This is a genomic window from Pseudomonas sp. GM74, assembly GCF_000282455.1.
Classification (GTDB): Bacteria; Pseudomonadota; Gammaproteobacteria; order Pseudomonadales; family Pseudomonadaceae; genus Aquipseudomonas.
In genome coordinates, this window is sequence record NZ_AKJG01000054.1 from 1 (window position 1) to 171,065 (window position 171,065).

Consider the following 171,065-nt stretch of genomic DNA (forward strand, 5'->3'; position numbering starts at 1 on the left):
TAAGAGCGGAACCATAAGCCGCAGTTACCTGAATAACGGATATGCCCACGATCAAAAAGGCGCACAAACAAAAACGGCCTCCTGCTATATAAAAAGCAGAGGCCGTTCCCGGTACAACTCAACACGCTACAGCAAGACAGATCTTACTTGCGGTCTTCCAGCTTGGTGATGTCACGCGACTCGTAGCCGGTGTACAACTGGCGCGGACGGCCGATCTTGTACGGGCTGGAGAGCATTTCCTTCCAGTGGGAGATCCAGCCGACGGTCCGCGCCAGGGCGAAGATCACGGTGAACATACTGGTTGGAATGCCGATCGCCTTGAGGATGATCCCCGAGTAGAAGTCGACGTTCGGGTACAGCGAGCGCTCGATGAAGTACGGGTCGGTCAGGGCGATCTCTTCCAGGCGCATGGCCAGTTCGAGTTGCGGATCGTTCTGGATGCCCAGTTCCTTCAACACTTCGTCGCAGGTCTGCTTCATTACCGTGGCGCGCGGGTCGCGGTTTTTGTAAACGCGGTGACCGAAGCCCATCAGTTTGAACGGATCGTTCTTGTCCTTGGCCTTGGCGATGAACTTGTCGATGTTCGAAACATCGCCGATTTCATCGAGCATGGTCAGTACGGCTTCGTTGGCACCGCCATGGGCAGGGCCCCACAGTGCAGCGATGCCGGCGGCGATACAGGCGAACGGGTTGGCACCCGAAGAACCGGCCAGGCGTACGGTGGAGGTCGAAGCGTTCTGCTCGTGGTCGGCATGGAGGATGAAGATCCGGTCCATGGCCTTGGCGAGTACCGGGCTGATCGGTTTGATCTCGCACGGGGTGTTGAACATCATGTGCAGGAAGTTTTCCGCGTACGACAGGTCGTTGCGCGGGTACATCATGGGTTGGCCCATGGAGTACTTGTAAACCATCGCGGCCAGGGTCGGCATCTTGGCAACCAGGCGGATCGCGGAGATTTCGCGATGCTGCGGGTTATTGATGTCCAGGGAGTCGTGGTAGAACGCCGAGAGAGCGCCGACTACGCCGCACATGACGGCCATCGGGTGGGCGTCGCGACGGAAGCCGTTGAAGAAGGTCTTCAGCTGCTCGTGAACCATGGTGTGGTTCTTCACGGTGCCGACGAACTGGGCCTTCTGTTCTGCGGTCGGCAGTTCGCCGTTGAGCAGCAGATAGCAGGTTTCCAGATAGTCCGACTTTTCAGCCAGCTGTTCGATCGGGTAGCCGCGGTGCAGCAGAATGCCGTTGTCGCCGTCGATATAGGTGATCTTCGACTCGCACGAGGCGGTCGACATGAAGCCTGGGTCAAAGGTGAAACGGCCCGTGGCCGTCAGGCCCCGAACATCGATAACATCGGGACCAACGGTGCCGGTTAAAATGGGCAGCTCGACGGGGGCTGCGCCCTCGATGATCAACTGCGCTTTTTTGTCAGCCATGTGGCCTCCTATTTATGCTTGAAATCATCAGACAGACCCCCCACGCAGGGCCCGCACCACTATAGTGAGATAAATTCGAATGTCAATTTGCCTAAAGTCTTGCTCCAGAAGGCTTTAACCGGACTTTTTTCTCGAAATTGGCTGCCATTTACGCCTTTTATGCCAGTTGCGCAATCAGCTGTTTGGGTTAGGTGTTTGCGTTGTCATTAGTAGCCTAACTGTCTATACTCGGCCACCGACCGCCAAGGGCTTTTGGGCTTGCTTTCATTGGGGGTCGCATCCCTGGGTGGTGGTTACCTGACCAGTGCACTCCCCAACAACTTTGCCCTGATTGTTAGGGGCTCTTCAGTGTGAAAAAAAAGCCGTGAAAAGCCAACGACCTGTAAACCTAGACCTAAGGACCATCAAACTCCCAGTCACTGCTTACACGTCCATCCTTCACCGAATTTCCGGTGTCATCCTCTTCGTGTGCCTTGCCATCATGCTTTACGCATTGGACAAGTCGCTGAGTTCCGAGGAAGGCTTCGGTCAGGTGAAAGCGTGTCTGACCAGTCCGCTAGCCAAGCTAGTGACATGGGGCATCCTGTCCGCTCTGCTTTATCACCTGGTAGCCGGTGTGCGCCATTTGATCATGGACATGGGCATCGGTGAGACGCTGGAAGGCGGCAAGCTGGGCTCGAAAATCGTTATCGCCGTTTCCGTGGTGGTAATCGTTCTGGCAGGAGTTTGGATATGGTAACTAACGTCACGAACCTGTCGCGTTCGGGCCTCTATGACTGGATGGCGCAACGTGTGTCTGCGGTCGTTCTCGCGGCTTACTTCATCTTCCTGATCGGATACATCGTGGCCAATCCTGGCCTCGAGTACGCCCAGTGGCATGAACTGTTCGCCCACAACGGAATGCGTATTTTCAGCCTCCTGGCCCTCGTTGCCCTCGGCGCTCACGCCTGGGTCGGCATGTGGACCATCGCGACCGACTACCTGACGCCAATGGCGTTCGGCAAGTCCGCGACCGCTATACGTTTCCTTTTCCAGGCGGTATGCGGCGTTGCGATGTTCGCTTACTTCGTCTGGGGCGTGCAGATTCTCTGGGGTATCTGAGTCATGGCTAACATTCCAACGATTTCTTTCGACGCCATCATTATTGGTGGTGGCGGTGCCGGCATGCGCGCAGCGCTGCAACTGGCACAGGGCGGTCACAAGACTGCCGTGATCACCAAGGTTTTCCCGACCCGTTCGCACACCGTATCCGCCCAGGGCGGCATCACCTGCGCGATCGCGTCCGCTGACCCGAACGATGACTGGCGCTGGCACATGTACGATACCGTCAAGGGTTCCGACTACATCGGTGACCAGGACGCTATCGAATACATGTGTCAGGAAGGCCCGGCTGCCGTTTACGAGCTGGACCACATGGGTATGCCATTCTCGCGTACCGAGCAAGGTCGTATCTACCAGCGTCCATTCGGTGGTCAGTCCAAGGACTATGGTAAAGGCGGCCAGGCTGCGCGTACTTGCGCTGCGTCCGACCGTACCGGTCACGCTCTGCTGCACACCCTTTATCAGGGCAACCTGAAAGCCGGTACCGTGTTCCTGAACGAGTACTACGCTGTCGATCTGGTGAAGAACGGCGAAGGCGAGTTCGTCGGCGTGATCGCCATCTGCATCGAAACCGGCGAAACCACCTACATCCGTGCCAAGGCCACTGTACTGGCTACCGGCGGTGCGGGTCGTATCTACGCATCGACCACCAACGCCCTGATCAACACCGGTGACGGCGTCGGCATGGCGCTGCGTGCCGGCGTGCCGGTGCAAGACATCGAAATGTGGCAGTTCCACCCGACCGGTATCGCCGGCGCCGGTGTGCTGGTTACAGAAGGTTGCCGTGGTGAAGGTGGATACCTGATCAACAAGCATGGCGAGCGTTTCATGGAGCGTTATGCTCCGAACGCCAAAGACCTTGCCGGTCGTGACGTTGTTGCCCGCTCGATGGTTAAGGAAATCATCGCCGGCAACGGTTGCGGTCCGAATGGCGACCACGTGATGCTCAAGCTCGACCACCTGGGCGAGGAAGTGCTGCACAGCCGCCTGCCAGGCATCTGCGAACTGTCGAAGACGTTTGCGCACGTTGACCCGGTTGTTGCTCCGGTTCCGGTTGTTCCGACTTGCCACTACATGATGGGCGGCGTTGCCACCAACATTCACGGTCAGGCGATCACCCAGGACGCTGATGGCGTCGATGCCATCATCCCGGGCCTGTTCGCAGTAGGCGAAGTGGCTTGCGTATCGGTTCACGGTGCCAACCGTCTGGGCGGCAACTCGCTGCTCGACCTGGTGGTATTCGGCCGCGCTGCCGGCTTGCACCTGGAAAAGGCACTGACCGACGGCATCGAATACGACGACGCTACCGAAGCCGATATCGAAGCTGCCCTGTCGCGCCTGAACGCTCTGAACAATCGTACCGAAGGCGAAGACGTGGCTACCCTGCGTCGCGAGCTGCAAAACTGCATGCAGAACTACTTCGGTGTATTCCGTACCGGCGAATACATGCAGAAGGGTATTGCCCAGCTGGCTGACCTGCGCAAGCGCATCGCCAACGTGAAGATCAACGATAAGTCGCAGGCGTTCAACACTGCGCGTATCGAAGCTCTGGAACTGCAGAATCTGCTGGAAGTGGCCGAAGCCACCGCCATCGCTGCAGAAGTACGTAAAGAGTCCCGTGGTGCTCACGCCCGTGAAGACTTCGAAGATCGTGACGACGAAAACTGGCTGTGCCACACCCTGTACTTCCCGGGTGACAAGCGCGTGACCAAGCGTGCCGTGAACTTCTCGCCGAAGACTGTTCCGACTTTTGAACCTAAGATTCGGACTTATTAAGGGTGGCCGCCATGTTGCAAGTCAGCGTTTATCGTTACAACCCTGATCAGGACGCCGCGCCGTTCATGCAGGAATTCCAGGTCGATACCGGTGGTAAAGACCTGATGGTGCTGGACGTGCTGGCCCTGATCAAAGAGCAGGACGAGGGTTTCTCCTATCGTCGCTCTTGCCGTGAAGGTGTTTGCGGTTCCGACGGCATGAACATCAACGGCAAAAACGGCCTGGCGTGCATCACGCCGCTGTCTGCTGTCGTAAAAGGTAACAAGTTGATCGTTCGTCCTCTGCCAGGTTTGCCGGTTATCCGTGACCTGGTCGTCGATATGAGCATCTTCTACAAGCAATACGAAAAGGTTAAGCCATACCTGCAGAACGACACGCCGGCTCCGGCCATCGAGCGTCTGCAGTCCCCTGAAGAGCGTGAAAAGCTGGACGGTCTGTACGAGTGCATCCTGTGCGCCTGCTGCTCGACCTCTTGCCCGTCCTTCTGGTGGAACCCGGACAAGTTCCTGGGTCCGGCTGCCCTGCTGCAAGCGTACCGCTTCCTGGCAGACAGCCGTGACACCAAGACGTCCGAGCGTCTGGCTTCGCTGGATGACCCGTTCAGCGTATTCCGCTGCCGCGGGATCATGAACTGCGTCAGCGTATGTCCGAAAGGCCTGAACCCGACTAAGGCCATCGGTCACATCCGTAACATGCTGCTTTCCAGCGGCGTGTGATTCAGCTGCTGTACCCGCTGTACCCGTAGATGCTACGGCGCAGGCTTCAACCGGCGCCGTAGTTTTAACCTGAGCAGCAGCTTAAAAGGCTGCGGCTCTTATTTTGAAGAAATGAGACAAGCAGGGGCATCCGGGCTGGTACCCGGACTATCAGTGTGATCCTAGTGGCTTGTTTTGGTCGCTGCATTCGGACTTCTGCAAGTTTGCTCGGTGTCGACACCGATGGTGTTCCCCTAACCGAGGGTGACCAAGCATGCAAGAAAGCGTGATGCAGCGCATGTGGAACAGTGCCTACCTATCCGGTAGTAACGCTGCCTATGTGGAAGAGCTTTACGAGCTCTACCTGCACGACCCTAACGCTGTGCCAGAAGAGTGGCGCACCTACTTCCAGAAGTTGCCTGCTGACGGCAACTCTGCCACCGATGTTTCGCACTCCACAATTCGCGATCATTTCGTCTTGCTGGCAAAGAACCAGCGCCGCGCCCAACCGGTTTCCGCCGGCAGCGTGAGCAGTGAGCACGAGAAGAAGCAAGTTGAAGTGCTGCGATTGATCCAGGCCTACCGTATGCGTGGCCACCAGGCAGCCCAGCTTGACCCGCTGGGGCTGTGGCAGCGTCCTGCACCTGCAGACCTGTCGATCAATCATTACGGCTTGACCAATGCCGATCTTGATACGACCTTCCGTGCCGGCGACCTGTTCATCGGCAAAGAGGAAGCGAGCCTACGCGAAATTCACGAAGCGTTGCAGCAGACATATTGCCGCACCATCGGCGCTGAGTTCACGCACATCACCGATTCCGAGCAGCGCCAGTGGTTCCAGCAGCGACTGGAAAGCGTGCGCGGTCGTCCGACGTACTCCGCCGACATCAAGAGCCACTTGCTTGAGCGCGTGACCGCCGGCGAAGGCCTGGAAAAATACCTGGGCACCAAATACCCGGGTACCAAGCGTTTCGGTCTGGAAGGCGGCGAAAGCCTGATTCCGATGCTCGACGAGCTGATCCAGCGTTCCGGTTCCTATGGCACCAAGGAAATCGTCATCGGCATGGCCCACCGTGGCCGTCTGAACGTGCTGGTCAACACCTTCGGCAAGAACCCGCGCGAGCTGTTCGACGAGTTTGAAGGCAAGAAGAAGGTCGAGCTGGGTTCCGGTGACGTGAAATACCACCAGGGCTTCTCGTCCAACGTGATGACTTCCGGCGGTGAAGTTCACCTGGCCATGGCGTTCAACCCGTCCCACCTGGAAATCGTTTCCCCGGTGGTCGAGGGTTCGGTTCGCGCCCGTCAGGACCGTCGTAACGATCAGACCGGTGAGAAGGTTCTGCCGATCTCCATCCACGGTGACGCTGCGTTCGCAGGTCAGGGCGTGGTCATGGAAACCTTCCAGATGTCGCAGACCCGCGGTTTCAAGACCGGCGGTACCGTGCACATCGTGATCAACAACCAGGTCGGTTTCACCATCAGCAACCCGCTGGACTCGCGCTCCACCGAGTACGCGACCGACGTTGCGAAAATGATCCAGGCGCCGATCCTCCATGTGAATGGTGATGATCCGGAAGCCGTATTGTTCGTGACCCAGCTGGCCATCGACTACCGCATGCAGTTCAAGCGTGACGTGGTGATCGACCTGGTCTGCTACCGTCGTCGCGGCCACAACGAGGCCGACGAGCCAAGCGGCACCCAGCCACTGATGTATCAGCAGATCACCAAGCAGCGCACCACCCGTGAACTGTATGCCGATCGTCTGACCCAGGGCGGTGTGCTGGACGCAGAGCGTGTTCAGGCGAAAGTCGACGAATACCGCAACGCGCTGGACAACGGTCTGCACGTGGTGAAAAGCCTGGTCAAAGAGCCGAACAAAGAGTTGTTCGTGGACTGGCGTCCGTATCTGGGCCACGCCTGGACCGCGCGTCACGACACTCGCTTCGACCTCAAGACCTTGCAGGAACTGTCCGCCAAGCTGCTGGAAATTCCGGAAGGCTTCGTGGTTCAGCGCCAGGTTGCCAAGATCTACGAAGACCGCCAGAAGATGCAAGCCGGCGGCCTGCCGATCAACTGGGGTTACGCCGAAACCATGGCGTACGCGACCCTGGCGTTCGAAGGTCATCCGATTCGCATGACTGGCCAGGACATCGGCCGCGGTACGTTCTCGCACCGCCATGCTGTCCTGCACAACCAGAAGGACGCGGGCACCTACATCCCGCTGCAGAACCTGTACGACGGTCAGCCGCGTTTCGACCTGTACGACTCGTTCCTGTCCGAAGAAGCGGTACTGGCGTTCGAGTACGGTTACTCGACCACCACGCCGAACGCCCTGGTTATCTGGGAAGCCCAGTTCGGCGACTTCGCCAACGGCGCCCAGGTAGTTATCGACCAGTTCATCACCAGTGGCGAGCACAAGTGGGGCCGCCTGTGCGGTCTGACCATGCTGCTGCCGCACGGTTATGAAGGTCAGGGCCCGGAGCACTCCTCGGCTCGTCTGGAGCGTTACCTGCAATTGTGCGCCGAGCACAACATCCAGGTGTGCATGCCGACGACGCCGGCTCAGATCTACCACTTGCTGCGCCGTCAGGTGATTCGTCCGCTGCGCAAGCCACTGGTAGTCCTGACTCCGAAGTCGTTGCTGCGCCACAAGCTGGCCATCTCGACGCTGGAAGATCTGGCCGAAGGTTCGTTCCAGACCGTTATCCCGGAAATCGATGCCCAAGACCCGAAAAAGGTCGAGCGCGTTGTTCTGTGTAGCGGCAAGGTCTACTACGACCTGCTGGAAAAACGCCGTGCCGAAGGTCGTGACGACATCGCTGTCGTGCGTATCGAGCAGCTGTACCCATTCCCTGAGGACGACTTGAAAGAAGTCCTGGCGCCTTACACCAACGTCAAGCATGCCGTCTGGTGTCAGGAAGAGCCGATGAACCAGGGTGCGTGGTACTGCAGCCAACACCACATGCGTCGCAGCATCAGCAACCTCAACAAGTCTCTCGTACTCGAGTACGCGGGCCGTGAGGCTTCTGCTGCACCAGCATGCGGTTACGCATCGATGCACGCCGAACAGCAGGAAAAACTGCTGCAAGACGCCTTTACTGTTTAACGCCTTCGCGCACCTGAAACCGAATTTAAGGAACCACAGACAATGGCTATCGAGATCAAAGCCCCCACTTTCCCGGAATCGGTTGCCGATGGCACCGTTGCCACCTGGCACAAGCAACCGGGCGACGCGGTCAAGCGCGACGAGCTGATCGTCGACATCGAAACCGACAAAGTCGTGCTGGAAGTGCTGGCTACCGCTGACGGCGTGCTGGGCGCTATCGTCAAGAACGAAGGCGAAACCGTTCTGTCCGACGAAGTCCTGGGCTCCATCGTTGAAGGCGGCGCTGCTGCCGCTGCTCCAGCCGCTGCTGCTCCGGCCGCTGCTGCCGCTGCTCCAGCTGCCGGCGCTGACGAAGACGCTATCGCAGCTCCAGCTGCTCGCAAGCTGGCCGAAGAAAACGGCATCAACCTGGCTTCCGTCAAAGGCACCGGCAAAGATGGTCGTGTAACCAAGGAAGACGTGGTTGCCGCTGTCGAAGCCAAGAAAGCTGCTCCTGCTGCCGCACCTGCCAAGGCTGCTGCTCCGGCTGCCGCTGCTCCTGTGTTTGCCGCTGGCGATCGCATCGAGAAGCGCGTACCGATGACCCGCGTACGCGCCACCGTGGCCAAGCGTCTGGTTGAAGCTCAATCGAACATGGCGATGCTGACCACTTTCAACGAAGTCGACATGACCGAAGTCATGGCACTGCGTTCGAAGTACAAGGACCTGTTCGAGAAGTCCCACAACGGCGTGCGCCTGGGCTTCATGTCGTTCTTCGTGAAAGCGGCCACCGAAGCGCTGAAACGCTTCCCGGCTGTCAACGCGTCGATCGACGGCGGCGACATCGTTTACCACGGCTACGCTGACGTCGGCGTTGCAGTTTCCAGCGATCGCGGCCTGGTTGTGCCGGTCCTGCGTAACGCCGAACTGATGAGCCTGGCTGAAATCGAAGGCGGCATCGCCACCTTCGGCAAGAAAGCCCGCGACGGCAAACTGTCGATGGACGAAATGACCGGTGGTACTTTCACCATCACCAACGGTGGTACTTTCGGTTCGATGATGTCGACCCCGATCGTCAACCCGCCACAAGCAGCCATCCTGGGCATGCACAACATCATCCAGCGTCCGATGGCCATCAACGGTCAGGTCGTTATCCGTCCGATGATGTACCTGGCACTGTCCTACGATCACCGTCTGATCGATGGCAAAGAAGCTGTGACCTTCCTGGTGACCATCAAGAACCTGCTGGAAGATCCGGCTCGTCTGTTGCTGGATATCTAAAAAGCAGCTGCAAGCTGCAAGCTGCAAGCCTCAAGCTCAAAACGAGCGAGCGGCTTCAGGCTTGCAGCTTGCGGCTTGTAGCTTGTTGCTAAAAGGGAACCTTTTATGACTCAGAAATTTGACGTAGTAGTGATCGGCGCAGGCCCTGGCGGTTACGTGGCTGCCATCAAGGCCGCCCAGCTTGGTCTTTCGACGGCCTGCATCGAGAAGTACACCGACAAGGAAGGCAAACTGGCTCTGGGCGGTACTTGCCTGAACGTCGGCTGCATTCCATCCAAGGCCCTGCTGGACAGCTCGTGGAAATTCCACGAAGCCCAGGACGGTTTCGCGATCCACGGTATCAATCACGCTGGCGTGACCATGGACGTGCCAGCGATGGTCGGCCGTAAAGCCAACATCGTCAAAGGCCTGACCTCCGGCGTTGCGACGCTGTTCAAAGCCAACGGTGTGACCTCGATCCAGGGTCACGGCAAGCTGCTGGCCGGCAAGAAAGTCGAAGTCACCAAGCCGGATGGCTCGGTTGAAATCATCGAAGCCGAAAACGTCATCCTGGCTCCAGGTTCGCGTCCGATCGACATTCCGCCGGCTCCGGTTGACCAGAATGTGATCGTCGATTCGACTGGCGCCCTGGAATTCCAATCCGTGCCCAAGCGTCTGGGCGTGATCGGCGCTGGCGTGATCGGTCTGGAACTGGGCTCGGTCTGGTCGCGTCTGGGTGCGCAAGTGACTGTCCTGGAAGCCCTGGACACCTTCCTGATGGCAGCGGACACCGCTGTTTCCAAGGAAGCGCTGAAAACCCTGACCAAACAGGGTCTGGACATCAAGCTGGGCGCTCGCGTAACCGGTTCCAAAGTGAACGGCGACGAAGTCGTGGTGAACTACACCGATGCCAAGGGCGAACAGAACATCACTTTCGACAAGCTGATCGTAGCCGTTGGTCGCCGTCCGGTGACCACTGATCTGTTGGCTGCCGACTGCGGCGTGACCCTGGACGAGCGCGGTTTCGTGCACGTTGACGATCACTGCGCCACCACCGTACCGGGCGTCTACGCCATCGGCGACGTGGTTCGCGGCATGATGCTGGCGCACAAAGCCTCGGAAGAGGGCATCATGGTTGTCGAGCGCATCAAGGGCCACAAGGCCCAGATGAACTATGATCTGATCCCGTCGGTTATTTATACTCACCCGGAAATCGCATGGGTTGGTAAAACCGAGCAGGCCTTGAAAGCTGAAGGCGTTGAAGTTAACGTCGGTACCTTCCCGTTCGCAGCCTCTGGCCGTGCCATGGCTGCCAATGACACCGGTGGTTTCGTCAAGGTCATCGCAGATGCCAAGACAGACCGCGTATTGGGCGTCCACGTGATTGGCCCAAGCGCCGCGGAACTGGTTCAGCAGGGCGCGATCGGTATGGAATTCGGCACCAGCGCTGAAGACCTGGGCATGATGGTTTTCTCCCATCCGACCCTGTCTGAAGCCTTGCACGAAGCTGCTTTGGCTGTGAATGGCGGCGCCATCCACATCGCCAACCGCAAGAAGCGTTAAGACATAATAAGAAACCACGGCGGTTTGGCCCGTCGTGAGCCTTGCATGCAAGACTCACCGCGGAATATCCGCTGGACGCAGTCTTGCATAGCTGCACCGGGTATCCGGAAAGGCTATGCAAGCAGCAGTCACAGGTGGTGCGGCACTTGAATGAGTGCAGCACCGAATGCGCAGTACCTAACGAAGACGGTAATAAGCATGAATCTTCACGAGTATCAGGGTAAGCAGCTGTTCGCTGAATACGGCCTGCCAGTTTCCACCGGTTACGCGGTAGACACCCCGGAAGCAGCAGCAGAAGCTTGCGACAAAATCGGCGGCAGCGAGTGGGTTGTCAAAGCCCAGGTCCACGCCGGTGGTCGCGGTAAAGCGGGCGGCGTAAAGCTGGTTCGCAGCAAAGAAGACGCCAAAGCCTTCGCACAGCAGTGGCTGGGCAAGCGTCTGGTGACTTACCAGACTGACGCCAACGGTCAGCCAGTCACCAAGATCCTGGTTGAATCGTGCACTGATATCGCTAAAGAGCTGTACCTGGGCGCTGTCGTTGACCGTTCGAGCCGTCGTATCGTGTTCATGGCTTCCACCGAAGGTGGCGTGGACATCGAGAAAATCGCTCACGACACTCCAGAAAAAATTCTGAAGGCCACTATCGATCCACTGGTTGGCGCTCAGCCATTCCAGGGTCGCGAGCTGGCATTCCAGCTGGGTCTGGAAGGCAAGCAAGTTGCCCAGTTCGCCAAGATCTTCGTAGGTCTGGCCAAACTGTTCAAGGATCACGACCTGGCCCTGCTGGAAGTGAACCCGCTGGTGATCAAGGCTGACGGCGATCTGCATTGCCTCGATGCCAAGATCAACATCGACGCCAACGCCATGTACCGTCAGCCTAAGCTGAAGACTTTCCACGATCCGTCGCAGGACGATCCGCGCGAAGCGCACGCTGCCAAGTTCGAACTGAACTACGTAGCGCTGGAAGGCAACATCGGTTGCATGGTCAACGGTGCTGGCCTGGCCATGGGTACCATGGACATCGTCAACCTGCATGGCGGCAAACCAGCCAACTTCCTCGACGTGGGCGGCGGTGCTACCAAGGAACGCGTTACCGAAGCGTTCAAGATCATCCTGTCCGACACTAACGTCGCTGCAGTACTGGTCAACATCTTCGGCGGCATTGTTCGTTGCGACATGATTGCCGAAGGCATCATCGGCGCCGTGAAAGAAGTCGGCGTGAAAATCCCGGTTGTTGTTCGCCTTGAAGGCAACAACGCTGAGCTGGGCGCTAAAGTACTGGCAGAAAGCGGTTTGAACATCATCGCTGCTACCAGCCTGACCGACGCTGCTCAACAAGTTGTCAAAGCTGCGGAGGGCAAATAATGAGCGTCCTGATCAATAAAGACACCAAAGTTATCTGCCAGGGTATTACCGGTTCGCAAGGTAGTTTCCACACCCAGCAAGCCATCGAGTACGGCACCAAGATGGTCGGTGGTGTAACTCCAGGCAAAGGCGGCACCGAGCACCTGGGCCTGCCAGTGTTCAACACCGTGAAAGACGCTGTAGCTGCCACTGGCGCCACCGCCAGCGTGATCTACGTTCCGGCTCCTTTCTGCAAGGACTCGATCCTGGAAGCTGCCTTCGGCGGCATCAAGCTGATCGTGTGCATCACCGAAGGCATTCCTACCCTGGACATGCTGGACGCTAAAGTTAAGTGCGACGAGCTGGGCGTAGTCCTGATCGGCCCTAACTGCCCAGGCGTGATCACCCCAGGCGAATGCAAGATCGGCATCATGCCAGGTCACATTCACTTGCCAGGCAAGGTCGGTATCGTTTCCCGTTCCGGCACCCTGACCTACGAAGCTGTGAAGCAGACCACTGACGCCGGTTTCGGTCAGTCGACTTGCGTCGGCATCGGTGGTGACCCGATCCCGGGTTCGAACTTCATCGACATCCTGAAGCTGTTCCAGGAAGACCCGAAGACCGAAGCGATCGTGATGATCGGTGAGATCGGCGGTTCGGCTGAAGAAGAAGCGGCTGCCTACATCAAGGCACACGTGACCAAGCCGGTTGTTTCCTACATCGCTGGTGTGACTGCTCCTCCGGGCAAGCGCATGGGCCATGCTGGCGCAATCATCTCTGGCGGCAAAGGCACTGCGGACGAGAAATTCGCTGCTCTGCAAGACGCAGGCGTTAAAACCGTGCGTTCGCTGGCAGACATCGGCAAGGCCCTGGCCGAGCTGACCGGTTGGGCTGTCAAGTAAGCTTCGTGCTTGACTGACGCTTCACCAAACAAAGGCCACCTTCGGGTGGCCTTTGTCGTTTCCGGCATTTGTGTTGGCTCTGCCGGCCCCTTCGTCGGAACGCCGCCCGGGGCAAGCCCGCTCCCACAGGTTTTGCGGGGTAGTCCAAATCGTATGAACGCAACAAATCCTTGTGGGAGCGGGCTTGCCCCGGGCGGCGTTCCGACGAAGGCGGACTTACAGACACCAACCATTTATATGCATAAACGCGACACGAAAATGTCGTAGATCGGATAGTTCGCCCTCTAACAGTGCGTTTATCGGCCAAATTCGTTAGTCTACGCACCATTTTTGCGTCTGCGGCCCACAAGGCGGCAACGCGCTAAAAGGGTCGGTCTTATACGGACTGACAGCATTTCCCTCACCCATAGGGAAATCCCTCTCTAAATTCCGATTCAGTAGTGTGGTATTTCCTTAATGAAAGTGTTGAAAGGCCAGGACATCCTGGCACTTGGTTTTATGACGTTTGCCCTGTTCGTCGGGGCCGGCAACATCATCTTCCCGCCTATCGTCGGTTTGCAGTCCGGGCCCAATGTCTGGATGGCGGCGCTGGGTTTTCTGGTCACGGCGGTGGGTCTGCCGGTGATCACCGTTGTGGCGCTGGCCAAGGTTGGCGGCGCCATGGACGCGCTGAGCAGCCCGATCGGTAAAGTGGCCGGTGGCCTGCTGGCAGCGGCTTGCTACCTCGCTGTCGGCCCGCTGTTCGCGACGCCACGTACCGCGACGGTATCCTTCGAAGTGGGCCTGGCGCCCCTGACCGGCGAAAGCCCGTTGGCGCTGTTCCTGTACAGCTCGGTGTACTTTCTGCTGGTGTTCTTCATCTCGCTCTATCCGGGCCGTTTGCTGGATACCGTAGGGCGCTTCCTCGCGCCGCTGAAGATCATCGCCCTGGCCGTGCTGGGCATTGCAGCGTTTGCCTTGCCGGCCGGTGACATTGGCCAGGCAACCCCTGAATACGTGGCAGCGCCGTTTTCCCAAGGCTTCATCAATGGTTACCTGACCATGGATACCCTGGGCGCCCTGGTGTTCGGCATCGTCATCGTCAATGCCATCCGTTCCCGCGGCGTCGAGTCGCCGGCACTGATCACCCGCTACGCGATCATCGCCGGCCTGATTGCCGGCGTGGGCCTGGCGCTGGTGTATGTCAGCCTGTTCCGTCTCGGTTCGGGCAGCCATGAAGTAGCCGCTGGCGCAACCAATGGCGCGGCGGTATTGCACGCTTACGTGCAGCACACCTTCGGTTCGCTGGGCAGCGGTTTCCTTGCCGTGTTGATCTCCCTGGCGTGCCTGGTGACAGCGGTCGGCTTGACCTGCGCCTGCGCCGAGTACTTCAGCCGTGTGATGCCGTTGTCCTACAAGACACTGGTGATCATCCTGGCGGCGTTCTCGCTGCTGGTGTCCAACCTGGGCCTGACCAAGCTGATTGCGTTCTCGATCCCGGTGCTCACCGCGATTTACCCGCCGTGCATCGTTCTGGTGGCGTTGAGCTTCTGCAAGGACTTTTGGCATGAGCAGGGTCGTATCCTCGGCCCGGTGATGCTGGTGTCGTTCATCTTCGGTCTGATTGACGCCCTCAAGGGTGCAGGCCTGGCGGACTGGATGCCGACGCAAATGGCCCACCTGCCGCTGAGCGAGCAGGGCCTGGCCTGGCTGGTGCCATCGGTGATAACACTGGTGGTCGCGGTGGTTTGCGATCGCCTGCTGGGCAAGCGGGCCGAAGCCTTGGCTTAAGTCGCTTCACGACCTGCCACAAGCGGGTCTTGAGCAAAAACAGAAATGCCCCGTATCAATCGATATGGGGCATTTTTTATGGGGCAGATGCAGTGTCTTTTTTCTTGGGCTAACGTCGAAGCACTGCAAATCCTGATGTGGGAGCGGGCTTGCTCGCGAAGGCTGTGGGTCAGTCAACATCAATGTTGGATGATAAGCCGCCTTCGCGAGCAAGCCCGCTCCCACAGGGATTCGGTACTCCTCTTGCACACTACAAGGACCTGCATGTCGTTCATCCAAGCCAACCTGATCCACATTCTTGCCGCCGTCTGGTTCGTTATCTGCTGGGGCGGGTACACCCGCTATGCCACATGGAAAGGCCGTGACACCGCTTGCCTGGCCAGTGTGCTGCACTTGTATCGTGAGGACTGGATGCGCCGCATGCTGCTGCGCGACAACCGCATCGCCGATGCCAGCGTGATCGGCAATCTGGAGCGCAATGCGTCGTTCTTCGCCTCCAGTACGCTGATTATCCTGGCCGGTATTCTCACGGTGCTGGGGGCTTCGGAGCGGGCGGTATCCTTGCTGGCGGATATCCCGATGGTGCAACAGGCGTCCCAGGGCATGTCGGAAATCAAGTTGTTGTGCCTGGCGCTGGTGTTTGTCTATGCGTTCTTCACGTTCAGCTGGTGCATGCGCCAATACAACTTTGCAGCGGTACTGGTGGGCTCGGCGCCGATGGTCGGCGAGCGTCATGTGTCGGAGCAGGAGCGCAAGGCGTTCGCTCTACGTGCCGCCCGCGTCATTTCCATGGCCGCCAACCAGTTCAACTTCGGGCTGCGTTCCTACTACTTCGGCATGACCATGCTGGCCTGGTTCGTCAGTCCCTGGTTGTTCATGTTGATGAGTGCCGGCGTGGTGTTCGTGTTGTATCGTCGCGAGTTTCATTCCGACGTTCTTGACGTGATGGTCTATACCCCTACAGAGGCGCCATTGGCCGAGGTGAGTAAAGAGGCAGCTTGATCGGGCGCCCGCGCGCTGGCTATCCAGTGTCTTAATGGAAGATCTGGCTCGGCAGCGCAGTCTGGTTTGGCTGGTGGGATTAATCTGTTCGCTGTTGTTGATGATTAGTCCGACTTTTCGAACGAAATTGCTCTAGCCACTTTTTTCAAGGCAAAAGAAAACCCGCACTTGGCGGGTTTTCTTTTGCCACTCTAAAAACCGTATTAGTTCTTAGGTGCTTCCGGTGCGGCCGGAGTGGCTGGAGCAGCCTCTTTTGCCGCTTCTGCGTTCGATTCAGCCTGATCTTTGGCGGCTTCGGCGTTTTCTTTCGCCGCGTCGTTCACTTTATCCTGAGCTTCGTTCATTTTTTGCTGGGCTTGCTCAGCATTTTGGTTAGCATCTTGAGCTTTGTCCTCGGATTTTTTATCGCAGGCAGCGAGACCGAGGGAAGCGGTCAACATCAAGGCAATAGCTAAAGTCTTACGCATGGGGTGTTTCTCCTGATGAAAAGCATCTACTGGCATTAAGAGCCCACACATCAGGGTTAAGTTCCTTAATTCTTTCAGATATATAAGTTTGTTCTAGTGCGGAACTTTTACCCGGACCACCACCGCACTGTACGGACATAAACAAGAGCTTTTATCAAATGGCTGAAAACCCCGTTTTTGAGCGTGCGAAGCGCTTTCTGTCGGCGCTGCGACATTGCCAGGTACTTGGACTAAGCGTTCACAGTGCCAACAATGAAGGGCTGACGATTGTGTTGCCGTACAGCCTGCAGATCGTCGGCAATCCCCAAACCGGTGTGATTCATGGCGGAGCGCTGACCTCGCTGATGGACACGGCCTGCGGCATGGCGACCCTCTGCGTGCTCCCGGAGTTCGAAGTCTGCCCGACCCTCGACCTGCGCATCGACTACATGCACGCCGCCGAGCCGCATAAGGATGTCTACGGCTTTGCCCAGTGCTATCGGGTCACCACTGACGTGATTTTTGCCCGTGGCTTCGCCTATCAGGATGACCCCGGGCAACCCATTGCCCATGTGATGGGTACTTTCATGCGCATGGGCAAGAACATCAAAGGCACCAAGGGCTTTGGTGGCGCGGTTGCCGGAGGTGCGCAATGAGCGAGTCGCTGAAGGATCAATTGCAAAAGGCTCATGAGCAGGGCGATTACGCCGCGCTGCTGGATTTGATTCCCTATGCCCGGCTGATCGGCGTCGAATGTTCACGGGTGGGAGATGAGTTGCTGTTCAAGCTGCCAGCGAACAAGGACAACATCGGGAACCCGTTGTTGCCGGCGATTCATGGCGGTGTGATCGCCGGCTTCATGGAGTTGGCCGCAGCGTTGCACCTGTTGGTGTTCACCGGGTCGCCCGGGGTGCCGAAGATCATCGACTTCTCCCTGGATTACCTGCGTGCCGGTCAGTTTCGCGATACCTGGGCCCGATGCCAGGTCTGGCGCCAGGGGCGCCGGGTCGCCAATGTGGCGATTACCGCATGGCAAAGCACCGAAGCCGAACCCATTGCCACGGCCCGTGCACATTTCAAACTCGAAGAGCCCTTGAAATCCTGAACTCAGCCCCCAACTCAGATGACAACCCGCCGTCGACCCTCAAGGTCGCGGCTTATGCCATCTGATTGGAGTTTGATGACCATGAGTGTGGAAACTCAAAAGGAAACCCTGGGCTTCCAGACCGAGGTGAAGCAGCTGCTGCATCTCATGATCCATTCGCTGTATTCCAACAAGGAAATTTTCCTTCGCGAATTGATCTCGAACGCCTCTGACGCTGTCGACAAATTACGTTTCGAAGCCCTGGCCAAGCCAGAGCTGCTGGAAGGTGGCGCCGAACTGAAAATCCGCGTGAGCTTCGACAAGGACGCTAAAACCGTCACCCTCGAAGACAACGGTATCGGCATGAGCCGCGAAGACGCGATCACCCACCTGGGTACCATCGCCAAGTCCGGCACCGCCGATTTCATGAAGCACCTGACCGGCGACCAGAAGAAAGACTCGCACCTGATCGGCCAGTTCGGTGTCGGTTTCTACTCCGCATTCATCGTCGCTGACAAAGTCGATGTGTTCAGTCGTCGTGCCGGCAGCGCTGCCAGCGAAGGCGTGCACTGGTCGTCCAAGGGCGAAGGTGACTTCGAAGTTGCGACCATCGACAAGGCCGAACGCGGCACTCGCATCGTCCTGCATCTGAAATCCGGTGAAGACGAGTTCGCCGATGGCTGGCGCCTGCGCAACATCATCAAGAAGTACTCCGACCACATCGCCTTGCCGATCGAGCTGCCGATAGAAGTGGCCGCTGCCGAAGGTGAAGAGAAGCCGGCCGTTGAGTGGGAAACCGTCAACCGCGCCAGCGCGCTGTGGACCCGTCCCCGTACCGAGATCAAGGACGAGGAATACCAGGAGTTCTACAAGCACATCGCTCACGATTTCGAGAACCCGCTGAGCTGGAGCCACAACAAGGTCGAAGGCAAGCTCGAATACAGCTCGCTGCTGTACGTGCCGACCCGTGCGCCGTTCGACCTGTACCAGCGTGAAGCGCCGAAAGGCCTGAAGCTGTACGTGCAGCGCGTGTTCGTCATGGATCAGGCCGAGTCCTTCCTGCCGCTGTACCTGCGCTTCATCAAAGGCGTGGTTGATTCCAACGACCTGTCGCTGAACGTGTCGCGGGAAATCCTGCAGAAAGACCCGATCATCGACTCGATGAAGTCGGCGCTGACCAAGCGCGTCCTGGACATGCTGGAAAAACTGGCGAAGAACGAGCCTGAGCAATACAAGGGTTTCTGGAAAAACTTCGGTCAGGTCATGAAAGAAGGCCCGGCGGAAGATTTCGCCAACAAGGAAAAAATCGCCGGCCTGCTGCGTTTCGCATCGACCCACGGCGACGATGGCGAGCAGGTTGTTGGCCTGGCCGAGTACCTGGCGCGCGCCAAGGAAGGTCAGGACAAGATCTACTACCTGACCGGCGAAACCTACGCCCAGGTCAAGAACAGCCCGCACCTGGAAGTCTTCCGCAAGAAAGGCATCGAAGTGCTGCTGCTGACCGACCGCATCGACGAGTGGCTGATGAGCTACCTCAGCGATTTCGACGGCAAGAGCTTCGTCGACGTGGCGCGCGGTGACCTGGACCTGGGCAACCTGGACTCGGAAGAGGACAAGAAGGCCGCGCAAGAAGTCGCCAAAGCCAAAGAAGGTCTGGTCGAGCGTCTGAAGACCGCCCTGGGCGATTCCGTTGCGCAAGTGCGGGTGTCTCATCGCCTGACCGACTCCCCGGCGATCCTGGCCATCGGCGAGCAGGACCTGGGCTTGCAGATGCGCCAGATCCTGGAAGCCAGCGGCCAGAAGGTTCCGGATTCGAAGCCGATTTTCGAATTCAACCCGGCTCACCCGCTGATCGAGAAGCTCGACAACGAGCAGAGCGACGAGCGCTTCGGCGACCTGTCGCATATCCTCTTCGATCAGGCGGCCCTGGCGGCCGGTGACAGCTTGAAAGACCCGGCGGCCTATGTGCGCCGTCTGAACAAGCTGCTGGTCGAGCTATCGGCTTAACCGTGTTGCAGAAAAACCCGCTTCGGCGGGTTTTTTCATTCTGGTGTTCAACAATCAGGAGTCAGAAATGAGCCAAATCACTGTACGTTCCGTTGCCTATCAGATTGATGGACGAGATTACGAAAGCCGTCTGGCCTTCGATGCCGACCATAAAGGCCCGCGCCCGGGTCTGTTGATGGCACCGAACTGGATGGGCGTTAGCGCCGGTGCAGAGGAGATCGCCCGGTCGGTGGCCTCCAAGGGGTATGTGGTGCTGATCGCAGACCTTTACGGTCAATCGGTGCGTCCGACGAACAATGACGAGGCCGGCGCGGCCATGATGCCGTTGAAAAATGACCGCCCATTGCTGCGCAAACGCATGCAGGCGGCGTTCGAGCGGTTGCAAAGCCAGGGTGAAGTGGCTGTCGACACTTCGAAACTGGCCACATTCGGTTTTTGCTTCGGCGGTTGCTGCGCCTTGGAGTTTGCCCGTACCGGCGCGCCGGTGAAGGCCGCGGTGTCGTTCCACGGTACGCTGGACACACCGAATCCGGCTGATGCAAAAAACATCAAGGGTAAGGTCCTGGTGCTGCATGGCGCTTCCGATCCATTGGTGCCGAAGGAGCAGTTGCCGGCATTCGAAGATGAAATGAATGCGGCGGGTGTGGATTGGCAGTTGCTGAGCTACGGCGGTGCGTTCCACTCGTTCACCGACCCGCACGCCAATGTGCCGGGCATGATGATGTATGACGCGAAGGTCGCTGCCCGCGCTTTCACGTCGATGCATAACTTGCTGGATGAAGTGTTCAAGGGCTGACCATGATTTGGTTGGTGTGAGTGCCGACCCCTTCGCGGGCAAGCCCGCTCCCACATTTGGTCGCGTTCCAATGTGGGAGCGGGCTTGCTCGCGAAGACGGCTCCACGGGCAACTAAAATCTCAGGGCAATTCGATCCTCTCAACTTCCCCCGGCACCGTCGGCCAGTCGCCGGCCGCCCAACGCCGGCGTGCTTCATCAATCGCCGCCGGATCGCTTGCGACAAAATTCCAGTTGATCCGCCGTGGCCCGTCCAGCGGAGCACCGCCGAACAACACGGCGTGACTGTCGCTTTCAGCAAACAGTGTCATCTCTTCCCCGGCAGGCAGTACCACCAGCGAGTACGGCTCTATCGGCTCGCCATCCAGCTGGACCTCGCCGCTCAACACATACAGTGCACGTTCTTCATGCTCGGTGGGGATGAGCAATGTCGTTGCCGTTTGCAGGTGCAGTTCCGCGTACAACGTAGGAGAAAGCACCGGCACGGGGGATTCCAGGCAAAAGCCTGACCCGGCAATCATGCGAATCTTCACCCCCAGGTTTTCGCTGACCGGCAATGTGGACGCCGGATGGTGACTGTAATGCCCCGGGCCTTGTTCTTTGTCCTTGGGCGAAGCCAGCCAGATCTGCAAGCCGTGCATCGTGAAGCCGGTGTTTTTCAGGGGCTCAGGCGTGCGTTCGACGTGGGCGATGGCACTGCCGGCCGTCATCCAGCTGACGTCGCCAGTCCCGACCACTTGATCGGAACCGAGGCTGTCCTTGTGCTGGATCTGCCCCTGGAACAAGTAGGTGAGGGTGGACAGGCCGATGTGCGGATGCTGGCGGATGTTCATGCCTTTGCCCGGTGGATAACGGGTTTCCAGCATATGGTCGAAAAACACGAATGGCCCGACGCTGCGGCACTTGGCCGATGGCAGTGGGCGGAGAATCGGCTGGCCTTCGACATCTTCGGCGCGGGGGCGGATCACGAGCGGAGTGTTCATGGTGCGTTCCAGGCTGAGCGGGTAATGCGTTCGAGCATAACCCGCTTGCGCAACGCTTGCCGCTATTGACTGAACGCGCCTTCGGACAAATGCGTTTCGATGCTGACTTCAGACGTGGTCATCAGCTTGTGGATCGGGCAGCGATCGGCCACGCGGTGCAATTCATCGCGCTGGGCGTCGGTGAGTACGCCCTTGAGGGTCAGTTTGACGTGCAGCGCGTACTGGCCCTTCTGTTCCAGGCTGTTGTCGCGCTTGACCTCGACGCCGACACCGGTCAGCGGGATGTCCTTCTTCCTGGCATACAGCTTCAAGGTCAAGGCTTTGCAGGCACCCAGCGCGGCATCGAAATAATCGTGCGGCTCCGGCGCCGAGCCCTCTCCGCCAGCCGTGACGGGCACGTCGGCGAAAAGTTCATGGTCATCGATCTGGACGCTGTGGCGAAAGCCTTCGGCAGAAACGGTGTTGACAGTAACGGTCATGGGAAACCTCGCGGGCGACAGGAAATCTCATTCGATCAAAAAAGACCTTGAAGGTATAGAGCCATCGCGCTTGTCGGCGTTCCAATTTTCGAACTCACAAAAAAGCCCCGCAATGGCGGGGCTTCATGGTATCGATCCGGATCAGTTGCCTTTGACTGGTTTGCCGTTGACCGTGCCGTCCAGGAGCATGATGTTGTATTCCTTGCCGTCGGTTTCGACTTGTTGCAGGCGGACCAGCAGGTAATCCCAATCCTTGGCGAACCACATCACGGTGATGCGTTTGTTTTGTGTCGGGTCGCGTACACGTTCAACCTTGATCGCATCGATCTTGCCGGCCTTGGTGTCGACCTTTTCAGCGCCCAGCACGCGGAAGTCATAGGTATCGACTTCACCGCCGTCGACCACCTGATAACTCATGCTTTTTTTGCCGGCGGCGACGTCGTGCTGCAGGGCCAATTGGTAGCTGGATTTGTCGAGCATGCCACGGTTCAACGGAACCTTGACCGCGTCGCCGCGATCGGTACCGGTGACCATCTTGGTATTCCAGTCGAAATCCAGATCCGCTTTCTTGGCCTTGCCCAAGCCGCCACGTTCAAAGTGGTAGGACTCTGGAAGAAGCGTGTCCTTGTCCATGGTCAGGGTGCTTTCCTCGGACAGGCTGGCGATCATCATCGATGCCTTGAAACTCAGTTTCCATTTGCCATCGCTGGTTTTTTCGAGGTTGCGCTCGGCAGTGCCGCTCATGGGCAACTGCTTCCAGTCGGCGGTGTAGCTGGCGGAGAAAGGTTGAAGGTCTGCCGCCTGGGCGAAGGGCAAGGCGAGCAGAGCGCAAGCGAAGAGCAGGGCGCGACGCATAAAATCTCCTAGTTTCGAATCAAGTGGCCGCTGGCCGCGAGTAACTGTCCATCCAGTAAAGCACCTTGCTCGCCGAGGGCCAGACGACCTTCGGCAAACCAGCGTACGGCCATCGGGTAGATCAGGTGTTCCTGAACATGGACCCGCTGCGCCAGACTCTGTGGCGAATCCTGTAACTCTACCGGTATTACAGCCTGTACGACCAGTGGTCCGCCATCGAGTTCCTCGGTGACGAAGTGTACGGAGCAGCCGTGCTCGGTGTCGCCGGCCTCCAGCGCGCGCTCATGAGTGTGTAACCCTTTGTATTTGGGTAGCAGCGAGGGGTGGATATTGAGCAGGCGACCCTGGTAGTGGCGTACGAAACCGGCGCTGAGAATGCGCATGAATCCGGCCAGTACCACGAGTTTGGGATTGAAGGCGTCGATCAGTTCGATCAGCGCGGCGTCGAAGGCCTCGCGACCTTCGAAAGCCTTGTGATCCAGGGCGCGGGTGTCGATACCCGCGTCCCTGGCGCGCTGCAGGCCGTAGGCGTCGGCGCGGTTGGAGATCACCGCAGCGATGCGGACCGGGCTGTTGCCGGTCCGCGTGCTGTCGATCAGGGCCTGCAAGTTACTGCCGGTGCCGGACAACAGCACCACCACATCACAGGTCTGGGACATCCGCTCTTGCATCAGTGTGCCTTGAGGTTCTTCAGTTCAACCTGAGCCGCGCCTTCGGCAGCGGTGGAGATCTGGCCGATGACCCAAGGCTGCTCGCCCGCTTCGCGCAGAACGTTGAGAGCCGCTTCAACGTGCTCTTGAGCGACGCAGATGACCATGCCCACGCCGCAGTTCAGCACGCGGTGCATTTCGTTCTCGTCAACGTTGCCTTTCTCTTGCAGCCAGTCGAACACGGCCGGGCGATTCCAGCTTGCCACGTCAACCACGGCTTGTGCGCCTTTTGGCAGGACGCGCGGGATGTTGTCCAGCAGACCGCCACCGGTGATGTGGGCCATGGCTTTGACCGCGCCGGTTTCCTTGATCAGCTTGAGCAGCGGCTTCACGTAGATGCGGGTCGGGGCCATCAACAGGTCGGTCAGCGGCTTGCCGTCGAGCTGGGTATTCTCGATGTCGGCGCCGGACACTTCGATGATCTTGCGGATCAGCGAGTAACCGTTGGAGTGCGGACCGGAAGACGGCAGGGCGAGCAGGGCATCGCCGGCAGCGACCTTGGAGCCGTCGATGATTTCTGATTTTTCCACGACGCCGACGCAGAAACCGGCCAGGTCGTAGTCTTCGCCTTCGTACATGCCCGGCATTTCAGCGGTTTCACCGCCAACCAGCGAGCAGCCCGACAGTTCGCAGCCAGCGCCGATGCCGGTCACAACCTGGGCGGCGGTGTCGACGTTCAGTTTGCCGGTGGCGTAGTAGTCGAGGAAGAACAGCGGCTCGGCGCCGCACACCACCAGGTCGTTGACGCACATGGCAACCAGGTCGATGCCGATGCTGTCGTGCTTGTTCAGGTTCAGGGCCAGGCGCAGCTTGGTGCCGACGCCGTCGGTACCGGAAACCAGCACAGGCTGCTTGTAGCCGGCCGGGATTTCGCAGAGGGCGCCGAAACCGCCCAGGCCGCCCATGACTTCCGGGCGCGCAGTGCGCTTGGCGACGCTCTTGATGCGTTCGACCAATGCTTCACCGGCGTCGATGTCTACACCGGCGTCCTTGTAGCTCAGGGAGGGTTGCTTGCTCATGATCCAGGCCTTTAGGGGGGGGATTTCTGGGTAACGACCGAGTCCATCGGGACCGCCGAAACAGGCGAAGGCGAGGGCCATGCGCGAATTTCAGGGTTCCCGGCTGTTGCCGGTCTGCGAAGGCGCGCGATTTTATCAGGCTTGAGCCGCAGCGGCCATCCTCAGGCCGACAGCAGGGCCATATCCGTTAAAAAAAACCGTTGATGCGCGGTGTCGGTGGCATCCTGCATGGCTGTATAAGGTGTCGCCATTAACCGTCTATCGTTATGACAGTGCGAAAACTTACCCGGAACGTGTGAATGTTTTACGTCGGGCAACGGTCACAGTCTTGCTCGATCGTCTTCATGCGGTCTGTTCCAGCCGCTCTTGTCGTCAGGAATCTTCCATGCGTTTTTGTAAATTCTTGCTTGTGAGTTGTTTGTCAGTGGTCAGCCTGGTCAGTCAAGCCGAAACCGTCAAAGGCCTTTACCAGGTGCGCGAGCCGGTCAATGGCCAGTCGCCGGAGGAGCGCGACCAGGCGACACAGCGTGCGTTGGACACACTGGTGTTGCGTCTGACCGGCGACCCCAAGGCCGCTCAAAGTCCGGGGCTGGCGGCGATTCGCAAAGACCCGCAACAGATCATCAGCCAATACGGCTTTGAGGCCGGGCCGCCGGAAGTCTTGAAAGTCGACTTCGATCCGGGTACTACCGAGCAGGCCTTGCGCCGCGCCGGCCTGGCCATGTGGGGGGGCAATCGACCGTCGATCCTCGGCTGGTGGTTGAATGATTCCACCGAGGGTTCAAGCCTGGTGGGCGACGGCCAGGCCAGCGCGGCACCGCTGCGTCGGGCTGCCCAGCACCGTGGTTTGCCATTGCGCTTGCCGTTGGCGGACTTGAATGAGCAGATCGTTGCGACCGCGCCGAATCTGGAGGGCGCAGATCCCGCGCCTTTGCAAGCGGCATCGGAACGCTACAACGCCGACGCCCTGCTCGCGGTACACGCCAAGGAGGAGGGCGGGCAGTGGCAAGCCAAGTGGCAATTGTGGCTGGGGGACAAAAAAGAGGCGGGCAGCGTGCAAGGCGCCGATCAGGCCGCCGTGGCCGATGCGGTGATGCTGGCGGTCAACGAGCGCCTGGCGCCGCGGTTTGTCGCAAAACCCGGTGCTTCGAGCGAGCAATTGCTGGAAGTGCAAGGCATGAATCTTGAGCACTACGCGTCGCTCGGGCGTTTGCTGGAGCCGTTTGGCGGGCGAGTGCAAAGTGTCGAGGGCGACCGGATTCTCTATCGGGTCAATGGCAGCGCCGAACAACTGCGTGCGCAACTGTCGCTGGCGAGGTTGCAGGAAGCGCCGGCGGGTCAGGCCCCGGCCCCGGTAGCGCCCGTTCAGCCGGCCACCGGCAGCCCGATACCCGCCGCCGCGCCGGCCCCGATCCCGCAACTGCGTTTTCGCTGGTAGTTTTTCTTTCTTTATATAGAAGCAATGGAGTGGTTCATGGCCGATACGCGGCGTTGGTTCTGGCTCGGTGGGGTGGTCCTGCTGTGTGTGTTTGTCTGGTTGTTGCATCCGATCCTGACGCCGTTCCTGGTGGCGCTGCTGTTGGCCTACCTGTTCGACCCGCTGGTGGATCGGCTGGAGAAGGCAGGCTTGTCCCGAACCTGGGGTGTCGTGGCGGTGTTCGCCCTGTTTACATTGATCTTCACCGCGCTGTTGTTGGTGTTGGTGCCGTTGCTCGCCAGGCAGTTGTTTCGTTTGTATGAGCTGGCCCCGCAGATGCTCGACTGGCTGCAGCACACGGCGCTGCCTTGGGCTCAATCGAAATTCGGCCTGTCGGAAGGTTTCTGGAAGTTCGACAAGCTCAAGGCCGCCATCAGCGAGCATATGAGTCAGACCACTGATGTTGTCGGCGTGGTGTTGAGCCATGCCACGGCCTCGGGGCTGGCGCTGATCGGCTGGCTGGCGAACCTGGTGTTGATTCCGGTGGTGAGCTTCTATCTGTTACGGGACTGGGACCTGATGATGGCCAAGCTCCGCAGCCTGCTGCCCCGTGATCGTGAAGCGCGCGCGGTATCCTTGGCGGGTGAATGCCATGAAGTGCTCGGCGCGTTCATGCGCGGACAGTTGCTGGTGATGGTGGCCTTGGGTGTGATCTACGCAGCAGGCCTGATGCTGATCGGGTTGGAGCTGGGCCTGTTGATTGGCCTGATTGCCGGTCTGGCGGCGATCGTGCCGTACATGGGGTTTATCATCGGCATTGGCGCGGCGCTGCTTGCGGGGCTGTTCCAGTTCGGCGGTGATCTTTACCCGATGCTCGGCATTGTCGCGGTATTCATGATCGGTCAAGCGCTGGAGGGCATGGTGTTGACCCCCTTGCTGGTCGGTGACCGGATTGGCCTGCACCCGGTGGCCGTGATTTTCTCGATCCTGGCCGGTGGTGAGCTGTTTGGCTTTACCGGTGTGCTGCTGGCATTGCCGGTCGCCGCGGTGATCATGGTGCTGGTGCGCCACGTGCATGATTTGTATAAGGATTCTGAAATCTACGGGGGCGCCGACGAGCCGCAGGTGTAGGGGCTGTCGATAGGCGATGGCAGGCTGCCCGGGTTCGTGCCGGATCAGCCTGCTGGCGTTGCCCGACTGTCACATGCACCGCCAAAGAATCTGTCATAAAACCGGTGCATTAACGCAAACCTTTGATTTTGCTTGTGGTCTGTCGCATTGTGCGGTCCGCTTCACGGGTATAAACTTCGCAAACTTTACACAGAGGCCACTAACGGTTCCTTTGGAACTGTTCAGTCAGCATGAAACCGATTCAGCTGCCCCTAGGTGTGCGTCTGCGTGACGACGCCACCTTTATCAACTACTACCCAGGCGCCAATGCCGCTGCACTCGGCTATGTCGAGCGGCTGTGCGAAGCCGACGCCGGCTGGACCGAAAGCCTGATCTACCTTTGGGGCAAGGACGGGGTAGGGCGTACGCACCTGTTGCAGGCCGCCTGCCTGCGCTTCGAGCAATTGGGCGAGCCGGCGGTGTATCTGCCTCTGGCCGAGCTGCTCGATCGCGGTATCGAAATCCTCGACAACCTGGAACAGTACGAACTGGTCTGCCTGGATGATTTGCAAGTGGTCGCCGGGCGAGCGGACTGGGAAGAGGCGCTGTTCCATCTGTTCAATCGCTTGCGCGACAGCGGTCGACGCTTGTTGATTGCCGCATCGACATCCCCGCGTGAGTTGCCGGTGAAGCTGGCGGATCTCAAGTCCCGCCTGACCCTGGCCTTGATCTTCCAGATGCGCCCGCTGTCCGATGAGGACAAGCTGCGCGCCCTGCAATTGCGCGCATCCCGTCGCGGCCTGCATCTGACCGATGAAGTCGGGCATTTCATTCTGACTCGCGGTACCCGCAGCATGAGTGCGCTTTTCGAACTGCTCGAGCGTCTCGATCAGGCCTCCCTCCAGGCTCAGCGCAAGCTGACAATCCCGTTTTTGAAAGAAACCCTCGGCTGGTAAACCCGCTGCAGCCGGGGCTTTTAGCCGGTTCGGCATCTTTCAGGCGCCAGAAATCCCGCTTTCCTGCAAGGTTGCAGGCCGCGTGCATGTTTAAAATGGGCTTAAGCGCTTAGATGTAAACGAGAAACGGATAAGTCACAAAAAGATCGATTGAATTTGCAAATGAAGTTGATAGCGGGCATAGTCTCGGCTTCTTTACAACTTTCAGCCACGGTCGTGCCCATGCTAAATCGCTTCGCACCCCTCGTGCCTCTCGCACTCGTTACCCTGTTGTTCGGTTGCGCCGCCCACACTCCAGTGGCCCAACAAGCTCCGCAACAGCAGGTTCAAAACTCCGTTACTGCCCAGTCTTCGGCTCTTTTTCAAGAAGAACTGGCTACCGAAAAAGAACTCGCAGACTTCGCTGGCGGCAAGTCCTACCAGCTTCCGGTCCTGGCCGACAGCATCCTCGAACGTGGCATGTCCCTGATCGGTACCCGTTACCGTTTCGGCGGTACTTCTGAAGCCGGCTTCGATTGCAGTGGTTTCATCGGTTACCTGTTCCGCGAAGAAGCGGGCATGAACCTGCCACGTTCCACCCGCGAAATGATCAACGTGGACGCTCCGCTGGTCTCGCGCAGCAAGCTTGAGCCGGGCGACCTGCTGTTCTTTGCCACCAACGGTCGTCGTGGTCGCGTCAGTCACGCCGGGATCTACCTGGGTGACAATCAGTTCATCCACTCCAGCAGCCGCCGCAGCGGTGGTGTGCGCATCGATAGCCTGGGTGACAGCTACTGGAGCAAGACCTTCATCGAAGCCAAGCGCGCCCTGGCAATGGCACCTAACGCGTCGCCAATCGTCACTGCACGTAAATAAGCGGACATTTTGTAAGGCGAACTTAAAGTCTTACTTGAAGTTTGTCGTGTAGCCGCTAGAATCTTGATCTACAAATGATGGCAAACCGCCTGCGTCCTGCGCAGGCGGTTTTCTTTTCTGCGCTCCCCGCAGAAAAAGCCGCAGCCAGATCAGGATGTTCTGCTTATGACGACGTCGGCCCGCCTCGCAATCATGTTCTTCGCAGCACTGCTCAGTGCCTGCGCCAGCCGCACACCGCCTCCTGCGCCGGTGGTCCGCGCTCCCATCGTATTTGGTTCCTCACAAGCGTTTTCGCCCGAAGCGGAAGACGTGCTGTTTCGCGCGCTCGGGCTGGTGGGCACGCCTTATCGCTGGGGTGGCAATACGCCGGATTCCGGGTTTGATTGCAGCGGCCTGATCGCCTACGTGTACCGCGATGTCGCCGGTATTGCCCTGCCGCGCACCACTCGCGAGATGATCTCCATGCAAGCGGCGAATGTGGGCAAGGAAGGCCTGCAGACCGGCGACCTGCTTTTCTTCGCCACCAATGGCGGTTCCCAGGTCAGTCACGCCGGCATCTACGTGGGAGAAGGGCGTTTCGTCCACGCGCCGGCCACCGGCGGCACTGTGAAGCTCGACAGCCTGTCCAAGGCGTATTGGCAAAAAGCTTACCTGAGCGCCAAGCGTGTTCTGCAGCCTGAACATCTGGCGCGCAACCCGTAACGTTCGGAGCTGCTGGTCATGACTGCTCGCACGCTTAATCTCGACGACAACCTGTACCAATACCTTCTCGATGTTTCCCTGCGTGAAACACCCTTGCTCAAGCGCTTGCGCGATGAGACCCAGGCGCTGCCGATGGCGCGCTGGCAGGTGGCGCCTGAGCAGGGGCAGTTTCTTGCCCTGCTGGTGAAGCTGACGGGGGCCAGGCGCTTGCTCGAAGTCGGCACCTTTACCGGTTATAGCGCGCTGTGCATGGCGGCGGCGTTGCCCGCTGACGGTTCGCTGATTTGCTGTGACATCCCCGGTGACTACAACGCCATCGCACGGGGCTACTGGCAGGAAGCGGGGCTTGCCGGGCGGATCGACCTGCGACTGGCCCCGGCGCTGGAAACCCTCGCCGGGCTTGAGCGACAAGGGCAGGGCGGGCAGTACGACCTGGTGTTCATCGATGCCGACAAGGCCAACTACCCGGCTTATCTGGAGCACGCCCTGCGTTTGCTGCGGGTTGGTGGGCTGGCGGTGTTCGATAACACCCTGTGGAGCGGGCGCGTGCTCGAGGCCAGCCCCGAGAGCGCGGACACCCGGGCGATCCAGGCGCTCAATCGGGCATTGAAGGACGATGTGCGGGTGGATCTGTCGTTGTTGCCGTTGGGTGACGGGCTCACTCTCTGTCGCAAACGCTAAGCCCTTGTGGGAGCGGGCAATATGTTGGCAGTTGGAATTTATTTTGCCGGCGATACCCGCCACACCTTGTTCCCCACATCATCGGCCACCAGCAGGTCGCCCTGCCGGTCGATCACTACGCCTACCGGGCGACCCATCGCTTGTTCCTTGTCGTTGAGGAAGCCGGTGAGCACGTCAACCGGTTTTCCCACCGGTTTGCCTGCGCTGAACGGCACGAAAATCACTTTGTAGCCACTGTGGGGGTTGCGGTTCCATGAGCCGTGCTGCCCGATGAATGCCCCTTGGGTGAACGGCGGCGGCAACTTGCTGTTTTCGGCGAAGGTCAGGCCCAGTGATGCCGTGTGCGGGCCGACGGCGTAGTCCGGGGCGATGGCCTTGGCCACCAGGTCGGGGTTTTGCGGCTCGACGCGAATATCGACATGCTGACCGTAGTAACTGTACGGCCAGCCATAAAAAGCGCCGTCTTTCACCGAAGTGATGTAGTCCGGTACCAGGTCACTGCCGATTTCATCCCGTTCGTTGACTGCGGTCCACAGCGCGCCACTGTGCGGTTCCCAGGCCATGCCGTTGGGGTTGCGCAGGCCGGAGGCGAAGATCCGGTGTTGGCCGGTGGCACGATCCACTTCCCAGATCGCCGCGCGGCCTTCTTCCTTGTCCATGCCGTGTTCGGCGACGTTGCTGTTGGAACCCACGGTGACGTACAGCTTGCTGCCATCCTTGCCGGCGATGACGTTTTTCGTCCAGTGATGGTTCAGCGGGCCAGCCGGCAGGTCGACCACCTTGATTGGCGGTGACTTGATCTGCGTATCGCCACTTTCATAGTGAAAGCGCAGCAGGCGATCGGTGTCGGCCACATACAGGTCATTGCCGACCAGGGTCATGCCGAAGGGCGAGTTGAGGTTTTGCACAAACACCGTGCGGGTTTCCGCGACGCCGTCGTGGTCCTTGTCGCGCAGCAAGGTGATGCGGTTGGCGCTGGGCACCCCGGCCCCGGCGCGGCCCATGACTTTCTTCATGACCCAGCCGCGAATGCCTTTACCGTCTTCGGGTTTGGGTGGTGCGTTGGTTTCCGCCACCAGCACATCGCCGTTGGGCAGCACATAAAGCCAGCGGGGGTGATCCAGGTCCTCGGCAAAAGCGGTCACTTGAGTGCCCGTGGCGGCGACGGGTTTCGCACCCTGAGGCCAGCCGATGGCCGGAGCGATGTTCACGGTCGGAACCAGTGTCTTGTTGGGTTCTGGTAGTCGGGGTGACGGGCCGGTACCGTCGGAGACTTGCAGGCGGGAGGTCTCGCCACAAGCGGCGAGCCCTCCGCTGAGCGCGATAACGAGAACGAGCGGGGGCGTGCGCATGCTGGTCTTTCCTATGAATGCCTTGTTCTAATCATAGAGAAGGGTTGTCGTGCGATGGTTCAACCCTCAGCCGCGGGCTTCCTTGAACAGCACCGCAACGCCGGGGTGATAGTTGCCGGCTTCGTTGCGCAACTTGCGGTAGGCATAAGGGAAATACCAGGCGACAGCGCAGGTGTGTTCTTTTTGCAGGTCGTCGACCATGTCCTGGAGTTCTTCCGGGGTGGCGCCCTGCTGGGCTTTTTGCGGGGCGACGAACAGGCAGCCGAGTTTCAGGTCGCTGGCGTGACTCAGGCGCTTCGCATCGCTGGCGATGTCGAGCAGGGCCTGGGTCAGGTTGAGGCTGTTGACCCGTGGCCAGCGCTGGCTGGTCTGGATGTAGGCGCGGGTTTCGGACGAAGCCAGGAGCAGGTCGGCGCGGCTGTTGCGTTCGCCTTCTTCGGTCTGCTTGCGGGTGGGCGTCTGTTGCAGCGTGACCATCTCGGCCATCCAGGCGGCGGCGGACAGCAGTCCGAGATTGGCCTTTTCGTCGTGCCAGTACGGTGTGTCGCCATCGCCGCGGACGGCGTTGTAACGGTCGATGCATTCGAACCAGTGTTCGAGCACCGGGCGCAGGAATTCCAGCTTTGGATTGCTGATGATCATGCCTTGCATGGGCTCACCCTTGTTGTTGTGTTGTGGGGTTGTGGGGTTGTGGCTCTTTGATATCACTGCTGGGAGCGTGGCACAAGATTGACGTCAGTTTATTGATTGATGGCAGTTATTCGGTCGTTGGCCTCCCGGCTTTAATTGACGCTCCACCCCCAACCCTCTAACCTTCGCGGCTTGTTTCAGGTGCTCTGTGGCTTGGGTCGACAGAGTGAAACAGGGAAGCCGGTGAGTGAGTCCTTCTGTTGGTCGAAGGCCCGCAATTCCGGCGCTGCCCCCGCAACGGTAAATGAGTGAAAACTGTGTGTGATGCCACTGTGTCGATTCGATGCGGGAAGGCGCACGGTCTGGCCCCGCGCCACTCATGAGCCCGGAGACCGGCCTGATTCATCCAGCGGCATCACGGTGGGCGATGCCAGGCTTTTTGCCTTCTATTGTTGTGCCTGCCCGCCGTTATTCCTGCCTCAACGGAGAGCTCCCCCATGACTGATACCCCTGATCGTGACGAACGCCACCTGGCGCGCATGCAGCGCAAAAAAGCCGTGATCGACGAACGCATCGCCAATTCCCCGAACGAGTGTGGCCTGCTGCTGGTGCTGACCGGCAACGGCAAGGGCAAGAGCAGCTCGGCCTTCGGCATGCTTGCCCGCGCCATGGGGCACGGCATGCAATGCGGTGTGGTGCAGTTCATCAAGGGCCGCAACAGCACGGGCGAAGAGTTGTTCTTCCGGCGCTTTCCCGAGCAGGTGCGTTTTCATGTGATGGGCGAAGGCTTTACCTGGGAAACCCAGGACCGCCAGCGCGACATCGCCGCCGCCGAAGCCGCCTGGGCGGTGTCCCGGGAACTGCTGCGCGATCCTTCCATCGGCCTGGTGGTGCTGGATGAGCTGAATATCGCCCTCAAGCACGGCTACCTCGATCTCGATCAAGTGCTCAGCGACTTGCAGGCCCGGCCACCGATGCAACACGTGGTGGTCACCGGTCGTGCCGCCAAGCCGGAAATGATCGAGATGGCTGACACCGTCACCGAAATGGGCGTGATCAAACACGCCTTCCAGGCCGGGATCAAAGCGCAGAAAGGCGTCGAACTGTGAACCAGCCTCGTCATTGCCCGGCGGTACTGATTGCCGCGCCAGCTTCCGGCCAGGGCAAGACCACCGTCACCGCGGCACTGGCCCGATTGCATCGCAATCAGGGGCGCAAGGTCCGTGTGTTCAAGTGCGGCCCCGACTTTCTCGATCCGATGATCCTCGAACGCGCCAGCGGTGCGCCGGTGTATCAACTGGACATGTGGATGGTCGGCGAGCAGGAAAGTCGCCGGTTGTTGTGGGAAGCCGCCGCTGAAGCCGACCTGATCCTGATCGAAGGCGTCATGGGGCTGTTCGACGGCACGCCATCGAGTGCCGACCTGGCGCGGCATTTCGGTGTGCCGGTGCTGGGGGTGATCGATGGCACGGCCATGGCCCAGACCTTTGGCGCATTGGCCCTGGGGCTGGCGCGTTATCAGCCGGACTTGCCGTTCGCTGGCGTGCTGGCCAATCGTGTCGGCACGTTGCGCCACGCGCAACTGCTCGAGGGCAGCCTGACTGAAGGTTTGCGCTGGTACGGCGCGCTGTCCCGGGAAACCGGGATCGAGTTGCCGAGCCGGCACCTGGGGCTGGTGCAGGCCAGTGAGTTGAACGATCTCGACTTGCGCCTGGATGCGGCAGCCGATGCCCTGGCCAGCAGTTGCGAGGTCGCGCTGCCGCCGGCGGTTGAGTTCGCCGCCCCTGATGTCATCGCGGCCGAACCGCTGCTGGCCGGCGTGCGCATTGCCGTCGCCCGCGATGAAGCCTTTGCGTTCACCTACGGCGCGAGCCTGGATCTGCTGCGGGCGATGGGCGCCGAGCTGTTGTTCTTCTCGCCGATCCGCGACCGAGGGTTGCCGGAAGCGGACAGCCTGTATCTGCCGGGCGGTTACCCGGAACTGCACCATGTTGCGCTGGCGCAAAACACCGCGATGCTCGACGCGATCCGCGCCCACCACCGGGCGGGCAAACCATTGCTCGCCGAGTGTGGCGGCATGCTGTATCTGCTCGACTCCCTGACCGACGTCGAGGGCACTCGCGCCGAACTGGTTGGCTTGCTGGCCGGTGATGCGGTCATGCAAAAGCGACTGGCAGCGCTGGCGTTGCAAGCGGTGGAATTGCCGGAAGGCTCGCTGCGCGGGCACACCTATCACCATTCGCTGACCACCACTGAGCTGGCGCCGATTGCCCGTGGCTTGAGCCCTAACGGCGGGCGCGGAGCGGAGGCGGTCTACCGTGAGGGGCGGATGACTGCCTCTTATGTGCACTTTTATTTTCCGTCCAATCCGCAAGCAGTTGCCGCACTGTTTGCGCCCGGCCTTGAAACCGCCATCGCTGGCAAGCCAGCTCCCACAGTGGGCGGTGTAATGCCTGTAGAAATGCAATCCCTGGTGGGAGCGGGCTTGCCCGCGAAGAGGCCATGACCGACAACGCATTCTCCGAAGCCGAACGCGCAGCGGTCTATCGCGCCATCGGCGAGCGCCGCGACATGCGCCACTTCAGCGGCGGCACCGTCGAGCCCGAATTGCTGCGGCGCCTGCTCGAGGCCGCACACCAGGCCCCCAGTGTCGGCCTGATGCAGCCCTGGCGCTTTATCCGAATCAGCGATCGCGCCTTGCGCGGGCAAATCCAGGCCCTGGTGGAAGAAGAGCGCATCCGCACCGCCGAAGCCCTGGGCGAGCGCAGCGATGAGTTCATGAAGCTCAAGGTCGAAGGTATCAACGATTGCGCCGAGGTGCTGGTCGCCGCACTGATGGACGACCGCGAGCAGCATATCTTTGGTCGCCGCACCTTGCCGGAAATGGACATGGCTTCGTTGTCCTGCGCGATCCAGAACCTGTGGTTGGCGTCCCGAGCCGAAGGGCTGGGGATGGGTTGGGTGTCGCTGTTCGAACCCCAGGCACTGGCGGACCTGTTGAGGTTGCCGCCCGGTGCCAAGCCGCTGGCGGTGCTGTGCCTGGGACCGGTGAAGGCGTTCTATCCGGCGCCGATGCTGGTGCTCGAAGGCTGGGCACAGGCGCGTGCGCTGCATGAATTGCTGTATGAAAACTATTGGGGAGTGAGTCAATGAGTGTGGCGTTGTTGAGTGTCGCCGCGGTTGCGCTGGATGCGCTGCTGGGTGAACCCAAACGCTGGCATCCGCTGGTGGCGTTCGGCCGTTTTGCCGAGCGCATCGAGCAACGTTTCAACGGCGGCGGTCGCGGCTGGCGCAGTCATGGCGTCACCGCGTGGGTGATCGCCGTGTTGCCGCTGACGCTGTTGGCCACGGCATTCTCCTGGGCGCCTTATGTCGGCTGGATCGTCGAGATTCTCGCCCTCTATTGCGCCCTCGGCATGCGCAGCCTCGGTGAGCACGTCACGCCTGTGGCCAGGGCCCTGCGCGGCGGCGATCTTGTTGAAGCACGCAAGCGGGTGAGTTATCTGGTCAGCCGTAAAACCAGTGATCTGGATGAAACCGAAGTCGCCCGGGCCGCTACCGAGTCGGTGCTGGAGAACGGTAGCGACGCGGTGTTCGCGGCGTTGTTCTGGTTTGCCGTGGCCGGCGCGCCGGGCGTGGTGCTCTACCGCCTGAGCAATACGCTGGATGCGATGTGGGGTTATCGCAATGAACGCTTCGAACGGTTCGGTTGGGCGGCGGCGAAGGTCGACGACGTGCTCAATTACATTCCTGCGCGCCTGGTGGCACTGACTTACGCGTTGCTGGGCAAAACCCGGCTGGCGTTGAAATGCTGGCGCACCCAGGGCCCGACCTGGGACAGCCCGAACGCCGGCCCGGTGATGGCGGCAGGGGCGGGCGCCCTGGGCGTCGAATTGGGCGGGGCGGCGATTTATCACGGCGAACTGCATCAGCGTCCGCAGCTGGGTGAAGGCGTGCCGGCGAATGCCGACTCCATTGACCGGGGCTGGCAATTGGTCCAGCGCGGGGTATGGTTATGGCTGCTGATTCTCTGCCTGGGGGCCGAATTTTATGCTTGAGCATGGTGGGCGGCTGCGCAAGGCGGCACTTGAGTACGGCATAGATGAAGCCGACTGGCTGGACCTGTCCACGGGCCTTGCGCCCTGGCCGTTCCCGGTGCCGGATATTCCGCTGCGGGCCTGGGCCCGTTTGCCGGAGGCGGACGATGGTCTGGAACAGGCCGCCTGTGATTACTACGGCACCTTGCAGGCATTGCCGGTGGCCGGCTCGCAAATGGCGATACAGCTACTGCCGCGATTGCGTCGGGCGGGCAAGGTCGGCGTGCTGTCGCCCTGTTACGCCGAGCACGCCGAAGCGTGGCGTCGCAACGGCTACATCGTGCGTGAAGTGCTGGAGCAGGAAGTCGACTTCTTTATCGACAGTTTCGACGTGCTGGTGGTGGTCAATCCGAACAACCCCACGGGCCTGAGCCTCACCCCCAGTCGGCTGCTCGACTGGCACACGCGGCTCGCCCAGCGCGGTGGCTGGCTGGTGGTGGACGAAGCGTTCATGGATAACACGCCGCAACTGAGCCTGGCGCCGTTTGCCCATCAAGTCGGGCTGATCGTCTTGCGCTCCTTCGGCAAGTTTTTCGGCCTGGCCGGTGTGCGCCTGGGGTTTGTGCTGGCCGAGCGCAAGCTGCTCAAGTTGCTGGCTGAACAAGTGGGGCCCTGGGCCGTGAGCGGGGCAACCCGGGTCGTTGGCCAGGCCTGCCTGCGCGATACGCAAGGGCAAATTCGGCAACGGGTGCGCACCGAAGAGGCCAGCGAGCGCCTTGCGTCGTTGCTGCAGCAACACGGCTTCGAACCCCAGGGCGGTTGTGCGCTGTTCCAGTGGCTGGTCACCGAGCATGCCGAAGAGCTGCATGTATTCATGGCCCGGCGCGGCATTCTCCTGCGGTTGTTCACGCACAACGGCAGTTTGCGATTCGGCTTGCCCGGTGACGAAATCGCCTGGGTACGACTGGCACAGGCGTTCGAAGATTTCGCCAAGGAAAACCAATGACCACGCTGATGGTGCAGGGCACCACATCGGATGCCGGTAAAAGCACGCTGGTGACCGCGCTGTGCCGTTGGGCTACGCGCCAAGGCGTCCGGGTGGTGCCGTTCAAGCCGCAGAACATGGCCCTCAACAGTGCGGTGACCGCCGACGGTGGCGAGATCGGCCGCGCCCAGGCGGTACAGGCCCAGGCCGCGAACCTTGAGCCGCACACCGACATGAACCCGGTGTTGCTCAAGCCCAACAGTGACACCGGTGCCCAGGTGATCATCCATGGCCGCGCCGTCACGACCATGAACGCCGTCGCCTATCACGACTACAAAACCATCGCCATGCAAGCGGTGCTGGCCTCCCACGAGCGCTTGAGTGCGGCATATCCGCTGGTGATGGTCGAGGGCGCGGGCTCGCCGGCGGAAATCAATCTGCGGGCCGGGGACATCGCCAACATGGGCTTCGCCGAAGCAGTGGACTGCCCGGTGCTGCTGATCGCCGATATCAATCGCGGCGGGGTCTTTGCCCATCTGGTCGGGACGCTTGAACTGCTGTCGCCGAGCGAACAGGCGCGGGTCAAAGGCTTCATCATCAATCGTTTCCGCGGCGACATCGCGTTGCTGCAACCCGGCCTCGACTGGCTCGAAGAGCGCACGGGCAAACCGGTGATCGGCGTGCTGCCCTACGTGATGGACCTGCACCTGGAGGCGGAGGACGGCATCGATCAACGCCAGGCCGATAAAGCCGAACAGGTGCTCAAGGTGGTGGTGCCGGTGCTGCCGCGCATCAGCAATCACACCGATTTCGATCCGCTTCGCCTGCATCCGCAAGTGGACCTGCAATTCATCGGCCCCGGCCAGGCGATTCCGTCCGCCGATCTGATCATTCTTCCTGGCTCGAAAAGTGTTCGAAGTGATCTTGCGTACCTGCGGGCCAACGGCTGGGACACCGCCATCGCCCGGCATCTGCGCTACGGCGGGAAACTGCTGGGGATTTGTGGCGGCCTGCAGATGCTCGGTGAACAGGTGCATGACCCGCTGGGTCTTGAAGGGGCGCCGGGTTCCAGCGTCGGTTTGGGGCTGTTGGCCTTCCAGACTCAACTCGAACAAGAGAAGCAGTTGCGCAATGTGCGTGGTCGCCTGGCGCTGGAAGATGCGCAGGTGGCGGGCTATGAAATTCATGCCGGCGTGACCACCGGGCCGGCCCTGGAACATGCCGCCGTGCAACTGGATGACGGCCGCTGTGATGGTGCGCAAAGTGCTGACGGGCAGATTTTCGGCACTTACCTGCACGGGCTGTTCGAATCGCCCGCGGCGTGCAGTGCGCTGCTTCGCTGGGCGGGTTTGCAGGAGGTGCAGGACGTGGATTATCACGGCTTGCGCGAGCGTGATATCGAGCGGCTGGCGGATCTGGTGGAGAAGCATCTGGATACCGGGCTGTTGCGGCGGCTCTGTGGATTCTGAGGTGTAAGCTCTGGCCTCTTCGCGAGCAAGTCGGATCGCCGCACCGCCGCTCCCACAGAGATTTGGGTTGATCATGAAATGTGAGTACACCTCCTAACCCTGTGGGAGCGGGCTTGCCCGCGATGAGGCCAGTCGCTTCACCGAATATTTCAAGGAAACAACCATGCTCCAACTGATCCTCGGCGGCGCCCGCTCCGGCAAGAGTCGCCTGGCTGAAAAACTCGCCATCGACAGCGCCCTGGCCGTGACCTACATCGCCACCAGCCAGCCACTGGATGGCGAAATGAGCGAGCGGGTGGCTCATCACCGCGCTCGTCGTCCTGCCGAATGGGCATTGATCGAAGAACCTGTCGAGCTGGCCCGGGTACTGCGTGAGTCCGCCCGCGCCGACCGCTGCCTGCTGGTGGATTGCCTGACCCTGTGGCTGACCAATCTGCTGATGCTCGACGATGCCGAGCGGCTGCAAGCCGAGCGAGATGCTCTGCTCGAATGCCTGGCATCGCTGCCGGGTGAAATCATTTTTGTCAGCAACGAGACCGGAATGGGTGTCGTGCCGCTGGGCGAATTGACTCGCCGCTATGTCGATGAAGCCGGTTGGCTGCATCAAGCTCTGGCTGAGCGTTGTCAGCGTGTCGTCCTGACCGTCGCCGGCCTGCCCCTGACTCTGAAAGGAACTGCGTTATGACTCAATCCTGGTGGCTGAACCCGTGCAAGCCGGTCGATACCCAAGCGGTCGAACAGGCCCGGGCGCGGCAGCAGCAACTGACCAAGCCGGCCGGCTCCCTCGGCCAACTGGAGGCGCTGGCGGTGCAACTGGCGGGTTTGCAGGGGCGGGTCAAGCCGAGTCTGGAGCAGGTCTGGATCGCGATTTTTGCCGGCGACCATGGTGTCGTCGCCGAGGGCGTGTCGGCGTTTCCCCAGGAAGTGACCGGGCAGATGCTGCTCAACTTCGTCAGCGGTGGTGCGGCGATCAGCGTATTGGCGCGGCAACTGGGCGCTTCCCTCGAGGTGGTTGACCTTGGCACGGTCACGCCGTCGCTGGACCTGCCGGGCGTGCGGCACCTGAATGTCGGCCTGGGCACGGCAAACTTTGTACAGGGGCCGGCCATGACTCAGGCCCAAGGGCAACTCGCCTTGCAGGCCGGCCGTGACAGCGTGCAGCGGGCCATTGCCACCGGTGCGCAGTTGTTTATCGGTGGCGAAATGGGCATCGGTAATACCACCGCCGCCAGCGCCCTGGCGTGCGCGCTGCTCGATTGTCCGGTGGTGCATTTGACCGGGCCTGGCACCGGGCTCAATGCCGAAGGTGTCAGCCACAAAGCTCAAGTGATCGAGCGCGCCCTGGCATTGCATGGCGCGCAGCGTGACGATGCCTTGCAGACACTGTTCAATCTCGGCGGTTTCGAGATTGCCGCGCTGGTCGGTGGCTATATCGCGTGTGCCCAGGAAGGTGTCGCGGTGCTGGTGGACGGCTTCATTTGCAGCGTCGCGGCACTGGTTGCGGTGCGCTTGAATCCAGAATGTCGTCAGTGGCTGTTGTTCGGTCATCGTGGCGCCGAGCCGGGACATCGTCATGTGCTGGAAACCCTGAAGGCGCAACCCTTGCTCGATCTCGGCCTGCGCCTTGGCGAAGGCAGTGGCGCGGCATTGGCTGTGCCGCTGCTGCGCCTGGCGTGCGATCTGCACGGTCAGATGGCGACCTTCGCCGAAGCCGCCGTGGCAGATCGTCCGGCATGACTTTGCGCCTGGATCTGTTGCGTCACGGTGAAACCGAACTCGGTGGCGGTTTGCGCGGCAGCATCGATGATGCGTTGACCGACACGGGCTGGGCGCAGATGCGCGCCGCCGTGGTCGGGCAAGGGCCGTGGGATCGGCTGGTCAGTTCGCCGTTGCAGCGTTGTGCGCGGTTTGCCGAGGAGCTGGGTGCGCAATCGGGTGTGCCGGTGCAACTGGATAAAGACCTGCAAGAGTTGCATTTCGGCGCCTGGGAAGGGCAGAGCGCGGCGGCGTTGATGGAAACCGACGCGCAGGCCCTGGGCTTGTTCTGGGCCGATCCCTATTCGTTCACGCCGCCTCGGGGTGAGCCGGTTGCAGACTTTTCGGCACGGGTGCTGGCAGCGCTGGAGCGTTTGCACGCGACCTGTGCCGGTGAGCGCATTCTGTTGATCAGCCATGGTGGTGTGATGCGCCTGTTGCTGGCGCAAGCCCGGGGGCTGCCGCGAGAGCAACTGCTCAACGTTGAGGTCGGGCATGGTGCGCTGTTTTCGCTGACGGTGGAGCCTGCGGGCTTGTTGAAGGAAGTGCTCTGACCATGCTGCCATTCTGGATCGCCCTGCAATTTCTCAGCAGCCTGCCGATTCGCCTGCCCGGTATGCCTGAGCCCCGGGAACTGGGGCGGTCGCTGCTGTTTTATCCGCTGGTGGGGCTGCTCTTTGGCGCCATTCTGTGGGCAGTGAACTGGCTGTTGCTGGGCACGCCGACCTTGCTGCACGCGGCACTGTTGCTGAGCCTTTGGGTGCTGCTCAGCGGCGGCTTGCATCTCGATGGCCTGGCGGACAGCGCTGATGCCTGGCTGGGTGGTTTTGGCGACCGCGAGCGTACGCTGACCATCATGAAAGACCCGCGCAGCGGGCCGATCGCCGTGGTGACGCTGGTGCTGGTGTTGTTGCTCAAATTCACCGCGCTGTTGACGCTGATCGAGCAGCCGCATTCGCTGGCATTGATCATCGTACCGTTGATCGGTCGCAGCGCTTTGCTCGGCTTGTTCCTGACTACGCCTTATGTGCGCGCCGGTGGCCTGGGCCAGGCATTGGCCGATCATCTTCCGCGTTCGGCGGGCAAGCAGGTGTTGGCGGTCAGTGCATTGGCCTGTGTGCTGATTGCAGGCTTGAGTGGTGTGCTGGCGGTGGTGTTGGCCGCTCTTGGATTTGCCTGGTTGCGACAGGTCATGCTGCGGCGACTCGGTGGAACGACGGGCGATACGGCAGGGGCAATGCTGGAGTTGCTGGAGGTAGGGGGGGTGGTCGGATTGGCGTTAGTCTGAGGGCAGTGACGGTGACGAGTGGCATGATGAAGGCAGTTGCTCCCACAGTGTCCGAGTAAAGCCGCATATCTGTTGGCTTGCGCGCGAAGAACGATGACACGGTCCACCTGACGGAACACAAGCGCTGTAAGGCACTTGCCATGGCCCTGACGTTAACGTAAAGATTGCGGCAGGGCGCCGACGTATGAAGGCGCAGGGTGGATGACCCGGAGCGCTTGATGACGCCAACAAAAACAAACTCCCCCAAACTGCATCGCGAAGCCCGGCTGGCCCGGGAAAAACTGCACCTGGAAGGCGAAGTGCCGGATGGCGTCCTGCGTGCGGAAATCGATGCCTCGTGGCGGCGCAGCCTGAGCCATGGCGTGCATTTCAATGCCAAGCATGAGCTGGCGCTGGAATCGAGCGCCAGCCTGGACCTGTTGCTGGCCAGCAATCGCCTGTTGATTGACGCCGCGCTGCCGGCCATCGATTACCTGGCCGAGCGTCAGGGCAAGGAAGGGCTGATCATCCTCGCCAACTCCGACGCCACCATCCTCGCCGTCGAAGGCCGCGCCGACCGTCTCAAGGGCAGTGGCCTGCAGGACATCACCCTTGGCGCCTGCTGGAGCGAAGCGGTTCGCGGCACCAACGCCCTGGGCACGGCACTGGTGGAAGCCCGGCCGACCTTGATCGATTGCGGCGAACATTATCTGGATCGCCTCAGTGATTTTTCCTGCACTTCGGTGCCGATCCATTGCCCCCAAGGCGACATTCTTGGCGTCCTCGACCTGACCCGCGAAGGTCCCCTCGGCCGCGCCCACGACAGCACCGCGTTGCTGGCCATGGCCGTCAGCCAGATCGAAAGCCGGGTGTTCAACGCCAGCTATCCGGACGAAATCGTCCTGGCCTTCCACAGCCGCAGGCAATACCTGGAATCCCCGTGGCAAGGCTTGCTGGCGGTGAGCCTGGGCGGGCAGATCCTCGCGGTCAGCGCCCAGGCCTGCCAGTTGCTCCATGCCGAGCGCTCGGCCCTGGTCGGTCGGCGCTGCGAGGAGTTTCTCGGCGTCGACGGCCTGCAGTTGTTGGCGCGTCTGCACCAGGGCGGGGCCGGCAGCCTGCAAACCGCCAAGGGTGAATTCTTCTACAAGACCCTGCGCGCGCCGCAACGCTCGATCAACGTCAGCAACCCGCCGCGCACTGTTGCGAAACCGGCCAAGGCGCAACCGGATCTGGAAGCGCTGGCCGGCAGCAATACGCGCTACGCCCGTGCCTTGCGCATGGCCCGTCAAGGCCTGGCCAATGAGTTGCCGGTCTTGCTGCTGGGCGAAACCGGCACCGGTAAGGAGGTCATCGCCCGCGCCCTGCACATGGCCGGAAGCCGCTGCGACAAACCCTTCGTGGCGGTGAACTGCGCGGCCATTCCCGAAGGCCTGATCGAGTCCGAATTGTTCGGCTACCGCGAAGGCGCGTTCACCGGTTCACGCCGGGGCGGCATGGTCGGGCGCTTGCAACAGGCCCATGGCGGCACCTTGTTTCTCGATGAAATCGGCGACATGCCATTGGCCTTGCAGGCCCGGCTGTTGCGGGTGTTGCAGGATCGCAAGGTCGCGCCCCTGGGCGCTGGCGAAGAGCAGGACATAGACGTCGCGCTGATCTGCGCCACCCACCGCGACCTCAAGCGTCTGGTGGAAGAAAAACACTTTCGCGAAGACCTGTTCTACCGGGTCAACGGTATCAGCGTGATGCTCCCGGCCCTGCGCGAACGCGAAGATTTCGGCGCGTTGGTCACTCGTATGCTGACGACACTGGGCGCACCCGCCGTGGTCCTGCACGATGATCTCGATCGTTTGCTCAGCGGCTATCACTGGCCGGGCAACATCCGCCAACTGGAGATGGTCCTGCGCACCGCGCTGGCCATGCGCGAACCGGGCGAAACCGTGTTGACCCTCGACCACTTGCCCGACAGCATGCTCGACGAGTTGACCGCCAGCGAACGGCCCCAGGCCGGCAGCATCCGGGAAAACGAACTGGAATTGATTCGCCAGTCCCTGGACACCCATCAGGGCAACGTCTCGGCCGCCGCCGACGCCCTGGGCATCAGCCGCGCGACGCTTTATCGCAAGCTCAAACAGTTGCGTTCGTGATGCAGCGCTTGATCGTTCGGCTGATCGACAGCCAGAACCCCGAGGCGCTGCAAGCGTCACTGCGCTGGCTCTACAGCTTCGTGCGACCCCATCGCCTGGCGATTGCCGGGCTGCTGGGTTTGTCGGTCTGCGCCTCGGCGCTGGTGCTGGTGCAGCCGTGGCTGACCAAACTGCTGATCGACGATGGCCTGTTGGCGCGCAACTTCCCGATGCTGGTCATGATCGCCGGGCTGATGATCGTCGCCGGATTGCTGGGCACGGCGCTTTCGGGCATCAACCGCTACCTGCACACGCGACTGTCCGGGCGCATGCTGTTTGCCCTGCGCGATGACCTGTACCGCCATTTGCAAACCCTGTCACCGGGCTTTTACGGCCAGCGGCGCATCGGCGACCTGATGTCGCGCCTCGACGGCGATGTCGCGGAAATCCAGCGCTTTGCCGTGGACTCGCTGTTCTCGGCCGTGTCCAGCGTGATCGGCCTGGTGGTGGCCGTGGCGATGCTGCTGGCCTTGTCCTGGAAGCTCTCGCTGCTGGCCCTGCTACTGATTCCCCTCGATGTCCTCTGGCTGCGCTGGATGCGGCGCAAGGTCGAGCGCGATGTGCGGCAGTTGCGCGAGCGTTCGGCGGACATGTCGTCGTTCATGGTCGAGACGTTGCCGGTGATGAAGTTCATCCAGTCCGCCGGCCAGCAACAGCGCGAAGCACGGCGCCTCGAGACGCTGGGGCAGGGCTACATGAGCCAGTTGCTGCGCCTGCAGGTCACCGAATTTTTCACCCAGGCCGTGCCCGGCACGCTGACCTCATTGTCCCGGGCCTGCGCATTCTTGATCGGCGGGTACTGGGTGGTGCAGGGCACCTGGCAGCTCGGCGCCCTGATTGCGTTTTCCACCTACCTGGGGATGGCCGTGGGGCCGGTGCAGAGCTTGCTCGGGCTTTACGTTGCGATTCAGCGGATGACCGTCAGCCTCGGTCGGGTCATGGAGTTGCGCGGCGAACAACCGACCGTGCTGACGCCCGATACCCCACGGGCGATGCCCAAAGGCGGCGATCTGTGGTTCGACAACGTGCACTTCGCCCATCCTGGCCGCCAGTCGACCCTGCGCGGCATCGAGGCGCGGATTCCCTACGGTATGAAGGTGGCCCTCAGCGGCGGCTCGGGCGTGGGTAAATCCACCCTGATCGACCTGCTGCAACGTCATCACGATCCGCAATCGGGCCGGGTACTGCTGGGCGACGTCGATCTGCGCGAACTGGACCTGTTCCAGTTGCGTCGGGGCATCGCCATCGTCAGCCAGGACATCGTGCTGTTTCGCGGCAGCCTCGCCGACAACCTGGCCTACGCGGTGCCGGACGCCAGCCGCGAGGCGATTGCCGACGTGGCGCGACTGGCGCAACTCGACAGTCTGATCGAGTCCTTGCCCGAAGGTCTCGACAGCCCCTTGGGCGAGCGGGGCCAGCAGTTGTCCGGTGGGCAGAAGCAACGCATCGCGATTGCCCGGGCGCTGTTGCAGGACCCTTTGATTCTGGTGCTCGATGAAGCCACTTCCGCGGTGGATGAAGCCACCGAGCGCGAAGTCATCGACGCCATCGACCGCTTGTTTGCCGGGCGTACGCGCATCCTGATCAGCCATCGCCCCTCAACCCTGGCCGATGCCGATCTGCGCTTCGAATTGCTCGACGGCGTGCTGACCTCGAAAGCGGTGCAGCATGAAACCTGAGTTGCGCATTGGTGTGGTGGACAGCGGCCACTCGGCGGCACAACGGGTGCAAGTGATCGCCGGCCGGCGCTTTTCATTGCTTGAAGACGGCCTGGCCGAGGGCGACTTGCGCGAGGACCCGCTGGGGCATGGCAGTGCGGTGATCGAGGCGATCGGCCGGCGTGCACCTTCGGCGCTGTTTTGCGTGGCCCAGGTGTTCGACCAGCGGGGTGTCACCAGCGCCTTGCAGATCGCCACGGCGATTGACTGGCTGCTGACGCAGGACGTGCGACTGATCAATCTGAGCCTTGGCCTGCGCCAGGATCGCAGCCTGCTGCGCGCGGCCTGCGCGGCGGCGGTGGCGCGGGGCGTGCTGTTGTGTGCGTCGAGCCCGGCCCAGGGGGAAGGGGTGTTTCCGGCGAACTATCGGCAGGTGTTGCGGGTCACCGGCGATGCGCGGTGTGCCGAGCAGGAATGGTCGTGGCTCAACAGCGCCCAGGCGGATTTCGCCGCCTGTGTCCATGGCACCTACCCGGGGCAATCCGGGGCGAGCCTCGGTTGTGCCGCCTTGAGCGGGCACATCGCCGGATTCCTCGCCGAACAGCCTGACGCCAGCAATGAGCAAGTCATCGAGTGGTTGCGTGAGCATGCCCGTTACCGTGGCCCTGAACGGCGCTTCGGGCCATGACCGACATCGTCATTCTGGGCGCGGGACCGGCCGGCGCCGCCGTCGCACTGGGGCTACGGCGGCTGGGCCATGGCGTCACGCTGATCAGCGAATGGCGCCGGTTTGCCGCGCTCGAAGGCGTGTCCGTGCGGGTTCTGGAAGCCTTGCGCGGCGCGGGCCTGCATCAGGCGTTGGCGCAAGCGGCGCTGCCGTCCCAACGCCAGGTTTCGTGGAATGGCCAGCGCCACGCGCAGAACATCGAATACTTGCTCGACCGTCCGGTGTTTGACCGAGGCCTGCGTGAGGATTTGCGCCTGGCAGGGGTCGAGCTGATCGAAGGCCGGGTGCTGACGGTTCAGTCATCGGCCAATGGCCACCGAATCGAAATCGACGGAGGCGAACCGCTGCTCGCGCCGTTTCTCGTGGAAGCACGAGGACGTCAGGCCCCCGCTATCGGCAAGGGCTTGCGTGGGCCCGAGACCGTCAGCTTGCTCAATCGCTGGCAGGGTTCGCCGGGCAGCACCGCCAGCGCCGTGGAAAGCCTCGAGGACGGCTGGGCATGGATGGCGCGGCGCGCCGACGGCCAGTGTTACTGGCAATGGACGGTGGACGTGGCCAGCGCCGGGTTGCCGGGCAAGGCCATGTTGCTCGAATACTGTCGGCAGCGGCGCCATGCTTCTTGTCTTGCCGAGGCATTCTTTGCTGGTGAGGAGGAAGCGGATCTACAGCTGCACGCCCGCAGCAGCACGGCGATTCTCAGTCCGCAGGTGTGTGGCGAAAACTGGATTCGGGTCGGCGATGCGGCAATGGCTGTCGACCCGCTGTCGGGCAACGGCATCTTTCAGTCGTTGTCTTCGGCATTGCAGGCGCCGGCGGTGATCAACACGCTGCTGTGCAAACCCGAACGGGCGGCTCTGGCCCAGCGTTTTCACCAGCAACGGGTGGAGCAGTTGTTTTTGCGATTTGCGCGGATCGGCCGGGATTTTTATGCCGATGAGCAACGCTGGCTGGATCAGCCGTTCTGGCAGGCCCGGCGGAACTGGCCGGACGCCGAGGTGGCCCATGCCGAGGCCGATTTCAATGCCCTTAGAATCGAACTCGCACCGGTGCTGCGTGACGGATTTGTCGATGAGGCCGAGGTGGTGATCACGGTGGATCAGCCGCTGGGGATCTGGCATGTGCATGGGGTTGAGGTGGCGCCGCTGGTGCGGCGATTGCGCACTGAGCTGGCCGAGCAGGTGTTGGCCGGGTTGACGGTGGAGCAGGGAAGGATGGTTCGCGGCTGGTTGTTGGCTCAGGGATACAAACCCTGATATTTGAGCTGTCTGGACCGGCCTCTTCGCGGGCAAGCCCGCTCCCACAGTGGATTTGTGTACGACGCAAAACTCTGTGGGAGCGGGCTTGCCCGCGAAGGTGGCCTGAAGGACGCTACAAATCACAACTTGATCAACACCGACTTCAACTCAGTGTAATGCTCGATCGCCGCATACCCCATTTCACGCCCGACCCCGGACATCTTGTAGCCGCCGAAGGGCAATGCCGGGTCCAGGGCGCTGTGGCAGTTGACCCACACCGAGCCTGACTTGATCCGTGGAATCATCCGGTGCACCGCCGCCAGGTCATTGGACCAGATGCTCGCGCCCAATCCATACGGACTGTCATTGGCCATGCGCAAAGCATCGGCCTCGTCATCGAACGGAATCGCCACCAGCACCGGCCCGAAGATTTCTTCCTGCACCAATGAGTGCTTCTGATCGACGTCGACAATCACCGTCGGCTTGACGAAGAAGCCCGGCCCGAACTGCTCACCGCCGCAGGCGATGGTCGCGCCGCCCTCCCGGCCCTTTTCGATGTACCCGTAGACGCGCTCCTGCTGGCGCGCCGAGATCAGCGGCCCCATGTCGACGCTCGGGTCCAGGCCGTTGCCGAGTTTCATGGCGTTGGCGATGTCGCTGATGTCCGCCACCACATTGTCGAAGTGCTTGCGCTGCACATACAGGCGCGAGCCTGCGCAGCAGACCTGGCCCTGGTTGAAGAAGATCGCGCTGGCGGCTCCGGCCGCGGCGGTTTTCAGGTCGGCGTCGGCCATGACGATGGTCGGTGATTTGCCGCCCAGCTCCAGGGTGACCCGGGTCATGGAGTCCATGGCGATCTTGCCGATCTGCTTGCCCACGGCGGTGGAGCCGGTGAAGGTCAGCTTGTCCACCAGCGGGTTGTGGGTCAGGGCCGAACCTGCGGTGATGCCGGTGCCGGTGACCACGTTGAACACGCCTTCGGGATAACCGGCCTCCAGCACCAGTTCGGCGAGTTTCAATGCGGTCAGCGGGGTTTCGTCGGCGGGCTTGAGTACCACGCTACAACCGGTGGCCAGAGCCGGGCCGAGTTTCCAGCAGGCCAGCAACAGCGGGAAGTTCCAGGCAACGATGGCGCCTACCACGCCCACCGCTTCGCGGCGAATAAAACTGTGGAACTGGTCGTTGGGCATCAGCGGTGCCGATACGTCAACCGTGGAGCCTTCGATCTTGGTCGCCCAACCGGCCATGTAGCGCAGGAAATCGATGGACAGTTGCACGTCCATCACTTGAGCCACCGCCGCGCTTTTACCGTTGTTCAGGCATTCCAGCTGAGCCAGCAGTTCGGCGTCGCGCTGCATCAGGTCGGCGAGTTTCCACAGCAGGTTCTGCCGCTCCCGGGGACGGGTGCGGGTCCAGGCTGAATCGTCGAACGCCTGGCGGGCGGCGAGCACCGCACGGTCGACATCTTCTGGCGTTGCCCGTGGCACCACGCACAACACCTCACCGGTGGCCGGGTTGTGCAGGGGCATGGTCTGGCCGTCGGCGGCCTCGACCCAGTCACCGCCGATGAGCATGCGCGGGGCGCGCTGGATGAATGCCGAAGTGGCGGGAAGCAGGTTTGGGAGCGACATGATGAAACCTCGTCTTGTTCGTGTGGCGAGGTCTTTCGCAACGGTTGTGCCAGTTTTCCTTGTTTGATTGGAACCCTGATCGGATGGGGCTCTTGGGTTATTTGCCCATGACAGGGGAGCAAGTGAGCGTCGCAAATTGCGACAGCGAGGATCAAAAGATCGCAGCCTGCGGCAGCTCCTGCACTGGAATCGGTGTGCACCTGTAGGAGCTGCCGAAGGCTGCGATCTTCTGATCTTGATCCTATGCTTGTCTCAGAGTGCAACAGATGTCGCGATATTAGACGCACGCCGACAGGTTTATCAGTCGCCAATCACTCATTATTTCCACTAAATGATTGATAAAAAACACTATTCATAAGCTGGCACGCTCCGTGTATTGCTCATCGCAGACGTTTCTCTTGCCTCCGTCAGCGGATCAAAGCCGGCGGCAGAAACCATAAAAACGATAAGCCACAACAATAAGAACGCACCGTGCGAGGTTCGACGTTGATGAAGAGAAAACTCCGATCAGGCATGAGCGCCAGCCTGCTGGCCGTAGCCGCTTGTATAGCGCTGCATTCGCCTCATAGCCTGGCAGCCCGCGACGCCCAGACCATCCTCAAGGAAACCTGTCAGGGCTGTCACACCCCCGAAGCCGATAACGCCCTGAGCCGCATCAGCCACCAGCGCAAAACGCCGGAAGGCTGGCTGATGAGCATCGCCCGGATGCAGACCATGCACGGTTTGCAGATCAGCGATGACGACCGTCGCACGCTGGTCAAGTACCTGGCCGACACCCAGGGCCTGGCACCGAGCGAAACCGACGGCGTGCGCTATGCGCTGGAGCGGCGACTCAATACCGTCGAGCACTTCGACGACCAGACCAGCCAGATGTGCGGCCGCTGCCACTCCGGTGCGCGGGTAGCCTTGCAACGGCGTCCGGCCCAGGAGTGGGAACGCCTGGTGAACTTCCACCTCGGCCAATGGCCGTCCCTGGAATACCAGGCGCTGTCCCGGGACCGCGACTGGTTCGATATGGCCCGCAAAGAAATGGTGCCGCTGCTGGCCAAGCGTTATCCGCTGGACAACCCGGCCTGGAAAAAATGGCAGAGCGCGGCGCCCAAAGCCGATGCCCTGGTGGGCGACTGGAGCTTCAGCGGCCACTTGCCGGGCAAGGGGGAGTTGGCCGGTGTCATGACCGTGAGTGCCGATGGCAGCGACACCTTCAAGGTCAGCGTCAAAGGCCGGTACGCCGACGGCAGCCCGTTCAATGGCGACGGCAGTGCGATTCTCTACACCGGCTACGAATGGCGCGGCAACGTGACCATCGACGGCGTGACCATGCGCCAGGTGTTCGCCGCCCAGGGCAATGCGATGCAGGGCCGGATGTTCGAGGCCGAGCACGATGAACGTGGTTTGGACTTCGTCGCAGCCAGGCAGGGCTCCAACCGTTTGCTGGCGGTGCAGCCCGGTTATCTGAAGGCCGGCAGCGAAACCGAGGTGACGTTGATCGGCAGCGGTCTGACCGGCAAACCGAACTTCGGTAAAGGTGTGGAAGTGGTTGAAGTCGTCGAGCAGAGCCCCGAGCGAATCAAGGTCAAGCTCAAGGCTGCCGCCAACGCGCAACCGGGGCTGCGTGCAGTCACCGTCGGTACCCTGAAAGGCCCGAGCCTGTCGGTGTACAGCAAGATCGATGCAGTCAAAGTGGTGCCGGAATTCTCGGTGGCGCGGATCGGCGAGGGCGGTGGTTCGACGCCGAAAGTCCAGGGCCGTTTCGACGCGGAAGCCTGGGGCAAGGGTGCTGACGGCAAGCCGTATCGAATCGGTGTGTTCCCGGCGCAGTGGAAAGTCGAGGCTTTCGACGACCGCGCCAAGGAAGACGAAGACGTCAAGTTCGCCGGCACCATGCAGGCCGACACCGGCGTATTCACCCCGGGCGATGCCGGGCCGAACCCGGCACGCAAGATGTCCACCAACAATGCCGGCAACCTCAAGGTGATTGCCGCCGTCGACGACGCAGGGAAATCCCTGACCGGCGAGGGCCACATGATCGTGACCGTGCAACGCTGGAACAACCCACCCATTCCATGAGTTGGCTGACAGCACAGGCTTCAGACACTTTTCGGAATGATCGCAAGCCCCGCCAAGCGGGGTCTGCACAGGAGGTTTGCCATGGGCGCTATCTTGAATCTGGTCGAACGCAACCTGCACGAAGTGCAGGTCGATGCCGACCGCATGCTGTTTCACATCCCCAGCAGTTCGCTGTTCGCCAGCGATGAACTGACGGGCACCATCATCGATACCTTGCGCGGGCCCGGTTGTTCCTCGGACGACCTGATCCAGCGCCTGGCCGCGCGTTTCAACGGCGAGGAAATCACCGAGACCCTGCGCGAACTGATGGCCCTGGAACTGGTCAGCGATGGTTCGCCGCTGACCCCGGACATCGCTACCAAGCGGGTCGAGCGCACGGCGATCAATACCGTGGTGCTCAACGTCAACACCGGCTGCAACCTGAGTTGCACCTACTGCTACAAGGAAGACCTCGACAAGCCGTCGGCGGGCAAAAAGATGGACGTCGAAACGGCGATCGCCTCGGTGGAAATGCTGCTGCGCGAATCCCCGGACGAAGAGCGTTTCACCGTGGTGTTCTTCGGCGGCGAACCGCTGAGCAACCGCAAGCTGATCGAGTACATGGTCGACTACTGTGAGAAGCGTTTTGCCGAGGCAGGCAAGTTCGTCGAATTCGTCATGACCACCAACGCCACGCTGCTCACCGAAGAAACCGTGGACTACCTCAATGCCCACCGTTTCGGGCTGTCGGTCAGCATCGACGGGCCGAAGACCGTGCACGACCGCAACCGCATCACCGTGGGCGGGCAGGGCACCTATGACGTGGTGCGGCGCAAGGCCGAGATGCTGCTGTCGCGCTACAACAGCCGTCCGGTGGGCGCGCGGGTGACCCTCACCACCGGCGTGACCGACGTTGAAACCATCTGGGATCACCTGTTCAACGAATTGGGTTTTGCCGAAGTCGGCTTCGCCCCGGTGACCTCCGGCGACATCAGCAGCTTCAACCTCACCAGCGATGAACTGGTGCAGGTGTTCGCCAACATGAAGGCCCTCGGTCGTCGTTACCTGGAAGCGGCGCTGGAGCACCGCAACATCGGCTTCTCCAACCTGCATCAGCTCATCACCGACATCCACGAAGGCCACAAGAAAGCCCTGCCATGCGGCGCGGGCCTGAAGATGCTGGCGGTGGATCACAAGGGCGAACTGAACCTGTGCCACCGCTTTACCGGCTCGAGCCTGCCGACCTTCGGCAACGTCCACAGCGGTGTGAAACAGGTGGAATTGAACGACTTCCTGTCCCAGCGCCTGGACCGCACCAACACCGGCTGCGAGGACTGCCAGATCCGCAACCTGTGTTCCGGCGGCTGCTACCACGAGAGCTACGCCCGCTACGGCGACCCGACCCACCCGACCTATCACTACTGCGAACTGATGCGTGACTGGGTCGACTTCGGCATCGAGGTCTACACCCGGATCATGGCCAACAACCCTGCGTTCATCAGCAGTTACATCACTCCGCGCAAGGCTCACTGATATGAAACATCTCAAGGCAATCAATAACAAAGCGTTGAAGCTGGATCAGGCCGCGGATGAAAACCGCATTGAAGAAGTGGTGGCCATGAGCTCCGTGGCGGGCTGTGCCTCGACCACCGACCCGGGCTGGGAAATCGATGCGTTTGGCGGTGTGTCGTCGCTGTGCCAGCCGATGGAGGCCGACCTCTACGGTTGCTCCGACCCCTGCTGGTGGCCGGCCCAGGTGCCCGACATGATGAGCACCTACCCGGACTGGAACAAGGATGCCCAGGCGTCCAACGACAACTGGCGCAACCTCGGCACTGTCTTCCCCAAAGACAAGTGATCACAGAAGAAGGATTCCAGCATGCGTAACATCAAAGCCTGCGGCCTGGCCGCGTTCGCCGTCCTGAGCAGCTGTTCTGTCAGTGTTCTGGCCGATGAAAACACCGCGCTGCAAGTCGGTCACGAATACATGGTGACCACCAACTACCCGAACAACCTGCACGTGATCGACCTGGCCAGCGACACGCTGTTCAAGACCTGCAAGATGCCCGACGCCTTTGGCCCCGGCACCGTGCAATTGTCGCCGGACCGCAAGACCGCCTACGTGCTGAATAACCACTACGCGGATGTCTACGGCGTCGAGCTGGACAACTGCAAGCAGGTGTTCCACGCCAGCATCACCCAGAAACCGGGGGAGAAAGCGCGCTCGATGTTCGCCTTCACCCTCAGCCACGACGGCAAGGAGCTGTACACCGTCGCCAACCCGACGCTGATGATGAACGATCGCTACGAAGTGCAGCAGCCCCGGCTCGACGTGTACAAGACCGACGCCGTCATGGACGCCAAGCCTGTGCGCAGTTTTCCGGCGCCGCGCCAGTTGACCATCATGCAGAGCGGTGACGACGGCACGCTGTACGTGGCCGGGGCGGACGTCTACAAGGTCAATGTGCAAACCGGCAAGTTCGACGTGCTGATCCCCAGTCGTCATTGGAAACGCCCGAACTACAGCGCGCCGGACGTGCTCTACGTGTGGAACCAGCAGACGTATCGACATGACTTCTCGCTGCTCTACACCGCGGCGAAATTCAAGGACAAGAAACAGGCCCCGGCCACCGCCGAATACCTGTACGGCCTGTTCAGTGTCGACCTGAAGACCGGCAAGACCGAAACCACCGACTTCGGCCCCCTGACCGAAATCTACTTCAGCGGCATGCGCTCGCCCAAGGACCCGAACCTGATGTTTGGCGTGCTCAACCGCCTGGCCAAGTACGACATCAAACAGAAGAAAATGCTCCAGTCCGCCACGCTCGATCACTCGTACTATTGCATTTCATTCAACAAGGACGGCAGCAAGATCTACCTGGCGGGGACGTTCAACGACGTGGCGATCTTCGATGCCGACAGCCTCAAACAGACGGGCAGCATCAAGTTGCCGGGCGGGGATATGGCGATTACCACGGCGCAGATTTTCGTCCGGTAAATTGTGGCGCTTGAACTGACGCCTTCGCGGGCAAGCCCGCTCCCACAGTGGATTTGTGGTGTGGTCACTCTTGTGTGAACACCGCTGACCCCTGTGGGAGCGGGCTTGCCCGCGAAGAGGCCCTCAAAAACACTGAAAATCTTAAACCCCCGGCACCGGACAACTCATATCTCCCTCCTGGCACTTCAGGTAGTTCTTGAACGTCTGAACCCGTGCCTTGGTCAGCTCCGTGGTGCAGTTGCTGTAGATCAGCGGATACACACTCCCGCCTTCCACCCCGGACGCCGAGAACCTGCACTCGGCATCGCGGAACGCCACCCACGCCCGCTGCGCACCCACCAATTGCTTCTTGCTGTCCGGGTTGCTCTTGAGTCGCGAAGTGATCTGCTGGTAAAGCGCATTCAATTCCTTGTCGGCGGCCGCATTCTGCTGCGTCGCGCACTGGTTCATCGTCGCCTGGTCGCTGGCGTTGTCACAATCCACGGCGAACGCCATGGAGGTGAACAGCAGGGGCGTCAGCGCCAATAGAAAGCGTGGATTCATGCTGGAGTGCTCGTTGTGACCGAATGAGAGGTGCAGTGTAGCGCCGGGGGGCACAGGCAACGGCCGCGCAGTTTTTTCATGTCGCTATCCTTTTCGATGCTGTTTCGAGGGTGAACGTTAGCAGCTTCGACCCTCTGATTTTGCGATAGCCCCAGAACTTATCCGCGCAAATACAACCGAATATCTCAGGCATGTTTGATTGCGCATCCCGATTGGTACTACTTTAGGGTTGGTCTTGTGGTCTAACTGACCTACTGTTCAAGTACAGGAGGTGACTTATGAACCCAGCATCTGATCGCATTGAAAGGAAAATCCTGCTCAAGGCCAAGCGTTCGCAGGTCTGGCGCGTGCTGGCCAATGCCGAAATGTTCGGACAGTGGTTTGGCGTGGCGCTGGAGGGCAAGCGTTTTGTGGCAGGCGAGTGGACCCAGGGGCAGATTACCTATCCCGGTTATGAGCATTTGCGCTGGAATGTACTGGTAGAGCGGGTCGAGCCAGAGCGGCTGTTTTCGTTTCGCTGGCACCCTTATGCCGTGAACCCTGAAGTCGACTACTCCCAGGAACCCACGACACTGGTGAAATTCGAGCTCGAAGACATGGACAACGGCACGTTGCTCAAGGTCTCCGAGTCCGGTTTCGACCACGTTCCCCAGGCCCGTCGCGAAAAGGCCTTTCGCATGGACAGCCGTGGCTGGGAAGAGCAAATGAACAATATCGAGCAGTTTTTGATCGAAGGTGCCAAGTTCCACGAGCAACAGAGTGGCTGAAGCCGGCTCGAAGCCTGAGGCGTCTAAGGGTTTTCGGAAGGAGGCTTATGGCGAATGTCTTACACGCGCTGGTAGCAATATCGCCTGTTACAAATTGGATCCGATGCGTAATCTGGCCTCACCCACTGAAGCACAGGATGTGCTCAGGATCATGGATGATCGACCATATGCAAGGAACGCTACGACAAGGAGTCGTCATGGTCTTGGAAAAACCCGCTTCGGCGGGTTTTTTTGCGCGCATGAAAAGTCGTGGCGGCAGGAACCGGGTTCCCGCCGCCATTTTTTTCACTGTCGGTCGAGTTTCGCCGCCGCGCGCTCGGTGATCTGCGCCCGCAGCTTCAACGAGCCGGCAGCCCGCTGGCGAGCTTCCTCCAGCACACTGGTCGGGGCCGTCTCCGGGCTGCCTGCGGTAAACGGCGGGGCCGGGGCGTATTCCAGTTGCAACTGCACCAACTCGGCGGTGGCCTGGTCGAACAGTTCGGCGGCCAGGGTCAGGGCGAAGTCGATACCGGCGGTGATGCCACCACCGGTCAACAGATTGCCATCACGAACCACCCGGTCTTGCACCGGGATAGCGCCCAGGGGCTTGAGCAGTTCGTGATACGCCCAGTGGGTGGTGGCGCGTTTACCCTTGAGCAATCCCGCCGCGCCCAGCACCAGCGAGCCGGTGCACACCGAAGTGATGTAGCGGGCGTTGGCGGCCTGGGCCTTGAGAAAGTCCAGGGTCTGGTCATCTTCCATCAAGGGTCCGACGCCACTGCCACCGGGCACACAGATCACGTCCAGTGCCGGGCAATCGTCGAAGGTGGTGGTCGGTTTCAACAGCAGGCCGGTGCTGGCGGTGACCGGCATCAGGTCTTTCCAGATCAGATGCACTTTCACGTCCGGCAGCGAGGCCAGTACGTCGTAAGGGCCGGTCAGGTCCAGTTGCTGAACCTGTGGAAACAACAGAAAACCGATCTGCAACGTCATGGTGTTTTTTCTCGTGAAGTGGGTGGACGGTTTGACTTTAGGCTCGTAGGCTTTGGCGCATACGCCAATATCCCCACGAATTACGCCAAATGTCGAAAACCATCCATGTGCTCGCTTTCGCCAACGTGCAATTGCTCGACGTCACGGGGCCGTTGCAGGTCTTCGCTTCGGCCAACGACATTGCCCGCCAGCAAGGCCTGCCGCCACCCTATGCGCCGACGGTGATTGCCAGCGGCGGCGGGGCGGTGATGTCGTCGGCGGGCTTGGCGCTGTTGGCCGAACCGTTACCGGAGGAGGGCACCGACACCCTGATCATCGCCGGTGGCTGGGGTGTCTACGCAGCGGCGCAAGATGCGCCGTTGGTCGCCTGGGTACGCGAACATGCCCATGGTTGCCGGCGGGTTTCCTCGGTGTGTACCGGTGCGTTTCTGCTGGCGGCCAGCGGCTGGCTCGACGGCCGGCGCGTGGTCACCCACTGGACCCGTTGCGAGCAATTGGCGCAACAGCACCCGCGCTTGCAGGTCGAACCCAACCCGATCTTCATCAACGACGGCCCGGTCTGGACCTCGGCCGGGGTGACCGCCGGCATCGACCTGGCGTTGGCCATGGTCGAACAAGACCTGGGGCGCAGCATGGCCCTCGAAGTTGCCCGGCAACTGGTGGTGTTTCTCAAGCGTCCGGGCGGTCAATCGCAATTCAGCGTGACCCTGTCCCTGCAACATGAAGGCAACCGTTTCGACGAACTTCACGCCTGGATCAGCGAAAATCTGACCAAGGACCTTGGCATCCCGACCCTGGCCTTACAGGCCGGCATGAGCGAACGCAGCTTCGTGCGCCACTACCGTGCCGACACCGGCCAGACCCCGGCCCGGGCCATCGAACTGATCCGCGTCGAAACCGCACGGCGTTTGCTCAGCGATACCGGTGTGCCGATCAAACGGGTGGCGGTGCAATGCGGCTTCGGCAGCGAAGAAACCCTGCGCCGCAGCTTCCTGCGGGCCATGGGGGTGACACCGCAGGCTTATCGGGAGCGGTTTTCGGTCAGTGCTGGCGCAGATTCCGCCATGACTTGAGCCCATTACTATCAGGCTTCCGTTTCTGCTACCTGATTGAAATACTTCGCCCGATCCGGTGTAAACGTCACCACCATGGCTGTCCGTGCACACGTCAGCGCTCGTTCTTGCGTCAGGTCCACGTCCAGGTCTTCCCCGCGCAAGCCTTGCCACTGGGCGAGGTATTTGAGGGAGCCATATTTTTCGAGCTTCTTCAGGCTGCGGCTGACGCCACCTTTCCAGCCCAGTACCGGCAACTCGCCGGCGAGGCACTGTCGGGCGAGGTCGGGGAAACGAGCCGCGCGCTGGCGGCCGACTTCCCAGCATTTGATCAGGCCCTTGTCGTCGGCCTCCCAGAGTTCTTCGCGGTTCAAACCGGTTCGGAGCGGGGAATCGATGCTGCGTTGGATGCGTTGGGTCATTCTGGTTCCTTGAATTCGGGTGGTTCTGGACAGCTCCGCTGTACCCGTAGAGCAAGGATGTTAGGTGGGGATGTAACGGCTGGCAACAGGGCATTTGCGGGGGGGCAAGCTGTTTTGTTTAAGAAACGTAGGACTCGGATTGCACAAGACCTGTGGCGTTAAGGCTGCCAAACAACCTTCTCCCCACTCAACCTCCGATCCAGAAAGCACGCCGCACTGATCAGCGCCAGATGCGTCAATGCCTGCGGCGTGTTGCCCATATGCCGCCCATGGCTGTCGAATTCTTCGGCATACAACCCCAGCGGGTTGGCGTACCTGAGCAGTTGTTCGAACTCCAGGTGGGCCTTGTCGAGCTGGCCGGCGCGGGCCAGGCATTCGACGTACCAGAAGGAGCACGCGGCGAAGGCGCCTTCGCTGCCGGGCAGGCCGTCGATCCGGCTGTCGTCGTTGCGGTAGCGGTAGATCATGCCGTCGCGCACCAGGCTTTTTTCGATGGCTTGCAGGGTCGCCAGCCAGCGCGGGTCGCGGGCGCTGACGAAACGCACCAGCGGCATCAGCAGCATCGAACCGTCCAGGCCGGTGCCGCCGATGTGCTGGACGAAATGCCCGCGCTCCTCATTCCAGAAGTTCTCCCAGATGTCGGCATGGATCGCCTGGCGGGTCTGGTCCCAGCGGGCGAACGGGGCGGGCAGCGAGCGTTTTGAAGCGAGGCGGATGGCGCGGTCCAGGGCGACCCAGCACATCAGCCGTGAATGCAGGAAATGATATTGCTCGCCGCGCATTTCCCAGATGCCGACATCCTTTTGTTCCCAGGTTCGGCAAACCTGATCGATGACTTCCACCGTGTGTTTCCAGCCCTCATGGGAGATGGCTTCGCCGTACTTGTTGACCAGGTAAATCGCGTCCATCAGCTCGCCAAAGATGTCGAGCTGGACCTGTTCGTAAGCCTGATTGCCGATGCGCACCGGTTGTGCGCCACCATGACCGGACAGGTGCGTCAGCTCGATCTCCGGCAGCTCCTGGCGACCGTCGATGGCATACAGGATGTTGAGTTTCATCGGCTTGCCCCGGCAGTCGCTGACCCGCCCGCGCAACCAGCGCATGTAGGCGTTGGCCTCTTCGACGAAGCCCAGGCGCATGAACGCATAGACGGTGAACGAGGCGTCGCGGATCCAGCTGAAGCGATAATCCCAGTTGCGTGCGCCCCCCGGGCTTTCCGGCAGGCCGAAGGTGGCGGCGGCGAGAATGGCGCCGTGTTTGCGCGAGGTCAGCAGCTTCATCGCCAGGGCCGAGCGGTTGACCATTTCGCGCCAGCGGCCACGGTAGTTGGACTGGCCGATCCAGTCGCGCCAGAACTTCAGGGTGCGTGTCAGGCACAGATCAGCGGCACCTTCCTTGAAGCGTGGGTCGCCAGGCGCACCGAGCAGGAACTGGGCGGTCTGGTCTTGCTCAAGGGGGAACTGCGCGATCGCCCCATTGGCATCAATGTGCATGGCTTGATCGGCGCGCAGTCGCAGGGACGGCTGGTCGGCAGCCTCGAAAATCACGTCATCCTTATCCATGCACGCGCGGGTGCTGGCGCGGGCGTAGTCATGGCGCACGGCGCAGCGCATGTGGAAGGTAGCGCGGCCGCTGACCACACGGATCCGCCGCATCAGCAGCGGCCGGTCGTCTTCGGTGTCGCCGACGGGCAGCAGGTCGGTGACCTCGACCACCGCCTGGTCACTGAGCCAGCGGGTTTGCAGCACGTTGGTGTCGGGGAGGTAAATCTGTTCGCGGCGGGCGTCGGGCAAGTCCGGTGACAACTGGAAGATCCCCGCCTCTGGGGTGTCCAGCAGCGAGCAGAAGATCGACGGACTGTCGAACTCCGGCCAGCAGAAAAAATCCACGCTGCCCTTGTCGTTGACCAGCGCCGCGCTGCGCATGTCGCCGATGATGCCGTGGGCGTCGATGGGGCTTTGGCGTTCGGGGTGATCAGCCATTGTCGCGGAACTCCGGGAGTTTGGGGCCTATTCAGCTGACTGGTCTGGGTGGTCGAGAGTTCATTTGGCGGGGTGGTTGTGGTGGTTTTACTGGCCTCTTCGCGAGCAAGCCCGCTCCCACATTTGAGCGGTGTACGCCGGCCAATGTGGGAGCGGGCTTGCCCGCGAAAGGGCCTTCACATTCAACCAACAATTCCACGCTTCCCCCGCAATCGGCCGTTATGGCAACGTGCAGTCCCCTGATGAGACCTGACCCATGGCAAACCCCTATCGCGAGTTGTTCAAAGCCCCTGGCAGCGGCGCATTCGTGCTGGCCGGCATGCTCGCGCGCATGCCGATCTCCATGACCGGCATCGGCCTGATCACCATGCTCTCGCAGTTGCAGGGGGGCTACGCAATGGCCGGCGCGGTGGCGGCGACGTTCGCCCTGGCCACGGCCTTTTGCGCGCCGCAGGTCTCGCGGCTGGTGGATCGGTATGGCCAGGGGCGGATTCTGCCGGTGGCGGCGCTGCTCGGCGGTGGGGCGCTGTTGCTGTTGTTGCTGTGCACGCGGTTGCAGGCGCCGCACTGGACGCTGTTTGTCTTCGCCGCGCTGGCCGGCTGCATGCCGAGCATGTCGGCGATGGTGCGGGCCCGCTGGACCGAGGTGTATCGCGGTCGCCCCGAGCTGCAGACGGCCTACGCCCTGGAATCGGTACTGGATGAAGTCTGCTTCATCGTCGGGCCGCCGCTTTCCGTTGGCCTGTGTGTGGTCGCGTTTCCCGAGGCCGGGCCATTGGCGGCCTTGCTGGCGCTGGCCATCGGCGTCACCGCGTTCGTGTTGCAGCGCAGCACGGAGCCTGCGGTACATCCCCACGAAGACCACCATCAAGGCTCGATCATTCGCTCGCGTGACATTCAATTGCTGATGCTGTTGATGGTCGCCATGGGCACCATCGTCGGCGTGGTGGACGTGGTCAGCGTGGCCTTCGCCCAGCAGCAGGGGCAACCGGCGGCGGCGAGCATCGTGCTGTCGGTGTACGCCATCGGCTCGTGCCTGGCCGGGCTGGCCTTCGGCGCACTGCGTTCGAAAGTACCGCTGGCGCGCCTGTTCCTGTACGGCGGTGTGGCGACGGCGGTGACCACCTTGCCGTTGTTGCTGGCGGCGAACATTCTCGGCTTGTCGCTGGCGGTGTTTGTCGCGGGGCTGTTTTTTGCACCGACGCTGATCGTCGCCATGGCCCTGGTGGAGCAGATCGTGCCGCCGGCCAAACTCACCGAAGGCCTGACCTGGCTGGTCACCGGGCTGAGCATCGGCGTAGCGATTGGCGCCGCTGGCTCCGGCTGGCTGGTGGACGCCTTCGGCGCGCGCAGCGGGTTCTGGCTCGCGATTGCGGCGGGGGCGGTGGTGCTCGGCTCGGCAATTCCAGGCTATCGCCATCTGAAATGAAGATCGACCTGTGGGAGCAAGCCCGCTCCCACATTTGGATCTGCGACTAATTCCGGCTACACCTCGTCCGTTCTCCAGGCAGACATCTTTCGAGGAAAGCCCGGTGACTCAGCTGACTTTGCTGTGCCTGCCCTATTCGGGCGCGAGTGCCATGGTCTATAGCCGTTGGCGGCGCAAGCTGCCGCAGTGGCTCACGCTGCAACCGGTGGAACTGCCGGGGCGCGGCGCGCGGTACGGCGAGCCCTTGCACACCGACATGCGGCGCCTGGCGCTGCAATTGGCCCAGGAACAAAAAGCCACGCTGAAGGCGCCGTACGCGTTGTTCGGGCACAGCATGGGCGCGTTGCTGGCCTGCGAGATGGCCCATGCGTTTCGCTCCCTGGGTTGCCCGGAACCGGTAGCGCTGTTTGCCTCGGGCACCGCCGCGCCGACCCTGCGCGCCGACTACGACCGGGGCTTTGCCCAGCCCAAGACCGACGCCGAACTGATCGAGCAACTTCGCACCCTCAACGGTACCAGCGAAGAGGTCCTGGCCAACGAAGAATTGATGAGCCTGACCCTGCCGGTGCTGCGCGCGGACTTCCTGCTGTGCGGGCGTTTCGAACCGGTGCAGCGCCCGTTGCTCAAGTGCCCGGTGCACGTGCTCGGCGGCAAGACCGACCGCGCCACCGCCGAACAGTTGATCGGCTGGAGCCAGGAAACCCGTGGCAGTTTTTCGGTGGACATGCTGGCGGGCGGGCACTTCTTCATCCATGAGCAGGAGGCCAAGGTGCTGCGGGTGATCAAGGATCAGCTTGAGGGGCATCATCGACGGCATTCCATGGCTGCCGTGGGTTAACACCCGTCTCAAACTTCACTGGATCCCTGTGGGAGCGGGCTTGCCCGCGAAGGCGGAGTGTCAAGCGATAAGTATGTTGCTGACACTCCCTCTTCGCGGGCAAGCCCGCTCCCACAGGGGTATTTATCAACCTGTTTATTTATCAACCTGTTTTTCCGCGTTTTACCTTTCGCCTGATCCGCTAATTTTTCCCGCCTGCATTCGTTTTATAGGCACGACGCGCCTTTGCGCCTGCTGCCTACTGATGCGGATGCCGATAGATGAATGCTGAAGACTCCTTGAAACTTGCTCGCCGGTTTATCGGGTTGCCCCTGGAAAAGCGCCAGATGTTCCTTGCAGCCTTGCACAAGGAGGGCGTGGATTTCGCCCGTTTCCCGATTCCGGCCGGCATCGAGGCCGAGGATCGCCAGGCGCTGTCGTACGCCCAGCAGCGCATGTGGTTCCTCTGGCAACTGGACCCTCACAGCGGCGCGTACAATCTGCCGGGCGCGGTGCGGCTGACCGGGCGCTTGAATCTGTCGGCGCTGGAGCAGGCGTTCGCCAGCCTGGTGGCGCGGCATGAAACCCTGCGCACGGTGTTCGCCCGTCAGGCCGACGACAGCTTGCTGCAAGTGCCGGCCACCGCGCCTCTGCTGATCGAACACATGGACTTCAGCGCATTGCCTGCCAATGAGCGTGAACGTGCCGTGGCTGAGGCCGCCGAACAGCAATCGGTGCTGCCGTTCGATCTGTCGACCGGTCCGCTGCTGCGGGTGACCTTGCTCAAGCTCGCCGAGCAGGAACATGTCCTGCTGCTGACCCTGCACCACATCGTCTCTGACGGCTGGTCGATGAACGTGCTGATCGACGAATTCATCCGCTGCTACGACGCTTTCGATGCGGGCGTGCAACCGCAGCTGGCGTCATTACCGATCCAGTACAGCGACTACGCCCTGTGGCAGCGCCGCTGGCTGGAGGCGGGCGAGCAGGCGCGGCAACTGGCGTACTGGCAGGCGCAATTGGGTGACGAACACCCCGTGCTGGAGTTGCCCCTGGACCATTCGCGCCCGGCGATGCCGAGTTATCGCGGTACCCGCTACGAATTCGCGGTCGAGGCACAACTGGCCGAGCGACTGCGCAACACCGCGCAGAAGCACAACATCACCCTGTTCATGCTGTTGCTCGGCGCCTTCAACACGCTGCTGCATCGCTACACCGGGCAAACCGACATCCGCGTCGGCGTGCCCATCGCCAACCGCAACCGCGCGGAAATCGAAGGCCTGATCGGCTTCTTCGTCAACACCCAGGTGCTGCGCACGCAACTGGACGGCCAGACCCGGGTCGACGACCTGCTGCGCGCCGTCAAGGAAACCGCCCTCGGCGCCCAGGCCCATCAGGACCTGCCGTTCGAGCGTTTGGTCGAAGCGTTGAAGCTGGAGCGCAGCCTCAGTCACACACCGTTGTTCCAGGTGATGTACAACCACCAGCCGCACGTGGCCGACATGGCCTCGGTCAGCACCGCCTCCGGCCTGGTGCTGGGCAGCATCGACTGGCAAAGCCGCACCACCCAGTTCGACCTGACCCTCGACACATGGGAGAAAGGCGGCAAGCTGCACGCCGCGCTGACCTACGCCAGCGACCTGTTCGAGGCTGATACCATTGCGCGCATGGCCGGGCACTGGACGCGCCTGTTGCAGGCGATAGTCGACGACTCGACGCAAAAAGTCGGCGAGTTGCCGATGCTGACGGCGGATGAGCGGCAAGTTCTGGTGCGGGACTGGAACCGCACCGCCGAGGCCTATCCGGTCGAGCAATGCATGCACCAGTTGATCCAGGCCCAGGCCCGACGCACCCCCGACGCGCCGGCGCTGGTGTTTGGCGATCGCCAGCTCAGCTACGGGCAACTCGATGCCCGCAGCAATCAACTGGCGCACTGCTTGCGTGAGCAGGGTGTCGGCCCGGATGTGCTGGTGGGGATCTGCGTCGAGCGTTCGCTGGAAATGGTCATCGGCCTGCTGGCGATTCACAAGGCCGGTGGTGCCTACGTTCCGCTGGACCCGGAGTACCCGGCAGAACGCCTGGCCTACATGATCGAAGACAGCGCGATTGACCTGCTGCTTAGCCAAAGCACCTTGATCGGCGCACTGCCCACCGAGGGCGTCAAGGTCATCGCCCTGGATCAGGAACAGGACTGGCTCGACGGTTACAGCGAAACCTGTCCGCAGGTCGACGTGCATCCGTTGAACCTGGCCTACGTGATCTACACCTCCGGCTCCACCGGCAAGCCCAAAGGTGCCGGCAACAGTCACGCAGCGCTGGTCAATCGCTTGTGCTGGATGCAGCAGGCTTATGGGCTCGATGGCAGCGACTCGGTATTGCAGAAAACCCCATTCAGTTTCGATGTGTCGGTGTGGGAGTTCTTCTGGCCGCTGATGACTGGCGCGCGCCTGGTGGTGGCGCCGCCGGGGGCGCATCGTGAACCGGCGCAGTTGATCCGCCTGATCGATGACTACGGCATCAGTACGCTGCACTTTGTGCCGTCGATGCTCCAGGCGTTCATCCATGAACCGGGGGTCGAGACGTGCACGGGCCTCAAACGCATTGCTTGCAGTGGCGAAGCCTTGCCGCTGGATGCGCAATTGCAGGTGTTCAAAAAGCTGCCGGGTGCCGGGTTGTACAACCTGTACGGCCCGACCGAGGCGGCCATCGACGTGACCCACTGGACCTGCGTCGATGAAGGCGCCGACAGCGTGCCCATCGGCCGGCCCATCGCCAACCTGCGCACCCATGTGCTGGATGCGCAATTGCTCCCGGTTCCGGCTGGCGTGGCGGGGGAGCTGTACCTAGGCGGCGCCGGGCTGGCACGCAGTTATCACCGGCGTCCGGCGCTCACCGCCGAGCGCTTCGTGCCGTGTCCGTTCCACGACGGCGCGCGCTTGTACCGCACCGGTGACCGTGTACGGCAGCGTGCCGATGGCGTGATCGAATACCTCGGGCGCCTCGACCATCAAGTCAAATTGCGTGGCCTGCGCATCGAACTGGGGGAGATCGAAACCCGCCTGATGCAGCACGACCTGGTGCGCGAGGCCGTGGTGCTGGTTCAGGGCGGCAAGCATCTGGTGGCCTATCTGGTGCTGGAAAACGCCGACGCCGATGCGCAATGGCCGCAAACCCTCAAGGCCTGGCTGCTCGGCAGCCTGCCGGAATACATGGTGCCCACGTACCTGATGCCGCTGGATGCCTTGCCGGTGACCGCCAACGGCAAGCTCGACCGCAAGGCCTTGCCGCCACCGGACGCCGCGCCGCAACAGGCGTTCGTTCCACCGCAAGATGCCCTGCAGACCACGCTGGCGCAGATCTGGCAGGACGTATTGGGCACGCAACCTGTGGGCCTTGAAGACAACTTCTTCGAGCTCGGCGGCGACTCGATCATTTCCATCCAGGTGGTCAGTCGCGCCCGTCAGGCGGGCATTCGCCTCAGCCCGCGCGACCTGTTCCAGTACCAGACCGTGCGCAGCCTGGCGTTGGTCGCGGCGTTCGACAGCCGCAGCAGCATCGATCAAGGCCCGGTCAGCGGCGAGGTGATCCTGACCCCGGCCCAGCATTACTTTTTCGAACAGGCCATCGCCCAGCGCCGGCACTGGAACCAGTCGCTGCTGCTGACACCCCGGGAAGCGTTGAATCCTGAGGCGTTGGAGCGAGCGTTGGTTACCGTCATCAACCACCACGACGCCTTGCGCCTAAGCTTTATCGACGGCTCCGAAGGCTGGCAGCAGTGCCACGCAGCGCCAGTCGAGTCAGCTGGATTGTGGCGGCGTCGGGCGTCTTCGGCCGAAGCCCTGACCCCGCTGTGCGATGAAGCGCAACGCAGCCTCGATCTGGCAAACGGGCCGCTGCTGCGTGCCTTGCTGGTCAACCTCGACGACGGCAGCCAGCGCCTGCTGCTGGTGGTCCATCACCTGGCCGTGGACGGGGTGTCGTGGCGGGTGTTGCTCGAAGACTTGCAACAGGCTTACCGGCAAGTGGCGCTGCCCGAGAAAACCAGCGCCTACCAAACCTGGGCCGCGCACCTGCAACAGCATGCCGTCACCATCCTTGCGCAAATGCCGTACTGGCAGGCGCAACTGGCGGATGCCCGGGACCTGCCGTGTGACCATCCGCAGGGCAGCTTGCAGCAGCGCCACGGGCACAAGATCGAATCGACACTGGACGCCGAACTGACCCGCCTGTTGCTGCAACAGGCCCCGGCGGCCTATCGCACCCAGGTCAATGATCTGTTGCTCACGGCGCTGGCGCGGGTCATCTGCCGCTGGAGCGGGCAGGGCTCGACGCTGATCCAGCTTGAAGGCCACGGCCGCGAGGACCTGGGTGACGACCTCGACCTGAGCCGCACCGTCGGCTGGTTCACCAGCCTGTTTCCCGTGCGCCTGCAACCCGAGGTCGGGGCGGCGAATTCGATCAAGTCGATCAAGGAACAACTGCGCGCCATTCCCGGCAAAGGCCTGGGTTATGGGGTGCTGCGCTATCTCGGCGAGCCGGCGCAGCGCCAGCTTCTGCAGGACTTGCCGGCGCCTCGCATCACCTTCAACTACCTGGGGCAGTTCGACCGTCAGTTCGATGAGGCTGCGCTGTTCGTCCCGGCCGGGCAAAGCGCTGGTCAGGCCCAGGGCGATGATGCGCCGCTGGCCAACTGGCTGACCGTGGAAGGCCAGGTGTATGGCAGACAGCTCTCGCTGCAATGGGGTTTCAGCCGCGACATGTTCGCCGAATCCACGGTGCAACAACTGGCCGATGCCTACACCGAAGAGCTCAAGGCACTGATCGAACATTGCTGCTCGACATCACCAGGCCAGGCCACGCCGTCGGACTTCCCGCTGGCGCGCATCACCCAGGCACAACTCGATGCCTTGCCTGTTGCGGCGCCGGCCATCGAGGACGTTTACCCGCTGACGCCGATGCAACAGGGCATACTGTTCCACACCCTGTACGAACCCCAGGGCGAGGCTTACATCAATCAGTTGCGCCTGGACATCCAGGGGCTGGAGCTGGCGGCATTCGGCCGGGCCTGGCAGGCGGCAATCAACCGGCATGACATCCTGCGCAGCAGCTTCCACTGGCTGGGGCTTGAGTGCGCGCACCAGGTGATTCATCGCCAGATCGACCTGCAACTGCAAGTGATCGAAGCGGCCGATGTCGACCTCGATGCACTGGCCGCCGAAGAGCGCAGTCGCGGCTTCGAACTCGGCACCGCGCCGTTGTTCCGCCTGGTGCTGGTGCGCCAAGGAGCGCAAGACTGGCACCTGATCTACACCAGCCATCACATCCTCATGGATGGCTGGAGCAACGCGCAGTTGCTCGGCGAAGTGATCCAGCAGTATGCCGGGCAGACGCTGGCCAGGCCGTTGGGGCAATACCGCGATTATCTGGGCTGGATTCAACAGCAGCCGCTGCTGGCCGCCGAACAGTTCTGGAAGCAAGCGCTGGCGCCACTGGAAACGCCGACACTGCTGGCGCAAGCCTTGCCGACGTCCGCCGACGGGCACGGCATGGGCGAACATCAAGTGAACCTTGAGAGCACCGCGCTACAGCGTCTGAGCGATTTCGCCCGCCAGCAGAAAATCACCCTCAACACCTTGCTGCAAGGCGCCTGGGGCCTGCTGTTGCAGCGCTACACCGGCCAGTCCTGTGTGGCGTTCGGCGCAACGATTGCCGGACGCTCCGCGCCGTTGCCGGGGATCGAGCAGCAGTTGGGGCTGTTCATCAACACCTTGCCGATCATCGCCGCGCCGCAGGCAGGGCAGTCGGTGGCCCAATGGCTCAGCGACCTGCAAGCCCTGAACCTGAGCCTGCGCGAGTTCGAGCACGTGCCGTTGTATGACATTCAGGGCTGGGCCGGGCAACAGGGGGCGCTGTTCGACAGCCTGCTGGTGTTCGAGAACTTCCCTGTGACCGAAGCACTCAAGCAAGGGGCGCCGGCGGGCCTGACCTTCGGCGCGCTGCACAATCACGAGATCACCAGTTACCCGTTGACCCTGGGCATCGAAGTCGGCGCCAGCCTGCGTCTGGATTTCAGTTTCGACCGCACCCGGTTCAGCGCCGCGCAGATCAGCCAATTGGGTGCCAGCCTGTTGCAGGTGCTGGCGCAATTTGTTGCCCAGCCAAAACAGGCGCTCGCTGCCGTCAGCCTGCTGGACGCTCAGGCCCAAGCCCAGGTAATACGCGGCTCGCGTCCACCGGCACCACAACTGGACAGCCCGTTGCTGGCCCATCAGCGTTTCGAGCAACAGGCGGCACGCACGCCCGATGCGCTGGCGGTGATGGTCGGCGACGAGCGCCTGACCTACGCCCAGCTCAATGCGCAAGCCAACCAGCTCGCCCATCGCCTGCGCACCCAGGGTGTGGCACCGGGGCAGCGGGTGGGCCTGTCGGTGCGGCGCAATGCGCAACTGATCGTCAGCCTGATGGCCATTCTCAAGTCCGGCGCCGGTTACGTGCCGCTCGACCCGGATTACCCGGCCGAGCGCCTGGCCTACATGATCGAAGACAGCGGCATGGACCTGCTGCTGGCGCAACCGGGCCTGTTGGCCGATGTCGCGCTGCCGCAAGGGTTACCGCGCCTGGCGCTGGAGCCGGGCGCAGACGCCGGGTATTGCACCGCCAACCTGGTCAACCTCGCCAGCGCCGAAAACCTCGCCTACCTGATCTACACCTCCGGCTCCACCGGACGCCCGAAAGGCGTGTGCCTGGCCCATGCCGCGCTGCGCGAGTTTTGTGTGATCGCGGCGGACTATTCACAACTCACCCCGCAGGACCGCGTGCTGCAATTCGCCACGTTCAGCTTCGACGGCTTTGTCGAGCAGTGCTACCCGCCGCTGTGCGTGGGTGCTGCGCTGGTGATGCGCGGCGATGAGTTGTGGGACACCGACACGCTTTATCGGCAGATCATCTCGCGCGGCGTGACCCTGGCCGACCTGCCGGCCGCCTACTGGTTCTTGCTGGCCCAAGAGTGGGCTGCGCAACCGCAGCGTGAGAAAGGGCGCTTGCGTCAGGTCCACGTCGGTGGCGAGGCCATGTCGCTGGAAGGCCTGAAGTTGTGGCATGCCGCCGGTCTGGGCGATGTGCGCCTGCTCAATACCTACGGGCCGACCGAAGCCACGGTGGTGTCCAGCACCCATGAGTGCACGCTGGCCGATACCCGCAATCACCTTGGCGTGCCTATCGGCAAAGCGCTGCCTGGGCGTGCGTTGTATGTGCTGGACAGCGAAGGCCACCTGCTGCCGACCGGTTGCGTCGGCGAGTTGTGCATCGGTGGTGATACGGGACTCGCCCAGCGCTATCACCAGCGTCCGGGTTTGAGCGCCGAGCGTTTCATTGCCGATCCGTTTTCCGCCACGCCGGGGGCCCGGCTGTACCGCAGCGGCGACCTGGCGCGCTATCGCGAGGACGGCGCGCTGGAATACCTGGGGCGTATCGATCATCAGGTGAAAATTCGCGGATTCCGCGTCGAACTCGGTGAGCTGGAGGCGCACCTGCAAGGCCTGCCCATGATCAGCGAAGCCGCGGTGCTGGTGCACGAAGGCGTCGGCGGCAAGCAGTTGATCGGCTATGTGGTGCCGGCCAGTGATGAGCTGCTGGCGGCGGATGCGCGTCAACTCACCGACACCGTGCGCCGCGCCTTGGGCGAGCGCCTGCCGGAGTACATGCTGCCGGCGCAATTGGTGTTGCTGGCGGCGTTGCCGCTCAATCGCAACGGCAAGTTAGACCGCGTCGCATTGCCGGCCCCGGAGGTCTGGGAGGCCGAACTCGGCAGTGCCCCGCAAGGTGCGCTGGAAATCGAACTGGCGCAAATCTGGCGGCAGGTGTTGCAGGTCAGTCGCGTCGACCGGGAAAACAGCTTCTTCGAATTGGGCGGGCACTCGTTGCTGGCGACGCAAATCGTCTCGCAGATCCGCCAGCGCCTGGGCCTTTCGGTGAGCCTGCGCAGCCTGTTTGAACATCCGCGCCTCGAAGATTTCGCCGCTCAGGTGCAGGCGCTGCAACACCGCTGTGAACGCCCGGCGCTGGTAGCGGACACCTCCGGCGAACGCCAGCCGTTGTCCTTTGCCCAACAGCGCTTGTGGTTCCTGTGGAGCCTGGAGCCGGACAGTTCGATGTACAACATGCCGGGTGCCCTGCGCTTACGGGGCGAGTTGAACCTCGACGCCCTGCGCCAGACCTTCGAAACCCTGGTGCAGCGTCACGCTGTGTTGCGCACCACCTTTTACGAGGAAGACGGCCAGGCCTGGCAGCGGGTCCACGGGCAATTGCCGTTGAGCTTCGAGGCCGGCGACCTGCGGCATCGGCCGGCGCCGGACGTCGAAGCGCAGCAACTGGCCCGCGAGGAAGTCGCCCGACCTTTCGACCTGCGCCACGGCCCGTTGCTGCGGGTGCGGGTGCTGAGGATCGCGGACGACGAGCATGTGCTGTTGCTGACGGTCCATCACATCGTCGCCGATGACTGGTCGTTCCGCGTGCTGATCAATGAATTCGTCACGCTCTATCCAACCCTCAGCCGTGGCCAGACCCCGCAACTGTCGGCGCACGGCGTGCAATACGCCGACTTCGCCAAATGGCAGCGCCAGTGGCTGGAGCAGGGCGGCGAGTTGCAACGCCAGCTCGACTACTGGCAGCAGCGCCTCGCTGAGCCGCAAGCCGTGCTGGAGTTGCCCGCCGATGGCGACCGGCGCACGGCGCAAGAGGGTGCCAGTGCCCATTTCACCTTCAGCGGCGAACTCAGCCAGCAGTTGCGCGACTTTGCCCAACAGCGCGATCTGTCGCTGTTCATGCTGCTGCTGACAGGTTTCACCCTGGTCCTGCGCCAGCGTACCGAGGTCGGTCGGGTGCGCATCGGCACCGATATCGCCAACCGAAATCAAGCCGGGCTTGAAGAAATGGTCGGCTTCTTCGTTAACCAATTAGTACTGCAAGTGGAGGTCGATGCCGAGCAGTCGGCGGCGCAGTTGCTGGAGGCCTGTCGCCGTGCGGTGCTGGAAGCTTCGGACCATCAGGACCTGCCGTTCGAGCGCCTGGTGGAAGCCTTGCGCCTGCCGCGTCGGGCCGGCCGTTCGCCGCTGTTCGACATCAAGCTGATCTACCAGGAGGGCGTTGGTCGCCTGCCGTCGATGGAGGGCCTGCAGGTCGAGGACTTCCCGTCCGGACGTCAGGCCGCCGAGATCGGCATGGTCGCCGCGTTCTACAACGATGCCGAGCACATTCACTTGAGTTTCGAAACGCCGATGGGCCAGTACCTGCCGAGCACGCTGGAGTCCTTGTTCGAGCAGATCCGGGTGGTACTCGAAGCGCTGATACGCGCTGACGGGTTGCAGGTCGGCGAGTTGCTGGACCTGGCGGCCGAGGTGCAGCGCCGTGCCGATGCGCGCTTGAACGAACAACGCAAGGCCTTGCTCGGCGGCGCCATGGCAATCAAGCGTCGTTCGGCGAACCGTGGTGCGCCGGCAGCGCAATCCGCGGCGGACTGATTCAGTCGGCGGTGCCCTTGAGCGCCGCCGTCAACATTTTCTGGAGGGGTTTATGACCGTTTCAACGACCAGGTCCATGCCCAGGATGGGCCGTGGTGCCCGTAAAAGCCTGTCCACCGATCCGACGCGGCTGGTGAGTTTTGCGCCGATGTTCGAAGGCCTGAGCATGCCGCTGGTGTGCCGTCCGGCCGTGTCCGGCGTGAGCCTGGTGGAATGGGCGAGCCAGAATCGCGCGCTGATCGAAAGCAAGCTGCTGGAACACGCGGTGATCCTGTTCCGTGGCTTCCAGGTGGCCGACATCGGCGAGTTCAACCGCTGCGTCGATGCAATTTCCGGCGGCGCCCTGGAGTACCTGTTCCGCGCCTCGCCACGCACCCAGATCAGCGGCCAGTTCAAGATCTACAGCTCCACCGACTACCCGGCGCCGGAAAAAATCTTCCCGCACAACGAACACTCGTATTCGCCGGTGTTCCCGCGTCACCTGTATTTCTACTGCGACACGCCGTCGACCACAGGCGGTGAAACGCCGTTCGGCGATACCCGCCGGATCCTCGCGCGGATCGACCCGGCGGTGCGCGAAGCATTTGCCCGTAAACGCATCATGTACGTGCGCAACTACGGCGACGGTATGGGCCTGCCATGGCAGACCGTGTTCCAGAGCGAGGATCGCGGCGAAGTCGAGGCCTACTGCGCCAAGATCGGTATCCAGGCCGAGTGGAAACCGGGCAACCGCCTGCGCACCCGGCAGAACGGCCCGGCCATCGTGCGCCACCCGCTGACCGGCGAGCGCATCTGGTTCAACCACGGCACCTTCTTCAACGCGCTGACCCTGCCGGACAGCATCCGCGACAACCTGCTGCGTGAATTCGGCCCGCAGGATTTGCCGCAGAACACCTTCTTCGGCGACGGCTCGCCGATTCCCGACGATGTGATTCGCCACCTGCAAGGCATCTACCGCGAGGTGATGGTCGAGTTCGCCTGGGAGAAGGGCGACGTGGTGCTGCTCGACAACATCCTCAGCGTGCATGCGCGCAACGAATTCACCGGCTACAGAAAAATCCTCACGGCCATGGCCATCGCGCAGAAAAGCGCCGACCTGGATCAGGAATAAGGACACCCGACATGAACACCACCGCCCTCGAACCTTCGGTAGACGTATTCCAGACTTCGGCCCAGCAGGCCTTTTATTTGCGTGCCCAGGAGCTGGGCGCACGGCCGCTGTTCGCCACCCTGACGTTGCCGGTCGCCCGGCCAGTGGATGCCCAGGCGTTGCGCAGGGCACTGGAAACCCTCGGCCAGCGCCATGAAACCCTGCGCACGCTGTACCGCCGCCTGCCGGGCATGAAGTGGCCGGTGCAAAGCCTGTGCGATGGCTTGCCGCTCACACTGCTGGGCAGCCAGCCTTCGGTGGCCGAGGCCTTGAGCCGCAGCCGCGAAGTCTTGGCAGAAGATTCGAATCAGGCGCTGGTGGTGGCGCAGGTTGAAGACGGAGCAGGGCAGCCTTTCATCACCCTGCTGGCCCCGGCATGCAGCTTCGACGAGGCCTCGCTGCGGGTGCTGTCGGCTGAACTCGCCAGTCTGTTGCGCGGCGAACCCCTGCTCGAAGACGAGGACGCGCTGCAATACCTGGACTACAGCGCATGGCAGGAAGAACTGCGCGAGGAAGACATCGGCCACCAGGGCGCCGCGTTCTGGCGCAACCTGCAACAGCAGTTCGCCGTGGCCCATCGCTTGGCGTTCGAAAAAACCGTCGATGTCACGCTGGTTCGTCGTCAGGCAACGTTGATTGACGCCCAGTGGCTGGCTGGCGTGCAACGGGTCGCTGCCGGAGCTGGCGTTGAGGCAGAGCAATTGGCGCTCTTGCTGTGGACCGCATTCGTTGCGCGCATCGGCCATCAGGAAAAGCTGCTGATGGGCTGGCAGGTGGAGGGTCGCAACGAGCAAACCATCGCCACCCTCGGACGCTTCGCCCGGCGTTTGCCGGTGGCCTTCGAGCACCGCAGCCAGCAGACCCTGGCGCAAGCGCTGGTGGCGTTTGCCGCCAGCGTCGAACAGTCGCTGTCGTGGCTCGATTGTCTCAATGAATTCGAACTGAGCGCCGAAGGCACCGCGCCGCTGCGTTACGGCTTCGTCTATCAGGCCGCCATTGAAGGCGCTATCGAGGTGGACGACGCTAACCCCGAAGTCCTGCGCCTGCGGGTGCAGGGCGATCAGTTGCAGTTGTCGTGTCTTGACGGTGCGCTGCCCGAATCAATGCTGGCCGAATGGCTGGAGCAGTTTGTCGAGTTCAGCCACCAATTGCTGGGGGCGCCCGAATTGACCCTGGCCCAGGCTGATCTGCTGAGTGCTGCGCAACGGACTCGCCTTATCGAAGGCTTCAACCCGAACGCCACCGAACAGGCATTGCCGTGTCGCTTCCTGCAAGAACTGTTCAGCGAACAGGCGCGCCTGCATCCGCAGCGCATTGCGGTGAACGTCAACGGTGAGCGCCTGAGGTACGACGAACTCGATGCGCGTTCCAACCAAGTGGCCAATACCCTGCGCGCCCAAGGTGTCAAACCGGATCAGATCGTTGCGGTCTACGGCCAACGCTCGCTGGAAATGGTCATCGCCCTGTTGGGCACGCTCAAGGCCGGCGCTGCGTACTTGCCGCTGGACCCGAACTACCCGATCGAGCGGCTGGCGTTCATGCTCGCCGATACCGGCGCGCGCCATGTGCTGGCCTGCCAAGAGCTGCCGGATGCATTACGCAGTGAGCGGACCATTTCCCTGATGCCGGGGGCCGAAGTCTGGTCCGCCGCGCCAATCCGGCCTGAGCCACAGGGCGACAGCGCCAACCTGGCCTACGTCATCTACACCTCCGGTTCCACCGGCAAGCCCAAGGGCGTGATGATCAGCCATGCCAACGCCGTGGCCTCGACCCTGGCGCGCAACGCGTTCTATCGCCAGTCGCTGCGGGCATTCCTGATGCTCTCGTCGTTCTCCTTCGATAGCTCGGTGGCCGGGGTTTTCTGGGCGCTGGGGCAGGGCGCGACCCTGTGCCTGCCGGACGAAGACAGCTACAAGGATCCGGCCCGACTGGCCGAGTTGATCCAGCGCGAAGAGGTTTCCCACTATCTGACCTTGCCGTCCTACCATGCACAGATTCTTGAACACCTCGATCGCCAGGCGCTGGCCTGTGTGATCGTCGCTGGCGAAGCCTGCGGCAACGCACTGGTGCAGCGACATCGCGAGGCGTTGCCGGGGGTGGCGCTGGTCAACGAATACGGCCCGACCGAAGGCACCGTCTGGTGTTCGGCCTGGGAACTGCCGCTTGACCAGGACGATGACAGCGTGCCGATCGGCCAGCCGATTGCCGGCATGCGCCTCCACGTGCTCGGCCCGGACCTGCAACCGGTGGCCGTGGGCGTCGAAGGCGAGTTGTATGTCGGCGGTGCCGGCATTGCCCGAGGTTATCTGCAACGGGCCACGCTGACCGCCGAGCGTTTCGTCCCCGACCTGTTCGCGAAGGCGGCGGGCCAGCGCCTGTACCGCACCGGCGACCTGGCGCGCTATCGCGCCGATGGCGTGCTGGAGTATCTGGGCCGGGTCGATCACCAGGTGAAAATCCGCGGCTTTCGCATTGAGTTGGGGGAAATCGAGTCGGCCATGCGCAACGCGCCGGGCATCGAAGACGCCGCCGTCATCGCCCGGGAAACCCCGACCGGCCCGCAACTGCTGGGCTTCGTGGTGTCCCCGGCCGACACCGCCGACATCCGCCTCAACGAATTGCGCAGCCATCTGGCCGAAGCGCTGCCCGAGCACCTGCAACCCGCGCGCTTGCAGGTGCTGGAGCGTTTCCCGCTGATGCCCAACGGCAAACTCAATCGCCAGGCCTTGCTTGATCTCGACGTGCGCCGCAGCGTTTTTGTCGCGCCGCGCAACGAACTGGAAAAAACCCTGGCGGCGATCTGGGCCGAAGCGCTGCACGTCGAACGCGTCGGCGTGCATGACAACTTCTTCGAACTCGGCGGGCACTCGCTGCTGGCCACGCGCATTCGTGCGCGGATTCAGGAAGAACTGAACCTGGCGATCCCGCTCAAGCTGTTTTTCGACGGTGACACCCTGGAACGACTGGCGGCGCAGATCGAGCAGTTCCGTCAGCACAGTAAACATAAAGAAAACGATGTAGACGCCCTTGAAGCGTTGTTCGACGAAGTGGATGAGGAACACGCGCGATGAGTGCCGCACCGGACAGAATGATGACCCTGGCCCAGCGTTTCTGCGGCTTGAGCGCGGACGCCCGGCGTGCGTTGCAACAAAAGATGCACGCCCAGGGGCTGACCCTGGAACTGCTGCCGATCCCGCCACGGGATCGCGCCGTCGACACGTTGCCGGCGTCCTACGCGCAGCAGCGCTTGTGGTTCCTCTGGCAGATGCAGCCCCAGGCCACGGCCTACAACCTGACCGGTGCCTTCCGCCTGAGTGGTGAGCTGAGCCGTGAGGCGCTGGCGCAAACCCTGAACGCGCTGGTGCAGCGTCACGAAGTGCTGCGTACCACCTTCGTCTTCGATGAGCAGCAAGTACTGCAAAAGATTCACCCACGGATGGATGCGCCGCTGGTGGAAGTCAGCGCTGGCGACGAGGTCGAACTGCAACGGCAGATCGCCCTGAACGCCGAGCAGCCATTCGACCTGCAGCACGGCCCGTTGATGCGCTGCCGCTTGATCCGCCTCGATGCGCAGCAACATGTGCTGGTACTGACCTTCCACCACATCGTCACCGACGGCGGCTCGCTGCCGATCCTGTTGCAGGAGTTCACCCGACTCTATGCACAACTGAGTGCCGGGCAGCCTGCGCAGCTGCCGGAGCCGGGCATTCAATACGCCGACTTCGCCCGCTGGCAGCGCCTGTGGCTGGAGGCCGGCGAGGCCGAGCGCCAGCTCGATTACTGGCGTGGGCAGTTGGGCAATGAACACCCGCCACTGAACCTGCCGACCGACCGTCGTCGTCCGGCGATCCCGAGTCAGCAGGGGGCCAGCGTCGAGCTGGATATCCCTGCTGCGTTGACCGCTCGACTACGGGATCTTGCCCGCCGCGAAGGCTGCACCCTGTTTATGGTACTGATGGCGGCTTTGCAGACGTTGCTGCATCGCTACAGCGGCGAGCAGGACATTCGCGTCGGCGTGCCGATTGCCAACCGTACCCGCCAGGACGTGGAAAACCTGCTGGGCTTTTTCGTCAACACCCAGGTGCTGCGCAGCCAGCCACGGGCCGACCAGCCGTTTGGGCTATTGCTGGCCGAGATCAAGGCCGCGGCACTCGGCGCCCAGGCCCATCAGGACCTGCCGTTCGAGCAACTGGTCGATGGCCTGGGCGTGGAACGCAGCCTGAGCCACACGCCGCTGTTCCAGGTGATGTTCAACCACCAGCGCGACAGTGGCGGCCCACAACGTTGGGACCTGCCGGGGCTGAGTGTCGAACCGCTGATCTGGGATGAGAAAACCACCAAGTTCGACCTGATGCTCGACACCGTCGAGGGCGACGAGGGCATCCATGCGTCGTTTGTCTACGCCACCGAACTGTTCGACGCCTCGACCATCGAGCGCCTCGGCCGGCACTGGCTGAACCTGTTGCAGGCGATTTGCACTGACAGCACGGTTGCCCTGGCGGACCTGTGCATGCTCGACGCCGCCGAGCAGCAAGCCACCTTGCTCGACTGGAATCACAGTGCGGTGTTGAACAGGGATCAGGCGAACCTGTTGTGCGCCCATCAACTGATCGAAGCCCAGGCCGCCGCGCACCCGAACAACATCGCCGTGACCTGCGATGGCGTCACCCTCACTTACGCCGAACTGAACCGCCGCGCCAATCGCATCGCCCATCGCCTGCGCGAGCGCGGCGTCGGCCCGGACGTGTTGGTGGGCATCGCCCTGGAGCGGTCGCTGGAGATGATCGTCAGCCTGCTGGCGATCCTCAAGGCCGGTGGCGCCTACGTGCCGCTGGACCCGGAGTACCCGCAGGATCGCCTGGCCTACATGCTCGCCGACAGCGGCACGTGCCTGTTGCTGACCGATTCCGCGCTGTTGCCGCGCCTGCCATTGAACGAAGGCATTGAAGTGATCTGCCTCGATCACGCCAGCGACTGGCTGTCCGAGGCCAGTGCCGACAACCTGCCGAACCTGACCGCTCCAGAAAACCTGGCCTACGTCATCTACACCTCCGGTTCCACCGGCAAACCCAAGGGTACGCTGCTGCCCCACAGCAACCTGACGCGGCTGTTCAGCGCCACCGGGCACTGGTTCGGTTTCAACGCGGACGATGTCTGGAGCCTGTTCCATTCCTATGCCTTCGACTTTTCCGTGTGGGAAATCTTTGGCGCGCTGTTCTACGGCGGCAAGCTGGTGGTGGTGCCCCACGCGGTCAGCCGCTCCCCGGAGGACTTCACCCGCTTGCTCAGTGACGAGCGTGTCACCGTGCTCAACCAGACGCCCTCGGCCTTCCGCCAGTTGATGCCGTTCGCCTGCGCCGATGCGCAAAACATGGCCCTGCGTTATGTGGTGTTCGGTGGCGAGGCACTGGATGTAGCCAGCCTGCGTCCGTGGTATGACGCCTTCGACGACCGGCAGCCGTTGCTGATCAACATGTACGGCATCACCGAAACCACCGTGCACGTGACCTGCCGACCGCTGTCCCGCGCCGATCTCGATGGCGCCAACAGCTCGCCGCTGGGGGAGCCGATAGCCGATCTGCGCTGGTACGTGCTCGACCCGCGCCTGAACCCGGTGGCCAAGGGTTGCGTCGGTGAACTGTACGTCGGCGGTGCCGGCTTGGCTCGTGGCTACCACCAGCGTGCCGACCTGACCGCCACGCGGTTTGTCCCGGATCTGTTCGCCGCCGAGTCGGGCGCACGCCTGTACCGCACCGGCGATCTGGCGCGGTACTGCGCCGACGGCAGCATTGAGTACGCCGGGCGCATCGACCATCAAGTGAAGATCCGTGGCTTTCGCATCGAGCTGGGGGAAATCCAGGATCGCCTGCAAAGCCATCCGGCCATCGAGCAGGCGCTGGTGCTGGCGCCCGAGGTCAATGGCAGCCCGCAACTGGTGGCGTGGTTCACCGCTACCGGCGACGACAGCGATTTGCGACAGTCTCTGCGCGAACATTTGCAGGCCGGTTTGCCGGATTACATGGTGCCGGCACACTTGATCAAACTCGATCAGTGGCCGCTGACCAGCAACGGCAAGCTTGATCGCAACGCGCTACCCAAGCCCGACGTCGCGCTGGCGCAACAGGCTTACTCGGCACCGTTGGACGAGATGCAGGCTGCATTGGCGACGATCTGGCAAGACGTGCTCAAGCTCGAGCGCGTGGGCATCGACGATAACTTCTTCGAACTGGGCGGCGACTCGATCATCTCGATCCAGGTGGTCAGCCGGGCGCGTCAGGCCGGGATTCGCATCACCCCGCGGGACCTGTTCCAGCACCAGACCGTGCAGAGCCTGGCGAAGGTCGCGGTACGCAGCGCCGGGTTGCTCATCGACCAGGGGCCGGTGCGCGGCGAGGTGTTGCTGACGCCGATCCAGCACTGGTTCTTCGAGCAGGACATCGAGGCCCGTCATCACTGGAACCAGTCGCTGCTGCTGGAACTGCGCGAGCCGCTCGACAGCGCCAGCCTGCACCAGGCCTTGTCCGCGTTGGTGGAGCATCACGATGCATTGCGCCTGCGTTTGCGTAATGTCGATGGCGTATGGCAACAGGCCCAGGCCGAGCAGTGGAACAGCGCCGAGGTGCTGTGGCAGCGCCAGGCCGCCAATGCCGATGAACTGCTGGAACTGTGCAACGCCGCGCAGGCCAGCCTGAATCTGCAGGACGGCCCGCTGTTGCGCGCCTTGCTGGTGGACATGGGCACGGCGGGTCAACGCTTGCTGCTGGTGGTGCATCACCTGGCGGTGGACGGCGTGTCCTGGCGATTGCTGCTGGAAGATTTGCAAACCGCCTATCAACAAGCGCAGCACGCTCAACCCCTGCGTCTGCCGTCGAAAACCAGCGCCTATCAGGCCTGGGCCGCTCGCCTGCAATCCCATGCGCAAAGTGCTGAATTGGCTAGCCAGGCCGGTTACTGGCAAGACCAGTACCGCGACGTGCGGGTGGAACTGCTCGCCGACAATCCCCAAGGCAGCCTGGCCAGCCAGCATGCCGTGAGCGTGGAAACCGTGCTCGACAGCACCTTGACCCGGCAATTGCTGCAAGATGCCCCGGCAGCTTACCGTACCCAGGTCAACGACCTGTTGTTGACGGCGCTGGCGCGGGTGTTGGGCAACTGGACCGGTCAAACTTCGACCTTGGTGAAACTGGAAGGCCATGGCCGCGAAGACTTGTTCGACGACATCGACCTGACCCGCACCCTGGGCTGGTTCACCTCGATTTTCCCGGTGAAGCTCACCCCGGCCACTGATCTGGCCGGCAGCATCAAAGCAGTCAAGGAACAGCTGCGCGCCGTGCCCGACAAAGGCATCGGTTTCGGCATCCTGCGCTATCTGGCCGACGCCGGCCTTGAGGATCTGCCATCACCCCAGGTCACCTTCAACTACATGGGCCAGTTCGATGCCAGCTTCGACGAGCAGGCGCCGTGGCGTCCTGCCCGGGAAAACGGTGGCGCCGAACAGGGCGCATCGGCCGAACTGGACCGGGGCCTGAGCATCAACGGCCAGGTCTACGCCGGGCAACTGCGCCTGAGCTGGACCTTCAGCGGTGAAGTGTTCAACCCACAGACCGTACAGCGTCTGGCCGATGCCTACGCCTTGGAACTGCAACAGCTGATCGAACATTGCCTCAGCGGTGCCGGCGGGTTGACCCCGAGCGACGTGCCGCTGGTACGCGTCGATCAGGCGCAACTGGATGCCTTGCCACTGACGGCCAGCCAGATCGAAGACATCCTGCCGCTGTCGCCGATGCAGCAAGGCATGTTGTTCCACAGCCTGTTCGCCCCGGATGCCGGGGCCTACGTGCCGCAGATGCGCGTGGATGTGCAGGGGCTCGACGTCGAGGTGTTCCGCGATGCCTGGCAACAGACGCTGCAACGCCATGAAGTGTTGCGTGCGGCGTTCTTCAGCGAAAGCAATGGCTCGCTGCCGCTGCAAGTGATACTGGCCGAGGCCAGGCTGCCGATGAGCCTGCTCGACTGGCGCGATCAAACGGGCCTGCCCCACGCCCTGGATCAATTGGCGGATGAAGATCGCCTGCGCGGTTTCGACCTGACGGCGGCACCGCTGCTGCGCCTGACCCTGGTGCAGACTGCCCATGACAGCCATCACCTGATCTTCACCAACCACCACATCCTGCTGGACGGCTGGAGCACCTCGCAGTTGTTCGGCGAAGTGCTGCAACGCTACTGCGGCGTCATGCCGGCGCCGGGTGTTGGCCGTTATCGCGACTACATGAGCTGGTTGGGTACTCGTGACCGTGTCGCGTGCGAGGCGTTCTGGCTGGGGCAATTGCAGTCATTCACTGAGCCGACGCGACTGGCCGGCGCCTTTCCGGGACCGGTTGCAGGGCAGGGGTACGGTCATCGCACCCTGCACCTGAGCCTGGACCGCGCGGCCACCGAGCGCCTGAGCGGGTTTGCCCGCCAGGCCCGCGTCACGCCCAACACCCTGCTGCAAGCGGCGTGGCTGTTGCTGTTGCAGCGCTACACCGGGCAGCAAACGGTGGCGTTCGGTGCCACTGTGTCGGGGCGTCCGAGTGAGTTGCAGGGGATCGAGCAGCAGATCGGTCTGTTCATCAACACCTTGCCGGTGATCGCCACACCGCACCCCGAGCGCACCGTCAGCCAATGGATCGATGAAGTCCAGGCACTCAACCTCAGGTTGCGCGAAGTCGAATACACGCCGCTGGCGGACGTGCAGCGCTGGGCCGGTCACTCTGGCGAAGCGCTGTTCGACACGCTGCTGGTGTTTGAAAACTATCCGGTGGCGCAAGCGCTGGAGGAGGGTAACGCCAGCGCGCTGAAGTTCTCCGGCATCAGCAACCACGACCAGACGAGCTTCCCCTTGGCCATCGCCGCCGAACTGGGTGAATGCCTGGACCTGCGTTTCAACTACGACGTGGCGCTGTTCAGTGCCGAGGCCATTGAGGGTTTGAGCACTCGGCTGGTGGCGTTGCTCGATGCCATGGTCTGCGCGCCGCAACAGCCATTGGGGCGCTTGAACCTGCTCGATGCCGCACAAACGGCGCAGCAAGTCGAAGGCTTCAACCGCACCGCGCAGGCCTGGCCGGATGTGCGCCCGGTCTACCAGTGCTTCGAAGCCCAGGTGCTGCAAACCCCGGAGGCCCCGGCCCTGGTATTTGCCGGCCAGACCCTCAGCTATCGCGAGCTCAACCAACAGGCCAACCGACTGGCGCACTACCTGCGTAGCCAGGGCGTCGGTGCCGAAGTGTTGGTGGGCATTGCCGCCGAGCGTTCGCTGGAACTGGTGATCGGCCTGCTGGCGATCATGAAGGCCGGCGGCGCCTACGTGCCGCTGGACCCGGATTACCCGCGCGAACGCCTGGAACACATGTTCGACGACAGCGGCGTGCACCTGCTGCTGACCCAGCGGCATCTGCTTGAGCAGTTGCCGATTCCGGCCGCTACCACGGCGATTTGTCTCGACGACATGGCCGGTTTGCTGGACGGCCTGAGCGACGAAAACCTGCCCTGCGTGGTCGAGCTGCAATCGCTGGCCTACATGATCTACACCTCCGGCTCCACGGGCAAACCCAAGGGCGCGGCCAACCGTCACGATGCCTTGTACAACCGCCTGGCGTGGATGCAGGGCGCGTACCCACTGGACGGGCGCGACACCGTGTTGCAGAAAACCCCGTTCAGCTTCGACGTGTCGGTCTGGGAGTTCTTCTGGCCGCTGATGGTGGGTGCACGCCTTGCCGTGGCCGAACCGGGTGCCCATCGTGATCCGGCGCAACTGGTCAGCCTGATCGAGCAGTACCGGGTCAGCACGCTGCATTTCGTGCCGTCGATGTTGCAGGCGTTCGTCCAGGGCGAAGGCTTCGAGCGTTGCGCCAGCCTGCGGCAGATCCTGTGCAGCGGCGAAGCCCTGTCGGCGGACTTGCAGCACAGCCTGTTCCGCGTGCTGCCGGACGTTGGCCTGTACAACCTCTACGGCCCGACCGAAGCGGCCATCGACGTGACCCACTGGACCTGTATCGACGACGGCGGCTTCAGCGTGCCGATCGGTTATCCGATTGCCAACCTGGTGACCTACATCCTCGACGACAGCCTGCAACCGCAGGTGCAGGGTTGCGTGGGTGAGCTGTACCTGGGCGGCATCGGCCTGGCCCGTGGTTACCACAGCCGTCCGGACCTGACTGCCGAGCGCTTCGTCGCCAGCCCGTTCGGTCAGCGGGGCGAGCGCCTGTACCGCACCGGCGACCTGGCGCGCTACCGCGAGGACGGCGTGATCGAATACGTCGGCCGCATCGACCATCAAGTGAAGATCCGCGGCTTGCGCATCGAACTGGGGGAAATCGAAGCCTGCCTGCTGGAGCATCCACAGGTGCGCGAAGCCGTGGTGATCGCCATGGACGTTGGCAAATCCAAGCAGTTGGTGGCTTACGTCGTAGGTGATGCCGCTGTTGATCGTCTCAAGCAACACCTGCGCAACGCGCTGCCAGAGCACATGCAGCCGAGCCACGTGTTGCTGCTCGATCTGTTGCCGGTGACACCCAATGGCAAGCTCGACCGCCGCGCATTGCCGCAACCGGATCAGCAAGTGCGCGAATACGTTGCGCCGTGCAATGCCGTGGAAGCGACGTTGCAAGCGGTGTGGCAGGCGTTGTTCGAAGTGCCGCAAGTGGGCATGCACGACAACTTCTTCGAACTGGGCGGCGATTCCATCATCTCGATCCAGGCCGTCAGCCGGGCGCGCAAGGCCGGCTTGAGCATTTCGCCCAAGGATGTGTTCAGCCATCCGACCCTCGCCGAGCTGGCGACGGTCGCCCAACCGGTCGAGGCGGATCAAGCCGTACCGACTGTGGTTGCCGCTGCAAAGATCGAACTGAGTGAAGCGCAATATCAGGCGCTGGAACTGACAGCGGACGAAGTCGAGGACGTTTATCCGCTGTCGCCGATGCAGCAAGGCATGCTCTTCCACTCGGTGCAGGACGGCGATTCGGGGTTGTACGTCAACCAGATCGAAGTGGGCGTGCGCGGCGTGGATGGCGCGCGTTTCCGCGAAGCCTGGGCCGATGCCGCCCAACGTCACGGAATTCTGCGCACTGCATTCCTCTGGGAAGGCGACAAGGAGCCGCTGCAAGTGGTGCGGCGCGATGTACCTTCGTTGTTGACCGAGCTGGACTGGCGCGGGCTGGATGATCAGCCTGAACGCGTCCGCCAACTGGCCCTGGAGGAGCGCGAACGCGGATTCTCGCTCAATCGCGCCCCCTTGTTGCGCCTGTTGCTGGTGCGTCTGGAGGACGACCGCTATCGCCTGATCTGGACCTACCACCACATCCTCATGGACGGCTGGAGCGTGTCGCGCCTGATCGGTGAAGTGCTGCGCCATTACAGCGGTGAAGAGCACGAGCCGGTGGCCGCCTATCGCGACTACATCGACTGGCTCTGCCAGCAAGTCGCCGAGGCCAGCGAGGCGTTCTGGAAAGGCAAGCTCAGTAACCTCGAAGGCGCCACCCACCTGGCCCGCGCACTGCCGGTCAAAGCGCCGCAAGCGGGTTATCACGCGATCTACACGCACCTGAGCGCCGGGCAGACTGCGGGTTTGCAGGCCTTTGCCCAGCAACAGCAAGTGACCCTCAACACACTGGTGCAAGCCGCGTGGCTGCTGCTGTTGCAGCGCTACACCGGCCAGCGCACGGTGACCTTCGGCGCCACCGTGTCCGGGCGTCCGGAAACCCTCAACGGCTCGGAGAACATGCTCGGGCTGTTCATCAACACCTTGCCGGTGGTCAACAGCGTGCCGACTGACGTCAGCGTCGGTGACTGGCTGCGCGAAATCCAGGCCTGCAACCTCGACATCCGCGACTTCCAGCAAACCCCGCTCAGCGATATCCAGCGCTGGGCCGGGCAGGGCGGGCAGTCGTTGTTCGACAGCATCATCGTGTTCGAAAACCAGCCGGTGGACCGCACCCTGCGCGAGTGGAACGGTGATTCCCTGCGCTTTGAAGATGTCTCCGATTTCGGCCTGACCAGCTTCGCCATGGACCTGATGGTCAGCCTCGACGAAGGGCTGCGTATCGAGTACATGCACCAGCGCGACCAGTTCGACCTGGCCACCGTCGAAACCCTGCGCAGCCACATGGAAAGCCTGATGCAGCGCCTGTGCGACGACGCCGGGCGCGCCGTCGGCGAGCTCGGCCTGCTGACCCCGGACGAAGGCCGGGCGCTGGACGGCGAACTGCCGGTGGTGGCGGACGGTGACGAGACACCGGTGCACGAGCTGATCCGTCAGCGTGCGCGACTGCAACCGGATCACACTGCATTGGTCTTGAGTTATGCCGACCGCGATGCCGAGCACCTGAGCTACGCGGAGCTGGACCAGCGCTCCGATGCGTTGGCGGTGCATCTGCTGGAACAGGGCGTGCAGGCCGAAGACGTGATCGGCGTGTTCATGGAGCGTTCGCTGGAGCTGGTGGTGTCGCTGCTGGCAGTGATGAAGTGTGGCGCCGCCTACGTGCCGCTGGACCCGCAATACCCGCAGGAACGCCTGCGCTACATGATGGCCGACAGCGACATGCGCCTGCTGCTGACCCAGGAACGGCTGCGCGACACAGCGCAGTTGAATCCGGGCACGGCGATGGTCGCGGTGGACCGATTGAACCTCGACGTCGAGGCGCCGGCGCCGCAACGCGTGGTGCACGCCGAGCAACTGGCCTATCTGATCTACACCTCGGGTTCGACCGGCAAACCGAAGAGCGTCGCCGTCGCCCACGGACCACTGAGCATGCACGTACAGGCCATCGCCGAACTATACGAAATGGACCCGGGCAATCGCGAACTGCACTTCATGTCGTTTGCCTTCGATGGCGCCCATGAACGCTGGATCACCGCGCTGATCAGCGGCTCGACCCTGGTGATCCGCGACAACACCTTGTGGACCGCCGAGCAGACCCTGGCGGTGCTGCACCGCCAGCGCATCAGCGTCGCCTGCTTCCCCCCGGCGTACCTGCTGCAACTGGCCGAGCACGCCGAACTGCAGGGCGGTGATCCACCGCCGGTGCGCATCTATTGCTTCGGTGGCGATGCGGTGCCGGACGCCACATTTGAACGGGTCAAGCACACACTCAGGCCGCAATTCCTGGTCAACGGCTACGGCCCTACGGAAACCGTGGTCACGCCTCTGCTGTGGAAAATCGCCGCTGATGGCCAGTGCCAGGCGATGTACGCGCCGATTGGCCAACGCGTCGGCGCCCGCAGCCTGCACGTGCTGGACATGGACCTCAACCCGCTGCCGGTGGGCATGGTCGGCGAGCTGTACATCGGCGGACGGGGCGTCGCGCGGGGCTACCATCGCCATCCGTGGCAGAGCGCCGAGCGCTTCGTCGCCGACCCGTTCAGCAGCGAAGGCGGGCGCCTGTACCGCACCGGCGACCTGGTGCGCCGTCGCGAGGATGGCGTGTTCGATTACGTCGGGCGCATCGACCATCAGGTCAAGGTGCGCGGCTTCCGCATCGAACTGGGCGAAATCGAAGCCCGCTTGCGCGAGCAGGCCGGGGTCAACGATGCGCTGGTGGTGGTGCGGGACAACGGGCAAGGGCCGCAACTGGTGGGCTATGCGGTGGCGGCGCAAGACGATGGCCTCGGCCCGCGTTGCCAGGCGGCATTACGCGAAAGCCTGCCCGACTACATGGTGCCGACGCAGGTCGTGGTGCTGCCGCGCTTCCCGCTGACCCCCAACGGCAAGCTCGACCGCAAGGCCCTGCCGGATCCGGCCTTCACCGGTCGCGACTACGTGGCGCCGCGCACGCCGCTGGAATGGGCGCTGGCGGACATCTGGCAGCAGGTGCTGGGCATCGAGAAAATCGGCATTACCGACAACTTCTTCGAGTTGGGCGGTGATTCGCTGCGCACCCTCAAGGTGATCTCGAAAGTCCGCGCCCTGAATGAGCCTGGCTTCCAGCTCAAGCTGCGGGACATGATGGCCAAGCCGACGATTGCCGGGTTGTCCGGAGTCGATGAACAGCCGCTGCGGCAGAGTCCGCAACCGCTGTTGCTGCTCAACCAGGTGGTGAATGATCAGCCGCCGCTGTTCTGCCTGCACGCCGGTTTCGGCACAGTGTTCGATTACGAGCCATTGGCCCGGCGCCTGGAGGGCGAGCGCACGGTGTACGGCGTGCAATGCCGGATGCTGCTCGACCGGCAGTGGCACGACACCTCGCTTTTGCAGATGGCCGCCGACTACGTCGAGGCGATCCGCGCCCGGCAACCCCGGGGCCCGTACTACGTGCTGGGCTGGTCGCTGGGCGGGGCGTTGGCGTTGCTGGTGAGTGAGCTGTTCGAACAGCAGGGCCAGCATGTGGCATTCATCGGTCTGGTGGACAGCTTTGTACCGACCCAGGCCAATGCCGTTGCCGGCCCGGATGAGTGGCGCGCGGATCTGGCCGGGTTCCTCGGTGCCACCTTGGGCATGGATGGCGAGGTGATCGCCCGGGCACTGATTGCCGAGAGAGCAGGGGACCACGACGCCGTGGCGCGGATCATTCGCGCGGTGATCGACAGCGAATGCGATCAGGCCGGCGGTTACGCGCTGCTCGGCGCCGACGAATTGGCCCACACGTTCATGGTCAGCACGCGCTTGAAGACGCTGTCGCGGCAGGTCGAAAGCCTGCCGATTACGCAGACCGAGCTGCATTGCTGGTGGGCCGATGGCAACCCGACGACCGAACGCGCGACCCTGGAGCGTCAGCAACCACGGCTGCGCAAGGTGCAAACGGTAGCGGCCGGCCACTTCGATATCCTGCAGCAGGATGAGTGCCTGGACTCCGTGGTGGCGGCGCTGGGGCGGGAGGTGGTGCCGCAGCTCTAGGGCTTGCCCGCGACAAAAACAGGCTCGCCCTAATGAACGGCCCTCACGGTTCGTTTATTGGGCAAGCCTGTTTATTTTTGGAGACTACCGCCCATGGCACTGCACCCGGACATCGAAGGTTTTCTGGAGTTGGCCGAGTTCGGCCGCCTCGGCGGCAAAAGCCAACCCATGCATGAGCTGACTCCTGGCGAAGCGCGGCAGCAATTCGAACAGACGTCGCAGTTGCTCGATGCCGCTCCGACGGGCGCGTTGACGGTGACGGCGGTGAGCATTGCGGCGCGGGACGGGCATTTGCTCAACGCGCGGCTGTACGCCAAGCCGCAACCGGACGGCGAACCGCGCCCGGTGTTGTTGTACTTCCATGGCGGCGGCTACGTGGTGGGCAGCCTCGATTCCCACGACACCCTGTGCCGGCGTCTGGCGCTGGCAGGGGAGTTTGCCGTGTTGTCGGCGGATTATCGCCTGGCGCCGGAACACCGTTTTCCCACCGCTTACCACGATGCCGAAGACATCACCCGTTGGCTGGCCATCACCGGAGCCAAGGCGTTGGACCTGGACGCGAGGCGCATTGCGCTCGCGGGGGACAGCGTCGGCGGCAGTCTGGTGGCATCGCTGTGCATCGCCATTGCCCAGGACCCATTGGGCTGGCCGCTGGTGCCGCGCCTGCAAGTGTTGCTGTACCCGGTGATCGACGCGGTAAAAAAACGCCCGTCCCTGGAGCGATTCGCCGAAGGCTATCTGCTGGAAGCCACCACGCTGCAATGGTTCTACCAGCAATACCAACGCAGCGAAGCGGACCGTGCCGACTGGCGTTTTTCGCCGCTGTACGCCGAGTGCGTGCAACGGCTGACGCCGACAGTGCTGTGGCTGGCCGAGTACGATCCGTTGCTCGATGAAGGCCTGGCCTGGGCCGAGAAACTGCGCGCAGCGGGGCATCCCGTGGTGCTGGAGGTGAAGGCCGGCATGACCCACGACTTTGCGCGTATGGGCGAAATGGTCCAGGAAGTGCCTGGGATGCTGGTGCAACTGGCGACGCAGATTGGCGAGAGTTTGGCCTGATTTGTTGTGAGGGGATTAACGGATGCCGATCAGTTAAATGCAATCCCTGTGGGAGCGAGCTTGCTCGCTCCCACAGGGGACTTTGTACTCTCAAGATTTTCATCAACTGTCAGCTAGTGGCTACCCAGGCGGATCAAGCTGATCCAGTGCCCGATTCACCGCCAGTTCCCCCAACATGATCACCTGCGCAATGCCCAACAGCGCATGGCGGCTCGTCCCCTGCAAATGATCCACCAGATCGTTGGCCATGACATTGGCCGACGCCAGCGACTCACAGGCGTGCACCAGCAGGGTTTCGGTACTGAGTTCGGGATTGACGATGAACATCGTGCTGGGTGTGCGCGGGGTGGCCATGATGCTGGGGCCTGGATCGAAGGCGCACTCGGCAGTTTCGTGGAATTGTCTTGATTCGGGGCTTTCGTGTGGGGATGCAGGGTCGGAGTCGGGCGGATTCGGAGTTACATTGAACATAGATTTGGGTCCTGTTATTGAGCTACCACCGCCTCTCTACTAATAAGAAGGGTGGTAGCTGTGCGCAGGTTAGTAGACCGGGGACCCAGGGAGCCGGCGCGCCCGAGGGCGCCCTGCACACAGCCACCATAAAGTGCAGGGATGGGTACCTGACTATTTGATGGGCTATACACCCTGGGTAACCACGGGCTACTAAACCCGATCACTGACAGTCAGTGACCCGAACCAAGTTACCGACCACCCCCAAGGCGCACAAGCCGGCGGATTCTGGCGTACCTGTAGGCAACGGCGCAAGGTGTTGTGGCTTTCACGAAGTAACCTGTAGGCCGCTTAAACAGGCGCTATCGAGTGGTTTCTAACCTGCTGTCATGTCTTGTTAAAGAGCGTTGAAATCCTCGGAGTCGGCAGGAAGAGTCCTACAAAGGATTGCGGTTGGCCGTGGGAAGTACAGCCCTTGCGATCTGACGCCACGCAATGGTCGGGTAAGCGAGCCCTCATCGAGTCAATGCACAACAAGCAGGATGCTGGTTGAGTGACGGATCAAATCGAAATATTGAGCGTGTTGCATGCTCGGCAGGAGTATCCCTGATCTTCAGGGTATTTCATCGCCGGTTGCCCCCCAAAAAAAGGATCATCACGTAATCCCGGGAAACACGGATAACGCAATACCTGTAGGAGCTGGCTTGTCGGGTCGCCGCATCGCAGCGATGGTCGTTAACGATGACGCGTGAGAACTGGATAAACGCGGCGCACTTTAGAACATCGCCAGCAAGCTGGCTCCTACAGGAATAGACCGCAGGCCTGGGGTGCGGGCAACACCGGGGAACACCTTTCGCAGACCCCGGCGGCTATGTATTATCGACATCGGCCCGATGCTGCCCGCCGCTCGCTCCCGCTGGGAAAGGTGAAAGCATCTCCTCCTCATGCAAACCCTGTCGCCTCTCTTGACGGTCGAGGTTTGGCAATGCGAGCACCAAAGCATCTCGGCCACAGGAGCAGTCATGTTTTCAATCGAGCAAGCCAAGCAAATGGCCAAGCAGTTGCGCGCCTCGCTGGAGGAACGCAATCAGGCGGTGACCCATTCCACCGCGCTGGAACTGGTCGCGCAACAACTGGGCTACAAGGACTGGAACACCGCGTCGGCGATGCTTTCCCAGGCAAGTACGCCGTCCACGCCTGCTGTGACTTTCGACAAACCCATTCCAATTCTGCGCAGTTTCGACGAAGCCAAGGCGCGCGAGTTCTATCTGGATTTCCTCGGGTTCAGCGTCGAGTTCGAGCATCGTTTCGAGGCTGATCTGCCGCTGTACCTGGGCATCAGTCGCGACGGCCTGCAACTGCACCTTTCCGAGCATCACGGTGATGCCAGCCCGGGCTCGACGGTGTTCGTGCCCATGCAAAACATCGAACTGCTCAGGGACGAATTGCAGGGCAAGCGCTACGGGTATGGACGCCCTGATATTGTCCAGCAGGGCTGGGGCAAAGAGCTGCAAGTCTACGACCCGTTCGGCAACCGGATTCGCTTCTGCCAATATTGATCAGGCACTGCGGGCCGGGGTGACCCGGTCCGCTTTCAACCACCCGGTATTAAGGATGGACACGGTATGACCACGCAGGACATTTCGCTTCAAGACATCGCCGCGCCCGAAGGCGTTTGTTATGGCTGCGGCAGCCAGAACCCGCACGGGCTGCACATCAAGAGCTACTGGCATGAAGACGGGGTGCATGTCGTGGCGCAGCACATGCCGGAGGACAAGTACTGCGGCTGGCCGGGTCTGGTTTACGGCGGTTTGATCGCGATGCTGGTCGATTGCCACTCCAACTGGGCAGCGATGGCTTATCACTACCGGGCAGAGCAACGCGAGGTGGGCAGCTTGCCCCACATCACCTGCGTCACCGGTAACCTGGGCATCAAGTACATCAAGCCCACCCCGATGGGTGTCCCCCTGACACTGCGTGCCAGAGTCGAGGGCGAGGTCGGGCGCAAAAGCCGGGTCATTTGCGAGGTCTTCGCCGGGGATGTCCTGACCGCTGTCGGGGACTCCACGTTTGTCCGCGTCGATACCGAGCAGCTCAGGGTTGTCGCCCACGACCGTAAGGTCGAGCCCTGAACCCGGAGCAATAAACGCACATCACCTTTGCGGTTCGTCAGCGAATCAGCACCGGGCCGCAAACGGCCCGGTGGGGTGTGGCTGTTGACGCTGCCGGTAATCAGTACTGCGCGCGCAGGCTCAGGGTCAGGGTGCGCGGGTCGCCGTAGAAGTTGGTGCCCCAGGAGGCATCGACGCGGTCGTAGTACTTGCGGTCGAACAGGTTGTTGGCCGTCAGTGTCGACGACAGGTGTTCGTTGAACTTGTAGCCGACCTGCGCCGAGGTTACGGCATAGCCGCCTTGTTTGAACTTCACGTCACGCTGGTAGTAGGTGTCGCTGACCACACGCACGCCACCGGCGACGCTGAAGTCCTTGAGCGCACCGTCGGTGAACTCATACTTGGTCCACAGGTTGTAGTTGTGCTTGGGCGTGATGGTGCTGAAGGTCTTGCCTTTGTTGGCCTGATCGCCGTCCAGGAACTTGGTGGAGGTGTAGGCGTAACCGGTGACGATGCTCCAGTTGTCGGTCAGGTTGCCGCTCAACTCGGTTTCCCAGCCCTGGCTGCGGGCCTTGCCTTCGGTCATGTAGGCACCGGAGGTGTTGTCGTATTCGGCACGGTTTTCATCGTAGATGCGAAAGGCGGCGAGGCTGGCGTTCAGGCGACCCTCGTAGAATTCGCGCTTGAGGCCGATCTCGTACTGCTTGCCTTCGCGTGGGCCGACCGGCTGGCCGTCCGTGCCGATTTCGCTCTGCGGTTTGAATACGCCGGTGTAGCTGAAGTAGGTCGACAGTTCAGGGGTGATCTTGCCGATGAGGGCGCCGTACGGCACGACTTTGCGGTTGATGCTGGTGTGGGCTTCGCCGAAGTTGTTGAAGAAGGCGTTGGCGTTCTTCGCATCGCTTTCGTACCAGGTGACGCGGCTGCCGCCGATGACATCGAGCCAGTCGGTGACGTTGAACTTGGCGCGGGTGTAGACGCCGTACTGATCGGACTTGGACCAGTTGCCGTTGACGTGGGCATAGTCGTTGCGGGGAATGTCGATGCTGTCCGGATCGTACACGTTGATCGGGAAGTACTCGCCGCCGCCGTAGGTGAAGTCCTTGTCCAGGTGCTGGTACTCGGCGCCCAGGGTGAACTCGTGCCGTCGATCGGCAAACTCGAACGGCGTGGTGACGAAGCTGTCGACGCCGATGGTCTTGATGTGGGTGTAGTAGTCGTAGGCCACGGCCCAGCTGTCACCGGTGGCCGGGTCGACCGCGCCGTCGGCCCAGGTGAAGTTACGCTCCGGGGTTTCGGCGTCGCGGTAGGTCAGGGTGGTCTTGAACTGACCGCCGTTGTCCAGTTCGTGGTCGAGCTCGGCGAAGGATTCCCAGACCTTTTCGTTGAGGGTGTTCCACTTGGCATCGACGAAGGTCGAGCGCGATACGTCGAGCAACGAGCCATTGGCGTAGGCCGGCAGGCCGAAGGCCGGGGTGGAGTTGTTCTTCTGATAGGCGCCACCGACCGACAGGGTGGTGGCCGGGTCGAGGTCGAATTCCAGGCGACCGTAGACCATCGGGCGTTCGTTCTGCGCGTAGTCGACGAAGGACTGGTTGTTCTCGTAGGCGGTGATGAAGCGACCGCGCACGGTGCCCTGTTCGTTCAACGGGCCGGTGACGTCCACCGAAGAACGGTAGTGATCGTAGGAGCCGGCGGCCAGTTCGCCACCGAGGGCGAATTTGCTCAGGGCGCGCTTGCGCACCACGTTGATCGTACCGCCGGGTTCGCCCGCGCCCTGGTACAGGCCCGACGGGCCGCGCAGCACTTCGATGCGGTCGTACATCGCCAGGTCGAAACTGGTGGCCATGTCGCCCTGGCCGGTGGGCTGTGAGACGCCGTCGACCTGCACCTGGTCGACGAGGAAGCCACGCATGTAGACGTCGTTGAGGCTGGAGCCGGAGTTGTAGGTCTTGATGGTCACGCCGGTGACCTGACGCATGGCGTCCTGCAGGCTGTTCAGGTTCTGGTCGTCCATGCGCTGGCGCGTGACGACGGACACCGACTGCGGGATGTCCTTGAGCTTGATGTTGCCTTTGCCGATGGTCACTTCATCGCTGGTGTAGGAGTGCGAGCCTTCGGTGGTCGGGCCCAGCGCCACGCCGGTGATGGAGGTCGCGCCCAGTTGCAGTGCACTGGAGTCACCGGCCGATGGCACCAGCGACACGGTGTTGCCATTCAACTGAAAATTGATGCCGCTCCCCAGCAGCAAGGTTTTCAGTGCCTGTTCCGGTTCCATGTTGCCGGACACCGCCGTGGACTTGATGCCGTTGACCATGTCCTGGCTGTAGAGAATCTGCAGGTTGGTCTGCTGGCCCAGTTGGCGCAATGCGCTGGCCAGCGATTGGGCCGGTACATTGACGTTCACCGGGGCTGCTTCCACCTGGGACGTACCCAGCAGCAACAGGGTCAGCAGCGCACCCGGCACGACCGTTCGGAGTTTCTTTTGCCGTTCGATGGCTAACGCCAAGGGTGCGCGGGACAGAGTAAGGCTTTGCATTGCTCGAATCGCTCCAGAATGGTGTGTGCAGTTTTTAGTTAATGATAATTATTATTAGACGGACCACTTTGGCTAAACCGGAAAACAAACTTCAAAAAAAACAATGATTTGCGTGCGGCCACCGCGTTCAGGCGGTTGCGCGCTCGGTGACGACCCGGCCCGATTCCATGCGCACCAGTTGATCGGCCATGTCGAAATAGCGGTCGTCGTGGGAGATGACGATGATGGTCTTGCCCAGGCGTTTGAGGTCCGGCAGCAGCTCGGTGTAGAAGATGCGGCGGAAGGTCGGGTCCTGGTCGGCCGCCCATTCGTCGAACACCAGCACCGGGCGTTCCTCCAGCCAGGCATTGACCAGCGCCAGGCGCTTGCGCTGGCCGGTGGACAGGTCGGTGGTGGTGAAGCTGCCGTCCCTGACGCTGACCTTGTGCGCGATCTCCAGCCGTTGCAGGTATTGGTTGGCGTCTTCGGGGATGTGCTGGTCGCCCTGGACCACGTCATCGAACAGGTAGTAATCGGCAAAAATCGTGGTGAACAACTGGCGGTAGTCGTCGCGATTGTGCGCATCGATGCCTTGGCCATTGAGCAGGATCGAGCCCTGTTGCGGTGCGTAGAGGCCCAGCAGCAACTTGATCAGAGTGGTCTTGCCGCAGCCGTTTTCGCCGACGATGAAAATGATCTCGCCTTGCTCGATGGTCAGGTTCACCGGGCCCAGGCGAAACGCGTCGCTGCCCGGTGCGGCGGGGAAGGCGTAGCTGACGTTGTCCAGTTGCAGGCGGTTGACCACGATCGGCGGGGTGCCGTTGTCGTTGAGCAGCAGGTGCGGCTCGGGGGAGGAGAACTGGCTCGACAGTTCGGCGATGCGGCGGAAGGCGATGCGCGCCCGGCTCACGATCGGCAAGGTGCTGACCAGGTGCTCGATCGGGCCCTTCATGTACAGCAGCACCAGCACGAATCCGCTCATCACCGCTTTGTCGGCGCTGGGCCAGAAGGATTGCAGGGCCAGCGCCAGGCCGATGACCACGAAGAACAGCATCGAGCCGAGGGTCTTGGCGATCACGAAGGTGTTGATCGAACGCACCTGGGTGTCGCAGATGAAATCGGCGGTGCCCTGGATGCCCTTGACGAACATGCGCTGGCGACGCGGACGGTGGATGCGCAATTCCTTGGCGCCGCCGGCAATGGCGTTGTAGTGCTTTTGCAGATCGTCTTCGGCGTCACGGGCGGCCATGAAACCCTGGATGCCCTTGCCTTGGGCGTAGAACTGGATGCCGGTGCCGATGGCAATTGCCAGCACCATCATCAGGAACATCGGCCACGACAACATCGCCAGGTAACCCATGCAGCCGAGGGTCACGGTCAGGGAAATCGCCAGCGGCGCGAAGGCGAAGGCAAAGTCGCTGATGGTGTCGACGTCGTGGGTCAGCACCGGGATCAGCCGGTGGCTGCGGTAGCGCTCGATCTGCTCGATAGGCGCCGAAAGGACTTTCTCCCCAAGCGTTTTGCGCAGCCTGGCAATGATGTGCTGGCCGACGTAGTTGGTGCCGATGTCCGAACAGATCGAACTGCCCAGGGCCAGCAGGCACAGGCCGCCGAACAGGGTGACCACGCCTTGGGTCAGGCCGTCCGGCGAATGCAGTGCGTTGTTGATGGTGGCCAGCAGCACCGTGACGCTCAGGCCACCGACCATGCCCAGGACAATGGACGTGGCAACGATCAGTCGAAACGGTTTCAACAGGGCCAGTAATTCGCCGATGGCGCCTCGGGTAGGCTGGGTCATGGCAAGCAGTTCCTTGGGTCGTAAGGCAGATACCCAGTAGAACGTCTGATGGAGGGCTTTATTTAAACGGCGGGAGACAGGTGGCGGGGGAGTTACACAAAACCTGTGGGAGCGGCGGTGCGGCGATCCGACTTGCTCGCGAAGGCGGTTTGTCAGTCACATTGATGTTGGATGTGCTGCCGCCTTCGCGAGCAAGCCCGCTCCCACAAGGTGTGGGGAGGGATTAGAGATTGCGTACTACACGAAATCCGATCCAGTCGCCCCGGGTTTGCGGGTCGATGTCGTTGCGGTTGCCCGAGCGGGAAAACACCGGCGCTTCGCCCCAGTCGTTGCCACGGATGCGCAGGGTGTCGCAGTTTGGTTCGGTCCAGGCACTGCCGTCGGTGGGCGCGCCGACGTAGTCCGGGTGGTAGCAGTCGGCGATCCACTCGTAGACGTTGCCGTGCATGTCGTACAGGCCGAAGGCGTTGGGTGGGTAGCTGCCGACCGGCGAGCTGTAGCTGTAGCCGTCGGTCGGGCCGTAGGTGTTGGCGTGGGTGGCGATGCTGTACTCGGTACCGGGGTCGAACGGGAAGGGGAACGCTCCCGTTGACCCGGCGCGGGCGGCGTATTCGCGCTGAGCCTCGCTGACGATGTGATAGTGCTGGCCGGTCTTCATCGACAGCCAGGCGACGTAGGCGCTGACCTCGGCGAAGTTCATGCACACCGCCGGCTGGCGCGGGCCCTGGGGGTAGCTCGGCTTGCCGTTGGTGCACGCGCGGCCGGGGCGTGTGTCGCCATCGGGCAGGGTGATCCCGGTTTCCTTCATGTATTGGGCCCATTCACCGGCAGTGATCTGGTAGCGGCTCATGGCGAAGGGTTTTTCGAACGACACCTCATGCATCGGGCCTTCATCAGGTTCGCGGCCGACCTCGTCGTCCGGGGTGCCCATGGTGAAGGTGCCGGCGGGCAGCACCACCATTTCCGGGCAGTTACGGCAATCCTTGAAGACCTTGCCCGGCAATGGCGCGGTGTAGGCCTGGGCGAGGCCGGGCAAGGCGCTGCCGAGCACGGCCAACAGCGTCAGGGCGCCGAATTTTTTCAGGGTGCTTTTCATAAGGGCTCTCGCTCAGTCAGACCTGGTTGGCCAGCAGTTCCATCAGGCGGTCGATGTGCGCTTGGGTATTGAGCAGCCCTGGCGACACTCGAATGATCGGCCCGACATCGCGGTCCACGGCGTCACACACCACGCGCTGATCCATCAGGTAATTGGCGACTTCTTCGCAGTCCCGGTTCTTGATGCGGAAGAAGGTGAAACCGGCGGAATATTCCGGCGACAGCGGCGTGACCAGCTCCACCGACGAGTGTGCCTGCAAGCGTTTTTTCAGGTAGCTGTTGATGGCGTGAATGCGCGTCGCGACCTCGGCCTTGCCCAGCTCCAGGTGCAATTTGAAAGCCTCGGTCAGCGCCCAGCGGTGTTCGAACGAGTGATAGCCGCCGTAGGTCATCACCGTGGAGAACTGTGTGGCTTCGGAGAAGGTCGGGATGGTCGGGGTGACGTCCTTGAGTTCGTCGGAGCGGGCGCAGATGATCCCGGTGCCCCGTGGGCCGAACATCCATTTGTGGGTGCCGGCAATGAAGAAGTCGCAGTGCATGTCCGGGAAATCGACGTTCTCCACGCCGAAACCGTGTACGCCATCGATCACGTAGAGGATGCGGTCCTTGTCGGCGCGGCCACGGTTCTTCTCTTCCACCAGTTTGCCGATCTCGCCGATGGGCAGCTTCACGCCGCTGCCGGAGTGCACCCAGGTCATGCCCAGCACGCGGGTTTCGGGGCGGATGTTGCGTTCGATCGCGGCCAGCACTTCGGCGCTCGAGACCTTGTACGGGTCTTCGAACAACTTGATCTTGCGAACCTGGGTGCCGTCCTTCCGGGTGCGGTATTCGAACACGCTGTTGGCGGCGTAGTGCTCGTGTTCGCTGGTGAGGATCTCCTGGTCCGGGCGCACGTGGATACCGGCGTAGATCATCGCCAGGCCTTCGGTGGTGCTGCCGGTCAGGGCGATCTGCGATGGTTTGGCTTTCAGGTAACGCCCGGCCCACACGCGCACCTCTTCTTCCCGGCGTTCGGTTTCGCCGCGATGCCAGTCCATGGCCAGGCCCGGGTTGCGATCGAGATTGGCGCGGTGCATCTCGATGGCTTCACGCACGGGAAGGGGGTGCGAGGTCACCAGGAAATTGGCGAAGTGCAGATAATTCGGGTCTTGGGTGAAGAGTTGGCGCAATTGGTCCCATTTGTCCTTGGGCAGTGGCGCGGGGCTGGCGGCCAGTGTCGGCAGGTTGACGGCCGAGGCCAGGGGAATGCCGGCCGCGAGTATGCCGGCCTGCTTGAGGAATGAACGACGGTTGGTCATGGATTCGGTTCGCTCTGGCAAAGAAGAAATCAGTTTTTAACCACAGGCCGGGAGGACTTCTGCACCTGGTCCCAGACCCGCAGGAAGTTGCCGCCCCAGAGCTTGGCGATGTCGGCGTCGCTGTAGCCGCGGCTGATCAGTTCGGCGGTCACGTTGCGGGCCTCGCTGACGTCTTTCCAGCCTTCGAGGCCGCCGCCGTCGTTGAAGTCGGAACTGATGCCGACGTGGTCGATGCCGATTTTTTTCACGGCATAGTCGATCGCATCGCCGTAATCCTTGAGAGTGGCCTTGGGTTCTTCGTCGAGGATCGAATAGAGCTGGCTGGCGTACTCGCCGAAGCGCTGCTCGGGCCAGACGGTGATCACCGGGTCGCCGGGCATCAGGGCCATCTCCAGGCCTTGCAGCGGTTGCAGGTCGAAGCGCGCGCGCAGGGCGTTAAGCTTGTCCTGGGTAGTCTGGCTCAGCGGGCGGATGTAGGTCGGGAAGCCGACGATCTGCACCACGCCGCCGCTGTTCTTGATCAACTGCATTTCCGCATCGCTGAGGTTACGCGGGATGTCCACGAGGGCGCGCGGCGCCGAGTGTGAGGCGACCATCGGTGTGCGGCTCAGTTGCGCCACTTGCTCCAGGGCCTTGGTCGACATCTGCGACACATCGATGATCACGCCCAGGTCGTTGAGGCGATGCACCGCTTGCTTGCCGATGTCCGACAGCCCGCCCAGCGCATCCCGCGAATCATTGAAGAACGGCAGCGGCCGCGACGAGTCGGCCCAGGCGTTGTTGCCCACGTAGCTGAAGCCGAACATGCGCATGCCGCGCGCCGCCCACTTGTCCAGGGCGTTGAGGTCATTGCCCAGCGGGTAGGCGTTGAGCATGCTGATGAACACTGCGAACTTGCCTTCACCGTGCAGGCGACGGAAGTCGTCGGGGGTGTAGGCGATGGCCACATGGTTGGGGAAATCGCGAACCATCGCGCTGATGATCTTGTAGCGGGTTTCCTGCTCAAAGCGGGCCTCGTCGACGAAACCGGCGGTAGGGCGATGGGGGGCGTTGGGGCCGTTCCAGATTTCCGGCCAGCCGAAAATCGTCAGTGCCGCCCCGGACAGGCGCCCGCGCCCGGTCTTGACCAGGTCGAACTGGCCTTCGCCGTCCTTGTCGACTTCGTTGCCGGCGGTGCCGAAGTCCATGGGCACGGTGATATGGCTGTCGAACGAGAGGATGCGTTCCTGCAATTGATCGGCCTGTTTCATCACCTTGACCGGGTAGCCTGGGTTGTCCCTGAATCCGTAGTCCCAGGCCGCGAAGCCCGCACCCGCACTGATCGCCAGGGCCAGCGGCAGGCCGATGAAAAGAGCCTTTTTCGAACGTGGTTTTGTCATTGCCGTCTCAGTCAGGTTTGCCGCCCCGGATCAGGCGCGGGGGCCTTTGCTATCTGGGGGGAACGAGTGACCGAGGAAGGAATTTAGTGTTTGTGCCGGCCCCATCGCGGGCAAGCCCGCTCCCACAGGAATTGCGATACCCCTGTGGGAGCTGGCTTGCCAGCGATGCCTTTAAATTTGTCGGCGCAACAATCGTTCTAGCTTGGATAAAGCCTGCTCCATGGCTGACACAGGTAGGGCAATGACGATTTCTCGACGATGGTTCCTCGCGGGTCTGGCGCTGACCGGTGCCGCCGTGCCTGCGGTGTATTACGGGCATCGCGAATTGACCAGGCCGGACCCGACGATCACCCCCGGCGAAGCCTCGTTCGACGTGGCGGATGTCGTCGGCCAGCGCTTGGCGGATAACTTGCGCGGGGTCTGGCTGATTCGTTTCGAAGGTCGTGACGCCGGCATCGAAGGCTTGCCCCTCGAAGGCCTGGAAGTGTTCCTCGATATCGGCCACAAGGGGCGCGGCGTCAGTGGTTATCTCGACACCGCCGAGCGTTTGCGCTCCACCGAAGAGCCCCGTTACCGGGTGCTCGGCGATCTGTCCGGGGCCAACCCGAAGCAGCTGGCCTGGCGACTGCTGGGGGCCAGCGGCTGTTGCGAATACGAATTCGACATGACCCTGGACGAAGTCTGGGCCGGTTTCGGCAACGCCGGCAGCGGCAGTCTCAGCGGGCGCGTGCTGGACCTCAAGCGCCCGCTGATGCTGACGGCCCAGGACAATCGCTTCATTGCCGTCAAGCAGGTATTCCCTGAAGCGCGCGAACGCACCGGCCTCAATCCGGCCCTGCTGGCCTGGCTGGTCTCGCCGGAGCACCGGTTGTTCCACCAACTCTGGCATGCCTCCCGGGACAAGTGGCACAAGCTGTCCGAAGACCAGCGCGGCGCCTTGCGCGGGCTCGGCTGGCAACCCGGCCCGCGAGACAAGGAGCGTGACGCCCGAGGTGAGCGCAAGGATCGCAACGGTTCGGGCGTGGACTTTTTCTTCATGCACCGGCACATGCTCGGCACCGCGCGCTCGATGCAGGACCTGCCGTCCTGGACGCACTTCCCGTTGCCGCAGCCGGAGCTGGCTCGGGACCGGTCAGGCTTTGCGCGTTACTTCGACAACCACGACGGCACCGCTTTGCCGCCGACCTGGCTGGCCGAGGACGATGACGAGTACACGCAATGGGTCAGCGACATCAAGACCGGCGAGACCTATCACAGCAACTTCCAGGTCTGGGAATCCCGCTACCGCGACCCGCGTTACCTGTCGACGCTGACCCTCGGCCAGTTCGGCTCGGAGGTCGAGTTGGGCCTGCACGACTGGCTGCACATGCGCTGGGCTTCGGTGCCCCGTGATCCGTCCAACGGTCAGCCGGTGCCGTTCGCCCGGGATCCGTCGGACTTTTCCGCACGCTGGTTTGCACCGGAAAACGATTTTCTCGGCGACCCGTTTTCCTCCCATGTGAGCCCGGTGTTCTGGCATTTCCACGGCTGGATCGACGATCGCCTGGAAGACTGGTTCCGCGCCCACGAGCGCTTCCATCCGGGGCAGCTCAGTCGGCTGCAGGTCAACGGCGTGCAATGGTTCGCGCCGGGACGCTGGGTCGAGATCGATGACCCGTGGCTCGGCCCGGTCACTCACGGCTGCAGTACCACCCTGGGGTTGCAGGCGGGCAAGTCGGTGGAAATGGACCCGGAAACCATGAAGCTGGCGTTGCGCATTACCTTTGGCGAGGACGAGAAGAAGCTGAAGGATCTGTTTCGCAAAGTGCCGCAACGGCCGTGGTATGCGCGCAATCTGAAGGCTAAACAGAGCCAGGCTTGATACCGCGTTATCGTTCAATCGCTGGCAAGCCAGCTCCCACAAGGTTTTGTGTTTGCCGCATGATCCGGGCACGACGCATAACCTGTGGGAGCTGGCTTGCCAGCGATGGCGTACTCACTGACGACAAAAATTACAGAACCTGCCACCCCCCACCCAACGCTTTATACAACGCAATACTCGCCTGCATCCGCGACAAGCGCAGTTGCACATTCAAATCCTGCGCCGCATACAGCGTGCGCTGGGTTTCCAGCACCGTCAGCAAATCCTCGGCTCCGGCCTGGTAACGGCTTTGCGCGATGTTGAAGGCGGTCTGCGCCTGGCTCAGTTCTTCACTCTGCCACCCACGCTGTTCATCCAGTCCGCGAATGCCGTTGAGGGCTTTCTCGACGTCGGCGAAGCCGTTGATGATCGCCCCGCGATAGGTCTCCAGCAGTTCTTCCTGGCGCGCCGTGGCCTTGTCGCGTTGGGCACCGAGGCGGCCGTTGTTGAACACCGGCGCGAGCAACCCTGCGGTGAGGTTGTAGAAGGGGCTGCGCAGGATGTCGTCGGCCCGGTCGGCGCCGGAGCCGATTTCAGCGGTGAGGGTCACGGTCGGCAGCATCGCGGCACGGGCGACGCTGACGTCCGCCTGGGCGGCGGCCAGTTGCGCCTCGGCCCGGGCAATGTCCGGGCGGCGGCTGAGCAACTGGCTGGGCACCCCGGCATCAATCGCCGGCCAGGTCAGTTGATCGAAGCGTTCCTGCCCCAGTGACAGCGCCTGAACCGGGCGGCCGAGCAGGGCGGCGAGGCTGATTCGCGCCTCCTCGGCCTGTTGCCGCACCAGCGGCAGCTGGCGTTGCTGCGCCGCCACCAGGCTTTTTTGCTGTGCCAGTTCCAGGGCCGTGGCCGAGCCCGAGTCGAAACGGGTCTGCACCAGTTTCAACACGCTTTGGGCATTGGTCAGATTCAACTCGGCGATGCGGCTCTGCTCCTGTAACGACAAGGCTTGCGCGTAGCCGTTGGCCACGCCGCTGAGCAACGTCAATTCCACCGTGGCCTGATCGAACTCGCTGGCTTTCAGACTGAACTGCGCACTGTCGCGAGTGGCACGCTGGCCACCCCAGAAATCGATTTCGTAGCTGGCAGTCAGGTTCGCCGTGAAGTAGTCGACGGCGTCGTTATCACTGTCGGCATCGAGCTGGCTGTAGCCGCTGCCGCGCAGCAGTTTCTGGCGATTGGCGTTGACCCCGGCCTTGACCTCGGGCAGTTGCGAGCCGCCGGCAATCACCGTGTCGGCCTGGGCCTGGCGCACTCTCGCGATGGCTGCGGCCAGGTCGTAGCTGCCGAGCCGCGCCTGTTCGATCAGGCGCCCCAGTTGCGGGCTGCCGAAGCGGTTCCACCATTGCCGGTTGTCAAGGACTGCGCCCGCGGTATGCGGCGATTGCCAGGCGGCGGGCGGCTGGATGCCATTGTCCGGGCGCTGGGCAGGGCTGCCACAGGCGCTGAGCAGCAGGCACAAAGTCAACAGGCTGAGTTGCGGCTTCATCAATCGATCATTCACTGGTAAGGGCCGTGACCGGGTCGAGTCGGGCAGCCTTGCGAGCCGGCATGTAGCCGAAAACGACACCGGTGACCAGGGCGCAGCCGAAGGCGCCCAGCACCGCTATCAGGGAGAACGCGACAGCGACTTCGCTGAAAATCAGCACGCCACCGACGATCAGCGCCAGGGCGATCCCGGTGAGGCCGCCCACCACCGAGAGCATCACCGCTTCGGTGAGGAACTGGCGCAGGATGTCGCGCTGGCGGGCACCGGTGGCCATGCGGATACCGATCTCGCGAGTCCGCTCGCGCACGGTCATGAGCATGATGTTCATCACACCGATCCCGCCCACCAGCAGCGAAATCGCCGCAATCGAGCCGAGCATCAGCGACAGGGTGTTTTGCGTGCGTGCCTCGGCCTGGATCATCGCCGCATTGTTGGTCAACTCGAAATCGTGCTTGCCGTCGTGCAGGCGCAGCATCAGTTGTTCGATGGCTTTTTCGGTTTCCTTGACCTTGCGCGCATCGGCGGCGGCGATGGCGATGTACTCGGGATTGTGGGTGCCGAACAGGCGCACGCTCGCGGCGGAGTAGGGGATGGCGATGCGGTCGTCACTGTCGGAGTCGCCGGAGCTGGCGCCTTTTTCCGCGAGCACGCCGACCACCTGGAAGGGCACGTTTTCGATCAGGATGTACTGGCCGATCGGGTTGGTCACGTCCTTGAGCAGTTTGGTCCGCACCTTGTGCCCGATCACCGCGACCGCCGCGGCGTTTTGTTCGTCGTCGTGGGTGAAGTAGCTGCCTTCGACCACCGGCCAGTTGAAAATCGCCGGGAAGTTGGTGTCGTTGCCGCCGACGTAGCTCATGTGATCAAGGCTGCCAAAGCGCACCCCGGCCTCCTGGCCGTTGACCGGCATGATCCGCATCACCTGGGGCAGGCCGGCAATCGCGGCGACGTCATCGAGGGTGACGATGCCCATGGGCGTGCGCGGGTTGGGCGCCGAGCCGCTGAGGTAAATGATGTTGGAACCGAACGCGCCCATCTGCGCCATCACCTGGCGCTTGCTGCCTTCGCCGACGGCGAGCATTACGACCACCGAGGCGACGCCGATGATGATGCCGAGCAGGGTCAGGGCGGTGCGGAACTTGTTGATCCACATCACCCGCCACGCCGCGTGCACGGCATCGACCAATTCGCCCTTCCAGGCGCCGGTGGCTTCGGCGCCTTCACTCAAGCGCTTGCGCAGGTCGACGGCTTGTAGCGCACCCGGGTCGGCCGAATGTTGCACGGTCGGGTTTTCGCTGGCGCTGTCACTGATGATCAGGCCGTCGCGGATCTCGATGATGCGTTTGGCCCGGGCCGCCACTTCGCGGTCGTGGGTGATGAGGATCACCACGTGGCCCTGGTTCGCCAGTTCGTCGAGCAGGCTCATGACCTCGGCGCCGCTGTGGCTGTCGAGGGCGCCGGTGGGCTCGTCGGCCAGGATGATGTGGCCGCCATTCATCAACGCGCGGGCAATCGACACCCGTTGCTGCTGCCCGCCGGAGAGTTGATGGGGGCGGTTGCCGGTGCGTGAAGCCAGGCCTAGGCGGTCGAGCAGGGCGGCGGCGCGGGCGTGGCGTTCGGCGGCGGGCAAGCCTGCGTAGATCGCCGGCATCTCGACGTTCTCCTGGGCCGAACCCGACGGAATCAGGTGGTAGCCCTGGAACACAAAACCGAAGGCTTCACGGCGCAGCCAGGCCAGTTCGTCACTGTCCAGCGCCGCGACGTTTTCCCCGGCGAAGCGGTATTCGCCGGCGGTCGGGCGATCGAGGCAGCCGAGGATGTTCATCAGCGTCGACTTACCGGAGCCGGAGGCGCCGACGATCGCCACGAACTCCCCCGCATGGATCGACAGGTCGATGCCGCGCAGCACGTGGACTTCAGGCGCGTCGCCACCGCCGTAGGCTTTGCGGATGTCCGAAAGGTCGATCAGGGGCGTGTGCATTCAGCCGCCACTCCCGTCGACCGGGCCGATCAACAGGTGATCGCCTTCTTGCAGGCCGTCGAGGATCTGTACCCGCAGGCGGTCGCTGATGCCGGTGCGCACGTTGCGCTGCTCGATGCTGCCATTGCTGGCGACCACTTGCGCGGTCTGCCGGTCTGTCTGCGGGCCGGCCTGCAGGGCGGCGATGGGCGCGGTGAGTACGTTCTGCGCCTGATTGGCGACGAAAAACACCTGGGTGGTCATTTCCGCCATCAGCGCGTTGTCGGCGTTGTCGACGTCCAGCAACACGGTGTACAGCACGACGCGGGCACTCCCGCTTTTGCTGGTGCTGGCGGGGCTGCCGCCGCCCTGGCTGGTCTGGTCCAGGGGCTTGGGCGGGACCGGGAGGATTTGCCGCACGGTGCTGGTCCAGCGTCGGCTACCACCGCTCAGGGTGGTGAACCAGGCGTGCATGCCGGGTTTGACGTGGCCGATGTCCGCCTCCGAGACCTCGGCCCACACGGTCATCGGCGACAGTTTGGCGATGCGCAGGATCAACGGCGTTTGCTGCTGGGCGTTGAGGGTCTGGCCGACCCGGGCATCCAGCGCCACCACAGTGCCGGCCATCGGCGCATAGATGCGCGTGTAGCCGAGCTCCGCCTGGTCGCTGCGCAGGCTGGCTTCGGCCTGGCGGATTTGCGCCTGGAACATGTCGACCCGTGCCTGGGTGGCGCGCAGTTCGGCCTGGGCGGTCTGCACGTCTTCTTCACGGGTGGCGCCGCCGGCGGCGAGGTGCTGTTGACGTTGGTATTTCTGCCGGGCCAGGTCGTGTTGTGCCCGCTGTTCCTGCAGCTGCGCCTTGAGATTTTCGACGGAGAAGCGCCCGGCATCGAGTTTGGCCTGTTGCGTGGACGGGTCGATTTCCACCAGCAACTGGCCTTCCTTGACCACATCGCCGACTTCCACGTGGATCTTGTGGATCTGCCCGGAGGCCTGGGCGCCGACGTCGACATAACGCCGCGGTTGCAGGGTGCCCAAGGCCGTGACGCTGCTTTCAATGTCGGCGCGGCTGACCTGGACGGTGACCAGCCCGTCGCGGCCCGGCGGAATGAACTGCCAGGCGGCGACGGCAACCACGGGGATCAGACAAAGTGCTGCAAGCAGGGCGCGTCGGGTCTGTCGGGGACGTTTCATGCAGGGTTCCGGCCTGGGAAAATCGGCCCGTCGTTCAGCGGTGGAGGCGGGCAGAGACGGGGAGCTGTCCTGTAAACGTTGAGCCGGGCGCGGAATTTAGGCGACGACACAAACTAATGTGGGAGCGGGCTTGCTCGCGAAGAGGCCGGCACATTCACCATTTATGTTGCCTGATGCGCCGCCTTCGTCGGAACGCCGCCCGGAGCAAGCCCGCTCCCACATGGATCAGAGCTATTTATCGGGCAAGTTGAAGCAGTACTTTAAATCTATATGAGAATTACTATAAATTACGCGACTCGAACTGCCACTATCGTGCCACTGTGTGATTCAGCGGTCGCCGAAACGGCTCAAGGACAGAAACCGCACTCCCGTGCGGACGGGAGTCATGTTGGAAAACTACTATCGCGAACTGGTGTGTTTCCTCAACGCCAGGCTGGGCAACCGTCAGGTGGCCGAAGATGTGGTGCATGACGCTTATCTGCGGGTCCTGGAGCGTTCCAGTGAGACGCCGATCGAGCAGCCCCGGGCATTCCTGTATCGCACCGCCCTCAATCTGGTTATCGACAACCATCGACGCAACACCCTGCGTCAGGCCGAACCCCTGGACGTGCTCGACAATGAGGAGCGCTATTTCACCCCTTCGCCGCAAAACGTGCTCGATCATGGCCAGCGTCTGGAAATGCTCCAGAGTGCCCTGGCGGAGTTGCCTGGGCTGTGCCGCGAGAGTTTCCTGTTGCGCAAGATCGAAGGCCTGTCCCATCCGCAGATTGCCGAGCAACTGGGCATTTCCCGGGCAATGGTCGAGAAGCACATTGTCAACGCCATGAAGCATTGCCGTATACGGATGCGACAGGGGGACGCCCAGTGATCCCGCGCGGTTAAATTTTTTTTCACGGTCCTCGTTCCTACTCAACAGACGACCTGTTGTGCGGCCCTTGGTGGGTCAGGTCACTTAGGTTCAATGCCCCGTCTTTGAGGGGAACATCCAGAGGACACTGGAAATGACACAGGCAATTGCTTCACCCCTCGTTCACGACCTGATCGGCGTCGGTTTCGGCCCGTCGAACCTGGCACTGGCCATCGCGCTGCAAGAGCGCGGGGCGAGCCAGGGCAACCTGGATGTGCTGTTCCTCGACAAGCAGGCCGACTACCGCTGGCACGGCAACACCCTGGTGACCCAGAGCGAGTTGCAGATTTCCTTCCTCAAGGACCTGGTGACCCTGCGCAATCCCACCAGCCCTTATTCGTTCGTCAATTACCTCAAGGCCCACGGGCGCCTTGTGGACTTCATCAATCTGGGCACCTTCTATCCGTGCCGCATGGAGTACAACGACTACCTGCGCTGGGTCGCCGGGCAGTTCACCGCGCAAAGCCGTTACGGCGAAGAAGTGCTGACCATCGAGCCGGTGCTGCACAACCAGCAGGTCGAGGCGCTGCGGGTGATTTCCCGCGATGCGACAGGGCATCAACAGGTGCGCACCACCCGTTCGGTGGTGGTCAGTGCCGGTGGCACGCCACGTATTCCCGAGGTGTTCAAGGCGCTCAAGGATGACGGGCGGGTGTTCCACCACTCCCAGTACCTGGCGCAGATGGCCAGGCAGCCGTGCGTGGACAACCGTCCGATGAGCATTGCGATCATTGGGGGCGGGCAGAGCGCGGCCGAAGCCTTCATCGATTTGAACGACAGCTTCCCGTCGGTGCAGGTGGACATGATCCTGCGCGGCTCGGCACTCAAGCCGGCCGACGACAGCCCCTTCGTCAACGAAGTGTTCTCGCCGGAGTTCACCGACCTGGTGTTCCAACAGCCCGACAGCGAGCGCGAGCGACTGGTCAACGAGTACCACAACACCAACTATTCGGTGGTGGACATCGATCTGATCGAGCGCATCTACGGCATCTTCTATCGGCAGAAAGTTTCGGGCATCGCCCGTCATGCGTTCCACACCCTGACCACGATCGAAAAGGCCACCGCCAACGAACGGGGCATCGAACTGGTGTTGCGCAACAACGCCACCGGCGAAGTCTCGGTGCGTCACTACGATGCCGTGGTGCTGGCCACCGGCTACGAGCGGCAGATGCACCGCAAGCTGCTGGCGCCACTGGAAGAGTACCTGGGGGATTTCGAGGTCGATCGCCACTACAAGCTGATCACCGACGAGCGCTGCAAGGCCGGCCTCTACATGCAGGGCTTTTGCCAGGCCAGCCATGGGTTGAGCGACACCTTGCTGTCGATCCTGCCGATTCGTGCCGATGAAATTGCCGGGTCGTTGTATGAGCACGGCAAGCATCGCGGGCAGGGGCGGTCGGTGGTGGATCTGTTGTTGGCGACTGCCAGCTGAGTCCTGCGGCGCCTAAAAAATCGCCATCGCGGGCAAGCCCGCTCCCACAGGTATGGAGTGATCCTTGTGGGAGCGGGCTTGCCCGCGATGGCGGCCTGAAAAGCACCACATACCTTGGATCCTGAACCCTTCCTGAAGAACCCCGCGATTCCCCCGGCAAGCTTTTGTAACGGGTTTACTCTCCAGACATCGGGGCGTAAGCTTCGCGCGTTTTCATCCATTACGGAGACCCACAGTGGGTACTTGTTCGAGTGACAGTTGTCGGCCGGTCTCGGTAACCGGCATTTTCTCGGCAAGATAACGCGCAGTCTCCTGTGCCGTTGTCTCGCCGACAAGCGAGCAGCGGCATCCTGATCATGGCCAGTCCCGGCCGTGTCCCGACGTCCCTCTCATCGACGCTGAACAGTGCGTGGTTTCGACTTTTTGTCGTGGCCGCCGCTCTATCGACACGCCTGTCCTTCGTGACCGGCGTGCCAGGCCTTGCTTTGCCGGTTGTTCCGGCGGCAGTGGCATGGACCTGCCTGCTCGACGGTTTCCCGGCTGACCAAAGGGGCACCAGCCATGAAACTTACCCTCAAGGAATTCTTCGCAGGCTTCCTGCGTAACCGCCACATCGTCCGGCACTTCCGTCGCCTGGCGTTGCTGGAAACCTTCACCGACACCACGGTCAGCCGTGAAGTCCCGCCCAGCCTGGCGCAAACCCTGGTGGCCGCTGCCGGCAGCGACACCGGTCAATTGCTCAACACCCTGGGCAGTCACACCGACGGCTTGAGCGAGCTCGAAGCCGATGCCCTGCGCGAGCAGTTCGGCCTCAATGAAGTCGAGCACGAACAGCCGCTGCCGTGGTGGACGCACCTGTGGCACTGCTACAAGAACCCGTTCAACCTGCTGCTGACGTTGCTGGCGGTCATCTCCTGGCTGACCGAAGACATGAAAGCCGCCATCGTGATTTTCTCCATGGTGGTGCTCTCGACCTTGCTGCGTTTCTGGCAGGAAACCAAATCCAATCAGGCCGCCGATGCTCTCAAGGCCATGGTCAGCAACACCGCCACGGTGATGCGCCGTGACCTTGAGGACCGTGGCGCGCAGCGCATCGAATTACCGATCAGGCAACTGGTGCCGGGCGATCTGATCGTGCTGTCTGCCGGTGACATGATTCCCGCCGATTGCCGGGTGCTCAGCGCCAAGGACCTGTTCGTCAGCCAGGCGGCGATGACCGGTGAATCGATGCCGGTGGAAAAGTTTCCCCGTCAGCAGGACCGTGAAACGCTCAATCCGCTGGATCTGGACAACATCCTGTTCATGGGCACCAACGTGGTATCCGGCACGGCCATGGCGGTGATTCTCACCACCGGCAACAGCACCTATTTCGGTGCCCTGGCCCAGCGCGTCGGCGCCACCGACCGGGCGCCGACTTCGTTCCAGACCGGGGTCAACAAAGTCAGTTGGCTGCTGATCCGCTTCATGTTCGTGATGGCGCCGCTGGTGTTGTTCATCAACGGTTTTACCAAGGGCGACTGGACCGAAGCGCTGCTGTTCGCGCTGTCGATTGCCGTGGGCCTGACCCCGGAAATGCTGCCGATGATCGTCACCTCGACCCTGGCCAAGGGCGCGGTGTTCCTGTCGCGCAAGAAAGTCATCGTCAAACGCCTCGACGCGATCCAGAACTTCGGCGCGATGGACGTGTTGTGCACCGACAAGACCGGCACCCTGACCCAGGACAAGATCTTCCTGGCGCGCAACGTCGATGTCTGGGGTCGCGATTCCGATGACGTGCTGGAAATGGCCTACCTCAACAGCTACTACCAGACAGGCCTGAAAAACCTGCTGGATGTGGCGGTACTCGAACACGTCGAAATCCATCGTGAGCTGAAAGTCGGCACGGCGTTTCGCAAGGTCGACGAGATTCCGTTCGACTTCACTCGCCGGCGCATGTCGGTGGTGGTCGCCGAGCATGGGCAACCGCACCTGCTGATCTGCAAGGGCGCAGTGGAAGAGGTACTGGCGGTCTGCTCGCGGGTTCGCCACGGCGAAGTCGATGAAGTGTTGACCGAAGAACTGCTGGCGCGCATCCGTCAGGTCACGGCCACGTTCAACGCCGAAGGCTTGCGGGTGGTTGCGGTTGCTGCACGGCCGATGATCGAAGGGCGCGACACCTACAGCCTGGCCGATGAACAGGCACTGACACTGATCGGTTACGTAGCCTTTCTCGATCCGCCGAAAGAGAGCACCGCGCCGGCCCTCAAGGCGCTGGCGGCCCATGGCGTGGCGGTGAAAGTGCTGACCGGCGACAACGAACTGGTGACGGCGAAGATCTGCCGCGAAGTCGGCCTGGAACAGCAAGGCCTGCTGATGGGTAATGACATCGAACGCATGAGCGACGCCGAACTGGCGAACGCCGTGGAGACCACCAACGTCTTCGCCAGGCTGACGCCGTCCCACAAGGAACGCATCGTCCGCATGCTCAAGGGCAACGGCCATGTGGTCGGATTCATGGGCGACGGCATCAACGACGCCCCGGCCCTGCGCACCGCCGACATCGGCATTTCCGTGGACAGCGCCGTGGACATCGCCAAGGAAGCGGCCGACATCATCCTGCTGGAAAAGAGCCTGATGGTGCTGGAGGAGGGCGTGCTGGAAGGGCGCCGGACCTTCGCCAACATGCTCAAGTACATCAAGATGACCGCCAGTTCGAACTTCGGCAACGTGTTCTCGGTGCTGGTGGCCAGTGCGTTCATCCCGTTTCTGCCGATGCTGCCGATGCACCTGTTGGTGCAAAACCTGCTCTATGACATTTCGCAGATCGCCATCCCGTTCGATAACGTCGATGACGAAATGCTCAAGCAACCGCAACGCTGGCAACCGGCGGATGTCGGGCGCTTCATGCTGTTTTTCGGGCCGATCAGCTCGATCTTCGACATCACCACGTTCGCCTTGATGTGGTACGTGTTCGATGCCAACACCCCGGATCACCAGACCCTGTTCCAGTCCGGCTGGTTCGTGGTCGGGCTGCTGACCCAGACCCTGATCGTGCACATGATCCGCACCCCGAAGATCCCGTTCCTGCAAAGCCGCGCGGCCATGCCGTTGCTGGTGATGACCGGATTGATCATGGCCGTGGGGATTTTCCTGCCGATGGGACCGCTGGCCCATTACTTCAAGTTGCAGGCGCTGCCGTCGCTGTACTTCGTGTTCCTGCCGGTGATCCTGCTGGCGTACATGGCGCTGACCCAGGCGGTGAAGGGCTTCTACATCCGGCGGTTTGGCTGGCAATAGAACCGCAGTACAGCAATGTCCTTGTGGGAGCGGGCTTGCTCGCGAAAGCGGTGGTTCAGTCGATGATGATGGTGACTGATACATCGCATTCGTCGGAACGCCGCCCGGAGCAAGCCCACTCCCACAAGGGGATCGTGTGTTTTTCAAAGGATTCATCATGCAAGCACTTAACAACCTCAACCTGAACTCCCTGCTCGACACCCTGGTCAGCCTCAGCGCGGCCTTCATCCTCGGTGGCCTGATCGGTTTCGAGCGTCAGTACCGGCAGCGCACCGCGGGCCTGCGCACCAACGTGCTGGTGGCGGTGGGCGCGGCGATTTTCGTCGACATGGCCAACCGGCTTGCCGGTGCCGAAGGTGCTGTGCGGGTCGTCGCCTACGTGGTTTCCGGTATCGGCTTTCTCGGTGCAGGGGTGATCATGCGCGAAGAGGGCAATGTGCGCGGCCTCAATACCGCCGCCACACTTTGGACCTCGGCGGCGGTCGGTGCCTGCGCCGGTGCCGATCTGCTGGCCGAGGCGTTGCTTGGCACCTTGTTTGTGCTGGCGGCAAACACCCTGCTGCGGCCGATCGTCAACAACATCAACCGTCAGCCGCTGGATGTGATTTCGGCGGAAGTCACCAACATCGTCTATGTCATCGCCCGGCGTACGCAGCAGAAAACCGTGCTGGCCTTGCTCGAAGCCGAGCTGGAACGCAGCAACTACCCGGCCAGCGATGTCGATGTGCATGCCTTCGGCACGGATGAAATTGAAATCGAAGCCACCCTGGCGACCACCTCGGTCGATGGTGATGAACTGGATGCCCTGGTGGCACGGATTTCGACCTCGGCCCTGGTGGTGCAGGCGTTCTGGAGTCCGAGTACTACGGAGTGAAGGCCAAGGTTTCCCCAGCAAGCGTCAGACTAACCGGCATTGATTTAGGAATATTCCTACATAAACCCAGGGAGGTCTTCCGTAGGCTTTGCGACCTCTTGAAACCGACATCCTTTTGGAGGTCACCTTGCCGGATAAATCCTTGCGCATCCTGATCGCCGATGCGCAGCACTTCAATCGCCTGCGGATCGAGCGGCTGTTCAACCAGCTCGGCTACTTTCGGGTGGCACCGGTGCACAGCCTCGACGAACTCCTTCCACTGGTGGAGTACGCTGGCGAGCCTCTGGACCTGGTGCTCGTCAATGGGGCGATGGCCAGCGAAGGGCTGGATCTGTTCAGTTTCCTGGCCGACAACCGGCAGGTTCATCACGGGTTTATCTTCAATGAACAGCAGGCGCCGTTGCCGCCCGTCGCGGGCAAGGTCCAGGTCAGCCAGGCCGCCCTGCCTGACCTCGCGTGCATTATGCAGTTGATGAGCACCGTCGATCGTCGCCTACCGCTCGTCGGAACTGTCATTTCTGTCAGGTAGTTCTTTCCAGCCTTCCATGCAAAAGTCTATGCGCAGCGTTGTGCCCAACCGCTGCGGTGCCTGGAGGGCATTTTTTGCCCGATCGTGTTGTTTTGCACGGGAGTTGTCATGAAGTCTGCACTGATTGTGGAAGATCATCCGGTGGTTCGATCCATGATCAAACTCGTACTCAAGGGTGAAGGATTCAAGAGTATTTACGAAGCCTCCCGTGGCGATGAGGTCCTGGCGTTGCTCCGGGAGCATCGACCGGATGTCGTGCTGCTTGATCTGGGGCTTCCCGGTGTGGCGGGGCTTGAGGTGATGGACCGTATCAAGGCCGAACAGACGCGATGCCGCGTGGTGGTGTTCACTTCACTGGAGGCCCAGTTCTATCAGGACCGCTGCATGCGTGCCGGGGCTTTTGCCTATGTTTCCAAGAGCAAGGACCTGGATGACTTGAGGGCGGCGGTGAATTGCGTGATGGCCGGCTACACCTATTTCGCCCAGATTCCCTCGAGCTCCGTGTCGATGGGGGAGTTGCAACGCAGCGAAAAGCAGTTGATCGACAGGCTCACCAATCGTGAGTTGACCGTTTTGCAGTACCTGGCCCGGGGTTCGAAAAACCTGGAAATCGCCGAGATCATGCACCTGAGCTACAAGACCGTCAGTACCTACAAAACCCGACTCACCCTCAAGCTCAACGTGAGCTCGTCGGTGCATTTGAGGGATTTCGCCCTGCGCAATCATCTGATCTGAATGAACACACTCCGACGACTGGCAGGTGGGGTGCTGATCGGCCTTCTTCTCTGGGCATCGACGGTCTGTGCGCAACAGTCGTTGACCCTGTTGGGGCGCTCGAGCGTCGAAGGCCTGAGTGTCGGGTTGTCGGAAACCGAGTCGCGCTGGCTACAGCAAAAGGGCCGATTGGTGCTGGCTGTCTCGGCGCCGGACTATCCCCCCTTCGAGTTCAACACGGCGGGCAAGGTATTCGAAGGCGTGACCGCCGATTACGCCGGGTTGCTCGAACAATTGTTGAACGTCGTCATCGATGTCCGACGCTATCCGTCCCGGGCCGACGCGGTGCAGGCCATCAAGGAAGGGCAGGCAGACCTGCTGGGAACGGCCAACCGGTTTGAAGCCGAAGATCCACAGCTACAGATGTCCAGCGCCTATGCGGTCGATCAACCGGTGCTGGTCACCCGCACCGATTTCCCTCCGGTACTCGACCCGACGCTGGCCGGCAAGCGGCTGGTGATGCTGTATCACTACCTGCCCGAATACAGCGTGCAGCAGTTCTATTCCAGGGCGCAGGTCCAGTTGTTTCCCTCGACGTTGGCGGCGATGGGCGCCGTGGCGTTCGGCCAGGCCGATGTCTACCTGGGGGATGCGATCAATGCCCATTACCTGATCAGCAGGAATAACCTGGACAACGTGCACCTGACGGACTTCTCGCCCATGGAGTCCGGGCGTTTTGCCTTTGCAATGGCCCGCGACAATGACTCGCTGTTGCGCATCGTCAACAAGGCGCTGGCGGCCATCTCCACCAATGAGCAAATGAATATCCTGCGTCGCTGGGGGGCAAACGGGGTGTCTATCCCCGGCACCCAGTCATTGCAATTGAGCGTGGCCGAACAGCGCTGGCTCGAACGTCATCCACGGGTGAAGGTCGCGATCAACGAAAATATCCCGCCGATTTCATTTGTCGACAGCGAAGGCAAGTTCCGCGGTATTGGCGTCGATGTGCTGACGAAAATCAGTTTGCGCACCGGCTTGCAATTTGACATCCGGGGCATGAAGTCGGTGGCCGAGATGATGACCGGCATCAAGAGCGGGCAGATCGATGTCCTGGCCGGTATCGGCCTCAGTTCCCAGCGTGAAGATGAGTTGCTGTTCACCCGCGCGTTTCTGAGTAGCCCTTCGGTGCTGGTGACCCGCGTGGATACGGACAGCCCCAGGACGCTGGATGACATGGCGGGAAGGACGTTGGCGCTGACCCAGGGCAACATTGTCGGCGAATACATTCGCCAGCGTTACCCGCAGATCCAGCTGGTGGATGCGCCCCTGTCGACCGATGCCATGGAAATGGTCGCCCAGGGCAAGACCCTGGGGGGCATCAACTCCCTGATCAGCGCCCGTTACCTGATTTCCCGGCAGTATCGCGATCGCCTGCAAGTGACCAGCACCGTGGGCACCGACCCGGCACGAAGCACCCTGGCGACCAGCCGCGAGGCCGCCGAACTGCATTCGATCCTGGACAAGGCGCTGTTGAGCATCCCCCCCGAAGAAATTGACGAGCTGACCCAGCCCTGGCGCTATGACGCCATGGTCGAGCAGAGCTATTGGCTACGACACCGGCAGGCGATCGTGCAGGCGTTTGCGCTGGCGGGTGTCTTGCTGTTGCTCGCGTTGGCCGGGATCGTCTGGCAGCGGCGGCAGATTCGCCAGCGCCAGCAATTGCTTGGGCAATTGCAGGAAGCGAAGGACGCGGCGGACGACGCCAACCGGGCCAAGACCACGTTCCTGGCCACCATGAGCCATGAAATACGCACGCCGATGAACGCGCTGATCGGTATGCTCGAACTGGCACTGAAACGGGCCGATGAAGGGGAGACCGACCGCGCCGCCATCGAGGTGGCGTCCAACGCCGGGCAACAATTGCTGGATTTGATCGGCGACATTCTGGACGTCGCCCGGATCGAATCCGGGCATTTGTCGCTGGCGCCGGAGCGGGTCAATCTGCAGGCGCTGGTGACGTCGGTCTGCCGGGTTTTCGAAGGGCTGGCGCTGCAGAAAAATCTGCAGTGGCGGGTCGAACTCGACGAACACAGTGACTGTGACGTGATGCTCGATCCCACGCGCTTCAAACAAGTGCTGTCCAATCTGCTGAGCAATGCGATCAAGTTCACCCGGGAAGGCCAGGTGCGCCTGATGCTGAGAGTGCGACCTCAAGCCCCGGCGCACCTCGCGGTCAGCGTGCAGATAGAGGACAGCGGCATCGGTATCAGCGCGCTCGACCAGCAACGCCTGTTCAACCCGTTCGTGCAGGCGGGCAACAACCAACAGAGCGCCCGGCAAGGTTCCGGCCTGGGGCTGGTGATCAGTCGTACCCTGTGCGAAATGATGGGCGGCCGGTTGCAACTCGACAGCCAGCCTGGGCACGGGACGCGGGTCGACATCAGCCTGGTGCTGCCCGCCCTGCAAGCGTTACCCGTGGGGGGCAAGCCCCTGGATCCGGCGCAGCTCACGACCCGGGCGTTGTCGATTCTGGTGGTCGACGACTATCCGGCCAACCGCCTGTTGCTTTCGCGGCAGCTGGGCTACCTGGGCCATCGCGTGGCGCTGGCTGAAGACGGGGCGCAGGGGCTTGAACAGTGGCGCGGGCAAGGGTTCGATCTGGTCATCACTGATTGCAACATGCCGCAGCTCAGTGGGTACGAACTGGCGGGCGCGATACGTGAGCAAGAGCGGGAGCAGGGGCTGTCGCCGACGCTGATTCTGGGCTTTACCGCCAATGCGCAGGCCGAGGAGAAGGCCCGGTGTCAGGCGGCGGGCATGGACGATTGCCTGTTCAAGCCCATTCGCCTGGTGGATTTGCAGGCGTGGCTGGCCCAGCGGTTTTCCAGCACACCCTCAACGGCTATCGATGATCCAGGCGTCGCCGAATTCGATTTGAGCGGGCTGGAACGCTATGCGGATGCGGACCGTGAGCTGATCGATCAACTGTTGCACGATCTGGCGCTGAGCAACCGCGAGGATCGCGTGCATTTGCTCGCCTTGCACGCGGGCGCCAATCGCCCCGGCTTGCGGGAGCTCGCGCACCGGATCAAGGGTGGAGCGCTGATGGTGCGAGCGCTCGCCCTGGTCGAGTGTTGCGAACAGCTGGAGCAGGCGTGCAATGACGGCCGCACGGCAAAGATCAACGACGCCGTCGACCGGTTGCAACAAGCCATGGCCCGCCTGGACCGGCGTCTGGAGCAGGATTGAGGCTCAATCCCAGTTCGGTGCGATGCCTTTCGGGCTGGTCAGGCGGTGGCCGCGATCCAGCGTTGCGATCAAGGCCATGTCGGCCTCGTTCAAGGTCAGCTCGCGAGCCTTCAAGTTGCTTTCAAGGTTGGCCCGGCGAGTGGAAGACGGGATCACCGCGTAACCCGATTGCATGGCCCAGGCCAAGGTGATCTGCGCCGGTGTCGCGTGCAGGCGTTCGGCGATCTGCTGGATGAGCGGATCCTTCAGGACTTCACCGTAAGCCAGGGTCATGTATGAGGTGATGCCGATGCCCTGGCTGCGTGCGAACTCGACGACTTCGCGGTTTTGCAGGTAGGGGTGCAGCTCGATCTGGTGGGTGGCGATGTGCTCTGCACCAATGGCCGCGACTGCCTGTTTCATCAGGTCGATGGTGAAGTTGGACACACCGATCTGCCGGGTCAGGCCCAGGCGTTTGGCTTCGAGCAGGGCGCCCATGAATTCTTCGACCGGCACTTGATCGTCCGGCGACGGCCAGTGGATCAGGGTCAGGTCCAGGTAGTCGGTCTGCAGTTTGCGCAGGCTTTCTTTCAGGCTGTCGATCAAACGATCACCGGCCAGGTTGGCGACCCAGATCTTGCTGGTGACGAACAGTTCGTCACGGGCGATACCGCTGGCAGCGATGGCTTCGCCGACGTCGGCTTCGTTCTCGTAGATTTGTGCGGTATCGATCACCCGGTAGCCGAGCGCCAGGGCGGTGCTCACCGAATCGATGACCACCTGGCCCTGCAGGCGAAAAGTACCCAGGCCGAAGGCGGGAATGGACATTGAAGACTCCAGAGGTTGCAGTGGGAATGGGCGGCAGTATCCGCGCCTGCATCCGTGAGAAAAACCGCTGGATTGGCAAAGCAATGTTTACCGTAAATCAAGAATCATCGGCAGTCTGGTGGGGGGATGGTGTCTGATCCGGCGCCTTCGCTGGCAAGCCAGCTCCCACAGGGGAATGCATTCCAAATGTGGGAGCGGGCTTGCTCGCGAAGGCGGCGACTCGGTCTGAAGCCTTACCCCCGGGGATCAAGAATCATGCAAGTGGTGGTCCCCGTCGCGTACAACCGTCCATCCACATCATAAATCCGCCCCTCGGCCAGCGCCGTCGAGCGCCCCAAGTGCACAATCTTGCCCTCGGCCCGCACCGGTCCGCTGGCGTTGTTCAACGCGCGGACGTAGCTGATGCGCAGATCCAGCGTGGTGTAACCCTGGCCTTTTTTCAGTTGCGTATGGACCGCGCAACCCATGCATGAATCCAGCAGGGTCGCGGCATAGCCTCCGTGGACCGTGCCCAGCGGGTTGTAGTGCCGGGCATCCGGCGTGCCCTGGAAGATGAACAGCCCGGTCGACCATTCGATGGGGATGAAATCCATCAGCGTGCCAATCGGCGGGGAGGGCAATTCGCCGTTGCCGATGCCTTCGAAAAACTCGGCGGGGGACAACGCGCTGACCTCGGCCATGGACAGACTGCCGGGCCCGGCGAGGCGGGCGCGCATGGCCTGTTCCTGGGCGATCCATTGGGCGAGGGTGGCGTCGCGGTTGGGGCTTTGCATGACGGAGTCCTCGGTGGGGTCAATATTATGGGTGTAATCAAATTTTATATTATGCCCGAAATAAAATCTCCGCTACCCCTCAATCAGCTAACCGCTTGCCGCTCAAAGCTTGCCGCTGCCCCTATGCAATATCACTGCGGCTGAATTCCTCCCCGAGAAAATCGATCAGCGTGCGCACCGACGGCAGCAACCCTCGACGCGAGGGGAAGATCGCATGGATCACACCGCTCTTCGGTGCCCAGCCCGGCACCAGTTCCACCAGTTGCCCGGCGGCGATTTCATCGCGCACCACTACACTGGGCAGGTGCACGATGCCGATCCCGGCGAGCGCCGCATGGCGCAAGGCCAACAGGTCATCGGTGACCATCCGCGGTGCGTGACGAATCATTGCAGTGTTGCCATCGGCCCCGAACAGTTCCCACTGATATTCGCGCTGCGCCGCGCCCCAGTGCAGGCTCGGCAAGCCGCTGAGGTCGGCCGGGGAGGCTGGAGTCGACAGGCGCGATAAAAAGGCCGGGCTGCCGACCACGCTCTGGGTGCTGTTGCCCAGCACCTTCATCACCATGTCGGTGTTCTCCAGCGGCGGAAAACGTACCCGCAGGGCAATGTCGAAGCCTTCGTGAATCAGGTCGACCCGGCGATTGGTACTCTCGATGAACAATTCCACCAAGGGGTACTTGAGCATGTAGCGGGTCAGCATCGGCCCGACCCAGGAATTGAGCAGCGCCGTCGGGCAACTGACACGCACCAGGCCTTGGGGCTCGGAGCGGTTGCGCTCGATCAGTTCGGCGGCGCTTTCCGCCTCCACTCGCATGGCCAGGCAGCGCTGGTAATAGGCCTGGCCGATTTCCGTCAATGAACAATGCCGGCTGGTGCGGTGCAGCAGGCGCACGCCAAGGCGTTCTTCGAGTTCGGCAATGCGTCGGCTGAGCTTGGACTTGGGCATGTCCAGTGCCCGGCCGGCTGCGGCGAAACCGTGATGCTCCACCACTTGGGTGAAGTAGTAGAGGGTGTTGAGGTCTTCCACCATCGTTCTCCAAATAGAACGCTAAAGCCGATTTTTGCAGTCTAGCGCAGCAAAGGTCACGGTTTTAAGCTTTGTCCATGGCTTCACTCACCTCATCAGGAGACACCATGAAAAACATCATCGGTATCTACACCAGTCCACGGACCCATTGGGTCGGCGACGGTTTTCCGGTTCGCACGCTGTTTTCCTACGACAACCTGGGCAAGCACATCAGCCCGTTCCTGTTGCTGGATCACGCCGGCCCCGCTGAATTCACCCCGACCAGCGAGCGACGTGGCGTTGGTCAGCATCCTCATCGTGGCTTCGAAACCGTGACTATCGTTTACAAGGGCGAACTGGAGCATCGGGACTCCACCGGCAGTGGCGGCAAGATCGGCCCCGGCGATGTGCAATGGATGACCGCTGCCTCGGGGATCCTGCATGAAGAGTTTCACTCCGAAGGTTTCGCCAAAAGCGGTGGCACCCTGGAGATGGTGCAATTGTGGGTCAACCTGCCGGCCAGGGACAAAATGGCCGACCCCGGCTACCAGACGATTCTCGACCGTGACATCCCGGCCATCGCCTTGAAGGACAACGCCGGCAGCCTGCGCCTGATCGCCGGTGAGTTCGACGGCCACAAGGGCGCGGCGCGCACCTTCACCCCGGTCGACGTGTGGGACATTCGTTTGAATGCCGGCAAGTTGCTCACCCTTGACCTGCATGAAGGGCGCAACACCGCACTGGTGGTGCTGCGCGGCACGGTTCAGGTCAACGGCCTGGAATCGGTGCGCCAAGGGCAACTGGCCTTGTTCGACCGCAAGGGCGATCAGTTGACCCTCGAAGCCAGTGAAGACGCGGTGGTGCTGTTGCTCAGCGGCGAACCGATCGACGAGCCGATCGTCGGTCACGGCCCGTTCGTGATGAACACCGAGCAAGAAATCCACCAGGCCTTCGCCGACTTCCAGTCCGGCCGCTTCGGCCGTATGCACGCTTAATTCGCAGCGCTTCAACACCCGACTCTACACAGGATGAGTAGGCCGGTTTTCAGGCCAGGGATGGCTGTTGCCCAAAAGAAAGAGGAAACGCACATGAACACTGTCTACGCGGCCAACTTCAACGGCCAAAAACCGACCATCGACCCCAACGACAGCGCGATGCTGTTGATCGATCACCAGAGCGGACTGTTCCAGATCGTCAAGGACATGGACGTGCCCCAACTGCGCGCCAACGCCATTGCCCTGGCCAAGGCCGCGACCCTGCTGAAGATGCCGGTGATCACCACCGCTTCCGTTCCCCAGGGGCCGAACGGGCCGTTGATCCCGGAAATCCACGAGGCTGCACCCCACGCGCAATACGTGGCGCGCAAAGGTGAAATCAACGCCTGGGACAACCCGGAGTTTCACGCGGCGGTCAAAGCCACCGGCAAGAAAACCCTGGTGATCGCCGGCACCTTGACCAGCGTGTGCCTGGCGTTCCCGTCCATCGCCGCCGTGCATGAAGGCTACAAGGTGTTTGCCGTGGTCGACGCCTCCGGCAACCACTCGAAACTGGCCACTGATCTGACCGTTGCCCGCCTGGCCCAGGCCGGGGTGGTGCCGATCGACATCATGGCGACGCTCTCTGAGCTGCAAGGCTCGTGGAACCGTCCGGATGCCGAGCAGTGGGCCGCTGTCTACGCCCAGGCCATGCCGCATTATCAATTGCTGATCGAGAGTTACCTCAAGGCCCAGCAAGTGGCGAACGAACACGAGGCGCTGGATTCCCAGCGCTAACTGGCTGCCCCATGCCGATCTGCGAGGACTATTGCCCCGCGACTGGCGCAACGATATCGAAGGGTTGGGCACGCTGTTCACCAACCATATTCCGGACTACCGCAACCTGATGACGTGCTACAGCAAATAGTCCAGCTACGACGATCCCTGTGGGAGCGGGCTTGCCCGCGAAAGCGGTGTGTCAAACAACATAAACGTTGCCTGACACTCCGCCTTCGCGGGCAAGCCCGCTCCCACAGGTTCTTCAGTGTGTTCTGCCAGACGTGTTCATCCAGTGAAATCAATTGCTCCTACACTAGTGCCAATCCATGCGATCTTCGCGTCATTGACCCTGGCTGGAGTTGCTTGATGCTGTCATTGCTCACCGAACACCCATTGATCTGCGCCATGGTGCTGATCCTGATCGATCTCGGGTTGTGGTACTTGCTCAGCGCCGCTAGCAGTGCCTGGCGGCTGCTGGTGCGGGTGGTGATTTTTTCGTTGTTCAGCCTGCTGTTGTTCAACGAAGGCCTGAACCCGATGGAGCCAGCGCCCTGGGCCGACAACGTACCCTTGCATCTGGCGGCCACCGGCTTGCAGATCGGCTGGTGGTTGTTCGGTGCGAGGACCCTGACCGTGCTGATCGGCGCAGTGATGATGCAACGGGTCGGGCATACCGGGCGATTGCTTCAGGATCTGCTCGGTGCGGTGATTTTCCTGATCGCGATCATTGCCGCCCTGGCCTATGTGCTCGATCTGCCGGTCAAGGGCGTGCTGGCGACGTCCGGTGCATTGGCGATCATCGTCGGCCTGGCCTTGCAAAGTACCCTCAGCGACGTATTCTCCGGGATCGTCCTGAACACCACCAAGCCTTATCAACTGGATGACTACATCTCCATTGATGGCATGGAGGGCAAGGTGACCGACATCGACTGGCGTGCCACGCGCATGCAAACCTCTCAAGGCAGCATGGCGGTGATTCCCAATTCACTGGCGGCCAAGGCCAAGATCATCAACTTCAGTCGGCCGAGCGATATTTTCGGCATATCCATTTCTGTGGAACTAAGTCCGCATGCGCGGCCGAACACCGTGATCGATGCCCTGGAACGTGCCATGCAGGGCTGTCGCCTGCTGCTGGATAAACCAGCGCCTCACGTCGCCCTGAAAAACGCCAGCAGCGCCGGGGTGGAATACGAAATCAGCGGGTTTGTCGCATCGATGAGCGAGAAGCGCGAGGTGCGTAATCAACTATACGATCTGGCCTACCGGCACTTACAGGCATCCGGGGTCAATTTGTTGTCAAGCGTGGAGCCCGACCCGCCGGTCAACTTGACACGGCAGCGGGCGTTACTGGACAGCTCGCCGATTTTCTCCACCTTGCGTCAGGAAGAGAAAGACACCTTCAGCCAGAACATGACCTTGCAATCGTTCCGCACCGGGGAAACGATCCTGGAGGCGGGGGAGGTCAGCGATCACTTGTACATCATTGAGTCCGGGGTGGTCTCGGTGACGTTGATGCGCCACGGAGCGCCATTCGAATCCGGCCGCATGGGGCCAGGGGAGGTGATCGGCGAGGCAGGTATTCTGACCGACAGCGCGCTGCCTGCGCAGTTCACCGCCAAGACTTTCTGTGGCCTGTACCGCATCGAAAAGTCCTACCTCAAGCCATGCCTGGATGCCCGTCACGACATCAGCGATGCAATGAAAACCTTGCTCGATTACCGGCTGCACAAAGCGAAAACCCTGACTCAGGACTTGCCGGTGACGGTGGCGAAAAAGGGCTTTTTGCAGTGGTTGCGCAATCGGGTTTGAATTCGGTGGTGAATGGCCGCTGCGCGGATCGCGAGCAAGCTCGCTCCCACATTTGAGCACATTTCCCTGTGCGAGCTTGCTCGCGATGACGGCAGTGAATTCACCAAAAGTGAAGAGTGAAACCCATCACACCCGCGCCAATGGCCTCCTCGACTTCTGGAAGATTGGCTATTTGTGCAGACCGGTCGTGGGACTAACGTAGTGACACACCCACTTGCCCTGGAGCACGTCATGCAACCCCGTATCGATTTCTACACTGCCAGCCCTGACGCCCTCAAGGCGATGATCGCCCTGGAAACAGCAGTGTCGAAGCTGCCGCTGGAAAAAAACCTGATTGAACTGGTCAAGCTGCGTGCCTCGCAGATCAACGGCTGTGCCTTCTGCATCGACATGCACACCGCCGATGCGATCAAGGGTGGCGAAACCCCGCGTCGTCTGTTCGCCGTGACGGCCTGGCGTGAGGCGCCGTTCTTCACCGAACGTGAACGCGCTGCGCTGCTGTGGACTGAATCCCTGACCCAGCTCAGCCTGACCCACGCCCCGGACGAAGACTACGAAGTGGTCAGCGCGCAGTTCACGCCCAAGGAAATGGTCGACCTGACCGTCGCCATCAGTACCATCAACAGCTGGAATCGCCTGGCGGTCGGCTTCCGTAAAATGCCTCAGGCCTGATTCTCAACAATCCGCCGATGCATCAATGCGCATCGGCACTCGGCGCGGCCGGTGGTTGCACCTTGCGCATCAGGGGCACCATTGCCGTGGCGATGATGAAGCAGACCATGATCATCAAAAATGCATCGCCATAGGTTTGTGTCTGTGCTTCGCGGTAGGTCAGCAACCATAGTTGATGCAGGCTGGCGGTGACCCCGGCGTCACCGCTCTGGCCGAGGGCGGCGAAGTTGTTGCCGACTTGAGATAGCCATTGATTGAGCGCTTCGTTGGTGCTGTTGAGGTTCTCCGCCAACCGGGTGAAATGCAGGTTGGTGCGGTCGTTGAGGATGGTCGCGCACGCAGCGATACCGATAGCCCCGCCCAGGTTGCGCATCAGATTGAACAACCCTGACGCATGTTTGAGTCGTGCCGGCGCCAGGCCGCCGAGCGTCAGCGTCACCGCGGGCGGCACCGCCAGTTGCTGGGCAATCCCGCGAAAAGCTTGCGGCAGCATCAATTCCCTGGCCCCCCAGTCATGGGTGATCGGGCTGAAATCCCACATCGACAAGGCGAACAGCCCAAGGCCGGTCATCATGATCCAGCGCAGGTCGACGCGGTTGGCCAGAAAGGCGTACAGCGGAATCGCCATGATCTGGAACACTCCGGTGGAGAAAACCGCCAGACCAATGTCCAGCGCTCCGTAGCCACGCACCCGACCGAGGAACAGCGGTGTCAGGTAAATGGTGGCGAACAGGCCGATGCCGGTGACGAACGAGAAGAAACAGCCGAGGGCGAAATTGCGATCCTTCAAGGCGCGCAAATCGACAATCGGGTTGGCCACGTGCAGGGTCCGGCCGATGAACGCCAGGCCGGCCAGGCCGCTGATCCACGCCGTGGTCAGGATCGTGTGGTCGCTGAACCAGTTCCAGCGCGGACCTTCTTCGAGGGTGTATTCCAGGCAGCCGAGAAACAGCGCCAGAAACACCATGCTCAAGTAATCCGCGCCTTTGAGCAGCGACAGTTCCGGTTGGTCGATCTTGACCAGCATTGGCACGGCGACAGCGACGAAAATCCCCGGCACCAGGTTGATGTAGAACAGCCAGTGCCAGGACGATATGTCGGTGATCCAGCCACCGATCACCGGTCCCAGGGTTGGTGCCAGGGACGCCACCGCGCCGATGGTGGCGGCAGCGATGACCCGTTGCTTGCCGGTGAAGAACACGAACGCAGTGGTGAACACCAGCGGGATCATCGAGCCGCCAAGAAACCCTTGCAGGGCGCGGAAGGCGATCATGCTCTGGATGTTCCAGGCCACGCCGCACAGCAGGCTGGTCAGGGTGAAACCCACCGCCGATGCACAAAACAGCCAGCGCGTCGAAAATACCCGCGACAGCCAGCCTGACAGCGGGATCACGATGATTTCGGCGATCAGGTAACTGGTTTGCACCCACGCGGTTTCGTCGGTGCCGGCGGAAAGCCCGCCGCCGATGTCACGCAACGAAGCCGAGACGATCTGGATATCCAGGAGCGCAATGAACATGCCGATGCACATGCTGGCAAAGGCGAAGACCTTGGTCGCCGTCGCCATGTTCGCGGCATTGAACGGTTGCGCCGGGGCGGCGAGGGCGCGGCTCATGGCGCGCTGGCCACGGCTGGCGCTTGAGGCTCCTTGCGCGTGTCCACTTCAGCGGTCACCGACAACCCCGGACGCAGGTGGCCGAGCACACTGTCGGCCGGGTCGAGGTGAATCCGCACCGGCACCCGCTGCACGATCTTGGTGAAGTTGCCGGTGGCGTTTTCCGGTGGCAACACACTGAATTGCGAACCGCTGGCGGGGGCGAGGCTGTCCAGGTGACCGTGGAATTCCTGGCCCGATAGCACGTCGGCACGGATCACCACCCGTTGCCCCGGCACCATGTGTGCCAGTTGGTCTTCCTTGAAGTTGGCATCAACCCACAGACCGCTGGTCGGCACCACCGAGAGTAATTGTGAGCCGGCCTGAGCATAGGCACCGACCCGGGCCCGGCGATTGCCGATCACACCATCGACCGGCGCCTTCAGTTCGGTGTAGCCGACATTCAATTGCGCCAGGTCGCGCTCGGCCCTGGCCTGGATCAAGGCGGCCCGGGCTTGTTGTTTCTGGGTGTCGATCACGTTCAACTGACGTTGCGCGGCCAGCAGTTCGGCCTGGGCGCGGTTGCTTTGGGCCTGGGCCGTCTTGAACGTGGTGTTGGCTCGCTGGGCGCTTTCCACCGAGACGGCGTTGGTGATCACCAGTTTTTTGTAGCGGGCATCGTCATCCCGCGAACGGGCGGTTTCGGCACCGGCGGCGTCGATGCCGGCGCGGGCCTGGCCGATGACGGCCTGTTGCAGTTGTTCGGTGGCGTCGAGGTTGGCCAGCAAGGCCTCCTGGGCGGCCACTGCGCCTTCGGCCTTGGCCAGGTTGGCGCGGTAGTCGCGCGAATCGAGACGGATCAGCACGTCGCCGGCCTTGACCTTCTGGTTGTCGGCCACCAGCACTTCGTCGATATAACCCGCCACTTTCGGTCCGATTACCGTTACATCACCGCCGATGTAGGCGTCGTCGGTTTCCTCGATGAAACGCCCGGCCGTCCACCAATGCGTGCCATACACCCCGGCCAGTACCAACGCTGCGATGCCCACTGTTGGCAACAGCAGGCGTTTGAGCAGGGGAGGTTTGGCGGCAGTCACCGGGGCAGCCAGGTCGGGTTCAACGGTGGGCATGCTGGTCATGGAGGGTACCTGTCGGGGCGGCGTTTAATTATGATGATCGTAATATGATATATGTAATATTTCGTGGCAAGTGGTTTTTTCTGCCGGTCGTCAGGTGGGTTGTTCCGAGAGAATGAGATTCTGCGTGCGCTAGAGAACCACTGTGGGAGCGGGCTTGCTCGCGATAGCGGCCGTCCAGTCAACAATGATGGTGCCTGACACGCCGCCATCGCGAGCAAGCTCGCTCCCACAGGGAATCGCTACTGGTTTACTGGAATGAAAAAGGCCGGTGATCTGTGCGATCACCGGCCTTTTTTACAGCTATTGCTTAGACGCGTTCGAAAATCGCCGCAATCCCCTGGCCGCCACCGATGCACATGGTCACCAGTGCATAACGGCCACCGGTGCGATGCAGTTCGTGGATGGCCTTGGTGGCGATGATCGCGCCGGTCGCGCCCACCGGGTGGCCCAGGGCGATGCCCGAACCGTTCGGGTTTACCTTGGCCGGGTCGAGGTCCAGTTCCTGGCTGACGGCACAGGCCTGGGCGGCGAAGGCGATGTTGGCTTCGATCACGTCCAGGTCGGCGACGGTCAGGCCGGCGCGCTTGAGCGCCAGGCGCGTGGCCGGGATCGGGCCCAGGCCCATGAACTCCGGCTCGACGCCGGCGTGGGCGTAGCTGACCAGGCGGGCCAGTGGCTTCAGGTTGTTGGCCTGGACCGCGTTGCCGCTGGCCATGACCAGTGCCGCGGCGCCGTCGTTGAGGCCCGAGGCGTTGCCGGCGGTGACCGAGCCGTCCTTCTTGAACGCCGGCTTCATCGCTGCCAGCTGTTCCAGGGACGTGGCGCGCGGGTGTTCGTCGACGCTGAACAGTTTGACGCCTTTGCGATCCTGGATTTCCACGGTCGCGATCTGCTCGCTGAAGTAGCCGTTGGCAATCGCGTGGGCCGCGCGTTTCTGGTCTTCCAGGGCCAGGGCGTCCTGCATTTCACGGGTGATGCCGTTGCGCGCAGCGACGTTCTCGGCGGTGATGCCCATGTGGATACCATGGAAGGGGTCATGCAGGATGCCGAGCATGTAGTCGATGACCTGGGCGTTGCCCATGCGCGAACCCCAACGGGCGCTCGGCATCAGGTACGGGCCACGACTCATGGATTCGGCACCGGCGCCGACGACGATATCGGCATCGCCCAGCATCAGGGTCTGGGCGGCGTTGATGATCGCCTGCAGGCCCGAACCGCAGAGGCGGTTGACGTTGTAGGCCGGGGTTTCCTTCGGAATGCCGGCGTTCATCGCCGCGACGCGGGAGATGTAGGCATCGCGGGTTTCGGTCGGGATCACGTTGCCCATCACCAGATGGCCAACGAGCGCCGGGTCCACGGCGGCTCGCTCCAGGGCGGCTTTCACGGCCGTGGTCGCGAGGTCGGCCAGTGGCACATCCTTGAGCGAACCACCGAACGTACCGATGGCGGTACGGGCGGCGCTGACGACGTAGATTTCTGGAGTGTTCATGGCTGGTTTCCTTTCGGTGGATTCTTATCTGTACTGCGATTGAGCAGGGCGTTCAAGGCGGTTTTCGCCTCGTCGGTATTCAGGCGCTGGATGAACAGCGTGTTTTCTTCGCGCAGGGTGGCTTCCAGTTCGGCCAGGGAAGCCTGTTTCATCAGCTGCCGGGACTGGCGCAAGGCTTGCTGGGGCATGGCCAGGAAGCGCTGGGCGATTTTTGTCGCCGCCGCCAGGCATTGTTCGCCGTCATCGAAAGCTTCGTTGGCCAGGCCCCAGGCCACCGCTTCGTTGCCGTCCAGGCCATTGCCCAACAGGAGCAGGCTCGCGGCGCGGGCATGGCCGAGGCGGCGGGGCAGCAACAGGCTGGCGCCGAATTCGGGGCACAGGCCGATGTTGACGAACGGCATGCGCAGCTTGGCGTTGCGGGTGACCAGTACCTGATCGCAATGCAGCAGCAAGGTGGTACCGATGCCGATGGCCGCCCCGCAGACTGCCGCGATCAGCGGTTTTTGCAGGCGCGTGACGACCTTCATCAAGTGGAACGCCGGAGCGTCCAGATGAGTGGGCGGATTCTGCAGGAAATCCACCAGGTCATTGCCGCTGGTAAAGCAGGTCGGGCCGCCAGTGATGATGATCACACCGGTCTGCGCGTCTTCGTCGGCGGCCTGCAACAGGTCGGCCAGCTGCGTGTACATGGCGTTGTTCAGCGCATTGAGCTTGTCCGGACGCTCGATGGTCAGCGTCAACACGCCGTCGTGTCGCTCGTGTTTGATCAGGTCGGTCATCGCAGGCTCTGCAGGGTCGGTTCAGGGCTGCCACTTTAAGCGCCGGACAAACTCCGGATCTATGGCAAAACGGGTCAACTGCACTGCCGCTTTTTGCCATGTCGGTGTGCCAAAAGCGACACACACCCATTCGGGGTATGGCCGCGCCCGGCGAATCGACCAATAGTGGGGGCATCCGCTCATCCAGAGCCGAACTCGCTATAAGGTGCATTTGCTATGGGCAAGACGCTGCTTAAGGTGATTTCCAGTCTGTTTGTTGTACCGCTGACCTTTCATGCCCACGCCGCTCAAGTGGACGACAGCAATACGCTGCGGCTGTACAACTGGGCGGATTACATCGGTGAAAAAACCGTGGCCGACTTCGAAAAGGCCACCGGCATCAAGGTCATCTACGACACCTTCGATGCCTACGAAACGGTGCAGGCCAAATTGCTCACCGGCCACTCCGGCTATGACCTGATTGTGTTGAACGCGTCCCTGGCGCCACCGCTGATCAAGGCCAAGGTGTTCCAGCCGCTGGACAAGAAACAGCTGCCGGGCTGGGCCAACCTGGACCCGAAAGTCCTGGAGGATCTGCAAGGCTATGATCCAGGCACAACGTACTCGGCGCCGTATACCTGGGGCAGCAACGGTGTCACCTACAACGTCGACAAGATCAAGGAACGCATGCCGGACGCGCCGATCGGCTCGCTGGCGATGATCTTCGATCCGAAGATCGTCTCGCGCTTCGCCGATTGCGGCGTGACCCTGCTCGATGCCCCGACCGAAGTCATTCCCATGGCCCTGAAGTACCTGGGGCGTGATCCACGCAGCGCCGCACCGGAAGATCTGAAAGCCGCCCAGGACTTGCTGCTGTCGGTGCGGCCGTACATCCGCAAGTTCGACTCGGTCAATTACCTGACCAGCCTGCCTAACGGCGATGTGTGCATGGCCATGACCTGGTCCGGCGACTACGCCACCGCCATGGCCCGCGCCGCAGAAGCCAAGAAGAAGATCGACCTGGCCTACTTCATCCCCAAGGAAGGCTCGCTGATCTGGTTCGACAACATGTACATCCCGGCCGACGCGCCCCACGTCGCCAATGCCCACAAGTTTCTTGAGTACCTGATGCAGCCGCAGGTGATGGCGGACGTGAGTGACTTCATCAACTACGCCAACAGTAACGCCGCCGCCACGCCGTTGTTGAACGCCGATGTGCGCAACAACCCGGCGATTTACCCCGACGCGCAAACCCGCGAGCGGCTGTTTCCGCAGAAGACCCAGGACGCCAAGGACATGCGGGCGATTACCCGGGTCTGGAGTACCGTGAAAAGCGGCATCTGATGGGTTCGATCGTTAGTCAATTCGGTTAGAGGTTTATTTATGGCGACGCCAACACGCAGCATTTTTTCCCCGGCGGACGAGTCCCGACTGGTCAAGGCCGACAAGGCCCATCACATGCACGGCTATCACGTGTTCGACGAACACGCCGAGCAGGGCTCGTTGAACATCGTCGCAGGCGTAGGCGCCTACATCTACGACACCCAGGGCAACCGCTTTCTCGATGCGGTGGGCGGCATGTGGTGCACCAACATCGGTTTGGGCCGTGAGGAAATGGCCGAGGCCATCGCCGATCAGGTACGGCAACTGGCCTATTCCAATCCGTTTTCCGACATGTCGAACAACGTGGCGATTCAGCTGTGCGAAAAACTCGCCAGCCTGGCCCCCGGCGATCTCGACCATGTGTTCCTGACCACGGGCGGCTCCACCGCCGTGGACACCGCCTACCGGCTGATCCAGTACTACCAGAACTGCCGTGGCAAACCCGAGAAGAAGCACGTCATTGCGCGGTTCAACGCCTATCACGGCTCCACCACCCTGACCATGTCGATCGGCAACAAGGCCGCCGACCGGGTGCCGGAGTTCGATTACGCCAACCCGCTGATCCACCACGTCTCCAACCCGAACCCGTACCGCGCGCCGGACGGCATGGACGAGGCGCAGTTCCTCGAGTTCCTGGTCAAGGAGTTCGAAGAAAAGATCCTGTCGATTGGCGCGGACAAGGTCGCCGGGTTCTTCGCCGAGCCGATCATGGGCTCGGGCGGGGTGATCATTCCGCCCCGGGGCTATCTCAAGCGCATGTGGGACGTCTGCCAGCGCTACGACATCCTGTTCGTCGCCGACGAGGTGGTGACCTCGTTCGGGCGCCTGGGCAAGTTCTTTGCCTCCTATGATGTGTTCGACGTGCAGCCCGACATCATCACCACTGCCAAGGGCCTGACCTCGGCCTACTTGCCGCTGGGCGCGTGCATCTTTTCCGACCGTATCTGGAAAGTCATCGCCGAGCCGGGCAAGGGCCGCTGCTTCACCCACGGCTTCACCTACAGCGGGCATCCGGTGTGCTGCACGGCGGCGCTGAAGAACATCGAAATCATCGAGCGGGAAAACCTGCTGGCCCATGTCGACACGGTGGGGGCTTATCTGGAAGAGCGTCTGGCAACCCTGCGGGACTTGCCGCTGGTGGGGGATGTGCGCTGCCAGAAACTCATGGCCTGCGTGGAGTTCGTCGCCGATAAACGCACCAAGGCGCTGTTCCCCGACGAGATCAACATTGGCGAGAAGATCCACGTGCGGGCACAGGCCCGGGGCTTGCTGGTGCGACCGATCATGCACCTCAACGTGATGTCGCCACCGCTGATCCTGACGTTTGCCCAGGTCGATGAAATCGTCGAGACCTTGCGCACATGCATTCTCGAAGTGGCGGCCGAGCTTGAGCAGAGCGGCCAGTACTTCGGCCAATGAACTCGCTGAACAGGCTATTACCAAGGGCCTGCGCACCCGCTAGACTGCGGGGCATGAGCAAACCAGACGACGATACGCTGATTGCGATGCCCTTCGGGGCGTTGCACAAATGGCATGGGGGAATGCGCGAGGCATTCGCCCATGTCGATGAGCCTGACGCCCTGCAGTACCTGGCGTCAGCGTTGGCGCAGCTGGTGTCCGTGGAGTCGATGATGATCAGCCTGGAGCGCAAGGACCGCGCACCACAGCTGCTGCATCAGCGCGGGATTGCCCAGGAGTATCAGGTCTCGATTCTTGAGCGCTATTTTTCCGGGGGCTATTTGCTTGACCCCTTCTGCCTGGCGGTGGAGCAGGGGTTGGCGCAAGGCTTCTATCACCTGGAGGAAATCGCCCCGGACAACTTCTTCGACAGTGACTACTACAAATCCTATTACCTGAAGGCGGGCTGTTCGGAAGACAGCTACTACATCGTCGATACCGGCAATGACACGAAGATTTCCGTCAGTCTCTATCAGGGTTTCGGCGGTGAATGCCTGAGCGACGAACAGTTGAACCTGCTGCGAGCCGTCGAACCGCTGGTGCGTGAATTTATCAGCGAGTTCAGCCAGCGTGGACTGCTGCGCAGTGCCGGGATCGAGCGTGATGACGAGCAAGGCCTGCGCGACGATCTCAAGCATCGGGTTCAGGCCGCGTTCGAGAACTTCGGTTGTGAACTGCTCACCGAGCGCGAGCGGGAAGTGGCGCACATGGTATTGCGCGGGCACTCGGTGAAGTCCACGGCCAGCCAGATGAACATCTCGCCAGAAACCGTACGCATGCACCGCAAGAACCTGTACCTGAAGCTGGAGGTGGGATCGCAGTCGGAGTTGTTTGCGTTGTTTATCGAGTGGTTGCGCAAGCACTGACTTCTCAGGTTTGCCAATAACCTGTGGGAGCGAGCTTGCTCGCGAAGGCTGAGTGTCAGTCAATATTAATGTCGACTGACCCACCGCCTTCGCGAGCAAGCCCGCTCCCACAGGTATTGTGTTTACCGTTTACTTCGGGGTGCTGAGGTTCAAGGTTGGCGTTTCATCGACCCGGTTTCAACAGCTCATTGCGAATCCTGCCTCGCTGAAACTCTATCCGCGCCAGCAGCTTCGAATGTCGGTGTATTTGCGGGTTCGTAACCTCGTTGAGGTTTAGTCTCTCGGACGGGTACTACGCCATGTCAGGACTCGACCTACACCTTTTCAGGAATGCGCCGACTTGTGACCGTTGCCTGCCGTCATTAACGTTCGGCTCCCCGGACTGTTTTGCCTGCCTTGGACCTCGATTGACAGATTCGCTTCAGCACAATGGCTGCCCGGTTCGGGCTTGCGGGCGGCCAATACCCTACTTCCCCCCCCCCAAAAAAAAATCGGAGGCTTGAAGATGGCCACTCCCACGATCATCGTCCCGATCGCCACCAGCAAAACCAACTCCTGCCAACTCAACCTGCCGTGGTTCGTGCAGCGCACCGAATACGACCCGGTACCCGCTACCTTCGAACCGCTGGTTAACGGCGAGCGCGCATTCGGCGCGGTCTATGACGCCATCCTGGCGGCCAAAAGCAGCGTGGAAATCATCTGCTGGGGCTTTCAGCCATCGATGTACTTCAAGCGCGGGGACACCAGTTCGCTGTGCATCGGCCAACTGCTGGGCATGGTGGCGGCTAAAGGTGTCAAGGTACGCATATTGTGCTGGTCCGATAGTCTGCACCTGACGGCGGCATTCGCTGAAAACATGACACCGGGCCGCAACCTGGCCTCGTTCATGTCAGGTGGTCGTAACGATGCCCAGCGCGAGTTCGACTGGGAATGGTATCGCCGGGCGACGAAGACCGACGTCAAGCGACGCTCCTGGTTCGAAAGCCATACGCCACTGGGGGCCCTCTCCCGCGCGAGGGGCGATTGGCTGGCCAAGGCCTTCAGCTTTGGCAAGGAAGCGTTCGAGAACATCGAGTTCGTCGCGCGGGACCTGAACCTGACGGACCGCGTGGAAATTGCCTGGCAGGTTGCGTTGAACAGCGCAGACGGCCAGCGTTCGAGATTCAACAAAGCGGCCACCGCCGGTGCGATGTCCATGATCCCGACACACCATCAGAAGATGGTGCTCGTCGATTACGAAACGCCCGATACCGCCGTCGGCTTTGTCATGGGGCATAACATGCTGGATGCCTACTGGGACAAGAACGATCACAGCGCCGCAAAGATGCACGCACAAACGGGGCGCAATGGCGAAACCCCGCGCCAGGACATTTCCAGTCGTGTGACCGGCCCGGTCCTTGAGTACCTCAACCACAATTTCGCCCAGGCCTGGTTGCATGAAACAGGTATCGATCTGCTGACTCCGAGAAAGGCCATTGCCAGCGCGCTCAGGCCACGGGCGGGGTTCGGCCCGCGAATGATGGCGCAGGTCTTGCGAACGCAGTTTCAGGAAGGTCGGCAAGACATCAAGGCGAACTACCTGCAAGCGGTAAGGAATGCGACGCAGTTTTTGTATCTGGAGAACCAGTACTTCCGTTGGCCACCCTTGGCCGAGGAAATCAAAAAAGCTGCAGCGGTCCAGGTGGCCTGGGGTCGAAACACGGCCGTGCACGGCCCGATCTATCTGTTTGTCGTGACCAACTCCTCCAATGAAGGCATGGGCGATGGCACGGTCAACACCTACCGGATGCTCAGGCAGCTGGGGCGTCCGGATGTCATCCCCGAGGTCTCCCGGCTGGAGCGCCGCGATGAACTTCAGGAACAAGTCGCTCAAGCCAGGCAGAAGGTCCTCGACGCCCAGCGCGAATCCACCTTGTTCAACCGCGGTTATGGCCATATTCACGGCGAATGGGTCAGTCGGGCCTACGAACCCATCGAGGCTCGACTGAAAGCGGCGCAGCAACATTACGAGGAATTGGTGGCCAGCCTTCCTCAGGAAGACGCCAAGCCCGTGCTGCCCGAAGAGATTCCGGGCCTGAAGGTCGTGGTATGCACCCTGGTCGCTCCGGACTCACCACCCGGCAACTGGCTGGATGTGTATATCCACAGCAAGTTGATGATTATTGATGACGTTTTCACCACTTTGGGGTCGGCCAACATCAATACGCGAAGCATGGAAGTCGACAGTGAGTTGAATATCTGTGTTGAAGATCCGGCGGTTGCCAAGCCTTTGAGGAAGCAGTTGTGGGGGATACATACGGATGAGCAGGGGGCGGGGGATGATATTAGAGCTGCTTTTAATACTTGGACTAGGATCGCGGGTTACAACGCTGCAAATCGCAGCAATAGCGAAAATTTAGAGTCTCCGATGAGCTCTCTGACTGAGTTCAGAAGGGAAAGCCCTAGTCGAACTTACAAGGATTGATAATGTTTTTCAGGGTTGTGTTTTTGGCTTTTTTATTGGTGGGTCTTGAAGGGTGTAAAAAGGAGGAAGGTTTGGATATCACAGATGATCATATGGCCTATGCCTTGGGTAAATTGCAGTTTACCTGTGTTAAAGAATCAGAACGCCTGCCGCCTGTTAGTGAAAGTGCTCAGAGCCTTTATAACTATGCACGATTCCTTGATTCAGGGGTTGCGCAAAAGGACTATCAACAGATTGCCAGATTTTATCGATTAGGTTACGCAGCGGGCAGCTACAAGGCTGGCACCAATCTGCATACGTTGATATCACAAGGCATGATTAAAAGTGATGAGCCTGGCAAGGAAGTCATCGATATCGTCGAGTCGCTCATTTCGGCAGGTGTTCCAGGCGGCTACTACGATATGGGGCATTACCTGGAGATTGGATATGGGGTCAAACAGGATACCAGTCGAGCACATGCATATTTTCGAAGAGCTGCGGACTTGGGTAACCCCGATGCGCAGTTTTACGTGTCGAAGTTGCTTGAAGGGATTACGTCTGCGAAACAAGTAGTTCTTGATATGCGTCGTTGCGCCATGAATCAGGGGCATGCGCAGAGCGCTTACCATTACGGAATGTTTTTAAAGGTGCGGCACTCCTATCCTGAAGCTATTGAGGGTTTTCAGTCAGGCACCCGAAATGGCAGTAGTAATAGTGCCGGGTTCTTGAGTGGAGGGTTTGCAACACCAGATCCAAAAGACCGGTTGTATTATTTTGCGCTGGCTGAGGATCCAGAGCGCTCCCGACGCTACGCAATAATCGAGGAGTTCCTCGACCGCTATGAAGACCTTGGTGCCAAGGTCCCCGACATCGACAGCATCGTCCCGCTCCCCCCCGCCAAACTCCCGGACTGGGACGGCACCTTCGAATGGCTGAAAAAAAGGGACTCCACACCACCTCCGGAGAAACCTTCGGAGGAGATGATTCGCGAACTCAGTGAGGAAAAAGGCCTCGATCCGGAAACCGGCCTGCCCCTGTCAAAACATCAATGACAATTACCGGCGCGCTGAGTACCAGCTGGGATTCTGGAGGAGCGAGCTTTCTCGCGATGGTCGTCAACGATAACGCGCGAATTCTGGAGAAACGCGGTGTCTTTGAGATCTTCGCGAGCAAGCCCGCTCCTACAGGTATTGTGTTAACCGTTTACTTCGGTGCGCTCGGGTTCAACGTCGGCGTTTCATCGAAGAAATTCCACGGCTTCAACAGCACATGCACCCACTCGGTCGGCATGATCGGCCATTCCTCGGCACGGGCGATGTGGGTGGTGCCGGTGGTCAGCCAGACCACGTCGTCGGTGTTCTCGATGGAGTGGTTGTCCTGGGTGAACTGCCCCAGGCCCGAGTCCTTGTCCGAGCGGTTCGGGTACTTGCCTTCCGGGTATTTTTCCTCGGGGTTGTATTGGGTCACCCACAGTTGCTTGTCCATGAAACTCAGGCGGTGGTAAAGCCATTCGTCCTTGCCGAAGTTGGCGCCCTTGGCCACCGGGTGGGTGCCGCCGGCGTACGGAATCAGTTGATAGGAAACCGGGTTGCCGACCTTGTTCTCCTTGCTGAAGTTGGTCAGCAGGCGCACGGTCGACGGGTCGAATTTTTGCGCTGCCTGTTGCTCGGTGCCGACCACTTTGGTTTCGGTTTGCATGGTGCTGGTGCGCGGGCCGCCACGGTCGTTGGGCAGCACCACCGGGTTCACTTCCACCAGTGAGTTCTGCTCGCCGTCCACGTCCATGTCGAGGCGGAAGTTGTAGATGTGCTGGTGTGTGGTGCCGACGATGTTGTGGTCCAGCAGGGTGCCGTAGCGCGTGTCTTCCCTGGCGGTGTCTTCGTGCATGGTTTTGGACTTCACGCCCTTGACCGCTTCGATGCCGGTGGCGCCGGCGTCGATGCCGAGGGTGCCGTTCTGCTGGAAGACCCAGTCGAAGATGTAGTCGTAGTTGCCGACGGTGCTGATCCAGCGCACCACCAATTCACGACGCTCGGTGCTGAGGTTGGGCTGGCCCATTTCCTGGTGTTTGTATTCGGGGCCGGCGTAGCGCTCGAACACCGCCATGGCGCGGGGGATTGCCGTCGGTGCACCGGTGTAGTCGGCGATGGTCGCGTCCAGCAGCACGGCGTTTTGAGGGGCGTCCTTGCCACGGGCAATCGGCGAAGTCAGGGTGCCCATGCCATAGTCGCCGGAATCGAGGTAGGCCTTGAAGTACCAGCCGATGTCCGGGTCGCCGTAAGGCACGATCATGCCGCCCAGCGAGCCTTCGTACATGATCTTGCGTTTCTTGCCCTTGTCGTCGTAGGTGACGGTGGACAGGATCGGGCCGACCCGCGAGTCAAGGCGAACATGGAAGTCCCAGTTCTGCCAGTGAATGCTGTTGCCGCTGATGGTGTAGTTCTTGCCCTCGGGCTCGATGATCTCCAGCGGCTTGACTGCGACGCCCTGGCGTCCGCGCCCGTCATACGGCGTCGGCTTCATCGGCACCGGAATGAGCGCTTCGTCTTCGATCTTGATCAGCTTCTTCTGTTCCAGGTCGACAATCGCCACCAGGCCCTCGATCGGGTGCGCCCAGTAGTTGCCGTCACCGGTGTTGAGGTAGCTGACGATTTTCAGCAGGCGCTTGTCCTGCGCCAGGCCGTCCTTGCCGTCGAAGTAACCGACGGTCAACGGCGTAGCCACGACCTTCTTCACGTCGTTGATGCCGCGCTTGGCCAGGGCCTGGGCGTATTCCGGGCTGGTCTCGACGGCGGTTTGCACCGTGGCGAAATCGTCCAGCAAGACCATGCCGTGGGCGCCTTCGATCGGCTTCCAGGACTTGAGTGTTTTAGTGTCGAGATCCACCAGCGCTTCGATCACGTGTTTGCCGTCAAGTACCACGATCGAGGCCTCGCGCGGCTGGGCGACGTTCTGCCCGGTGAGGGCGAAGTTCCACACCTGATCCTTGGGCGGCGCCTTGACCGAGACTTCGGTGAAACGGAAACCGGGTTTGTAGTTTTCCGATTTCCTGACGATGTCCACGGCCGTGGTGATTTCGGCAGCGCTCAGGGGGTTGAGCGGGTTGGGGCGGGTCTCGACGACGAAGGTCTTGTCCAGCCCGGACTGGAACACCTGGTTGATAAAGTCCTTGGACATGAACGCCGTATGGTCCTTGAACACCACCGGCACCGTCAGCTCGATACGCTTGCCGTTGAGCATCGCCACTTTGCTGTCGGGCTTGACCTTGAGATAGACCCCGTCCTTGGCAATGGTGAACAGATTGGCGTAATCGTCCCATTTCACCGTGGCGCCAAATTCCTCAAGACCCGCTTGCAGCGGCACCATTTCGGCGTGACCGCCGTGGGCCTGGGCATTGCCCGCCCAGAAAGGCAGACCGAGGGTGCTTAAGGTAATGGCCAGGGCCAGGCGGGCAAGCGGTGTTCTCTTGGGCGATGCTTTGGGGCTGAACATGGGTGAATTCCTGGGGAAAAGCCTGGTACGGGCATTCCTGCACTTTGTTACAACCCGTCAATGGATGCTTTTGAATGCCTGCCAGATTTCTTTGGCTCTGTGCCGCGATCCAGCTTTCCTGACGGAAGGCACATTGGCAAGCGGACAAAGTACTCGTCCATTGGGGCGCAGTCATTGCTTCAGGTTAATAGGAAGCATTACTATTCACGCCCCCGTTTCCACAGCACACCGCAATGACCCTCAAGCTGCCCCGCAGACACGGCTTTTTCGAGCATTACGAAGAGTTGGTTGGCACCTGGACCCGTCGCCTGAGAAATCGTCAGCAGGCCGAGGACCTGGCCCACGACACCTTCGTGCGGGTGCTTGAGTCCGATTCGGCGGCGGTGCAGCAGCCCCGGGCGTATTTGCACCAGACCGCGCGCAACATTGCCGTGGATGGTTATCGGCGTGAGGACCGGCGGGGCGCCATGGAGTCAGAGGCGATCGATCTCAGTGAGTCGCCGACCGGCGACCCGGAGCATTTCATGCACGCGATCCAGTTGGCCGATTCCATCGAACGGGCGCTCACCGAGCTGCCGGTCAACTGCCGCAAGGTGTTTGTCTGGCAGAAAATCGAGGGCCTGACCCAGGCCGAAATCGCCGAACGCCTGGGACTGTCCAAGAACATGGTGGAAAAGTATATGATCCGCACGCTTCGGCACCTGCGTGATCGCCTGGACGGGTTGCAGTCATGACCGGTCGCGGCTTCTCCTCCCCAGCCAAACAGGAACTTCCATGATGGATACTCGTGATTGTGCGTGCGGGCAATCAGCGGTTCGCGATGACGCGGCGCGGTGGTTTGTGCGTTTACAGGAGCCTGTTGCCGATGTCGAAGTGCGTCGCCGGTTCCAGGCCTGGCTGGACCAGCACCCTCAGCACCGAAGCGAATTCGAAGTGCTCCAGGGCTTGTGGAGCGCCGCCGACCTGGTGCCGGCCGCGCGTTTGCGTGCCTTGTGTGAAACCCCGCCAGCCCTGAAAAAACCTCGTCCCGTGCTGCGTTACGCGGTCGCCGCCAGCGTGCTCGCGGTGGCGCTTGGCCTGGGTTTGTTCAGCGGCCTGAATCATCCGGCGCCTTACACCGCCGGGTTTTCAACGGCCCTGAATGAGCGACGCCAAGTGGCGTTGCCCGATGGCTCGGTGGTCGATCTGGACAGCCGCAGCCGGATCCAGGTGCGCTTTGAAAAGGGGCAGCGCAATGTTGAGCTGACCGAAGGCGAAGCGATGTTCAGCATCGAGTACGACACCAGTCGGCCTTTCGTGGTCGCGGCGGGCAGCGGCAAGGTCACGGTCACCGGCACCCGATTCGACGTACGTCATGGCACCAGCGAAACCCGGGTGGTGGTGGAGCAGGGCACCGTCAGGGTTCAGGGGCGCGATGCCGCCGAAAACGATTTCATCAATCTGACGGCAGGCCTTGGCACTCACGTCGATGCCCAGGGCAAGGTCGCGGCCGCCTACGCCGTCAACCCGGCGGAAATGACCGCCTGGCGCAACGGCAAACTGGTGTTCAACAACGCCAGCCTGGCCGATGTCGCCGAGCAGGTCTCGCGCTATCGGGAGAAACCGCTCAAGGTCGCCAGCGCAGCGGTGGGCGATCTGCGCCTGACCAGCGTGTTCAAGTCCGACAACACCGACGCACTGCTCAAGGCCTTGCCGAGCATCCTGCCGGTGGCCGTGCGCACCCTTGGCGATGGCAGCCAGGAAATCATTTCAAAATAAAATTCAGGTTTTTTTCGAGTTCATCGTCTTCCTGTTCAACTGCAACTGGTTTGCATTAACAAACGCACACTCTTGCGATCCACAGGATTACGTTCGACGTGAAAAACTCCACCGCTAAAAACAACAAATTCCCCTGGTTGCCGCTGGCTCTCGCCCTGGCGGTCAACGTTGCACTGCCCCAGGCCTTTGCCGCCGACGGCATCCGCATCCCGGCGCAACCCTTGGGACAAGCCTTGAGCCAGTTGGGCCAGCAAACCTCGCTTCAGGTGTTCTTCAGCCCTGAGCTGGTCGCCGGTAAACAGGCTCCGGCGGTGGACGGCAATATTTCCCCGGAAGACGCACTGCGCCAGTTGCTGCAAGGCAGCGGCCTGCAATACCAGATCGATGAAGGTTCGGTGACGTTGATGCCGGCGCCGACTTCGGCGGCCAACGGCCCGCTGGAACTGGGCGTGACCGACATCAAGGTGGTGGGCGACTGGCTCGATGACGCCGATGCCGCCTTGGTGCAGAACCACCCTGGCGCACGCACGGTGGTGCGCCGCGAAGCCATGGTCGAGCAGGGCGCGATGAACGTCGGCGAGGTGTTGAAACGCGTTCCTGGCGTGCAGGTGCAGGACGCCAACGGCACCGGCGGCAGCGACATTTCCCTTAACGTCGGCGTGCGCGGCCTGACTTCGCGCCTGTCGCCTCGCTCTACCGTGCTGATCGACGGCATCCCGGCGGCGTTCGCGCCCTACGGCCAGCCGCAACTGTCCATGGCACCGATTTCCTCCGGCAACCTCGACAGCATCGACGTGGTACGCGGTGCCGGCTCCGTGCGTTACGGACCACAAAACGTCGGCGGCGTGATCAACTTCGTGACCCGCGCGATCCCGGAAAAAGCTTCGGCGGAAATCGGCACCACCCTGGAAACCTCCCAGCACGGTGGCTGGAAGCACATCGACACCGCGTTCGTGGGCGGCACCGCCGACAACGGCATGGGCGTGGCGCTGTTGTACTCCGGGGTGAACGGCAACGGTTACCGTGAAAGCAACAACGGCAACGACATCGACGACGTGATCCTCAAGACCCATTGGGCGCCGACCGATGTCGACGATTTCAGCCTCAACTTCCACTACTACGACGCCAAGGCCGACATGCCAGGCGGCCTGACCCAGGCGCAGTACGACGCCGACCCGTTCCAGTCGGTGCGCGACCACGACAACTTCAGCGGTCGCCGCAAGGATGTGTCGTTCAAGTGGGTGCGGCAGATCGACGATCGCACCCAGGCCGAAGTACTGACCTACTACACCGACAGTTTCCGTGGCAGCACCATTGCCTCCCGTGACCTGAAGACACTCAATTCCTATCCGCGCAGCTACTACACCTACGGTATCGAACCACGGGTGTCCCATGTGTTTGATGTGGGCCCGACCACCCAGGAAGTCAGTGTCGGTTATCGCTACCTGAAAGAGGCCATGCACGAAGAGGCCAGTCGTGTGGCGCTGGTCAACAACGAGCCGGTCGTGCGTCCTGGGTCGGACGGTCATGTCTATCAGGACCGCACCGGTGGCACCGAGGCCAATTCGGTCTACGTCGACAACAAGATCGACGTTGGCAACTGGACCGTTACCCCGGGTATTCGCTTCGAGCACATCAGCACCGATTGGCACGATCGCCCGGTGCTCGATACTGCCGGTAAACGGGTGCCGGAGAAAAAACGCAGCATCGAGAGCAACGAGCCGCTGCCGGCCCTGAGCGTGATGTATCACATGTCCGAGGCCTGGAAACTGTTCGCCAACTACGAAACCTCGTTCGGCGCGCTGCAATATTTCCAGCTGGGGCAGGGCGGTATCGGTAATGAGCCTGCCAACGGCCTGGAGCCGGAAAAGGCCAAGACCTACGAAATCGGTACGCGCTACAACGATGACGTGTGGGGCGGCGAGGTGACGCTGTTCTACATCGACTTCGACGACGAACTGCAATACATCAGCAACGATGTGGGCTGGACCAACCTCGGCGCGACCAAGCACCAGGGCATCGAAACCTCGGTGCATTACGATCTGGCCGCGCTGGATCCACGCCTTGAAGGCCTGACCGCCAACGCCGGTTTCACCTACACCCGAGCCACCTACGAGGGTGAGATCCCGGGCTTCAAGGGCCGTGACCTGCCGTTCTACTCCCGTCAGGTGGCCACTGCCGGCCTGCGCTACGACATCAACCGCTGGACTTACAACGTCGATGCGTTCGCCCAGTCCAAGCAGCGTTCGCCGGGCACCGGCGTGAACGCCGATGGCAGCTTCAACGGCAACTACATCACCGAAGGCACCGCCGACGGCCAGTTCGGTGATATCCCGGGTTACGTGACCTGGAACGTGCGTGGCGGCTATGACTTCGGCCCGCAGGTGTCGAACCTGAAACTGGGGGCGGGGGTGAAGAACATCTTCGACAAGCAGTACTTCACCCGCTCCAGCGACAACAACTCGGGCATGTACGTCGGTGCGCCGCGCACGTTCTTTGTGCAGGCCAGTGTCGGGTTCTGATAGTACGACAATCCATAGCCCGGTCGTTCCCGCAGAACCTTTTCGACCTGCGGGAACATACGTCTTTTTTATTCCGGGACCTGGAAGTCGGCGATGGGGGAAGGATTGCCGGCCAAATCGGTTGTTTTGAGACAAACCTTCACCGTACCTTCGTTGGTATCAATTTCGAAGACTCCGATCGAAGGAGGTACGCGTACGTAATTATTTTCGTCCAGGCAGTCAACCTCTTTACCCGCCTTGTATTGGTACTTATAGGCGTCCAGATCGGGAGTGACCGGAAACGTTCGGACTGAGTACTCATTCGGTAGCCCCTGGTTTTTGGAGATGGAGTAAATAGGGGCGAGCTTGTTCGGCCCTTCTAGCATCCACCGCCAGTAAATTCTGGCATTGCGCGCGTCCCACTGACCAGGTGGGCCAATTTTTTGCTTCTGTCCCATAACGCATAGCAAGTACATTCCTGCGCCATCGACAAGTTCTCGACGCACTTCATTCTGGCCGTTTGAATTGCTGACGAATACCTTGCTATAACCGCCGGGTACACCACATTCAGCCAGCGTTCTTGTGAATTTGTAACGGAAGTAAGGACGATCCACCCCAAAGGACTGAACCCATAGCCATGGGATAACTTGTCCGGAATGGTCACGTTCAAGTTTGTGCCAGTCCAAAGCCGTGGTATTGGAGAAAGTGAACGCCGGGCCCAAGGAGCATTGTCCGTTGTTGCGATTAAACAGGCCGTCTTTAAAGCACGCCTGCAAACCGACTGTTGGCGTGGTGTAATTTGTGTTCAACGACTTGCTTACTTGACCATTCACCACTTCACAGGGCGCGCCACTGTTGCATCGCGACTGCCCGCTTCCTCGTGTTGTCGTACCGACCACAGCAAGTACTTCATTGTTGTAGCGTCCCAGTACCGGTGAGCCTGAAATACCGGACACAACATCAAGACATCGATTACTGACTTGATTCTGCCATGCCCATAAGCCTTCAATGACGCCTGCCGAATGTTCCCGGGGGCAGGCCATTCTTTGAACGTGGCCTTCCATAGGTGCTCCAATAATCAAAATGTCAGCCTCTGTTGGCAGAGCGCTTGCCAATTTCAATGGTTGAACACCGTCACTTATCAGTTGACCGATCGTCCGGTCGAGTTGAACGATTGAAATATCCTGCCCGCGAATGGTGCTCCAGTTTATTTTGGTGACGGGATAAGACTTGGGGTCATCGGCAGTATCCCGAAAGTAGTTGAAGATGACACTACCGCTTGCGTCTGCGTTTACAAGAACCACATCCGGATTCAGATTGTTGCAATGTCCAGATGTCAGCACATAAGCGGGTCCGTCCATGTCATTGGCTCTGCCGCGCGTGTCGATCAAAGTGCCCGAGCAGGTCATGCCATTTTGAATTTCAACTCGCCCGATTGACTGCCAGTGATCGTATTTCCCGTCACTATTATTCAAAGGCTCTGCGGTAGAGAAATTGGGAGTTCCTTCTCCCCAATCCTGCTGTTTGCCAACAGCCACAGCTGTAGAAGGGTTCAAGCTCACTAAGGTTATAAAAAAAAGGGGACTCAGTTTCGCAAACAATGAACATTCCATGACTCGCATCCTGATCTGAAGTATTGAAACTTAAGGGTCAGTTAAGAGTGTCTCTACTGTCTACTGTCATAAATGACAGTATTCGATGCCGTTGGTCGATTAACTGACCAGGCTGGATGGGCATAAGCCAGACTGAATCTGATTCTTTCAGACCTTCAACACCTTCCCGCCAATCGCCACCGCCACCAGCAACAGCGCCATCAAGGCAAAGGCGAAACTCAAGCTGCTGCCATGGGCGATGAAGCCGATGACGGCAGGGCCTGCCAGGATGCCGGCATAACCCAGGGTGGTAATGGCCGGCACGGCGATGCTTTCGGGCATGACGGTCTGTTTGCCCACCGCGGTGTACAACACCGGCACAATGTTCGAGCAACCGGCACCCAGCAGCGCATACCCCAATAGCGCGGCTTCCCAACCCGGCGCGAACGTTGCCAGAAACAATCCTGAAGCGGCCGTCAGCCCACCGAACACAATCACCCGTGTCGCGCCCAGCCGCCCTACGATTTTGTCGCCGGTCAAACGCCCGGCCGTCATGGTCAAGGCAAACGCCGCATAACCGAGCCCCGCATATGCCGTGTCGATGCCACGTTCCTGCGCCAGGAACACCGCGCTCCAGTCCAGTGCCGCGCCTTCGGCGAGAAACACGATGAAGCACATCCCGCCAATGAACAGGACAATGCCATGGGGCACCGCGAACGCCGGCCCCGAACGCTCACTGCCGTAGGGCAACAGATGCGGCACGGCCCGGGCAAGCGCGATCAGCAGCATCACGATCACCACCAGTGTGGCCCCCAGTGGAGAAATACCCAGGCCAAGCAACCCGCTGACGCCCGCCGCCCCGACAATCCCACCCAGGCTGAACAGGCCATGGAAACCCGACATCATGTTTTTGCCGCTGGCGCGCTCGACGATCACCGCTTGCAGGTTGACCGTCGAATCCACCGTGCCGAGACCCGCGCCGAACATAAACAGCGCCGCGATCAAGGCCGGAATCGACGACACCGTCGCCAGCAGCGGCAGGGCGGCACAGATCAGCAACGTTCCGCCAGTCGTCACCCGCCGGCAGCCGAAGCGCGTGGCCAGGATCCCGGCCAACGGCATCGCCAGGATCGAGCCTGTCCCCAGACACAACAGCAACAGGCCCAGGGTGCCTTCACTCAGTTCGGCCCGGGCCTTGGCATAAGGCACCAGCGGTGCCCACGCGGCGATACCGAACCCGGCGATAAAAAAGGCGATGCGCGTGGACATTTGCTCCAGGTGGCCGGGAACGAAGGTGGTTTGGTTGTTGAGGCTGGTCATATCAATCCCTGGCAAAAAACGTCACGTCCTCAACGGACAGTGATCGACCGGCGAGGGTTCGATCGGTGCCCGGAAAGTTTGCGGAGCAATCAGCGCGACATCGTTACACAGCGCCGGTGTTTTTCGCGATATGTTGAGCCATTCCAATGACACGCGGAGGGCGCCATGGCGCAGAGGTACGATGCACGGGGCAATATCTATATCGTGGTAGCCCCCGAAGAACTGCGTAGCCAAGGCATTGACCTGCCCAAACAGGCCAGCCAGGCAGCGCAAACACTCCAAGCCTGGGCGCTGGCCGCCATCGAGGCTTGCTGTAGCTGGGCTCCCGGCACGCAACCGTCCGGCAGCAAGGAGCATCGCAGCGACGGTTTGCTGGTCGGCCCCTTTCAATCCTCGCCCCCCTTTGATCTGTTGATCGTCAACACCGACGGCACCCTGGCCGAACGCAGCGGCAATGGTCTGACGATTTTTTCCCAGGCGTTGAACGACCAAGGGCTTTTACCCCGCGACGAAGCCTGTCTGCTCAGGGTTCACCACGACAAATCCGACACGCCCTCACCGGGACAGACTTCAGTGAGGACCGCACAAGTCGAGGACGCAAAGGGTTTCTGGCTTGATCTGGGCCAGCCTGGGTTCGGGCCTTCGGCGGTCAGTGCCGTGGGGGTTGAAACAGCGCTGTTGAATGGCCGCGAACTCAGCCACGTCGAGCAATTGTCGGCACTCAATGGCGCATGGTCGCGCAGCCAGTTCGCGCGGGTCGGTAATCCCCATTGCGTGACGCTTGTCGAAAACGTCGACGATCTGCCGAGCAATGAGCAGATGCGAGAACCGGCGCTGGGTGGCGGGTTGATGCGAATCGCCTACGCCATGCCGGTCGGTGCAGGCAAACCTTGTCCGGCGGGGATCAATCTGCAATGGGCGATGCGCTTGTCCGAAGGGCATATCGCTGCGCGGGTGTTCGAGCGGGGCGAGGGACCGACGGCGTCGTCGGGGACCAGTGCCAGCGCGGTGGCGTGCGCGGCGTGGCATGTGGGTTGGGTCAGGGCCGGGGAAGTGAAGGTGACGATGCCGGGTGGCACGGCGCCGATCTTGCTGGAGGAGGAGCGGGGGGAGTTGAGTCGGGTCAGCCTTTTTGGTACGGCTCGGTTGATCGATTGACTTCAAAATAGCCTTCGCGGGCAAGCCCGCTCCCACAGTGATCTTCAGTGAACACTGAGTCTGTGTACGACAAAGATCCAGTGTGGGAGCGGGCTTGCCCGCGAAGAGGCCATCACATTCAGCAGAAAATCTCAGCTCAAATCACCACTGAACTCCACCACCGGCATCGTCCGCTTCATCAACACCTTGCCATCGCGCACCGAGTACAGCGGCAACCCCTGGCTGCGGATCACCTCGTAATCATTTTCCGCCGACAGAATCAGCAGGTTCGCCGGCCGCCCGCGTTCCAGGCCGTAGCGATCGCCAAGGTTCATGGCTTTGGCGCTATTGTCCGTCACCAGGTCCAGTGCACTTTGCAGGTTGCGATAACCGAGCATGTGGCAGATGTGCAGGCCGGCTTCGAGCACCCGCAGAATGTTGCCGTTGCCCAACGGATACCACGGATCGACGATGGAGTCCTGACCGAAGCACACGTTCATGCCCGCCTCCAGCAGCTCGTTGACCCGGGTCACGCCCCGGCGTTTCGGGAAACTGTCGAAACGCCCCTGCAGGTGGATGCTTTCGGTGGGACAGGAGACAAAGCTGATCCCCGAATGCCCGAGCAAGCGAAACAGTTTGGCGCAGTAGGCGTTGTCGTAGGAACCCATGGCCGTGGTGTGGCTGGCCGTGACCCGCGAACCCATGTCGCGGCTGCGGGCCTCTTCGGCCAGTACTTCGAGAAAGCGTGAATGCGGGTCGTCGGTTTCGTCGCAATGCACGTCCACCAGGCAACCGCTGCGTTCGGCCAGGTCCATGAGGAACTTCACCGAGCTGACGCCCTGATCGCGGGTGTATTCGAAATGCGGAATGCCGCCCACCACGTCGGCGCCCATGCGGATGGCTTCTTCCATCAATTCGCGACCATTGCGGTAGGACTCGATGCCTTCCTGGGGAAAGGCGACGATTTGCAGGTCGACCAGGTGCCGGCTTTCCTCGCGCACTTCGAGCATCGCCTTGAGCGCGGTCAGTTGCGGGTCGGTGACGTCGACGTGGGTGCGCACATGCTGGATACCGTGGGCGGCGAGGGCCTGGATGGTTTTTTTCGCCCGGGCCTTGGTGTCTTCCTGGGTGATGGTCGCCTTGCGTTCGCCCCAGCACTCGATGCCTTCGAACAGCGTGCCACTCATGTTCCAGCGCGGCTCGCCGGCGGTCAGGGTGGCGTCGAGGTGGATGTGCGGCTCGACAAAGGGCGGCACCACCAGGTTGCCGCCAGCATCCAGATCGTCAGGACCCAGGGTCGGGGCTTCGATCTGGCGGCCGATGCTGCTGATCAGGCCGTTTTCCAGGTTCAACTCATGCAGGCCTTCCTGATTGCGCAGACGGGCGTTGATGATGTGCATCGGGCAGATCCTTTTGGCGAATCGTATTAGGCAATATCCTTACGTTAGCTCGCCTGTGGCGAATCCCGCCAGTGACATTGATCAGCACAATCCAAATGTGGGAGCGGGTTTGTTCAGGAATATTACGGCAGGGGCAAAAACCGTAGCAGCGCCGCGACTATGGCTTCGGGCGCGTCTTCCTGAACCAGATGGCCGGCGTTGGGTATCGGATAAAACTGCGATCCGGGAATCATCCGATGCAGCGCCTGCCCGCGTTCGATGGGAATCCACTGGTCGTCTTCACCCCAGAGAATCTGCACCGGGCAGCGAATCGTCGGGTACAGGCCTTCGGCCTCGCGGGTATAACGCTCGTCCATCTGCGCGATCTGCCGGTAGAACGCCGCTTGCCCCGGCTCCCCCAGCCATGGCTGAGCGTAGGGGGCGAGTTCGGCGTCGGGAATCTTGCGCTGGATGGCCCCGCGAATGTAGGTCGGCACGATGGCGCGCTGGATGTAATCGGGCAGTCCGCTGAACGCAGCTTCATGTTGACGCACATGCTGCACGAACGGCGAACCCCAGGGCGTGAGCGCCACCGGATCGATCAGCGTCAGGCTGCGGTAATCCTTGCCATCGAGCAGGTGCGTGCGCAGGGCGGTGGCGCCGCCAAAGTCGTGGGCCACCACGTCGGGGCGGTCCAGGCGCCAATGCTCCAGCAACTGCGCCAACAACCGGTTTTGCACGCCGAGCGAGACGTCGTCGTCGGGTTGTGCCGACTGACCATAACCCAGCAGATCGAAGTAGTAGACGCGGTGAGTCGCCGTGAAATACGGCGCGATCCGGTGCCACACAAAGGAAGAAAACGGTGTGCCATGCACGAACACCAGCGGCGGGCCGTCGCCGCGCATGGCGTAGCGCACTTTATGTCCGTTGAAGTCGAAGACCTGATCCAGAGGCCAGTCAGTCATGGGCTTGTCCTCTTGGCGGGGGAAGAGGCAAAAAGCATAGGCATAAAAAACAGCCGATGAAGGCTGTTTTTCATGTCACTGACGAAACGCATTCCCTTGTGGGAGCGGTGTTGTCTGAAGATTATTCGCCGCGATAGATGCAACCGCTGGTGCAGGTCTCGTGGATACGGATTGCGCTCAGCTCCGGCAGCAGAGGCTTCATTTCCTGCCAGATAAACTTGGCCAGCACTTCGCTGGTCGGGTTTTCCAGGCCGGGAATGTCGTTCAGGTAGTTGTGGTCCAGGCGCTCGTACAGCGGCTTGAAGATCGCCTTGATTTCCGAGAAGTCGCGGATCCAGCCAGTATGCGGGTCGAGGTCGCCGCTCAGGTGGATGGCCACTTTGAACGAGTGACCGTGCAGGCGCCCGCACTTGTGGCCGTCTGGTACGTGGGGCAGGCGGTGGGCGGATTCGAAAGTAAATTCCTTGAAAATTTCCACAGTGTTTTCAGCTCTGTTCAGGTGGCGTTCGCCGCAGCGATTCGGGCAGGCGGCGAGTTTACCAGTTTGTCCTGACTAAAGGGTCAGCAAGCGCTCGCCGAGGCGACCGTTGGCGGCCAGTTCGAGGAATTCGTCCCCCAGGCGGCGGCTTTCGTCCATGGTCGTGCGCCAGTATTTCTGCCGGCTCGGGGCGTCGCCCATGAAGCGCTTGAAGTCGTTACGGTCCGGCAGTTTGCCGTAGGGCAGGCGCGCCAGGTATTCCTTCGACGGCGCCAGCAACAGCACGTTGTGCAAGCGAGCCGGGCAGGCGCGGCGCCATGGCAGAGTCTTGTCGAACCAGCCGGGGATCACCCGGTCGGTGAAGTGCGGGTAAAGCACGATGTCGTTGCCGCTGTAGGGCAGGTCCAGGTGGTAATCCAGCAGGCCGCCGTCGCGGAAGGTCCCGGCGCCGGCGCCCGGCAGGTCGCGCACGCCTTCCATCACCATCGGGATCGAGCCCGAAGCCAGCAGGGCCTGGCGCAAATTGCCGGCATTGAGGGCGACGAAGCGCGACGGGAAGTCAGTCAAGGCATTGACCGGCGGCGCCAGGCGCGGGTCGTGGATGATCAGGCGTTCGAAGTGCCGTGCCAGCCGTGCCCGGGCACACAGGTTGTCGGCGATGACCGATGACAGGCCCAGCCCCAGACGGCCGCGATGATCGTCGGCCAGCAGGCCGTGGCTTTTGACCACCATGATGTTCAGGCGGTAGTCGCTGTTACTGAGGATCGAGGCGTCGCGACCATCGAGCAGCTCATTGAGCATGCGCTGTGAGCTCTGGCTGATCTGCGCCATGGTCACGCCCTTGGCGAAGTGTTGCTCGGTGTACAGCCGCCCCAGACGCCGGATGCCCTCGGCGGCGTCCGGCAGGCAGGCGCTGGCGAAGCGCCAGGAACCCACCGATGCGCCAATCAGCGAGCGTTCCCGCGGTGCCGCCGGCAGCCACTCGCCGAACAGCGCCAGGTCCAGACCCTGTATCCCCAGTGCCTTCGGCCCGCCAGCCGCGCCCGGCAAGGTGCCGACGTCGGCGGCGCTCAAGCCGTTGTCCCGGATACGCGCAAAGGCACGCGGACCGGCCTTGAGGGTCAGGGAAGGGAACTTGATGTGGATGGCGGTCATTGGGGGCTCGAAGTGTGGCAAGCGAGGATTATAAAACGTGTACTTCATGTATACGAGCAACCTGTGGGAGCGGGCTTGCCCGCGATGGCGTCTGCACATCCGGCATTGATGTAGCAGATACACCGCTATCGCGGGCAAGCCCGCTCCCACAGGTTTTGCGTAATGCTCAGCAATGATGGCAATTCAGTTTCAATTAAGTTCAGCGGGTTAAAGTGGCTCGCCTGGACCCCCGACGCAACGCTGGTACCATTGTGGCTTTCGAGAAGCTCACACCACTGGCACTGGCCAGGTATCCCGGTGATCGGCAGCAGGGTATCGACCGGGCTCTGGAATTAGACCCGGTCAGCGGGCTGTGACTCAAGGATCATCAGGATTGGTAATGAAGGTGTTTCTACTCAATCGATGTGCCGCACGCAGGATGGCGCTGCTGCTTCTGGCATTTTGCTCGTTAGCGGCGGCCCGCGACCTGGATCAGGATGAAGCCCTGCGCCTGCGTCAACAGGGCGTGATCCTGCCGCTGGAGCAACTGCTGCAGCAAGCGATGGATCGCTACCCCGGCGCAAAACTGCTGGAAGCCGAACTCGAAGAGAAGCACGACATCTACCTTTATGATGTCGAGTTGCTGACCCCCGAAGGCGTGGTCCGTGAGCTGCACATCGATGCGACTGACGGCCGATTATTGAAAGACAAGGAAGACTGATCCATGCGTTTGCTCCTGGTGGAAGACCATGTGCCCCTGGCCGACGAACTGCTGGCCGGTCTCAATCGCCAGGGTTATGCGGTGGATTGGCTGGCGGACGGTCGCGACGCGGTGCATCAGGGCAGTACCGAACCTTACGACCTGATCATCCTCGACCTGGGACTTCCCGGCGTGCCGGGGCTTGAGGTGCTGGCCCAATGGCGCGCGGCGGGTCTGGCCACGCCGGTGCTGATCCTGACGGCCCGGGATTCCTGGGCCGAACGCATTGAAGGCCTCAAGGCCGGCGCCGACGATTACCTGACCAAGCCATTCCATCCCGAAGAGCTGTTTTTGCGCATTCAGGCGTTGCTGCGCCGTTCCCATGGCCAGGCCAACCAGCCAACGCTCAAGGCCGCCGGGCTGCATCTGGACGAAGGTCGCCAATGCGTTGTGCGCGACGGTGCGGACATTCAACTGACCGCCGCGGAGTTTCGCCTGTTGCGTTATTTCATGCTGCACCCCGAGCAGATCCTCTCCAAAGGCCACCTTGCCGAGCACCTCTACGATGGTGAAACCGAGCGCGATTCCAATGTGCTGGAAGTCCACGTCAATCACTTGCGCCGCAAGCTCGGCAAAAGTGTGATTGAAACCCGTCGGGGCCAGGGTTACCTGTTCGGCGGGCAAGCCCGGTGAGATCGATCCAGCGCCGCTTGAGCCTGGGCCTGATCAGCGTGATGGTGGTCGTCGGCCTGGTGTTGACGCAAACCAGCCTGTGGCTGTTCGAAATGGGGTTGCAGCGCTACCTCGAAGCCGGGTTGCGCAATGACAGCGAGAACCTGCTGGCGGCGCTGGTGCGCGGGCCGCAGGGCTTGCAACTGGATGAGCGACGCCTGTCACCGGCCTATCAGCGGCCGTTCTCCGGGCATTATTTCCGTGTCGATTTCACCGACGGCCATTGGCGTTCCCGTTCCTTGTGGGATCAGGAATTGCCGGTGCTCGATCACCCCGGCCTGCATGGCAACCTGCAACTGGGGCCGGAAGGGCAACAGTTGCTGGTGCTGCGCACGGACTATCGACGTTCGGGGGTGCCGATCTCCATCAGCGTCGCCGAGGACTACACGCCGATACGCGAAAGCTTCCGGCGCATGCAACAGCTCGGGTTCGGCCTCGGTTTGACAGCGCTGCTGCTGATTCTGCTGCTGCAACGGATTACCGTGCGCCGGGCCTTGCGTCCGCTGGAACAGGCCCGTGAGCAGATCGCGCAGTTGCAACAGGGCCAACGCTCGCAACTCGACGATCAGGTGCCGGTGGAACTGGAGCCACTGGTGGCGCAGATCAACCATCTGCTGGCCCACACCGAGGACAGCCTCAAGCGCTCACGCAATGCCCTGGGCAATCTCGGCCACGCCTTGAAAACCCCGCTGGCAGTGCTGTTGAGCCTGGCTTCAAGCGAGCAACTCGACGCGCACCCGCAACTGCGCAAAGTCCTCAAGGAGCAACTGGAACAAGTCCAGCAGCGGCTCAATCGGGAACTCAATCGTGCGCGGTTGTCCGGTGATGCGTTGCCGGGCGCTCTGTTTGATTGCGATGCCGAGCTCCCCGGCTTGCTGGCCACCCTGAACATGATCCATGGCGAACACCTGGCGCTGAGCTACCGCGCACCCACCGGCCTGCAATTGCCCTGGGATCGTGAGGACCTGTTGGAATTGTTGGGCAACCTGCTGGATAACGCCTGCAAATGGGCGGATGCCGAGGTTCGCCTGAGTGTGGCCGAGACTGCGCAGGGCTTTGAACTCAGCGTGGAAGATGATGGCCCGGGCATTCCCGACGAGCTTCGTGATCAGGTGTTCAGCCGGGGAACGCGGCTGGATGAACAAACCCATGGGCATGGCCTGGGACTGGGTATCGTGCGCGATATCGTCGATAGCTGGGGCGGCCAACTGTCGTTGCTGGAAAGCGAGTGGGGCGGGCTGAAGGTTGTCATCGAATTACCCAGACACACCTGAGGCCACGCCGGGAAATCTGTGGGAGCGGGCTTGCCCGCGATGAGGCCGGCACATTCAAAATCATCATTGACTGTACCGCCGCTATCGCGAGCAAGCCCGCTCCCACAGGGGGGCACTGATTGGCTGGCAAGCTTCAGGTGTGATGAATCTCCCGATCCTTGGTTTCCGGCATGAAGAAAATGCCCAGCACCGCTGTCATCACCGCGATGACGATCGGATACCACAGCCCGTAGTAGATATCCCCCGTGGCCGCCACCATGGCGAACGCCACGGTCGGCAGGAAACCACCGAACCAGCCATTGCCGATGTGATAGGGCAGCGACATCGAGGTGTAGCGGATGCGCGCCGGGAACAGTTCCACCAGCCAGGCGGCAATCGGTCCGTAGACCATGGTCACGTAGATCACCAGTATCGTCAGCAGTAGCAACACCATCGGATAGTTGGTCTTGGCCGGGTCGGCCTTTTCCGGGTAGCCGGCGTCCTTGAGGGCGGTGGCGAGGGTGGCGGCAAAGGCGTCGTTTTTGGCCTTGAAATCGGCGGCCGGCATGCCGGTGCCCTCGAAGCTCTCGATCACTTTATCGCCAATGCGCACCTGCGCAACGGCGCCCGGCTCGGCGTCCACGTTCTTGTAGGGGATGGCCTTTTTGGCCAGCACGGTCTTGGCCAGGTCACAGGAACTGGTGAATTTGGCCTTGCCCACCGGGTCGAACTGGAACGAGCACTGGGCGGGATTGGCAACGACCGTGACCGGATTCTTCTCCTGGGCAATGAACACGTCGGGGTTACCGTACTGGGTCAGCGCATGGAAAATCGGGAAGTAAGTCAGTGCTGCGATAATGCAGCCGGCCATGATGATGCCCTTGCGCCCGATACGGTCGGACAGGCTGCCGAAAATGACGAAGAACGGCGTGCCGATCAGCAGCGAGCCGGCGATCAGCAGGTTGGCGGTCTGCGGTTCGATCTTCAGTGTCTGCAGCAGGAAGAACAGCGCATAGAATTGCCCGGTGTACCAGACCACCGCCTGACCGGCGGTACCGCCGAGCAGGGCCATGATCACGATCTTGAGGTTGTCCCAACGGGCGAAGGATTCGGTCAACGGTGCCTTGGAGGATTTGCCTTCGGCTTTCATTTTCTGGAACACCGGCGACTCGCTGAGCTGCAGGCGGATGTACACCGAGACGATCAGCAGCAGGATCGACAGCAGGAACGGAATCCGCCAGCCCCAGGCCTCGAAGGCTTCGGTGCCCAGGGCGGTACGGCAGGCGAGGATCACCAGCAGTGAAAGAAACAGGCCGAGGGTGGCTGTGGTCTGGATCCACGAGGTGAAGAAGCCGCGTTTGCCCTTGGGAGCATGTTCGGCCACGTAGGTCGCTGCGCCGCCGTACTCACCCCCCAGCGCCAGGCCTTGCAACAGGCGCAGGCTGATCAGGATGATCGGCGCGACGACACCGATGGTCGCATAGCCGGGCAGCAAACCCACCACGGCCGTGGAAATACCCATGATCACGATGGTGATGAGGAACGTATGCTTGCGCCCGATCATGTCGCCCAACCGGCCGAACACGATAGCGCCGAATGGGCGCACGGCGAAGCCGGCGGCGAAGGCGAGCAGGGCGAAAATGAAGGAGGTCGTTTCGTTGACACCGGCGAAGAAGTGCTTGGCGATGATCGCCGCGAGGGAGCCGTACAGGTAGAAGTCATACCATTCGAACACGGTGCCCAGGGACGAGGCGAAGATGACCTTGCGCTCCTCCCTGGTGAGCCCGCGGTTGGGCGTGCTGCCCGTGGTTGCATTGTCGATTGCTGCCATGAGTATTCTCCGTCTTGCTCTTGTTGTAGGCCGGAGTTCCCACCAACACTTACCGTACCCAGGCCCTGGGGCTGAAGTCATCGGATTACGTGGCTTGCATTCAGGTTGACGCCAGAAAATGCTGCAAGGTTCCATGAAGCATAATCAAGGTCCGGCAGATATCCACTCGCCATCATTTATTGAGCAGCACGCAGAAATAAATGTGGGAGCGGCGGTGCGGCGATCCCACATTTGTTTCCCACAGGTTTGTTTTTCGGGGCTTAAACGCGGAACTGATCCATCAGGCTCTGCTGCTGGTTCGCCAGGCTGTTGAGCGACTGGCTGACCCGCGCCGACTCATTGGCCTGGCCCGACAGCGACTCGGTCACGTCGCGGATGGTCGCCACGTTGTTGTTGATCTCCTCGGCCACCGCGCTCTGCTCTTCGGCGGCACTGGCGATCTGCATGTTCATGTCGTTGATCACCGTGACCGCGTCGCCGATCTGGCGCAGCGCGGTTACCGCCTGGCCAACCTGCTCGACACTGCCCTGGGCCTGACGATGGCTGTTGTTCATCGAACCCACCACCTCCTGGGTGCCGTTTTGCAGCTGTTCGATCACCAGTCGGGTTTCTTCGACGGATTCCTGGGTACGCCGCGCCAGGTTGCGCACTTCATCGGCCACCACGGCAAACCCGCGTCCGGCCTCACCGGCACGGGCCGCTTCGATCGCGGCGTTGAGGGCCAGCAGGTTGGTCTGCTCGGCAATTGCACGGATCACTTCCAGTACCGTGCCGATCTTCTCGCTGTTGGCAGCCAGGCCCTCGACCTGGATCATGGCCGCGCTCATGTCGGCGGCGAGGTTGTCGATGCTGGCGGTGGTACGGTCGATCACGGTCAGGCCCTGACGGGTCGCTTGATCGGCATCCCGGGCGGCGTGGGCCGCTTGCGCGGCGCTGCGGGCGACGTCCTGGGCGGTGGCGCTCATTTCGTGGGAGGCGGTCGCGACCTGGTCCACCTGGCGGTACTGCTGCTCCATGCCGGCGCTGGTCTGGGCGGCGATGGCGGACGACTGGTCAGCGGTGCTGCGGGCGTCCTGCACCGAGCGTTTCACTTCGGCAATGATCGGTTGCAGCTTGTCGAGGAAACGGTTGAACCAGCCGGCCAGTTGGCCAAGTTCATCCTGCTTGTCGTAGGCCAGGCGGCGAGTCAGGTCACCTTCGCCGCTGGCGATGTCTTCGAGCATGTGCGCCACACCGAGGATCGGTCGGGTGACGCTGCGGGCCATCAGCCACACCAGCATCAGGCCGAGCAGCGCGGCGAGTCCCCCCAGGCCGAGTTCGACCAGCGTACCGGCGGTGTTGCTGTCATCGAGTTGCTTTTTCAGGGCTTCGGCGGGGCCGACCAGGACGTTCTCCGGCACGTCGAGCAGCACGCCCCAGGGTTTACCTCCGGGGATCGGCTGGAAGGGGGCCAGCACTTTCAGTTGCTGCTGGCTGTGCAGGCTGGCGGTTTTGCTGCTGGCGGCGAGCATGCGCAGCAGTTCGGTGCCACTGGCCTTGTCCACGGCGTCCAGGCGCTGACTGAGTTTGCTGGCGTCCGGGCTGTAGCCGGCGAGCAGGCCGGCCGGGCTGATGATGCTGACGCTGGTCTGGCCGTCATAGAGCTTCTTGCTCGCACCCAGGCTGACCGCTTGCAGGCTGTTGAGGTTGATGTCCACCGACAGCGAGGCGATGACCTTGCCGTTGGTCATCAGCGGGAAAACGATGCTGGTCATCAGCACGTTCTGACCATCGATCTCATAGAAGTAGGGTTCGATCACGCACGGCTTGAGGGTGGTGCGCGGGCAGGTGAACCAGGCGTTGGCCGCTTCGCCGCTGGGGCCGGTACTGGTGTCGGCCATGTCCTTTTCCGGCAGCGCCATGGACGTCACTTTGCCCGGCGTCGGCTGCGACCAGTAGAGGGCGAAACGGCCCTTGTCGTTGCTGCCCAGTTCGGCTTGGCCGGTGAACAGTTCGTCCTTGCCGTCCAGCCCATTGGGTTCGAACACCAGGGACAGGCCGAGCAGGTCCGGATTGGCTTGCAGGGCCGACTTGACCTGGCGGGTCAGGTCCTCGCGCAGGTCGAAGGCATCGAGAAAGCGCTTCTCGGCCTGGTCACGCAGGAACAGCACCTGCCGCGAGAAGCCGTGGCCGTACTGATAGGCGTCCATGAACTGCTGGCGAATCCCCAGTGCCTGGTTTTCCCCCTGGGACTCGATCCGCGCCTGGGCCGCTTCGGTCAGCATCTCCATGCTCGAGGCTTTCACCAGCTCGGAGCTGTGCTCCATGCGGTACAGCGAAAGACCCACCAGCAGGGTCACGATGCCCGCCAGGCACAGCCCGGCCAGCAGGGTGATTTTCCATTGAATGGAAAGTTGTCTGAGCGACATGGAGACGTCCTTATTCGATAAATATCTGAGACTTTGCACTGTAGCGGCATAAAAGCAGCTTTCTTGAGCTTCAAGCTGCAAGCTGCAAGCTGCAAGCGGGAAACACAAAAGCTTGCGGCTTGAGGCTTGCAGCTTGCCGCTGCTTCATTCAAAGTGCGCGCCCTCTAATAAAACCCATTCCTTTTATCCACTGGCGGCTCTCGCAGACTGCCGGCCGGACTCTTTTCGCTTGCCCAGAGGTATGACAATGAATGCAGTAATTGCCGCGGTCGGCATCATGCTGATCCTCAGCCTGTCCCGCGTGCATGTGGTGATCGCCCTGATCGTCGGTGCGCTGGTCGGTGGCTTGACCGGTGGCCTGGGGATCGAGGCGACGCTCAAGGCTTTCAATAGCGGCCTCGGCGGCGGGGCGACGGTGGCGTTGTCCTACGCCTTGCTCGGCGCTTTCGCCGTGGCCATTGCCAAGTCCGGCATGGCCCATGCGCTGGCCGACAAGGCCCTGGCCATGGTCGATCGCCAGCACGCCAATGGCGGTGGCCAGGTCAAATGGCTGCTGATCGGTCTGCTCTGGGTCGTGGCCATTGCCTCGCAGAACATCTTGCCGATACATATCGCATTTATTCCGTTGCTGGTGCCGCCGCTTCTCTATGTGCTGACCAAGCTGCAACTGGACCGTCGCCTGATCGCCTGCGTCATGACCTTCGGCCTGATCACGCCCTACATGTTCCTGCCGGTGGGCTTCGGCAACATCTTCCTCAATGAGATCCTGCTGGCCAACGTCGCCCGCAGCGGTGTGGACATCAGCGGCATCAACGTGACCCACGCCATGGGCATCCCGGCCCTGGGCATGGTGGCGGGACTGCTGATCGCGTTTGTCAGCTACCGCAAGAAGCGTGTCTACGACCTGGCGAAGATCGAACAGGTCGAGCAAGTGGCGGTGCAATACAACCCGCTGAGCCTGATGGTGGCCGGTGTGGCCATCGCTGCGGCGTTCATCATTCAGTTGTTGCTCGATTCGATGATCATCGGTGCGCTGGTCGGCTTCCTGATCTTCTCGGTGTCGGGCATCGTCAAATGGCGCGACACCGACGACCTGTTCACCGAAGGCATGAAAATGATGGCGATGATCGGCTTCATCATGATCGCCGCCTCCGGGTTTGCCGAAGTGATGAAGGCCACCGGCGAAGTGCAGACGCTGGTCGAGTCGTCGGCGTCGTACATCGATCACAGCAAGGGCATTGGCGCCTTGCTGATGTTGCTGGTGGGGTTGCTGGTGACCATGGGCATCGGCTCGTCGTTCTCCACCGTGCCGATTCTGGCGGCGATTTTCGTGCCGCTGTGCGTGCAACTGGGCTTCAGCCCGTTGGCGATCGTGTGCATCGTCGGCACGGCCGGCGCCTTGGGCGACGCCGGTTCGCCGGCTTCGGACTCGACCCTGGGCCCGACCTCCGGCCTGAACATCGATGGCCAGCACCATCACATCTGGGACACCGTGGTCCCGACTTTTCTGCACTACAACCTGCCATTGCTGGCGTTTGGCTGGGTGGCCGCGATGGTCCTGTAAAACACCACTTACTCTGTGGGAGCGAGCTTGCTCGCGATAGCGGTCTGTCAGGCAACTTGATGCTGAATGTGCCGCCGTCATCGCGAGCAAGCTCGCTCCCACAGGGATCTTCTGCGGGCCTGACGGCCGCGTTCAACTTTTGACCCGGCGTGCCGTTAAAGTTTTTAACCACGCCAACAAAATCAAAAGAGTGAACGTCATGCGCATGAGCCTCAAGGCCAAAGTCCTGTCCCTTGCCGTCCTCCCGGTGCTGCTGTTTGCGCTGGTCATCAGCCTGACCACGCTGTTCATTCTTCAGGATCAGGCGCGCAAGGAAGTCGAGCAGACCCGCGAGCGCCTTCTCAGCGATGCCAAGGCAACCTTGCAAAGCTACGTGGCCGTGGCCATGACCACGATCAAACCGCTCTACGACGCGGCCGCCCCCGGCGATGAGGCGGCGCGGGCCCGGGTGATCAAGCTGCTGTCGAGCATCACCTATGGCAAGGACGGCTACTTCTTCGGTTACGACTCCAACACCGTGCGCCTGTTCAAGGCCAACAGCCCCGACGGCGTGGGCCAGAGCTTCAAGGACAACCGCGACCCGAACGGCGTCTACGTCAACCGCGACCTGGTGAAAGTCGCCAGGGACGGCACGCACTACCTGCAATACAGCTCGCCATTGCCCGGCAACACCCAGGTGCTGGTGCCCAAGCTCGGCTACACCGAATACCTGCCGAAGTGGGACATGGCGGTCGGCACCTCGGTCAATCTCGACGGCATCGAAGCGCAGGTGGCTGTGGTCGAAGCCAAGGTCCAGGAGCGCATGCAAGGCATGGTGCTGAGCATCGTCGGTGTGGCGGTGGTGGTGCTGCTGGTGATCGCTGCCGCCGGGATGCTGCTGGCCAACACCATTCTGCGTCCGCTGCATTTGATGAAAGCCAACCTCGACGACATCGCGGCGGGCGAGGGCGACCTGACCCGTCGCCTCACCATCACCAGCCAGGACGAACTCGGTGAACTGGCCGGCTCGTTCAACCGTTTCGTCGACAAGATCCACGGCCTGGTGCGGCAGATCACCGAAATGACCTCGCAACTGACCGGGCTGGTGAATCAGGTGTCCGACCAGGCCAACCGTTCGGACCAGGCCATGGAACGTCAGCGCCATGAGACCGATCAGGTGGCCACGGCCATCAACGAAATGTCGGCGGCGGCCCAGGAAGTGGCCAGGAGCGCGCAGAACGCCGCGGTGGCAGCCCAGCAGACCGACGAAGAAGGGCAGGCGGCCAAGCGCGTGGTGGCCGGCAGCATCGAGAAGATCCATGCCCTGGTGGACGACATCCGCAGCAGCGGCGTGTCCCTGGACAGCCTGCAAAAGGACGTGTCGTCGATTGTCAGCGTGCTCGGGGTGATCCGCTCGATCGCCGAGCAGACCAACCTGCTGGCGCTCAACGCGGCCATCGAAGCCGCCCGCGCCGGCGAGGCCGGGCGCGGCTTTGCGGTGGTGGCCGATGAAGTGCGGGCGCTGGCCAGCCGCACGCAAATCAGCACCCAGGAAATCCAGGGCATGATCGATCGCTTGCAGGCCGGCACCCAGTCGGCGGTGGAGGCGATGCGTCGTTCCAGCGAGGCCGGCGACGGCACCTCGGCCCAGGCCAACGAGGCGGGGGCTTCGCTGGACACCATGGCTCAGCTGATCGCGACCATCAACTCGATGAACGCACAAATCGCCAGTGCCGCCGAAGAACAGACCGCCGTGGCCGAAGAGATCAATCGCAGCGTGCATCAGATTGCCGTGGCGGTGGACAGCGTCGCCGACGAAACCCAACTCGGCGCACAAACCTCCCGTAGCCTGGCCGACCTCGGTCAGCGCCTGGGCAGCCTGGTCGGGCAGTTCCGGATCTGACAGAACAGAGGCAAAACCTGTGGGATTTGTGATCGGCAGGAGCGACAGTCACTACACTTATTCTGTGTATCCAGGCACTGGACGACCTTGTTAGAGGAGTCAGCTCCATGATTGACCGCGAAAGTATCTGCGATTGCCCGAAATGTTCCTGCAAACTCGGTGAACATCCGATTGCCCGTCACGGCAAGCATTACTGCTGTGAAGCCTGCGCCAAACACCATGAGCACGGCGAGGAATGCACCCATAAAGATTGCAAGTGCGCTCATGGCTGACTACCGCGAATGAAAAGTGGAGCCTAATCCGGCTCCACCTCCAGCCTGAGGCTGTCATCTTCCAGGTGTTCGCTGTAGCGCACGGTGCCTTGCAAGCGCCTCCCTTCGACCCGCAGCACCAGGGTCCTGGCGTGCTCAAGATGTTCCGGTAGTGGCGCCGGGACGCGTATGGCGAAGCAGAATGGGTCATTTTCGACCTGTTCCAGTCCGATCAGGCACTCGGCGCTTTTGGTAATGCGACCGACCGGCGTGTCCAGACCGTAGTCCAACTGCGCAGGGCTATTGACGGGTGTTGCGCTCATATCCCTTCCCCCGAACCTGATGTTTACCGGATATTAGTTCGCCGGCCGCCACTTGACGTTTTCCACACCGAATTTTTCAGCCATCGGCTTGCTGGTCTTTTGCACCCTCTCGCGTCCGAACCGGGGGATTCGCCCCACCCCCGCATCACAGCTCGCCCAATGCCAGGCTTCTGCGTTGTCCATTTTGTCCAGGCGGATGATGAATGATTTCGCAGCGCCATGGAGGGTGTACTCGATGACGAATAATTTTGCACTGTTCATAAAGACCCGGTTCCTCCCTGTTGTACATAGAAGGATCGCGCGCCATCAGGAAAATTCATTCGGATTGTCGGACGGTGGCGGTTGCTGGCGACAAGTTCAGCGCCCCGTTACCATTGAGCCTTCCCGCACCCCAATGAACATTGACCATGGCCCTCGCCGCACCGCCTGACCTGAGTGACACCGATGTGCCTGTGCAACCGCTGGCTCGCACCTATCCGCGCGGGTTGTACATCGATCCCCATGAGCACGCCTGGGGCCAGTTGCTGTATGCGATGAGCGGGGTGATGTGGGTCGAGACACCGCACGAAGCATTGGTGGTGCCACCGCAGCGGGCTGTGTGGTTGCCGCCCGGCGTGCCCCACGGGATTCGCGTGGTGTCCGACCTGCAAATGCGCAACATCTACCTGAGGCCGTCCCTGGCCGCGACCCTGGATGACAGCGTTCAGGTGATCGAGGTCGGCGGCTTGCTGCGCGAGCTGATCGTCGGGCTGGTGGAGCAGGGTAATGACGGGGCGCCCGAGTATTACGACGCACTGGTGGGCCTGGCGCTGCTGGAACTCAAGCGGGCGAGGCGCTCGTTACTGAAAATCCCGCTGCCGGATGATTCCGACCGGCGATTGATGAATTTGTGTCAGGCGGTCATGGCTGCGCCTTCACTGGATATTCCTTTCGAACAACATGCCGATAACACCGGAGCCAGCGTGCGCACCCTGGCGCGGCTGTTCAAGGACGGTCTGGGCATGGGCTTCGCCGAGTGGCGGCGTCAGGTGCAACTGGCGACGGCGGTGGCCGGGTTGATCCAGGGCGTACCGGTCAGCGCGATTGCCCGGGAGCTGGGCTACTCGCCGAGCAGCTTCAGCGACATGTTTCGGCGTGAACTGGGGGTTGCCCCTTCGCAGTTTCCGGCGGCGCAACGCCAGGGCTGAATTCGCCGAGGCCAGGCTTTGGCCGACATTCAGAAGCACTTGGCCGATGCACAAAGGCGTCGCCCTCTAGACTCGTCGCATACCTCAATTGCCCCCGGAGTCTGCCATGAACTACCTCGTGTCAGTGGCCATCGGTCTGGGCGTCGGTCTGCTCTACGGCGCCTTGGACTTTCGTTCCCCCGCACCTCCGGCCATCGCGCTGGTGGGCCTGCTCGGCATGCTCGCCGGCGAAAAGCTCTGGCCGATGGGGCGGGGGCTGGTGGCTGGCTGGATTTCCTGAACCCTTTTCGACTCGATGGATACGCCCATGAAAGCTCTGCAATTCGATAAAACCGGTGATCTCTCGGCCCTGCGCTACGTTGAGGTGCCCACCCCCGTGCCCGGCGCCGATGAAGTGCTGGTCGAGATCAAGGCCGCCGGCCTCAACCCCAGCGATGTGAAGAACGTGCTGGGGCGTTTTCCCTACACCACCTTGCCGCGGATTCCCGGTCGCGATTTTGCCGGTGTCGTCGTGGCCGGCCCGCAGGCGTTGATCGGTCAGGAAGTCTGGGGCACGGGCCGGGAACTGGGCTTTTTCGCCGACGGTTCCCATGCTCAGTTCGTCAAGCTGCCGGCCAATGGTGTGGCGCTCAAACCCACGCACCTGAGCTTCGCCCAGGCCGCCAGCCTCGGCGTGCCGTACACCACGGCGTGGGATGCCCTGGAGCGCAGCCTGGTGACGGCCGAAACCCGATTGCTGGTCATCGGTGGCGGGGCCGTCGGCAGTGCCGCGCTGGCCCTGGCCAAGGTGCGCGGTGCCCGGGTGCTGGCGGCCGCGCGGCGTCCGGAGCAGGTCAAGGACTTGCAGGATCAGGGCTACCAGACCCTGCAACTGGATAAACCCGAAGATTTGGGCGCACAGGTCAACGCTGTCTATGCCGGCGGCGCCGATGTGATTTTCGACACCACCGGTTTCTGGCTGCCGGCCTCGGTACCCGCCCTGGCCGCGTTCGGCCGCATCGCGATCATCGCGGCGCCCGTGGACGGTCACGTGCAACTGCCGGCCCTGGCGTTGTATCGCAAGGGTGGCTCTGTCGTGGGGATCAACTCGCTGCTGTACGGCGTACAGGCCTGTGCGGCGATGCTCGAGCAGTTCGGCCGGTTTTTCGATCAGGACCTGTTGCCGTTGCCGCAGGGCTTGTTCGAGTCGCCACTGGCCGAAGGCCTGGAGCGTTACGCCGAAGTGAATCAGGGCAGCGGCGACAAGGTGATACTGCTGCCATAACCCAACCCCCCCTGTGGGAGCGGGCTTGCTCGCGAAGAGGGTGTATCAGTCACCATGAATGTTGCCTGACACGCCGCCTTCGTCGGAACGCCGCCCGGAACAAGCCCGCTCCCACAAAGTCCATGGCTGTGCACCGTCTTGCGCATGCTTCGCTCTGCTAGAATCGGCCCCATTGACCCAATGAGGTACCCCTATGAGCGAGCCGATTCGCCTGACCCAATACAGCCACGGCGCCGGTTGCGGCTGCAAGATTTCCCCCCAGGTGCTGGAAGTGATCCTGGCCGGCAGCGGGGCGCAGAATCTCGACCCGAAACTCTGGGTCGGCAACGCCTCGCGTGACGACGCGGCGGTATATGCCATCGATGAAGAACGCGGTGTGGTCTCGACCACCGACTTTTTCATGCCGATCGTCGACGATCCCTTCGATTTCGGCCGAATTGCCGCCACCAATGCCATCAGCGACATCTACGCCATGGGCGGCGATCCCTTGATGGCGATTGCGATCCTGGGCTGGCCGGTGAACGTGCTGGCGCCGGAAGTTGCCCGGGAAGTGATACGCGGCGGTCGTTCGGTGTGCGACGCGGCGGGTATCCCGCTGGCAGGCGGGCACTCCATCGACGCGCCAGAACCGATCTTTGGCCTGGCTGTCACCGGTCTGGTGGAAAAGCGCCACATGAAGCGCAACGACACCGCCACCGCCGGTTGCCTGCTCTACCTCACCAAGCCCCTGGGGATCGGCATCCTTACGACCGCCGAGAAAAAGGGCAAATTGCGCAACACCGACATCGGCCTGGCCCGGGACTGGATGTGCACCCTGAACAAACCCGGTAGCCGTTTCGGCAAGCTCGACGGCGTGACCGCGATGACCGACGTCACCGGCTTCGGCCTGCTCGGGCACCTGGTGGAAATGGCCGACGGCAGCCAGCTCACAGCGCGCATTGAATATGACCGCGTACCGCGCCTGCCGGGGGTGGAGTATTACCTGGAACAGGGCTGTGTACCGGGCGGGACTCTGCGCAATTTCGACAGCTACGCCAGCAAGCTCGGACGTCTTCAGGAGCTGCATAAACGCGTGCTCTGCGATCCGCAGACCAGCGGTGGCCTGCTGATTGCCGTGACGCCGCAAGGCAACGAGCAATTCCTTTCGGTGGCCGCCGAACTGGGCCTGAGCCTGGAACCGATCGGTGAACTGATCGAGCGACAGAGCAATGCGGTCGAGGTGTTTTGATGTTCGTCGACTGCACTGATTACCGCGACATCTTCCTCAACGACCGGCCAATGATGGACGCCCGCGCGCCGGTCGAATTCAACAAGGGCGCGTTTCCCGGCGTGATCAACCTGCCGTTGATGAACGACCATGAACGCCAGCGGGTCGGCACCTGCTACAAGCAGCACGGCCAGCAAGCGGCCGTCGTGCTGGGGCATCAACTGGTGTCGGGCGCGGTCAAGGCCGAACGCATCCAGGCCTGGGCCGATTTTGCCCGGGCGCATCCCGAAGGACTGCTGTATTGCTTTCGCGGCGGCCTGCGCTCACAGATCGTCCAGCAATGGCTCAAGGACGAGGCCGGTATCGACTATCCGCGGGTGGGCGGCGGCTACAAGGCCATGCGCACCTTCCTGCTGGACACCCTCGATCAAGCCGTCACCCAGTGTGATTTTGTCTTGCTGGGCGGGATGACCGGCACCGGCAAGACCGAGGTGCTCACGCAACTGGGTAACGCCGTGGACCTTGAAGGTCATGCCAACCATCGCGGCTCCAGTTTCGGCAAGCGCGCCACGGGCCAACCCTCGAATATCGACTTCGAAAACCGCTTGGCCATCGACGTGCTGAAAAAACGCGCCCGGGGCATCGAGCAGTTCGTACTGGAAGACGAAAGCCGTGCGGTGGGTAGTTGTGCGCTGCCGTTGCCGCTGTACCAGGGTATGCAGCAGTTCCCGATGGTGTGGCTGGAAGACAGCCTGGAAGGACGGGTCGAGCGGATCCTGCGCGATTACGTGGTGGATCTGTGCGCCGAATTCATCGACGTGCATGGCGAGGAGGGCTTTGCGTTGTTTTCCGAACGCTTGCTGGCGAGCCTGAACAATGTGCAGAAGCGCCTGGGAGGCGAACGTCATCGACGCATGCTGGTTTTGATGGAGGATGCGTTGGTCGAGCAGGCCCGCAGTGGCGCGGTGGATCTGCACCGGGGCTGGATCGAAGGGTTGCTGCGCGAGTATTACGATCCGATGTACGCGTTTCAGCGGGAGAAGAAAGACGCTCGGATCGAGTTTGCCGGGGAGCGGGGGGCGGTGCTCGAGTATCTGCGCGAGCGGGGCAGTCAGAAAGGTTGAGGGTGTTTTTGCCGGCCCCTTCGCGGGCAAGCCCGCTCCCACAGTAAATCTTCGGTGATCACAGGTTTTGTGTACGGCGCAGATCCAATGTGGGAGCGGGCTTGCTCGCGAAGAGGCCCGATCAAGCAATGCACAAACTCAGGTCGGGCAGGTTTCAGCACCATTATCCAGGCCTTGCTTGTACACATGGCTCTGCAACTTGGCCTTGCCGTTGTGCCAGGTCAGGGTGAGCACATACAGCGAGTCGTAGTCGCTGGATTCCCAGTCATCGGTGATGGTCGTTTTCTTGCCGGTGGCGTCGCCGGCCACCTTGTTGATCAGCTCCGGCAGGTAGCCGTGCGACCAGGCGGTGTAGATGACCGAGTTGTGATACTTGTCGTGAAGCAGTTCATCGGCCAGGTCGCTGGTGTCATTGGCGGAGAAATTGATGTTCACCGGCAGGCCCAGCTTGATGGCGCTGGGGCTGATGGTCATCAGGGGACGGATATAGCTGTAGGAGTTGTCGAACTCGCCTTCCTCGACGTTACGGGTCGGGTTCGCCGCAAACACGTAGTCGGCCTTGCCGAACTTTTCCGGCAGCAGCGTGGACAGGTCGATGGCGCGGTTCAGCCCCTGGCAATTGAGCTGGCCCAGGCCACCGTCGGGTTTTTCCCCGTGGCGCAGGAAAACCAGCGTCTGGGTGCCATCCATCGGTTGGGCGCGACTCAGGCCGGATTCCAGCAACAGGAACACCGCGCTGACCGCCAGCAAGACGGGCAACAGCAAGTAGGCGCGATGTTTAAAGCGTTTGGTAAAATTGAACAGATTCATGAATAAAAGGTTCTTCAGCGCAATTCGGTTAAGGCTGACAAACCTTTACACCACGACTTTCCAGCGTCGGGTGTGTTCCATGTCGTTGAAGCCGGTCCGTTTTCAAAGGGGTGGTACTCAGAGTCCCCTGAACCCGTTTGGTTCGATTCCGGCCAAGAGCGCAGCAATGTACCGGTAACCTTCAGCGGATTGCAGTGAAGGTTATCGACAGGATGTTGCGGATTTATGGACAGGCTACACCTGATGGTGGTGAAACCGTCGTGATCTCTTTTGATCTCCTCTATCAGCGAGATTGATGGCTCCAAGGGATCGCTGAGCCGATATCTCCATTATGATCGTCACTCTCAATGTCTTCGTGGATCCTGCCCATGACCGATTTGTCCGCCTTCCCCATCACCCGCAAATGGCCTGCCCAATATCCGGAGTGGATTCAGCTGTACTCCTTGCCGACCCCCAACGGCGTCAAGGTCTCGATCATGCTCGAAGAGATCGGCCTGCCGTATGAACCTCACCGGGTAGGCTTCGACACCAACGACCAGATGTCCCCGGAATTTCTTTCCCTCAACCCCAACAACAAGATCCCGGCGATCCTCGATCCCCACGGTCCGGATGACCAGCCGCTGGCGCTGTTCGAATCGGGAGCGATTCTGATCTACCTGGCCGACAAGAGCGGGCAACTGCTGGCCCAGGAGTCGGCGGCGCGCTACGAAACGATTCAATGGCTGATGTTTCAGATGGGTGGCATTGGCCCGATGTTCGGCCAGCTCGGGTTTTTCAACAAATTCGCCGGCAAGGATTACGAGGACAAGCGTCCCCGTGACCGCTACGTCGAGGAAAGCAAACGCCTGCTCAAGGTGCTGGACGGCCGTCTGCAAGGGCGTGACTGGATCATGGGCGAGCGCTACACCATCGCTGACATCGCCACTTTCCCGTGGGTGCGCAACCTGATCGGTTTCTATGAAGCCGGCGATCTGGTGGGCATCCAGAACTTCCCTAACGTCACACGGGTGCTGGAACGCTTCCTGGCGCGGCCGGCGGTGGTGCGCGGGTTGCAGATTCCAGGCCCCGTTTCAGGTTGATACAGAACCTGTGGGAGCGGGCTTGCCCGCGATAGCGGTATGTCAGACACATAGATGCTGGATGTGCCGCTGCCATCGCGGGCAAGCCCGCTCCCACAGGGGGGGGCTCAGGAAGCGCCAAAAAACGACCGGATCCCGTGATCACGGAAATACCGTTCGATCACCTTCGGGTCCGCACACGTCTCGGCAATCGCCACGTAGGTATCGGGCCGCAACAGATAAAAGCCGTTGCGCCCCAAACCCGCCGTTTCGAACGCCGGTCGCCAGTCGAATACGTGCAGCGGCAGGTGGTGCTCGTGGCACCAGGCGATCATCTCGTCGCTGGTGTCGCCATAGACATGCACCTGCCAGGTCAGGCACTTGAGAGACTCGAAATTATCCCCCTCACCGTCATGGGCCCAGGGCAGGCGATCACCGCCATGCACGTGCCCGGCAACGCCGGTGCTCAGCGGCATACCACGATAATTCAGGGTGATCTGCGACACCGTGCGAAACAGGAACTGGCGGGAGGTTTCGAACGAGGTCATTTTCGGTAACAAGAACGGGGCCAGGCGTGTACGCAGCAAATCGGCAATCGGCCCGTCGGCGGTGACGAAGGTGAAGACCCGGTCGGTGGTCGCCACCAGTTTACGCGCAAACGCAATGCGCTCGGTTTCATAGGTGTCGAGCAGCCTGGCCTCGGCACCGCCGCTCAACACGGCCGCGAGTTTCCATGCCAGGTTGATGGCATCGCCAATCCCGGTGTTCATGCCCTGGCCGCCCGCCGGGCTGTGCACATGGGCGGCATCACCCAGCAAAAACGCCCGCTCTTTGCGGAAGTGATCCGCCACCCGATGATGCACGCGGTAGGTCGAAAACCAGTTCAGTTGCTCGATATTCACCTTCATGTGCTCGATGGCCCGGCTGCTGACGTCTTCGAAGCGCAGGGTCTCGGCGTGTTCGGCGCGCTCGTCGCGTACCGTGCCGATCAGACGGGCACGACCGCTGTCGCCTAGTGGGAATACGGCGAGGAAGTCCGCCTCGTCGAGATCCACATGCAGTTCGCCGTTGAATGTCGGACCGCTGGCCTGCACGTCGGCGACGTAGAAAATCTGCTGGTAGGTCCCGCCGGGAAACCCGGTATCCAGGGTCTTGCGCACAATCGACCGGGCACCGTCGCACCCGGCCAGGTAACAGGCCTGGCAGGTTTCCTGCTGGCCGTCGGGCAAGTGCAGCGTGGCCGTGATGCCGTCTGCGGTTTGCTCGAAGCTGGTCAGTTCAGTGTTGCGTTCCACCGTGATGCCGAAGGTTTCCAGGCGCTCGATCAGCAGCCGTTCGTGTTCGTCCTGCGGGAAGATCTCGAGAAACGAGTAGGGGGTCAGGCCCTCACCGATCTGAGACAGGGGCAGGCGTGCCACGGGCTCACCCTTGACCCAGAAGTTGCCGGCCTTTACTTGATGGCCGTGTTGCACCACAGCGTCGTCCAGTCCCAGCTGGCGATACAACTCCAGCGTCCGTGCCTGGACGGCCAGCGCCCGGGACGTGGTGCCGGGGGCGGACGTTTTGTCGACGATCCGCACGCGCACGCCCAGTTTGCTCAGCCACAACGCCAGGACCAGCCCGGTCGGGCCGGCGCCGATGATCAACACGTCGCTGCGGTGCATGACCTGTCCTCCTCGCTGTGTGAATCAAGTATGGTCCAGTCGGGGAGGGCGGCAACCGTCGGACTGCCACGGACGTAGCCGCTGACCTGCCATTGGTCGTATGGTTGGCCCGGACAAACGGATTAGATGGAACGACATGCAAATCAGATTGATCACAAGCGTCGCCGTAATGGTGATATTGGCCGGTTGCGGCAGCCAACGGACCCAGGAACCGGCGGCGCGCAGCCCGGCCGAAGTGAAGGCCGAGATTGTACGTTTGCTGCCGGCCAAGGCTGCCGATCCCCAGGGTTGGGCCACGGACATCCAGGTGGCGTTTACCGCGCAAGACCTCTCGCCGACCACCCAAAACCTGTGCTCGGTGCTGGCGGTGACTGAACAGGAGTCGACCTTTCAGGTTGACCCGAGCGTACCGGGCCTGGGCAAGATCGCCCGCGACGAGATCGACCGCCGCGCCGCCAAGGCGCACATTCCCGGCCTGCTGGTGAGCGGTGCGTTGATGCTCGATTCGCCCAACGGCAAAAGCTACAGCAGCCGCCTGAATGCCGCGCGCAGTGAAAAGGAACTGAGCGCTGTTTTCGACGACTTCATTGGCATGGTGCCGATGGGCAAGAAGCTGTTCGGCGGCTTCAACCCGGTGCATACCGGCGGGCCGATGCAGGTCAGCATTGATTTTGCCGAACAGCAGGCCAAGGGCTATCCGTACCCGGTGAAGGGCTCGATTCGTCATGAAGTGTTCACCCGGCGCGGCGGCATGTATTTCGGCATCGCGCATCTGCTCGGGTATCCGGTGAGTTACCCACAGCCGTTGTACCGTTTTGCGGACTTCAACGCGGGGTGGTACGCCAGCCGTAACGCCGCGTTTCAGAACGCGGTAAGCCGGGCTTCCGGTATCCCGTTGGCGCTGGATGGCGACCTGGTGCGCTACGGTTCGATCATGCCCGGCACCACGGAACTTGCCGTGCGTACCCTCGGCAAGCAACTGGGCATGCGTAATCCGACGATCCGCGACCAACTGGAAGAGGGGAACACCCTGGCGTTCGAAGACAGTAAACTCTATCGGCGGGTTTACGAACTGGCCGAACGGGCCGAGGGCCGGCCGCTGCCCCGTGAAGTGTTACCGGGGATCGTGCTGCAAAGCCCGAAAATCACTCGCAAACTCACCACCGCGTGGTTCGCCAAACGGGTCGATGAACGTTACCAGCGCTGCATGGCGCGGGCAGGGAATTAATCGCGGCGAAAAAAAACCGACGGGTGAGGCTAATACCAGTCAGTCAAGCGGTAATGCGATCCGTAGCAGCTGCCGAGCCCGCGAGGCTGCGTTCGGCTGCGAAGCAGTCGTAAAATC

Annotated in this window: 126 protein-coding genes, 5 pseudogenes and 1 riboswitch; of the genes and pseudogenes, 87 read left to right on the forward strand and 44 right to left on the reverse strand. The window is 61.7% G+C overall.

The annotated features are described in order from the left end of the window. Window positions 1-143: 143 nt before the first annotated feature. Window positions 144-1,433, reverse strand: coding sequence for a citrate synthase (gene gltA, locus PMI34_RS15355; RefSeq protein WP_007959044.1), 1,290 nt, complete (start codon window positions 1,431-1,433; stop codon window positions 144-146). Window positions 1,434-1,797: 364 nt separating this feature from the next. Between gltA and sdhC the strand changes: the two genes are divergently transcribed. The 12 genes and pseudogenes from sdhC to PMI34_RS28565 form a co-directional block, all read left to right on the forward strand. Next, on the forward strand, window positions 1,798-2,172 hold the full coding sequence (gene sdhC / locus PMI34_RS0127260; protein ID WP_032829628.1) for a succinate dehydrogenase, cytochrome b556 subunit: 375 nt from the start codon (window positions 1,798-1,800) through the stop codon (window positions 2,170-2,172). Further along, window positions 2,166-2,534 carry a succinate dehydrogenase, hydrophobic membrane anchor protein gene (sdhD, locus tag PMI34_RS15350; protein WP_008049683.1) on the forward strand — a complete coding sequence of 123 codons (369 nt, stop codon included), beginning with the start codon at window positions 2,166-2,168 and terminating at the stop codon, window positions 2,532-2,534. Before sdhC ends, sdhD begins: the two co-directional genes overlap by 7 nt. A 3-nt stretch (window positions 2,535-2,537) precedes the next feature. Beyond that, entirely contained in the window at window positions 2,538-4,310 is a 1,773-nt protein-coding gene (gene sdhA, locus PMI34_RS15345; protein WP_008049684.1) for a succinate dehydrogenase flavoprotein subunit, read from the forward strand. A gap of 11 nt (window positions 4,311-4,321) precedes the next feature. Then, window positions 4,322-5,026, forward strand: a complete 705-nt coding sequence (locus tag PMI34_RS15340) for a succinate dehydrogenase iron-sulfur subunit (protein ID WP_007998071.1) — start codon at window positions 4,322-4,324, stop codon at window positions 5,024-5,026. A 253-nt stretch (window positions 5,027-5,279) separates the two neighbouring features. Continuing rightward, window positions 5,280-8,111, forward strand: a complete 2,832-nt coding sequence (locus PMI34_RS15335; protein ID WP_008049686.1) for a 2-oxoglutarate dehydrogenase E1 component — start codon at window positions 5,280-5,282, stop codon at window positions 8,109-8,111. A gap of 42 nt (window positions 8,112-8,153) precedes the next feature. Continuing rightward, a complete protein-coding gene (gene odhB / locus PMI34_RS15330) occupies window positions 8,154-9,371 on the forward strand; it encodes a 2-oxoglutarate dehydrogenase complex dihydrolipoyllysine-residue succinyltransferase (RefSeq protein ID WP_008049688.1) in 1,218 nt (405 codons plus the stop codon). 105 nt (window positions 9,372-9,476) lie between these two features. Continuing rightward, window positions 9,477-10,913 (forward strand): dihydrolipoyl dehydrogenase, encoded by a 1,437-nt coding sequence (gene lpdA / locus PMI34_RS15325; RefSeq protein ID WP_008049689.1) that lies wholly within the window; start codon window positions 9,477-9,479, stop codon window positions 10,911-10,913. 198 nt (window positions 10,914-11,111) lie between these two features. Continuing rightward, complete coding sequence (sucC, locus tag PMI34_RS15320; RefSeq protein WP_007919879.1) at window positions 11,112-12,278, forward strand: ADP-forming succinate--CoA ligase subunit beta; 1,167 nt, start codon at window positions 11,112-11,114, stop codon at window positions 12,276-12,278. Continuing rightward, window positions 12,278-13,159, forward strand: a complete 882-nt coding sequence (sucD, locus tag PMI34_RS15315; protein ID WP_007919877.1) for a succinate--CoA ligase subunit alpha — start codon at window positions 12,278-12,280, stop codon at window positions 13,157-13,159. Before sucC ends, sucD begins: the two co-directional genes overlap by 1 nt. 456 nt (window positions 13,160-13,615) lie before the next feature. Then, window positions 13,616-14,929 (forward strand): branched-chain amino acid transport system II carrier protein, encoded by a 1,314-nt coding sequence (brnQ, locus tag PMI34_RS15310; protein ID WP_008049691.1) that lies wholly within the window; start codon window positions 13,616-13,618, stop codon window positions 14,927-14,929. A gap of 264 nt (window positions 14,930-15,193) precedes the next feature. Then, window positions 15,194-15,931: a DUF599 domain-containing protein gene (locus tag PMI34_RS15305; RefSeq protein ID WP_008049692.1), complete on the forward strand. Its 738-nt coding sequence runs from the start codon at window positions 15,194-15,196 to the stop codon at window positions 15,929-15,931. 40 nt (window positions 15,932-15,971) lie between these two features. After that, a pseudogene (locus tag PMI34_RS28565) lies at window positions 15,972-16,067 on the forward strand (MAPEG family protein); the annotation flags it as partial. Between the two features lie 67 nt (window positions 16,068-16,134). On the opposite strand, the gene PMI34_RS15300 reads toward PMI34_RS28565, so the two are convergent. Beyond that, window positions 16,135-16,398, reverse strand: a complete 264-nt coding sequence (locus PMI34_RS15300; RefSeq protein WP_008049694.1) for a hypothetical protein — start codon at window positions 16,396-16,398, stop codon at window positions 16,135-16,137. 158 nt (window positions 16,399-16,556) lie between these two features. Here PMI34_RS15300 and PMI34_RS15295 point away from each other — a divergent pair, with 158 nt between their 5' ends. From PMI34_RS15295 to PMI34_RS15280, 4 genes are all read left to right on the forward strand, one after another. Continuing rightward, window positions 16,557-17,033 carry a PaaI family thioesterase gene (locus tag PMI34_RS15295; protein WP_008049696.1) on the forward strand — a complete coding sequence of 159 codons (477 nt, stop codon included), beginning with the start codon at window positions 16,557-16,559 and terminating at the stop codon, window positions 17,031-17,033. After that, complete coding sequence (locus PMI34_RS15290; protein WP_008049698.1) at window positions 17,030-17,482, forward strand: PaaI family thioesterase; 453 nt, start codon at window positions 17,030-17,032, stop codon at window positions 17,480-17,482. Before PMI34_RS15295 ends, PMI34_RS15290 begins: the two co-directional genes overlap by 4 nt. Before the next feature lie 81 nt (window positions 17,483-17,563). Then, window positions 17,564-19,468 carry a molecular chaperone HtpG gene (htpG, locus tag PMI34_RS15285; RefSeq protein ID WP_008049700.1) on the forward strand — a complete coding sequence of 635 codons (1,905 nt, stop codon included), beginning with the start codon at window positions 17,564-17,566 and terminating at the stop codon, window positions 19,466-19,468. A 67-nt stretch (window positions 19,469-19,535) separates the two neighbouring features. Then, window positions 19,536-20,264 (forward strand): dienelactone hydrolase family protein, encoded by a 729-nt coding sequence (locus PMI34_RS15280; protein ID WP_008049701.1) that lies wholly within the window; start codon window positions 19,536-19,538, stop codon window positions 20,262-20,264. Between the two features lie 120 nt (window positions 20,265-20,384). Here PMI34_RS15280 and PMI34_RS15275 read toward each other — a convergent pair whose 3' ends face one another. The 5 genes from PMI34_RS15275 to purM form a co-directional block, all read right to left on the reverse strand. Continuing rightward, window positions 20,385-21,245 (reverse strand): pirin family protein, encoded by an 861-nt coding sequence (locus tag PMI34_RS15275; protein WP_008049703.1) that lies wholly within the window; start codon window positions 21,243-21,245, stop codon window positions 20,385-20,387. Window positions 21,246-21,307: 62 nt separating this feature from the next. Further along, window positions 21,308-21,724: an OsmC family protein gene (locus PMI34_RS15270; protein ID WP_008049704.1), complete on the reverse strand. Its 417-nt coding sequence runs from the start codon at window positions 21,722-21,724 to the stop codon at window positions 21,308-21,310. Window positions 21,725-21,865: 141 nt separating this feature from the next. Beyond that, entirely contained in the window at window positions 21,866-22,579 is a 714-nt protein-coding gene (locus PMI34_RS15265; RefSeq protein WP_008049705.1) for a DUF3108 domain-containing protein, read from the reverse strand. A gap of 8 nt (window positions 22,580-22,587) precedes the next feature. Further along, window positions 22,588-23,238, reverse strand: a complete 651-nt coding sequence (purN, locus tag PMI34_RS15260; RefSeq protein WP_032829640.1) for a phosphoribosylglycinamide formyltransferase — start codon at window positions 23,236-23,238, stop codon at window positions 22,588-22,590. An 11-nt stretch (window positions 23,239-23,249) separates the two neighbouring features. Next, window positions 23,250-24,308, reverse strand: coding sequence for a phosphoribosylformylglycinamidine cyclo-ligase (gene purM / locus PMI34_RS15255; protein WP_008049708.1), 1,059 nt, complete (start codon window positions 24,306-24,308; stop codon window positions 23,250-23,252). A 385-nt stretch (window positions 24,309-24,693) separates the two neighbouring features. Here purM and PMI34_RS15250 point away from each other — a divergent pair, with 385 nt between their 5' ends. The 6 genes from PMI34_RS15250 to PMI34_RS15225 all read left to right on the forward strand — a co-directional run bounded on the left by PMI34_RS15250 (window position 24,694) and on the right by PMI34_RS15225 (window position 30,029). Next, entirely contained in the window at window positions 24,694-25,746 is a 1,053-nt protein-coding gene (locus tag PMI34_RS15250; protein WP_008049710.1) for a DUF2066 domain-containing protein, read from the forward strand. A gap of 36 nt (window positions 25,747-25,782) precedes the next feature. After that, window positions 25,783-26,856, forward strand: a complete 1,074-nt coding sequence (locus PMI34_RS15245; RefSeq protein ID WP_008049711.1) for an AI-2E family transporter — start codon at window positions 25,783-25,785, stop codon at window positions 26,854-26,856. Between the two features lie 230 nt (window positions 26,857-27,086). After that, complete coding sequence (hda, locus tag PMI34_RS15240) at window positions 27,087-27,791, forward strand: DnaA regulatory inactivator Hda (protein ID WP_007984552.1); 705 nt, start codon at window positions 27,087-27,089, stop codon at window positions 27,789-27,791. A gap of 222 nt (window positions 27,792-28,013) precedes the next feature. Then, on the forward strand, window positions 28,014-28,646 hold the full coding sequence (locus tag PMI34_RS15235) for a C40 family peptidase (RefSeq protein WP_008017885.1): 633 nt from the start codon (window positions 28,014-28,016) through the stop codon (window positions 28,644-28,646). Window positions 28,647-28,811: 165 nt separating this feature from the next. Further along, window positions 28,812-29,348 carry a C40 family peptidase gene (locus tag PMI34_RS15230; RefSeq protein WP_008049713.1) on the forward strand — a complete coding sequence of 179 codons (537 nt, stop codon included), beginning with the start codon at window positions 28,812-28,814 and terminating at the stop codon, window positions 29,346-29,348. Window positions 29,349-29,366: 18 nt separating this feature from the next. Next, window positions 29,367-30,029, forward strand: coding sequence for an O-methyltransferase (locus PMI34_RS15225; RefSeq protein ID WP_008049715.1), 663 nt, complete (start codon window positions 29,367-29,369; stop codon window positions 30,027-30,029). A gap of 38 nt (window positions 30,030-30,067) precedes the next feature. On the opposite strand, the gene PMI34_RS15220 is transcribed toward PMI34_RS15225, so the two are convergent. Further along, complete coding sequence (locus tag PMI34_RS15220) at window positions 30,068-31,381, reverse strand: PQQ-dependent sugar dehydrogenase (protein ID WP_008049717.1); 1,314 nt, start codon at window positions 31,379-31,381, stop codon at window positions 30,068-30,070. Between the two features lie 66 nt (window positions 31,382-31,447). After that, the gene (locus PMI34_RS15215; RefSeq protein ID WP_008049720.1) at window positions 31,448-32,032 is read right to left on the reverse strand and encodes a hypothetical protein; all 585 of its coding nucleotides are present in this window, start codon (window positions 32,030-32,032) and stop codon (window positions 31,448-31,450) included. Window positions 32,033-32,193: 161 nt separating this feature from the next. Continuing rightward, a riboswitch (cobalamin riboswitch) is annotated at window positions 32,194-32,426 on the forward strand. A gap of 82 nt (window positions 32,427-32,508) precedes the next feature. Here PMI34_RS15215 and cobO point away from each other — a divergent pair. From cobO to qhpG, 14 genes are all read left to right on the forward strand, one after another. Beyond that, window positions 32,509-33,120, forward strand: a complete 612-nt coding sequence (gene cobO / locus PMI34_RS15210) for a cob(I)yrinic acid a,c-diamide adenosyltransferase (protein ID WP_008049722.1) — start codon at window positions 32,509-32,511, stop codon at window positions 33,118-33,120. Next, a complete protein-coding gene (locus PMI34_RS15205) occupies window positions 33,117-34,517 on the forward strand; it encodes a cobyrinate a,c-diamide synthase (protein WP_008049723.1) in 1,401 nt (466 codons plus the stop codon). Before cobO ends, PMI34_RS15205 begins: the two co-directional genes overlap by 4 nt. After that, on the forward strand, window positions 34,514-35,164 hold the full coding sequence (gene bluB, locus PMI34_RS15200; protein WP_008049724.1) for a 5,6-dimethylbenzimidazole synthase: 651 nt from the start codon (window positions 34,514-34,516) through the stop codon (window positions 35,162-35,164). The genes PMI34_RS15205 and bluB overlap by 4 nt, the downstream gene beginning before the upstream one ends. Continuing rightward, entirely contained in the window at window positions 35,161-36,069 is a 909-nt protein-coding gene (cbiB, locus tag PMI34_RS15195; RefSeq protein ID WP_008049725.1) for an adenosylcobinamide-phosphate synthase CbiB, read from the forward strand. Before bluB ends, cbiB begins: the two co-directional genes overlap by 4 nt. Next, window positions 36,062-37,054: a threonine-phosphate decarboxylase CobD gene (gene cobD, locus PMI34_RS15190; RefSeq protein WP_008049726.1), complete on the forward strand. Its 993-nt coding sequence runs from the start codon at window positions 36,062-36,064 to the stop codon at window positions 37,052-37,054. The genes cbiB and cobD overlap by 8 nt, the downstream gene beginning before the upstream one ends. Beyond that, the gene (locus PMI34_RS15185) at window positions 37,051-38,502 is read left to right on the forward strand and encodes a cobyric acid synthase (protein ID WP_008049727.1); all 1,452 of its coding nucleotides are present in this window, start codon (window positions 37,051-37,053) and stop codon (window positions 38,500-38,502) included. The genes cobD and PMI34_RS15185 overlap by 4 nt, the downstream gene beginning before the upstream one ends. 163 nt (window positions 38,503-38,665) lie before the next feature. Continuing rightward, the gene (cobU, locus tag PMI34_RS15180; RefSeq protein ID WP_008049728.1) at window positions 38,666-39,187 is read left to right on the forward strand and encodes a bifunctional adenosylcobinamide kinase/adenosylcobinamide-phosphate guanylyltransferase; all 522 of its coding nucleotides are present in this window, start codon (window positions 38,666-38,668) and stop codon (window positions 39,185-39,187) included. After that, window positions 39,184-40,239 carry a nicotinate-nucleotide--dimethylbenzimidazole phosphoribosyltransferase gene (cobT, locus tag PMI34_RS15175; protein WP_008049729.1) on the forward strand — a complete coding sequence of 352 codons (1,056 nt, stop codon included), beginning with the start codon at window positions 39,184-39,186 and terminating at the stop codon, window positions 40,237-40,239. The genes cobU and cobT overlap by 4 nt, the downstream gene beginning before the upstream one ends. Further along, window positions 40,236-40,811, forward strand: a complete 576-nt coding sequence (gene cobC, locus PMI34_RS15170; RefSeq protein ID WP_008049730.1) for an alpha-ribazole phosphatase family protein — start codon at window positions 40,236-40,238, stop codon at window positions 40,809-40,811. Before cobT ends, cobC begins: the two co-directional genes overlap by 4 nt. A 2-nt stretch (window positions 40,812-40,813) precedes the next feature. Further along, on the forward strand, window positions 40,814-41,545 hold the full coding sequence (locus PMI34_RS15165) for an adenosylcobinamide-GDP ribazoletransferase (protein ID WP_008049731.1): 732 nt from the start codon (window positions 40,814-40,816) through the stop codon (window positions 41,543-41,545). Between the two features lie 218 nt (window positions 41,546-41,763). Then, complete coding sequence (locus PMI34_RS15160; protein ID WP_008049732.1) at window positions 41,764-43,668, forward strand: sigma-54-dependent Fis family transcriptional regulator; 1,905 nt, start codon at window positions 41,764-41,766, stop codon at window positions 43,666-43,668. Next, window positions 43,668-45,386 (forward strand): ABC transporter ATP-binding protein, encoded by a 1,719-nt coding sequence (locus PMI34_RS15155; RefSeq protein WP_008049733.1) that lies wholly within the window; start codon window positions 43,668-43,670, stop codon window positions 45,384-45,386. Before PMI34_RS15160 ends, PMI34_RS15155 begins: the two co-directional genes overlap by 1 nt. After that, window positions 45,376-46,053: a subtilisin-like serine protease QhpE gene (gene qhpE / locus PMI34_RS15150; RefSeq protein ID WP_008049734.1), complete on the forward strand. Its 678-nt coding sequence runs from the start codon at window positions 45,376-45,378 to the stop codon at window positions 46,051-46,053. The genes PMI34_RS15155 and qhpE overlap by 11 nt, the downstream gene beginning before the upstream one ends. Beyond that, window positions 46,050-47,345 (forward strand): flavin-dependent monooxygenase QhpG, encoded by a 1,296-nt coding sequence (gene qhpG / locus PMI34_RS15145; RefSeq protein WP_008049735.1) that lies wholly within the window; start codon window positions 46,050-46,052, stop codon window positions 47,343-47,345. The genes qhpE and qhpG overlap by 4 nt, the downstream gene beginning before the upstream one ends. Before the next feature lie 122 nt (window positions 47,346-47,467). On the opposite strand, the gene PMI34_RS15140 is transcribed toward qhpG, so the two are convergent. Further along, window positions 47,468-48,958 (reverse strand): aldehyde dehydrogenase family protein, encoded by a 1,491-nt coding sequence (locus tag PMI34_RS15140; RefSeq protein ID WP_008049737.1) that lies wholly within the window; start codon window positions 48,956-48,958, stop codon window positions 47,468-47,470. A 489-nt stretch (window positions 48,959-49,447) separates the two neighbouring features. On the opposite strand from PMI34_RS15140, the gene peaA reads away from it, so the two are divergent. The 4 genes from peaA to peaD all read left to right on the forward strand — a co-directional run bounded on the left by peaA (window position 49,448) and on the right by peaD (window position 54,005). After that, the gene (peaA, locus tag PMI34_RS15135; RefSeq protein WP_008049739.1) at window positions 49,448-51,028 is read left to right on the forward strand and encodes a quinohemoprotein amine dehydrogenase subunit alpha; all 1,581 of its coding nucleotides are present in this window, start codon (window positions 49,448-49,450) and stop codon (window positions 51,026-51,028) included. Window positions 51,029-51,109: 81 nt separating this feature from the next. Then, window positions 51,110-52,540 carry a quinohemoprotein amine dehydrogenase maturation protein gene (peaB, locus tag PMI34_RS15130; RefSeq protein WP_008049740.1) on the forward strand — a complete coding sequence of 477 codons (1,431 nt, stop codon included), beginning with the start codon at window positions 51,110-51,112 and terminating at the stop codon, window positions 52,538-52,540. A 1-nt stretch (window position 52,541) separates the two neighbouring features. Then, window positions 52,542-52,865: a quinohemoprotein amine dehydrogenase subunit gamma gene (gene qhpC / locus PMI34_RS15125; protein ID WP_008016081.1), complete on the forward strand. Its 324-nt coding sequence runs from the start codon at window positions 52,542-52,544 to the stop codon at window positions 52,863-52,865. Between the two features lie 21 nt (window positions 52,866-52,886). Next, on the forward strand, window positions 52,887-54,005 hold the full coding sequence (peaD, locus tag PMI34_RS15120; protein ID WP_008049743.1) for a quinohemoprotein amine dehydrogenase subunit beta: 1,119 nt from the start codon (window positions 52,887-52,889) through the stop codon (window positions 54,003-54,005). 141 nt (window positions 54,006-54,146) lie between these two features. Here the strand turns inward: peaD and PMI34_RS15115 are convergent, their stop codons facing one another. Then, complete coding sequence (locus PMI34_RS15115) at window positions 54,147-54,548, reverse strand: lysozyme inhibitor LprI family protein (protein ID WP_008049744.1); 402 nt, start codon at window positions 54,546-54,548, stop codon at window positions 54,147-54,149. Window positions 54,549-54,826: 278 nt separating this feature from the next. Here PMI34_RS15115 and PMI34_RS15110 point away from each other — a divergent pair, with 278 nt between their 5' ends. Next, window positions 54,827-55,315 carry an SRPBCC family protein gene (locus PMI34_RS15110; protein ID WP_008049745.1) on the forward strand — a complete coding sequence of 163 codons (489 nt, stop codon included), beginning with the start codon at window positions 54,827-54,829 and terminating at the stop codon, window positions 55,313-55,315. A gap of 285 nt (window positions 55,316-55,600) precedes the next feature. On the opposite strand, the gene inhA is transcribed toward PMI34_RS15110, so the two are convergent. Further along, window positions 55,601-56,287, reverse strand: coding sequence for an isonitrile hydratase (gene inhA / locus PMI34_RS15105; protein WP_008049746.1), 687 nt, complete (start codon window positions 56,285-56,287; stop codon window positions 55,601-55,603). 89 nt (window positions 56,288-56,376) lie between these two features. Between inhA and PMI34_RS15100 the strand changes: the two genes are divergently transcribed. Further along, window positions 56,377-57,360 (forward strand): GlxA family transcriptional regulator, encoded by a 984-nt coding sequence (locus tag PMI34_RS15100; RefSeq protein WP_008049747.1) that lies wholly within the window; start codon window positions 56,377-56,379, stop codon window positions 57,358-57,360. A gap of 11 nt (window positions 57,361-57,371) precedes the next feature. Here PMI34_RS15100 and PMI34_RS15095 read toward each other — a convergent pair whose 3' ends face one another. Together PMI34_RS15095 and PMI34_RS15090 are read right to left on the reverse strand one after the other, a co-directional pair. Continuing rightward, window positions 57,372-57,761 carry a hypothetical protein gene (locus PMI34_RS15095; RefSeq protein ID WP_008049749.1) on the reverse strand — a complete coding sequence of 130 codons (390 nt, stop codon included), beginning with the start codon at window positions 57,759-57,761 and terminating at the stop codon, window positions 57,372-57,374. A gap of 158 nt (window positions 57,762-57,919) precedes the next feature. Continuing rightward, window positions 57,920-59,743, reverse strand: a complete 1,824-nt coding sequence (locus PMI34_RS15090; RefSeq protein ID WP_008049751.1) for a glycoside hydrolase family 15 protein — start codon at window positions 59,741-59,743, stop codon at window positions 57,920-57,922. 256 nt (window positions 59,744-59,999) lie between these two features. Here PMI34_RS15090 and PMI34_RS15085 point away from each other — a divergent pair, with 256 nt between their 5' ends. The 7 genes from PMI34_RS15085 (at window position 60,000) to PMI34_RS15055 (ending at window position 88,585) form a co-directional block, all read left to right on the forward strand. Then, a complete protein-coding gene (locus tag PMI34_RS15085) occupies window positions 60,000-61,172 on the forward strand; it encodes an MFS transporter (RefSeq protein ID WP_008049753.1) in 1,173 nt (390 codons plus the stop codon). Window positions 61,173-61,275: 103 nt separating this feature from the next. Then, on the forward strand, window positions 61,276-62,010 hold the full coding sequence (locus PMI34_RS15080) for a thioesterase II family protein (RefSeq protein WP_008049754.1): 735 nt from the start codon (window positions 61,276-61,278) through the stop codon (window positions 62,008-62,010). A gap of 260 nt (window positions 62,011-62,270) precedes the next feature. Beyond that, entirely contained in the window at window positions 62,271-71,507 is a 9,237-nt protein-coding gene (locus PMI34_RS15075) for a non-ribosomal peptide synthetase (RefSeq protein WP_008049755.1), read from the forward strand. Between the two features lie 52 nt (window positions 71,508-71,559). Next, window positions 71,560-72,618, forward strand: a complete 1,059-nt coding sequence (locus PMI34_RS15070) for a TauD/TfdA family dioxygenase (RefSeq protein WP_008049756.1) — start codon at window positions 71,560-71,562, stop codon at window positions 72,616-72,618. Between the two features lie 11 nt (window positions 72,619-72,629). Next, window positions 72,630-75,728, forward strand: coding sequence for a non-ribosomal peptide synthetase (locus PMI34_RS15065; protein WP_008049757.1), 3,099 nt, complete (start codon window positions 72,630-72,632; stop codon window positions 75,726-75,728). Further along, entirely contained in the window at window positions 75,725-87,526 is an 11,802-nt protein-coding gene (locus PMI34_RS15060) for an amino acid adenylation domain-containing protein (RefSeq protein ID WP_008049758.1), read from the forward strand. The genes PMI34_RS15065 and PMI34_RS15060 overlap by 4 nt, the downstream gene beginning before the upstream one ends. Before the next feature lie 93 nt (window positions 87,527-87,619). Continuing rightward, window positions 87,620-88,585, forward strand: a complete 966-nt coding sequence (locus tag PMI34_RS15055) for an alpha/beta hydrolase (RefSeq protein WP_008049760.1) — start codon at window positions 87,620-87,622, stop codon at window positions 88,583-88,585. A 120-nt stretch (window positions 88,586-88,705) separates the two neighbouring features. Here the strand turns inward: PMI34_RS15055 and PMI34_RS15050 are convergent, their stop codons facing one another. Further along, on the reverse strand, window positions 88,706-89,056 hold the full coding sequence (locus PMI34_RS15050; protein WP_008049762.1) for a DUF6124 family protein: 351 nt from the start codon (window positions 89,054-89,056) through the stop codon (window positions 88,706-88,708). Between the two features lie 1,001 nt (window positions 89,057-90,057). Between PMI34_RS15050 and PMI34_RS15045 the strand changes: the two genes are divergently transcribed. After that, window positions 90,058-90,594 (forward strand): glyoxalase superfamily protein, encoded by a 537-nt coding sequence (locus PMI34_RS15045; protein WP_008049764.1) that lies wholly within the window; start codon window positions 90,058-90,060, stop codon window positions 90,592-90,594. Window positions 90,595-90,660: 66 nt separating this feature from the next. Further along, a complete protein-coding gene (locus PMI34_RS15040) occupies window positions 90,661-91,167 on the forward strand; it encodes a PaaI family thioesterase (RefSeq protein ID WP_008049766.1) in 507 nt (168 codons plus the stop codon). 100 nt (window positions 91,168-91,267) lie between these two features. Here PMI34_RS15040 and PMI34_RS15035 read toward each other — a convergent pair whose 3' ends face one another. The 5 genes from PMI34_RS15035 to pvdM all read right to left on the reverse strand — a co-directional run bounded on the left by PMI34_RS15035 (window position 91,268) and on the right by pvdM (window position 99,234). Further along, the gene (locus PMI34_RS15035; protein WP_008049767.1) at window positions 91,268-93,685 is read right to left on the reverse strand and encodes a TonB-dependent siderophore receptor; all 2,418 of its coding nucleotides are present in this window, start codon (window positions 93,683-93,685) and stop codon (window positions 91,268-91,270) included. 127 nt (window positions 93,686-93,812) lie between these two features. Further along, the gene (locus PMI34_RS15030; RefSeq protein WP_008049768.1) at window positions 93,813-95,462 is read right to left on the reverse strand and encodes a cyclic peptide export ABC transporter; all 1,650 of its coding nucleotides are present in this window, start codon (window positions 95,460-95,462) and stop codon (window positions 93,813-93,815) included. A gap of 223 nt (window positions 95,463-95,685) precedes the next feature. Then, on the reverse strand, window positions 95,686-96,558 hold the full coding sequence (gene pvdO, locus PMI34_RS15025) for a dihydropyoverdine dehydrogenase (protein ID WP_008049769.1): 873 nt from the start codon (window positions 96,556-96,558) through the stop codon (window positions 95,686-95,688). A gap of 16 nt (window positions 96,559-96,574) precedes the next feature. Then, complete coding sequence (gene pvdN, locus PMI34_RS15020) at window positions 96,575-97,855, reverse strand: pyoverdine-tailoring periplasmic protein PvdN (protein WP_008049771.1); 1,281 nt, start codon at window positions 97,853-97,855, stop codon at window positions 96,575-96,577. Window positions 97,856-97,884: 29 nt separating this feature from the next. Further along, window positions 97,885-99,234, reverse strand: a complete 1,350-nt coding sequence (gene pvdM, locus PMI34_RS15015) for a pyoverdine-tailoring dipeptidase-like protein PvdM (protein WP_008049773.1) — start codon at window positions 99,232-99,234, stop codon at window positions 97,885-97,887. A 241-nt stretch (window positions 99,235-99,475) separates the two neighbouring features. On the opposite strand from pvdM, the gene pvdP reads away from it, so the two are divergent. Beyond that, window positions 99,476-101,095 carry a pyoverdine maturation tyrosinase PvdP gene (pvdP, locus tag PMI34_RS15010; protein WP_008049774.1) on the forward strand — a complete coding sequence of 540 codons (1,620 nt, stop codon included), beginning with the start codon at window positions 99,476-99,478 and terminating at the stop codon, window positions 101,093-101,095. A gap of 130 nt (window positions 101,096-101,225) precedes the next feature. Here the strand turns inward: pvdP and PMI34_RS15005 are convergent, their stop codons facing one another. The 3 genes from PMI34_RS15005 to PMI34_RS14995 are packed head-to-tail and all read right to left on the reverse strand — an operon-like array spanning window position 101,226 to window position 105,774. After that, window positions 101,226-102,620, reverse strand: coding sequence for an efflux transporter outer membrane subunit (locus PMI34_RS15005; protein ID WP_008049776.1), 1,395 nt, complete (start codon window positions 102,618-102,620; stop codon window positions 101,226-101,228). Window positions 102,621-102,627: 7 nt separating this feature from the next. After that, window positions 102,628-104,601: a MacB family efflux pump subunit gene (locus PMI34_RS15000; RefSeq protein ID WP_008049777.1), complete on the reverse strand. Its 1,974-nt coding sequence runs from the start codon at window positions 104,599-104,601 to the stop codon at window positions 102,628-102,630. Next, window positions 104,602-105,774, reverse strand: a complete 1,173-nt coding sequence (locus PMI34_RS14995; protein ID WP_008049778.1) for an efflux RND transporter periplasmic adaptor subunit — start codon at window positions 105,772-105,774, stop codon at window positions 104,602-104,604. It abuts the gene before it with no gap. 385 nt (window positions 105,775-106,159) lie between these two features. Between PMI34_RS14995 and PMI34_RS14990 the strand changes: the two genes are divergently transcribed. The 7 genes from PMI34_RS14990 to PMI34_RS14960 all read left to right on the forward strand — a co-directional run bounded on the left by PMI34_RS14990 (window position 106,160) and on the right by PMI34_RS14960 (window position 116,755). Continuing rightward, on the forward strand, window positions 106,160-106,642 hold the full coding sequence (locus PMI34_RS14990) for a sigma-70 family RNA polymerase sigma factor (RefSeq protein ID WP_008049780.1): 483 nt from the start codon (window positions 106,160-106,162) through the stop codon (window positions 106,640-106,642). Between the two features lie 133 nt (window positions 106,643-106,775). Further along, window positions 106,776-108,113, forward strand: coding sequence for a lysine N(6)-hydroxylase/L-ornithine N(5)-oxygenase family protein (locus PMI34_RS14985; RefSeq protein WP_008049782.1), 1,338 nt, complete (start codon window positions 106,776-106,778; stop codon window positions 108,111-108,113). 561 nt (window positions 108,114-108,674) lie between these two features. Further along, entirely contained in the window at window positions 108,675-111,389 is a 2,715-nt protein-coding gene (gene mgtA / locus PMI34_RS14980) for a magnesium-translocating P-type ATPase (RefSeq protein WP_008049784.1), read from the forward strand. 157 nt (window positions 111,390-111,546) lie between these two features. Beyond that, window positions 111,547-112,263 carry an MgtC/SapB family protein gene (locus tag PMI34_RS14975; protein WP_008049785.1) on the forward strand — a complete coding sequence of 239 codons (717 nt, stop codon included), beginning with the start codon at window positions 111,547-111,549 and terminating at the stop codon, window positions 112,261-112,263. Window positions 112,264-112,390: 127 nt separating this feature from the next. Continuing rightward, window positions 112,391-112,792, forward strand: a complete 402-nt coding sequence (locus PMI34_RS14970) for a hypothetical protein (protein ID WP_008049786.1) — start codon at window positions 112,391-112,393, stop codon at window positions 112,790-112,792. A gap of 108 nt (window positions 112,793-112,900) precedes the next feature. After that, window positions 112,901-113,527, forward strand: coding sequence for a response regulator transcription factor (locus tag PMI34_RS14965; protein ID WP_008049788.1), 627 nt, complete (start codon window positions 112,901-112,903; stop codon window positions 113,525-113,527). Then, a complete protein-coding gene (locus PMI34_RS14960) occupies window positions 113,528-116,755 on the forward strand; it encodes a transporter substrate-binding domain-containing protein (protein WP_008049790.1) in 3,228 nt (1,075 codons plus the stop codon). A gap of 3 nt (window positions 116,756-116,758) precedes the next feature. On the opposite strand, the gene dkgB is transcribed toward PMI34_RS14960, so the two are convergent. The 3 genes from dkgB to PMI34_RS14945 form a co-directional block, all read right to left on the reverse strand. Beyond that, a complete protein-coding gene (gene dkgB, locus PMI34_RS14955; RefSeq protein ID WP_008049791.1) occupies window positions 116,759-117,562 on the reverse strand; it encodes a 2,5-didehydrogluconate reductase DkgB in 804 nt (267 codons plus the stop codon). A 233-nt stretch (window positions 117,563-117,795) separates the two neighbouring features. Next, on the reverse strand, window positions 117,796-118,335 hold the full coding sequence (locus tag PMI34_RS14950) for a PaaI family thioesterase (protein WP_008049792.1): 540 nt from the start codon (window positions 118,333-118,335) through the stop codon (window positions 117,796-117,798). Between the two features lie 121 nt (window positions 118,336-118,456). Beyond that, window positions 118,457-119,365, reverse strand: coding sequence for a LysR family transcriptional regulator (locus tag PMI34_RS14945; protein WP_008049793.1), 909 nt, complete (start codon window positions 119,363-119,365; stop codon window positions 118,457-118,459). A 104-nt stretch (window positions 119,366-119,469) separates the two neighbouring features. Here PMI34_RS14945 and PMI34_RS14940 point away from each other — a divergent pair, with 104 nt between their 5' ends. The 4 genes from PMI34_RS14940 (at window position 119,470) to PMI34_RS14925 (ending at window position 123,576) form a co-directional block, all read left to right on the forward strand. Next, on the forward strand, window positions 119,470-120,336 hold the full coding sequence (locus PMI34_RS14940; RefSeq protein ID WP_008049794.1) for a pirin family protein: 867 nt from the start codon (window positions 119,470-119,472) through the stop codon (window positions 120,334-120,336). Between the two features lie 93 nt (window positions 120,337-120,429). Further along, window positions 120,430-121,113, forward strand: coding sequence for an isochorismatase family protein (locus PMI34_RS14935; protein ID WP_008049795.1), 684 nt, complete (start codon window positions 120,430-120,432; stop codon window positions 121,111-121,113). Window positions 121,114-121,461: 348 nt separating this feature from the next. Further along, the gene (locus PMI34_RS14930; protein WP_008049796.1) at window positions 121,462-122,904 is read left to right on the forward strand and encodes a mechanosensitive ion channel domain-containing protein; all 1,443 of its coding nucleotides are present in this window, start codon (window positions 121,462-121,464) and stop codon (window positions 122,902-122,904) included. 231 nt (window positions 122,905-123,135) lie between these two features. Next, window positions 123,136-123,576 carry a carboxymuconolactone decarboxylase family protein gene (locus tag PMI34_RS14925; RefSeq protein WP_008049798.1) on the forward strand — a complete coding sequence of 147 codons (441 nt, stop codon included), beginning with the start codon at window positions 123,136-123,138 and terminating at the stop codon, window positions 123,574-123,576. A 22-nt stretch (window positions 123,577-123,598) separates the two neighbouring features. Here PMI34_RS14925 and PMI34_RS14920 read toward each other — a convergent pair whose 3' ends face one another. From PMI34_RS14920 to PMI34_RS14905, 4 genes are all read right to left on the reverse strand, one after another. Continuing rightward, window positions 123,599-125,191: a DHA2 family efflux MFS transporter permease subunit gene (locus PMI34_RS14920; RefSeq protein ID WP_008049799.1), complete on the reverse strand. Its 1,593-nt coding sequence runs from the start codon at window positions 125,189-125,191 to the stop codon at window positions 123,599-123,601. Further along, entirely contained in the window at window positions 125,188-126,309 is a 1,122-nt protein-coding gene (locus PMI34_RS14915) for an HlyD family secretion protein (protein WP_008049800.1), read from the reverse strand. Before PMI34_RS14915 ends, PMI34_RS14920 begins: the two co-directional genes overlap by 4 nt. Window positions 126,310-126,616: 307 nt before the next feature. Further along, window positions 126,617-127,798 carry an acetyl-CoA C-acyltransferase family protein gene (locus tag PMI34_RS14910; protein WP_008049801.1) on the reverse strand — a complete coding sequence of 394 codons (1,182 nt, stop codon included), beginning with the start codon at window positions 127,796-127,798 and terminating at the stop codon, window positions 126,617-126,619. Further along, window positions 127,795-128,577, reverse strand: a complete 783-nt coding sequence (locus PMI34_RS14905; RefSeq protein ID WP_008049802.1) for an enoyl-CoA hydratase-related protein — start codon at window positions 128,575-128,577, stop codon at window positions 127,795-127,797. The genes PMI34_RS14910 and PMI34_RS14905 overlap by 4 nt, the downstream gene beginning before the upstream one ends. A 216-nt stretch (window positions 128,578-128,793) precedes the next feature. Here PMI34_RS14905 and PMI34_RS14900 point away from each other — a divergent pair, with 216 nt between their 5' ends. From PMI34_RS14900 to PMI34_RS14880, 5 genes are all read left to right on the forward strand, one after another. Beyond that, window positions 128,794-129,900, forward strand: coding sequence for a polyamine ABC transporter substrate-binding protein (locus PMI34_RS14900; RefSeq protein WP_008049803.1), 1,107 nt, complete (start codon window positions 128,794-128,796; stop codon window positions 129,898-129,900). A 39-nt stretch (window positions 129,901-129,939) separates the two neighbouring features. Further along, window positions 129,940-131,358 (forward strand): aminotransferase, encoded by a 1,419-nt coding sequence (locus tag PMI34_RS14895; protein ID WP_008049804.1) that lies wholly within the window; start codon window positions 129,940-129,942, stop codon window positions 131,356-131,358. Next, the gene (locus tag PMI34_RS14890; RefSeq protein ID WP_008049805.1) at window positions 131,355-132,263 is read left to right on the forward strand and encodes a helix-turn-helix transcriptional regulator; all 909 of its coding nucleotides are present in this window, start codon (window positions 131,355-131,357) and stop codon (window positions 132,261-132,263) included. The genes PMI34_RS14895 and PMI34_RS14890 overlap by 4 nt, the downstream gene beginning before the upstream one ends. A gap of 505 nt (window positions 132,264-132,768) precedes the next feature. Further along, a complete protein-coding gene (locus PMI34_RS14885) occupies window positions 132,769-134,727 on the forward strand; it encodes a phospholipase D-like domain-containing protein (RefSeq protein ID WP_008049806.1) in 1,959 nt (652 codons plus the stop codon). A gap of 2 nt (window positions 134,728-134,729) precedes the next feature. Further along, the gene (locus tag PMI34_RS14880) at window positions 134,730-135,758 is read left to right on the forward strand and encodes an SEL1-like repeat protein (RefSeq protein WP_008049807.1); all 1,029 of its coding nucleotides are present in this window, start codon (window positions 134,730-134,732) and stop codon (window positions 135,756-135,758) included. 151 nt (window positions 135,759-135,909) lie between these two features. Here PMI34_RS14880 and tynA read toward each other — a convergent pair whose 3' ends face one another. Continuing rightward, entirely contained in the window at window positions 135,910-138,198 is a 2,289-nt protein-coding gene (gene tynA / locus PMI34_RS14875; RefSeq protein ID WP_008049808.1) for a primary-amine oxidase, read from the reverse strand. Between the two features lie 233 nt (window positions 138,199-138,431). Here tynA and PMI34_RS14870 point away from each other — a divergent pair, with 233 nt between their 5' ends. The 3 genes from PMI34_RS14870 to PMI34_RS14860 all read left to right on the forward strand — a co-directional run bounded on the left by PMI34_RS14870 (window position 138,432) and on the right by PMI34_RS14860 (window position 142,478). Continuing rightward, window positions 138,432-138,932: a sigma-70 family RNA polymerase sigma factor gene (locus PMI34_RS14870; RefSeq protein WP_008049809.1), complete on the forward strand. Its 501-nt coding sequence runs from the start codon at window positions 138,432-138,434 to the stop codon at window positions 138,930-138,932. A 40-nt stretch (window positions 138,933-138,972) separates the two neighbouring features. Then, a complete protein-coding gene (locus PMI34_RS14865; protein ID WP_008049810.1) occupies window positions 138,973-139,956 on the forward strand; it encodes a FecR family protein in 984 nt (327 codons plus the stop codon). Window positions 139,957-140,054: 98 nt separating this feature from the next. Beyond that, window positions 140,055-142,478 carry a TonB-dependent siderophore receptor gene (locus PMI34_RS14860; RefSeq protein WP_008049811.1) on the forward strand — a complete coding sequence of 808 codons (2,424 nt, stop codon included), beginning with the start codon at window positions 140,055-140,057 and terminating at the stop codon, window positions 142,476-142,478. A gap of 68 nt (window positions 142,479-142,546) precedes the next feature. Here the strand turns inward: PMI34_RS14860 and PMI34_RS14855 are convergent, their stop codons facing one another. Continuing rightward, window positions 142,547-144,070: a trypsin-like serine peptidase gene (locus PMI34_RS14855; protein ID WP_008049812.1), complete on the reverse strand. Its 1,524-nt coding sequence runs from the start codon at window positions 144,068-144,070 to the stop codon at window positions 142,547-142,549. A gap of 147 nt (window positions 144,071-144,217) precedes the next feature. Continuing rightward, window positions 144,218-145,369 carry an MFS transporter gene (locus PMI34_RS14850; RefSeq protein ID WP_008049813.1) on the reverse strand — a complete coding sequence of 384 codons (1,152 nt, stop codon included), beginning with the start codon at window positions 145,367-145,369 and terminating at the stop codon, window positions 144,218-144,220. Between the two features lie 165 nt (window positions 145,370-145,534). On the opposite strand from PMI34_RS14850, the gene PMI34_RS14845 reads away from it, so the two are divergent. Then, complete coding sequence (locus tag PMI34_RS14845) at window positions 145,535-146,527, forward strand: diaminopimelate epimerase (RefSeq protein WP_008049814.1); 993 nt, start codon at window positions 145,535-145,537, stop codon at window positions 146,525-146,527. Between the two features lie 131 nt (window positions 146,528-146,658). Here the strand turns inward: PMI34_RS14845 and codA are convergent, their stop codons facing one another. The 4 genes from codA to PMI34_RS14825 all read right to left on the reverse strand — a co-directional run bounded on the left by codA (window position 146,659) and on the right by PMI34_RS14825 (window position 150,483). Then, on the reverse strand, window positions 146,659-147,906 hold the full coding sequence (codA, locus tag PMI34_RS14840) for a cytosine deaminase (protein WP_008049815.1): 1,248 nt from the start codon (window positions 147,904-147,906) through the stop codon (window positions 146,659-146,661). Window positions 147,907-148,028: 122 nt separating this feature from the next. After that, the gene (locus tag PMI34_RS14835; RefSeq protein WP_008049816.1) at window positions 148,029-148,850 is read right to left on the reverse strand and encodes an alpha/beta fold hydrolase; all 822 of its coding nucleotides are present in this window, start codon (window positions 148,848-148,850) and stop codon (window positions 148,029-148,031) included. Between the two features lie 121 nt (window positions 148,851-148,971). Beyond that, a complete protein-coding gene (gene queD / locus PMI34_RS14830; protein WP_008049817.1) occupies window positions 148,972-149,328 on the reverse strand; it encodes a 6-carboxytetrahydropterin synthase QueD in 357 nt (118 codons plus the stop codon). A gap of 75 nt (window positions 149,329-149,403) precedes the next feature. Continuing rightward, the gene (locus PMI34_RS14825; RefSeq protein WP_008049818.1) at window positions 149,404-150,483 is read right to left on the reverse strand and encodes a hypothetical protein; all 1,080 of its coding nucleotides are present in this window, start codon (window positions 150,481-150,483) and stop codon (window positions 149,404-149,406) included. Window positions 150,484-150,716: 233 nt separating this feature from the next. Here PMI34_RS14825 and PMI34_RS29305 point away from each other — a divergent pair. From PMI34_RS29305 to PMI34_RS14810, 4 genes and pseudogenes are all read left to right on the forward strand, one after another. Beyond that, window positions 150,717-150,839: pseudogene (locus tag PMI34_RS29305) on the forward strand (PepSY domain-containing protein); the annotation flags it as partial. Between the two features lie 23 nt (window positions 150,840-150,862). After that, complete coding sequence (locus tag PMI34_RS14820; RefSeq protein ID WP_008049819.1) at window positions 150,863-151,183, forward strand: PepSY domain-containing protein; 321 nt, start codon at window positions 150,863-150,865, stop codon at window positions 151,181-151,183. Between the two features lie 3 nt (window positions 151,184-151,186). After that, window positions 151,187-151,855 carry a response regulator transcription factor gene (locus PMI34_RS14815; RefSeq protein ID WP_008049820.1) on the forward strand — a complete coding sequence of 223 codons (669 nt, stop codon included), beginning with the start codon at window positions 151,187-151,189 and terminating at the stop codon, window positions 151,853-151,855. Further along, on the forward strand, window positions 151,852-153,168 hold the full coding sequence (locus tag PMI34_RS14810) for a sensor histidine kinase (protein WP_008049821.1): 1,317 nt from the start codon (window positions 151,852-151,854) through the stop codon (window positions 153,166-153,168). The genes PMI34_RS14815 and PMI34_RS14810 overlap by 4 nt, the downstream gene beginning before the upstream one ends. Before the next feature lie 133 nt (window positions 153,169-153,301). Here PMI34_RS14810 and PMI34_RS14805 read toward each other — a convergent pair whose 3' ends face one another. The 3 genes and pseudogenes from PMI34_RS14805 to PMI34_RS29730 form a co-directional block, all read right to left on the reverse strand. Continuing rightward, the gene (locus PMI34_RS14805) at window positions 153,302-154,978 is read right to left on the reverse strand and encodes an MFS transporter (RefSeq protein ID WP_008049822.1); all 1,677 of its coding nucleotides are present in this window, start codon (window positions 154,976-154,978) and stop codon (window positions 153,302-153,304) included. A 260-nt stretch (window positions 154,979-155,238) separates the two neighbouring features. After that, window positions 155,239-155,994: a methyl-accepting chemotaxis protein gene (locus tag PMI34_RS29725; protein ID WP_443216125.1), complete on the reverse strand. Its 756-nt coding sequence runs from the start codon at window positions 155,992-155,994 to the stop codon at window positions 155,239-155,241. 102 nt (window positions 155,995-156,096) lie between these two features. Beyond that, a pseudogene (locus tag PMI34_RS29730) lies at window positions 156,097-157,386 on the reverse strand (HAMP domain-containing protein); the annotation flags it as partial. Window positions 157,387-157,633: 247 nt separating this feature from the next. Here PMI34_RS29730 and PMI34_RS14795 point away from each other — a divergent pair. The 4 genes and pseudogenes from PMI34_RS14795 (at window position 157,634) to PMI34_RS14785 (ending at window position 161,104) form a co-directional block, all read left to right on the forward strand. Beyond that, complete coding sequence (locus PMI34_RS14795) at window positions 157,634-158,950, forward strand: Na+/H+ antiporter family protein (protein ID WP_008049824.1); 1,317 nt, start codon at window positions 157,634-157,636, stop codon at window positions 158,948-158,950. Between the two features lie 205 nt (window positions 158,951-159,155). Further along, window positions 159,156-159,926, forward strand: a pseudogene (locus PMI34_RS29735) (cache domain-containing protein); the annotation flags it as partial. A gap of 315 nt (window positions 159,927-160,241) precedes the next feature. Then, window positions 160,242-160,832, forward strand: a pseudogene (locus PMI34_RS29740) (methyl-accepting chemotaxis protein); the annotation flags it as partial. A gap of 107 nt (window positions 160,833-160,939) precedes the next feature. Beyond that, complete coding sequence (locus tag PMI34_RS14785) at window positions 160,940-161,104, forward strand: metallothionein (RefSeq protein ID WP_008049826.1); 165 nt, start codon at window positions 160,940-160,942, stop codon at window positions 161,102-161,104. Between the two features lie 23 nt (window positions 161,105-161,127). On the opposite strand, the gene PMI34_RS14780 is transcribed toward PMI34_RS14785, so the two are convergent. Both PMI34_RS14780 and PMI34_RS14775 read right to left on the reverse strand, forming a co-directional pair. Continuing rightward, the gene (locus PMI34_RS14780; protein WP_008049829.1) at window positions 161,128-161,406 is read right to left on the reverse strand and encodes a hypothetical protein; all 279 of its coding nucleotides are present in this window, start codon (window positions 161,404-161,406) and stop codon (window positions 161,128-161,130) included. Window positions 161,407-161,439: 33 nt separating this feature from the next. After that, on the reverse strand, window positions 161,440-161,667 hold the full coding sequence (locus PMI34_RS14775; RefSeq protein ID WP_008049830.1) for a DUF6555 family protein: 228 nt from the start codon (window positions 161,665-161,667) through the stop codon (window positions 161,440-161,442). Between the two features lie 146 nt (window positions 161,668-161,813). Here PMI34_RS14775 and PMI34_RS14770 point away from each other — a divergent pair, with 146 nt between their 5' ends. From PMI34_RS14770 to mnmH, 5 genes are all read left to right on the forward strand, one after another. After that, on the forward strand, window positions 161,814-162,593 hold the full coding sequence (locus tag PMI34_RS14770; protein WP_008049831.1) for an AraC family transcriptional regulator: 780 nt from the start codon (window positions 161,814-161,816) through the stop codon (window positions 162,591-162,593). A gap of 106 nt (window positions 162,594-162,699) precedes the next feature. Beyond that, entirely contained in the window at window positions 162,700-162,873 is a 174-nt protein-coding gene (locus tag PMI34_RS28095; RefSeq protein ID WP_008049832.1) for a DUF1427 family protein, read from the forward strand. Between the two features lie 27 nt (window positions 162,874-162,900). Further along, entirely contained in the window at window positions 162,901-163,857 is a 957-nt protein-coding gene (locus PMI34_RS14765) for a quinone oxidoreductase family protein (protein ID WP_008049833.1), read from the forward strand. A 193-nt stretch (window positions 163,858-164,050) separates the two neighbouring features. Next, window positions 164,051-165,085, forward strand: coding sequence for a selenide, water dikinase SelD (gene selD, locus PMI34_RS14760; protein WP_008049834.1), 1,035 nt, complete (start codon window positions 164,051-164,053; stop codon window positions 165,083-165,085). After that, the gene (gene mnmH / locus PMI34_RS14755) at window positions 165,085-166,188 is read left to right on the forward strand and encodes a tRNA 2-selenouridine(34) synthase MnmH (protein ID WP_008049835.1); all 1,104 of its coding nucleotides are present in this window, start codon (window positions 165,085-165,087) and stop codon (window positions 166,186-166,188) included. The genes selD and mnmH overlap by 1 nt, the downstream gene beginning before the upstream one ends. A gap of 138 nt (window positions 166,189-166,326) precedes the next feature. On the opposite strand, the gene PMI34_RS14750 is transcribed toward mnmH, so the two are convergent. Next, the gene (locus tag PMI34_RS14750; RefSeq protein WP_008049837.1) at window positions 166,327-166,998 is read right to left on the reverse strand and encodes a hypothetical protein; all 672 of its coding nucleotides are present in this window, start codon (window positions 166,996-166,998) and stop codon (window positions 166,327-166,329) included. A 368-nt stretch (window positions 166,999-167,366) separates the two neighbouring features. Between PMI34_RS14750 and PMI34_RS14745 the strand changes: the two genes are divergently transcribed. Then, on the forward strand, window positions 167,367-168,077 hold the full coding sequence (locus PMI34_RS14745) for a glutathione S-transferase family protein (protein ID WP_008049838.1): 711 nt from the start codon (window positions 167,367-167,369) through the stop codon (window positions 168,075-168,077). Window positions 168,078-168,184: 107 nt separating this feature from the next. Here PMI34_RS14745 and PMI34_RS14740 read toward each other — a convergent pair whose 3' ends face one another. After that, window positions 168,185-169,720 carry an FAD-dependent oxidoreductase gene (locus tag PMI34_RS14740; RefSeq protein WP_008049839.1) on the reverse strand — a complete coding sequence of 512 codons (1,536 nt, stop codon included), beginning with the start codon at window positions 169,718-169,720 and terminating at the stop codon, window positions 168,185-168,187. Window positions 169,721-169,856: 136 nt separating this feature from the next. Between PMI34_RS14740 and PMI34_RS14735 the strand changes: the two genes are divergently transcribed. After that, window positions 169,857-170,948: a DUF1615 domain-containing protein gene (locus tag PMI34_RS14735; RefSeq protein ID WP_008049840.1), complete on the forward strand. Its 1,092-nt coding sequence runs from the start codon at window positions 169,857-169,859 to the stop codon at window positions 170,946-170,948. Window positions 170,949-171,065: the final 117 nt, after the last annotated feature.

What these genes read in the sequence shown, in the direction of transcription:
- PMI34_RS14920 (WP_008049799.1), bottom strand. Translation starts at nt 125,191, where the DNA reads ATGAGCCGCGCCCTCGCCGCCCCGGCGCAACCGTTCAATGCCGCGAAC.
- cobC (WP_008049730.1), top strand. Translation starts at nt 40,236, where the DNA reads ATGACTTTGCGCCTGGATCTGTTGCGTCACGGTGAAACCGAACTCGGT.
- PMI34_RS14815 (WP_008049820.1), top strand. Translation starts at nt 151,187, where the DNA reads ATGCGTTTGCTCCTGGTGGAAGACCATGTGCCCCTGGCCGACGAACTG.
- cobU (WP_008049728.1), top strand. Translation starts at nt 38,666, where the DNA reads ATGCTCCAACTGATCCTCGGCGGCGCCCGCTCCGGCAAGAGTCGCCTG.
- PMI34_RS14895 (WP_008049804.1), top strand. Translation starts at nt 129,940, where the DNA reads ATGGCGACGCCAACACGCAGCATTTTTTCCCCGGCGGACGAGTCCCGA.
- PMI34_RS15095 (WP_008049749.1), bottom strand. Translation starts at nt 57,761, where the DNA reads ATGACCCAACGCATCCAACGCAGCATCGATTCCCCGCTCCGAACCGGT.
- PMI34_RS14940 (WP_008049794.1), top strand. Translation starts at nt 119,470, where the DNA reads ATGAAAAACATCATCGGTATCTACACCAGTCCACGGACCCATTGGGTC.
- PMI34_RS15035 (WP_008049767.1), bottom strand. Translation starts at nt 93,685, where the DNA reads ATGCAAAGCCTTACTCTGTCCCGCGCACCCTTGGCGTTAGCCATCGAA.
- PMI34_RS14805 (WP_008049822.1), bottom strand. Translation starts at nt 154,978, where the DNA reads ATGGCAGCAATCGACAATGCAACCACGGGCAGCACGCCCAACCGCGGG.
- PMI34_RS28095 (WP_008049832.1), top strand. Translation starts at nt 162,700, where the DNA reads ATGAACTACCTCGTGTCAGTGGCCATCGGTCTGGGCGTCGGTCTGCTC.
- PMI34_RS14865 (WP_008049810.1), top strand. Translation starts at nt 138,973, where the DNA reads ATGATGGATACTCGTGATTGTGCGTGCGGGCAATCAGCGGTTCGCGAT.
- sdhD (WP_008049683.1), top strand. Translation starts at nt 2,166, where the DNA reads ATGGTAACTAACGTCACGAACCTGTCGCGTTCGGGCCTCTATGACTGG.
- PMI34_RS15090 (WP_008049751.1), bottom strand. Translation starts at nt 59,743, where the DNA reads ATGGCTGATCACCCCGAACGCCAAAGCCCCATCGACGCCCACGGCATC.
- selD (WP_008049834.1), top strand. Translation starts at nt 164,051, where the DNA reads ATGAGCGAGCCGATTCGCCTGACCCAATACAGCCACGGCGCCGGTTGC.
- PMI34_RS15055 (WP_008049760.1), top strand. Translation starts at nt 87,620, where the DNA reads ATGGCACTGCACCCGGACATCGAAGGTTTTCTGGAGTTGGCCGAGTTC.
- PMI34_RS14945 (WP_008049793.1), bottom strand. Translation starts at nt 119,365, where the DNA reads ATGGTGGAAGACCTCAACACCCTCTACTACTTCACCCAAGTGGTGGAG.
- PMI34_RS15300 (WP_008049694.1), bottom strand. Translation starts at nt 16,398, where the DNA reads ATGCGTAAGACTTTAGCTATTGCCTTGATGTTGACCGCTTCCCTCGGT.
- PMI34_RS14870 (WP_008049809.1), top strand. Translation starts at nt 138,432, where the DNA reads ATGACCCTCAAGCTGCCCCGCAGACACGGCTTTTTCGAGCATTACGAA.
- PMI34_RS14750 (WP_008049837.1), bottom strand. Translation starts at nt 166,998, where the DNA reads ATGAATCTGTTCAATTTTACCAAACGCTTTAAACATCGCGCCTACTTG.
- PMI34_RS14845 (WP_008049814.1), top strand. Translation starts at nt 145,535, where the DNA reads ATGGCGCAGAGGTACGATGCACGGGGCAATATCTATATCGTGGTAGCC.
- PMI34_RS14995 (WP_008049778.1), bottom strand. Translation starts at nt 105,774, where the DNA reads ATGAAACGTCCCCGACAGACCCGACGCGCCCTGCTTGCAGCACTTTGT.
- PMI34_RS15250 (WP_008049710.1), top strand. Translation starts at nt 24,694, where the DNA reads ATGCGTTTTTGTAAATTCTTGCTTGTGAGTTGTTTGTCAGTGGTCAGC.
- PMI34_RS15115 (WP_008049744.1), bottom strand. Translation starts at nt 54,548, where the DNA reads ATGAATCCACGCTTTCTATTGGCGCTGACGCCCCTGCTGTTCACCTCC.
- PMI34_RS14905 (WP_008049802.1), bottom strand. Translation starts at nt 128,577, where the DNA reads ATGACCGACCTGATCAAACACGAGCGACACGACGGCGTGTTGACGCTG.
- PMI34_RS14990 (WP_008049780.1), top strand. Translation starts at nt 106,160, where the DNA reads ATGTTGGAAAACTACTATCGCGAACTGGTGTGTTTCCTCAACGCCAGG.
- PMI34_RS14885 (WP_008049806.1), top strand. Translation starts at nt 132,769, where the DNA reads ATGGCCACTCCCACGATCATCGTCCCGATCGCCACCAGCAAAACCAAC.
- PMI34_RS15140 (WP_008049737.1), bottom strand. Translation starts at nt 48,958, where the DNA reads ATGTCGCTCCCAAACCTGCTTCCCGCCACTTCGGCATTCATCCAGCGC.
- PMI34_RS15290 (WP_008049698.1), top strand. Translation starts at nt 17,030, where the DNA reads ATGAGCGAGTCGCTGAAGGATCAATTGCAAAAGGCTCATGAGCAGGGC.
- sdhA (WP_008049684.1), top strand. Translation starts at nt 2,538, where the DNA reads ATGGCTAACATTCCAACGATTTCTTTCGACGCCATCATTATTGGTGGT.
- sucC (WP_007919879.1), top strand. Translation starts at nt 11,112, where the DNA reads ATGAATCTTCACGAGTATCAGGGTAAGCAGCTGTTCGCTGAATACGGC.
- PMI34_RS15110 (WP_008049745.1), top strand. Translation starts at nt 54,827, where the DNA reads ATGAACCCAGCATCTGATCGCATTGAAAGGAAAATCCTGCTCAAGGCC.
- PMI34_RS15050 (WP_008049762.1), bottom strand. Translation starts at nt 89,056, where the DNA reads ATGTTCAATGTAACTCCGAATCCGCCCGACTCCGACCCTGCATCCCCA.
- PMI34_RS15085 (WP_008049753.1), top strand. Translation starts at nt 60,000, where the DNA reads ATGGCAAACCCCTATCGCGAGTTGTTCAAAGCCCCTGGCAGCGGCGCA.
- brnQ (WP_008049691.1), top strand. Translation starts at nt 13,616, where the DNA reads ATGAAAGTGTTGAAAGGCCAGGACATCCTGGCACTTGGTTTTATGACG.
- PMI34_RS15265 (WP_008049705.1), bottom strand. Translation starts at nt 22,579, where the DNA reads ATGCGTCGCGCCCTGCTCTTCGCTTGCGCTCTGCTCGCCTTGCCCTTC.
- PMI34_RS14960 (WP_008049790.1), top strand. Translation starts at nt 113,528, where the DNA reads ATGAACACACTCCGACGACTGGCAGGTGGGGTGCTGATCGGCCTTCTT.
- peaA (WP_008049739.1), top strand. Translation starts at nt 49,448, where the DNA reads ATGAAGAGAAAACTCCGATCAGGCATGAGCGCCAGCCTGCTGGCCGTA.
- mnmH (WP_008049835.1), top strand. Translation starts at nt 165,085, where the DNA reads ATGTTCGTCGACTGCACTGATTACCGCGACATCTTCCTCAACGACCGG.
- PMI34_RS14745 (WP_008049838.1), top strand. Translation starts at nt 167,367, where the DNA reads ATGACCGATTTGTCCGCCTTCCCCATCACCCGCAAATGGCCTGCCCAA.
- PMI34_RS15220 (WP_008049717.1), bottom strand. Translation starts at nt 31,381, where the DNA reads ATGCGCACGCCCCCGCTCGTTCTCGTTATCGCGCTCAGCGGAGGGCTC.
- PMI34_RS14825 (WP_008049818.1), bottom strand. Translation starts at nt 150,483, where the DNA reads ATGACCGCCATCCACATCAAGTTCCCTTCCCTGACCCTCAAGGCCGGT.
- PMI34_RS15185 (WP_008049727.1), top strand. Translation starts at nt 37,051, where the DNA reads ATGACCACGCTGATGGTGCAGGGCACCACATCGGATGCCGGTAAAAGC.
- PMI34_RS14890 (WP_008049805.1), top strand. Translation starts at nt 131,355, where the DNA reads ATGAACTCGCTGAACAGGCTATTACCAAGGGCCTGCGCACCCGCTAGA.
- PMI34_RS14915 (WP_008049800.1), bottom strand. Translation starts at nt 126,309, where the DNA reads ATGACCAGCATGCCCACCGTTGAACCCGACCTGGCTGCCCCGGTGACT.
- mgtA (WP_008049784.1), top strand. Translation starts at nt 108,675, where the DNA reads ATGAAACTTACCCTCAAGGAATTCTTCGCAGGCTTCCTGCGTAACCGC.
- PMI34_RS15070 (WP_008049756.1), top strand. Translation starts at nt 71,560, where the DNA reads ATGACCGTTTCAACGACCAGGTCCATGCCCAGGATGGGCCGTGGTGCC.
- hda (WP_007984552.1), top strand. Translation starts at nt 27,087, where the DNA reads ATGAAACCGATTCAGCTGCCCCTAGGTGTGCGTCTGCGTGACGACGCC.
- pvdN (WP_008049771.1), bottom strand. Translation starts at nt 97,855, where the DNA reads ATGACCAACCGTCGTTCATTCCTCAAGCAGGCCGGCATACTCGCGGCC.
- PMI34_RS14740 (WP_008049839.1), bottom strand. Translation starts at nt 169,720, where the DNA reads ATGCACCGCAGCGACGTGTTGATCATCGGCGCCGGCCCGACCGGGCTG.
- peaB (WP_008049740.1), top strand. Translation starts at nt 51,110, where the DNA reads ATGGGCGCTATCTTGAATCTGGTCGAACGCAACCTGCACGAAGTGCAG.
- PMI34_RS15245 (WP_008049711.1), top strand. Translation starts at nt 25,783, where the DNA reads ATGGCCGATACGCGGCGTTGGTTCTGGCTCGGTGGGGTGGTCCTGCTG.
- bluB (WP_008049724.1), top strand. Translation starts at nt 34,514, where the DNA reads ATGACCGACAACGCATTCTCCGAAGCCGAACGCGCAGCGGTCTATCGC.
- PMI34_RS14880 (WP_008049807.1), top strand. Translation starts at nt 134,730, where the DNA reads ATGTTTTTCAGGGTTGTGTTTTTGGCTTTTTTATTGGTGGGTCTTGAA.
- PMI34_RS15305 (WP_008049692.1), top strand. Translation starts at nt 15,194, where the DNA reads ATGTCGTTCATCCAAGCCAACCTGATCCACATTCTTGCCGCCGTCTGG.
- PMI34_RS15100 (WP_008049747.1), top strand. Translation starts at nt 56,377, where the DNA reads ATGTCGAAAACCATCCATGTGCTCGCTTTCGCCAACGTGCAATTGCTC.
- qhpG (WP_008049735.1), top strand. Translation starts at nt 46,050, where the DNA reads ATGACCGACATCGTCATTCTGGGCGCGGGACCGGCCGGCGCCGCCGTC.
- PMI34_RS14785 (WP_008049826.1), top strand. Translation starts at nt 160,940, where the DNA reads ATGATTGACCGCGAAAGTATCTGCGATTGCCCGAAATGTTCCTGCAAA.
- PMI34_RS14975 (WP_008049785.1), top strand. Translation starts at nt 111,547, where the DNA reads ATGCAAGCACTTAACAACCTCAACCTGAACTCCCTGCTCGACACCCTG.
- PMI34_RS15005 (WP_008049776.1), bottom strand. Translation starts at nt 102,620, where the DNA reads ATGAAGCCGCAACTCAGCCTGTTGACTTTGTGCCTGCTGCTCAGCGCC.
- cobT (WP_008049729.1), top strand. Translation starts at nt 39,184, where the DNA reads ATGACTCAATCCTGGTGGCTGAACCCGTGCAAGCCGGTCGATACCCAA.
- qhpC (WP_008016081.1), top strand. Translation starts at nt 52,542, where the DNA reads ATGAAACATCTCAAGGCAATCAATAACAAAGCGTTGAAGCTGGATCAG.
- odhB (WP_008049688.1), top strand. Translation starts at nt 8,154, where the DNA reads ATGGCTATCGAGATCAAAGCCCCCACTTTCCCGGAATCGGTTGCCGAT.
- PMI34_RS14900 (WP_008049803.1), top strand. Translation starts at nt 128,794, where the DNA reads ATGGGCAAGACGCTGCTTAAGGTGATTTCCAGTCTGTTTGTTGTACCG.
- PMI34_RS15160 (WP_008049732.1), top strand. Translation starts at nt 41,764, where the DNA reads ATGACGCCAACAAAAACAAACTCCCCCAAACTGCATCGCGAAGCCCGG.
- PMI34_RS14835 (WP_008049816.1), bottom strand. Translation starts at nt 148,850, where the DNA reads ATGACTGACTGGCCTCTGGATCAGGTCTTCGACTTCAACGGACATAAA.
- codA (WP_008049815.1), bottom strand. Translation starts at nt 147,906, where the DNA reads ATGCACATCATCAACGCCCGTCTGCGCAATCAGGAAGGCCTGCATGAG.
- PMI34_RS15075 (WP_008049755.1), top strand. Translation starts at nt 62,271, where the DNA reads ATGAATGCTGAAGACTCCTTGAAACTTGCTCGCCGGTTTATCGGGTTG.
- PMI34_RS14910 (WP_008049801.1), bottom strand. Translation starts at nt 127,798, where the DNA reads ATGAACACTCCAGAAATCTACGTCGTCAGCGCCGCCCGTACCGCCATC.
- PMI34_RS29725 (WP_443216125.1), bottom strand. Translation starts at nt 155,994, where the DNA reads ATGGAGCAGCAGTACCGCCAGGTGGACCAGGTCGCGACCGCCTCCCAC.
- PMI34_RS15235 (WP_008017885.1), top strand. Translation starts at nt 28,014, where the DNA reads ATGCTAAATCGCTTCGCACCCCTCGTGCCTCTCGCACTCGTTACCCTG.
- PMI34_RS14855 (WP_008049812.1), bottom strand. Translation starts at nt 144,070, where the DNA reads ATGGAATGTTCATTGTTTGCGAAACTGAGTCCCCTTTTTTTTATAACC.
- PMI34_RS14965 (WP_008049788.1), top strand. Translation starts at nt 112,901, where the DNA reads ATGAAGTCTGCACTGATTGTGGAAGATCATCCGGTGGTTCGATCCATG.
- PMI34_RS14985 (WP_008049782.1), top strand. Translation starts at nt 106,776, where the DNA reads ATGACACAGGCAATTGCTTCACCCCTCGTTCACGACCTGATCGGCGTC.
- peaD (WP_008049743.1), top strand. Translation starts at nt 52,887, where the DNA reads ATGCGTAACATCAAAGCCTGCGGCCTGGCCGCGTTCGCCGTCCTGAGC.
- sucD (WP_007919877.1), top strand. Translation starts at nt 12,278, where the DNA reads ATGAGCGTCCTGATCAATAAAGACACCAAAGTTATCTGCCAGGGTATT.
- PMI34_RS14950 (WP_008049792.1), bottom strand. Translation starts at nt 118,335, where the DNA reads ATGCAAAGCCCCAACCGCGACGCCACCCTCGCCCAATGGATCGCCCAG.
- PMI34_RS14925 (WP_008049798.1), top strand. Translation starts at nt 123,136, where the DNA reads ATGCAACCCCGTATCGATTTCTACACTGCCAGCCCTGACGCCCTCAAG.
- PMI34_RS15045 (WP_008049764.1), top strand. Translation starts at nt 90,058, where the DNA reads ATGTTTTCAATCGAGCAAGCCAAGCAAATGGCCAAGCAGTTGCGCGCC.
- PMI34_RS15335 (WP_008049686.1), top strand. Translation starts at nt 5,280, where the DNA reads ATGCAAGAAAGCGTGATGCAGCGCATGTGGAACAGTGCCTACCTATCC.
- gltA (WP_007959044.1), bottom strand. Translation starts at nt 1,433, where the DNA reads ATGGCTGACAAAAAAGCGCAGTTGATCATCGAGGGCGCAGCCCCCGTC.
- PMI34_RS15065 (WP_008049757.1), top strand. Translation starts at nt 72,630, where the DNA reads ATGAACACCACCGCCCTCGAACCTTCGGTAGACGTATTCCAGACTTCG.
- dkgB (WP_008049791.1), bottom strand. Translation starts at nt 117,562, where the DNA reads ATGTCCATTCCCGCCTTCGGCCTGGGTACTTTTCGCCTGCAGGGCCAG.
- purM (WP_008049708.1), bottom strand. Translation starts at nt 24,308, where the DNA reads ATGAGCAAGCAACCCTCCCTGAGCTACAAGGACGCCGGTGTAGACATC.
- PMI34_RS15215 (WP_008049720.1), bottom strand. Translation starts at nt 32,032, where the DNA reads ATGCAAGGCATGATCATCAGCAATCCAAAGCTGGAATTCCTGCGCCCG.
- cobD (WP_008049726.1), top strand. Translation starts at nt 36,062, where the DNA reads ATGCTTGAGCATGGTGGGCGGCTGCGCAAGGCGGCACTTGAGTACGGC.
- PMI34_RS15230 (WP_008049713.1), top strand. Translation starts at nt 28,812, where the DNA reads ATGACGACGTCGGCCCGCCTCGCAATCATGTTCTTCGCAGCACTGCTC.
- PMI34_RS14820 (WP_008049819.1), top strand. Translation starts at nt 150,863, where the DNA reads ATGAAGGTGTTTCTACTCAATCGATGTGCCGCACGCAGGATGGCGCTG.
- PMI34_RS15165 (WP_008049731.1), top strand. Translation starts at nt 40,814, where the DNA reads ATGCTGCCATTCTGGATCGCCCTGCAATTTCTCAGCAGCCTGCCGATT.
- PMI34_RS14850 (WP_008049813.1), bottom strand. Translation starts at nt 145,369, where the DNA reads ATGACCAGCCTCAACAACCAAACCACCTTCGTTCCCGGCCACCTGGAG.
- tynA (WP_008049808.1), bottom strand. Translation starts at nt 138,198, where the DNA reads ATGTTCAGCCCCAAAGCATCGCCCAAGAGAACACCGCTTGCCCGCCTG.
- pvdO (WP_008049769.1), bottom strand. Translation starts at nt 96,558, where the DNA reads ATGAAAAGCACCCTGAAAAAATTCGGCGCCCTGACGCTGTTGGCCGTG.
- PMI34_RS15040 (WP_008049766.1), top strand. Translation starts at nt 90,661, where the DNA reads ATGACCACGCAGGACATTTCGCTTCAAGACATCGCCGCGCCCGAAGGC.
- pvdP (WP_008049774.1), top strand. Translation starts at nt 99,476, where the DNA reads ATGACGATTTCTCGACGATGGTTCCTCGCGGGTCTGGCGCTGACCGGT.
- PMI34_RS15155 (WP_008049733.1), top strand. Translation starts at nt 43,668, where the DNA reads ATGCAGCGCTTGATCGTTCGGCTGATCGACAGCCAGAACCCCGAGGCG.
- PMI34_RS15270 (WP_008049704.1), bottom strand. Translation starts at nt 21,724, where the DNA reads ATGACCGTTACTGTCAACACCGTTTCTGCCGAAGGCTTTCGCCACAGC.
- qhpE (WP_008049734.1), top strand. Translation starts at nt 45,376, where the DNA reads ATGAAACCTGAGTTGCGCATTGGTGTGGTGGACAGCGGCCACTCGGCG.
- PMI34_RS14930 (WP_008049796.1), top strand. Translation starts at nt 121,462, where the DNA reads ATGCTGTCATTGCTCACCGAACACCCATTGATCTGCGCCATGGTGCTG.
- PMI34_RS15340 (WP_007998071.1), top strand. Translation starts at nt 4,322, where the DNA reads ATGTTGCAAGTCAGCGTTTATCGTTACAACCCTGATCAGGACGCCGCG.
- purN (WP_032829640.1), bottom strand. Translation starts at nt 23,238, where the DNA reads ATGTCCCAGACCTGTGATGTGGTGGTGCTGTTGTCCGGCACCGGCAGT.
- PMI34_RS15000 (WP_008049777.1), bottom strand. Translation starts at nt 104,601, where the DNA reads ATGCACACGCCCCTGATCGACCTTTCGGACATCCGCAAAGCCTACGGC.
- PMI34_RS14770 (WP_008049831.1), top strand. Translation starts at nt 161,814, where the DNA reads ATGGCCCTCGCCGCACCGCCTGACCTGAGTGACACCGATGTGCCTGTG.
- inhA (WP_008049746.1), bottom strand. Translation starts at nt 56,287, where the DNA reads ATGACGTTGCAGATCGGTTTTCTGTTGTTTCCACAGGTTCAGCAACTG.
- PMI34_RS15060 (WP_008049758.1), top strand. Translation starts at nt 75,725, where the DNA reads ATGAGTGCCGCACCGGACAGAATGATGACCCTGGCCCAGCGTTTCTGC.
- PMI34_RS14935 (WP_008049795.1), top strand. Translation starts at nt 120,430, where the DNA reads ATGAACACTGTCTACGCGGCCAACTTCAACGGCCAAAAACCGACCATC.
- pvdM (WP_008049773.1), bottom strand. Translation starts at nt 99,234, where the DNA reads ATGACAAAACCACGTTCGAAAAAGGCTCTTTTCATCGGCCTGCCGCTG.
- PMI34_RS14780 (WP_008049829.1), bottom strand. Translation starts at nt 161,406, where the DNA reads ATGAGCGCAACACCCGTCAATAGCCCTGCGCAGTTGGACTACGGTCTG.
- PMI34_RS15295 (WP_008049696.1), top strand. Translation starts at nt 16,557, where the DNA reads ATGGCTGAAAACCCCGTTTTTGAGCGTGCGAAGCGCTTTCTGTCGGCG.
- PMI34_RS14775 (WP_008049830.1), bottom strand. Translation starts at nt 161,667, where the DNA reads ATGAACAGTGCAAAATTATTCGTCATCGAGTACACCCTCCATGGCGCT.
- PMI34_RS15225 (WP_008049715.1), top strand. Translation starts at nt 29,367, where the DNA reads ATGACTGCTCGCACGCTTAATCTCGACGACAACCTGTACCAATACCTT.
- PMI34_RS14765 (WP_008049833.1), top strand. Translation starts at nt 162,901, where the DNA reads ATGAAAGCTCTGCAATTCGATAAAACCGGTGATCTCTCGGCCCTGCGC.
- PMI34_RS15280 (WP_008049701.1), top strand. Translation starts at nt 19,536, where the DNA reads ATGAGCCAAATCACTGTACGTTCCGTTGCCTATCAGATTGATGGACGA.
- PMI34_RS15275 (WP_008049703.1), bottom strand. Translation starts at nt 21,245, where the DNA reads ATGAACACTCCGCTCGTGATCCGCCCCCGCGCCGAAGATGTCGAAGGC.
- lpdA (WP_008049689.1), top strand. Translation starts at nt 9,477, where the DNA reads ATGACTCAGAAATTTGACGTAGTAGTGATCGGCGCAGGCCCTGGCGGT.
- PMI34_RS14735 (WP_008049840.1), top strand. Translation starts at nt 169,857, where the DNA reads ATGCAAATCAGATTGATCACAAGCGTCGCCGTAATGGTGATATTGGCC.
- PMI34_RS15030 (WP_008049768.1), bottom strand. Translation starts at nt 95,462, where the DNA reads ATGACCCAGCCTACCCGAGGCGCCATCGGCGAATTACTGGCCCTGTTG.
- htpG (WP_008049700.1), top strand. Translation starts at nt 17,564, where the DNA reads ATGAGTGTGGAAACTCAAAAGGAAACCCTGGGCTTCCAGACCGAGGTG.
- cbiB (WP_008049725.1), top strand. Translation starts at nt 35,161, where the DNA reads ATGAGTGTGGCGTTGTTGAGTGTCGCCGCGGTTGCGCTGGATGCGCTG.
- cobO (WP_008049722.1), top strand. Translation starts at nt 32,509, where the DNA reads ATGACTGATACCCCTGATCGTGACGAACGCCACCTGGCGCGCATGCAG.
- PMI34_RS14795 (WP_008049824.1), top strand. Translation starts at nt 157,634, where the DNA reads ATGAATGCAGTAATTGCCGCGGTCGGCATCATGCTGATCCTCAGCCTG.